This window comes from Streptomyces sp. NPDC005438, assembly GCF_040606315.1.
Classification (GTDB): Bacteria; Actinomycetota; Actinomycetes; order Streptomycetales; family Streptomycetaceae; genus Streptomyces.
Genome location: NZ_JBEXEP010000009.1, coordinates 1 through 174,683, shown reverse-complemented (window position 1 = coordinate 174,683; position 174,683 = coordinate 1). Strand labels below are relative to the sequence as shown.

Here is a 174,683-nt window from a genome sequence, read left to right as displayed (position 1 = left end):
GCCAGCAGGGCCAGCAGGGCCAGCAGGGCCAGCAGGGCCAGCAGGGCCAGCAGGGCCAGCAGGGCCAGCAGGGCCAGCAGGGCCAGCAGGGCCAGCAGGGCCAGGGTGGGCAGAACTCCCCCGGTCAGGGAGGCCAGCGCCAGGGCGGCCAGGCACCCGGCGGGTTCCCCGGGCAGATGCCCGGTACCGGCCAGGGCCAGGGGCCCGGGGGCGACGGTTCCCGGGGAGACGGCTCCCCGGGCGGCTCCACCTCCTCCCGCGAGAACGGTCGCGGCTCCATGGGCCGGGGCGGCCCCGGCGGTGGAGGTCCCGGCGGTATGGGCGGCCTGCTGAACGGCACCCAGGTCAACGCGGCCACCAAGAAGGCGCTGGCCCGGAACGCCGACGACTACACCTGGGTCGCGGCCACCGTCGGTTCGCAGAACGCGGCCAGCTACCAACTGGCCGTGGGGAAGCCGGTCATGTCGATCGGGGGCTTCAACGGCAGTGACCCGTACCCCTCGCTGGCGCAGTTCAAGAAGCTGGTCAAGGAGGGCAGGATCCACTACTTCCTCGGTGGCCGCGAGGGAGCGGGTCCCGGTGGTGGCGGCCGTGGGCAGGGTTCCGGCTCGGACCTGAGCACCTGGGTGCAGAAGAACTACACCAAGGTGGAGAAGGGCGGCACCACCCTGTACGACCTCACCAACCCCAAGTGAGTCCCGCTGACTCCCCCTGAACCCAGGACGGTCCAGGGGGAGTCGACCGTACGGCCCGTCGGCCCGGTTGGTCACCGGCGGTCCGACGGGCCGTACGGCTGGCCCGGGAACCGTGCGCACCGGCACGGAGTGGACCACCATGGGAGGCGGTGGTGCGCCGCACCCTCACCGTGGGACGCACCACCGCCTGGAGAGGGGAGTTGCCCTGGAAGGCCGTTCCCCGGGGGCGGTTACTCCTCGCCGACCTGGAGCAGCTTGTTCGGCGTACCCTCGCCCGGGTCGCTGATCTTGTCAGCGGCGGCGGACTCGTCCAGGGCGTCGGCCACGTCCGCCGGGCTGGCGTCGGGGTGGGCACCGAGGAACAGGGCGGCGGCACCGGCCACGTGCGGGGTGGCCTGCGAGGTGCCGGAGTAGGTCTGGGTGGCGTCGTCGGCGGTGTGGGAGGCGGAGAGGATGTCCACACCCGGGGCGTAGAGGTCCACCACGCTGCCGTAGTTGGAGAAGTACGCCTGGGCGTCGCTGTCGTCGCTGGCCGCGACGGTCAGCGCCTCCTCGACCCGGGCCGGCGAGAACTGGCTGGCGTCCGCGCTGGAGTTGCCGGCCGCGACCGCCACGGTCACCCCGGAGTCCACGGCCTCGCGCACGGCGGAGTCGATGGCCTCGTCCACGCCCCCGCCGAGGCTGAGGTTGGCGACCGAGGGGCCCTCGTGGTTCTTGGTCACCCAGTCGATGCCGGCGACGACCTGCTCGGTGGTGCCGGAGCCGTTGGCGTCCAGGACCCGTACCCCGACGACGTTGGCCTTCTTGGCCACCCCGTAGGTCTCGCCGGCCAGGGTGCCGGCGACGTGGGTGCCGTGCCCGTGCTCGTCACTGGCGTCCTCGTCGCCGTCCACCGCGTCGTAGCCGTGCGCGCCACGGTCGCCGAACTCGTCGTGGGTGACGCGGACTCCGGTGTCGATGACGTAGGCGGTCACGCCCTCGCCGGAGGTGTCCGGGTAGCTGAACTGGTCGTCCAGCGGCAGGTCGGCCTGGTCGATACGGTCCAGACCCCAGGAGGGCGGGCTGTCCTGGGTCTCCAGCGCCTTCACCCTCTTGCTCTGCACGACCTTGGCCACCGAGGGGTCGCCGGCCAGTCGCCTGGCCTCCTTCAGGGTCAGCCCCTTGGCGGAGAAGCCGTTGATGCTGGAGAAGTTACGGCTCAGGTTGCCGCCGTACTTCCGGGCCAGGTCCTTCTTGGCGGACCGGTCGGCCCGTTCTTTCTTGCCGTCCAGCAGGACCACGAAGTTGCCCTTGACGGCCTGGGCCGAGGTGGCGCCGTAGACCTTCCCCTCGGTGGGGGCGGCACCGGCCGGCGAGGCGAGGGCGACGCCGCCGGAGACCGCCACCGCGGTGGCCACGGCGGCGGCGAAGGTACGTCTGTTGAGCTTCCTGGAACGAGCCATGATGAGCGATCTCCCCTTGTGCGCTTGGGTGTTGACGGGTGGTCGGACGGACCGGAGCCGGTCGGGCGAGCGGGTCGTCCCGGCCGGTTCGGACACCCACATGGTTCGAGCAACCGGGTCACGGCTCAACGGCTGTACGTGGTTGTCATGTAAGCGCCGAGAGCGAGCAACAAGACTCCCGGCGAACACCCCGAAACGGACGTACGGCGGCACACCGCGTTCACGCGTACGACAAACGGAGTCCAGCCCGGAAGAAGCGAGAGGCAGCGCGACAGCGGCGATTCAACCCCTCAACACGAGTCCGGCCGGACACCACGCGGCGGCTCACCGGACCCCGTCACAAGGCCGCCGTCCGAGGGCGGCCTCACCGCACCCCGGGGAGCCAACTCCCGCCGGTCCAGGGGCTACCCACCCGAGGTCAGACGGCAGGGGTCGGGTACGGCGGCCCCGTCGCGGAGCCACGCCCCGGCGCCACCCACGGGGGCCGACCGCTCCGACCCCGGCCGCCTCAGGGGAGCGGGCGGGTCTCCGGGGGCGCCCCGACCGCCAGGGTGCAGGGAACCGAGCCGGGGAGGGCCCCGGAGGGAGCTAGCGGGGTCGTCCACGGCCGGCCCCTCTCCCGAGGCGGCCGGGCGGGCGGTGTCCCGGGGGTCCGGGTTCCGGGTTCGATGCGGGGGACCTCACGGCGGCGGGCCGGAAGGAGCACCGCCGCCGGAGGCGTTCAGGACTGGGTGGTGTCCCGTCCGAGGACCTCGCCACGGACCACCTGGGCGCCGTCGTCGTCCACCACCACGGGCGCCTCCTCGACCGGCGCCCGCTTCTCCTTCTTGAACAGGCGGGTGGCCTCTCCCGCCGAACGGGTCAGCCCCGGGAGCCTCTTCACCGCGAGTACCGCGATGACGACGAGGAGCAGTACGGCCAGTTCACCCAACCCGAACATCAGGGCCCTCTTTCCTGGAAGGGGGCCAAGTCACATACGCGCAGGGCGACTTGGCGCTACATCGCTGTAGAATTCTGCCCGCCCGCCAGCCGCCCGGCAAGTGTGGCCGGCGCGACGCCCCCACACGAAGGGCACCCACCCCGACCGGCACGCCCCGGGGCGTGGACACCCCCTCCCCCACCCCGTCCAACCCCCGGCCCCCACCCCCGGGTTCACCCCTCTGCTACTTTCTACACCGTTGTAGATGTCGCGTGCACGCAGTACGGCGGGCTGCCGTCGTACCCCGAGAGGAACAGCGCGGATGGCCCTGTCGAAGCCCCCCACCGCCCCCAGCCGGGGCGGTACGGCGGCGCACCGACAGACAGCGGACACCCTCCGGGACCCCCGGCGGGGACACCCGCCCCTGGCCCGCCGCCCCCGTCGACGTACCCCTGAGCCGGGCGCGAGTACCCACCGCCCCGGGGGCGTTGACCCCCGGGGCGCGGCGGGAGGACCCGCCGGCTCGCGGCAGCGCCCACTGGCGGGCGCCACCCCACGGGCGGCGACACCGCGCGGGTGGCCGCCCGCACCCGGGCAGCCGTTACGCCCCCATGGGGCCGCGACTCGCGGGGGCCGGGGTGACGGCCACCGCCCCCCGGCCCCGTAACGGTCGCCTCGGCCGTACACCCGTACCCTTCCCCGAACGCCGTGAGGACGAGGAGTCCGAATGCCCAACCACCGCACGGAGGGAGGCCGCGCCCGCGACCGGGGGACGGCTACCCGTCAGGGCTCCCGTCGCAAGCCCCGACCCCGGGCGGGGGCACGGAAGTTCGGGGTGGTGGCCCTCTCCCTGCTGGTGCTGGCCGTGGCCGGAGGGGGCTGGCTCTACATACGTCTCCACGGCAACATCGACACCTTCGACGCGGACGGCCTCAGCAGGCACCGCCCCGAGTCGGGAGCCGGGGGCCAGAACGTCCTGGTCATCGGCTCCGACGCCCGGACCGGGGGCAACGACAAGCTCGGCGGCGGCGCGAAGGACGACATAGGGCGCTCCGACACCGCCCTGCTGCTCCACGTCTACCAGGACAGCCGGCACGCGGCGGCGGTCTCGTTCCCCCGGGACACCCTGGTGGACATACCGCCCTGCAAACTGCCCAAGGGCGGCTGGACCCGCACCCAGCGCCAGACCATGTTCAACGAGGCGTTCTCCGTGGGCCAGTCGAGGAAGGGCAACCCCGCCTGCACCCAGAACACCGTGGAGAAGCTGACCGGACTACGGGTGGACCACACCGTGGTCGTCGACTTCAAGGGCTTCGCCACCATGACCGAGGCGGTCGGCGGGGTACCGGTCTGCGTACCGAAGGACCTCTACCAGGGGGACCTCAACCCCAACCGGGGATCACGGGGCAAGCGGGTCTTCCGTCGTGGTGAACAGACCGTTGCCGGGCAACGGGCCCTGGACTACGTACGCATCCGGCACGGCATAGGAGACGGCTCCGACATCGGCCGGATCAAGCGCCAACAGGCCTTCGTGGGCTCGCTGTTGAAGAAGGTCAAGGAGGACGGCCTCAACCCGACCACCCTGCTGCCCCTGGCCAACGCCGCGACCAAGTCGATGACCGTGGACGAGGGACTGGGAACCCCCCGGAAGATGGTGGACTTCGCGATGTCCCTGCGGGACGTCAGCCTGGAGAGCATCCGCTTCGTGACGATCCCCTGGCGCTACCAGGGCAACCGGGTCGCCGTCGTCCAGCCGGACGCCGACGAACTGTGGAAGGACCTGCGCGCCGACCGCCCCCTGGACGCGAAGGACACCGACCGCGCCAAGAAGGAACGGGAGAGGAAGGACGCCGGGAAGAACGCTGACAAGGACGCGGAGAAGGTCGACGGCCAGGGGCGCGCCGTCTCCGTCTACAACGGCACCGCCACCCCCGGGCTCGCCGCCTCCGCCGCCACCCAACTGCGGGACCGCCACTTCACGGTGGCCCGCAGCGGCAACGCCACCACCCAGGACCACACCACCACCGTCGTCAGCCACGGCCCCGGAGAGCGGTCGGACGCCCGGGAGTTGGCCCGACTCTTCCCCGGCGCCACCGTCGAGCAGAGCGCACAGGCCGGGCTCAGCGTCACCCTCGGGACCGACTACCAGCCGGGGAAGGGCGAGGGCGACACGGGAGGCGACAAGGGCGGCGAGGACAAGAGCCCGCCCAGGAAGAGCCGTTCGGCCGCCGACGACCCGTGCGCCGACCTCTCCTACGGCTGACCGCCCGCCGCGCCCCCGGCCTTCACCCCGTACGACAGCCCCCACCCGCGCGGAAGCCACCGACCGTGACGGGTGCGGACGGGCGCGACCTCCCCACGGCGGCGCCCACCCGACCTAGCCCCCGGCCTCCGGGGCACCCTCGGCGTCCGGGGCGCGCCCCGGCTCCCCCTCGGGGTTCCGCGACAGCCACCGTTGACAGGAGGGCACCACCGCCCGGTCCCGCAACGCGGTACGCCAACGCCGCCGCGCCTCGGCCACCGGGCCCGCCTCCCCGGCACCCCGGGTCCCGCCCCCGGAGGTCATGCCCGAGGGCCGGCGTGCGGCCACGACCACCCGGCCCAGGCCCAACGCCCCGGTCACGGCGGCCAGTCCGGCACCGGTCCAGCCGGTCAACACCAGGGTGGCGCCCAGGTCCTGCCGGGAGTCGATCAGCAGCAGTACGTACCCCAGCACCAGGAACACCACCGCCGCGGCGCCGGCGATCAGGGGGACCAGTACGGCCACCGCCGCGAACAGCGGGCTCCGTCGGGGGGTACCACCGTCCGACGGGCCTCCGTCCCGTAGCCGGCACCACTCCCGGTACTCCTCCGCCACGAGCGCGGTGAGTTCGTCCGCCGACTCCCGCGCCCGCGCCCGCAGCGCCTCGGCGGTGCCGGGGGCGGCGTCGGCCAGCGCGGAGCGGAGCGGCTTGGTACGCAACGCCTCGTCCACCACGTCCTCGAACTCCCCCCGATCCGCTGGCCGTAAGGAGGACCCACTCCCGCCCCCGATCGGCGAAGATCGCATTACGCTTCCTTCCACGAGTTCGACCCCATGTGAATCTACAGATGTGTAGAAGATACCCAACGGCCGGCGCGGCGACGACGCCAGCCGTCACCCACGAGGGGCCGAACGCCTTGGCCGGGCACTGGACGGAGGAGAAGTGGGCGGAACGAAGAGGGGGCCGGGCAAACGCCGGGCACAGGGCGAGTTGGAGACCACCGTGCTGATGACCCTGCACGAGGCACCGGAGCCGGTCACCGCCGCCTGGGTACGGGAGCGACTCGGGGACGACCTCGCGTACACCACTGTGGTCACCATCCTCACCCGGCTGCTCGCCAAGGGCGCGGTGACCCGGGAGAAGGCCGGCCGCTCCTTCCTGTGGACCCCGGCGGCGGACGCGGCCGGACTGGCGGCCCACCGGATGCGGCAGGTCCTGGACGGCGAGAGCGACCGCGACACCGTACTGACCCGGTTCGTCTCCAGCCTCACCGACGACGACGAACAACTGCTGCGCAGCCTGCTGCGACAGGCCGGAGAAGCCGGCCCCGAGGAGGGCGGCGTCAGCGAGAAGAGGGACTGAGCCGTGGGCTTCTTCGTCCTGCTCCCCCTCGTCCTGCCCCTGACCTCCTGGCCGGTGGCCCGCCTGACCGAACGGAACCTGCACCCCCGTACGGCCACCTGGCTGCTGCTGACCCTGGGCACCGTACTGGCGGTGTGCAGCACCCTGTGCCTGTGGCTGCTGGTGGTCGTGGGCACCGCCCAACTCCCCGGCAACCCGCTGCCCGACGAGTGGTCGGACCCCGAGGTCCGTGCCGCCGTGCCCTACGACATGCTGCTCGGGATGGCCTCGCTGCCCGCCCTCGCCGCCGTACTGGTCTCCTGCGGGCGCACCCTGAGCCGGCATCTGCGGGTGCAGCGCCAGGTACGGCGGAGCCTGGAGGGCCTGCCGCACTCCACGGTGGCCGTCCTCCCCGACGAGGCCCCCTACGCCTTCGCCCTGCCGGCCGGCCGTCGGGAGCCGGCCCGAGTGGTGGTCTCCACCGCGATGCTGGACGCCCTCACCCCCGACGAACGGCGGGCACTGCTCGCCCACGAGCGGGCCCACCTGGCCGCCCGGCACCACCGGTTGCTGCTGCTGGCCGAACTCGCCGCCCACGCCAACCCGTTCCTGCTCCCGCTGCGGACGGCCGTGGCCTTCGGCGTGGAACGGTGGGCGGACGAGGAGGCCGCGCGCAGGGTCGCAGACCGCCGCCTCACCGCCCGCGCGGTCGGCAAGGCCGCGCTGATCGCCCGGGACGGGCCCACGCGTACGGTGCCGGCCGTGTCCGGCGGCGGGCAGGTGCCCCGACGGGTACAGGCCCTCCTCACCCCGGCCCCCACCACCCGGGTGTGGGACCTGCCGGCGACCCCCTCCGGGTTGCTGGCCGGCCTGGCCACCTGGCTGGCGGCAGCCGGGGCCGCGACCTCCGCGCTGTCCTCGGCCAACGCCGCCATCGCCCTGGTCCTCATCCTCCAGGCCGCCACTCCCCTGTGACCACGGGGGCGCCAACTCCGCCCGTCCGACCGCCTGTTGACGCCCGGCCCGCGCCGGGCGGGAGCCCGCAGCTCCGGCACTCGACGCGGACCGCCGTGCGGGTCGCCCTCGTTCCGTCGCCGAGGCCCCCCGGCGGACTCCCCCGCGACGTACGGCGAAGCCCCCCCGGATCTCCCCACCCGGCCGATGTCACATCCCGGGGGGCCGTCCCGTCACGGAGGTGTCAGCGCACACCACCGCACAGGGAGTACGCCATGGAAGCCCGTCTCGACCCGCTCGCCCTCCCGGACACCGCCTCGTTCGTCAAGCACCTGGTCGCGGCCGACAGCACGCTCGCGAACGAGACCCTGCCCACCACGACCCGGGAACTGGTGAAACTGCGGGCCAGCCAGATCAACGGCTGCGGTTTCTGCACCGACATGCACACCAAGGACGCCCTGCACGCCGGGGAGTCTTCCCTGCGCCTGAGCCTGGTCGCGGCCTGGCGGGAGGCCACGGTCTTCACCGAGGCCGAGCGCGCCGCCCTGGAGCTGACGGAGGAGGGCACCCGTATCGCGGACGCGGCCGGCGGGGTCAGCGACGAGGTGTGGGCGAACGCCGCCCGGCACTACGACGAACAGCAGCTCGCGCACCTGGTGTTCACCATCGCCCTGATCAACACCTTCAACCGCGTCAACGTGCTGCTCCGCCAGCCCGCCGGCGACTACCAGCCCGGACAGTTCGGCTGATCCCACCCGCCCGGCCGGTCCCCACGTGCACCCGATGCGGGTGGGGACCGACCGGGAGACGGGGGCGCCTCACTTCCTGGACAGGTGTCCACCTATCCTGGTCACCTGTCCAGGAGAACGGGAGACACCGGTGGAGATACTCGCGAACGTGCTGGTCGGGTTGGTGGCCGTACTACACGGCTACATCCTGGTGCTGGAGATGTTCCTCTGGGAGCGGAAACCCGGCCGCGCCCTGTCCGGCTTCGACGCCGAGATGGCCCGCGCCAGCGCCCCGCTCGCCGCCAACCAGGGCCTCTACAACGGGTTCCTGGCCGCCGGACTGGTCTGGGGACTGCTCGCCGACGACCCGACCGGCTTCCCGGTCCGGGTCTTCTTCCTCGTCTGCGTCCTGGTCGCCGGCGTCTACGGGGGACTCACCGCGAACCGGCGCATCCTGGTCGCCCAGGCCCTGCCGGGCGCGCTCGCCCTGGGTGCCGTCCTGCTGGCGGGCTGAACGTGACCCCGGTCGACCCGCGTACCGCCCGCACCCGGGCCCGGCTCCGCCAGGCCCTGCTGGAGGAGTGCGCCCACCGACCGCTGGCCCGGGTGAGCGTGGCCGCCCTGGTCCGACGGGCCGGCGTGGGCCGCGCCACCTTCTACCTCCACTACCCCGACCTGGAGGCCCTCGCGGTCGACGCCTGCGCCGACATCGTCCGGGAGGCGGTCGACGCCCTGCACTCCTGGCGCGGCCGGCCGGACCCCGACCACCCGCCGCCCGCCCTGCTCGACTTCGTCCGGGACCTGGCCCCCCACGCCGACCTCTACCGCGCGCTGCTGCGCCCGGGCGGCAACGGACCGCTGGGCGCCGTGCTGTACCGGGACCTCCGCGCCCGCGCCCACCGCGAACGTGAGCGGGCCGGCGCCCCGGACCCCGGACTGGTCGCCTCAGCCGTGGCCGCGACCTTCACCGGACTGCTCGCCGACTGGCTCCACGACCTCGTGGAGGCCACCCCGGCCGCGTTCACCGACCGTGTCTGGCGGCTGCTGCTCGCCCTGCACGGCGCCCCGCTGCCCTGACGGGCGCTCAGGTGGGGGCGCGGTCCCGTTCCACGGTGCCGGCCCGCACCTCGGGGAGCCCCTGCTCCAGGGTGTCCAGGGCGCGGCGCAGTTCGCCGATCCGGGTACGGAGGGCCGCCGCGTCCGGCTCCGCCGGAAGGGCGGCCCCGGCGTCCCGCCCCGGGGGCTGGTCGTCCTCCAACCCCCGGGCTTCCTCAAGGGACTTGAGCACCACCCCGACCAGCACGTTGACCAGGACGAAGGAGCCCAGCAGGACGAAGGAGGCGTAGTAGACCAGGGTCCAGGGCGAGATCGCCAGGCCGCCGCGTACCGCGTCCCCCAGACCGTCCAGCACCATCAGCAGGAAGAGGGTGAGCATGGCGCGGCCGAGCGAGCCGAAGTGTTCCGGGTCCCGGTCGGCGAAGAAGACCCAGCCCACCATGGCGTAGAGGTACAGCAGCAGCGCGCCGACCAGCAGGAAGCTCACCGTGCCGGGGACGCTGCGGGCCACCGCCACCAGCACCACCCGCAACTGCGGCAGGAAGCGCGCCGCCCGCAGCACCCGGGCGAGCCGCAACAGCCGCAGCACGGTGGCGTTCTCCCGTACGAAGGGCAGGTAGCCGCAGAGCACCACCGCGAGGTCGAAGAGGTTCCAGGGGTCGCGCAGGAAGCGCGTGGGCCGGTCGGCGTGGGCCCCAAGGCGCAGCACGATCTCGACGGTGAACAGTCCCAGGAAGCCGTGTTCGAGGATCCACAGCGGCAGTCGCCAGCGCTCCACCACGCTGTCGTAGGTCTCGGCCCCGAGCATCGCGGCGTTGAGGGCGATCAGCCCGAAGACCGCCATCGCGAACCGGCGGTCCTCCGTGATCCGCCCGCAGCGGGAAGCGCAACGCTCCCGCCAACTCCCCTGCCCACCGGTCGACATGGCCGTTCCCTGATCAGTTCCCCCGGGGTCGCCCCCGCCCTTCGACGACGCCCCGCGTCCACCGACCGGCACAGCATAAGGATCTACAACGGCGTAGAAGGAATCCGAGGTGGCGAATCGGTCACCGTACCCCCGGTACGGCCACCACCCCACACACCGATCGGCCAGACGTACCGGGGCCACCCCCACCACGGGGTCCCCGGAACCGGGGCCGGTGAATGGCCAGAACCCCACCACCGTCCGACGCCCACCCCACGGCACCACGGGTTCGGGGACCGGAGTGGGCCGGCCCCGTGGGCGTGACCGGTCGGGGCGCGCCGCCCCTAGGGGGCCGGGGGCGGACGTACCGACCAGGAGCGGCCTCGCGTTCGATGCCGCCACCGCCGGTGGGCGAACCCCGGGAGCAGCGCCCCGGCGCCGGGCAGCCGCCCCGGGAGGTCGGTGAACGCGTTCCGGTGACGTACGCCGTGGGACGGTGCCAGGCGGAGCAGGGGTTCGCTAGCTCGCCAGCGCCCCCGACCGGCAAGGCGACCGTTCCCAGGATCACCCTCACGGCCAGCGCCAACGGGGGGCTTCCCCCCGTGGTCGCCGAAATACGCCACCGAGCACAGGACCGAACCGGCCATTCCCGGAGGCAGCAACCGCCCCGGGAAACCGGCCGGTTGGGGCAGCGACTCCAGGGCGGAGGTCAACCCGAAGCAGTCGACGCGACAGCAGGACGCACGCGCCGCGCGGTGGTCCGAACGGCACGCCCCTAGCCGATCCGTTTCTCGAACCAGTGGTGGGCGTAGGGCTCGTCGTTGAAGGCCGGTACCTCCTCGAAGCCACGGGCACGGTAGAGGTGGACGGCGGTGGTGAGCGCCTTGTTGGTGTCCAGCCGCAGCAGCCGGTGACCGTGTCCGGCGGCCCGGGTCTCCAACTCCGCCAGGAAGCGCCGCCCCAGGCCGAGGCCCCGCGCCTGGGGGGCCACCCACATCCGTTTGACCTCGGCCGGCGCCCCGACCGGCAGCTTGAGGCCGGCGCAGCCGAGGGGCTCGCCGTTCAGCCGGGCCACCAGGAACTCCCCTCGGGGCGCCCGGAGTTCACCGGGGTCGGGCAGCAGGCTCCGGCCCGGGTCGAAGCCGCTGCCGAAGGAGTCCGCCAACTCCTCGGCGTACCGGCGCAGGCAGTACGCGGCCTCCGGGTGGTCGGGGTCGACGGTGTGCAGAGTGACCCTGGCGGCGGTCAGCAGGCGCTCGACCTCGGCCATGGCCTCGACCAGCCGGGTCCGTTGCCCGTGGCTGAGGGGTTCCAGCAGGTCCCCGGCGAGCTGGTCGCTGAGGCGGTCGAGGGTGGCCCACTCCTCCCGCCCGGCCGGGGTGAGGCGTACGGTGCGCACCCTCCGGTCCCTGGCCTGCGGCTCCACGGTCACCAGGCCGTCCACCTCCAGGGAGCGCAACAGCCGGCTGACGTACCCGGAGTCCAGGCCCAGGCGTTCCCGCAGGGCGCGGACGTCCTGGGGGCGGGTGCCGATCTCCCACAGCAGTCGGGCCTGCCCGACGGGTCGGTCACGGCCCAGGTAGCGGTCCTGGAGCACCCCGACCCCTTCGGTGACGGTGCGGTGGAACCGCCGTACCCGCTCGATCTGTGTGTCAGCCATTCTCTGACCCTAGTCAGAGAATGGCTCCCGAGCCACCCCCGGTCCGCCGCCCCCATCGGGGGCTCACCCCAACTCCCGTACCGGACTGGGGAGTTGACCGCCTCGGGGAAGTGTCACGTCGGACCCGTTGGACGAGGTGCGCGTTTCGGTTATGTTAGCGCTATCGGTAGCGCTAACAACATGGAAACGGTACGACATGACGGACTACCGGGGACTCACCTGGGACCACCCGCGCGGCACCGTGGCCCTCCGCCACGCCGCCGCGACCTTCTCCGCCGCCCGCGACCACCCCGACACCCTCACCTGGGACGCCCAGCCCCTGGAGGGCTTCGAGTCCCACCCCATCGACGAACTGTGCGCCCGCCACGACCTGGTCGTGCTGGACCACCCCCACCTCGGCGACGCCCTGGCGGCCGACTGTCTCCGCCCCCTGGAGGAGGTCCTCCCGCCCCACCTGGTGGACGAGTGGTCACGTCGCTCGGTGGGCCGCTCGGGCCCCTCGTACGAGGTGGACGGACGCCACTGGGCCGCGCCCCTGGACGCCGCCACCCAGGTCGCGGCGGCCCACCGGGCCCACCTGGACACCCTCCCGACCACCTGGGACGAGGTGGTGTCCCTGGCCGAACGGCGACCGGTGGCCCTGAGCCTGGCCGGGCCGCACGCCCTGCTCACCTTCTCCTCCCTGTGCGTCGCCCTCGGCGAACCCCCGGCCACCGAGCCCGGACACCCCCTGGTCTCCCCCGCCACCGGACTGGCGGCCTGGAAGCTGCTGCGCGAACTGTTCGTCCGCACCGATCCGGGCACCGCCTCCCTCAACCCCATCGCGCTGCTGGGCCTGCTCGCCGAGGGGAAGCGGCTGAGCTACTGCCCCCTGGTGTACGGGTACGTCACCTACTCCTCCCGCGAGGAGGGGGCACCGGTCCTCTTCGGTGACGCCCCCCGGGCGTACCCCGACGGCCCGCTGGGCTCCGTACTCGGCGGCACCGGGCTGGCGGTCTCCCGTCGGGCCGAGGTCTCCCCCGCCCTCGCCGCGCACCTGGCCGACCTGATGAGCGCCGAGACCCACCGCACCCTGATCCCCGCGCACCGGGGGCAGCCCGCACGGGTCGAGGCCTGGACGGACCCGGAGGTGAACCGGGCGGCCGGCGACTTCTACCGCGCCACCCTGGCCACCACCCGGGCCGCCTGGGTGCGCCCCCGACATCCCGGCTTCCCCGCGCTCCAGCTCGCCCTCTCCCGGGTGGTGCGCGAGGGGCTGCTCGCCGACCGCCCCGCCGAGGAGGTCCTGGAGGACCTGCTCAGCACGTACCGCCACGGCGTCCGGCCGGCCCCCGCGCCCCGCTGAGCACCGGCACCGGCCGGACCCCCGCCCACCGCAACCGTCGAAGCAGCCGAAAGCAGGAGCCGTGACCCGCGACCCCCTCCCCCAGCCGTTGACCCTGACCGCCTCCGAGGTCCTCCCCGAGGACGGCCACACCGGCACCCTCCTGGCCCGGGTGTGGAACCCGGTACAGGGCGGCCCCTCCCCCGCCGTGGTGCGCGAGGACGGGGTGTACGACGTGTCCGCCCACTTCCCCACCACCTCCCACCTGTGCGAACTCCCCGACCCCGCCACCGAGTTGGCGAAGGTCGAAGGTCAGCGGGTGGGCTCGGTGGACGAACTGCTGGCCGGCGGCACCCGGCGCCCCGAGCGGCCGGACACCGCGCGGTTCCTCGCCCCGGTCGACCTCCAGCCGGTGAAGGCGGCGGGGGTGACCTTCGCGGTGTCGATGGTCGAGCGGCTGATCGAGGAGCGCGCGGCCGGCGACCCGGAGGCGGCCGTCGCGATCCGGGCCGAACTGGGCGAGGTCATCGGCGGTGACCTGCGTTCCCTGCGGCCCGGCTCACCGGAGGCCGCCGAGGTCAAGCGGGTGCTGGTGGAGCGCGGGGAGTGGAGCCAGTACCTGGAGGTGGGGATCGGCCCCGACGCGGAGATCTTCACCAAGGCGCTGCCCCTGTCGGCGGTGGGGCCGGGCAGCCGGGCCGGGGTGCTGCGCGAGTCCCGCTGGAACAACCCCGAGCCGGAGATCGGCCTGGTGGTGTCCTCCACCGGCACCGTGGTGGGCGCCACCCTGGGCAACGACATCAACCTGCGGGACTACGAGGGACGTTCGGCCCTGCTGCTGCCCAAGGCGAAGGACAACAACGCCTCCTGCGTACTGGGCCCCTTCGTGCGCCTCTTCGACGCCAGCTGCGACCTGGACACGGTGCGGGAGGCCACCGTACGACTGGAGGTGCGCGGCCCGGAGGGGTACCAGCTGTCCGGGGAGTCGGCGCACAGTGAGATCAGCCGCGATCCGGCCGAGCTGGTACGCCAGTTGACCGGGGACGCCCACCAGTACCCGGACGGGGTGGTGCTGCTGTTGGGCACCATGTTCGCCCCCACCGACGACCGGGAGGAGCCCGGCGGCGGCTTCACCCACCGGGTGGGCGACCGGGTCCGCATCAGCACCGCCAGCCTCGGTTCGCTGGTCCACGAGATCGACCACGCCCAGAGCTGCCCGCCCTGGCGGTTCGGCGTACGGGAGCTGATGACGGGGCTGGCCCGACGCGGCCTGCTGTGACCGCACCGGGACGGGCCGGGCGCCTCAGCGGGAGCGGCCGGCGGGTCCCCCGGTGCGGCGCCGCCTCAGGCGCTCTCCCGACGGCGGATCTCGAAGCCCAGGTCCACCGCCGTCTCCTCGGGCGGCTCCCCGCGCATCCGTCGCAACAGCAGTTCGGCGGCCTCCCGCCCTATGGTCGCGTTCGGCAGCGCGACGGTGGTCAGCCCCGGCTGGATCATGCCGGACAGTTCGAAGTCGCCGAAGCCGGTGATGGCCACGTCCTCCGGCACCCGTACCCCCCGGGAACGCGCGGCGAGCACCGCGCCACCGGCGTAGACGTCGGTGGCGAACACCAGCACGTCGGCGTCGGGGTGGGCGGACCGCGCCACGTCCAGGAGCGTGGCGCCGGACTCCAGGGTCAGCGGGTGCGGCGCCGCGTCCACCACACGTTCCGGGGAGTCGGGCCAGAACTCGGCCACCGCCCGGCGGTACCCGTCCAGCCTGCGTAGCGACCGGTGGTCGCCCTCCAGCAACGAGCCGACGAAGCAGGGGCGTTGGTAGCCGTGGTCGTGCAGGAAGGACACCATGGCGTACATGGCGTCCTGGTTGGAGAAGCCCACCAGCAGGTCCACCGGGGAGTCGGTCCAGTCCCAGGTCTCCACCACCGGAACCCCGGACTCACGCAGCATGGTGACCACGCTGTCGCGGTGGATGGCCCCGGTCATCACGAAACCGTCCGGCCGCCGGCCGAGCAGGGACCGGATGAGGGCCTCCTCCAGCTCGTCGTCGTAGTCGGTGTAGCCGAGCAGGAGCTGGTAGCCGGCCGGGGAGAGCACCGAGGACAGCCCGGTGAGCGTCTCGGAGAAGATCGAGGCGGACAGCGAGGGGATCACCGTGGCCACGATCTTGCTGCGGTTGGAGGCGAGGTTGCGGGCGGCGAGGTTGGGGACGTAGCCGCACTCGCGGATGGCCCGCTCCACCCGTTCCCGGGTCGGGGCGCTGACCTCGTCCGGCACCCGCAGCACCCGGGAGACCGTCTGGGAGGAGACGCCGGCCCGTTCCGCGACGTCCCGCAGGGTCACCGACTGCGTGGCGGATCTACGCCGGGCCGAACCCTCGGCACCGTTGCCCCTGGTACCCCTGACCATCCATCGCTCCCCGTCCTCGCACCGAACGCCTCCTCACCCTACGCACCCCCCGGATGCGCGCCGCGCCTGGGCGGCGACCGACGGTGTCGTTGCGTTTCCGTGTCCTCCAGGTTGCCGACAGCCCCTTCTGTTAGCGCTACCGATAGCGCTAACATCAAGCTCGTTCGGAACGGCTCTATCCACTTGTTCCCCACCACGTCACCGGATGACGGTGGATGTCAGGGAACGGCAGAGCAGATCACCACAGACCAGGGCGGGCGCGTACACGGCGCCGCGTCACTGGCGACGGCAGAACAGGGGTTGGCTTGATGAAGGTGCTTGAGGGGATCCGCGTACTGGACCTGTCCGTCGCGATGTCCGGGCCGTTCGCCGCCATGAAGCTGGCCGACCTGGGCGCCGACGTCATCAAGGTCGAGCCGCTGTCCGGCGAGTGGCAGCGGCACGCCGCCGCCGGCGGGGCCCGGGGCAACGAGGTCAACGCCTCCTTCCTCTCCCTCAACCGCAACAAGCGCAGCCTCTCGGTGAACCTCAAGTCGCCGGAGGGCATGGCCACCCTGCACGAGCTGGTCGACACCGCCGACGTCTTCCTGCAGAACTACCGCCCGGGGGTCGCCCGCCGTCTCGGCGTGGACTACGAGACCCTCCGGGCGAGGAAACCCGACCTGGTGTACGTCTCGGTGTCCGGCTACGGGGAGACCGGGCCGTACGCCCAGCGGGCCGGCCAGGACATCCTGCTCCAGGCCATGTCCGGCGCCCTGTTCAGCGCCGGGCGACCCGGCGAGGCCCCGACCCCGGCCCCCTTCTTCCTGGTGGACGCCTTCGCCGCCTACTCCGCCTTCGAGGGGGCGCTGGCCGCCCTGTTCCACCGTCAGCGCACCGGAGAGGGCCAGCTGGTCGAGGTGAACATGCTGGACGCGATCATCGCCGCCCAGGCCCAGGAGATCAGCGTCCGCACCGTCGGCGGAGTCCCGCAGACCCGCACCGAGCACATCCACGCCCACAGCTACATCCGCGCCCCGTACGGCATCTACCCCACCCGGGACGGCTACCTCGCCCTGTCCTTCGCCGAACCCGCCACCCTGGCCACGCTGCTGGACGAACCCCGGCTGGCCCACCTGGACGCCGAGCGGGACGGGTTCACCCACCGCGAGGAGATCTCCTCCCTGGTCGAGGAACGGCTACGGGAGGCGGACACCGCGCACTGGCTGGACGTCCTGGGCGAGGCGGGCGTCTGGTGCGGCCCGGTCTACGACTACGACGACCTGCTCCAGGACCCGCAGGTACGCCACAACCGGTCCTTCGTCACCTACGAGCACCCCACCGAGGGTGAGGTGACCACCCCCGGCTTCCCCTTCCGGCTCAGCGCCAGCCCACAGGCGGTGCTGCGCCCCGCGCCCCGCAACGGCGAGCACACCCGGGAAGTCCTGCACGACCTCGGCCTGGACGAGGAGACCGTGCGCAGGCTGGAGAAGGAGAACGTCATCCACAGCGCTCCCGCCAGCGAGGGCTGACGCCCCGTACCGACCAGGGCCCCCGAGCCGCCGTCCCACCGGACAGCCACGGCCGCAGGGCCGACAGGTCGGCCGAACCGCAACGTGAGATGGTCCATCACAGCAACGGAGCACCCATGGATACGTCCCCACCTCCCGCCGCCACGCGGCAGCAGAACAGCAGAGCACGCCGGGCCGCCTCAGCGTCCGCGGTGGGCAGCCTCGTCGAGTGGTACGACTTCGGCCTCTACGGCGCGGCGGCCACACTGATCTTCAAGGACTACTTCTTCGGCACCGACGACGCCTTCGTGGGTCTGATGGCCGCCTTCGCCACCTTCGCTGTCGGCTACTTCGCCCGCCCCTTCGGCGGCATGGTCTTCGGACACCTCGGAGACCGGATCGGGCGCAAGCCGGTGATGGTCGCCACCCTCGCCCTGATGGGCCTGAGCACCATGCTGATCGGCGTGCTCCCCGGGTACGAGACGGCCGGCTGGTTCGCGCCCTTCCTCCTGGTCGTCCTGCGGCTGCTCCAGGGGCTGGGCGCGGGCGCGGAGTACGCGGGCGCCGTGGTGCTCTCCTCGGAGTCCGCCCCGGCACGGCAACGGGGGTTCTACGCCTCCTGGTCCGGCGCCGGCGTCTGGATCGGCTCCGCCCTGGGCCTCACCGTCTTCCAGCTGATGCTGGAACTCACCGGGGACAGCTTCTACACCTGGGGCTGGCGGCTGCCGTTCCTGCTGAGCGTGGCGCTGCTGGCCGTCTCCCTCTACATCCGGCGCCGGGTGGAGGAGACCGAGGCCTTCGTCAGGACCAAGGAGACCCGGCAGGAGGAGAGCGTGCCCCTGGTCCGGCTGATGCGGACCGAGAAGCGTCGGCTGGCCACCGCCCTGGGCTCCAACGTGATCCTCAGCGGCTACTCGTACATCCCCCAGGTGTGGATCCTCAGCTACCTCACCGAGAACGTCGGGGTGGCGGCCGGGCTGGCCCTGGGCATCAACGCCACCGTGCTGCTGTCCGGCGCGCTGTTCATGCCCTTCTTCGGCTCTCTCGGCGACCGCGTGGGCCGACGCCGGCTGTTCCTGTACGGGACGGGGTTCGGCGTGATCTGGCCGGTACCGATGTTCTGGCTGATCGACAGCCACCACACCGCGCTGATCATCGTGGGCATCGTGGTCTGCTTCGTCGGCGCGGTCGCGGTCTGCTACGCGGCGCAGGCGGCGTTCCTCACCGAGATGTTCCCGCCCGCCATCCGCTACTCCGGCATCGCCTTCGCCCGCGAGACCAGCGGCGCCCTGCTGGCCGGCACCACCCCGCTGGTCGCCACCGGGCTGCTGCACGCCGCCGACCACTGGTGGCCCATCGCCCTGTGCATGGTGGTCTACGCCCTGATCGCGCTGGTGTCGGTGTACTACTCCCGCCACTTCCGCTCCGACGCCCTCCAGGCCGACGGCGACTCCTTCGTACGGGAGGAGGCGTGGACCTCGGACAGTCCCCCTCGGACCCCGGGGCACGCCACCGACCGGGCCGGGAAGGAGGCCGTGCGGCCATGACCCGACTCGTGGAGCGGTACTTCGAGGACTACGTCCTGGACGAGACCGGGGGCGGCGGCTCCCGCACCCTGGACCAGTCCGACGTGAACACCTTCGCCGGGCTGACCATGGACTTCCACCCCGCCCACGTGAACCGGGCCTTCGCCGAGGAACGGTTCGGCGGACGGCTGGTCCACGGGGTGCTGACCTTCGGTCTGGTGGTCGGCCTCACCGTGGAGTACAACCCGCTGGCCGTCGCCTACGGCTACGAACGCGTCCGGTTCCCCCGTCCGGTGCGGGCCGGGGACACCGTCACCGCCACCAGCCTGGTCGTGGACCTGGCCGAACACCGCAGGCCGGGCATCGGCCTAGTGACCAAGCAGTACACCGGCGTCAACCAGGACGGCGAGACGGTCCTGTCCTGCCGTCACGTCCTCGCCGTGGACCGTCGCCCCTGAACCGCCGCCCGGGGCCGGGGGCGAGCGTGCGCGACGGACCGCCCCCGGCCGCGGGCACCCCCGCGCACAGGAAGAAGGAAGCCACACCCATGTCCGTAACCGGAGCCATGTTCCTCGGTGCCCAGCTGTACGTCGGCGACGGTGAGCCGGTCGTCCCGGTGGCGGCGGCCACCGGCGAGGTCCTCCCACCCTCGTACCCCTCGGCCGGCCCCGAGGAGGTGGCCCGCGCCTGCGCGCTGGCCGCCGAGGCCGCCCCCGCCTTCCGGGCCACCGCGCCCGGGGCGCGCGCGGAACTGCTGGAGGCGATCGCCGCGAACATCGAGGCCCTCGGCGAGGAACTGGTGGAACGCGCGGTCGCCGAGTCCGGGCTGCCCACCGGAAGGATCAGCGGCGAAGTCGGGCGCACCACCGGCCAGTTGCGGCTGTTCGCCCGGGAACTGCGCGAGGGCGGCTGGGCCGGGGTACGTGTCGACCCGGCGCTGCCGGACCGGACCCCAGCACCCCGGCCCGACCTGCGGCAGCGGCGACTGGCCCTCGGGCCGGTGGCGGTGTTCGGGGCCAGCAACTTCCCGCTGGCCTTCTCGGTGGCCGGCGGCGACACCGCCTCCGCCCTGGCCGCCGGCTGCCCGGTGGTGGTGAAGGGGCACAACGCCCACCCGGGCACCAGCGAACTGGTGGGCTCCGCCGTGGCGGAGGCCGTCACCGCCGCCGGGCTGCCCCCCGGGGTCTTCTCGTTGCTGTTCGGTACCGGCGACGAGATCGGCGCGGCCCTGGTCGCCGACCCCCGGATCCGGGCGGTCGCCTTCACCGGCTCCCGGGCCGGAGGGCTCGCCCTGTCCCGCATCGCCGCCGCCCGTCCGGTGCCGGTTCCGGTGTACGCCGAGATGAGCAGTGTCAACCCGGTGTTCCTGCTGCCCGGGGCGCTGGCGGCGCGGCCGACCGAACTGGCCCGGGGCTTCGTCGGGTCGCTGACCCTGGGCGCGGGACAGTTCTGCACCAACCCCGGGCTGGTGGTCGCCGTGGAGGGGCCGGGATGGGACTCCTTCGTGTCGACCGTCGTCGAGGAGGTGGCCGCCGCCCCGGCCCAGACCATGCTCACCCCCCGGATCGGCGCGTCCTACCGGGAGGCCACCGGGCGGCTGGCAGCCGACGGGACGGTACGGCACCTCACCCCGGACCGTCCGCACGGAACGCGCGAGGGGGTGCCCCAGGTGTTCTCGGTCACCGCCCGGGACCTGCTGGACCGCCCCGAGCTGGGTCAGGAGACGTTCGGCGCGGCCAGTGTGCTGGTGCGCTGCGCGGACCTGGACGAACTGTTCCGGGTGGCCTCGGAGGTGGAGGGGCAGCTCACCGCGACCGTGCACGGCGAGTTCGGCAGTGCCTCTGGCGGCGCCCCTGAAGGCGCCCCTGACAGCGACCCCGGCAGCGCCCCTGAGGGCGGCACCACCAGCGACCCCGACGGTCCCGGCGACCGGGGGACGGCGGCCCGGCTGCTGCCGGTGCTGGAGACCCTGGCCGGGCGGGTCCTCTTCGACGGCTGGCCCACCGGTGTCGAGGTGGGCCACGCGATGGTGCACGGCGGCCCCTACCCGGCCACCTCCGACAGCCGTACCACCTCGGTGGGGACCCTGGCCGTCGAACGGTTCCTGCGCCCGGTCTGCTACCAGGACGTACCGGACTTCCTCCTGCCCCCGGAGGTGGCCGACGCCAACCCCTACCGCCTGCCCCGCCGGGTGGACGGGCACCGGGAGAGCTGAGCCGCCGCGAGGCCGGGAAGCCGGGAGCGGGTGAAGGAGTCCGGCTTCCCCCCGGTGACCGGGGAAAACCTCCGAACTCTCCTGCTTACGGGCACCAGTTGGGGGCACACGGTCGCCCGGAGGTTGATAATCATGGTTCCTTTGCTTCTCGTCCTGATCCTCGCCCTGCTGCTGTTCGGCGCCGGCTTCGCGCTCAAGGCCCTGTGGTGGATCGCGGCCATCGTGGTGGTCGTCTGGCTGCTCGGCTTCCTGATACGTCCGGCGCGAACCGGTGGCGGGAGAGGACGGTGGTACCGCTGGTAGAGGGGACACCGACCGTCCGCTGACGGTGGGCCCCGCCTGTGGGCCGGGCCACGGAGTGATCCGTGGCCCGGCCCACAGGCGTTTCCCGGGGCTGGTGGGCGCCGTGTTCGCCTGGACGGGCCAGGGCGGGGGCACCTTGGGGGGACACCGATTTCCCCGGCCCGACTTCGGGCACCATGCTGGACCCGACAGCGCTCCGCACGGAAAGCGACCAGGACACCGCACCGATCTTTCCCGGCCACCCTCCGCGAACCCCCACCGCCTCACCAGGCCGTGGAACGGCCGACCGGGACTCCCTTCTCAGCCAGCCCCGTCGACCGCGCCATAGTTTCCTTTCGACGAATGTTGCACTATGGCGATAATGTACGGCGGGCTCCGCGGGGAGTCGGTGCCCCCACCCGGTCGCCGTACGGGCTGGCAGCCGAACGAGAAGCAGGAGACATGGACAGATTCGCCGTCGTGGAGCGGGCGTTGCGCACCGCCGCACCCCACGCCCTGGTGGACGTGGTGACCCGGACGTTGCGCGAGCAGTACGGGGCCCTGGACGCCGAACTGCGCATGGCCGACTACGGGATGCGCACCCTCCAGGTGGTCGAGGCCGTACCGCTGACCTCACAGCCCCTCCCGATCGACGACAGCCCCCAAGGGCGCGCCTTCGGCGCACCCGAGCCCCTGGTCCTCGGCGACCACGCGGCGGGCACCACGGTGGCGCACCTTCCCGTCAGCGTCCGGGGGGACCGGGTGGGCGTCCTGTCGGTCACCTTCCCCCGGGAGGACGACCTGGCCGGACTGCTACCCGAGCTGCGGGAGCTGGCGGAGGCCCTGGGGCACGAGATCACCGTCGCCGAACGGGACACCGACCTGTACGTACGGGCCCGCCGGGCGGCCCGGCTCACCCTCGCCGCCGAGATGCAGTGGCAACTGCTGCCCGGACGCGCTTGCCGGCGCCGCGAGTTCAGCCTCGGCGCCCACCTGGAACCCGCCTACGCCATACACGGCGACAACTTCGACTGGTCGGTCTCCTCCGACCACGTCACGGTGACGGTGACCAACGGCATGGGCGAGGGGATCGAGGCCGCCCTGCTCACCAACCTCGCGGTCAACGCCATGCGCAACGCCCGCCGCGCCGGCCTCGACCTCGCCGGGCAGGCCGCCCTGACCGACCAGGCCCTGTACGCGCAGTACCGCGGCGAGGCCCACGTCTCCATGCTGCTGATGCGGTTCGCGCTGGCCACCGGCGAGGTGGAGGTGGTGGAGGCCGGCTCCCCGCGCGCCTGGCTCGCGCGGGACGGCAAGGTCGACACCCTCGACTTCGACGCCCAGCTCCCACTGGGCATGTTCGAGGACACCCCGTACACCACCGAGCACTTCCGGGTGCACCCCGGCGACCGCCTGCTGGTGGCCAGCGACGGCGTCTACGAGACGGTGTCGAAGGCCGGCGAGCCCTACGGCGACCACGCCCTGGCCCGCTCGGTCACCGCGAACCGGCTGCTTCCGCCCAGCCAGCTCCCCCGTGCCGTACTGCGGGAACTCGCCGAGTACCGGGGAGGCGTCCCGCTGGAGGACGACGCGCTGGTGGTCTGCATGGACTGGCTGGGGCGACCGGACCGGCAACCGGAACACTGACCGCCCGACCCCCGGGCGAAAACGGCTGAGGCGCCTCCCGTCACCAGGGAGGCGCCTCAGCCCGTGTGGGGCGCGAGGTCGGACCGCCAAAGGGGGGCGACGTCCGCACCGCGCCTCGCCACACGCGCCGCGAGCCGCCGGGGGCGACGGGGCGGTCGGCCGACGTACGGCGCCCGCACCGCACCCGCACCCCCGGGGCACGCGCCGGGTCTCAGGCCTGGGTCATGGCGACCCGCAGCCGGTCCAGGCACTTCCGCAGCAGCCGGGAGACGTGCATCTGGGAGATGCCCAGCTCGTTCCCGATCTGCTGCTGGGTGAGCTCCTGGCCGTAGTGGAGGTCGATGATCCGACGCTCCCGCTCGTCCAGCTCCCCCAGCAGGGTCTTCAGCGCGTGGACGTTCTCCACCTTCTCCAGCGCCGGGTCGGAGAACCCCAGGTGTTCGCCGAGCGTCTCCTCGCCCCGGTCACCGCCCTCCCGGCTGACCGGCACGTCGATGGAGCGCGCGGAGTAGCCGTTGGCGGCGATCCGGGCCTCCCCGACCTCCTGCTCGGACAGTTCCAGGTCCTCGGCCAGTTCGGCGGTGGTGGGCGCGCGCCCCAGCTCCGTCTCCAGCCGTTCGTTCGCCCGGGCCAGGGCGATGCGCTGGTCCTGTAGCTTGCGGGGGACGTGCACGGCCCAGGTGTTGTCCCGGAAGAACCGCTTGATCTCGCCGGTGATGTAGGGGATGGCGAAGCTGGTGAACTCCACCTCCCGGTCCACGTCGAACCGGTCGATGGCCTTGATCAGCCCGATGGTGCCCACCTGGACCAGGTCCTCGTGGAGGTCCTCGCGCTGGCGGAAGCGCCGGGTGGCGTAGTTCACCACGGACAGGCCCAGTTCGATGAGGGTGTTGCGCACGTACTGGTACTCCGGGGTGCCCTCCTCCAGCTCGTTCAGCCGTCGCAGGAACACCCGGGTGAGGTCACGGGCGTCAGCGGGGGAGACGGCCCGGGGCTCGGGAACGGCGGGCAGGGGCCCGGGGGCCTCCGGCAGGGGGGTGCCCTCGGTCTCGCCGATCTGGGTGCTGGGAGCGGGGGACGTCGGGACGATCGAGCTCACTACATCCTCCATACGACAACTGTTGGCTTACTGCACCAGTCCACATGCCCGGCCGTACGGGTTTCACGCCCCCTGAATCACGAAGATTCGCCGAGCCGCCCCGAGGACCCCGTACGACGCCCGTCGAACCGGACATTCCTCACTGTCGAAAGGACTCCCGCCCGGATGCGAACGCTGTCTACGCTGACCGCGACCACACGCGTGAAGCACCACCACCGCCGAACGCGTCACCTGTGAGTGGGAGCGGAAAGACGTGGAAGAACTCGGCACCGTCCAGCGGGCCCTGCGCAACGGCCCCCCGGACGCCATGGTGGACACCGTGACCAGGCTGCTGCGCCAGGAGTGCGGGGCCCTGCACGTGGAGCTGCGCATGGCGGACTACTCGGTGCGCGCCCTCCAGACCGTCCACTCCCCCACCACGGACCCGGTCACCATCAGCGACAGCCCCCAGGGTCGGGCCTTCGAGGCCCCCACCCCGCTCACCCTCACCGACCCGGTCTCGCAGACGGTCACCTCCCACATACCGGTGAGCGTCCGGGGCGACCGGATCGGAGTGCTCTCCGTCACCCTCCCCCCGGCCTCCGACGCCGAGGCCCTCACCCCGCAGCTCACCCAGCTGTGCGAGGTGCTCGGCCACGAGATCACCGTCGCCGAACGGGACACCGACCTGTACCTGCGGGCCCGCCGCGCCGCGCGGCTCACCCTCGCCGCCGAGATGCAGTGGCAGCTCCTGCCGAGCCGCACCTGTGTGCGCCGGGAGTTCGTCCTCGGCGGCCACCTGGAGCCGGCCTACGCCATACGCGGCGACAACTTCGACTGGTCGGCCACCGCCGACCAGCTCACCCTGGCCCTCACCAACGGGATGGGCGAGGGGATACGCGCCTCGCTGCTGACCAACCTCGCGGTCAACGCCATGCGCAACGCCCGCCGCGCCGGCCTCGACCTCGCCGAACAGGCCACCCTCACCAACGAGGCGGTGTGCGAGCACTACCGGGGCGAGGAGTACGTCTCCATGCTGCTGCTCCGCTTCGAGCTGGACACCGGGAAGGTCGAGGTGCTGGACGCCGGCTCACCCCGGGCCTGGCTCCGCCGGGACGGGCGGGCCGAGCGGCTCGACTTCGACGCGCAGCCCCCGATGGGCCGGAGCACCGAGGTCACCTACACCACCGAACGCTTCCAACTGCGCCCCGGCGACCGGCTGGTGATGGCCAGCGACGGTGTCTACGACAGCGACGTACCCTCGGGCGAGCGCTTCGGCGACCGCGCGCTGGCCCGCTCCCTGGCCGCCCACCGACTGCTCCCCGCGACCCAGGTGCCCCGCGCGCTGCTGCGCGAACTGTCCGACTACCGCGAGGGGTTGGCGATCGACGACGACGCCCTGGTGGCCTGTGTGGACTGGCACGGACGCGGGGACGAGCCCGGCCCGCACGCACCCGGTCAGGCCGAGTGACCCACGTCCTTGCCGGGCTTCTCGGCCCGCAGCCGCCAGGCCGGCGCGTCGCTCTCCACCGCGTCCCGGAAGGAGGCCAGCCCGTCGTACAGCGCCGCCCGGGCCTTGGGCGGCATCCCGGCGAGGGTCGCGGTGAGCGTCTCCTCCCGCAGGGCCCGCAGATCACGCAGGTACCTGCGGCCCTGGCGGGTGAGGTGCAGCTCCAGTTCCCGTCGGCTGACCTGGCTGGGCACCCGCTCCAGGAAGCCCAGGGCCTCCAGGCGGTCGCACAGCCGGCTGGCCGAGGAGGGCGTGGACCCCAGCAGCTCGCCGAGGGTGCGCAGGTTCATGCCCTCGCCCCGGTCCAGGCAGTACAGCACCCGTAGCTGGGAGGCGGAGACCGGTACGTCCGAGACGGCCTCGCGGCCCCGCTCCCACAGGACCTCCAGCAGCTCGATGACCTCGCTGGCCGTCTCCGCGGCCTCCCGGGCACCCCGACGCCGGGGACGCCCGGCGGAACTCTCACCCGTCACAGCGACCCTCCGAACCGCCCAGGTCCTCTCCAGCCGAGATCCACCCTCACGTTGCGCTCCATCACTGCCAGTTTCCGGTACCGACCTTCCCGTGCGCGCCCGTACACATGGCCGTACACCACCGCGTACGCCACACTCGCACACTCGCCCCACGGCCACCTGTCCGGCCACCGGGGGCTCCGGCCGACCGTGGCGCGAGCGTCTCGCGCGGGCATCGCCCGGAGGATCGTCCGTCGAACGGAGCGGCCACGGAGTGTCGCTCGGCTTCGCGGACGTGGTCGTCACTCAAGTGTGACCAGGGAAGATCTTAGCTTTCCCGCCTCGCCTTGCGGTAGACCCGTGTACCCCGCCGGCCGCCAGGGGCCCCGGCGGCCGGTCCGCCCCAGCCCGTCGAGGCGGTTCCCCCGGTAAGCCCGGTCAGTACGGCCCGTTCGGTCGGACGGCTCGGGCGGTCATCCGGCGTCGCGGCGTACGGCCGGTCCGGTGGGGGGCAACCGGACCTCGACCTCGGGTGGAGGGCCCTCCCCCGCCGCCACGAAGGGCCGGGGCCCGCACAGCCGCCCCGCCTCGACCAGTAACGCCCTCCGGGTGTCCGCCGGCAGCTCGGCGAGGACGCCCCTGAGGCGGCGCAGCCAGCCGGTCCGCATCTCGGAGAGATAGCGCACACCCCGGGGGGTGAGGCGCAGCTCCACCTCCCGACGGTTGACCTCGCTGGTGGAGCGCCGTACGAAGCGCATGTCCTGCAACCGGTCGCACAGCCGGCTCACCGAGGACGGGGTGATGCCGAGCGCGTCCCCCAGGTCGCGCAGGTTGGTGCCCTCGTGGTGGTCGATCACGTACAGGGCCCGCAACTGGGTCGGGGAGACGGTCGGGGTGCCGCCCTGTTCCCAGCCTCGGGCCCGTCGTACCTCCAGCAACTCGACCACCACACAGAGCACTTCGACGGCCTCGCGGTGTCGGCGAGGCGACAGGGCGGTGTTCCACTCCACAGGCGCGCCACTCCCTCGTCTCCGTCCTCTGTGGCGCCGGCGCCCTCACACGCCCGGTGGCCGGCGCTCCTTCGAGGCCCCGTCGGACTTCCGATCCCGCCCGGGTGCCCCCGTTCAGGCCGCTCACGCCTCCGAGTTCCGGGTTTCTGGGTGTGCCGTCGGGGTCCTGTCGTGACCTGTGCGACTCCCCCTGGACAGGCACTGCCACCTCTGTATGATCGCGGTGCAGCAACAGTTGCTCTATAGGAACAGTTGATGGTCTACATGGCACCACGAGCACCCGAACCCGCCCCCAGCACGGCACCCCGACGCCCCGGGCGCGGAGTGACGGCGACGGCCACGGGTTCGGGATGGCGTGTGCCCCGCCGCGTCGCCCCCACGCCCGCCCCGACGGGCACCGGGCGGTCCCCGTTACCCGGACCCGGGCGCGGCAACGCGCCCACCGGGCCGGCCCCCACGCGCCCCGGTCAACCCCCGGTCGCCGTGGGGACCTCCGTACGGAGCTGACGCGGCACTGATCACAAGCGGAAGGACGCCATGCCGAACTCCGACCAGAAGACGAGCGGCGGCGAGAAACGGCCCCGACGCGCGCCGGCCAACGTCGCCATGCGCAGGGCGGCCGAGCAACTGGCCGAGCTGGTGGGCAAGACGGCCGACTCGGTCTCCTCGCTCCAGCCACGGGACGGCGGGTGGACCGCCGACGTCGAGGTGGTGGAGATCGAGCGGGTGCCCGACACCTCAAGCGTCATGGCCACCTACCGCGTGACCCTCGACCCCCGAGGCGAGCTCATGGGCTACGAGCGCACCCGGCGCTACACCCGCAGCCAGGTGGACGGCCGCTCCTGAGGGCGCCTGACCACCGTTCCTCGCGCAGAGAGCAGCACAGCGGGGACGGGCGGAACCCCCGCCCGCCCCCGACCGAGAGAGAGGAACAGCCATGACAGTGATGCAACAGCAGTCCGGCCCGTCGGGCGGCGGTGGAGGCAACCTCTACGACGTCCTCGAACTGATCCTGGACAAGGGGCTCGTCATCGACGCCTTCGTCCGGGTCTCCCTGGTCGGCATCGAGATACTCAAGATCGACGTCCGGGTGGTCGTCGCCAGCGTGGACACCTACCTGCGCTTCGCCGAGGCCTGCAACCGCCTGGACCTGGAGGCCGGCCGCAAGGCGCCCAGCCAGCTGACCGACATCGTCGGCGACTCCGTGGAGAAGGGCGCCAAGGGCAAGTCCAAGGGCGCCCTCACCGGTGCCGTCGAGGCGTTCAGCGAGTCGCTCCAGAAGGGCCGGGACGACGAGGAGGAGGAGACCGCCTCACGTCGCCGGTCCTCCTCGTCCGGTACCCGCCGCACCGCGCGCCGCAAGGAGAACGAGGAGTAATCCATGAGCAGTTACATCTACGCCATCACCCGGACCGACCACCCCACCCGCCTGGACGGACTGGCGCCGGTCGGGGAGGCCGAGGCCCCGCTGCGCGCGGTACGCACCGACACCCTCAGCGCCGTGGTCAGTGACGCGCCGGACAACCTCCGGGCCAAGCGCCGTGACCTCGCCGCCCACCAGGCCGTACTGGAACGGCTGATGGAGGACGGCGCCGTCCTGCCGATGCGCTTCGGCCTGGTGGGCCCCAGCGACGAGGACGTGGTCGCCGCCCTCCGGCAGCACGAGGAGACGTACGACCGGCGGCTGACCGAGGTCGACGGCTGCGTCGAGTACAACGTCAAGGCCACCCGGGACGAGGAGGACCTGCTCCGCGAGATCCTGGGCGACACCGACGAGATACGCCAGCTCCGCGAGCGCGCCCGGGACGAGCGGGCGAGCCACGGGGACAAGGTGCGGCTGGGCGAACTGGTCGCCGCCGAGGTCCGGGTGCGCCAGGACCGCGAGGGCGCCGAACTCGCCGAGCTGCTGGCCGGGAACACCGTCGGGCACACCGTCCTGGACACCCCGAAGGACCACTTCCTCAACGCCTCGTTCCTGGTGCGGCGACAGGACGCCGCCGCCTTCGCCCGACGGGCCCTGGACGAGTCCGAGCGCCGGGGCGAGGCCTACTCGCTCTCGGTGAACGGACCACTCCCGCCCTACAGCTTCGTGTGAGCCCCCGGGCGGGCGCCTCTCATGGGACTGATCACCCAGCTGTTGACCTTCCCCCTCGCCCCGTTGCGGGGCACCGGGTGGGTGCTGGACCAGGTGGTACGCGCGGCCGAGGAGGAGTACTACGACCCGGCCCCCGTACAGCGCGAACTGCGCGCACTGGAGCGGCTGTTGCTCGACGGACAGATCACCGAGGAGGAGTTCGACCGCCGCGAGGACGAACTGCTGGACCGCCTGGAGTGGCTGGAGGCCCAGCGACGGCGACTGCCACCCCGACAGTGAGCGGCCCGCCCGCCCTCACCACCGACGTTTCACAGGAAGGCAGTACCGAATGGAGACCAACGCCAAGATAGGCACCGCGCTCGTGGGGGGCTACCTCCTCGGGCGCACCAAGAAGGCCAAACTCGCCATCGGCCTGGGGCTGGTGCTGGCCGGCAAGAAGCTCAGCCTCGACCCCAAGCAGCTCAGCAGACTGCTGGCCCAGACCCCGGTGGTCAGCCAGCTGACCGGACAGGTGCGTCAGGAACTGCTGGACGGCACCCGCTCGGCCCTCAGCTCCGCCGTCACCCAGCGCATCAGCGGCCTGGCGGACTCCCTCCACGAGCGCACCCGGGTGCTCAACGACCCCCGGGGCGAGGAGCGGGACGACGCCCAGGAGGCGGACTCCCAGGACACCGCGGACGAGGAGGACCGTCGGGACGACGCCGCCGCCGAGGACTCCGGTGGTTCCCGGAAGCGCGCCCCCTCCCGGCGTACCGCCTCCGAACGGGACGAGGAGCAGCCCAAGCGCCGCTCCACCACCAAGGCCGCGCGCTCCGGCTCCGGCCAGGCCGCCAAGAGCGCCAAGTCCGCGACCGGAGCGGCACGTTCGCGGAAGACGGGGTCCTCGGGGGCCGCGTCGAAGACCTCCGCCTCCACCGCCAAGAAGACGGCCTCCGGGAGCCGCAAGGCCTCCGGTACGGCTCGCAAGACCGCCAAGTCCACCTCCTCCCGTGGATCCTCCACCGGAGGGAGCCGTCGTGACTGACTCCACGCTGTCCCGGTTCAAGGACGAAGTGGTCAACAGCCCGGCCACCGACCGCCTGCGCGAGGAGCTGCGGTCGTACGTACAGGCCCGCGCCCTCCAGAGCGTCTCCAACCTCGGCGAGAAGGTCGGCCAGGCGGCCGGCAAGCTCGCCGGCCCCGGCGACGGGGCGGGGATGTTCCAGGGACTGGCCAAGGGGGGCGAGGCCCTCAGCCAGGGCAAGTCGCCCGCCCAGGCCGCGATGAAGGCGGGAACCTCGATGGTCAAGGACAAGCTGAAGCGGGCCCTGGGGATGGGCGGCAAGGGACGGGGCGGTGGCGGCAAGTCCAAGAGCGTCACCATCGTCGAGGACATCGACGTCGGCGTCCCGGTGCGCGAGGCGTACGACCAGTGGACCCAGTTCCAGGAGTTCAGCACCTTCGCCAAGGGGGTCGTCAGCGTCGAGAAGGCGGACGACACCACCAGCAACTGGAAGGTGAAGGTCGCCAAGTCGACCCGTAGCTGGCAGGCGAACGTCACCGAGCAGGTGCCGGACCAGCGCATCAGCTGGACCACCGAGGGCGCCAAGGGAACGGTACGCGGCGTGGTCACCTTCCACGCCCTGACCGACAACCTGACCCGGGTGCTGCTGGTCCTGGAGTACTTCCCCAAGGGGCTGTTCGAGAAGACCGGCAACATCTGGCGGGCCCAGGGGCGCCGGGCACGGCTGGACCTCAAGCTCTACCGCAAGTTCATCATGACGCGCGGAGAGGCCACCGACGGCTGGCGCGGCGAGATCGAGGACGGCGAGGTCGTGGTCAGCCACGAGGAGGCCGTGGAGCGGGAGGAGTCCGAGGGGTCCGACGAGGGAGAGGGGGCGGAGGGCTCAGAGGGGGCCGAGGGGTCCCAGGACACCGAGGACACCGACCCTGAGGACGCCGCGTCTGAGGACGCCGAGGACGGCGAGCCGGAGGAGGACGAGCCCCTGGACGCCGCCGAGGACGGCGACGGCGACGACCAGGAGTCCGACGAACCCGAGGACGAGCCGGAGTTCGACGAGGACGAGGACGAACCCGAGGACGCCGAGGAGCCGGAAGCCTCCCAGGACGCCGAGTACGACGAGGAGCCCGAGGACGAGTCCGAGGACGACGAGGACTCCGACGAGGACGCCGAGTACGACGGCGACTACGACGACGAACCCGAGGACGAGTTCGAGGACGAGTTCGACGAGGAAGCCCCGGCCCGCCGCTGACGGGCCGGCCACACCCGCACAGACAGGAACGACCGCACGTGTCTGATTCGCTGGCCCGCCGTATGGGCCCCTCCGCCGGGACGCACCCGTACGGCGGCCAGGGCTCCTCCGCCAACCTGGCGGACATCCTGGAGCGGGTGCTGGACAAGGGTGTCGTCATCGCCGGCGACATCCAGATCAACCTGCTCGACATCGAGCTGCTCACCATCAAGCTCCGGCTCCTGGTCGCCTCCGTGGACAAGGCCAAGGAGATGGGCATCGACTGGTGGGAGCACGACCCCTCCCTCTCCTCCCACGCCCGGGCCACCCCTCGGGGGCGGACCCCCCGGGCGGTCGAGGAGGGGGAGCCGGAGTCGCTGGCGGCCGAGAACGCCCGGCTCCGCCAGGAGATCGAACGTCTCCGCTCGGACCGCGCGCCGTCGGCCGCCGCCGAGGAGGAAGAGGAGCGATGACCTCTCCCGAACGCCCCGAGGAGCACCCCGACGAGGAACTGAGCTATGTGTACGCCATCGCCACACCCACGCCCGAACTCCGGCGCGCGGCGGAGACGTTGGCCGGCCTGGAGGACCGCGCGGTACGCACCGTGCACGCCCGGGGGCTGGCCGCCGTCGTCTCCTCGGTGCCGTCCTCGGCGTACGGGGAGTCGGCCCTGGCGGCGCGACTGGAGGACCTGGCGCGGCTGGAGGTGATCGCCCGGGGCCACCACGGGGTGGTGGACGCGCTGGCCACCCACGGCACGGTGCTGCCCCTGCGGTTGGCCACCCTGTACCAGGACGACGCCCGGGTGGCGGAGATGCTCGACGCCTCCTCGGAGCGGCTGCACCAACGGCTGGAGCGGCTGTCGGGCCACCTGGAGTGGGGAGTGAAGGTGTACCTCACCGACCCCGCCCCGGCCACCGCGCCCCCGTCCGACACCGCCCGGACAGACGCCGCCCGGACAACGGGCGGTGACAACCCCGGCCGCGCCTATCTGCGGCGCCGGCAGGAGCAACGCAGCCACCTGCGGCAGGCCCAGCACGCCGCCACCCTGGCCGTGGACCGGGTCGCCGAGGCGGCCGGGGCCCACGCCAGCCACCACGCCGCGCACCGTCTCCAGCAGGGCGAACTGGCCACCCACGAGGGGCGGAACATCGCCAACGACGCCTACCTGGTCCTCGGTGAGCGCGCCGAGGCCTTCCTCGCCGCCGTGGAGGAGGCCGGCCGGGGGCTGACCGGGGTACGGGTCGAGGTCACCGGCCCCTGGGCCCCGTACAGCTTCACCGGCCCGCTGACCGACACCGCCCCACCACCGTCCGTCGCGAGGGAGCACGGGGATGGACGCTGACCCGACAGCACGGAACGCCGACGAACCGTCCGCGCTCGCGGGTCAACAGGTCGCCCTCATCGACCTGTTGGACCGGCTGCTGACCGGTGGGGCGGTCCTCACCGGGGACCTGGTGCTGTCCGTCGCGGACGTGGACCTGGTCCGCATCAACCTCCGCGCGGTCATCCACGCCGTCACGCCCGACAGCCCCGCGCCCTGGTGAGGGCGCGGGCCCGTACGGCCCGTCCAGGAGGAGGGACATGTCGCATCCGCCGCCCGAGGAGGAACCGGGCCCGGCCGACCGGTTGGAGCCGGACCACCGGTGGGACGAGGTCGCCCAGGCCGCCGCCCGGGCCTTCGCCCTGCTGCCCGCACCGGCCGACGAGTCCACCTCGCCCAGGCCGCCCCAGCGGCTCAACACCGACCCGGACCACGTCCAACAGGACCTGATCCGGCTGGTGTTGACCATCGTGGAACTCCTGCGCCAGCTGATGGAGCGCACCGCCCTGCACCGGGTGGACCAGGGCGACCTCTCCGAAGAGGAGGAGGAACGCGTCGGGCTCACCCTGATGACGCTCCAGGACCGGATGGCTGACCTGTGCGAGCAGCACGGGTTGACCATGGCGGACCTCAACCTCGACCTGGGCCCGCTGGGTTCGCTGCTGCCGCCGCGCGACTGAGGGCGGCCCGGTCCGTCGTCGTACACCCGCTTCCACCGCTGGTGAAAGGGCGCTGTTCGGTGCCGTCGGTGAAATGAGGGAGCCGGTCCGACACGTCCCCGCGAGATCCGTCAACACCTTTCCGAGGTCCGGTGTTTGACGCCCCGACACGGGGATAGACGAGGGGCACGGACGGGTTGGCGACAGGCCGTCCGGGATCGCCGCAGACAGCACAGCAGACAGCACAAGGGAAAAACGACGTTCGTCCCCGAACACGGCGCGGGGGAATTCCTCCGCACCGTGGAGAACCACCACGCGGACTCCATCTCGCCAGGAGAAGCGGACACGTCGGAAAACGAGCGCCCATTCTGAGGAGGAACAGTGGCGAACAGCACGCGGAAGACGACGAACGCCGCGACCCGTTCGGCCAAGGAGACCGCCAGCTCCGCCAAGCAGGCCGCCAAGTCCGCAGGTGAGAGCACCCTTGAGAACGGCCGGTCGGCCGGGAGGGCGACCGCCGAGACGGTCAGCACCGCCCAGCAGCAGGCCAGGAAAACCCTGGGCAAGATCTCCTCTCGGGCCACCATCGGATGGAATCTGATAAAGCACCGAAAGGCCGTCGCGGTCGGCGCCGCGGCCGGTGTGATTGGTCTCCTCGGCGGCGCCTTCGCGGCCGGCCGTGCGACCGAGAGGTCCGGTCGCGGCCCGGTCACCCGATACACCAAGGGGCGTATCTGATACTCCTCGCTCGGTGACGGATCGCCCTCGATGTCCGTCTCGGAAAAGCCCCACGCTTTCCCGAGGCGGACATCCTGGGGTTTCGGGCCGGTTCGACCGGCAATTCCCGTGGGAATTCCGGGAAATCCGCCCCTGAATCACCCGCTCACCCACCCCCGTGTCCCCAGCGTTGACCTGTCCCGGGGCGACCCGCGCGAGATGACACGGGCGGGCCCGGAAGGCCAACGCCCCGCTGGCCACCACCGGTTGACGCCCTCCACGGTTCGCGCCAGCTGGTCCGCCCGCACGGTCCCGGCGAGGTCGGTACGGGGCGGCCCCCACCGACCCGGTGCCGCACGGCGACCACCGGCCCACCCGGGCGCCACGTGGTGGAGGCCTCACGGAAGCTTGGCGCCGAGCCGACGGGTGTGGTGGGGTTCGACGGCGGGACCGCCCGACGGACACGCCTCCGCCCCGGCCCGCCACACCGCACTCCACGGGCGCCAGCTCCCCCTCGGTACGCTGCGCCCCCTCCCGACAGGACCCCATGTTCGCCCTCGCCGCCGCCGCGCTGTTCGCGCTGCTCCTCCTGTTCAACGTCCGGGAGGATCGCCGGCGCCTGAGCAACGCGGTACTCCTCGGCCTGGCCCTCGTCAGCCTCGCCCTGGCGGTGCTGTCGCGGACCGGCCGGCTCCCCGGCGACCACGCCTCCCTGACCAGTACGCCGACACTGCTGGCGGCGGTACTGGGCTCGGTGCTCCTCGCGGGGCTGCTCCTGGCCAACAGCCGCACCATGGTGCGCAAGGAGGGAACGACGCCCACCAGCCTGCTCAGCGCCGCCCTGGCGGTGGCGATCCTGCTGGTGAACGGGCTGGTGCTGTTCACCGTGCGCGAGGACGACTCGCGGGGGCTGACCGTACTCACCCTGGTGCTGGTCCTGTGGGGGCTGTACTTCGCCTTCGTCCTGCTGTGCTTCCTCGGGTACGCCTTCCTGTACGGCCGGGCCGGCGTATCCGGGGACGTGGACTACGTGGTGGTGCTCGGCGCCGGGCTCGCCCCCGACGGCTCGGTGCCCCCACTGCTGGCCTCCCGTCTGGAGAAGGGCCGGCGGATCTACCGGGCACAGGTCGAACGGGGCGCCGCTCCCCCGGTGTTGCTGCCCTCGGGCGGGCAGGGCTCGGACGAACGGCGCGCGGAGGCACGGGCGATGGCCGAGTGGCTGCGCGCCGAGGGCGTGCCGGAGCGGGACGTACGGCTGGAGGACCGGTCCCGCAACACGGCCGAGAACATGGCGTTCAGCCAGCGGATCATGGCGGAGGAGAAACCGGAACACCGCTGTGTGGTGGTGACCAACAACTTCCACGTGTTCCGGGCGGCGATCAGCGCCCGTCGGGCGGGCGTCAACGGCCAGGTGGTGGGCTGCCCCACCGCCCGGTACTTCTGGCTGGCCGCCACCCTGCGCGAGTTCGTGGCCGTGATCTGGGAGTACCGGATGGTCAACCTCCTCGCCTGCGGGCTCATCGCCGCCGTCGGCCTGATCGCCCCCTGAGGCCCCGGTACGTCCAACCCCCGTACGTGCGCGTCGCGTTACCGGATCAGCGCCGCGCCGGTGCGGCACCGGCCGAGGGCGTCCCGGACCGGGCTGGAGCCGGTTCGCGCGGCAACAGGGTGGCGAGGGCGAGCCCGACCGTCACGAAGGCGGCGCTGCACAGGTAGGCCAGCCGGAAGCCGCCGGTCAACGCGTCGGCCCGGCTGTGGTGTTCGGCCAACAGGGTCGCGGTACGGGACGCGGCCACCGTGGCCAGGACGGCCGTACCCAGCGCGGCGCCGACCTGCTGGGTGGTGTTGACCAGCCCGGAGGCGACGCCCGCGTGGTCGGCCGTGGTCGCCGAAGTCTCCGAGGCCGCCGAGGCCACTGACATCGCCCGCCCCATCAGGGCCGGCATCGCGGCGCCGAAGCCGAGGCCCAGCAGGACGAACGCCGGTGCGAGGTCCACCACGTACCGCCCGTCACCGGGCACCCTCGCCAGCAGCGCCAGGGCGCCCGCGACCAGGGCGAGTCCGACGAGCAGCACGGTCCGGGCCCCGTAGCGCCGGTTGAGTCGTGCCGACAGGCCGAGTGAGACCACGGCGATGGTGACCGGGGCGGGAAGGAACGCCAGGCCGGTGCCCAGGGCGCCGTACCCCAACACGTTCTGGAGGTACAGGGCGGTGCAGAACTGGAAGCCGAACAGGCCGGCGACCAGCAGCACCATCACGGCGTTGGCGCCGGAGACGTTCCGGGAACGCAGCACCCGCAACGGCAGCAACGGCCGGGCCGCGCTCCGCTGTCGGACCACGAAGGCGGCCAGCAGCGCCAGCGAGCCGAGCAGCAGTACCCAGGTACGGGTCCCGTAGTGGCCCTCGGCCCGGAGGATCGCGTAGACCAGCAGCATCAGCCCACCGGTCACCAGCGTCGCGCCCACCAGGTCGGCGCCCGCGCGGAGCCCCAGGCCGGTCACCACCGGTACCGCCCGGACGGTCAGGACGAGGGTGAGGACACCGATGGGGACGTTGACCAGGAACACCCAGCGCCAACCGAGGCCCTGGGTGAGGACCCCGCCGAGGATGAGGCCCAGCGAGGAGCCGGCCGCCGCGACGAAGGCGTACGCCGCCAGGGCCCGGGCCCGTGCGGCGGCCCCCTGGAACAGGGTGACGATCATGCCGAGGGCCACCGCCGAGGCCAGGGCACCACCCACCCCCTGGAGGAAGCGGAAGGCCACCAGGGCGGCCGGGGTCCAGGCCAGCCCGCAGGCCAGCGAGGCGAGGGTGAACACCACCAGGCCGGCGACGAAGACCCGGCGTCCGCCCAGCAGGTCCCCGAGCCGGCCGGAGAGCAGGAGCAGGCCACCGAAGGCGATCAGGTAGGAGTTGACCACCCAGGCCAGCCCGGACGGCCCGAAGCCCAGGTCCCGTTGGATGGCGGGGAGGGCGACGGTGACGATGGAACCGTCGAGGATGATCATGAGGTTGCCGGCGCAGAGCACCGCGAGGGCCAGCCAGGGCCTGCGGAGGGAGGTCGGGGTACGAGCCTCCGGGCCCGGCCTGACGGGTGTGGGGTCCGGCGCGGGGTCCGACCGGGTGTGCGTGGGTGGGTTCGTGGGCGCGGTCATGGAGCGCTCCTCCTGGGAGCCGGGGTGGGTGACGGGTGTGGCCCCGGTTGAGGGCGCGGCGAAGAGGGCCGCCCCATGGGGCACGACTTGTTACTGCCCCCATCATGTGTGACCCTCAAGTTCGCCGTAAGGAGGCACTTTCATGTCCCAGGGGAACAGCGGGGTAACCCACGAGGTCAGCGGGGAACACGCGGCGTGCACCGTGCTGGAGGTGCTCCACCGCATCAGCGGGAAGTGGGCGATCGGGGTGCTGCTGCACACCAGCCGGGGCCCGGCCCGCTTCACCGAACTGGAGCGGGCGATGCCCGACATCAGCCGTCGGATGCTCACCCTGACCCTGCGCAACCTGGAACGGGACGGCCTGCTCACCCGCACCGTCTACGCCACCGTGCCGCCCAGGGTGGAGTACCGGGCGACCCCCATGGCCGTCGAGCTGTACGAGTCCCTCACCGGCCTGACCGCCTGGGCCGAGCGCCACCGTACGGCCATCGCCGAGGCCAGGTCCGCCTACGACCAGCGGGACACCGAACCCGACGCCTAGGGTGGGGCGTTGGGATCACCGCGAGGCTCGCGTGCGGTGTCACCAAGCGCGCCGCACCGCACCTCGTTGTCGCTGGCGGTCACTGGCGGTCGCTGAGGGGGGCCGCTGAGGGTCGCAGTCGCCGATGCGCCGCGTCGGGCTCCTTCTCGCCGCGATCCACCAGAAGGGACCGCGTTCACTCGTCTCCCGAGAACCGAACGGCACACCCCGGTGGACGGCGAGGTCCGCGAAGCCAGCCGACCCCGTGGAGCCGTACACCGGTCGCCGGGACGACGTACGCACCTCGTGGCCCGCTACCTGCGCTCACCGTCCGGGGGGAGACTCCGGGGTGGGTCCGCCCTCACCTCGCGGAAATCCGGTGGTCGCGCTCCTCACCGTGCTGACACGCTGCCCACCATGACGACGGACGTGTGGGACGAGCGGGTGGCCCGGGACTACGACCGGGCGTCCGCGCGTCTGTACGCCCCCGAGGTCCTGGAGCCCACGGTCGAGTTCCTCCGCCAACAGGCCGGGCGTGGGCCCGCGTTGGAGTTCGCGGTGGGCACCGGCCGGGTGGCCCTCCCCCTGAGCGCGCGCGGGGTTCCGGTGAGCGGGATCGAGGGGTCCCCACCGATGGCTCGGGTGCTCCGCGCGACGCCCGGAGGGGGCGACGTACCCGTGACGGTCGGCGACATGGCGACAACCCGGGTACCGGGGGTCTTCTCGCTGGTCTACCTCGTCTACAACGGCCTCACCTGCCTGCTCACCCAGGACGAGCAGGTGGCCTGCTTCCTCAACGCGGCACACCGCCTCGCCCCCGGCGGCCACTTCGTGGTGGAGGTCTTCGTCCCCCAGCTACGGCGCCTGCCACCGGGCGAGACCGCGCGTCCCTTCCACATCGGTGAGCGACACCTCGGCTTCGACACCTACGACCCGGTGGACCAGCGACTGGTCTCCCACCACTACACGGTCGCGGACGGGCGGGCCTCCACGTTCCGCTCCCCGCACCGGTACGTCTGGCCCGCTGAGCTGGACCTGATGGCCCGGCTTGCCGGCCTGGACCCGTCGGAGCGGTGGGCGGACTGGCACCGGGAGCCGTTCACCGCCTCCAGCCCCTCCCACGTGTCCGTGTGGCGGAAGCCGTCCGGGCGGTGCGCGGACTCCTGATCGGACGGTTGCCCCACGGCACGCCGCCGTCGGCCCGGGGACCCCACGTTCCCCGGCCGACAGGGGCGGTTGGCGCCCGACCTCCTGGGCGGCTCAGCTGGCCGGGGGCGGGATCACGGCCACCGGGGCGGGAGCGTGGTGGAGCACCGCGTGGGCGACCGAGCCGATCCGGCGGGGGCTGGGGCCCAGCTTGGCGTGCCGGCCCACCACGACCAGGCTGGCCCGCTCGCACTGTTCGAGCAGCACCTCGGCCGGGGAGCCGAGTTCCACCCGGTCCAGCACCTTCACGTCCGGGTACCTGTCCAGGAACGGCCTGACGGCGGTGGCCAGCAGGTCCCGGTTGGTGGCCTCCAGTCCCCGGGCGGTGTCCGCCGCGAGGGCCATCTCCACGCCCCAGGCGAGAACCACCGGGGTGCCCCAGGCCCGTACCGCGCGCACCGAGGCGCCGCTCGCCGCCGCCGAGGCGAAGGCGTACTCCAGCACCGCACGCGCGGTGTCCTCCTCCTCGGGAACGCCCACGACCACCTCGTCCTGGGGGCGCTCCGCGTCGCCGGCCCGGGGTGGCCGGACCATCACCACCGGACGGTTGGTCTGGCGCAGTACGTGGGTGGAGATGGAGCCGATGAGGTAGCCGGTCAGGGTGCCGAAACCACGAGAGCCGAGGACCAGCAGGTCAGCCGCCTCCGCCTCGGCCACCAGGCCGGGTACCGGGTCGTCGGCCAACACCTCGGTGGAGACGGTGAGTTCGGGGTAGGAACGGGCGACCCTCGCGGCGCCCTCGCTGAGGACCTCCTCGGCCCAGCGCCGTTCGGCGTCCTCGTCGGCCAGGATCATCACGTTGTCGGCGCGCCGCCAGATCCGGGCGTGCACCAGACGCAGGGTGTCACCCCGGCGCGTAGCCTCCCTCGCCGCCCAGTCCACGGCTGCCAGGGAGTGGTCGGTTCCGTCGAGACCTACGGTGATCATGCCAGGCATGGCTGAGCCTTCCGTCGTGTGCGGCTGTGTGGGCGGGTGCCACAACTCCACGGTCACATCGCCGGTCGGTGCTCGCATGGGGCCGATGGTCCCGACCGCCCGGGCCGGGGGTCCCCGCGAAGGTCCCGCGCCCCCATCGCCCCCCTCACGCCCCTCGGGGCCGGGCGCTCAACGGGCGGGGACGACCACGGTGGTTCCGGGGCTCGCGAGAGGCACAGACCCGGTGCGGAGCGCCGTACCCCGAGTCGCCCAGGAGCCACCGCCCGTCCCTCCGCCCAGGTCGTACGGGTCGCCGAAGGAGCCGCCCGACAGGCGCGTACGACCACGGTGGCCCTCCGGCACGGGAAGGCCAGCCGGGTGCGAGGGGCCGTAGCCCGGGGCACCGTGGACCACGCCCGGGGCACCAGGGGGCCGGCGGACGGCACCTCAAGGACCACAGGACACCAGGGGCGCCCTTCCCTCCCCGAGGTCGTACGCGGAACACCGGGGGAACGCGAGCGGCCGGGCGGCCCGATCCCGCTTCCAGACAGGGGCTCGACAGGGGGCACGCGGGAGTCGGTGTGCCTCGAGGATGCGCGGGGCCGGGCACGGCGGTGCCTACGGCACCCCGTCGTCCCCCGGCGGCCACACCCCGCCCGCCCCGGTCCGGGGTGGCCGGCGAGTGGCCCCCTCGCGAGCCTCGAATCCCCGCGCGTACGCCGACAGGTCCGGGCGCGTACCCGCTTCCCCCTACGGAGTTGTCGAACGTCGCGCAACCCCCCGCGCCCTCGGCCCGTCACCGTCCGAGGAAGTCCCGGCCGTCGGAGGAAGTATGCGGAACCGCGCCAAGGTCATCTCCTCAGTGGGGGTGACCTTCGCCGTGGCCATCGCGGCCACCCTCACCACCATGGCCATCGACTCGGGGCACTCCGGGGAGGAACCCCTGCCCGCCGCCCCGACGAGGGCCAGCTGCAAGCAGGCTGGTGGTTCCGGGAAGAAGCCCGCCGGGGACCAGGCGGTGAAACGCCGGCAACGGGAGGACTTCAACCAGGACGGATACAACGACCTGGCCATCGCGGCACCGGAGGACGAGCGGCGCCTCACCGTCGTCTACGGCTCGCCCAAGGGGCTCGATCCCTCCACCCGCCAGGTCGTCGACACCGAGAGGATCCAACCCGGCATGGGGATGCGGTGGGGAAGTCGCCTGATGGCCGGCGACTTCGACGGTGACGGGGTGACGGACCTGGCCGTGCAGGAGGCCATGGCCATGGGGGACCTGTACATCCTGTGGGGCGCCAGGGGACAGGGGCTGAGCGAGAAGCGAGCGACCTCCGTGCGGGGCGCCACCTACTCGGTGGCCGGCGACTTCAACGGCGACGGCCAGCAGGACCTGTTCCTCACCCGGATGAACCTCGACCGGGATTCCACCCTGCTGGTGGGGCCGATCTCCAGGGGCGGGGAGGCCACCCGGAAGCAGAGAGTGTCGGTCGTCGACACCCACGAGGAGACCCGGGACCTCGCCGCCGGCGACATCAACGGAGACGGCGCCGACGACCTGTTCGTCAGTCGGGGGCAGGACGAGTCCCGGGCCCGGGCCACCCTCCTGTGCGGGGGACCGAAGGGGCTCACCAGGGTGCGGTGGAAGGGCCCGAAGGCGGGACCGGCGACCCTCGGTGACTTCGACGGCGACGGGCACGACGACCTCGCCTACCGCGACTACTCCGCTCCGTTGAAGGAAGGCCCGAAGGCCGACCCCGGAACGGTCGGTGTCATCTACGGCGACCGGAGAGGGCTCAGCGACCGTACCGCCACGTTCACCCGGGACAGCCCGGGCGTTCCGGGCACCAGGGAGAGGAACGACGTGTTCGGCGCCTCCCTCTCCGCGGGAGACGTCGACGGCGACGGTCGGGACGATCTGGCGGTCGGGGCACCAGGCGGGACCGTCCAGGGCGCGAAGCGGGCCGGCTCCACGGTGCTCCTCCACGGGTCGGGGCGGGGCCTCACCGGCAAGGGGGCCCAGGCGTTCGACCAGACCAGTCCGGGTATCGCCGACACCCCGGAGGCCGGCGACTTCTTCGGAGGCAGTGTGCGGCTGCTGGACTTCAACGGCGACGGCAGGGCCGACCTGGCCGACAGCGCCCCCGGGGAGGACCACGACCAGGGCGCGGTCTGGGCTTTCCCCGGCGGGAGGTCCGGGCTCCAGGTCTCCCGGGGGGTGCGCCTTGGGGCCGATCTGGGCTCGTCGAGACGGCCGGCGGCCTTTGGCCGGGGGCTCCAGGGCACCAGTGGAACCGGGGTGAACGCCCTCCAGGCCACCCCCCACGCGCAGCGGGACAGGTTCACCGACTGGTGAGCGATCGCCCCGTGGCGACGCCCAGCCGGGTGCCACGGCCCGGCGGCGACCTCGGGGTTCTCCCTCCCGGTGCCGGTGCCCCCGACGGGGCGAGCAAGGGGTGCCGGCGTGGGTGGTCGGTGCCGGCTAGCCGAGTTCGGCGGCCACGTCGGGGACGTACCGGTGGGGGTCCTTCGGCGGGCGCTGGTAGCCGGTGGAGGCGGGACGGGGCGGGAGTTCCAGGGTGGGCTGGGGCACCTGGTGGTAGGGGACGGTGGACAGCAGATGGGAGATCATGTTGACGCGCGCGCTGCGCTTGTCGTCGCTCTCCACCACGTACCACGGGGCCTCGGGGATGTCGGTGTGGGCGAACATCTCGTCCTTGGCGCGGGAGTAGGCCTCCCAGCGGGTGATCGACTCCAGGTCCATGGCGGACAGCTTCCAGCGCCGGGTGGGGTCCTCCAGGCGCGACCGGAACCGTTCCTCCTGGACAGTGTCGCTCACCGAGAACCAGTACTTGCGCAGCAGGATGCCGTCCTCCACCAACAACCGCTCGAAGCGCGGGCACTGGCGTAGGAAACGGGAGTGCTCGTCGGGGGTGCAGAAGCCCATCACGTGCTCGACCCCGGCGCGGTTGTACCAGGAGCGGTCGAACAGCACGATCTCGCCGGCGCTGGGCAACTGGCTCACATAGCGCTGGAAGTACCACTCGCCCCGCTGCCGCTCGGTGGGCACCGGGAGCGCGACGATCCGCGCCACCCGGGGGTTGAGGTGCTCGGTGACCCTCTTGATGGTGCCGCCCTTGCCCGCCGCGTCCCGCCCCTCGAACACCACGACCAGCCGCTGCCCCTCGGCCCGCACCCAGTCCTGGAGGGTCACCAACTCCCGCTGGAGCCGCATCAGTTCGCGCCGGTACGCCTTCTTGGGCATCCGCTCGCGCGCGGCCCGCGCCTCGGTCCGGGCGCTGTCGTCCGTGGTCACCGTGGCCGTCACCTCCCGTTTCCGGTCGAGTGGGGCTCCCGTACCCGCCGGGCTCCCTCGGGTCACACGGTACGGCCACCGGCGGCGGTCCACTCGCCGGGACGTGGGGCCGACGCCGCCTCAGTGGTCGACGTAGGGTGGCTCACCAGGTCGGACCTGGCGACGAGAGGTGCCCAGCCATGAGTGTGGACGACGCCGAACGGCGGTCACCTCGGCTCCGTCTGGACGAGTTGCTGGACGAACTCCAGCTGCGCATCACCGAGGTCCGGGGCACCCGGGACCGGGTGCACGCCCTGCTGGAGTCGGTGCTGTCGGTGGGGCGGGGCCTGGAGCTGACCCAGGTGCTCCAGCGGATCGTGGAGGCGGCGGCCACCCTGGTGGAGGCCCGGTACGCGGCGCTGGGGGTGATCGGCCCGGACGGGAAACGGCTGTCCCACTTCCTGCCGGTGGGGCTGTCCGAGGAGGAGATCACCGCCCTGGGCCCCTACCCGACCGGCAAGGGCATCCTGGGGGAACTCATCCACCACCCGCAGCCGTTGCGCCTCCCCGACCTGACCCAGCACCCCTCCTCGTACGGCTTCCCGCCCCACCACCCGCCGATGCGGGGCTTCCTGGGGGTGCCGATCCGGGTGCGGGACGAGGTGTTCGGCAACCTGTACCTCTGCGACAAGAGGGACGGTGGGGAGTTCGACTCCGAGGACGAGACGGTGCTGTCCACCCTGGCCGTGGCGGCCGGCGTGGCCATCGACAACGCCCGTCTGTACGACGAGGCCAGGCGCCAGCAGGGCTGGCTGGACGCCTCCGGCGAGATCACCCGCAGCCTGCTGTCCGGCACCCGTCGGGAGGAGGTGCTGACCCTGATCGCCGAACGGGCCCTGGAACTGTCCGGCTCCTGCCTGGCCGACCTCTCGGTGCCTCGGAACGAGCAACGGCTGTGCGTGGAGGTGGCGTTGGGCGAGGACGCCTCCGCCCGGCTGGGGCTGGACATCCCCGTGACCGGCACCCTGTCCGGGGCCTCGCTGACCGCCGGCCAACCCCGTACCAGCGATGACCTCGCCTCGGACCGCCGCTACGCGGCCGGGCCGCGCCGGGTGGCCGGGCTGGGCCCGGCGGTGGCCGTCCCCCTGGGCCAGGACGCGGAGCAGAGCCGGGCGGTGCTGCTGCTGGCACGGCCGACCGGCGCCGCCCCGTTCACCGACGAGGAGATCGGGCAGCTCCTCGGCTTCGCCGGGCAGGCCGCCCTGGGCCTGGAACTGGCCGAACGCCGCAGCAGCGCCGAGCAGTTGGCCCTGTTGGAGGACCGGGACCGGATCGCCCGCGACCTGCACGACCTGGCGATCCAGCGCCTGTTCGCCACCGGGATGACGCTACAGAGCGCGGTCCGCATGATCGACCACGAGGGCGCGGCCGAACGGGTCGGCCGGGCGGTGGGCGACCTGGACGAGACCATCAAGATCATCCGTTCCACCATCTTCGGCCTCCGGGTACGCGAGGACACCGGCCCCGGTCTGCGGGCCCGGATCTCACAGGCCGTCGGACGCTCCCACAGCCCCCTCGGGTTCGCCCCCCGGCTGGTGATGGAGGGGCTGCTGGACACCGACGTGCCGGAGCCCCTCGCCGAGCAGGTGCTGGCCGTGCTGGGCGAGGCCCTGAGCAACGCGGCCCGGCACGCGCGGGCCTCCCAGGTCGAGGTGACGGTTCGGGCCGCCGGCGGCGAGGTGCTGCTGAGGGTGGCCGACAACGGGGTGGGCATCCCCGAGGGGGGCCGGCGCAGCGGGCTGCTGAACCTGGCCACCCGGGCGGAGCGGGCCGGGGGCCAGCTCACCGTGCGGGCAGGGGACGAGGGGGGTACCGAACTGGTGTGGCGGGCGCCGCTGTCCGAGGGGCCGGAGGAGTCGACCTGAGCGTGCCGCGCGCGTTCACCCCGGTCCGACGGCCGGCGTTCCCAGTCGGTGCCCGGTGACCAGTTCCGGGCACAGGCGGATCACCACCCGTCCGGCACCGCCCTCGGCGGGTACCGGGCGCCGGCTGTCGTAGGACAGGCTGGCCCGGCCCAGTACGGTCACGCTCCACCCCCGTCCGTCCAGGTCGGCGATCTCGCCGGTCTCGAAGGCCAGCAGCCCGCCGTCGGCGGCGACCAGCAGGGAGGCCGGGGCGTACCCCTCCAGCAACAGGTCACCGTCCGGGGCCACCCGGAACCGTACGGGCAGCACCGCGGGCAGGGCCTGCGCGGTGTAGATGACCCGTCCGGTGTGCATACCGGCGAGCAGGGCCAGTGACTGGTCCCGGTCGAGTTCCCGGTGGGGGTGCGTGTCCATCGCCCCATGGTGGGCCGGCGGGGGCCGTCGGCGTCAGGGCCGAACGGCCCTGTCCCCGGCCCGACCGGCCCCTGTGGTTCCCCGGGCGGGGCGGTCGGGCACGGATCGCCTCAGTGGCGGGGCCCCGGGCCGTGCTCCTCGGGCCCCCGCTCCCCCAGCGTCTGGCTGGCGATGACCGCCGCCTGGACCCGACGGGTCACGCCCAGCTTGGTGAGCATCCGGGAGATGTGGTTCTTCACGGTCTTCTCGGCCAGGAACAGCCGCAGTCCGATCTCGCGGTTGGTCAGCCCCTCGCCGATGAGGCCGAGGATCTCCCGTTCCCGTTCGGTGAGTTGGGCCAGCTGGTCGGGCTGCCGCTCCTCCTCGCCGTCGCTGCGCAGCCGCCGCATCAGCCGGGCGGTGGTGGCCGGGTCCAGCAGGGACTGGCCGGTGGCGACCGTACGTACCGCGTTGACCAGGTCGGTGCCGCTGATCTGCTTGAGGACGTAGCCGGAGGCGCCGGCCATGATCGCGTCGAGCAGCGCCTCCTCGTCGTCGAAGGAGGTCAGCATCAGGCAGAACAGCCCCGGTACGCGGGAGCGCAGTTCGCGGCAGACGCTGACCCCGTCGCCGTCGGGCAGCCGTACGTCCAGCACCGCCACGTCCGGGCGCAGTGCCGGGACCCGTGCCAGGGCCTGTTCGGCGGTGGACGCCTCGCCCACCACCTCCAGGCCGTCCTCCACGTCGAGCAGGTCCCGTACGCCACGGCGTACCACCTCGTGATCGTCGAGGAGGAACACCCGCACCGCACCGGAGGGGCCCTCCTCGGCCGTGTTGCGCATCCGTACTCCCTCTTCGCCCGTGGTCCGGCCAACCCCCGCATCATCTCCGACCGCCCGGCCACCGGCCAGGGCCGAACGGCCCTATCGCCCCGACCGGCCCACCGCGCCCGCCGTCCTCCCGGCGCACGTCAGCCGCCCCCGACGGCGGGCCGGGCCCGCCACAGCGGTCCATCGGCCGGTGGGCGCCCTCCCCAACGGGCCCTGGAAACAGGGACGTTCGGCCCACCGGGTCGGGCCACTCGCCACCAGCGCCGACCCCGCTGGTGGGCCGAGAGTGAGAGGGCGCGAGCAGCTCGCGACCCGCCCTCGAAGGGAATGAGGAGTCATGGACGTTCAACAGCACCGGCCCACGCGGACCACCGGCCCGCGGCAGCGCCAGCACGGCGAGGTGAGCGGCGACGCCGTGTCGGTCGAACGAACGGGGGTCGCCGCGCGGAGCCTGGCCGCCCTGCGCCTGCTGATGGGCGGCATCTTCCTGTGGGCCTTCGCCGACAAGGCGTTCGGCTGGGGCTACTCCACCCCGGGTGGCAAGGGCTGGGTGGAGGGCGGTTCCCCGACCGAGGGGTTCCTGTCCCACGTGACGGTCGGCCCCTTCCAGTCGACCTTCCGCTCCTGGGCGGGGGCCACCTGGGCCGACTGGCTGTTCATGGCGGGCCTGCTGGCCGTCGGGGTGGCGCTGCTGGCCGGCATCGGGCTGCGGCTCGCCGCCGTGGCGGGCACGCTGATGATGGCGCTGATGTGGGCCGCCGAGTGGCCGCCGGCCCGCCACCTGTCGGACGGCAGCCCCAGCATGTCCACCAACCCGCTGCTGGACTACCACGTGGTCTACGCGGTGGCGCTGATCGTCCTCGCGCTCGCCTTCGCGGGACGTACCTGGGGCCTGGGCCACATGTGGGAGCGGCTGCCGGTGGTACGGCGGAACCGCTGGCTGGTCTGAGCCGGCTCCCACGGACCGGTGGGCCCTCCACACCCCTGGTGGAGGGCCCACACCCCTGTCCGGGACGGTTACGCACGGTCCGGTGTGGGGTCGGTACCCGGCGCGGGGTCTCAGAAGTCGAGGAAGCCGTACAGCCCCAGGTGGTTGGACTTGGTGCCGCCCACGGTGTGGTCCACCGGGGAGGAGGCCACCTTTCCTCCGAGGAACAGGTAGTCGATCTTGCGGGAACCGTTGGTCGCCTTGGAGCCGTACCCGGTCATCCCCTGGTCCGCCAGGGTGTCGGCGGCGATACCGGTCCGGTTGGCGTCGATGCCCACCACGCGGAGGGTGGAGGCCTTCATCAGCTTGGTCGCGTCCGCCCCGATGTGGATGCCGCTGCCACCGATCCCCTTGTCGCCGTCGCCCCCGCAGGCGTTCTTGGCGTTCTCCTGGGGCAGGTGCATGGTCGCGGCGAACACCGAGGTGTCGGTGTCCTTGATGGTGAACCGGGCCGCGATGGCGCTGGTGCGGCGCCACTTGTGCTTGTTGGCGGCGCCGTCGTCGTTGTTCGGCGGCTTGTAGAGCGTGCAGCCCTTGCCGCCGTTGTACGAGGTGCCGGGCTTGAGCCAGCCCGCGCTCCAGTACTTCGACACGTCGCCGGAGGCGAGCCCCAGCCGCTGGGTGTTGTAGAGGATGCCGTTGGTCTGCTTCTTCTTCAGGTTGCCCAGGGACTGGTCGGAGCAGTGGTGGCTGCCGCCCCACTCCGCCGGGTCCTCGTTGGCCAGTACGGCCTTGTACGTGCCCTTGGGCAGACCGAACTTGGCCGACAGCTGGTCGGCGTAGGCGTCGGCCTGGCCGCGACCACGGATCTGCTGGACGATCAGCAGGTCGGGTGCCTCGACCCCGGAGGTCCCGGTCTTCCCCTGGTCGTCCACCAGCAGGGACTTCAGGTGGTCCGGGCCGGAGACGCGGGTGCACGAGCCGTCCGAGTTGTTCCGTACCAGGTTCTCGATGTTGTTGTTGTAGACGCGCAGGGTGCGGTCCGCCGTGGTCCGCGCCTCGGTCCGGTCACCGGAGTCCCGGTCGGGGGCGGCGTGGGCGACCAGTGAGCCGGTGAGGGCGGTCGCCAGCACCGCGGCGCCGGCGAGGCGGTAGGCGGTGCGTCTGGGGAGGGGCATGAGGTCGCTCCTTGGTCCGCGGTGTGTGGGGCTGTGCGGGAGTACGAACCGCCCGAGCCACACCCGACATCGGCGGAGCCCGTTGGCGCAGAGGCGAGGCTAGCGCGGAGCGGCCGACGCACCAACGGTGTTCGCGATACCCGCTACCCCCTCGCCCGCACAACCCCCGACGGCCGCCCCGGAGTTGGGGGCCCTTCCTCCGACGGGCCTCGGCGTACGGTCCCGGAGCGACGGCCCTCCACGGACCGGGGCCCGCGTCCCAGGGCGTCAGGACCGTACGACCGGGTGCCGTGGGCTCCGTCCGGCGGCCCGGCCCCTCCGGTGGACGCTGGGGACACCCGGCCCCCTCGCGGACCAGCCGGCCGGGGCTCAGCCCTCGAAGCGCAGGGTCAGCCCCTCGACCTCGGCGGGCGGACGCGGCGGCCCCTCCCGGAGGGTGAGCGCCACGATGCCCTCGCGGTCACCCCGCTCGAAGGTGACCTCCGCCCCGGGGAGCGGCACCCGCCAGCCGTCACGCTCGCACCCCAGCAGTGCGGCCAGGTATCCGGCGGCGCCCTCGGGGTCGGGGGTCTCCACCACCAGGCCCGCCAGGTCGTGGGGGCCACGGGAGAAGCTGCCCGGTGGGATGTCGGCCAACAGCCGCTCCCGGGGCGGGTCGTAGGTGATGAAGAAGGGCGCCCAGGCCGGGCCGTCCAGCACGAAGGCCTCCACGAAGGAGACGCCGTGCTCCTCCAGGGTGACGGCGAACTCCTCGACCCGGTGCCCCTGTTCCCGCAGGCGTTCGGCGGTGGCGCGCACGTCGCGGACGTTGACCGAGAAGGTGATCGCGCCGCCCGACCCGCCCAGGGCGTCGATGGCCGGGCGGAGCAGGGCCAGCCCCTCGGCGTAGCGGGAGGAGCGCAGTTCCTCCTCGTCGGTGACGGTGAGGATCTCGACGTAGCGTTCGTCCAGGCGCCATCCCCCGTTCTGGAAGCCGGAGAGGGCGTCGTGGGCGTGGGCGGGGAGGTCGACCGCCCGGTAGGCCTCGACGGCGGCGGGTACGTCGGGCACCCAGTGCAGCAGGTGGTCGAAGGCCGGGGACTCGTCAGCGAAGGTCGTCACGCGAGTAAGGGTACCCTTACTTCCCCCGTACCTCCCGCCGCCCGAGGGGCGGTTCAGCTCAGCAGCGCGGCGATCCCGATGAGCACCGGAACGGACAGGATCGTGGACACGAAGATCGCGTCCCGCGCCAGCACCACCGCCGTGCCGTAGCGGTTGGCGGTGACGAACACGTTCTGCGCGGTGGGCAGGGCGGCGATCACCGTGGCCGCCAGGACCCCGTGCGGGCTGAGCCCCAGGGCGTAGCGGGCCAGCAGGAACGCCACCAGGGGCTGGACCACCATCTTCAGCAGGACCGTCAGCCCGACCTGGGTCACCGACTCGCCCCGCCCGGGCAGCGGCCCCAGCCGGAGCGATATCCCGAACGCCAGCAACATGCCCGGGATGGCCATCCCGCCCACCAGCTCCAGCGGATCGGCCACCGGGGTGGGCAGCCGTACGTTCCCCAGCGCCAGGGCCAGGCCCAACACCGGTCCCAGCAACAGGGGGTTGGTCAGGGGCACCAGGATCCGCCGGCCCCAACCGCTGGGCCCCTCCCGGGTGGTGACGTCCAGCACCGCGAGCCCGACCGGCTGGAGCAACAGCAGCTGGGTCAGCAGCATCGGGGCCACCAGCGAGGCGTCGCCCAACACATAGCCGGCGATGGGCAGTCCGAGGTTGGCCGCGTTGACGTAGGAGGCGGAGAAGGCCGCGACCACCGTCTCGGCGGTGGTACGTCGCCACACCAGCCGCGCCACCGCCACCTGTACGGCGGCGACCACCAGCACCCCGCCCACCGTGGCGATCAGGCCGGTGGAGAACACCACGGAGACGTCGGTGTCGCTGAGCACCGTCACCAACAGGGCGGGGCTGGCCACGTAGAACGCCAGCTTGGACAGCAGCTGTTGGGCGTCCACCCCGAGAACCCGGAAGTGGGCCAGCAGGATACCGAGGGCGATGATCGACCCGATGGTGCTGAAGCCGGTCAGGACGCCGTTCACACCCTGTCCCCCGTGGATCACTCGACTCGGCGCCCCGACGGCGCCAGAGCGATGGTGTCAGGCCCTCGCCGTCTCCGGGGCCCCGGGGTGCCCCAGGTCAGGGGCGCGTGTCACCCGGGCCGAGCCGGTACGGGACACCCCGGCCCCGACCCCGTACCGGGTCAGCGGGCGTCCGGCCGCCCCTCCCACCTGACCTCGCCGTCCTGGCGGTGACGGGTGGGCGCCAGTCCCACGGCCGAGGCCACCCGGGCCGAGGCGTGGTGTCCGGGCGCGATGTGGGCCCGGACCGGACCCAGGCCCCGGCACGCCAGCCAGTCGACCAGCCCCCGCGCCGCCTCCGTCGCGATCCCCCGCCCCTGCCAGGGCGTGCCGACCACCCAGGCGACCTCGGTGTGCGGGTCCTCTCCGGTGGTGACCGTCGCCTGCGCGGTGCCCACGCGGCGCCCCTCGCACCGGAGGTGGATCACCCAGTTCCACCAGGTCACGGCCGGGTCCGGGGAGCCGGCCACCAGCCGCTCGTACCGTGTACGCAGGGGTCGCGGGCCGAGGGGCTCGCCGCCGGTGAAGTGGTGCAGCGCGGGGTCGGAGAGGACCTCGGCCATCTCCTCGGCGTGCTCGACGGCCAGCGGCAGCAGGGACAGCCGACCGGTCTCGATCGGCTCGATCGGTTCGATCCGAGAGAGGGTCACACCGCCTCCGTGGCCACGCCGTCGCCGTCCCGTCCCCGGCCCCGAACGACCGGATGGCTCGGGCCCGTGCACGCCCGGCCCCCCGGTGGGCCGACCGGCCGGGACCCCAGTGTCGCTCCGCCACGTCCACCCTCCGACACCGGCTCCCCGCTCCGGGGCCGGTTCGGACATGATCGGTGCGAGACACCCCGCCCACCGCCCCCGGGAGTACGCCGACATGCGCCCGTACCGGATTCCGCCCGGTCGCCCCACCAGGGCCCTCGCCCTGTGCGCCGCCGCCCTGGTACTGGTCGCGGGGTGCGCCTCCGAACCCTCGCGGGACCCCGGCAGCGGGGACGGCGGGACACGGCAGCCGGTGGCACCGCCCCCGGTGGGCGCCCCCTTCGACTACCAGCTGGGCGGCGCCTACCCCCCGCCGAAGGGGGTGCGGGTGGTGGTGCGGGACCACACCGCCTCCCCCGCGCGAGGGCTGTACAACGTCTGCTACGTCAACGCCTTCCAGGCCCAGCCCCACGCGGAACGGGACTGGGACGCCGACCTGCTGCTGCGCGACGGGAAGGGTCGACGGGTCTACGACACCGACTGGGACGAGGCCCTGCTGGACCTGCGGACCGCCGACCGGCGCGACCGGGCGGCCCGGAAGGTCAACGCCTGGATCGACCGGTGCGCGGACAAGGGCTTCGACGCCGTCGAACCGGACAACTACGACAGCTACACCCGGGCCCCCAAGGGGACGCTGACCGCCCGGCACGCCCGGTCTTTCCTCACCCTCCTCGCCCGGCACGCCCACCGCAGGGGGCTGGCCGTGGCACAGAAGAACACCGCCGAACTCGCCCCGGACCGCGAGCGGGTGGGCCTCGACTTCGCCGTGGTGGAGGAGTGTGGGCGCCACCACGAGTGCGGGGCGTTCACCCGCTGGTTCGGCCGCCGTCTGCTGGTGGTGGAGTACGACCGGCGGGGGCTGCGCGTCGCCTGCCGGGACTGGGGCGACCGCGTCAGCGTGGTACGGCGTGACCTGGACGTCGCCCCGGCCGGCGAGTCCGGCCACCTGCGCCAGACCTGCCGGGACCGGTGACCACCCGAGCCCCGGTCGGGGGCCGCACCGTCGGGGCCGGGTCGGGTGCCGTACGCGGGGTCCGCGCCCCCGAGCCCCGGAGGGCCTGGGAGCCGGGACCCCGGGCTCAGGTCACCTCGGGCAGGCGGTGGCCACCGGAGAGGCCTCCGGTGCGGGCTCCGCTACGGGGCGGTCGAAGGAGTCCAGGGTGCGGGCGAAGTCCCTGGTGGACAGCAGCAGCTTGTAGATGATGGCCAGCTCGAAGACCAGCAGCAGGGCGCCGGAGACCGCGGCGACCGGCAGTACGGCGTCGAAGAGCGGCCCGACGATGAACACGCCCATCTGGAACTCGATGCCGCTGATGAGGTGGGGGCGGACACGGTGCCGCAGCAGGAAGGACCGCATCCGCAGGTACAGCGGGAAACGGCGCCGGAACTCCTGCTGGAGGTCCACCACCCGGGCCTGCGAAGGGGGTTGGGACGCCCCGCCCTCGGCCGGGGCGCTGTCGGCCACGTCCGGGGTCCGCCCCTCGGCGGCGGTACGCGCGCCGGCCAGGTCCTGCTCGACGTCCGCCTCGGGGTTGTCCCGGAGCAGGTCCTCCATGAAGGCCAGGGAGGCGGCGTCCTCCGCGCGGCGGGCCTCCCGGATGCGCGCCTTGATCTGCTTGCGCATGGTGTGCCTGGTCTTGAAGATCTCCAGGGAGTTGATGTAGCGGAGGCCGTCCAGGAAGACGACGCCCACCGCCAGCCATATGTAGCGGGTCTCCCCGGTCCGGCCGTACTGCCCCGCCGCCAGGGCGACCGCGCAGGCCATCACCCGTATCCGGTCGAAGACGAAGTCCAGCCAGGCGCCGAACACCGAGCCCTGGTGGGTGAGTCGGGCGACCTTCCCGTCCATGCAGTCGAGGAGGAAGCTCAGGTGGTACACGAGCGCACCGACGATCAGCCACTGCCAGTCGCCCAGCAGGAAGAAACCGGCCGAGACCAGGCCCAGCAGGAAGGCGCCCCAGGTGATCTGGTTGGGGGTGATCCTGGTCCGCATCGCGAGCTGGCGCACCAGGGGGGTGGCGACGGGATCGACCAGCAGCACCGTCCACCACGCGTCACGCTTCTTCTCGGTGATGCGGCGCACTTCGGCGAGCGGCAGTCTCTCTCTGAGCATTCTCAACTTCCCAGCGTTTTGGTTGGATTCACCGCACGCTAAGAAGCCGTTCATTCAAGAAACAAGATTCTCCCTGTACAACCTTTTGCCGACCTGCGAGTTTGGCAGGTCCGAGAGTTGTCCCGAATTCGTAACAGCCGCCCCTCGCCGGATGGTTGGCCCAGGAAATTACCCACCCTCGGGCCGGGTCCTGCCGGCGGGCGAGCGGACGAACAGGCGCGGCGCCCGAGGGCGGATACCGGCCCACCCCCGGGCGGCACCCACCGGACAGGGCACCGCCCGGGCCGACGGCCCGCCCAGCACCCCCGCCCCCGGTGGCCCGGCCCGCCGACTCCGGTAGCGCCCGCCGGCAGTGCCCGAGCGACCCCGGGCCGCCCTCGCGCGTGACCCCCAACAGGCCCTCGGCACGGTCCAGTTGACGCCCCCTCAGGTCGCCGGCCGGACGCCTCCCCCCCTGGGCGGCGGGGTGGACGGCTCCCCACCGAGCGGCACCACGCCCCGGCGAACCCGGGCCCATGGCCGTACCGAGTGTTCGCAGTCGCCAGAAGTTTCCGCCAGATCACCTGGAAGGGGCGTCTGGATGAAGGTCGCGTGAGCAAAGGATTGCGGGACTGTTGACAGCGCTGACCTCCCCCTCTTAGCGTGCCGACTAGTCATCTAGACAACTATCTCCGCTGGACGACCGGAGGTGACAGTGAAGTCCCCGACCTCACACCTGAAGGAAGCACGCTTCGAACTCGTCGAGGTGCCTGAGCCCATGGGCCCGGTCGAGGTGACCGTGGACCGGCGCAAGGTCCTCGACCACGCCTACTGCGAGGACGACTTCGGGTCCTGGTACTTCCAGGACTCGCCGTTCGGCGGCCCGGTCGGCCACCCCCTGGTCCTCGCCAACGACCTGCTGTTCCTGTTCTACGAGAACTACGACGGCAACACCGCGCAGGGCCTGCACACCCACGAGCACCTGACCTTCCACTCCCCCGTCGCCGTCGGTGAGCGGGTGACAGTCTCCGGCGGCTACACGGACAAGTACGAGCGGCGCGGTCAGGGCTACGTGGTGCTGGAGGCCGAGGCCCGGGGCGCCGACGGGCGACTGCTGGTGCGGCACGTGGGCCGGGAGATCATGCGCACCGTCGCCGGCGAGATCGTCGGCAAGGGGCGGGCCGCGCCGACGGAGCGGAAGCGCACGGTGCTCGGCACCGTGGACCCCGACCTGCCGGTGCTCGAACGGGCCCGACTGGACGCCCCGGCGCGTTCCGCCCTCACCACCCGTACCACCGCCTTCACCCAGGACCAGATGTCCGTCTTCTCCTGGGCCGGGCGCGGCTACGCCAACGTCCACACCCACGTCGAGAAGGCCGCCGCCTCAGGGCTGGACCGCACCATCGTGCAGGCCCAGCAGCAGACCGGCTTTCTCGTCTCCCACCTGGTCGACCTGTTCGGCAAGAGCTTCTTCACCTCCGGCGAACTGGACCTGCGGTTCGTCTCCCCGGTGTTCGTCGGCGACCAGCTGACCGCCAGCGGCGCCGTGGCCGGCGTCGACGGTGACCGGCTGGAGCTGGAGGTCTGGATCGACAAGGCCGACGGAACCCGTAGCGCCCTCGGATGGGCGTCCGCACGTGTCGACGACGACCCCTCACGCCCAGCCCGGCTGGTGTGACGGCTCCGACCGACGCATCGTACTGAGATCGACAACGGAGTCATCCCATGGCACAACCAGCCACCGCCGCACCCAGCGGCGAGCACGAACGGACCAGACTGGCCAAGCGCGCCGCCGTCGCCAGCCTCGTCGGTACCGCCGTCGAGTGGTACGACTACTTCATCTTCGGCACCGCCGCGGCCCTGGTCTTCGGCGACCTGTTCTTCCCCAACGAGGACGACCCGATCATCGGGACGCTCTCCGCCTTCGCCGTCTTCGGCGTCGGCTTCTTCGCCCGGCCGGTCGGCGGCGTCATCTTCGGACACTTCGGCGACAAGTTCGGCCGTAAGGCGGCCCTGGTCACCACGTTGATGATGATGGGCGTCTCGACCTTCCTCATCGGACTGCTGCCCACCACCGAGCACATCGGCGTCTGGGCCCCGATCCTGCTGGTGGTGCTGCGACTCGTCCAGGGCTTCGGCGTGGGCGGTGAGTGGGGCGGGGCCTCGCTGGTGGCCGTGGAGTACGCGCCGGAGGGCAGGAGAGGCGCCTACGGCAGCTTCCCCCAGGTCGGCAACGCGGTGGGGCTGGTGCTGTCCACCAGCATCTTCGCGCTGGTGTCGCTGCTGCCCGAGGACGACCTGATGGCCTGGGGCTGGCGTATCCCCTTCCTGCTCAGCGCCGTACTGATCGCGGTGGGCCTGTTCATCCGCTTCAAGCTCACCGAGACCCCCACCTTCCAGGCCGCCCAGGAGCAGCTGGAGCACGAGGTCGTCGAGGTGGAGGCCAAGGAGCGGATGCCGATCGCGGAGCTGTTCCGGCGGTTCAAGAAGCCGCTGCTGCTGGCGATGGGGATGCGGCTGGGCGAGGCCGTCTTCGGCTACATCATCCTCACCATCGGGCTGACCTTCGCCAAGAACTACACCGACATCCCCAGCACCCACGTCCTGGTGGCCAGCACCATCGCCGCCGCCATCGCCATCTACAGCTACTACTACTTCGGCAAGCTGTCGGACCGGATCGGCCGCCGCACGGTCTTCATCCTGGGCTCCCTGGTCGGCATCGTGGTGACCTTCCCGTTCTTCTGGATCCTGGACGCCGACGCCCTGGTCCTGACCTACGTGGTGTACGCCGTCGCCTACGCCATCGGGGTGGGCGCCGTCTACGGAGTCGAACCGGCCTTCTTCGCCGAGCTGTTCAGCACCAAGACCCGTTACACCGGGCTGTCCCTGGCCGCCCAGATCCCCAGCGTCCTCATCGGGCTGTGGCCCCTGGCCTCCACCGCGCTGCTGGCCGCGACCGACGGCGACCCCTGGCCGATCGCCCTGATCACGGTGATCGCCCTCCTGATCGGCCTGGTGTGCGCGGCCCTGGCGCCCGAGACCAACCGCACCGACATGAACCGCGTCGGCGAGCCGGAACCCACGAAACCGGAACCAGCGAAGGAGGAACGGTGACCAGCCAGTCCGCGCGGCCCTGGCGCGACCTGACCGACCCCCGACGGGCGTCGACCACCGACGACCTGGAGGCCGGGCTCAAGGAGCCGGAGTTCGAGAACCTGAGCATCCCGGAGGACCTCGGCACGGTCCCGGTGGTGGTGGACGACCACAAGATCAAGCGGTTCGCCTTCACCCAGGACGACCACTCGCCCTGGCACCTGGAGTCCAGCCCCTTCGGCGGCCAACGGGTCGGCCACGCCGCCCTGTTGGGCAACGACCTGGTGCAGCTGTTCACCCGGGTCTACGCGGCCAGCAAGGTGGTCGGCTACCACACCGAGGAACAGATGTGGTTCGACAGCCCCGCCGTACTGGACGAGGTGGTCACCCTCTCCGGCACCTACACCGAGGCCTACCAGCGGCGCGGTGAGGGGTACGTGGTGATGGAGGCGCGGGCCACCGGGGAGGACGGCCGCAGCGTCGTACGGCACCGGGGGGTCGAGATCCTCAAGACCAACCCCGGCGCCATCGGCGGCCGGGGGTCGGCCCGGCCCGAACGCCGGGTCAGCGGCACGGTCCCGGACGACGCCCGCGTCGTCGACACCGTCGACGCCGGCGTACGGGTCGGGGACGCGCTGGCCCCACTGCACAAGACCGTCACCGCCGAACAGGCCGCCGTGTTCAGCCGCGTCGGCGAGTACGTCCGCAACATCCACAACGACATCGACCTCGCCCGCGCCGGCGGACTGCGGGTACCGATCGTCCAGGGCCAGCAACAGTTCGGCGTACTGGCCCAGTTGCTCACCCTGCGGTTCGGGGCGCCGTTCCTCACCTCCGGCTGGCTCCGGGTCAAGTTCCTGGCGCCCCTGGAGGTGTTCGAGCCCTTCGTCTCGACCGGCGTGGTCACCGAGGTGACCGAGGTCGACGACGGCCTCCGCGTGGAGGCGGAGGTCTGGGTGCGGCGCGTCTCGGACGGCCGTCTGATGACCGCCGGCTGGGCCAGCGCCACCGTTCCCGCCTCCTGACCGGTCACACCGACACAGAAAGCGACACAGCGTAGATGAGTACCTCCAAGACCGGCGGCCAGCTCGTCGTCGACATGCTCCGCTCCTTCGGGGTCGAGTACGTCTTCGGCGTCGTCGGGGGGCAGACCCTCGCCATCACCGACGCCCTCATCGACACCCCCGGCATCAACCTCGTCCACACCCGGCACGAGAACGCCGCCGCGGTGATGATGGACGCCTACGGTCGGCTCACCGGCCGACCGGCCGCCTGCATCGCCACCACCGGCCCCGGAGCGACCAACCTGCTCACCGGGGTGGGCGGCGCCCACCGCGACTCCAGCCCCGGGTTCGTCCTGACCTGCAACAACAACGGGGAGAACATCCACAAGGACGACGCGCAGAACGCCGACCACGTCGAACTGGTCCGGCCCCTGGTGAAGCACTCCCGACTGGTGGCGCACGCCTCCTCGATCAAGCAGGCCATGGAGGAGGCCTACGTCAACGCGCTCACCGGCAACCCCGGGCCGGTGCACCTGGACTTCGCCCGGGACACCATCGAGGGCCGGATCGACAACCCCCCGCACGTACCCGAGTCCCACCCCAGCCGCCAGTGGGTCACCGAACGGCCCTCCGCCAACCCCACGGCCCTGGCCCGGGTCGCCGAACGCGTACTGCGGGCCGAACGCCCGGTCATCTGGCTGGGCAACGGCGGCAACCGCGCCCGGGCCAGCGAGGAGGTGCTGGCCCTCGCCGACACGCTGGGCATCCCGGTCGTCACCACCTTCAACGGCATCGGCTCCGTCCCGACCACCCACCCCCTGGTGTTCGGCGCCGTCAGCCGGATGGGCACCACCCTCTCCGGCCAGGTGCTGGAGGACGCCGACCTGGTGCTCGCCCTGGGCAACAGCCTCAACGCGGTGTCGACCACCCGGTGGCGGCGTGCCCTGCCCGAGGTGGTGCAGGTCGACGTGGACCCCGCCATGATCGGGCGCTACTACTCGGAGATCACCCAGGGCGTGGTCAGCGACCTGGGCTCGTTCGCCCGCGACCTGGTCACCGCCACCGCCGGCGGGGCCCCGGCCGCCCGGGAGGAACGGGCCGAGTGGCTGGCCGGCCTGGACAAGGCCCGTACCGCCTGGTGGCGGGAGTCGGAGGTGCGGGAGGCCTCCGCCGAGGGGCCGCTGTCCCCCGCCGACATCGTCCGTACCCTGCGCGAACCCTCCCCGGACGACACCCTGTTGATCCCCGACGCGGGCAACCCCGGGGTGTGGTCCTTCCTGTGGGAGGTGCGCCAGCCCAACAGCTACATCAAGCCGGTGGGCTTCGGGAATATGGGCTTCGCCCTGCCCTCGGCCATCGCCGCCTCACTGATCGACCCCCGGCGCCCGGTGCTGGCGCTGATCGGGGACGGCTCGCTGGCCATGAGCCTGGGCGAGTTGGAGACCCTGGCCCGGGTGGGCGGGAACGTGTGCGTGGTGGTCCTCAACGACTCCAGCTACGGCAACATCCGCCAGGAGCAGGAACTCCACTTCGACGGCCGCACCATCGGCGTCGACTTCGGCCCCGTCGACTTCGGCATGGCGGCCCGCTCCATGGGGGTCGCCGGGGAGACGATCACCAGTCTGCCGGCGCTGCGCCAGCGCGTCGCCGACGCCTTCGCGGCCGGCCGGCCGACCGTACTGGACACGACGATCGACCGTGACGTGAACGCGTGGACCTACCCGTCGTTCGTGGCACAGCGGTCGAAGTAGGGGTGACGACGATGACGGACGTGACGGCAAACGTGACGGCGCCGCTCGACGGCGTGAAGGTGCTCGACCTCTCCCGGTTCATCGCCGGACCGCTGTGCGCGCAGATCCTGGCCGACTTCGGGGCGGAGGTCATCAAGGTCGAACGCCCCTCGGGGGAGGACTCCCGCCACCACGGGCCGTACCACCGGGACGAGAGCATCTACATGTTCCTGTACCACCGGAACAAGTACGACGCCGGCCTGGACACCCGGCACCCGGAGGCGCTGCGGCTGCTGGAGCGGCTCGTCGAGTGGGCCGACGTGGTGGTGGAGAACTACCGACCCGGCACGCTGGAGAAGATGGGCATCGGCTACGCGCGGATGAAGGAGCTGAACCCGGACGTCATCCTGGTGTCCATCTCCGGCTTCGGCCAGACCGGCCCGGACTCGCGGCGCGCCCTGTTCGACGCCATCTCCCAGGCGTCCTCGGGGCTGATGGACATGACCGGGGAACCCGACGGCAAGCCCACCCTCAGCGGCACCTACATCGCCGACTACACCACCGGCTACCAGGGGGCGATCGGCGCGCTGCTGGCGATCCTGCACAGGGAACGCACCGGGGAGGGGCAGTTGGTGGACGTCGCCTCCTTCGACACCATGTTCTCCGCGCTGGGGGTGCGACTGATCGCCGAACTGATGCTGGGGCAGGAGATGCCCCGCAGTGGTTCCCGCGACCTGCTGACCGCCCCGGTCAACGTCTACGAGGCCACCGACGGTTCGATCTACGTACAGGCCGGCACCAAGTCCCTGTTCGCCCGGATCTGCCAGGTGATGGACCGGCCCGACCTGGCCCAGGACCCGCGCTTCGCCACCGTCGACGGGCGGATGGAGCACCAGGAGTACCTGGAGGAGCAGATCGGCGCCTGGGTCGCCGAACGCACCGTGTCCCAGGTCGCGCGGGACCTGGACGAGGTGGGGGTGCCGTACGCCAAGGTGGCCTCGGTGGCCGAGGTCGCCCGCTCCCCCCAGATCGCCGCCCGGGAGATGATCGTGGAGTCCGAGCACCCCGAACTCGGTACCATCCGTATGCCCGGCAACCCCATCAAGATGGAGAAGACCCCACCCATGGTCCGCAAGGCCCCACCCCGTGTCGGCGAGGACAACGAGTACGTCTACCGCGACGTGCTGGGACTCTCCGCCGAGGAGTGGGAGCGCCTCAGCGAATCGGGTGCGATCTGACGATGGCGCGCGCCCCCCGATACCAGCTGATCTACGACGACCTCGTCGAACGCGTCCGGTCGGGCCAGCTCGCCCCCGGCGCCCAACTGCCCAGCGAGTCCGACCTCGCCCGGCAGTACGGGGTGAGCCGGATGACGGTCCGTCAGGCGTTGGACCTGCTGGACTCCGACCGGTACGTGATACGGCGCCAGGGCAGCGGCACCTTCGTCAGCGAGCAGGCCGGCCCCGGCCGGCGCCTCAACCGGTTGCGGTCCTTCGCGGACGAGATCGCCGCCAGCGGCGGCGAGGTCACCTCCCGGGTGGTGAGCGCCGAGACCACCAAGGCCACCGCCGAGGTGGCCCGGGTGTTCGGCGTCTCCGAGGGCGACATGGCGCACCGGGTGGTCCGGGTACGACAGATCGGCGGCACCCCGGCGGCCCTCCAGGACGCCTGGGTGCCCTACTCCGTAGCCCCCTCGCTGTGCCGGGAACCCCTGCTCAACGGCTCGCTGTACCGGACCCTGAGCGAACGGTACGGAGTGCAACTGCGGTACGCCGACCAGTCGATGGCCGCCGCCCTGCTCAGCGCCGAACGGGCCGAACCCCTCGGGGTGGAGCCGGGCGGCGCCGTGTTGGAGACCTGCCGCACGACCTACGGGGCGACCGGGGAGGTCGTCGAGTTCACCCGGAGCTGGACCCTGCCCGCGTTCCCCTTCCTGCTGCGGATCGACGCCGAGTGAGCGCGCCGGTCATCGCGGTGGACGTCGGTACCTCCGCCGTCCGGGCGGCCACCGTGACCTCCGAGGGCCGGCTGCTGGACAGCCACCACATCCGCCGCCCGGCCGGGGTGGGGGGCGAGTACTTCGACCCCGACGCCCTGCACCGGGACGTGGTCACCGCGCTGGCCGGGGTGGCGGACGGACCCGCACCGGCCGCACTGGCCATCGCCGCCCATGTGGGCACGGTGGCCGTCGACACCGGGCTGGACCCGGTCGACCCGGGCGGTGGCTGGTCCGACCCCCGGGGCGTACGGGCCCTGCACGCCCTGGACGCGGCGACCGTCACGGACCTGTTGGCCGCCTCGGGCCGGCCCGCCCTCAGCGGGGGCGCGCTGGCCTACCTGAGCCAACTGGACCCGGACCGGGCCGGCCGGGTGCACGCGGTGCTCTCGCCCAAGGACTTCCTGGTCGCCCGGCTCACCGGGCGGTTGGCCACCGACACCGTCAGCGCCGCCTACACCCTGGCCTCCGAGGTACGGTCCCGCTCCTGGAACGGCGCGCTGCTGGCCCGACTCGGCCTGGACGCCGCGCTGTTCCCGCCGCAGTACGAGCCCACCTCGGTGGTCGGCTCGCTCACCGCCGAGGCCTCCGCCGCCACCGGTCTGCCCTCGGGCCTGCCGGTGGTGGCCGGTGGCCCGGACGGGTCGGTGGGCATCGGACTGCTGCTGGGCTCCTCCGAGGAGGCCGTCGCGGACGTCGCGGGCACCACCGACGTGATGGGCCGGCTGCTGCCCCGGGACGCGGCGGTACCGGAGGGGGCGATGCTCAACCCCTCGGTACTGCCGGGCCGTTTCGTGGCCGGCGGGGCCACCGGACTCACCGGCGGTGCCGTCTCCTCCTGGCGCGCCCTGGTCGGCCCGGTGGAGGACGAACGGCTCGCCGAGGTGCCCCCGGGCGCGGACGGGCTGACCGTGGTACCGGCCATGACCGGAGCGCGGTTCCCCCGGTGGCGTCCCGACACCCGGGGAGCGGTGCTCGGACAACGCCCCGAACACACCCCGGCCCACCTGCTGCGCGCCGCCCAGGAGGCCGCGGCCCTGACCGTACAGGAGGGGCTGGACCGGCTCGACCCGTCCGGGACGCTTCCGGTGATCCTCGCCGGGGGCTCGGCCCGGAGCGCGACGCTCGCCCAACTGCGGGCCGACGTGCTCTCGCGCCGGCTGTGGGTCTCCCCCGAACCGGACGTGACCCTGTGGGGCGCCGCCGCGTTGGCCCTCACCGGAGTCGGCGAGGGCGCCCCGGACACCCTGCGTTCCCGACTGCTGGGGGACCTGCGGGAGGTACGGCCCCACCCGGAACGCTCCGCACGGTACGACCGGTTGCGGGACCACTGGCGGCAGGTCCACGACCGGGTGGACGGGATGGACGAGGGGACGCCCGACCGGTCACGCTGAGCCCCGGGGGGCCGGCCCCGCCCCGACGCGACGTACGCGAGTGAACGGGGCGGCCAGCCCGGGCCCGACGTCGCCCCCGACCGCCGGCCCCTGACCGGGGCGAACGCCCGGGGGTCAGCCGTTCCGACGATCCGGGCCCCCGGTCACCACGGTGACCTGGGGTGTTCAGAGGGCGTCCCACGGGAGGTTTTCACGTGGCACGTACGCGGACCGCCCGCCCGCGTACCAGTCCGCTCCGAGAATCAGGGGTCCTCCGTACGGCTCGGCCTCTTCCGAAGATCGAGAACAGCGGCCCCGATGGCTTTGTCGCCCCGTCCCCCGGGCCAGCCAGCGAATCCTTGGCGCACGTTCGGAGGCGGAGGTCCGGGAGCTGTCCACCCCCCATCAAGGGTGGGTGGGGTCACTTTCCTCGGGTCAGGTCCTGTTCGAGGAAAGCCCGCCAGGCGGTGGGGGAGGTGGTGGGGGGCAGGGAGGGGTCCTTGGAGTCGCGTACCTGCACGCCGTGGGGGACCAGCCGGGCTTCCACGCAGGCGTCCCAGCGCTCGCCGCTGTAGCGGCTCTTGGTCCAGTTCGCTGAGAGGGCCATCGGGTGTTTCCTCCAGAGTCGGGCCGTGTGGTGACGGTGCGTGGGATTCCACGAGCCGTACCAAGGAGCAGGTCCGCAGACTGGCCCGACTACCGCCCTTCGACGGCTGCGGTGGTCGCGTCCTGCCCTGGGTTGATGGGGCCTTGGGCAGTCAGAGGGGCTACTCGATTGCGGACGAGCCGATGGCTTGGCACGGTTCAGGGCATCATGCGCGTCTGCATCCCGATCTGAGGAGCACCCTCGTGTCCGTCGTTCCAGAACGTCGATTGGCTCTCCTTGGAGGCGGCTTCTCCACTGACGACGATGGTCTGCTGGATGACTGGGTGCTCGATCAGGTGCCCGTTGCTCGCCCCAGGGTGTGCTTCGTTCCGACAGCCAGTGGCGACGCCCCCGCCTACATTGAGCAGTTCTCCGAGGCGTACCCGTCACGTTCCTGCGAGCCCAGCGTCTTGCATCTCTTTCGGCGGGAGCTCGATGACGACGCCCTGCGCACGTTCCTGCTTTCGCAGGATGTCGTGTATGTGGGTGGCGGCAACACCGCGAACATGCTGGCGGTCTGGCGTGCGCACGGCGTGGACCGGCTCCTTCGCGAGGCCTTCGACCGGGGAGCCTTGCTGTGCGGCATCAGCGCTGGTGCCAACTGCTGGGCTGAGGGCTCGCACACCGACTCTTTCGGGCCGCTGACGCACCTCGCGGACGGGTTGGGTCTGTTGTCCGGCTCGGTCTGCCCGCACTACGACAGTGAGCCCGGCCGGCGATCGTCCTATCGGGCAGCCGTGGCAGACCGCGCGCTTCCGGCTGGCTGGGCGGTGGAGGACGGTGTCGGCGCCCTCTTCGCGGAAGGTCTGCTGACGGACTCCGTGACGCGTACGCCTGAGGCCTGCTTGTATCGGGTGGAGCCCGACGGGGATGGCGGGGTCGACGAGCGGGCCATGCGATGTCGCCCGCTCGTCCCAGCACAACAGCCCACTTCAACCGCGTGCAGTGGTCAGGGAGCGGCCACGCCTGGTGCGGGGCCGACGGCCGAGTTGGAGCGGTAGCGATCAGCCTTGAGGAGCGTGTTCTGGTAGTCCCGGTGCGGGTGACAGTGCGTGGTCAGTGAGGACGGGCGTGTCGCGGTCGACCAGCTGTGGCCGACCGTCAGCCAGGGTCCGGCTGAGGCTGTTGGGCTTGGCGGTGGCGGCATCCAGGCTGACCTGGAGCCCTTCGACCTCGCCGAGCCAGCCGTTACCACGTGCCTCGCGGATGCGCTCGCGGAGGTTGTCGATCATCTCGATGAGCTGACCGCGCTGGCGTGGGTCGATCTGGAGGACGGGACAGCGGACGCAGGCGTGTTCGTGCCTGCACGGAGTTCCATAGGGGCGACCCCCGCCGCCGCACGGCCCGGGCCCCGCGCGTTCCCGCGCGGGGCCGGGTGCCGTCCTTCGGGGTCAGCCCAGCAGGTCACCGAAGCGGGCGGTGGTGACCGGCCCGCCGACGTCGCCGGGTCCGAAGGTCCGCGCCCCGGTCACGGTGAGACCGTCGGCAGTGCCCTTGAGGGACCACACCGCGCCCGCCTGGTCGTTCTCCCTGGCGGCGGAGACCGCGAGGTCACGGTGCCCGTCCCCGTCGGTGTCCAGCAGGGCGCAGGCGGAACCGAACTCGTCGCCGGACTCGGCCACTCCGGGAACGCCCTTGGTGTTCTGGTGCAGTACCTGGCTGCCCTCGCCGGTCACCCCGGAGTCGCCGCCGTGCAGCAGGGCGACGCTGCCCGCGTCCTTCAGCCCGCTGAAGTCCTCACCGCTGATGCCCAAGGCGATCTCCGCCCTGCCGTCGCCGTCCACGTCGGCGACCGCGACACAGGAGCCGAGGCGGTCGCCCTTCTCCTGGGCGCCGTAGAAGTCCGGGAGGCTCTGGTCGAAGCGCTGCGTACGGTCGGAGGGGCCGGACGCGGAGCCGTAGACGACGGTGACCTTCTCGTCCTCGTCGTTGCTCCCGAGCACCACGTCGTCGTAGCCGTCGCCGTCCACGTCCCCGACGTCGGTGGCCGAGTCGCCGCCGACGTACCCGGCCGCTCCGACGGTGTCGGAGCGGGTGAAGCCGTCGGCGCCGCCGAGCATCACGTGGGTGCCCCAGACCCCGTCGCCCTCGTACTCCCAGACCGCGATGTCGTCGCGGTCGTCACCGTTGACGTCTCCCACGGCCTTGCCCTGGACGGGGCCGCTGACCGAGTGGGGGCCGGCCACACAGGAGTCGTCCTCCTCGCAGGCGGCGCCGTCGTCGCCGTAGCCCCACCACTCCGACCGGTCCAGGATGTCGAGCCGCTTCGACGGGGCGCCCTCGCGGGAGATCGGCCCCTTCCAGAGGGCGGCCTCCTGGGTGACCGGGTCGTCGCCGGCGACCTCGGCGTCGGCGAAGAGGGCCAGGTCGTCCTTGCCGTCGCCGTCGAAGTCGCCGATCCGCGGGGTGGTCCCGTAGTCGGCGATCCTGGTGCCTCCGGTGAGGCCGTCGGCGGAGCCCCACAGCACCACGCTGCCGGTGGTACCGAGGTCGGTGCCGATGACCAGGTCGCCGTAGCCGTCGCCGTCGAGGTCGCCTCTAGAGAAGCTCTGGCCGAACCGTTCCCTGGCCTTGGCCGCTCCGGGAACGCCGGCCGTGGACCGGCTCACCACGGTGCGGTGGGCGGGGTCGGTGCCCTTGGCGGAGCCGTAGGTCACCGCCAGGTAGCCGGCCTGCTTCTGGCCCGAGACGGTGCCGTGGGGGGCGCCGACCACCAGGTCGGCCCTCCCGTCGCCGTCGAAGTCGTCGGCCACCGCGACGCGTTGCTGCGCGGCGTGGGTGTCCTGGGGGGTGAGCCACCAGCCGGTGAGTCCGGTGGCCGCCAGCACGGCGAGCGCGGTCACCCCGACCCGGCGGCCGGCCCTCCGGCCGGCACGGCGGGGTGACGACCCGTGGGAGCGCAACAGTGACATCGATGTCCTTCCCGTTCGCGGTGTTCGCGCCCAGCAGACCGCCCGGGTGCCGGAAAGGTTGTACGGGCGTGGGGAACTCATCCCTCCTGGTGTCCGCGGGCCCCGGCCAGGGCGTCCAGCAGCCGGCGAAGCCGCAGGGCGTCCGGCGCGAGAGCGGTCACCAGGGTGGCGGCCTCGGCGATCGGCACCGCCACGCCCTCGCCCTCCTCCGACCCGCCCCGCCCGAGCAGCCGGGTCGCGGTCGAGTGGTCGAACTCGTCCCCGACCAGCAGGAGTTGGCCCACCGCGCGCTGGCCGCCCACTCCGGCGGGGCCGTCCCAGCCGGGGGCTCGCTCGGAGCCGTAGCGGGTGTGCTGGTCGTACAGGGGCTCGCCCGCGCGGTGGACGGTCAACCGTGCGGAGAGGTCGCCGGGGGGTTCGCCGGCCCGTCCGAGTACCTGTTCCTCCCGCAGTACCAGCCCGGCGGTGGCCGCCAGTTCCACCCGGGTCACGGTCCGCAGGACGCTGCCGGCCGCCGACACCAACGGTTCCGGTAGCAGGCGGAGTCGGGCGCCCTCGGCCACCCGCGCGCTGGTCTCGTAGTGGGCCGGCTCGGTGGTACGGCCGGGGAGGGCGACCGTGGCGGCGGCCGTACCGTACCGCAGGCGGGTCGTGGGGCCGAGGTCGACCTCCAGCCGCAGCCGGTCACCGTTGAGCGGGGCGCTCATCGCGCCCAGCAGGCACACCCGCGCCTCCGCCCCCTCGTGGCGCAGCCGGCGCAGGGCCAGCGGGCCGTCGCCGTGGAGCAGTGGCAGCGCGGTCCCGCCCCGGCCGTCGGGGGCGGCGACCACCCGGGCGTCGGCGGCCACCGCGCTGGGGTGCCCGTCCGGCGCCGGGTCGGTGGCGCGGTGCCCTTCACGGTGTCCCCCACGGTGCCCTCCACCGCGCCCTTCCTGGCGTACCCCGGGGGTCACCTCGGACGCCGCCAGCGCTCCAGGCGCCCACGTACCCAGTCGGCCACCGGAGCCACCCCGCCCTCGCTGACCAGGGAGGTGAACTCCACGGGCAGGTCGCCCCGTTGGGCCCGGGCGTCACGGGCCATCCGCTCCAGGTCGGAGCCGACGTGGGGCGCCAGGTCGGTCTTGTTGACCAACAGCAGGTCGGCGGTGGTGATGCCGGGGCCGCCCTTGCGGGGGATGTCGTCTCCGCCGGCGACGTCGATCACGAAGATCTGGGCGTCCACCAGGCCGTGGGAGAAGGTGGCGGTGAGGTTGTCCCCTCCTGACTCGACCAGGACCAGGTCCAGGGGGCCGGCAGTCTCCTCCAGTTCCTCCACCGCCTCCAGGTTGGCGGAGATGTCGTCCCGGATCGCGGTGTGGGGGCAGGCGCCGGTCTGTACGGCGGTGATCCGTTCCGGGGGCAGCACCGCGTGCTGGAGCAGGAACCGGGCGTCCTCCCGGGTGTAGATGTCGTTGGTGACCACGGCGAGGGAGTACTCCTGGCGCAGCGCGCGGCACAGTGCGGCGACGGTGGCGGTCTTCCCCGAGCCGACCGGTCCGCCGAGTCCCACCCGCAGCGCCCGGAGTGATCCGTCGGCCGCCCGGGGTGGAGGGGTGCGGTAGGTGACCCGGGGCGGGCGGGTGTCGCCGTTGTGGTGGTCCAGGTGCATGGGGCGGCTCCGGGGTGGTGGGGTCAGGAGGCGAACAGCCGGGTGGTACGGGCGGCGTGCCGTTCGGCGGCGATGTCCAGCAGCGGCGATCCGTCGGCGGGCAGTGCCCGCACCCCCTCGGACCGGGCCGACCGCGCGGCCTGTTCGGCCCGTCGGGCGACCTGGTCCACCTCGGGTGCCAGTTCGGCCTGTACGGCGGTACCGGCCAGGGGGTCCAGGCTGAGCAGCCGTACGGCGGCGGAGACGGGGCCGGACACCGACTCGTGGGCCAGGAGGTACGCCGCCTCCCGGGGGCCCAGCCCGGCCGAACGGGCCAACAGCCCCCACACCACCGGCTGGTGGGCGCCCCGGGGGCGGGCCCGGGCCAGCGCGTCGAGCGCCGGCGAGGGCCAGGTGGCGCGGGCGGCGCGGAGCAGTTGGCGTCCCAGACGGCGGCCGGCGGCCCGGAGGGCGGGCGAGGGGGTACGGGCCTCCAGGGCGGTGTCGAGGGCCAGCGGGTCCACCCCGAGGGTGGCCGCGGCGGCCGTGGCGGCAGCGCTGAGGCCGGTGGTGTGCAGGCGGCCCCGGCAGAACGCGGCGAGGGTCGCGGGGTCGCGTACCCGGCCGGCGGTGACGGCGGCCTCGGCCCCGCCGGAGTGGGCGTGCCCTCCGGCCGGCAGCCGCCCGTCGGCGAGGAGCAGCAGGGCGGCGAGCGGGGGGCCGGCCCGTGAAGCCGGGGGCGGTGTCGAGGGTGAGGAGGGGGTCATGGCGGGCCGGTCAGAAGAGGAAGTAGCGCTGGGCCATGGGAAGTTGGGAGGCCGGTTCGGGGTCGACCGGTTCGCCGTCGACGGTGACGGTGAAGCTGTCCGGGTCCACCTCGACCCGGGGGCGGGCGGTGTTCTGGCGCATGTCGTCCTTGGTCAGTCGGCGGGTGTCGCCGACCGGTGAGAACCTCCGGCCGAGGCCGAGGCGTCGGGGCAGGCCGTCCTCGACGGCCTGGACGGACACGAAGTTGACGGAGTTGGCGGCCGGCGCCCGGCCGGTCGCCCCGTACATGGGCCGGGGCATGACCGGCTGGGGTGTGGGGATGGAGGCGTTGGCGTCTCCCATCTGGGCGTGGGCGATCTGGCCGCCCTTGAGTACCAGCCGGGGTTTCACGCCGAAGAACGCCGGCTCCCACAGCACCAGGTCGGCGAGTTTGCCGGGCTCCACCGAGCCGACCTCGTGGTCGACGCCCTGGGCCACCGCCGGGTTGATGGTGTACTTGGCGACATAGCGACGTACCCGGTGGTTGTCGGCCCTGCCGTCCCCGGGGGCGGCGCCCCGGCGGACCTTCATCTGGTGGGCGGTCTGCCAGGTGCGCAGTACCACCTCCCCGATCCTGCCCATGGCCTGGGAGTCGGAGGAGACGATGGACAGGGCGCCCAGGTCGTGGAGCACGTCCTCGGCGGCGATGGTCGTGGGCCGGATACGGGACTCGGCGAAGGCCAGGTCCTCGGCCACGGCGGGATTGAGGTGGTGGCAGACCATCAGCATGTCGAGGTGCTCGGTGACGGTGTTGACGGTGTGTGGCCGGGTGGGGTTGGTGGAGCTGGGCAGCACGTGGGGTTCGGAGACCACCGAGATGATGTCGGGCGCGTGCCCTCCCCCGGCCCCCTCGGTGTGGTACGTGTGCAGGGTCCGGCCGGCGATCGCGGCCAGGGTGTCGCCGACGAACCCGGCCTCGTTCAGGGTGTCGGTGTGGATGGCCAGCTGCACCCCGGTCTCGTCACAGACCCGCAGGCAGGCGTCGATCACGGCCGGGGTGGCGCCCCAGTCCTCGTGGATCTTGAACCCCAGTGCCCCGCCCCGGAGTTGGGCGTGCATCGCCTCCCGGCTGACGGTGTTGCCCTTGCCGAGGAAGCCGACGTTCACCGGGGTGGACTCCATCGCCTCGAACATCCTCGCCAGGTGCCAGGAGCCGGGGGTGACCGTGGTGGCCTTGCTGCCCTCGGCGGGCCCGGTACCGCCGCCGATCAGGGTGGTCACCCCCGAGGCCAGCGCCTCGTCGGCCAACTGCGGGCAGATGAAGTGCACATGGGCGTCCACCGCCCCGGCGGTGAGGATCAGCCCGCCCCCGGCGATCACCTCGGTCTCGGGTCCGATCACCAGGGCCGGGTGCACCCCGTCCATGGTGTCGGGGTTGCCGGCCTTGCCCAGGGCGGTGATCCGTCCGTCGAGGACGCCCACGTCGGCCTTGACCACGCCGTGGTGGTCCAGCACCAGCGCTCCGGTGATGACGGTGTCCGGCGCTCCCTCCGCCCGGCTGGTACGGGCCTGGCCCATGGACTCGCGGATCACCTTGCCGCCGCCGAAGACGGCCTCCTCCCCGGCGAGCGGTCCCGGCCCGCCGGACAGGTCCCGTTCGACCTCGACGAACAGCTCGGTGTCGGCCAGCCGTACCAGGTCCCCGGTGGTGGGGCCGTACAGCTCGGCGTAGGCGGCGCGGGACAGTTCAGCCATCGAGGGCACCCCCGGTCCCGCCACGCAGTCCGGGCACCAGCCGTCGGCCGGCCAGCGGGACCAGCGCCACCTCGACCGGGATGCCGGGCTCGAAGCGCACGGCGGTGCCGGCCGGTACGTCCAGGCGCAGCCCGTGGGCCGCGCCCCGGTCGAAGTCCAGTCCGGGGTTGGCCTCGGCGAAGTGGTAGTGGGAGCCGACCTGCACCGGTCGGTCGGCCCGGTTCAGGACGGTCAGCCGGGTCACCGGACGGTCGGGGTTGATCCGTACCGGGTCCGGCGCGTGCTGGATCTCTCCGGGAATCACGGTGCCTCCTTCAGCAGATCGGCTGGTGGACCGTGACCAGCTTGGTCCCGTCCGGGAAGGTGGCCTCCACCTGCACCTCGCGCACCATCTCCGGCACGCCCTCCATCACCTCGTCGCGGGTGAGCACGGTGCGTCCCGAGGACATCAGCTCGCTGACGGTACGGCCGTCCCGGGCGCCCTCCAGGATGTGCGCGGTGATCAGGGCGACCGCCTCCGGGTGGTTGAGGGACACCCCACGGGCCCGGCGCCGCTCGGCCACGTCGGCGGCCACGTGGACCAGCAGGCGTTCCCGCTCGTGCGGGGTCAGTCGCATGGCGTCCCTCCTCGATGGACGGCAGTGGCGCGCCCGCCCCGGGGGCCGGAGCGGCCAGGCAACGCAAGCTAGTCCGGCGGGGTTTCGCGGACGTTAACCCCACCGCCGTCCCCTGTTACGGTCACCGCCGGTGACGCCGCGTACGGGCCGGGGGCGCTCGGACGAGCGGCGTACGGGCCGGGGTCGCGCCGGGGTGGGAGGCGCCGGGCCGGGCCTCGACCGGCCCACCCCGCGCGGGAGTTCGCCCTCCGACGTACGCCGGGCCCCGCGCCCGGCGGCCTCCGGCACGGGCCCACGGCACCGCGTGGGACGCGGGCGGCGGAAGTCGGTGCCGCCTGGGAGGGGCCGTTGTCAGTGGGCCCGGCTAGGTTCTTGGGTGTTCCACCGCACTGGTGTGGACGAACCCCTTTGTCATGCATGGGAGATGGTGCGTTGTCGGTCTGGGAGAAGTCGAGCGCCGCGCGGGTGATACCCCCCGCGCGCCCCCGGAAGCTCGCCAAGGTGCCGTTCGTCGAGCTGGCCGACGGACGACTACAGGGAGTGGTGTCCAGCGGATCGGACATCGGCCGGGTCTACGTGTCCTCGGTGGAGGCGGCCACCTTCACCTTCGCCTGCAGCACCAACAACAACCGGCCCTGCGGCGGTGCGCGCGGGACGTTCTGCAACCACCTGCGCGCCCTGGTGTCCGAGGCGGTGCTGCAGTACGGCGCCGCACGGGTGACCCGCTACCTCCGGGTCGACCTGTCCGACCCGGAGCCGGACGTCATCGCGCTGACCTCCGCCATGACCGGCACCCGTCCGGCACAGGGCGACGCCTCGGCGGCGGCACCGGTCTTCAGCCGCTTCCTGCGCCACCTGGCCTACCTCGAACTGGAGCCCACCACCGCGCCGTTGCCGGAGATGCAGTGGTTCCCCTCCACCCGGGCGGTGGCCTGATGCGTACCGACCTGCTGCCCGAGACCGTCGACGGCCTCGACGAGGCGCTGGACGCCGTGGACGCCTTCGACCAGGTGCTCCTGTCCGGCCTGCTGCGACCCCAGCCCGCCCAGGCCGCCGGCCTCACCGCCCTCGCGGACGCGGTCGCCGGTAGTCCGCTGGCCGCCCGGGTCGCCGAGGCGGCCGACAAGGCGGTCGCCGGAGCCGCCGGCGAGGACCACCTGCTCGCGCTGGCCGCCGCCCGCGCGGCGCTGCTCGGCTCCGTGCACGACGCCCTCCAGGCCCGGGTGGACGAGGTCACCGGCCGGCCCCGCGCCGAGGAGAGCCCCGGGAGCCGGCCCTCCGAGGAGCCGTCGGCCAACCTCCTGGCCGCCGCCCGCACCTGGCTGTGCGACCTGGCGCGCGCCGGCTGGCAGGGCATCGACCACGAACTGGTCGCCGGCGCCGCCCCGGTGGTCTCCGCGATGCTGCCCGAACCCTCGCTGCGCCGCCCGGCCACCCTGCTGGACGGCTTCGCGGCCGAACTCGCCGCCTCCTGCCCCGGCACGACCCTGGACCGGGTGCCGCTGCGCCGCTGGGCCGACCTGTGGTCCCGCGCGATGCTGCTGACCGTGCCCGGGGCGACCGCCTCCCCCGCCACCGGTACGGCCACCGGACGGCTGCTGCCCCTCGGGGTCGACCTGCTGGAGCACCCCACCGCCGTACAGGCCCAGGTGCACGCCGTGCTGGAGCCCGAGGACGGCGGGGCGCCCCTGCTGGTGCGGGCCACCGCCTCGGCCCCGAAGCCGGACACCGTGGTGGAGGCCGGCCTGTGGCAGCTGCTCAGGCCCCGGTTCTCCCTGCTGACCGCACTGGGCGAGGGCCGTTCGATGTGGCTGGACGGGATGCCGCTGGCCGCCGGGGGTGACCTGGTCTGGGACGACGAGCGGGCCCGACCGGACGAGCCGGCCGACGCCTTCGCCACCGCCCGGGTCGCCCTGTCCACCGCGACCACCGCGCCCACCGCCGCGCTGGACCGCCACCCGGCCGCCCTGGCCGTGCCGGTCCTGCTGGAGGGGTACGGAGTCGACGACGGGGAGGACACCACGGTCCTCGACCTGCCCGGTTGCCGGCTGGCCGTCGCCACCCACCGGGTGCCGTCCGCCGGCCCGCTGACCCCCGAGCGGATCGCCTCCTCCCGGGCCTGTGTCGGTCTGCTGCGCTGGGACGCCGGGGAGTTCCTGCTCCAGCCCCTCGCCGTGGAGACCACCGTGCGAAAGAAGCCGGTGACCGTCCACGCCGGTGCCTGGGCCGGTGGCACGACCGACAAGGCCGGCGCCCGGGCCGAGAAGGCCGCCACCGACGCCGTCGACAGGCTGCGCGAGCGCGCGGGAAGGCTGCTGCGGAAATGACCGAGCACATCAGCGAACCCGTCGGGGCCACCGCCCCGACACCGGCAGCCGACGGGGACGACGGGCCGGACCCCTGCGACAACCGCCGTCAGGTGCTGTACTGGCGGCTGCTGGCCCGCCTCTTCGACCACGAGGAACAGCCCGCCCTGGAGTCGGCCAGCCTGGCGGTCGTCGAGGACCTCGGACTGCCCACCGCCCTGCTGGACCCCGGTGTCTCGGTGGACACCGTGGTGCAGCGCCACCCCGAACTGGCCGACGCCTTCGAGGGGTTGATGGCTCCCGAGCCGGAGGAGGACGGCGGCCGTGACCGGCCGACCGAGGTGTGGCGGGCCGCGCTGGCGTCCAAGGTCCTGCTCAACGTCTTCTCCTCCGGGTCCGGCGCCGTCACCGCCGAGGGGCTGTCCCGCTGGCAGTCCGACGCCGGCTGGCTGGAGCGGGCGTTCGGCTGTGAGCCCGGCGGGCTGCGGGGCGGGCGCGGCGGCTCCGGCCCGGACCTGGGTGGGGCGCTGGCCGCCCTCGGCCCCGAACTGGGCGCCATCGAGGCGGAGTTGGTGTCCCGGATGCGGCTGCGGGAGGTGCTGGCCGACCCGGTGCTGGCCGCGCGGCTGACGCCCAGCATGTCGCTGATCGAGCAGTTGCTGCGGGACAAGTCCAACCTCTCCGGGGTGGCCCTGGCCAACGCCAAGTCCCTCATCCGCCGTTACGTCGACGAGGTCGCCGAGGTGCTGCGCACCCAGGTGGAGAAGGCCACCGTCGGCGAGGTGGACCGCTCGGTCCCGCCCAAGCGGGTGTTCCGCAACCTGGACCTGGACCGCACCCTGTGGAAGAACCTCACCAACTGGAGCCCGGAGGAGGAACGGCTCTACGTCGACCGCCTCTACTACCGCCACACCGCCCGCAAGACCACGCCCCAACGGCTGATCGTGGTGGTGGACCAGTCCGGCTCCATGGTCGACTCGATGGTCAACTGCACCATCCTGGCCTCGATCTTCGCCGGGCTGCCCAAGGTGGACGTCCACCTCATCGCGTACGACACCCGGTCCATCGACCTGACGCCCTGGGTGCACGACCCCTTCGACGTACTGCTGCGCACCAACCTCGGCGGGGGCAACGACGGACCGCTCGCCATGGCGATGGCCCGACCCAAGATCGCCGAGCCGAAGAACACCGTGATGGTGTGGATCTCCGACTTCTACGAGTTCAACCGCTCACAGCCACTGTTCGAGGGCATCGAGGCCGTCCACCGCTCCGGGGTGAAGTTCATCCCGGTCGGGTCGGTGACCAGCTCCGGCCGCCAGGAGGTCAACCCCTGGTTCCGGGAACGGCTCAAGGCCCTGGGGACCCCGGTGATCTCCGGCCACATCAACAAGCTGGTCCACGAACTCAAGACCTTCCTCACCTGAGGCCGGGCGCCCGGCCTCAGGTCGAGCCCGCCACCGGTGGGCCCTCGACCCGGCCGGCCTCCCGCCCCCCAGCACCGTTCGGCGCCCCCGGGCGCCCCACGACACCTCTCACCTCGTTCCGTTTCCATGAAAGGCCCCGCCATGTCCGACCTGTTGCGTGCCCCCGCCGAGATCAAGTACGCCGAGGAACTCGACTGGCTGGAGTCCGTCGACGACAACCCCAAGCCGTTCTCCTGGCGCCTGTCCCCGAAGATGGTCCGGCTGTTCATCCTCGGTTCCGAGCGCGCCGACGGCCTGGATCGGGAGATATCCCAGAAGTGGTTCGGTGACCGCACCTTCGTCGAGCGCTCCATCGTCACCCTGGCCTCGGACCGGGGGCTGCTGCTCATCGGCGACCCCGGCACCGGCAAGAGCTGGCTGGCGGAGCTGCTGTCCGCCGCGATCTCCCGCAACTCCACCCTGGTGGTGCAGGGCACCGCCGGGACCACCGAGGACCACGTGAAGTACTCCTGGAACGTGTCCATGGTCATCGCCAAGGGGCAGTCACGGGAGTCGATGATCCCCTCGCCGATCATGACCGCGATGGAAGCGGGCGTCATCGGCCGGTTCGAGGAGCTGACCCGTTCCACCAGCGACGTACAGGACGCGTTGATCTCCATCCTGTCCGAGAAGTACATCTCGGTCCCGGAGTTGGAGAACCAGGGCGACGACAGCGACCACGTCAGCGACAACATCGTCTTCGCCAAGCCGGGCTTCTCCGTCATCGCCACCGCCAACAGCCGCGACCGGGGCGTCAACGACCTGTCCTCCGCGCTGAAGCGCCGCTTCAACTTCGTCCGCATCCCGGTGGTGACCAACAAGAAGAGCGAGGCGGAGATCGTACGGTTCCGCACCGAGGAACTCCTGCGCCGCCACTCCATCGACCTGGACGTGCCCCCCACCCTGCTGGACGTGCTGCTCCAGAGCTTCGCCGACCTGCGGGCCTCCGCCGCCGCGGCCGGCAGCGACGAGGAGAAGCTGGAGTCCGCGCTGTCCACCGCCGAACAGATCGGCGTGCTGGAGGACGCCGTGCTGCACGGCACCTTCTTCGGCGAACAGTCCCTGACCGCCCGCACCCTGGCCTCCTCGCTGGTCGGCTCCCTCGCCCGACGCGAACCGGAGGACCTGGCCATCCTCAACAAGTACCTGCACGGCGTCGTCGAGCCGCGCAGCAAGCAGGAGGGCGGGGCCTGGCCCGAGTTCCTGGAGGGCGGCCGTGACGCGATCGCCACGCTGTCATGAGCGGCGCCGAACAGAGTCCGTTCGCCGCGCTGCGGGGCCAGTTGCACGAGGCCGCCACCGCGTTCGCCGACGGACCCCGGGCCCTGGAGGGGCTCCTCCTGGGCATGGTCGACGACGTCGACCGCGCCGTCCGCGAGCCTCTGGAGATCTTCCCGGTCTGCCACCACTCCCCCGCCTCGGCGCTGGCGATGGCCCGGCGCCTGCGGGAGAAGCAACCCCGGGTGGTGTACCTGGAGTTGTGCGAGGACATGACGCCGCTGCTGACCGAGCTGCGCAACTGCCGGCTGCCGGTGGCCGTGCAGTCCTTCGCCAGCGAGGTGGACGGCTTCCCCGCCGAGTGGGCCCCGCTGTCGGTGGTCGCACCGATCACCGAGGCCTCCGCCGAGTACCAGGCCATCGCGTACGCCCTGGACACCCCGGACGTCGAACTGGTCCTGGTCGACCGGTCCTCGGACCACGTCTACCAGTGGGACCGGTCCCGGGGGCGGGCCGAGGAGGGGGCCGATCAGCCGGCTGAGGAACCGGAGGCCGGGCTGCACGGCGAGGCCGTCGGGGTGGAGATCGGCGACCTGCGCCCCCGTTTCGCCGACCTGGAGGAACACCTCCTGCGCAACGGCAGGGTGCGGCACTGGTCGGAGTGGTGGCACCAGTACGTCGAGGTCCCCCTCGGCGACAGCGACCACGACACCTACCGCCAGGTGATGTTCCTCGTGGGCAGCCTGTTCCGCCGCCTCGCCCCCGGGGACGGGAACCAGCTGCGGGTGGACGAGGACCGCGAACGGTACATGTGGACCCGGATGCGCGAGCACCTGGCCGCGAGCGGCACCGACCCGTCGGACTGCCTGTACGTCTGCGGTGCCTTCCACGCGGCCAGCCGGGTCGAGGAGTTCGGCCTGCACGGCACCGACGGTTTCGCCATCCCGCCGCGTACCGGCACCACCTGGCAGTACGGGCTGATCCCCTCCAGCCACGCGTCGATCGAGGCCCAGTTCCACCTGGCGTCGGGATCGGTGTCGATCGCCGCGACCGAGTGGGCGAAGAACCTCAAGCGCACCCGGACCCAGCCCTACCGGCTGGAGGGGCAGGCCGGCACCCGGAAGTCCCGGGCGAAGAAGTCCGGGCCACCGCCGGTGGCCGCCCCCGAGGTGGTCACCGCCGACCGGCTCTCCGGCTTCCTGCGACGCCCCCCGGTGCTGGACGGCCTGGACGAGGCGGAACTGCTGGGCTGGTCGGTGGACATCGTGCGGGCGGCCCGACGCAACGGTTACCTCGCCTCCACCGCCGACTCCATCGCGGTGTTCGAGACCTCGATCCTGCTCGCCGGGATGAGGGACCGCGCCAAGCCCACGCCGTACGACTTCCAGGACGCGGCGATCACCTGCATCGAGAAGGACTCGGTGCCAGGGCGCCGGGACGTGCGCCGACTGGTCGAGATCATGATGGGCGGCGACCGGATCGGCCAGGTCGGGTACGACGCCCTGCCACCCCTCGCCCGCGACGTCCACGACCGGCTCGCGCCCCTGGGGCTCAAGCTCCAACAGCGCGGGGTCCAGCGGGCCCTGCTGGACATGGCCTCCGACCCCGGACTCCAGGCCTGCTCCGACGTGTTGTGGATGCTGCGCCAGCTGATGCCCACGCACGCGGTGCGCCCGATCATGGGGGAACGCCGCCTCGGGGAGCGGTCCATCCAGGAGTCCTGGGACCTGGCGCTGGGCACCCACCAGAGGTCCCTGATCGAGCTGGGGTACGAGGGGGTGAGCATCGAGCAGGTGCTGGAACAGCGCCTGCGACGCCAGGCCTACGGGCCCCGGGCGACCACGGCGTCGGCGCTGGCCGCCGTCGAGGACGCCACCCTCTACCTCGGCAGCCGCCGCCTGGCCGACGAGCTGGGCCAGCGGGCCCTGGAGGTGCTGGCCACCGAACGCACCGTGGACGGCGCCCCCGAGGTGCTGCGCCGGGTGCGGCGGCTGCTGGCGTACTACCGCACCAACGAACCGGCGCTGCCTCCGTGGATCGAGTCCTTCGTCAAGACCGGGTACGCGCACTACTGCACCCTGCTGCCGACGGCGTTCGCGGACGAGGAGGCGACCGTCCAGCAGGTCGCGGCCATGCTGGGCTTCCTGTTCAGCATGGAGAGCCTCGCCCTGTCGCTGGGCTGCGACCGGGCGCAACTGGAGCTGGCCGTCGCCCAGTCACGCCCCGGCGAACCGTCCCGGACCGCGCTGCTGTGGGCGGCCCAGGTGCAGCTCGGCACCCTCTCCCGGACCGAACTGCGGGCCCGCTGCGCGGAGTTGCTCGCCAATCCCCTGGTGGTGCCGGCCTACCCCCGGTACCTCAGCGGCTTCGTGCACGCCCTGGAACCGGTTCCGGGACTGGCCGACGTGGTGGTGGAGGCGGTCTCCAACGCCTTCGGCAGGCTGCCCGATCCGGTGCTGCTGCCCTGGCTGCCCTCGCTGATCACCACCCTGCGGTCCCAGGCGGGCGAGCTGGCCCCGCTGCTCATACGGGAGGCCGGGCGGATCATCCCCGCCCGGCTGCCGGAACTGGACGCCTGGGTGCCGCCCTGGCGCGCGGCCCCGGTCACCGCCACCCCGTCCCGGGGCGAACGCAGGGGGGTCCCCCTGCTGGCCGCGCATCCGGTCACCTGTGACGCGGTGGCGGAGCTGTTGGGCTGCGAGGGTTCCTGGTCCTCGCCGGAACCGGCTCCGACGGGCGCCGTGCTGACCCGACGGCACCCCGAGACGGCCGCCGCCCTGGCGGTCCTGCTCGACGCCTGACCCGCCCCACGACGCGGGTTCCGCCCGGGTGCGGGCCAGGGCGGAACCCGCGTCGTGGGGGGCCTGGAGGGCCGCGCCCGGTGGGGCCGCCCGGAAGCGGTCCCGGCGCGCGTGCCCCTCGCGGCACTCCGGGGGTGGGGGCTCTGCGGACGGGGATGGTCGCTGTGGGTCGCCGTGCGGGGGTCGGTCGGCTCGCCGGAGGGTCACGGCCGAGGCAGCCCGGGGTTCAGGCGCCCCGGGGTCGTCCCGCACGCACGGCGCTTCGGGTGGGGGGCTCGGGCCGCCGGTGGTGGCCGCTTCGGCCTCAGCGGTCGGCGCCCGATCGTGGTGACGCGGAGGGGGCCGGTGGCCAGCGCGGTGGCGTCCCCGCCCGGCGGCGGCTCAGACTCCCCGGCGCCCCGGAGCACCGACGGCGGGGCACCCCATGGGGAACGTCCTTAGGCTCGACCTCAACGCGGCGTGCCGAGGCCCCGGTGCTCCCCCGCCCCGAGGACCTCGCGGACCAACTCCGGGGCCCACTCGACGTATTCGACCCCGGACCCGTCCGGGTGGCGGGCGTAGAGGAACCGCCCGGTCCCACCCTCGGTCAGCGGGGTGGTGAGGACGGCGCCGGCGTCCTCCAGGGTCGCCCGGAGCGCGTCCAGGTCGTCGACCACCACGGTGGCCGAGGCGTGGGCGTACTGCGCGCGTTCCTCGGCCGGCCCGGCGATCACCAGAAAGTCGCCCACGGCGGCGAGGTCGACCCCCTGGAAGGCGAAGCGCAGATGGGGCTCCTGCCCGGTGAGCCGCCGGAGCAGGGGCAGCGCGGACTCGACGTCGTCGGCCCACAGGCGCGCGTAGGTCCTCAGGATGGTCATGGGCTCTCCCCCAGGTCGCTTCCGGTCTCCCGGGAACCGTAGGTACGTAGGCTCTGAGCGGGAAGAACGCACTTTTCGGTGAGAGGGGCACCCGATGGAAACCGAGCAGGTCGGGCGCGTGCCCGAGGTCGACGGGGAGAGGGCGCGGGCCCAGGCGCTGGCGCACGAGGTCTTCGTGAGCGTGGCCAACAAGTGGGCCCTGCTGGCCCTCAACGTGCTGGGCGACCGCACCCTGCGGTTCACCGGGCTACGGCGGGAGATGCCGGGCGTCAGCCACAAGATGCTCACCCAGACCCTCCGCCAACTGGAACGGGACGGGCTGGTGCGTCGGACGGTGTACGCCTCGGTGCCGCCGCGTGTGGAGTACCAGCTCACCGAGGCCGGCGGGGCGCTGCGGGACACCGTCAACGGCATGTGCGCCTGGTCCCGCCGGTACCTGGACGAGATCCTCGTTGCTCGCAAGGACTTCGCAGCTCGACAGGACCTCGCAGCTCAAGAGGACCTCGCTGTCGGGGAGGACTCCGCGTCCGGGGAGCGGGACGGGGGGCGGTGACCGACCTCGTACCTCCGCCGGCCGGGTCGGGGGCCACATCCCGGCACCCCGGCACCCCGGGTTCCCGGCGCTCAGCCGCACCCCGGCGCCCCACGCCCCGCGCCTCGGTGCCCCGGCGCCGACCGGCCCGGTTCGATAGCGTCGAGGGGTGACAGCTGCGACCTCCTCCCCGGCCACCGGTCCCGACCCCTCGGCGTCACGCGGTGGCGTGCAGTCCGTCGCCCGAGCGGCGCGACTGCTGTCCGCCGTGGTGGACAGCGGCCCCTCGGGGGCGACGCTCACCGAACTCGCCAAGACCACCGGGCTGAACGTCAGCACGGTGCACCGGCTGCTGAACACGCTCTCGGCGGAGGGGTTGCTGTGCCGCGCGGCCGACCGCGAGCGCTTCCTGCCCGGACCGCTGCTGCTGCGGCTGGGCCGTCAGTCGCTGGCCACCTCCGGGCTGCCCGAAGTGACCGCCGCCCTACGGGAGTTGGCGGACCGTACCGGGGAGACCGCGAGCATCGGGATGCGCCGCGAGGACGGGGTGCTGGTGCTGCTGTCGGTCCAGTCCGACCAGCCGCTGCGCTACCTGGGCGAGCCGGGGCGGGTACTGCCGGCGGACGCCTCCGCCATGGGCCTGGTGTTCGCCGCACTCCCCCCGGAGGACGGCGACAAGGACGGGGCGAAGGAGGCCGCCGGGCACGGCACGGGTGACGGCGCCTCGGAACCGCCCTCCTCACGGTCGTCGGAGGACCTCCCCGAGGAGGGTGAGCGGGCGGCCTGGAACACCCGGGTCGACATCCTCGCGACCGGTTTCCGTGGCTACGCGGTGTACGACGGTGAGGACGGGCTGCGGGGACTCGCCGCCCCGGTGGACAGCGGCTCGGACACCGTACGGCTCGCCGTGGACATCCAGGGGCCGTCCGGGCGGATGGCCGACGAGCGGCTGACCGAACTCGGCGGTGCCCTGTTGGCGACGGCGGAACGACTGCGCGGGCTGCCGGTGTCGTTGACGCTCGGCCGAATGTGACCGAGGTCCCACCGGGCCATGCGACGTCTCCGGCGCTCCGAGGGCACTCGGAGCGCCTTTCCGCGTCGCCCAGCCACGAGGTACCGGACGATCCCCCTCCGCTCCAACACCCGTACCGCGAGGGGCGGTTGAGGGCATAAGGGGCGACCCGCCCCGCCGCACCGGCAGGCCGTTTTCACATTGTGGCAATGCTTGGCGCATCATGAAAATCGACCGTTGACCGGCCGACTCCTCGGACGTAGCCTGAGGCACACGCAAAAGGGGCCGAAGCCACCGCGCCGGTACCCACGACAGCGGCATCCGCGAGGGGAGGGCGACGGCATGGGCAGCGGCGAGACCATCGTGATCTCCCCCAACCACCCCGTGTTCGACCTGCCCGAACTGGTCGCCCTGGAGCACGGCCTCTTCGCCGCCGCCGGTCTGGAGGTGACGGTCGCCGAGGGGTACCCGGTACGCGGGCAGAACCGCCGCGACCCCATCAGCCGCCGCAAGGAGGCCCTGTTCGAGAGTGAGCGGGCCGACCTGTACAACCTCTGCGAGTGGGGCGGCATCGACCGCCTGGAGCGCAACCGCCGTGGCGGCTACCTCGGTTACCTGCGACCGGCCGTGGTGGCACAGGCCCTGGTCAGCTTCGACCCGGAACTCAACGAACCGCACGACCTGGGCGGCGTCCCGGTCGGGGTGAACGAGTTCACCGGCTCCCACTACACCGCGCTGCACCTGCTGGAAGGCACCGTGCCCCGCGAGCGGATCGTGCTGGAGCACACCGGCCCGCCCGCCGAACGGCTGGCCGCCGCCAAGGCCGGCAGGCCCCCCGTGGTGATGCTGATGGAGCCCTTCCTCAGCCTCGCCCTGGAACGCGGCGCGCACCTGCTGGGCACCTACTTCTACCGGGGCAGCCAGGTGATGGCCCCCCAACTCCCCGCCTCCCGACGGGACACCTTCGTCAGCGTGGTCAACGAGGCGGTACGGATCATCAACGCCGACCGGCGGGCGTACGCCGACCGCGTCGTCGCCGAACTCGAAGGGGCACTGCCACCGGAGCGGCTACGGCCGGAGTACCACCGGTACACCACGGCGACCCCGTTCACCCAGCGCCGCTTCACCGAGAGCTACGCCTGGATGCGGTCCTGGCAGCTCACCGACGGCCGGCGCGGCTACGACTCCTTCCTCCAACTCGCCCAGGAGCGCCCCTGATGAGCGAGCGGACGCTGCCCGGCGCGCTGCTGACGCGCCGTCTGCACCTGGACTGCTGCCTGCACCACGGCGGCCTGTGTCCCTCGGCGTCCCCGCGCTGACGGCCACGGCACCACCCCTCTCGTCGTAGCCCCGCGGTTCGGCGCCCCACTTCTCCTCCCCTCCTCCGAGGCGCACCCGCCACGGCTGACCGGAGCGACCCGGAGCCCACCGGCAGCGGGCCGCCACGTCCTCGCCGTTCTCCCTCACCGTCCGCGCGAGACCGCGTGCCCCTCGGCCCGCTCGCCCTCCCTCGACACCGCCCACCGCGTTCCCTCCGTGTGCCCCAACGCGCCGCCCCCCAACGGGCCGCGCGCCCCGGGCCCCACCACCCGGTGGGACGAGTGCGGTTCGACGGCGGGGGACGACGACGTCCCCCGTCCCTCCCCGCCTTCGCCCTCCGTCCCTGGAGAACCCCATGCCAAGCTCACCCGGCACCCGCCGGCCCCTCGACCGCCGTACCGTCCTGCGAACGGGCGGCCTCGGACTCGGACTGCTGGGCCTCGGCCCGCTCCTCGCCGCCTGCGGCGACGCCGACGGCTCCCCCGGCGGGGGCCAGGGCCGGCGGGCCAAGGTCGAGGACACCCAGCCCGGCACCGCGAGCGCGGTGATCCGGCCGATATCCGAGCGCCGGAAACTGATCGGCGACCTGGACCTGACCTACGTCGGCGGCACCGGCCCCGGTGACGTACAGAACAAGCTGCTCTCCGGTGCCCTGGACGTCTCCAGCATGGGGCCGATCGGCGCCGCCGTGGTGGGCGACGCCGGCTCCGACGTGGTCATCTTCTCCACCAGCCTCGCCAACCACGTGGTGTGGCTGGTCCCGGAGAACAGCCCGTACCGGAAGGTCTCGGACCTGCGGGGCAGGAAGGTGGCGACGCCGCCCAAGAACAGCGACGCCTTCCGCTCCGCCCAACTCGCCACCGCCGTGCGCGGCGGCGACTTCGAGAAGGACCACAAGCTCCACCCCGGCGCCGTCCTGGCCGGCCTCGCCCTCTTCGAACGCGGCGACGTGGACGCCATCGTGACCATCGAACCCAACGCCACCCGGCTCGTCGGCAAGGGAGCACGCCAACTCGCCACCGTCAACGAGGAGTGGCAGGAAGGCACCGGCTCCGAACAGCGCCTGTTCCTCAACGGCCAGGGCGCCCGACGCGACTGGGTGGAGAAGAACCGGCAGACCGCGAAGGCCCTGGCCACCCTGCGGCTCTCCGCGCACCGGCACATCCACGACCGCCCCGAGGTGCTCTCCGAACTGCACCGCTACTACGGCATCCCGGCCTCGGAGAAGAAGGCCATCGCGCTGCTGCCCAAGAGGCTGGTGGACGTCTACCCGACCACCTGGGACAAGCGCACCTTCGCCAACATCCGCAAGCAACTCGACGTCGCCGTGGACACCGGGCTGCTGCCCAAGCCGCCCAGGCGGCCGGTCTACCAGGCACTGGACTGAGGAGGGCGAACCGTGAGCGACACCACCCTGCGCACCGCGCGGCCCCCGGACCGGGACGGCCCCACGGTGCCCCGACCGCCGGCCGACACCGGCCGTACACCGACGGCCTCCCCTCCCACCGGTGGCCCTCGGCCGACCTCGTACGCGCGCCGATGGGGCCGCGCCGTCCTGCCGGCCGCCGCGTTCCTCGCGGCGCTGGTCGGCGGCTGGCAGCTGATGGCCCTGCGCCTGGACAGCGTGCTGGTGCCCGACGTGCCCACCGTGTGGGCCACCCTGACCGCCACCGCCTCCGACGGCCACTTCTACGACGCGCTGGGGGTGACCCTGCTCCGGGTGCTGCTGGGCTTCCTGCTGGCCTTCGTGGTGGCGGTCGCCGTCGGGCTGGCCATGGGACGCGTGCCCTTCCTGCGGCGGTTCTTCGAACCGGCCGTGCTCATCGGGCTCACCGTGCCCGGTCTGGTGTGGGCGCTGCTGTGCGTGATGTGGTTCGGCGTCTCCCTGACCAACCCGGTGGTCGCGGTGGCGCTGTCGGCCGCGCCCGCCCTGACCCTCAGCGTGTACCAGGGCACCGTCGCCATCGACAGCGACCTGCGCGAGATGGCGCACGTCTACCGCTTCTCCCGCCGCGACCAACTCCGCCACCTGTGGCTGCCCTCGCTCCAGCCGGCGCTGCTCTCCGGCGCCCGACTGGGCCTGTCCCTGTCCTGGAAGGTGATCGTGCTGGTGGAGATGTTCGGCATGTCCAGCGGCGTCGGCTACGAGCTGAACAACCAGTTCGCCGCGCAGGACGTCGCCGCCGTACTGAGCTGGACCCTGCTGTTCGCGGTGGTGATGGCGGCCCTGGAGTACGGGGTGCTCCAGGGCCTGGAACGACGGCTCGGCCGCTGGCGCAGGGAGGTGGCCGTATGACCGCCCGGGTACGTCTGGAGGCGGTGGACAAGTCCTTCACCAGCACCCGGACCGGCCGTACCGAGACCGTGTTCGCCGGCTTCGACCTCACCGTCCACGAGGGCGAACTGGTCGCCGTGGTCGGGGCGTCGGGCACCGGCAAGAGCACCCTGCTGCACCTGGTCGCCGGACTCCAGCAGCCGGACGGCGGCTCGGTGTCCGACGCCGGGGCGGAGCGGCTGGGCGTGGTCTTCCAGCAACCCCGGCTGCTGGACTGGGTGTCGGTGCGCCGCAACGTCGAACTCGCCCTCACCAGCGCCGGACTGCCGGCGGCGGACGCCACGGCCGCCCTGGAGTCGGTGGGTCTGGACGGCTACGCCGAGCAGTACCCCTCGGTGCTCTCCGGCGGTCAGCGGCAACGGGTGGCGGTGGCCCGTGCCTTCGCCATCCAACCCGAACTCGTGCTGCTGGACGAGCCGTTCAGCGCCCTGGACCAGCTCACCGCGCGCCGACTGCGGCTGCTGCTCCAGGAGTTGTGGACCGCCCGCCCCCGTACCGGGTTGCTGGTCACCCACAACCCGCTGGAGGCCGCGTTCCTCGCCGACCGGGTCCTGGTGCTCGGCGGACGCCCCGCCACCGTCCTCGAGGAGCACGTCATCGACCTCCCCCGTCCCCGCGACCCGGAGGACCCGAGGATCTTCGACTGCCACAGCCGCGTCCTCACCGCGCTCGGCTGACCGGAGAACCTCACCCGCGCCCGTCGGTGGGCGCGGGCACCCACCCATCCCCTCGGGGAAACACCCGTTCCACGAAAGGAGCGTGCCTGATGGCACCCCGCCAGAAGATCACCATGGAGACCCTCTCCCTGGTCTTCTCCCTCCCCCAGCTCGTCGCCAAGGACGAGGGCTACTACGCGGAGGAGGGGCTGGACGTCGACTTCGTGCCCAAGGGCTACGACGCCAACGTCTCCCACGTCGAGGACCACGAACTGATCAGTGCCTTCGGCAGCCGGTCCAACTTCGAGAGCGGCGACGCCTCCCTCTACCGCGCCTGCGAGTGGGGGCAGATCCGCCGCTCCCACGACACCACCGTCGGCGGCCGGGTGGTCGGCAAGCGGGCGGCGGTCGGCAGCCAGGTGCTGTTCGTCCGCCCCGACGCCCCGGAGGTGCACCCGCAGGACCTCGCCGGCAAGGAGGTGGCGGTCAACTTCCACCACGGCTCGCACTACCTCGCCCTCCAGACCCTGGAGGGCTTCCTCCCCCGGGAGGAGATCAAGGTGGTGCACACCGGCGGACCCCAGCAGCGTTTCGAGGAGCTGCGCGACGGGCGGGTCACCGCCGCCGCGCTGATGGAGCCGTGGATCACCGTCGCCCAGAAGCAGGGCTTCCAGCCACTGGCCGAGGCGTTCTACGTCGGCTCCGAGATCGCCTCCCCCGAGGTCTCCCCGGAAACCTACGAGGCGCTCAACCGCGCCGTGGTGAAGGCCGTACGCAAGCTCCGGGAGGACCCCCGCCCCTACCTGCACCACCTCATCGCCGAGGTGCCCGAGGAGATCGACCCCACCCTCTCCCCGGAGGACTTCGCCCTCTGGAGGCTGCGCTTCGTGGACCCCGCGCCCTACCCCGAGGGCCAGTTCCAGCGCACCTACGAGTGGATGGTCAGCTGGGGCCTGATCGAGGAACAGGGCTCGTACAACAGCCTGGTCGACAACCTCATCAGCGCCTGACCCCAGCCGCTCCACCGCCCCGGAAGCGGGCGGCCGGGCCGGGGTGGGGCCGTCGGACCACGGCGGCCCCACCCCGGTACCCCGGTCCACGCCGCGCGCCCGGGCCCACCCACGAGAGGGCGGCACCCGTGCCCCGACACCGCGTCTGGCCGCTGTACGTCGGCGGGTTCCTGGGCCCGTACGGCAGCACCATGGTCACGCCGATGGTCCACGAGGTGGCCGAGGGACTGCGTTCCACCCCCGAGACCGCCGCCACCGCCGTGACCGTCTACATGCTGCCGTTCGCCGCGCTGATGCTGCTGTCCGGCACCCTGGCCGAACGCTGGGGACGCGGCCGGGTGCTCCAACTGGCGCTCGCCGGCTTCGTGGTGGCCACCGCGCTCTGCGCGCTCGCCCCCTCGATGCGCTTCTTCCTCGCCGCGCGGGTCCTCCAGGGCGCCACCAACGCCTTCACCACCCCCCTGATGGTGGCCGCCATCTCCGACCTGGTCCCCTCCCGGCGGCTGGGCCGGGCCCTGGGCTGGTTCGCGGCGGCGCAGGCGGCCGGCCAGGGCGTGAGTCCGGTGATCACCGGAGCCTCGGCCGCCGCGCACTGGCGGCTGGCGTTCCTGGTACCCGGGCTGTGCGCGCTGGTGCTGTGCGCCCTGCCGCCCTCCCGGGAGGCCACCCGGCGTACCGCCGAAAGCCGCGCCTCCTGGCGGGAGTTGGCCAACCGGCGACTGGCGCTGGGCTGCGCCGTCGCCTTCCTGTGCTATCTGGCGGCGGTCGGGCTCACCGTCCTGGCGGTACTGCGCGGGCACGACCGGTTCGGCCTAGGCCCCCTCGAACTCGGCCTGCTCAGCGCGGTGTTCGGCTGCGCCGGGATCGCCGGCGCCTCCCTGGTGGGCCCCGGCATGGCCCGGTGGGGGGTGGCCCCGTTCGGCCTGGTGGCGAACCTCGCCCTGCTGGGCGGGCTGCTCGCCGCCGCCCTCGGTCCCAGCCTCTGGGTGATGGCCCCGGGCATCGCCCTGGTCGGCCTCGCCGTCACCGGCCTGCGTTCGGTGACCAACACGCTGGCGGTCACCAGCGCCCCGGGCAACCGGGCCGGCGCCGCCTCCCTCGCGATGTCCGCCCAGTTCTTCGGCGGTGCCTGCGCGCCCCCGCTGTGGATGGCGACCTACGACCGGTGGGGCGACTGGGGGTTCGCGGCCACCGCCCTGGCACCCCTGGTCGCCCTCGCCGTCCTCACCTCGGTCACCCGCCGGGCCTCCCGGACCTCCCGGGCCTCCGCCCCGGGGCCCGGTGCCCCCGCCTCCGACGGCGTACGGCCCACCAGCCCCTCCGCCCCGACCTGAGGGGCGCGCCGCTCAGGTCGGGGTTGTCCCGCCCACGCGTCCCTCTCTTCGGGTGGGTGGCCGGGGCGGCGGGAAAGGGCGGGAGGGTGTGGGCTGGTCCACGGGCGCGGTGCTAAGCCGCGTCGGGGCGTCCCCGCCCGGGTCGGTCAGCCGGTCCAGACGCCGGTCCACCCCAGCACAGCCAGGGCCACCGCGGTCACCGCGCAGATGGCGACCTTCATCGGGGGCAGCCGGTCCAGCAGCACCACGTCCCAGTTGTCGACGTCGCCGGAGGCCAGCCGTACCACCGGGGACAGGGCACGGCCCAGGGCGAAGCCCACCCCGACGGCGACCGCCGTCACCACCGAGTCGCCGGCCAGCAGCACCCCGAGGGCGAGGACGTAGGGGGCGCTGGCCGACACGTAGGTGCGTACCCCCGTACCGAGTTCGAAGCCGAACTGGAGGGTGCCGCGCATCAGGTCGCGTTGGAGTACGTCCTGGGGGATCTGCCGGGCGTTCTGCGGCATCGGGAACGACAGCACGCCCGCGTCACGCCCCAGGGCGAGCAGGGCCGCCACCACGACCGCCCCGTGCCGCCAGCCCAGGGGCAGCGGCGTCAGCAGACCGGAGAACAGCCACAGCACCATGGCTGACAACAGGGCACCGAGGAGCAGCCCCACGGTGAGTACGGCCAACACGGTGGCCTGTCGATGCAGTGCCCGCCAACCTGGCGTGGCCAGCGCGTAGGCGCTGTTGCGGGTTCAAACGGAGCCGGAGAGCGAGAAGCCGGCCAGACCGCCGGTGATCGCCCAGGTCAGGGTCGGGGAGTACAGGGCCGCGAGGAGGGCCGCCAGGGCCAGCACCGCGGTGGGCACCGCCGGGTCCGTCAGCCGTCGGCGCCAGGCGCCGACGGCCGCGGTGTGCTCCCGGCGGTCCGACATCAGACGGTGCCCGTCATGGTGCGCCAGGTCTCGGGGCCGACGATGCCGTCGGCCTCCAGCTCGTGCCGGGTCTGGAACTTGGTGACGCCGGACTTGGTGGCCGCGCCGAACGCGCCGTCCACGGCGACGTCGTAGCCGTGCTTCTTCAGCATCTCCTGGGCGGCGCGCACCGCGTGGTTGTTGTCGCCGCTGCGGACGGTCACCACCAGCTTGGGCCAGGTGGTGGCGTCGACCGTGCCGGAGTCCTCCAGACCCTTGTCGAGCTGGAACGCCTTGACCTGGGCCTCGGTGTCCGGTCCGAAGACGCCGTCCGCCTCGGTGGCGAAACCGGCCTCGGTGAGCAGGTGTTGGATGGCGGAGGCGTCCGGGCCCTTGGTGCCGGAGGCGATCTTCGGCCAGGTGATGTCACCGGGGCAGCCGCAGTCCGTGGTGTAGCGGCAGATGGAGCGCACCCAGCCGGACTCCGTGCTGCGGTAGCCGTCGTGGCAGCGGCGTTCGATGCCGCAGCCGCAGCTGCCGCAGGGGTCGCTGTAGCGCCACAGCCAGCCGTCGTAGGTGCCCGAGTAGCACTGGTTGGGGCGCAGGGTCCAGTTGACGCCGTCGTTCTTGTGGAAGCCGAGGTGCTCGCCGCTCTCCTCGCAGGCGTCGACGAACACGGTGCTGGGGCCGCAGCCGGGCGAGCAGTCGTGGTCGGCGGCGTACGAGGGGCAGTCGCCGGTCCAGATGTCGTAGCCGTCGGCGTAGGCCTCCCGGGTCACCGAGAAGACGCCCAGGGCGGCGAAGCCCACGGCGGTCGCGGCCTGCACGAACCGGCGTCGGGGCAGGGCGAATCCGGTCGGGCCGCGCATCAGGCTCGCCGACCGGGGGCGGGAGGCGGGAGTCGGGGTGGCCGGGGTACCCGACCGACGCAGCATCGGGACGTCGTCGAGCGAGGGCATCAGGAGCTCCTTACCTGGCCGGGAAGATCGGACTTCAGCAACTCCAGCAGGGCCGAGGCGGAGCCCACCGGCTCCGAACGCCGCACCCTGCCGGTGCGGTCGACGATCACCGCGTACGGGGTCGCCAGGGCGTCGTAGGCCTCGAAGAGGTCGGCGCGGTCCGGGAGGACCGGGACGACCTCGTCGGTGGCGGTGACGGTGGTCTCGGCGTAGACGGCGCGTACCGCGAGCTGTTCGGGGGCCTCGCGCCGTACCCACTCGCCGGCCGCCGCGAGGACGTCCTCGCAGGTGTGGCAGGTGTCGCTGAGGAAGAGGAGTACGGCGTCCTGGTCCTGGCCGGCCAGTTCGTCGATCGCGGGCGCGGGGCGGCCGGGGTCGATGCCCACCTTCCGCGGGGAGGAGGCGCGTCGGGTGCCGCCGGCGCGGGTGAGCTGGTGCACCTGGCGGACCAGCCCGGCGACCACGAAGGCCAGCAGGGCGATCGCGACCCAGGAGACCAGGAGGGCGCTGGTTACGAAGTCCACGGTGCGGCGTCTCCTTCGGCCGGGTGGTGGGCCGGATTGTGCAGCGCGAGGGGCCAGTACCACAGCAGCGCGGTGAACGTGGCCACCGCGAGCAGCACGGTGGCCAGTTCGGCGGGGTCGGTGAGCAGGGGTACGGCGGCCTGGGCCAGGAGGGCCCCGGCGACGGCGAGCAGGGCGTAGGTGAACGCCCGGCCGACCGCCCAGCCGCTGAGCGGCACGTCGGAGCGGGAGCAGCCGCAGGGGCCGCCGCGACCGCTGGCCAGCACGTGGCGCAGGTAGCCGGTGTAGGTGCCGAACAGTGCCGCGCTGGCGGCCATCACCACCGTCACGCCCGTCCGGCTGCCCCCGAACAGGGCGACCAGACCGGCCAGGCCCAGGACGCCCTCGGCCACCGGCACGGCCAAGGTCACCGGGGGCACCGCGCGGCGGGGCAGGGTCCGGTGCTGGCGCAGCGCGTCACGGAGCGCCGACGGGGCGGCCACGTGTGAGGCGAAGCCGGTGAGCAGGCTGCCCAGCACGATGCCGACGGCCACCGGGGCGAGGAAGGTCGTCATGCGGTCAGTCCGCGATGGCCAGGGTGAGCCGTTCGACCAGGTCGGGTACGCGCTCGACCTTGGTACCGGCCAGCGGCACCACGGTCGCCCAGACCTTGGGGTTGGACAGGATGAAGAACGGCTTGCCGTCGGAGAGGGTGTCCCGGTACAGCTCACCGGACTTGACCTGGGCGCCCTTCCACGGGGGGAGTTGGGCGGAGTGCTCGGCGGTCACCTTGGACATCTCGACCAGCCCGAGACCCGGCACCTCCTTGATGACGCTCGCCGGGCGGGCGAAGCGGCTGCCGGTGTCGGCCTGGGGGGTCAGGGTGATGCCCTCGGTGTGCTCGGCGATGTGGAGGGTCCGCAACATGCCGAGCACGTCGCGCAGTTCCAGTCGGTACAGCCGGGTCACCAGGCTGAACCTCTTGCCCTGCCAGACGACCAGCATGGGCTTTTCCACGATCTTCGACTGGGCGTCGTACTCCCGCTTGGCCACGGTACGGAGGGTGCCGCCCTGGAAGGACAGCTCCGAGTCGAACTTCTCGACGCCGAGGGAGCGGGCGATGTTCTCGCCGAGCTGGGCCGGGCCGGCGGTCAGTTCCACCAGCCTGCCGTTGATGGAGACCTCGGCGACGGAGGTGAAGGGCAGCTTGAGGTCGAGCGCGCTTTCCAGACGGTACGCGGTGCCGTCGAGGGCGCGATGGTCGACGGTGGTGGCCGATGCCATAACGTCCCTCCGTTGTCCGGTTGTTGGCGGGAGATTAGTGACGCCGCGAAAGCATTGTCAATGTACAGTCAAAGAATCCGAACAGTCCGGCAACGGGGTCCTCAGGGCCGCACCACCAGCGGAAAGCGGCCGGCCGGACGGATCTCCCCGATGACCGGATGGCCCGGCACCTCCCCCACCAGCAGCAGTCCACCCGAGGTCTGGGCGTCCGCCAGCAGCAGCCTCTCGTGGACGGAGCCCGGCGAGTCGTCGAAGAGCGCGCCGAAGTCCGTGAACGGCGTGATCCAGTCCAGGTTGCGCCGGCTCCCGCCGCTGACGAACCCGTCCTCGACCGCCTTCCGGGCACCGGGGAGGTAGGGCACGGCCGAGGCGTCCACCACGGCGGTCACCCCCGAGGCGCGGGCCAGCTTGTACAGGTGGCCCAGCAGCCCGAACCCGGTCACGTCGGTACCGGACCTCACGCCCCGCTCCACCGCCGCCCGCGAGGCGTCCCGGTTGAGGGTCGCCATCGTCTCGACCGCCTCCGGGAAGACCGAACCGGTCGCCTTGTGACGGGTGTTGAGGACCCCGATCCCCAACGGCTTGGTCAGGGTCAACGGCAGCCCGGGGGTCGCCGCGTCCAGGCGCAGCATCCGGTCGGGGTGGACGACGCCCACCACGGACATGCCGTACTTCGGCTCCGGGTCGTCCACGCTGTGCCCGCCCCCCACGTGGCAGCCCGCCCCGTGGGCGACGTCCCGCCCTCCGCTGAGCACCCGTGCCGCCAGGTCCATGGACAGGGTCTCCCGTGGCCAGCCCAGCAGGTTGACGGCCGTGACCGGGACCCCGCCCATGGCGTACACGTCGGAGAGGGCGTTGGCCGCCGCGATACGGCCCCAGTCGTAGGGGTCGTCGACCACGGGGGTGAAGAAGTCCGCCGTGGTGACCAGTGCCCGTTCCTCGTCCAGCCGGGCCACGGCCGCGTCGTCGCCGCCCCCGTCGAGGCCCACCATCAGCTCCAGGGCGGGGTCGACCGCCGCGCCGTACTGTCCCGACAGGGAGGCCACCAGGTCGTCCAGCTCCCCCGGCGGGATCTTGCAGGCACAGCCTCCCCCGTGGGCCAGCTGGGTCAGACGGGGGGGCTCCTGGGCACGCGGCTCGCTCATGGACGCCGAACCTACCCCTCACCCGGCCCGCGCGGGAGGGGTGGCCGCCCCCGGGGGGGCTCCCCTCCCGGGGCAGGTCAGGGCGCCGGCGTCGGGGAACCTATACTTCCCGGCGGAGGCGGGCAGGTGCCTGGTGGCCCTCACGGTCTTCAACACCGATGTGGCCGGGAACCCCGGTCAGGCGGGTTCGATTCCCGTACGCCTCCGTGGGAGAGCCGATGGACGACCGCAGAAGACGGGTGCCCCGCACCGACGCGGTACTCGCGGACCCCCGGCTGGTCGCCGCCCGCGCACGGCTGGGCGCCCCCCTGGTGCGCGAGGCGGTCCGGGCCGCGCTGGAGCTGGTACGGAACGAGCGGCTGGACCCCGAACTGGCCGCCACCACCGCCCTGTCGCTGCTGCCCCCGACCGCCACCCGGCTGACACCGGTCCTCAACGCCACCGGCGTCGTCGTCCACACCAATCTCGGACGGGCACCGCTGTCCGCCGCCGCCCGGGAGGCCCTGGACGCCGCGGCCGGATGCGCCGACGTGGAGTTCGACCTCGGCACCGGTCGCCGGGGACGGCGGGGCGCCGGCGTCACCGAGGCCCTGGGCGAGGCGGTGCCCGACGCCGGGGCGGTCCACCTCACCAACAACAACGCCGCCGCGCTGACCCTGGTCGCGACCGTGCTCGCCCAGGGCCGGGAGATCATCATCAGCCGAGGCGAACTGGTGGAGATCGGGGACGGGTTCCGCCTCCCCGACCTGCTGGAGTGCACCGGTGCCCGCCTCCGCGAGGTGGGCACCACCAACCGCACCCACCTGGCCGACTACGCCCGCGCCGTCGGCCCGGACACCGCCCTGATCCTCAAGGTGCACCCCTCCAACTTCGCCACCACCGGCTTCGTCTCCTCGGTGGGAGTCCGCGAACTCGCCACCCTGGACGTTCCGGTGGTGTACGACATCGGCTCGGGCCTGCTGCGGCCCCACCCCGTACTGCCGGACGAACCCGACGCCACCTCCGCGCTACGCGCCGGGGCGCACCTGGTGACCGCCAGCGCCGACAAGCTGCTGGGCGGCCCCCAGGCCGGGCTGATCCTCGGCGAGGAGCCGCTGGTGACCCGACTGCGCCGGCACCCCCTGGCCCGGGCGCTGCGGGTGGACAAGCTGGCCCTGGCCGCGCTGGAGGCCACCCTCCGGGGGCCCGCCACCCCCGTGGAACAGGCCCTCACCGCCGACCCGGAACAGCTCCTGGCCCGGGCCGAGGCGCTGGCCGGAACCCTGCGCGACAAGGGGGTGGAGGCCTCCGCCACGGTGACCGGGTCCCGGGTGGGCGGAGGGGGCGCCCCGGACGTGGTGCTGCCCAGCGCGGCGGTACGCCTCGATGCCGGGCTGGCCGCCCCGCTGCGTACCGGCCGCCCCTCGGTGGTGGGGCGGCGGCACGACCAGGGGCTGCTGCTGGACCTGCGGACCGTCGCCCCGGAGGAGGACGACACCCTGCTGCACGCGGTGTTGGCGGCCCGGCACGGCGGCGGGTGACCGGTGTTCGTCATCGCCACGGCGGGCCATGTCGACCACGGCAAGTCGACCCTGTTGCGGGCCCTCACCGGCACCGACCCGGACCGTCTGGCCGAGGAACGGCGGCGGGGTCTCACCCTCGACCTGGGCTTCGTGTGGACCCGCGCGCCCGACGGGACCGCGTGGGCGTTCGTCGACGTACCGGGCCACCAGCGGTTCATCGCCAACACCCTGGCCGGGATCGCGACCGCTCCGGCCGTGCTGTTCGTGGTGGCGGCGGACGAGGGGTGGATGCCCCAGTCGCGGGAACACCTGGACGCGGTCGAGGCGTTCGGGGTGCGCCGGGGGCTGCTGGCGGTGACCCGCGCCGACCTGGCCGACCCGGCTCCGGTGCTCGCCGACGCCCGCGAACGCCTGGCCGGCAGCCGGCTGGGCGCGGTCGACGCGGTCGCGGTCAGCGCCCGTACCGGCGACGGCCTGGAGACGCTGCGGGACCGGTTGCGGGACCTCAGCGCTACGACCCCGCCCCCCGACGACGACGCCCCGGTACGGCTGTGGCTGGACCGGGCGTTCACCGTGGGCGGGGCCGGCACCGTGGTGACCGGCACCCTCACCGCCGGCCGGCTCACCGTCGGGGACCAGCTGGAACTCGCCCCCGAGGGCCGGCCGGTGACCGTACGGGGCTTGCAGTGCCTGGGCGACGACGCCGAGACGGTGACCGCGCCGGCCCGGGTCGCGGTCAACCTGCGGCGTACCCCTCGGGAAGTGGTGAAGCGGGGGCACGCCCTGGTCACCCCCGGCCACTGGTGGCGCACCGACACCGTGGACGTACGGCTGGACGAGGGGGCGTCAGAGTCTTCGGAACCCCCGGGGCCTCCGACGCTTCCAGCCGAACCGCTGGTCCACTGCGGTACCGCGATGACCGGCGCCCGGGTGCGCCCCCTGGGTCCGGGCACCGCGCGGCTGCGGCTGCGGACACCGTGGGACCTGCACCTGGGCGACCGGCTGCTGGTACGGGACCCGGGGTCACGGGCACTGACCGGCGCGGTGGTCCTGGACGTGGCCCCTCCGCCACTGACCCGACGGGGCGCGGCGTCCGCCAGGGCCCGGGAGTTGGCGACCCTGCCGGCGTCCACCGAACTGGCCGTGGTCCTGCGCCGGTTGGGCGTGGCGCACCGGGACGCCCTACGGGCCAGGGGCGTCCACCTGCCCCCGGTGCGGGAGTCGGGCCCGGGTGCGACGGAGCCGGGCGAGGGCCCGGTCGGCGCCCTGGGGTGGCTGGTCGACCCCGACCGGGCGGCCGAACTGCGCGCCAGGCTCGACGAGGCCGTCGACGTCCACGAACGGGAACGGCCCCTCGACCCCGGGCTGCCGGTGACCGAGGCCCAACGCGCGCTGGCCCTGCCGGTTCCCGAACTGGTGGAGGCCCTGGCCCGGGGCCGGCTGCGGGTCCGTGACGGCCGACTGCACCGGCCGGACGGCGAGGGGAGCCTGCCCGCCCCGCTCCGGGAGGCGGTACGACCGCTGTACGAGGACTTCCGGGCCGAGCCGTTCCAGGCGCCGACCGGACAGCGCCTGCGGGAACTCGGCCTGTCCCGACGGACCTTGGCCGCGCTGGTGCGGGAGGGGGCGCTGGCCCGCTACGGGGACGTGCACCTGCCGCCCGACGCGGCGGTACGGGCCGAGGCCCGACTCCGTTCCCTCCCGGGCCCGTTCACGGTGGGCGAGTGCTGTCGTGCCCTGGGGGCCAGCAGGCGGGTGGCCATCCCGCTGCTGGAGCACCTGGACCGCGCGGGAGTGACCCGGCGGGACGCCACCGGCCGCCGTACGGTGCGGGAGCGCTGACGCCCGAGTCCGGGTACCGGCCCGTGACGCGCGTGGTCCACGGGCGCCCACTGGATCAGCGGGTCACCCGTGGACCACGGGGTGTTCGGCCGGCGGGTCACACCGGCGCGTCACGGGGGTGCCGGTGTCAGGCCGCGTAGCCCTTCGGGGGGATGAGGGACGCGAGCTGGTCGAAGGACAGCCAGTAGATCTGGTTGCCGCCGAAGTTGGCCGGGTCGGCGATCAGCACGGTCCTGTTGGCGTCGTCGTAGCCGATGACCGAGAAGTAGTGGTAGATGGTCTGGTCGGACGGGTAGCCGGGGGGCTGGTTACCGGGCGGGGCCACGATGTTGGTGACCAGCGGGTAGTTGTTGTCGATGTCCAGCACGATGTCGCGCCACAGCAGGTCCTTCTGTCCCTGGGTGGGCGGGTCGTTGGGCATCTCCTTGGTCTCGTACCAGCCGGTGCCCAGGTTGGAGTTGAGCACTCCGGTGACCTGGCTGATGTGGTCGGTACCGCCCTCGTGGGTGCCCAGCTGCGCGGCCAGGTCGCCCTGGCTGGGCGGGTTGATCCGCGCGGAGAGGGCGATACGGGTGGCGGCGGGGCCGCACCAGTAACCGGTCTGCTGGACCTGGTAGTCGATCTCCAGCGTCTTGGACGCCTTCGCCTGGGTGCCCTTCACGTGGAAGCGGGTACCGGGCTCGTTCTGGCCACTCACCACGGCGGTGCCGTCGGAGGTGCCGAACTGGGTCACCGACACCGAGGTGGGGGCGGGCTTGCCCTGCGCCACGGCGGGGCTCACCAGGGCGGCGAGAGCGGTGCTGGTGACCACGGCGGTCGCCAGCACGGTGGACATGTGTCTTCTTCTCATGGGGGGTCTCCCATCGGGATGGTGAGGGGGGGGAGGAGACGGCGGGTGGCCGACCAGAGAAGCCACCCGCCCGGTGGGTGGGCCCGGTCAGGGGGTCGGGGACCGTTCCGCACGCGGGGCGCGTGTGGAACGGGGTGTCCTCGACGGTCCGGGCGGGCCCCGGGGGGGTACGGAGGGGGTGACGAAGGAGGAAGCGGTCAGGCCTTGAGCCGGCGGAGGATGCCTTCGAGGTCGCGGCTGAACATCTCCTTGCGGAAGACGTGTCCGCCACCCTCCTCGAACTGCTCGTGGGCGATGCCGGCCTCCTTCAGGCGGTCGCGGAACTCCCGCTGGCCGGCGAGCACCTGGGTCTCGGTGACCCAGTCCGCCCAGTTCACCGGGTCGGGGCTGGTGCCGGCGACCAGGAAGACCCGCTTGCCCTGGTAGCGGGAGACGTTCTCCACGGGGTTGTCGGCGGTGACCCGGGCCTCGTCCCACAGGGGCACCCCGTAGATGCTGCCGCCGGCCAGTTCGGCCGCCGCGGAGGAGACGTTGGCCCAGTGGGTGACCAGGCCGGCGTCGCGGCGGAGGCTGGCGGGGCCGGAGTAGGCGCTGACCGAGGCGAAGTGGCCGTAGTACTTGGCCGCGTACTTCAGGGCGCCGAAGCCACCCATGGAGAAGCCGGCCACCGCCCGTCCGTCGAACTCGGCGTGGGTGGAGAAGTTGGCGTCGATCCACGGCAGCAGCTGCTTGATGTGGAAGGACTCCCAGTTGCGGGGGCCGGAGTTGGAGTGCTTGGGGTTGCTGTACCAACCGGCGGGACCGCCGTCGGGCATCACCACGATGATGGGCTTGCCGGCGGTCAGCTGGCGGATGCCCGCCTTGTCGAAGGACCGGAAGTCCTGGTCCAGGCCGCCCCCGTGGAACAGGTACAGCACGGGGTAGCGCCGTCCGCTGTCGTAGCCGTCGGGGAGGAGGACGTTGACGGCCGGGTCCCAGTCGATCTCGTCGGTGGCGAACCGGTAGTACTTCATCCGGGGGTCGCTCTCCCCCCGGTCGGTGATCCGCAGGCCGAAACCGTCCTCAGCGGCCTGGGCACCGGTCGCCGAGGCCATCACGCCGGCACCGCCGAGCAGGGTCGCGGCGGTGGCGCCTCCCGCGATCTTGAGTACGTTTCGACGGGAAGGACGGGACATGGGCGACTTCTTCAACGCGACCTCCTGGTGGGGTGTGCGGGGAGGGGCAGGGGGTGCGGCACGAGGCCGCTGTCGTCAGGGGCGGGCCCGGGGAGACCCGAGGACTCGGAAGCCTTGGTGCGACAGAGGGAACCGGTCGGCGCGAACACCACGGGCACGGCCGTGGAACCGGCACGTTCGGATTCCGCGTCAGCGCTCCTGTGCTCGCGAGACGGGATGTTAGGTACACGACAGAGCGGAGGGGATCGAGGTTTTCGGTCCTGGTTGAAAAGCCCTTGTGGTGACGGGTACGGGGCGCCACCATCTGCCCATGCCCGGCGTTCTGCGGATCCACTTCAGCGACCGCGACTTCCGGTACGTACAACTGGCGAAGTCCGCGGATCCCATATGGGAGGCCATACTCGGGCTGCACGTCCTCACCACTCCCCCGAGCCGGCTGCCCCGGCACCTCCAGCCCTGGCGACGGGGGGCGGCCGAACGCCTCCAGAGCGAGGACCTCCGGGCCGCCTGCCACCTGCTGAACGACCTCGCCCCGGCCGACGCCCCCTACTTCCCCGACTTCCTGACCCCCGCCGAGTCCGAGGAGGGGATGTCCGCCGCCCTGTGCACCCTGCGGGCCACCTCCGGCGCCCGGCTGGCCCGCGAACTGCGGGAGGCCGCCCGGCACCGTGCCCTACCCCGGTGGACCGGCCAACTCGCCTCGGGCGACCGGGAGTTGCTCAACCGGGTGGCCGACTCCGTACTCCAGATCCACACCCAGCTGGTCGCACCCGACTGGAGCCGTGTCGCCTCCACCGTCGCCGCGGACTCCGAGCGGCGTACGGCCGCCCTGGAGGGCGGCATGGTGGCGCTGCTGGAGGGGCTGCGGCCCTTCGTGTGGCGGGACCCGGTGCTCACCGCGCCCTACCCGGTGGACCTGGACCTGCACCTGAGGGGACGCGGCCTCCGACTGATCCCCTCCTTCTTCTGCCACACCACGCCGATCGCCATCGCCGACCCCAACCTGCCGCCGGTGGTGGTCTACCCGGTCGCCCCCGAGCCCCGGCCGTCCCCGACCGCCACCCAGCGCTCGGAGGCCCTCGCCGCCCTCCTGGGCGCCAGTCGGGCCCGGGTGCTCGCCACGCTCACCGTCACCTCCACCACCGGATCGGTCGCCACCCGCCTGGGCATGACCGCCCCCTCGGTCAGCGGCCACCTCAAGGTGCTCCGGGGCGCCGGCCTGGTCCACAGCCAGCGCAGCGGCGCCCACGTGATCCACCGGCTCACCAGCCGGGGCCACCACCTGCTAGGCCGCTGAGCCCCCGGGAGACGTCAACTCCCGTCGGGGGACGGGGGGTTCGCCCCGTACGGGCCCCCTCGGGCACCGCCCGGGGTCAGGGGCCGACGCGCCGCGAGGGCCACCACACGACGGGGCCCAGGGACCGCACCAGGGCGGGTACCAGCAGCGACCGCACCACCAGGGTGTCCAGCAGTACCCCGAAGGACACGATGAAGGCGATCTGCGCGAGGAAGGCCAGCGGGATGACGTACAGCGCCGCGAAAGTCGCGGCCAGCACCACCCCCGCCGAGGTGATCACCCCGCCCGTGGCGGTGAGCCCTCGGAGGGTGCCGGCCCGGGTGCCGTACGACAGGGCCTCCTCACGGACCCGGGTCATCAGGAAGATGTTGTAGTCCACGCCCAGGGCGACCAGGAACACGAAGCCGTAGAGCGGTACCGAGGCGTCGCTGCCGGTGAGGCCGAAGAGGTGGACGAACACCAGCGACGCGACGCCCAGGGTGGCCGCGTAGTTGAGGGCGACCGTCAGCACCAGCAGCACGGGGGCCACCAAGGACCGCAGCAGCGGAACGAGGACGGCCAGGATCACCAGCAGCACCGTCGGCGCGATCACCGCGCGGTCGTGCGCGGCGGTGCGCTGGGTGTCGTACTGCTGGGCCGTGTAGCCGCCGACCAGGGCGTCCGCTCCCCGGATGTCGTGCGTCCGCTCCCGTAGCCGGACCACCGTGTTCTTCGCCCCGTCACTGTCGGCGCTGTCCCGGAGGGTGACGTCGATCCGCACCCGTCCGTCCACCACCCGGGGTTCGCCCCCACCGGGGCGGCCGGCACGCCCCACGTACGCGGCCGAGGCGACGCCCTCGGTGGCGCGGGCCACCTGGAGGGTCCGCTCGGCGTGGGCCCGCTGGGCCAGTACGACCGTGGGGTTGCCCGACCCTCCGGGGAAGTGCGCGCCGAGCGCCCGCTGTCCGGCCAGCGACGGGGTGTCCCGTACGAAGAGTTCGTCCAGGGGCACCCCCTTCGCGGACAGCGTCGGGGAGAAGGCCGCGCAGGCGAACAGCAACACCAGGGCGGCGGCCCACACCCGCCGTGGCGCCGCGTCCACCAGGGCCGCCACCTTCCGCCACACCCCAGAGCCGGGCACCTCCCCCTCCGGCCGCGCCGCGCCACGTCCACCGTCGTCGCGCGACGTCGTGCCGGACGGGGCGGAGGTCCTCGCCGGCCAGTACGCGGCCCGGCCCAGGAGGACCAGTACGGCGGGCAGGAAGGTCAGGGCGCTCAGCGCGGCGCAGACGATGCCCACGGCGCCGACGGGGCCGAGGGCACGGTTGTTGGTGAGGTCGCTGAGCAGCAGCGCCAGCAGGCCCAGGGCCACGGTGGCGGCACTGGCCGTGATCGCTCCGACGGAGCGGCGCACCGCCGCCCGCCCGGCCTCGAACCGGTCGCCGTGGACGGCGAGTTCCTCACGGAACCGGGCGGTCAGCAGCAGCGCGTAGTCGGTCGCGGCACCGATCACCAGGATCGACAGGATGCCCTGCACCTGCCCGTCGACCCGGACGTGGCCCCGCTCGGCGAGCGCGTACACCACCGCGCAGGCCAGCCCCAGCGCGAAGACCGAACCGAGGATGACCACCAGCGGGAGCAGCACGCTGCGGTAGACCAGCAGCAGGATGAGCAGGACCACTCCCAGGGCGACGCCCAGCAGGATGCCGTCGATACCGGCGAACGCGTCGGACAGGTCGGCCTGCACCACCGCGGGGCCGGCGAGTTCCACCGAGGTGCCCGGGACCCGTTCGGCGGCCTTCCTGATCGCGGCGAGCGCGGTGGGGTAGTCGTCCTGGGCGTCCGCCCGCAGCTGGACGACGGCCTGGAGCGCCCGGCCGTCCCGGGAGGGGAGGGCGGGTGTCACCCGGCCGGTGGTGCCGGGCACCCCGGCGAGGTCGCGCAGGGAGCGGGTGGCCTCGGTGCGCCGGGCGGAACCGACGGTGCCCTCGTCGGCCACCCAGACCACGACGGCCGGCACCGACTCGCCCTTCTCGAAGGCCCGTTGCAGTTCGCTGACCCGGGTGGACTCGGCGCTCCGGGGAAGGAAGGCGGCCTGGTCGTTGGTGGAGACCTCCCCCAGCTTCCCGGCGTACGGGCCCAGCACACCGCCCACGCCGAGCCACACCACCAGCAGTGCCAGGGGGATCAGCCAGCGGGACCGGTTCCGTACGAGGGGCATCGGGTTCTCCAGGCCTGGTTCTGTCGTCCGGGTTCTGAGGGGTGGTCAGCGCGCGGTGGGAGTCGACGCGGTGCCGCGCGGGACGACGACCACGGTTCGCCCCGTACCCCCGGCCGGTCCGTCCACGGCAAGCGCCGTACCGAGCGAGCAGCCCCTCGCGGGGAGGCCGATCGTACGTGCTCCATCGGCGACCGCCCTGGTACGGCACCCGGCCAAGGGGCGCGGAGGTCGGCCCGCGCCGTCCACGCGGGAGCGCCCCCGGGGCGCCGCTCCGTCGGCGCACCGAGCGGAGCGCGACGTGGGCGAGGTGACCGCCCGTCCACGCCGACCGCCCCCACACACACAGGCCGGCCGGGTCCGTCCGGCCGGCCTACACTCGCCGTCGTGGCAGCCACCGAGGCAGTGATCCGCCCGGCGGTCCCGGCCGACCTGGAGGCCGTGGCCGGGATCTTCACGCACTACGTCCGCCACAGCGTCGTCACCTTCGAGGAGACCCCTCCGCCACTGGCCGCCTGGCACCGGCGGTTCGACGACCTCACCGCGCGGGAACTGCCCTTTCTGGTCGCCGAGTTGTCCGGCGAGGTCGTGGGATACGCCTACGCGAGCCCGTGGCGCCCCAAGCCCGCGTACCGGTACACCGTCGAGGACACGGTCTACCTCTCCCCCGGCCGTACCGGCCAGGGCCTGGGCAGCACCCTGCTCCAGACCCTGTTGACCGCCTGCGCCCGGACCGGCGTACGGCAGGTGATCGCCGTCATCGCCGACACCGGTACCGGGACCTCGGTCGCGCTGCACCGCCGCTTCGGGTTCCGTGACGTGGGCCGGCTGGCCGCCGTCGGGCACAAGCACGACCGCTGGATCGACACCGTGCTGATGCAACGGACACTGGAGCCGCGCGGCGACGAGGGCCCGGCCCCGGGTCGGTGACCGGCGGGGCGCGGCCCTGCTCGGCCCCGCAGCCGCCATGCCCCCGGGGGCGCCCACGCCCGTGGGGCGCCGCCCCGGCTCGGGCCGACACCCGAGGCACTTGAAGCGGGGCCCCTTCGTACGGCCCCTCGTACGGCACTTCGTGCGGCGCCTCGTACCACCCGGCCCAGCACTGCCGGTGACCCCGGCCCCGAGGTCGGCCCGCCCGACGGCACCGGACGGCGGAAGTCGCCGCCCGGCACGGCATGGCGGGTGGCGGCCGGACGGGCGCGAGTTGAGCCTGGGCGCATGGGTACCGCGCACACCGCACCGTCAGAACCGGGGCCGCCGTGTCCCGGTGCCGAGGCCACCGCCCCCGACCGAGGGGCCGCCGTCCCCCCGCCGCGCGGTACGGGAACCGGCGTGCCCCGCACGCCTCCTCGGGCCCGGTCCGGTCGGCGAGCGGCCGACCGGTGTCCCCGTGGCCGGGCGCCGTCGCCGCCCCCGGGCGGGACCGGGACCGTACCGTCGTCCACGGCCGCGTCGCGGTCCGGTCGCGGCACGGCCAGCCGGCGGTCCCGGGCGACGACGGCGCCAGGTGCCGCCTCGTGACCCCGCGCGCCACTCCCCGTCCGCACTGGCTGTTCGGCGACCAACTCGGGCCCACGTTCATCGATCCGCGCGGCGACGGGCCGGACCGGGGCGCGCCCCTGGTCATGGTCGAGGCGTCCTCGGTCTTCGCCCGGCGCAGGTTCCACCGTGCCAAGGCGCACCTGGTGCTCTCCGCGATGCGGCACCGCGCGGCCGAACTCGGGGACCGGGTGCGGTACGTACGGGCGCGTACCTACCGCGAGGGGCTGCGGAAGGCGGTCGGCCACCGGGAGGTGACCGTCTGCCACCCGACCTCACGGGCCGCCCTCCGGCTGGTCGACTCGCTGGACCGGGTCACGGTGCTGCCCGCCAGGGGATTCCTGGTCTCCCACGGGGAGTTCGCCTCCTGGGCGGAGGAACGGGGCGGTGACCGGCTCCGGTTGGAGGACTTCTACCGTCGGGTGCGCCGCACCCACGACCTGTTGATGGAGGGCGACTCCCCGGCCGGGGGCCGCTGGAACCTCGACCACGACAACCGCGAACCCCCGCCGCGCGGAGCCACCGCCCTCGACGTACCGGAGCCCTGGTGGCCCGAGGAGGACGAGATCGACCAGGAGGTCCGGCGTGACCTGGACCGCTGGGAGGCGGACGGCACCGCGTCCTTCGTCGGGCGGGACGGTCCCCGGCTGTTTCCGGCGACCCGTCGGGAGGCGTTGGCCGCGCTGAACCGGTTCGTGGGGCACCGGTTGGCGGACTTCGGGCGGTACGAGGACGCGATGCTGGCCGGCGACCCCTGGATGAGCCACAGTCTGCTGTCCGTTCCCCTCAACCTGGGACTGCTGCACCCCGCCGAGTGCGCGGAGCGGGCCGAGTCGGCCTGGCGCGAGGGCGGGGCGCCGCTCAACAGCGTGGAGGGGTTCGTACGCCAGGTCGCCGGCTGGCGGGAGTACGTCTGGCACCTGTACTGGTACTTCGGGGAGAGCTACCGGCACCGCAACGTGCTACGACACCGCAGGCAACTCCCCGACTGGTTCCGGGAGTTGGACGCCGAGGCGGTCACCGCACGGTGCCTGGCCACCACCCTGGCCCAGGTGCGCGACACCGGTTGGACCCACCACATCCCCCGGCTCATGGTGCTGGGCAGCCGGGCGCTCCAGGACGGCTGGGACCCCGAGGCGGTCACCGACTGGTTCCACCGCTGCTTCGTCGACGGCTACGACTGGGTGATGCTGCCGAACGTCGTCGGGATGTCGCAGTACGCCGACGGGGGCCGGATGACGACCAAGCCCTACACCTCGGGCGGCTCCTACATCCGGGGCATGAGCGACCTGTGCCGCCCCTGCGCCTACCGGCCGACCGAGCGTACGGGCGAGCACGCCTGCCCCTACACCACGGGCTACTGGGCCTTCCTCCACCGGCACCGTCGGCGCCTGGAGGGCAACCACCGCATGGCCCGCGCCGTGAAGGGGCTGGACCGGTTGTCCGACCTGGAGGAGTTGCTGGAGCGCCACCGGTCCCGGGGCCAGTCCCCACCCTGACGGCGGGGCGGCCACCTCGGGAGCTACCGCGACCGGGTCGCCCTCCGGGGAACGGCCCGGTCGGCGCTCAGGAGTGGAGGGTGCTCTCCCTGCGTGCCCCGCCCTCCGTGGCCGGGTGGGGAGTGAGGGCGGCGGAGGTGACCTTGACGCCGCCCGGTCGGGGCGACGTGAGCGCGTAGGCGAGGCCGGCGCCGGCGGTGATGAGGATCGCCGCCAGAGGGGTCAGCGAGGCCGCGCCCGTACCGTGACTCTGCGCCAGCTGCCCGGTCAGCGCGGAGGCGGCGGACTGGCCGACGACGATCCCGGTGCTGGCCATGGCCATGGTGGTGGCCGTACGCCCTCGGGGCGCCTCCTGGGCGAGCACGCTGTAGAGGGTGACGAGTACGGGTCCGATGCCCACGCCGAGCACCAGCAGGGCGCCCACCACGGCGGGCAGGGAGCCGGCCAGCGGCAGGGCCACCGCTCCGCCGACCGCGACCCCGGCGAAGGCCAGCCACCGCCAACGCAGCGCGAACCGGGGGGAGAAGGAGCCCGTCAGCAGAGCGAGGGCGGCCGACCCCACGCCCATCACGCCGTACACCAGCCCGGCCTGTTCGGCACGCCCCGACTCGTCCATGAGCGCGGTGAGCGAGGTCAGTACGGAGCCGAACAGGCAGCCGACACCGAGCACCCCGGCCAGGGCGATCACCATGGCGGGACGGAACAGGTCACGGACCGACCCCACCTCGGGCTCGATCGACGCCGGGGCGTCGGCGGCGCGCGCACTGGGGTGCAGCGCGAAGGCGCCCACCGCGACCAGGGTGAGGACGGCCGCGCCCACGACCGGGGCCGCCGCGCCGAGGGTGGCGGCCAGGATGCCGACGATCATCGGTCCGAACACGAAGGTGACCTCGTCCACGGCCGACTCGTACGCCATCGCCCCGTTCATGGCTCGCATCCGGGACGAGGACGGCAGCCGTCGGGTGATCAGGCCGACCAGACGGCTCCGCGACATCGGCGGCACCTGGGGCGTGGTCGCGCCGATCCCGAAGGCGACGGCCAGGACGGCGCTCCCCGGCAGGGGCGAGGCCACGACCCAGGTCATGGCCGCCAGCATGGCGGCGCTGAGGACTCCGGTCAGCAGCAGGACCCGGCGCTGACCGTGGCGGTCGGCCGCCGCCCCGATGAGGGGGCCGAACAGGGCGGTACCCAGTCCGACGGCGGCCGAGGTGGCCCCGCCGAGGGCCAGCGAACCCCGTGCGGCGACGACCAGGGAGAGCACGCCCACGACCATCATGGCGTAGGGGAAGCGGGCGACCAGGGCGAGCGGGAAGTAGGACGGTCCCGCCGCGTCGATCACCTGTCGGGCCGGCGAGGGGGCGGAAGCGGCACGGGCGTCGGACATGGAAAAGGCACCTCCTGGAGCGCACACGGTTTCGGTGCCGCCTTGGGGCGTCCCGGTCGGGACGCGCTGCCAGGTAGATGCACGAAGGACGTCGGCAGGCTACGACACCCCTTCCCGGCGCAGCAAACCGATGTTCGCTGGCGCGACCGTGACCGGGGCGGTGCCACCACCGGACGTGGACGGTGAAGGGCGTACCGAGCTGGCGGTACCGCACGTCGCGGGGGCACTCCGGGCTCACCACGGCGGCGTCTGTGATCTCGGACACCACCCGCCCCGTACTGGGGCGGCGCAGGTGAACGCCCCACGGGCCGGCCCGACCTGGGCCCGGCGGAAGGCCAACCTCCCGGCCGTGGCCGAAGGGCCCTCCCGGCCGGTACCGCGCCCTTCCCCGGTGAGGTTCCGCGCGCCCGCGAGGGGTTCGCGACCGCGTCGGCCCCGCCGAGCTGACCTCCCGACACCGGGTCGTCGTCCGACCCTCGCCCCGGGGGCACCGGCCCTGGTGACCTCACCCGGACCAGTGGCTTCCGCCAGCCCGACGGCGGCCCGTACCGGGAAGGCCGGCGGGCGGGGTCGCCGCGCCCACCGGGGCTCGGCCCGGGCGGGTGGCCGCCGTGCTCCGGCACCTGCGGCCCGGGCACCCGGGCGAGGGCGGGTACGCCGAAGGCCGGCCCTTCCGTGGAGAGGGCCGGCCGGTGTCCCGCCCGGGCGCCGGGAGCCCGGGCGGGACGGCCTGGGCGGGGTGACGGGCGGTCAGCCCTCACCCCGCGAGCCGTGGGTCAGCGCTCCTCAGCGCTCCTCGGCGGTACCCCGGTTGCGGCGCTGCGCGGCGTAGACGGCGCCGCCGCCCAGTGCGGCGAGCAGCGCGGCGCCGCCGAGCAGCGAACCGGAGGGCAGGCCGGCACCGGTGGAGGCGAGCCTGCCGTTGCCGCCCGTACCCCCGACGTCGCCCCCGCCCCCGACGGTGTTGGCGGACGGGCCGTTGCCGCCGGCGCCACCGTCGCCGTCGTCACCCGGGTCCGCCCCGGGGAGGGAGGCGTTCTCGTCGAGGGAGACGGCCGCGGTGACCGGGTCGAGCTTCTCGCCCTCCTGGTAGAAGCCGCCGAACGCCTCGGCGCCCTTGGCGGTGAGGGTGGCCGGGGCCTTCTTGACGGTGATGACGTCCTTGACCGGGTCCAGGGCGCCCGCCTCCAGCTTGAGGTTGGCGACGGCGAGGGCCTTGTGGGTGGTGACCTCGCCGCTCTCCCGGTCCTTGCTGCGTACGTCGGAGACCAGGGTGCCCTTGGTGCCCTCGGCCTTCACCCGCAGCTTGGAGAAGGTGAGGTCGAGGCTGTAGGAGTCGCCCTCCTTGTGGCCGAGGAAGCGGACGCCACCCTCGAAGGAGGCGTTCAGGGCGCCGGAGTCGGCGTCGCCGCTGGCCTTGGGGAAGCGGTAGCCGTCGCTGGTGGACTTGGCGCCGTCGGAGAGGTCCACCTTGCCGTTGGCGATGGGGCCGGTGACGTACTTGCGGAAGGACTCCTTGACGCCCCAGTCGAGGTTGCCGTCGACGATGGTGCCGGCGGCCGGCTTCTCGGTGCCGCTCTCGCCGCCGGTGCTGGTACCGCCCTTGCCGCCGCCGTCCGTACCGCCGTCCCCGGAGCCGCCCGTACTCCCGGAGCCGCCGGAGGTGCCGGTGCCCTCTGAGCCTCCGTTGTCGCCCGAACCGCCGTTCTCGGTACGGACCTTGAGGGTCGCGGCGTCGAGCTTCTCCCCCTCCTGGTAGTAGCCCTCGAAGGTGCTGGCGCCGTCGGCGGTCAGGGTGGCGGGGATGTCGGCGAAGGTCATGTCGCCGTCCTCGCCGTTGCCCGGTGTGACGTCCGTCAGGTCCAGGGCGGCCAGTTCGACGTCCTGCTTGACCTCCTTGGCCTGGGGCGCCTTCGCCCCCTTGGCCTCGCCGGTGCCGGTCTCGACGTCGGCCGACAGCGCGCCCTTCGTGCCCTCGGTGGTGAGCTTGAAGTCGGAGAGCTTGATGTCGATGGCGCCGTGGTGGCCGTAGAGGTGCACGCTGCCCTGGAAGGCGGTGGAGACGGCGTGGGTGTCCAGGTCGTACGTGCCCTTGCCGTCGGTGAACTGGAAGGAGCCGTCCTCGTTGGTCTTGGCCCCGTCGGCGACCGTGATCTTGCCGCCCGCTATCGGGCCGGTGAGGTAGTCGCGGAAGGACTTCTTGATGCCCCAGTCCAGGGTGCCGTCGGTGAGGGTGATGGGCGCGGCGGCCTTCTTGTGGGCGGTCGCCGTCTGGGGGGTGGCCCCGGTCGCGGCGTACGCGGGCAGGGCGAGGGCGGTGGCGGCCAGCACGGTGGCCGTGGCGGCGCTCAACGCGAGGACGCGTCCACGCGAACGGGCCTGGGCGGTACGGGAGTTGACGGTCATGATGCGGTGTTCTCTCCTCTTCGGGGCGGGACGGTGGAGGTGCGGGGCGGACGCCGGTTCAGTCGGCTGAGGGGGTGCCGCGCCTTCTGCGGACGAGGACGGTGGTGACCGCGGCGGCGAGCAGGACGAGCGCTCCGGCTCCCCCCGCGATCCAGGGCGTGGCCGAGGTGGAGGACTCGGAGGCCTTCTCGGTGCGCTCCGCGTCCTGGGCCTTCGTCTGCTTCCGCGCGGAGGGGTCGGAGTCGTCGGAGTCACTACCGAGGTCGGGGAGCGGGGGGAGTTCCGCCCGGTCGTTCAGGGTGACGGCCAGGGAGACGGGGTCCATGGCGGTGCCCTTGGGGTACATGCCGCCGAACGCCTTCGCCCCCTGGGCGGTGAGTGTGGCGGGGGCCTCGGTGAGGGTGACCAGCCCCCTGTCGTCGGGCCTGAGTTGGGGCCTGGTGGCGGCGAAGGTCACCAGTGGCTGCTTCTTCCTGGTCCCGCCGTCGCCGCGTACGTCGGCCAGAAGGGTGCCCTTGCCCTCCTCGACGCGTACCGCGACCTTCGACAGGGTGAGGTCGAGGTCCTTGCCGGTGAACCGGACCGTGCCGGCGAAGTCGGCGCGGAGGGAACCCTCGTCGAGGTCGTACTTCCCCTCGCCCCGGCCGAAGCGGAAGAGGGCTCCGCCGTTCCGGGCGCCGTCGGTCAGCCGCCACCTGCCCTGGGCGATGTCGCCGGTGACGTACTCGCGGAAGGTGCGGCGTACGCCCCAGTCCACGGCGGCGTCCTCGATGCGGCCCGCCTTCCTGGCCTTCTTCTTCGTGTCCTTCCCGTCGGACTTCTTCCCGCCGTCGGAGCCCTTGGGCCCGTCCGTCTTCCCGGACCCCGCCGTGACGTCGACGGAGAGGCTGACCGGGTCGAGGGGGGTGCCGGCCTTGTAGTAGCCGGCGAAGGACTTGGCGCCCTCGGCCGTGAGCGTGGCGGGAACGCCGGTGAGGGCGACGGGGCTGCCGCCGCCGCGCATGTTCACCCCGGACAGGTTGAGCGAGGCGAGCGGCACCTGGTTGCGCTGGGACATCCGGCCGCTGCCCTTGGCCTTGCTGCGGATGTCCGCGTACAGGGTGCCGGAGCCGCCGTTGACGCGGAGGCTCGGGCGGCTGACGGTGAGGTCCATCTCGTAGGTGCCGTCGGACTTCCTGTGTCCCACGAAGCGGACGCCGCCCTGGAAGGCGGCGTGGAAGGCTCCGCTGCTCGGGGTGTAGCCGCCGCTGGCGGAGTGGAAGCGGAACTGGTTCTCGCCCACCGTCGAGGCGCCTCCGTTGAGGGTCCAACTCCCCTTGGCTATCGGGCCGGTGACGTAGCTCTGGAAGGAGGACTTGAAGCCCCAGTCCAGACGTCCGCCCGAGACCGTACGTTCGCCCTGCTTCGCGGCGACGGTGCCGGCCGGGGCCGCGTACGCCGGGTACGCCGGGAGCGCGGGGAGCACCCCCAGTGGCAGTGCGGCCAGCGCCACGACGGCGAGGCGACGCGGCAGACGTCTGAGGTACGGCATCGGGGCTACTCCAGTCACAGCGGGCGCGGCACTGAGCGGCCGTCACCCGGGGCGGGTGGGCGGCCGGTTGGGGCCGGGCGGGGACAGCACGGGACAACCGGGACTAGCGACATTAGGTAAGGCTAACCTAAAGTATCCACGGCTCGACGGGAAACACCCCCGCTTCCGGCACTCCACGCGAAAGGCTCACCAGTGCATCAACGACCCCGCGTTCTCGGGGCCTTCGCCGCCGCACTCGCCCTGGTACTCACCCTCACCGGCTGCGGCGGCTCCGACGGGGACCACGGCACGGGCGGGAAGCCGGGCACCCACACCACCGTCGACCGTGCCGAACCGCTCGGCGGCCCCCCGCCCGAACCCCGCCTCCCGGCCCGCGTCACCTCCGCCGACGGGCACCGGGTCACGGTGCGGGACACCAAGCGCGTCGTACCCCTCTCCGGCTCCCTGTCCGAGATCGTCTACAGCCTCGGCCTCGGCGACCGGGTCGTGGCCCGCGACATCACCGCCACCTTCGCGCAGGCCAGGAAGCTTCCCGTGGTCACCCGCGCGCACGACGTGTCCGCGGAGAGCGTGCTGTCCCTCAAGCCCTCCCTGGTACTCGCGGAGTCCACCACCGGCCCCGAGGAGGCCGTGGACCAGATCCGCGAGGCCGGCATCCCCCTGGTCGTCCTGCCGCCCGCCCAGGACCTGGACGACGTGGGAACCCGTATCGCCGGGGTGGCCAAGGCGCTGGGGGTGAAGGACGCCGGTGAGCGGCTGCGTACCCGCACCGACCGTCGCGTGGACGCGGTACGCGACAAGCTCCCCGACAACGGCGACCGACCCCGGGTCGCCTTCCTCTACCTGCGCGGCTCCGCCTCCGTCTACCTCCTCGGCGGCGCCCGGTCCGGCGCGACCTCGCTGATCGAGGCGGCGGGCGGCGTCGACGCGGGCGAGGAGTCCGGCATCAGGAAGGACTTCACCGCCATCACCAGCGAGGCCCTCGCCAAGGCCGCGCCCGACGTCATCCTGGTGATGTCCAAGGGACTGGAGTCCGTCGACGGGGTGGACGGACTCCTCAAGATCCCCGGCATCGCCGAGACCCCCGCCGGGCAGGATCGCCGCATCGCCAGCATCGACGACGGCGTACTCCTCAACTACGGCCCCCGTACGGACAAGGTGCTCAAGGACCTCGCCCGGCAGATCCACCGGGGCGGAGCCGAGTGAGCGCGCCACCGCGCCCCGGCCGGGGCGGCACCGGGACCGGCTCGGCACACGGCACGGAACCTGCCGGGGAGGAGGGTGCCCGCCCCACCTCCCGGGCCCCGGGGTCGGACCTCCCCTCCCCCACGCTCACCAAGTCCCCCGCCCCCGGCCCGGGTTCGCCGGGCACCGCGTCGCACCGCACCGCGCGTCCCGGCGCGGCCGAACGGCTCCCCCCGTCTACCCGGCGCAGCGTCGCCGCCCTGCTGACCTTCGGACTCGTCGCCGCGCTGGTGGTGCTGGGCCTGCTGTCCGCCGGGATCGGGGCGTACGAGATCCCCGTCGGCGACGTCCTCGGCTCGCTGGCGCATCGCCTCGGGGTGGGCGGCGGACCGTTGGACCGGGTCGCCGAGAGCGTGCTGTGGAACGTACGGCTGCCCCGCGTCGTCCTCGCCCTGCTGGTCGGCGCCTCCCTGGGCTGCGCCGGAGCCCTGATGCAGGGCGTGTTCGGCAACCCGCTGGCCGAACCCGGTGTCATCGGCATCTCCTCCGGGGCGGCGGTGGGCGCCGTGGCCTCCATCGCCTTCGGCCTCACCTTCCTGGACAACTGGACGGTCACCGCCTGCGCCTTCGTGTCCGGGCTCGCCACCGTCCTGCTGGTGTACGCGCTTTCCCGCTCCGGCGGGCGTACCGAGGTGGTGACGCTGATCCTCACCGGCATCGCCGTCAACGCCTTCGCCGGTGCCCTGATCGGCCTGTTCATCTTCTTCGCCGACAACGCGCAGATCTCCCAGATCACCTTCTGGCAACTGGGCTCGCTCGCCCAGGCGACCTGGCCCAAGGTGCTCGCGGTCCTCCCCTGCACCCTGCTGGGGCTGTTCCTCGCGCCGTTCTACGCCCGCAAGCTGGACCTGCTGTCCCTGGGCGAACGGTCCGCGCGCCACCTCGGCGTGGACATCGAACGGCTGCGGATCGCCTTGGTGCTGGTCGTCGCACTGCTGACGGCGGCGGCCGTCGCGGTGGCCGGCATCATCACCTTCGTGGGACTGCTGGTGCCGCACCTGCTGCGGATGGCGGCCGGACCGGGACACCGCTTCCTGGTACCGGGCAGCGCGCTGGGCGGCGCCGTGGTCCTCCTCGCCGCCGACCTGTGCGCCCGCACCGTCGCCCAGCCCGCCGAACTCCCCCTGGGTGTCCTCACCGCCCTGTTGGGCAGCCCGTTCTTCTTCTGGCTGCTCCGCAGGACCCGGCGCCGACAGGGTGGTTGGGCATGACCTCGCGCCTCCTCCCGGACCGAAAGGGCACCGCCGTGACCCGGCTGCTGGCCTCCCTGTCCCCGCTCTCCGCGCGCCGTCGGCGCGGCGGGCTGAGCGAGGACGCGCTGACCGACACCGCGCTGCCGCCCGGCACCCCGGCGGCCGAGGCGCGCGGGGCGACGGTACGACTCGGAGGCCGCGCCGTACTGGACGGGGTGGACCTCACCCTCGTACCCGGCGAGGTCCTGGCCCTGGTCGGACCGAACGGCGCGGGGAAGTCCACGTTGCTGGCCGCGCTCGCCGCAGACACCCCCGTGAACGGGGGAAGCGTGCACGTCGCCGGGCGCCCCGCCGGGGAGTGGACCGCCCGCGAGCTGGCCACCCGCCGGGCCGTACTGCCCCAGACCGCCACCCTGGCCTTCCCGTTCACCGTGGAGGAGGTGGTACGGATGGGCCGCGCGCCCTGGTCCGGCACCGTACGGGAGGACGACGACGAGGCCGCCGTCGCCGAGGCGATGGCGGCCACCGAGGTCGCGGACTTCGCGGCCCGCCCCTTCTCCTCGCTGTCCGGGGGCGAGGCCGCCCGGGTCGCGCTCGCCCGGGTGCTCGCCCAGCGCACACCGGTGCTGCTGCTGGACGAGCCGACGGCCGCCCTGGACCTGCGGCACCAGGAGCTGGTGTTGCGGCTGTGCCGGGAACGCGCGACCGAGGGCGACGCGGTCGCGGTCGTCCTGCACGACCTGGCGCTGGCCGCCGCCTACGCCCACCGGGTGGCGCTGCTGGACGCGGGCCGCCTCACCGTGGCGGGCCCGCCCGGGGAGGTGCTGGACCCCGGGGTGCTCTCCCGCGTCTACCAGCACCCGGTCGAGGTCGTCCGGCACCCGCGCACCGGGGCGCGCCTGGTGCTGCCGGTACGGGACCGGGCGGAGGACGCCCGGCCCGGGTGAGGTGGCGCCGCGCCGTCCGGCGCCGGGCCGAACCGTTCCACGGGGGTGAGCGGTTCGGCCCCCGAGGCCCGCGCCCGTCGGCGGCGGGCAGGGCGGTGGCCCGGGTCCTCACAGCGGCCCCAGGACGTCCTCGGGGTCCGCGTCGAGTTCGAGCGACTCCAGCACGGTGAGCAGCTGCCGCTCCTCGTAGCGGAAGTGGCTCTCCATGATCGCGGCGATCCCCTCCAGGTGCTGGTCGAGTTCGGCCGGCGAGGCGGCCCGGTCCACGGCGGCCCGCAGTCCGGCCAGCAGGTGGGCGATCATCGAGTGGTCCTGCTCCAGGTACCGCAGGGTCTCCCGCAGTTCCGGGTGGGCGGCGGCCGTCGCGGGGAACAGCAGCCGGTCCTCCCCCTCGTGGTGTCCGGTCAACGCGGCACAGAACCCGTGGCAGAACAACAGGAGGTCGCGCACCGGGTGTTCGACCTGTGCCGAGTCCTCGGGGGCCTCGGGGTTCTGGCCCGCTTCCAGGGCGGCCCGGGTGACCCGCAGCGCCTCACGCAACCGCTGGTGCACCGACCGCATCTCGTGACTCCAGGCCGTCAGCCTGGCCTTCTCGCCCTCAGCCATCTGAGGGCGAAGGGAACGACGTGTTCACCGTCGTACTCCTTCGACTTCGGCGCCTCCATGCCTGACACGGTCTGCCACCGGCACGCGACGCTCCCGGCACGGTACCCACCGGCGCCGACCCGTGTCGACCGCCCGGGAAACCGCGCGACGACCTGACCTGACCGTTCGTCAACTCCCTTGGCGTTCTTGGTTATTCACCCTGCACGACGGGTTCGTTCCACTAACCTTCTGTGCACCTTGGTCACCCGTGACGGGGCGGACGACCGGTATGGGGGACTCGCGTGGGCGATGAACTGGGTTTCGAGAAGCTCCTCGACGACGGGGGCTTCTTCGCGCAGCTGCTCTGGAACCCCGCGCCGGGCGGCGACCGCGAACTGCTCTACGGCGACGACCTCCCCGTGGTGCTGCTCACCGGCGGGCCCGGCATGGGCAAGGGCCGGCTGCTCCGCGCGGTACGCGACCGCCACGCGGCCAGGGTCCCGGTGATCTACCTGGACTGCGGCTCCCCGGTGTACGCCGACCGCGCCGACTCCGAACCGGACGCCCGCTCGACCACCACCGAAGCCCTCTTCGAGATCGCCCAGCGACTGCGGGCCTGGCAGGGCGCCGGCGGCCCCTTCACCTTCCCCCGCCTGTTCACCGGCCTCGCGGTCATCGCCACGGCGGCCGGCGAGGGCAACCCGGAAGCCGTGACCACCGAGGCCGAACGGTACGAGGAGCTGCCCCAGCGGCGACGTCGGGGCCCGTTCCTCGGCGGCTTCTGGGAGAACGTGATCCGTGGCTCCATCCGCAACCTGCTGGACGCGCAGCAACTCGACCCGGTCCCCGCCGCCGTGAGCGACGCGCTGCTGGACGCCCTGTTCACCGGCCTCGCCCCCCGTGGCAGAGGCGCACTGGAGCGGCTCTACGGCGCCTACCCGGGAGCGGCCAACCAGCCGGGCGAGGGGCTGCGGAACCTGGCCGCCGACTTCCAGTCCGGCGGCGAGGAACGGGAGTTGGCCGAGGGCTTCCTCTTCCGGGCCCTGCGCGAGGACCTGGAGGCCGGGTACTCCTCGGTGTCCGGCTGGCTGCGCCGGGTCGGCCGCCCGGGGCTGCTGCTGGACCGCGCCGAACAGCCGCTGGGAGAACGGCTGCTGCGGTCGGTGCTCACCGACCGCCGGGACGGGCAACGCGATCGGGTGGTGGTCGTGGGCACGGCGCGCCGCGCCGACGGCGGGGCCTTCCTGCACGGCGGGCTGCCCCCGGAGGAGGCCGTGCCTCCGGCCGAGTTCCACCCCGCCGACGGCGGCCCCCCGCAGTGGTCACGCCGCACCGGGGAGGACGCCGAGGAGGCCCAACTGGCGGACGGGGTACTGCTGTTGCGGATGCCCTTCCTCACCGCCGACCAGGTACGGCGGGAGACCGAACGCCGGCAGATCCGGGCCGAACGGGAGGGGGGCGCGAACCGTCGCCGCGTGGACGCCGCCGTCGCCCGGCTCAGCGGTGGCCGCCCGTACACGGTGACCCTGCTGGCCGCCAGCGTCACCGCGCTGCGGATGGCCACCGACGCCAACGACCGGGACGTACTGAACGCCCCGGCACGGCTCCCCGGGGAGGGCGCCTCGGACCGGCCGGTGGTGGACGTACTGCTCCAGGGGCTGGTCCTGGACCAGCTGCCGGTGACCCTGCCGCCCGCCCACCGGGACCAGTGGCTGGACCTGCTCACCCACCTGTCGGTGGCGCACGACGAGGAGTGCGCGGACGTCCTGCTGGGGCACCACCAGGCCGGCCGGGTCCACCGGTTGACGGCACACCAGGTGTCCGAGCTGCTCACCGACGCCGGCTGGCCCCACTGCGAACGGCACTTCATCGGCGACTTCGGGCTGCGGCAACTGCTGCTGCACCGCCTGTACCGGCTGGAGCCGGACGCCGGCGCCTGGTGCGCCGACCACCACCTGCTGCGCGACCACTACGCGCGTCGCGCCCACGAGTCCCCCGACGCACCGCACGGGCGGGCCTTCCGGTCGGTCGAGGCCCACCGGATGAACCACCACCTGGTGTCCGGCGGCACCGACGACGTGGTCCGCCACCTGACGGCCACCCTCCCCGGGCGCCCCCAGCAGTGGTGCGCCGAACTGCTGGAGATCGCCCAGGCCCCGTACCCCGGTGGCGCGGACGCCCGACGTGAACGCGCCCAGGGGTTGGTGGAGGTCGAGGGCTCGCCGCTACGGCGCACCGTGGACCAGCTGCTCCACGCGGTGTGGCTGTGCGAGGAGCGCACCCGCCCGACCCGGCGGGAGACGTCGAACACGTTGAGCGACCTGCTGAACCTGCTGTCGATCATGGAGTTCGACGGGGCGGGACAGCTCAGGAGGACCGCGACCCACTGGAGCGGCCTGGCGGCTCACGAGCAGCCCCTGCTGCGCTGCGCGTGCACCGAACAGCTCGCGCGAACGCGAAGGAGATAGCCGGTATGCGTTGGTGGCGAGTGCTGCCCCGATGGCGGAGATACCTGTACGCCCTGCTGGCCGTGACCACGGTCGCGGCCGGCGTCTGGCTCCTGACGTTCCTGTTCCTCCGGCCGGACACCTGCGCGGACGGCGTCGAACGGGTCGGCGACCAGTGCGTGGGCGTCAACGGCGAGGGCTACGACTTCGGTACGCCCGAGATCAGCGACGTGGCACGGGCCATCGAGCGGGAGAACAAGCGGGTCGCCGGCCGACCCCACGTCACCGTCGCCCTGATGCTGCCGCTCCAGGCCGACACCGACAGCGGCCGGGACCGTGCCCTTCGCCGGCAGATGCGCAGCGACCTCCAGGGCGCCTACCTCGGGCAGCGGCAGGCCAACGACAGTGAGGGCGAACCCCCGAAGATCCGGCTGGTCCTCGCCAACCCGGGGCGTGGCTACCAGCACCAGGGGAAGGTCGTGGACACCCTGCTGCGCATGGCCGACTCGTCCCGGGACCGCCTGCGTGCCGTGACCGGCCTCAACCTGAGCCTCGACGAGACCGAGGCAGCGGTACGACGACTGACCGAGCACCAGGTGCCGGTACTCGCCTCCCGGATCAGCGGGGACCGGATCGCGAACGAGGAGCCCGAGAACGGTACGGCGTCCGTCGGCGACCGGAAGTTCCCCGGGCTGGCCCGCATCATCCCCGTCAACAGTGAAGCGGTACGGGCCCTGGCCCACTTCAGCGGGGAACGGGGCCGGGAGGACCGCCGGACGGTGCTGGTCACCGACGAACGGAAGGACGGCTACAACAACACCATGGCCGAGGCCTTCAGCGGCATCGAGGAGGAGGGGCCGCCCGGGCCGGCACCGATGTCCTTCGAGTCCCCCTCCATCGACGACCCGGGCACCACGGGCAACCAGTTCGACAAGATCGCCAACAACATCTGCGACTCCGAGGCCGACACCGTCTACTTCGCGGGCCGTACCCTCCACCTGCGGATCTTCGCCCTCAAGCTCGCCCAGGTGGACTGCAAGAACCGGCACTACACCATCGTCAGCGGTTCGGATGCCGCCTCCCTGCGGCAGTCCATGTCGGAGAAGGACTGGGAGACCCTGCGCGCGGACGGCAGGGCGAAGGTGACGGTGCAGTACTCCGCACCCGCGCACCCGGACGCGTGGAAGACGGAACTCGCCGACTGGAAGAAGCGGTGGGCGAAGAAGCACGACGGCCAGCAGCCCTCCACCAGACAACTCCCCCAGTACCTCACCGAGCCCGCCACAGCACTGGAGACCCTCAGGAAGCGGATCGCCACCACCCGCCAGGAGGGCGTGGACATCGGCGCCCGGCCGCAGTTGGACGACTCCCGCACCATGCTGGTCTACGACGGGATGCTGACCATCAGCAAGGCGCTGCACCAGGCACAGGGAGAGGACGCCAGAATGGCGCCGCACCTCAGGGACATCAAGAACCAGTGGTCGCTGCTCCAGTCCCGCCACCGGGTACGCGGCACCAGCGGGCTGATCTGCCTCACCAACGTCGGCAACCCGTACGACAAGCCGGTCGCGGTGGTCAAGCTGGACCCCGGTCGCGAGGGCCTCGGCAAACTGCGGTTCGTGGGGTTGGGCTGGCCCACCGGAAAGGAGCAGCCCAGGAACTGCCTGATCCCCAGCCGTACGGACTGACGGCCACCGTCATCCCCCGGGGGCCACCAACCGGGGGGGAGCAACTGGCCGGTCCCGGACGCGACTCGGGCACCGGGACCCCGCCACCTGAGGCCGACGCCCCGAACGGGCCCCCACCGGCGCCCACCACCCCAGAGGGGCAACCACCCCCGCCCCGAGGGGAGTTGAGCACCCGCCACCATCGGAGCGGAACCCCGTCCCGACCGCGCCGACACCCCGCGCACCGCGACACCACCGACCCCAGCACCCACCCCGGACGAGGCCCACGAGGCGACCCCACACCACCGACGCCCACCAACCCCCCGCTCAACCACCGGGGCCGCCACAGAAGTTGAGCACCCGACACCCCCGACCAGCGCCCGGCAGCACCCAGTCGTGCCGGCGCCACGAGTGACCCCGGCACCCCCCGGATCAGGGCACCGTTACCCTCGGGCCCGTTCGCGGGCTCGCCCCGACTCTCGCCCCCGACCGCCCCACCGGCCGTGCCCCGCGCCCCGTAAGCCGTTCCGGTAGGCGGGGTGGGGCGGGGAGCACCCCCGGAAGGCCCCCAGTGGGGGATGCGGGGAGGGCACTCGGGGCGTTGGCGCCAGAGCGCGATCCGGCCCCGACCGTAGCCCCCTCTCGGACGGGAATCGCACGGTACGAGCGGGGTGTCCGCTCTGCGGGGTCACGTCTGATCTGGGGCCGGTCACCGCCTGTCAGGTTCACCGGAGTGAAGGTTCGCCTGGTTCCGGCCGGGGCGATCTGGCTGATCTTCCCGTGGACGAGATAGTCGCCTGAGGCATCCAATTGGGTCCGGTAACGGAACCCGAGCCCGGGAGCACCGCCGTGACGGAAGCAGTCGCCTTTCCCCAGGACCGCACCTGCCCCTACCACCCGCCACAGGGCTACGCGCCGATGCGCGACGGCGGCCCGCTGAACCGGATCACCCTCTACGACGGCCGACAGGTCTGGGCGGTGACCGGACACCAGGAGGCCCGCGCACTGCTCAGCGACCCCCGGCTGTCCACCAACCGGAACACCCCCGGATTCCCGATGGTGACCGAACGGCTGGCGAAGTCCCGTCGACGGCGGATCGCCCTGCTCGGCGTCGACGACCCCGAGCACAACACCCAGCGGCGGATGCTCATCTCCAGCTTCTCCGTCAAACGGATCGCCGCGCTGCGCCCCCGCATCCAGGAGACCGTCGACCACCTACTGGACGCCATGGTCGAGGCCGGGCCGCCGGCGGAACTGGTGCGGGCGTTCGCGCTGCCCGTACCGTCCATGGTCATCTGCGCCCTGCTCGGCGTGCCCTACGCCGACCACGACTTCTTCGAGGAGCAGTCCCGCCGACTGCTGCGCGGCCCCGGCGCCCGCGACGTCGAGGAGGCGCGCGACGCCCTGGACGCCTACCTCTACGACCTGATCGACCGCAAACAACGGGAGCCGGGCGACGGCCTGCTCGACGACCTCCTCTCCCGCCAGGACGAGAACGGTTCCCCCGACCGGGAGGAGCTGGTCAGCCTCGCCACCATCCTGCTGATCGCCGGCCACGAGACCACCGCCAACATGATCTCGCTGGGCACCTTCACCCTCCTCCGGCACCCCGAGCGCCTGGCCGAGCTGCGCGCCGACCCGACACTGATCCCCTCGGCGGTGGAGGAACTGCTGCGCGTGCTGTCCATCGCCGAGGGCCTCCAACGCGTGGCCACCGAGGACATCGAGGTGGGCGGCACCACCATCCGGGCCGGGGAGGGCGTGGTGTTCTCCACCTCCCTCATCAACCGGGACGGCGACACCTATCCCGAGGCCGAACGGCTCGACTGGCACCGGCCCGCGCGGCACCATCTGGCGTTCGGCTTCGGCGTCCACCAGTGCCTCGGCCAGAACCTCGCCCGCACCGAGTTGGACATCGCCCTGCGCTCGTTACTCACCCGCTTCCCGGGGCTGCGCCTGGCCCGGCCGGCCGAGGAGATCCCCTTCAAACCGGGCGACACCATCCAGGGAATGGTGGAGTTGCCCGTCACCTGGTGAGACCCCCGCGCGACCGGGTGCGCGCGGGGCGGACGAGCGGACCGACGAGAGGACCAACATGCGCATCCAGGTGGACCGGAACCGGTGTGTGGGCTCGGGCATGTGTGCCTTCACCGCGCCGGACGTCTTCACCCAGGACGACGAGGGGGTCAGCGAGGTCCTGCCGGGGCACGAGCTGGACGGCGAGAAGCCGGTGGTGTCCGAGGCCGCCCAGGCCTGCCCCGTACAGGCGATCGAGGTCGACGGCTCCTGACCCTTGACCCCGGGGTGGGTCCGGCGGACCGGCCGGACCCACCCCGACCCACCCCTACGCCGGGGGAACCGTGATCACCGGGCAGGTGGCCCGGTGGAGCAGCCCCCGTACGACGGAGCCGACCCGCATACCGGAGTAGCCGCCCTGCCCGCGTCGGCCCACCACCAGGGCTCCCGCCCCCTCGGCCACCTCCGCCAGCACCTCCACCGGGGCGCCGACGAGGACCTCGTGGCTGACCCGTACCTCCGGGTACTTCTCGCCCCAGCCGGCGGTGCTCTCGGACAGCGACCTGCGCGCCGTCTCGAACGAGGCGCCGGCCCCGGCGCGCGTGGAGAAGACCGGCGGCTGCCACACGGCGACCACCCGGAGCGCGCAGCCCCGCAGTTCCGCCTCCTCGTAGGCCAGCCCCACCGCCACCAGCGAGGTCTCGCTGCCGTCCACCCCCACCACGAGGTGGCGGTCCTTCCCCTCGGCCGTCTCGGTGTCGTTGACCACCGCGACCGGGCAGTACGACTGCGCGGTGACCGGTACCACCAGGGAGCCGGCGCTGAGGAACTCCTCGGTACGGCTCAACCTCCGCGAGCCGAGCACGATCAGGCTCGCCCCACGGGACAGTCCCGCCAGGACCGCCGAGGGGAACCCGTGCAGGACGGCCGGGGTGGCGCGGACCTCGGGCCGGTGGTCCTGCAACCAGCCGACGGCCGTGCGCAGGGCGTCGGTGGCCGTCTCGACCCGCACCGTGTGCCGGGTGGCCCGCTGTTCCTGGTGCTGCTGGGGCACCGCGACCACGAGGCGCAGCCCCCGCCCGCGCAGCCGGGCCTCCTCGGCCGCCCAGCCCAGAGCGGGGCGCCAGTTCCTGGCGGGGTCGACGCCGACGACGATGTCGCCGTGGCTGGTGGTACTCGACATGGTGTGCTCCTGGTCCAGGGTGGTGTCCGGGGGTCATGGGTTCGGTGGCCCGGGGTACGGACGGCACGGGTGCCACGGAGCGCCGCTCCCATGCCGGGAAGGTCCACCGGCTTCCGGGAAGGTCCACCGGCTTCCGGGAAGGTCCACCGGCGCCGCTCCCACCACCACCCTCGCCCCCGGGGTCCGGCCCGGGGCAGGGCTGACGGGGGTAGGGCCGGGGGCCGAAGGTCCCCCACCCCAGGGCGCGGGGTTCCGGGCCGGTCGGCTTCGGCGGGTGGGACCTTCGGCCCTTCGCCTGGGCGGTACCGCGCGGCAGGGTGAGCCTCAGGGGCGTACGGCGGACGGCGCCACCGGCGAGAGCCCCTCGAATTCGCCGGGCCGGGCGGGGGACGGCGAACGCGCCCGACCCCGCCGACGGAGCACCGCCGTGCGGGGCCGGCCGTACGGCGGTGCCCGTCCCCTCCCCGGCCCGACCCACCCACCGCGCCCACCGGCCTGGTGGCGCTCTTCCGAACAGGACGCACCATGGACCTCGACACCCTGCCCCGCACACTGGTGGCCTCCCTGGTGGAGGACGCCGTCACCGCCCCCTCCATGCACAACGCCCAGCCCTGGCGGTTCGTCCACCGCGCGGACACCGGCACCCTGGAGCTGTACGGGGACCCGGCCCGCGCCCTGCCGTCCGGTGACCCCGACCGCCGCGCGCTCCACCTCGGTTGCGGCGCCTGCCTGTTCAGCCTGCGGGTCGCCGCCGCCCACGCCGGCCTGCGCGCCGAGGTCCACCTACTGCCCGATCCCACCGACCCCTGGCACCTGGCACGGATACACCTGGGCCCCGCCCTCGGCCCGGACCCCGAACTGGCCCAGCTGCGGTGGGCCCTACGGCGGCGGCACACCAACCGCTTCCCCTTCTCCGAGAAGCGGGTCCCGACCCCGGTGCTCGAAGGGCTCCGCCAGGCGGCCGTCGAGGAGGGTTGCCGGCTGGCCCTGCCGGACGCCTGGCACGCCGACTTCGTACTGGACCTCGTCCACGACTCCCGACTCTTCGAGGCGGTGGACGAGGCGATGCGCGAGGAGATCCGCAGATGGACCCGTACCCAGGACCGCCGGGAGGAGGCGGCCACCGAAGGCATCCCCGCGTACGCCCTGGGGCCGCGCCAGGAGGGCGTCAGCACACCGGTACGGGACTTCGACCCCGGCCGGAGGATGGCCGACCGGCAGGTGGTGCCCTTCGAACGGCACCCCCAGCTGGCCCTGTTGGGGACGGTACGGGACACCGCGGCGGACTGGTTGACGGCCGGTCAGGCCATGCAACGGGTCCTGCTGCGGGCGACCCTCGACGGCCTGGCCACCTCGTTGATGACCCAGCCCCTGGAGTGGCCCGAACTGCGCCCCATCGTCCGCGACCCCGGCTCCGACTCGGGCTTCGTCCAGATGATCATCCGGTTCGGCTACGGTCCGCCCACACCGGCCACCCCCCGACGCCCCGTCTCCGAGGTGCTGGACTTCACCTGACCCACCCCGGGCACCCCGTTCGGTGGCCTTCGCGCCCCCGGCACGCCCGCCGGGGGCGCCGGGCTGTCACGGCGTCAGAGGCGCGTTCCCGCGTTTCCGCCGCACCGGGTTGTCGCCCCGTACACCCGCCGCGTTCACGGTGTGGGATCGACCACAGTCACCCCGTACACGACACCGGGGAGAAGCGGTCGCGTCGGCCGGCCCGGGGGCGGCCGGCACCGGGTGACGACGGGCCGGTCGACGGCCGCTCCCACTGACCGCGTCAGGAGTCGCGGGCCTCTCACCACCGCGCTCTCGCCAAGTAGTTGGGTTTGCCACCCATCGATGGCGCCATCAGCTGACGACACATCAGAAGTCGCGGGGGCGCACCTGGTCCGACCTCGCCCCTGTACGCGGCGGGGCGGCACCCCTACGTTCCGTTCCGGCCGGGTGGTGGCGGAGACCGGTCCCTTGACACTCTTGCACCGGCAGTCGCCCGACCAGGTGGACGGGCGTGGAGATCCAGACCCGAAGAAAGAAGTGCAACCGTGCCAAGCAGACGCATCAACGGGATCAACCTCAGCTACGAGGACACCGGTCAGGGCACTCCGGTGGTGATGGTGGCGGGCTCGGGCGCGGCTGGCCGCTCCTGGCACATGCACCAGGTCCCGGCGTTAGTCCAGGCCGGCTACCGCGTGATCACCTTCAACAGCCGGGGCATACCCCCCACGGACGTCTGCGCCGAGGGCTTCACCATCGACGACCTGGTGGCCGACACCGCCGGCCTGATCGACCACCTCCGCCTGGGACCCTGCCGTGTGGTCGGCACCTCGCTCGGCGCCTACGTGACCCAGGAACTCTGCCTGGCCCGGCCCGACATCGTCGGCCAGGCCGCCCTGCTGGCCACCCGGGGCAGAACCGACCTGATGCGCCGCGCGATGGCCCGGGCGGAGCGCAGGTTCTACGACGACGGGGGGCACATGCCTCCCCCGTACGCCGCCACGGTGCGCGCCCTTCAGAACCTCTCCCCCGCGACGCTGCGGGAGGACAAGGAGATCCAGGACTGGCTGGACATCTTCGAGATCGCCCCGGTCTCGCAGGTCGCCGGCTACCGGGCCCAGCTCGACGTCGACGTCACCACCAACCGGCTGGCCGCCTACCGCAAGATCACCGCGCCCTGTCTGGTGATGGCCTTCGCCGACGACCTCATCCTGCCCCCGTACCTCGGGCAGGAGGTGGCCGACGCGATACCGCGCGCCCGTTTCGTGGAGATCCCGGACGCCGGGCACTACGGCTACCTGGAGCGCCCCGACCAGGTCAACAAGGTCCTGCTGGAGTTCTTCGCACGGGGCGTGTGAGCCCACCGGACCCCGGCCGACCCGCCCGAGGGCGAACCCGCGAGCGGGCGGGCCCCCGGCTGACGTTCCGGCCAACACCGCCCGGCGGCGGACAGGTTGGCCGGAACGGCAGCCGGCCGAAGCAGCAACCCACCGCCCACGGCCCCGACGCACCTGGACCGTCGACCGGGCCCGCCCCCCGACACCCCGGCCCGGTGAACCGGGTCCCGTCGCACGGCGGCCCCGGCCTTCGAGCACAGAGGGCACACGCCCCACTCCGTGGGAGCGTCGGGGAGTTCGCCCGTATGTCGCGACCTGGGGCGGGATCTGGCCCCAGGTCGCGACGGGCACCCTGTGAGCCCCTCCCCCGGGTGGGGCCTCCAGGGGGTTCAGCGCACCGAGAGGCGTACCAGCCCGGTGTGGCCGTGCGGGGTGCCGTGGACCTTCAGCGCGACGTAGCGCGGGGAGCCCCGGCGGGTGAGCCGGCGTACGGTCCCGTGACCGCCCAGGGTTCCGGCACGCTGGTAGTGCACCCCGTCCCGGCTGAACTCCACGTGGGCCACCGGGGCGGAGCGGGACGTCCACTCGGCCTCCACCCACCGCACCGAGCGCCGCTGCCCGAGGTCGACCACCATGCGGCCGTCACGACCGGGGCGCCAGGCGGTGTCCGGGTCGCCGTCCACGGCGGTTCGGGGGCTGGACATGCCGGGCGGCAGCGGGGTGGTGGGGAAGGTGATCCGGCCCAGGGCCAGGTCCTGGAGCGGGTAGGGCCGCGCGCCCCGCAGGGCGACGCGGGTCTCCCGCCCGCGTCGCACGGTCACGACCGCGCGGTGCCCCTGGGCCTCGACACGCAGCCGGCAGTTCGCTCCGCTCAGCAGCACCGTCGCCCCGTCGGTCACCCGTACCCGCAGCCCGGACGGCGGCCTCTTCCCGGACAGCGGGGTGAGCGTGCACCGGGGTGGCAGCAACTCGGCGCTGGCGGCGTCGAGTTGGGCCGCGTACCGGATGCCGGTCCGGGTCACCGTCTGCTCGCCCTCGTAGACCAGTCGACGCGCGCCCTCCTGGGGCACCTCGACGGGGGTACGGACCGGCTTCGCGGACAGGTTGAACAGGCTGAGGTGCCCGTCGGTGAGTGCCGCGCGGACCCGGTCGTCCTCGGCGGTGGGGGCGGGACGGCGCGCCAGCTCGGCCAGCCGGCCCGGAGGGGTGTCGCAGTGCCCCTCGACCAGCACCGGTCCCCGCGCGCCGTCGACGGGGAGGATGGTGTCGCCGTACACGGTGACCCGGTGCCCGCCGCCCCGGACCACCAGTCCGGCCCGGCCGTCGACGTCCAGCCAGCCGCCCTCGCTGCGCAGGGTCGGGGTGGGCCCGGTGACCAGGTCCGTCCAGCGTTCTCCGTCGGTGGACCCCTGGACGCGGTAGACGCGTCCGGCGGCGGCCTCCCAGCGCAGGGTGACCCGGTCGACCGTCCGCTCGGAACCGAGGTCCACCGCCCACCAGCTGTCCGCCCGTTGCCGGTCCTCCCTGGAGACCGCCCAGCGGGTGTCCGGGTCACCGTCGACCGCGAGGCCGGGGCCCTTGTCGGACTCGTACGAGGAGGCCGTGGCGGTGCCGCCCTCCGCCAGGTCGGGGCCGTCGGCGCCGGCGCGGGCCTCCACCGCGTAGAGGGAGTACCCGTACGTGGGGTGGGGCCGCTCGCCCAGCATCCGCAGGTGACGTACCATCACCCGGTCGAAGGTCAGCTCGTCGACGCGGCCCCCGCCCGGGGACGTACCGTCCGACGACCTGGCGGTGGCCGAGCCCTCGGCGAACCGGTAGGTGCGGGTGCCGTCCAGGCCGGCCACGCCGGGCATGGTGAGGTTGTGCACCTCCAGCCTTGAGGCGCCCGCGTCCGAGCCGTCGTAGGCGTACACCACCGCGCCCGACGGCAACGTGGTGTAGCCGGCGAAGTGGTCCCCCAGGCGCAGCAGGGTGGCGCTGCCGTCGAAGCCGTCCCGCACCGCCGTGTGCGTGCGCACCCGCCGTTCGGTGACCTTGGCCGAGGTCGCGGGGAGGAACATCGGGGTGTCGCCGCTGAGACGGAACAGCCAGTCGTCGTGTCCCGGCTGCCAGGCGAACTTCACGAAGCCGGGCTTCGAGACGGCACCCGCCCAGGCCGAGGGCGTCTGGTGGGAGACCAGGCCGGGGCCGGGGCCGTGGTCGGTGACCCCGGAGGCGTGGCGGAACAGTTCCCCGCGCGACATCGGCCGGACCCGGGGGCCGGCGTCCGGCCAGACGTGCAGCAGGTAGCTGATGGCGAGTTCGGCGCGGGCCTCCGGCTCGTACTTGGGCTCGCCGGAGAACTTCGCCAGCCGGTGCTCGGGCGGGTAGTCCTGGTACGCCTCCAGGCGCGCGGCCAGCTCCAGTTCGGCGCGGGCCGCCGCCCGGTCACCGGCCACCCGGGAGAGGAAGGCCAGCGGGATCACGTCCCGCCCGTACAGGTGCTCCCGGTCGTCGACCATGGGCATCAGCGGCTCGCCCGCGTCCGACATCACCTCCAGCAGGGTGCGCCACAGCGGTCCCGCGTTGGGCTGCTCGGTGAGGACCTGCGGCAGCGGTCGGCCGGCGGCCAGGAAGTGCGCCGCGTTGCGTCCCGAGGTGCGCCACAGTTCCGCCTGGTAGTGGGGGCCGAAGGAGCCGTGGTTCTCCACGATGAAGGTGTCGTAGGTGTTGTGGGCGGTGTTGCGGGAGACCGGAACGCCGTCCACCCGGGTGGGGTTCGCCAGGTCGGCGGCCGGCAGACCCGCCTCGTTGCGCGACCAGGCGCCGTAGTCCGCCGCCCAGTCCGAGCGGCGCCGGTCGTCCGGGGCCCAGGCCAGCGCGGGGGCCAGCGTCTGGGCGTACAGGCCCATCTCCTCCAGCTTGGTGTCGCCGACCCATCCGCCCTCGCGGCCGTTCGGGGTCCAGTCCCCGGAGTCCGGGTCGTCGCCGGTGCCCAGGGAGTGGGTGTACGCGGCCTGTTCGCGGGTGATCCTGTCGACCGCCGCACGCGTGTCCGTGTCCAGCTCGTCCCACAGCAGCCGGGCGGCCAGGACGAAGTACGACTGGAAGGTGGTGTCGAAGAACAGTTTCCGGCCCCACTGGGTGCCCCCGGCAAGGCGGTTGGAGCGGGCGTAGTGCCGCAGGGTGGCGAGGGTGCGGCGTTTCAGGGTCGCGCGGTCGACTCCGGCTTCCCGTGCGTCGAAGTTTCCGTGGGTGAGCAGCACGGCGTGGCCGAGGACGACGGCGAAGCCGAAGTCCTTGTCCGTGTACCTCCCCTTCTCCTCGTCCCACTGCGTCTCGGACCAGCGGGTGTGCCGGAGCAGTACGCGGTGGTAGGTGTCGGCGACCTGACCGCCCGACTTCCCGGTCCGGTCGGTGGCGGCCCGTGCGGGGAGCCCCAGTGTCGGGGGGAGGGCGGCCACGACGCCGGTCGCGCCGAGGAGTTGCAGCAGGCGGCGACGAGCGACCGAGAGGGAGGTGAGTCCCATGGTGCCCCCTCACTGTTAGACAACGTTGTCAACGATGCCGGTCATTCTCCTCAGCGGCGGGAAACCGTGTCAACGACGGTGCGCCCACTACTACGTTCCGCGTCAACGCGCGTTCGCAGGGCCACCACCAGCGGCACCCGCCCGAGAGTGGACCGTGGCCCCAACCCCCGCGCCCGCCAGGGGAGTTGGGCACCAGCGCCCCTGACGCCCGGGCTCGCCCGTGGCCCCACGGTCACGACGCCCGGCCGCCGGCCGCATCACGGTGTGAAGACCTCCTCGATCGCGCGGCCGAACAGCCTCGCGATACGGAAGGCGAGCGGGAGGGAGGGGTCGAAGCGCCCCCTCTCGATGGAGATGACGGTCTGCCGGGTCACGCCGAGTTCGTCGGCCAGGTGCTGCTGGGACCAGCCGCGCTCACGGCGGAGGTCCGGCAGGATGTTCTCCACCCTCAGCCCTGACGCCGTACGAGGAGGAAGCGGACCGCGAAGGTCAGCGCGGCGAACACCAGCACCCCGGCCAACGCGACCACCGCCGACAGTTCGACGCCCGTGACGGCCAGGGCCGCCAGCGCGAGGCCGACGAAGGTGACCGAGTCGGTGAAGCTTCCCCGCGCGGCGGTGTCGAACCAGGCCGACTCGACGGACTCCTCCGGCCGCTCGGTCGCCCCGCGCAGGGTCGAGCGGTCCACGACCAGCACCCAGACCAACCCGATGAGGGCCCACACCGAGACGAGGGCGAAGACGACCCCGCCCACGAGGGGGCGCTCCCCCACCACTCCCGTCGCGACGGCCAGCGCGGCGAACCCCGTCGCGAGCAACGCCCCACAGGGCGCGGCCACCCAGAGGGCGGGCAGCCCGCCACCGCCGAAGTTCACCCGACCCCAGCGGGTACGCCCCGTACGGCGCGCGGGGCCTCCTGGTGTGGACAGGTTCCCGTCCGGCATGACCGCCCTCCCGGCATGTACAGCAAGCTTGACGTAAAGGAAGCTTTACGTACGTGCCCGGGTTCCCGCAACCCCCGAGGCCTCCGCGACCGCCGAACCCCCGCCGCGCGAGGCCCCGTTGGCCCTGGCCCCTCCCTTGGCGGACGGAAGGACCGGACCGTATCCGTCAGATCCGGCGTCCGGGGCCTTCCCGGGGCGACCCATGACGGGCGGGCACGACGCTCGACGGGCCACCGCGCCGTCACCCCGAGGCGGATGCCACACCTTTCCCGAACGCCACCGCTTGAGCTCATCGGGCGGCCGGTGATTAGGATCGCCTCTTATGTCGAAGCCTGACGAACTGCTTGTTGACCTTGTAGCTCTGGTCGAGTCCGGGCACAGCAACCAGATGTCCCTGACCGTGGTCGCCTGTGGTGCTGTCATCACGGGCCGGTTGGCCCCCGAAACGGTCTGGAGGCAGCGGGTGGCGGAGGTGCTCGGGGCCTCGGACAGCCTGAGCGACTTCTCCTCCGTGTTCACCTCCGAGTCCCGTATCGAGGGTCCGCCCACCCATCTGCACTTCCACGTGGCACGGATCCTCCAGGGCACCGTGGGCATCCCCGAGACCGGGGGCATGTACCGCGTGGCCATCGAGGACGTCAGCTCCTGGACCGTGGGCGACTTCAGCTACTCCGACCACTGAGCCGCCGTCGCCTCAAGGGACGTCAAGACGGTGGAGGGCCCGCCCGGAAAGTTCCGGGCGGGCCCTCCACCGTCGTCCTGGCCGTGCGGTCACCTCGACTTGGGGGTGCCGAGCATCGCGGACGCCTTCTGCACCGGAGTGAGGGTGTCCACGGGCGGGGCGGCCTGGGGGACGTCGCGACAGGTGAAACCGAGCTGGGTCATGGCCCGCAGGACCTCGCCGGCGCTGAAGTCACGCCGATCCTGACGTGTGACCACCTGACCGACCTGCTTGACGGGGTACGTACGGCGTCCGATGATCACCGTCGCCCCCGTGGCTTGCTCGGGCTTGACGCCCTTCATCGATTCCAGGACACCACTCTTGGTGAGTTCGAACGGGAAGCGGGCGATGACACAGCGCATGATGCCTCACAGGGGAGAGGGGCGAAGGGACAAGGCTATCGGTCGAAGGGCGTCAGCGGGCGAGGGCGAGAACGCCCAGCGCGCTGCCGTGCTCGTCGACCACGGGCAGGACGTGGAGCTGGTGGTCACGCATGAGGTGCCGGGCCTCGGCTACCGCGGTCGCGGGAGAGGTGGACGGGCCAGGGCCTTCGAGGACGTCCCGTAGCCGGATCCGGTCCGTGTACCCGAGCCCGTCACGGACCTCCACCAGCTGGGCCCGGGTGAGGAGCCCGGCGTACAGGCCGTCGCCGTCGCAGACCAGGAGGTGGCCGGTACGCGCGCTGGCCATGACGGACAGGGCGACCTCGACGGTCATGTCGTCGCAGGCCCGCGGCCCGTCGGTGTCCATGGCCGAGGAGACCTCGGCCGCCGCCTCGCGGGGAAGCCCCTTCGACGGACAGGGGCTCATCCGTACCAGCGTCACAAGGCGCCTCCTACAGTGGTGGGTCAGCGTTCTGAGCACGGACTCTTCCCTAGGCCACCGCGCTGAAGGAGGACTGTCGTGCCGAAGCCCGTCGGGCCGGGGCACCGCCGCGTCGCCGGCGGGAGGACGTCCCCCGCTTGCGCGGTTCCACGGCCGGCGCGGTGATCGTGACGGGGATGCCCGAGGGCTTCCGGGCACCGGTGATCCGGCTCAGCGCCTCTTCGCCGGAGCAGACCCGCGTGGTCTGCGGCACGATGCCCGCGAGCGTCATCAAGCGGGTCATGTCACGGCGTTGGTTCGGGGTGACCAGGGTGACGACGCTGCCGGACTCTCCGGCCCGGGCCGTACGCCCTCCACGGTGGAGGTAGTCCTTGTGGTCGGTCGGCGGGTCGACGTTCACCACCAGATCCAGGTCGTCGACGTGGATGCCGCGAGCGGCGACGTTCGTCGCCACGAGCACCGTGACGTGTCCGTCCTTGAACTGCGCCAGAGTACGGGTGCGTTGGGGTTGGGACTTGCCCCCGTGCAGGGCCGCGGCGCGTACCCCGCTGCGGAGCAGATCCCGGGTGAGCCGGTCGACGGCGTGCTTGGTGTCCAGGAACATGATCACCCTGCCCTCGCGCGCCGCGATCTCGGTGGTCGCCTGCTGCTTGTCGGCGCCGTGGACGTGCAGCACGTGGTGTTCCATCGTGGTGACCGCCCCCGCGGACGGGTCCACGGAATGGACGACGGGGTCGGTGAGGTAGCGGCGCACCAGGCGGTCGACGTTGCGGTCCAGGGTGGCGGAGAACAGCATCCGCTGCCCCTCGGGGCGGACCTGGTCCAGGAGCGCGGTGACCTGGGGCATGAAGCCCATGTCGGCCATCTGGTCAGCCTCGTCCAGCACGCTGATCGCGACCTGGTCCAGCCGGCAGTCCCCACGCTCGATGAGGTCCTTGAGTCGGCCCGGTGTCGCGACGACCACCTCGGCACCGTTCCGCAGCGCGTTGGCCTGTTTGTTGATCGACATTCCCCCGACCACGGTGGCCAGCCGCAGTCGCACCGACCGGGCGTAGGGGGTGAGCGCGCTGGTCACCTGCTGAGCCAGCTCGCGGGTCGGCACGAGGACCAGAGCCAACGGCTGGCGGGGCTCGGCCCGCTGTCCGGCGGTGCGGGCCAGCAGGGCCAGCCCGAAGGCCAGGGTCTTGCCCGAACCGGTGCGTCCGCGCCCCAGGGCGTCGCGGCCCGCGAGGGTGTTGGGCAACGTCGCGCTCTGGATCGGGAACGGGACACTCAGCCCCTGGGCGGTCAGTGCCGCCAGCAGAGGGGCGGGCATGTCGAGGTCGGCGAACGCCTCGGCCGGGGGCAGTGCCGGGGTGGTCGAGGCCGGCAGGGCGAACTCGCCCCGCGTCGCCACGGGCCGCCGGCCACGGCCGCCTGAGCGGCCCGAGGTGGCCGGGGCACGGGAGGTGAGGCGAGCGCCCCGTCCCGCACCAGAGGCGGTACCCCCACCACGGCGGGAGCGGGAGGGGCGGCCATTCGTACGTGTGGGGTTCATCGGGAACCTTCCTTGGTACGGCGCGCATCAGGGGTTCTCCGCGTCCCGGAGGAGCGGGGGAAAACCATGGAAACGAACCGTGAAACGTGTGGGGACGCGCTGTTCGGTGAATTCGACGCCGAATACTCGTGAAATGGGCCACACGGCGGGTGACGTGCCGCGGATGTGAAATCCGTACGTCGACACCGGCGGGCGCCAACAACGAGAGCGCGGTTTACTGGAGTGCGGTATTCGAGAGAAAGTCTGTGGTGCTGCGGCGCCTGGATCGGCGAGGACGCGCGGAACGCGCGCCAACGGGTTCCCGTATTTCGAGGGGACGCCTCGGCCACGGGGTACGTCAGTGTGGGGCGGGAACGATCTTCTCCGCCACCGGGCCTTTCGCGCCCTGCGTGATCTCGAAGCTGACCTTCTGGCCTTCCGTCAGGTCACGGGGATCACGGGCGGCGATGTGCGCGTAGTGGGCGAACACGTCGACGCCTCCACCGTCCTGCTCGATGAAGCCGAATCCCTTTTTCGAGTTGAACCACTTCACGGTTCCGGTAGCCATATCGAGTCTCCTTGGGGCAGTGCCTCGTAGTCCGCGCTACGCGGACCAGCGCCGCTGTGATGATTACCCCGTCCGACCTGCGATACGAAAGGCTTCCAGTAACCAGGGTTTTCTGGCTGGAGGTTCGATTTTCTGGGAACCACAACTGCAACCGAGATCGACAGTAGCACGGTATGACCACCCACGTACAACACGGGAACTTCGACCCCGGGTTACCGCAAAAACTCCCACCGCGTTGCGCGGGAAATTCTCATCTCGCGAACACAGGTATTCCCTGCCCGAAACACCGTGTTCCGGGAGGCCCGGCCCGAGAGTCCGGCCTTCGCGGGGACATGGCCCAGCCGGCGCGCACCCGGACACGGCGGCGGGTCGACCTCGGCGCCCGGCGGAGGAAGCGGAGCCGGTGAGGGCGGCCCGCGCGATCACCGCGTACGGAGCGCACCGTGCCCAGCCGCCAGCCGTCGAACGCGCCCGCCCAGGGCCGCGCCGAGGCCGGTCAGGGGTGCCGACCACCGGCCTCGACACGTTTCAACCCGCCCGCCGCTCCCGCGCGTTGAGGTCCGACACCGCCCCACGGGGGCACGTCCCCGGTGACCGCCTCCCCCGACTGGGGCACCGGGAGCCGCTGTCGGGCCCCGTACCTCCTCGCTCAGGGCCACCCCGTACGCCGCCCTCCCGGTCGGCATGGCCCGAGGAACCCCGGACGCCGCGCCCCCTCCTCTACGGTCCCGGGTGGGAGGCACCCCCTGAGCGGACCCACCGCCTGCGGGGCGAGGAACGCCGCCGCCCTCGGAGGCCCCGGGTGGGAGCCGTACACCTTCCGGCGACAGCCTCCGAGGGGACACCGAGCCGGCGGAGGAACCAGCGGTTTCGGTACCCGAGACATCCGGCGTCGGTCCGGTGACGCGCCCGGACCGGGCCCCGGCGGCGGGTCACGCCGGCCCTGGCCGGGGGGGGCGTCACGACGGTCGGGGTGCCGTGACTCCCGGGTGCGAGGAGCCCCTTCAGCCCCCGGGCCCCCGGGGTCCGGTGCCTGCTCCCGGGCGGACGCGGGCACCCGGACACTCGGGCACCCGGGTCACCGCGTCGGCGAGGAGCCGTCCTCACGAGCGGCCCCTCACCCCAGGTGTACCGGGAGGGAGACCAGGCCGTGCATGGCGGTGCTGACGCGCCAGCCCAGGGTGTCGGTCCCGGTGGCCGGTTCGATCGTGGGGAAGCGGTCCAGCAACCGGGAGAAGGCGATCTCCCCCTCCAGCCTCGCCAGGGCGGCGCCCAGACAGCGGTGCATCCCGTAGCCGAAGGCCAGGTGGGCGTTCTCCCGGCGGGTGATGTCGAACCGGTCGCTGTCGTCGACCAGCTTCTGGTCGCGGTTGACGGAGAGCAGGGAGACGAAGACGAACGAACCGGCGGGGATCTCCACACCGTCGATCTCCACGGGCTCGGTCACATAGCGCGGTGAGGACAGCAGGTTGGGGGTCTCGTAGCGCAGGAACTCCTCGACCGCCGTGGCCATCAGCGAAGGGTCCTCCCGGAGTGCCTTCTGCTGGTCGGGGTGGCGCATGATGAGCAGCAGGCCGCTGCTGATCATGTTGACGGTGGTCTCGAAACCACCGGTCAGCACCACGACGGCGGTCGAGATCAGTTCCGCGCGGGTGAGGTCGCCCCGGTAGTGGATCTCGACCAGGTCGGAGAAGAGGTCCTGGGTCGGCCGGGCGTGCTTCCTCTCGGCGAGTTCGCCCAGGTACGCGCCCAGTTGGTGGGAGGCGGCCCCGATCTCCTCCGGTGTGGAGGCTCCCACCATGGTCTGCGACCAGGCCGTGAAACGGTCGCGGTCCTCGAAGGGGATGCCCAGCAGTTCGCAGATCACCCTGATCGGCAGGGGGTAGGCGTAGTCGGCGACGATGTCCACGACCTCCCGCCCCGCCATGTCCTCGATCAACTCGTCGGCTATCGCCTCGATGCGGGGCCGCAGCGGCGCCACCGAGCGGGTGGTGAAGGCCTTGGTCACCAGGCGGCGTAGCCGGGTGTGGTCCGGTGGGTCCAGGTTCAGCAGGCTGCGGTCCACGTCGGGGGAGAACGGGCTCTCGGCGTCCGGTCCGATGCGCATCCGCTCCAGCCGGTTGTAGACGTCCTGGCTGCTGAAGCGGGGGTCGGTGAACACCGCCTTGGCCTGCTCGTATCCGCTGACCAGCCAGGCGGGCATCCCTCCGGGCAGGGTGACCCTCTGGACCGGGCACTCCGCGCGCATTCGGGCGCCGACGGGGTGGGGGTTCTGGATCCAGTCCATGTCCAGGTCGGTGGGGCCTGGCGCGTTGTCCGTGCTCATGGTGTTCCCTTTCTTCCGCGGTCCTCCCGGGTCGTCGGTCACCGGCCCGGGTGCCGCGTGTTCGCTCAGGTCAGGCGGAGTTGGGGCCGGTAGATGTCGAGCCAGTGGTACATGTCCAGGACGCGTTCCAGTCCGGTGCGCGCGGTGCCGTCCAGTTCGCCGCCGACCCGCGCGGTCTTCCGCAGCCACGCGCGGTCGACGATCTGGAAGAGGTCGGAGTCGCGGTCGGCCAGCACCTCCTGGGACTGCCGCTGGAGGGCGTGGACGTAGCGCTCGTCCTGGGAGGCCGGGTAGTGCGACTTGACCCGCTCGGCGACCGAGGCGGGCACCCGGGAGCGGGTCGCCTGCCGCAGGAGGCTCTTCTCGCGGCCGTCGGCGACCTTCATCGACCAGGGGGTGTTGTAGACGTACTCGACGAGGCGGTGGTCGGCGTAGGGGACGCGTACCTCCAGGCCCACGGCCATGGAGACGCGGTCCTTGCGGTCCAGCAGCGCGCGCACCAGGCGCTGGACGTGGAGTTGGGTGACGGTACGCATCCGCCGTTCCTCCGCCGACTCGTCGGGCAGGTGCCGGACCCTGGCGATCGCCGTGGCGTACTCGTCGGCCACGTAGTCCTCCACCTCCAGCGCCCGGGCGAGGTCGGGGCGCAGCAGGGCGGTGCGGTCGGAGCAGTAGCTGTTGTGGAACGCCAGCCAGGGGAAGGTGCCGGCGTTGAGGGCCGCCTCGGAGTGGAACCAGGCGTAGCCGCCGAACAGTTCGTCGGCGAACTCACCGGACAGGGCGACCGTGGCGCGCTCCCGGACGGCGGAGAACAGCAGGTAGAGGGAGGTGTCCAGGTCTCCGAGGCCGACCGGTATGTCCCGAGCGGCGACCACCCGGCGCCGCAGCTCGGGGTCGCTGAGTCGGTCGGAGTCCAGCATCACCTGCTGGTGCCGGCAGCCGACGTGGGCCACCACGTCGCGTACGAACGGGGCGTCGGGGGTGCCGCGCATCTCGTCGGTGCGGAACCCCTCCTCGTATCCGGCGAAGTCCACCGAGTAGGTGTCCAGTGCCTCCGCGCCGACCGCCGAGGCGGCCAGTCCGGTCAGCGCGCTGGAGTCGAGGCCGCCGGACAGCAGGACGCACTGCGGTACGTCGGCGCGCAGTTGGCGTTCCACGGTGTCGCCGAGCAGTTCGCCGACCCGTGCCACCGTGGTGTCCAGGTCGTCGTCGTGGGGGCGGGGCTCCAGCGTCCAGTAGGCCCGGCTGCGGTAGCCGCGCTGGTCGAGGGTCACCACGGTGCCGGGTTCGACCTCCTCGACGCCCTGCCAGAGGGCCCAGCCGTCGGCCTTGGTGAAGCCCACGAGTTCGCGGAGGCCGGCGAGGTCGACCACCGCGGGTACCTCGGGGTGGGCGAGGATCGCCTTGGTCTCCGAGCCGAAGATCACGCCGTCGGTGGTGCGGCGTACGTACAGCGGCTTGATGCCCAGACGGTCGCGGACCAGCAGCAGCCGTCGTTCGCGCTGGTCCCAGAGGGCGAAGGCGAACATGCCGTTCAGCCGCTCGGGGGCGGCGTCGCCCCACTCCAGGTAGGCGCGCAGCACCACCTCGGTGTCGGAGGTGGTGTGGAACCGGTGCCCCCTGGTCTCCAACTCCCGGCGCAGTTCGCGGTAGTTGTAGGTCTCGCCGGAGTAGACCAGGACCACCTCGCCGGAGGGGTCCCGGTGCGTCATGGGCTGGGTGCCGCCCTCCAGGTCGAGCACCGACAGCCGGCGGTGGCCCAGGGCCGCCGTGGCGTCACTCCAGGTTCCGGCGTCGTCGGGCCCGCGCAGCCGCTGGGTCTCGGTCATCCGCCCGACGGCCTCCGGGGCGCTCCCCACTCCCCGCTGGAACGACACCCAGCCGGCTATTCCACACATGCTGACTCCTCGTACTCGGTTGGTTCTGTCCCCGGCCTCACGCGTCGGCCACGCCGACGAACACGCGGTGGCCGAGGGGGTGCAACGGGTGGTGGGGCTCCGGCAGGTCGGTCACCAGGAGCAGCCCCGCGTCCTCCCAGGCGGCGCGCCACTGCGGGTGGTCCAGGAAGGCCGCGCCCGTACGGGCCCGTACGTCCTTCGGTGGCGGCATCAGCAGGGCCTGGGAGACGGCCACCCAGTCCTCGTCGTGGGTCGGCTCGGTCACGGCCAGTACGCCGCCGGGTGACAGCAGTCGACGTAGCCGGCGCAGGGCGGCGTCGGTGTCGACGGCCGCGTTCAGGGCTCCGCCGGAGACGATCAGGTCGAAGGAGCCGGGGGCCAGGCCCTGTTCGTCCGGTGCGCGGTTCAGGTCGAAGGTCAGGGTGTGGAAGCGGTCGGGGCCGAGTACCGCCGCGTACTCGGTCAGGACGCGGTCGAAGAAGAAGGGGGACACGTCGCTGAAGGTGTAGTCGACGGGCAGCCGCGCCAGTCGCGGCAGCAGGGCGTGGGTGGTGCCGGCCGTACCGCCTCCGACCTCCAACAGCCGCAGCGGGCTCCGCCGTTCCCGGCCGGTCGCCAGCCGGGTGGCCACCGCGCCCAGTGCCGCGTTGCCGTAGCGGGTCACGACGTTCTCCCGGTACAGGGTGCGGGCGCGCTCGTCACGGCCCTCGGGGAAGAGGGTGAGCAGGGCCGGGGTCTCGCCCCGGAGCAGGGGAAGCAGGTGGCGGACGTTGTCGTGGACGTACTCGACGGTCGCGGCGCTGTCGGTGACGGCGCGCCACCGCTCGGCCAGCCGTTCCCAGGCGGGCTCGTCGCCCGCCGGGTCGGTTCCGTCGAGGCCCCGGGGGAACCGGACCCGTTCACCGTCGAGTGCGACCAGCCCCTCCTCCGCGAGGGCGCGCAGCCAGCGTCCGGGCAGCGGCTCACGACCGGGGGCCGGCCGGAGCGCTTCGGTGACCGCGTCGACGGTCGTGGGCTCCGGGTCGGTGGGCGCACCGGAGTCGCGCGTCGCCGACGCCCTCCGCGAGACCGCCGAGAGCACCGCCGACAACATGGCCCGGCGGGACAGCCGGTTCAGTTCCCCGAAGGCGGAGACCGCCTCGGCCAGGTCGAGGTCCGCCACGGCTCGGGCCGCCTCGGCGGCGACCTCGTCGAGAGGGGCGTCAAAGGGGGCGCCGAAGGGCGCACGGGTGTCGGTCATGGCTCTTTCCGGGCGTGTACGAGGATCTGTCCGCAGCCGGCGTACCGGTCGCCGGGCGACGGGGTCACCCGTAGCGGGGTGAGGCCGGCGTCGTGGAGTTCCTCGCGCCACTCGTCGACGGTGAGGAAGGTGCGGTCGGCCGGTGCGCGCCGGTCCCGGCTCCCGGCGCGGGGGGCGCCGGGCGGTGACGAGAGCAGGAACATCAGCGAGGTGAGGATGGCGGGGCGCTCACGGTCGGACTCGGTGAACAGCAGGCTGCCGCCGGGACGCAGGAGTTCGCCGACCAGTGCCAGGCTCCGTGGGAGGTCGACGGCGTTGTGCAGGACGTTGCCGGCCAGGACGACGTCGGCGTGACCGGCCGGGACCGTCGCCGGCCGGGGCCGGTTGATGTCCAGGTGGGTGTAGCCGGCGAGGCGTGGCCCGAACCGGTCCCGGAGGACCTCGGAGAACAGGGGCGAGACGTCGGTGACGAGGTAGGACACCGGGCGGTCGCCCAGGGCGTCGAGTGCCGCCCGGGTGGCGAGGCCCACGCCGGCGCCGAGTTCGACGACGTGCGGGGGGCCGTCCGCCGGGAGCCGTGAAAGCGTGCGGCCGGCCAGGGTGTTGAGGTGGCGGCTGACCGTACCGTCCTGGTAGCTGCGCAGGGCTGACACCACCTCGCCCTCGCCGAAGAAGTGGCGCTGGACGTCCTCCTCCCCGCGCAGCAGCGGCCCCAGTCGGCTGAGGACGTTCTGGTGGAAGCCGGCCATCCGCTGGTCGAAGCCGGCCGCGGCGTAGACGGTGGGCAGTGCGCCGAGATCCTCCAGTGGAGGCGTGGTGTCCGTCCGCGTCCAGTGGCCGTCCGGGGTGTGATGGGCGAGCCGTCGGGAGGTCAGGGCGGTCAGCCAGCGTCGTACCAGCCAGCGGTGGCGGTCCTGGACACGCAGTCGCGCGCACACCGTGTCCAGGTCGGCCGGCTGGTCGTCGAGCGCCCGGGAGCCGGTCAGCTCCGCGTGGATCGCGGCCAGGCTGATCCGGTCCAGGCTCTCCAGCGCGGCCAGCGTTCGGCTGTCGTCCTGGTACGGGGGCGGGTCGGGGACCGTGGTCACAGCAGGCCCTCCTCGGTGGGCAACAGGTCGGTGAGCGGGCCGTCGTGCCACAGCGGTGCCACCTCGGGGGCGGCGGTGCGGACCTGGCGCAGCGTCCACTCCGGGTCCAGGACCTCGGCCGCGAAGTGGGCGCCGGGCGGGCAGGTGTGCGGTGCCCGGTCCTCGGGCCCGCCGCCGAGGGCGAGGACCGTGGCGGTCAGCGTCGCCGCGCTGAGCCGGGCCTGACGTTCGCCGCGCAGTACCAGGCAGCGGGTGCCGTCCGGGCCGGTGACCTCGAACAGCAGCACCGTGCTGGGCGTGCGCCCGGTCAGGTCGAGTTGGCTGGCTCGGCTCAGGGCCTCGGCGGCGGTGGCCGGGTCGGCCCCCCGGGTCAGGTCGAAGGCCCGCGCGACGTGTTCGCCCCGCAGGGCGGTCGCCCAGTCGCCGTGTTCCAACCCCAGCCGTACGGCGAGCCGTTCGGCCTCGGGGTCCAGCCCCGGGAGCAGCGGTACCGGGCCCAGGAAGGGCAGTTCCTCCTGGCCCCTGCGGGCGGTACGTGGGCTGACGGCGCCGTCCCGCCAGGTCGCCAGGGGCCGGACCAGTTCCGAGGCGTCGAGGTAGTCGCGGGCCGCGGTGAGGGTGAACCGGTCCAGGACGCCCACCACCGCGCGCAGCCGGAGTGGTCGGGGTAGCCGGGGTGGCCCGGGCGGGGCGCCGGAGGTGGCGGGGTCATCGCGGGTGACAGGACCGGCGGGGTTGGCGGGGCCGTCGGGGTTGGCGGGCTTGGCGGGGGCACAGCCGGCCAGCCGGTTCGCCACCGCCCGGGGCAGCAGCCCGGTGAGTCCGGGCCGCAACCCGGCCGAGACCACCACCACCCGTCCGGCCCGCGCCAGTTGGTCCTGGTCGAGCTGACGGTGGAGTACGTCGTCGCCGCCCACGTCCACCAGGTCGGCGCCGCCGTCCACCGCCGCCCGCACCAGCCGGTTCCCCACTTCCTCGGCGGGGCCCGCGCAGTTGACCAGGACCTGTGTCTCCTCGGCCAGCGCGCGCAGCGACCCCGGGTCGGTGAGGTCGGCGTACCGGACGGTGGCCCGGACGCCGGCTCGCTCCAGTCGCTCCGTCAGCCGTCCCGGGCGCCGGCCGGCGACGGTCAGCCCCGTCGTACCGGCGCTCGCGGCGAGCATCCGGGCGGCCTCGGTGCCGACCTCGCCGAGGCCGATCAGGGTGACCTCGGTCATCGTCGCCGCCCGGAGTCGACCAGCCGCCAGTCGGCGGCGGACTTCCGCTCGTTCCAGAACCTCCGGTACAGCGCGCAGCCGTCCAGCAGTTCAGCGTGACGGCCCCGGGCGATGATCCGCCCCTCGTCCAGTACCAGGATCTGGTCGGCGTGGGCGACGGTCGGGAGGTTGTGGGCGATGACGATCAGCGTCGACCGTTCCCGCAGTGTGCGCAGGGCACGGGTGACGTGGCGTTCGTTCTGCGGGTCCAGGGCCGCCGTGGCCTCGTCGAGGAGCACGATCGGCGCGTCCTTCAGCAACGCCCGTGCTAGCGCGACCCGTTGGCGTTCGCCGCCGGACAGGGAGCGTCCGCCCTCCCCCACGCGGGTCCGCCAGCCGTCCGGCAGCCGTTCGACGATCTCGTCCACTCCGGCGATGGAGGCGGCCTCGCGCAGTTCCTCCGCCGAGGCCTCGGGGCGGCCCAGGCGGACGTTGCCCTCCAGGGTGTCGTCGAAGAGGTAGGTCTCCTGGGTGACCGGGGCGAACTGTGCCATCAGGTCGGCCGTCGTCTGCTCCCGCACGTCCACTCCCCCGACCCGGACGGTGCCGGCCGTGGTGTCGTAGAAACGCGTCAGAAGCCGGGTGACGGTGGTCTTGCCCGAACCCGAGGGGCCGACGATGGCGGTGGTGGTTCCGCGCGCGGCGTGGAAGCTCACGTCCCGCAGGACCAACTGGTCGGGTACGTAGCCGAAGTCGACGTGGTCGACCTCCACTTCGCCGGTGGGCTCCGGCTTCTTCGGCTCCGTCGGCTGGGGCAGGGGCCGCTCCCGCATGATGTCGGCGATGCGACGCAGGTCGTTGCCGGCCATCCTGAGGTTGCCGCTGTGTGCCGCCGCCTCGGCCAGCGGGCCGACGAAGCGGGCGGACAGCGCGAGCAGGGCGACCAGGGTGACCGGGTCGATGGAGTCGGCCAGCCCCAGGAAGACGCCGACCCCGATCAGGACCACGAAGGCCAGTTGGGCGGCCAGGCCGTTCACCAGCAGTCGGGGCATGGTCTCCGCGAGCCAGCGGGAGCCGGCGATGTTCTGCCTCTCGATCGCTTCCTCCAGGGGTGGGTAGCCGCCAGTGGCCCGCCCGAACGCCCGCAGGGTCGGCTGTTGCCGGGCGAACTCCACGACCCGGTTCGCCGCCTCGGTCTTGGCGTCCTCGGCGCGTTCCTCACCCCGGCTGATCCAGGTCGCGCACCGCCGGTGCACCCAGATGATCAGCGGTGCGGTGACCAGTGCGGCCACGCCCAGGCGCCAGTCGATGACCAGCAGGGCGACCGCGATGGTGGCCGGGGTGACGACTCCGGTGACCACGGATTCGAGCATGAACGCCGCGATGTTGGTGACCGAGGTGGTGCCGCCGGTGGCCGACCGGGACAGGCGCCCGACGCGTTCGGAGGAGAACCAGCCCAGGGGAAGCTCGGCGACCCGGTCGCCGAGGCGCTCGTGCATCGAGGCGAGGACCAGCAGGGAGAGCCGGAAGCCCTTCATGGCCTGCACATAGCGGGCCACGCAGGTCACCACGACCGCCGCCGCCAGCACGCCGATCCACAGCGGGGTGCGCCCCTCGTCCTCGTCCAGCAACGCCCGGAGCACCGGCACCAGCAGGGCCATGGTCACGCCCTGGAGGACCGCGTACGCCACCAGCCAGGCGAGGTGTTCCCTGACCTGGCCGCGTCGTTCGGGACCGAGGAGGGCCGTAAGGTCGTTGATCACGCTGATTCCACCGCCTCGTGTGCCGCCCACATCCGGGCGTACCGTCCGTTCAGGGCGAGCAGCCGCTCGTGGGTGCCCAGCTCCACCACCCGGCCCTCGTCGAGGACCGCGATCTGGTCGACGCCGACGATCGTGGACAGCCGGTGAGCGATGACGAGCACCGTGCGGTCGGCGGCCACGGCGGAGAGCGCCCGCTGGATCCTGGCCTCCGACTCCGCGTCGGTGGAGGCCGTGGCCTCGTCCAGTACGAGGACGGGAGTGTCGGCGACGAGCACCCGGGCCACCGACAGGCGCTGTGCCTCTCCGCCGGAGAAGTCGACGTCCTCGCCCACCACCGAGTCGTAGCCGCGCGGTAGTTGGAGGACGCGGTCGTGGATCTGGGCGGCGCGGGCCGCCGCGACGAGTTCCTCGTCGGTGGCGTCGGCGCGCCCCAGCCGCAGGTTGTCGGCGACGGTCCCGTGCAGGAGGGCAACCTCCTGGAGGACGAAGCCGGCCGACCGGTACAGGTCCTCCGGGCGCATGTCGCTGACCGGCACCCCTCCGACCTCCACACTGCCGGAGTCCACGTCGTGGAACCGCAGCAGCAGGTGGGCGAGGGTGGACTTGCCGGCTCCCGAGGGGCCGACCAGGGCGGTGACCGTGCCGGCCGGGCAGTGGAGGTCGACCCCGTTGACCACCCGCTTGTCGCCGTAGCCGAAGTGCACGTCACGGAACCGGACTTCGTTGCCCCGGGGGGTGCGCGGCTGTTCCGGTACCGGCAGGGGCGGGGTGTCCAGCAGGGTGGTGATCCGTTCCGCCGCCGCGCGGGCCCGCTGCTGGGCGGAGATGCCGGTGTTCAGGCGCTGGATGGTCGAGGGGAGCACCATCGCCACCAGGATCTCGGCGAGTACGTCCAGGGGCGTGACCCAGCCGTGGGCCACGTACCACGCTCCGCCCACGGCTCCGACGAGGGCGACCACCGGGGCGGAGATCACCATGGAGGTGACGGCCTCGACCCGGATCACCGGGCGTACCCAGCCGGCGTACTGTTCGGCGAAGTCGCGTACCGCGCGACGGTAGGCCTCGTGGGCGCGGCCGAGCCGCCCGAAGGACTTCACCACGGCGATGCCGTGTACGAACTCGACGATCGCCGCGCTGACCCGACCGAAGCCGGCGTCCATCTGGGCCATCTTGTCCGCGAAGCCACGCCACATCCACGCGTAGGCGGCGGCGTAGACCGGGAAGCTGGCCAGCGCGAGCAGGGCCAGCCGCCAGTCGATCCACACCAGGTAGGACAGGGCGGCCAGCGGCAGCACGATCGCCTCGACCAGGTCCACCTCGTGGTGGGCGATCATGTGGTGCAGGTCGTCGATGTCGTCCTGGGCGGCCTTGCGTACCTGGCCGGACGAGGAGTCGGTGTACCAGCCGAGCGGAACCCGTCCCAGCCGGGTGACCAGCCGCCGCCGGATGAGGGCCTGCACCCTCGCGTCGGCGACATGGGTCAGCCACAGGGCGAGCCCGTTGGCGGTCCAGCCCAGGGCCATGCCGACCACCGCGACCACGCTGACCGTGATGATCCGCGCGCGGTCGGGTTCTCCGGGGGCCAGCAGGCCGCGCGCCAGTTCCACGATGGCGACGTACGGGAGGAGTTGGCTGAGCGCTCCGACGCCGGCGATGACCAGGCCCGAGCGCGTCAGCGCCCTGACGGGGGCGCGCAGTTCCCTCATCGCCTCGGCCGTGGTCCTCGCCCGGGGTTCGGGGGCCGGGGTGTCGGTCCGTTCCGGCGGCTCGTCGTGCGGGGTCGTCGTGGTCACTGGGCCTCTCCGGTGTCGCCCCGACCGCCTCGCCAGGGGGCGTCCAGGTGCCGGGCGACGGTGGTGACGTGGGGTGGTTGGATGATGCTGAAGTGGTTGCCGGGCGTCTCCAGGACGGTGAACTCGCCCAGGCAGCGCTCCCGCCAGAACGGCACGGTGCGGTCCCCGACCCCGCCGGAGACGCCGAAGGACTGGTCCTCGGTCGCCTTGAGGAAGGTGAGGTCGCCCGGGTAGTCGTCCGGGTCCACGTAGGCGCCGCGCAGGCTGTGGCTGCACACCCGGAACAGGGCGGGGATCATCTCGGGTTCGACGGCCAGGTCGCCGCGCCGGGACGCGGCCCGGGTGTACTCCGCGAACCGTTCCCGCTGGTGCAGCGCCCCGCGCTTCCGCGCCACCGCCGCCACACGGTCCAGCCCCGGGTCGCCGCCAACCTCGGCCAGCGCCCCCACAGGGATGCGGTTGCCGTTCTCGGCGGCCACCAGGTCGACCGCGCGGTAGACGTCGGCGGTGTCGACGCCCGGCCCGAACACGGTGGCGACCGGGTCCAGGTTGAGGTTCGGCATGAAGATGCACTCCAGGGCCAACGGGTCGGCCACGTCCATGAGCATCGGCACGCTGTCCACCAGGGTCAGGTCGACCACGTCCATGCCACGTTCGAGCAGCCGGCGCGCCACCTCCACCGCTAGGACCCCGCCCAGGCAGTAGCCGACCAGCTGGAACCGTGGACCGTGCTCCCGGACGAGCCGCTCGGCGTAGTCGTCGGCGGTACGGCTGACCAACTCGGTGTGGTCCAGGGCGCAGTAGCGTTCCGCGTCGGCCACGGCCACGCCGACGACCGGGCCCCGCCGCTGGGCGGCCAACTCGCCGGCCAGGGCACGGAAGAAGTCCATCGTGCCCAGTGCCGCGTGGAACAGCACACGGGTCGGGCCCTCGGTGACCGTGGAGAAGTCGACCAGGAGGGCGTTGCTGGCCCGGTCGGTCTCGGTCCGGGCCTCCGGGGCCCGCTCGGGCACCACGCGGTCCGCCTCGTCGGGTCCGGTGGCGGGTGTCTCCAGCAGTGCGCTGAGGGCAACGATGGTGGGCTGGTTCAGCATGGTGCGCAGCAGGACGTCGTAGGCGAGGTGGCTCACCTCCTGGACCTCCTCGCGCAGCCGTCCGGCCACCCGCGCCATGATCAGGGAGTCCGCTCCCCGGTCGAAGAAGTTGTCCTCCCGACCGATGTCGGACAGCCCGAGGGCCTTGGCCCACACGGCCGCGATCCGCCGCTCCACCCCGTTCATCGCGGCGTTCATCGCGGCGTTCCCAGCGGCGTTCCCAGCGACCTCCGTACGGTCAGTGCCCTGAGCGTCCGGTCCCTCGGGCACGGCCAACAGGGCGGCGATGGCGGCCCGGTCGACCTTGCCCTGCGGGGTGACCGGCAGGTGCTCCACCCTCTCCAGCTGGGCCGGGACCATGTGGCCCGGCAGCCGGTCGCTGAGCCGTCGCCGCAACCGCGCCGGATCGGGTTCGGCCTCCCGCGACTGTGGTGCCGGGGTCCAGGCGGCGACCAGTACGCGTTCCCCCGAGGGGCGTTCCGCGACGGCGACGGCGGCCAGCGCCACCGAGGGGTCGGAGCGCAGGGCGGCCTCGATCTCGCCCAACTCGATGCGCTGCCCCCGGATCTTGACCTGGTTGTCCTCCCGCCCGAGGAACTCGATCAGCCCGCCCGGCCGGTAGCGGCCGAGGTCGCCCGTGCGGTACAGCCGTTCCCCGTCGCCGGGGTGGGTGAGGAAGCGCCGTTCGGTGAGGTCGGGGTCGGCGAGGTAGCCCTCCGCCAACCCGTGCCCGGCGATGCACAGTTCGCCGGCGGCCCACACCGGGGCGTCGCGCAGCCTCCGGTCCAGCACCCGGAAGCGCTGGTTGGTCAGCGGCCGGCCGTAGGGGATGCTCGGCCAGTCCGGCAGCGGGTCGCCCGGCCGGTGCAGGATCGACCAGATCGCCGCCTCGGTCGCCCCTCCCATCACCAGTACGTCCACCTCGGGGACGTGGGCGCGGACGGCCGCCGGCAGCGTGGGCGCCGCCCAGTCGCCGGAGACCATCACCACCCGCAGCGCCTCCGGTCGGGAGGCCGGGTCGGTGTCCAGGTACTCGCACAGCATCTCCAACTGGGCGGGAACCGAGTTCCACACGGTGACCCGGTGCTGGCGGGCGACGTCGGCCCAGTGGGAGGGGTCGCCCGGCCGGCCACTGTCGGGCAGCACCAGACAGGCTCCGGCTCCCAGGGTGGCGAACACGTCCCACACCGACAGGTCGAAGCCGAGCATCGCCAAGCCCAGCACCCGGTCCTCGTGGCCCAGTCCGATCTGCTCGTTCACCGCGACCACGGTGTTCGACGCCGCCGCGTGGCTGATGACGACGCCCTTGGGGTCGCCCGTGGAACCCGAGGTGAAGATCACGTACGCCTCGCCCGAGGGGTCGCCGCCCTGGGCGGCCGGCCAGTCCGGTTCCGGGTCCAGGCGGTCGACCTCCACCGTCTCGGTCCCCTCGGGGACCTCCAGGGAGTCGGCCAGGTCCGCCGTGGTCAGCACGGTCGTGACGCCGGCGGTGGCGAGCATCCGGTCACGGCGGTGCCGGGGCTGGGTGAGGTCGATCGGTACGTAGCTGGCGCCGGCGCGCAGCGCCCCCAGGACCGCCGCGATCTGGGCGGGGCCCTTGGCGGCCGTGACCGCCACACGTCGGGGACGCTCCCCCCGTGGAACGGCGCCGTCCGTGAGGCGGCGGGCCACCGCCGCGGCCTGGTCGGCGAGTTCGCGGTAGGTGGTCACTCCGGCCCCGGTACGGACGGCCGGGGCGTCGGGGCGGTGCCGGGCCCGCTCCCAGAAGGCCTCCCCGAGTCGCCCCTCGGGCACCTCGCCGTCCGTGCCGTTGGCCTCGGCCCGTTCCCGCAGCTGCCACTCGGGCAGTTCGACCTCGGCGGGCTCCTCCCAGCGCTCCGGTCGGGTGGCGAGGGTGTCCACGAGCGCGGTGAACGTGGCGAAGAGGTCCTCGACCACGCCGGGCGGGAAGATCCCCGAGCGCACGTCCCAGTCGACCCGCAGGCCGCCCTCGTCCTCCGACACCTGACAGTCCAGGATCACCTGGGGCGTCTGGGAGATGCCGTACAACTCCCGTCCGCCGACGCCGCCCTGACGCGACCCCATCCCGCTGGTGAACACCACCGGTACGAGCGCGGCAGAACCTCCCTGGCGCCGCCCCAGCTCCCGTAGCACCTCGACCCCGGAGAAGGAACGGTGGTCGAGGTCGGCGAGCAGCTGGCGGGAGACTGCCACCGCGTGTTCGGCGACGCTCCGGGTGGCCGGATCGGTGACCTCCAGGATCGTCACCGAGGTGAAGTCGCCCACCACGGCGTCCACCTGGGAGTGCCAGGGGCGGCGGTCGAGCAGGGTGACCGCGAGGCTGAACGAGGGGTCCAGGCTCCACCGGGACAGCACCAGGCCGTAGGCGGTCAGGACCGCGGCGGTGTCCGTGATCCCGTGCCGGCGCGCGGAGTCGCGCAGGGCCTCCAGCGTCTCGGCGGGGAAGCGCGCGCTGTGCCGTTCGAAGGACGGCGGGGAACCGCCGGCGCCCAGCCCGGCGGTCGGGAGTTCGGGGGCCGGCGGCAGGTCGTCGAGCCGCTCGGTCCAGTAGGTCCGGTCGCGGTGGAACCGCGCGGAGTCCCGCAGCGAGCGTTCGGCCACCACGTAGTCGCGGAACCTCAGCTCCAGCTCGGGGAGTTCCTCCCCCCGCAGCAGCCGGTCCAGCTCGCTCAGCAGTACCCCGGCACTCGCCCAGTCCGCGATCAGGGAGTCCATCGACAGGTGGAGGACCGTACCGTCGTCGCTCTGGCTGGTCCGCAGCTCGAACAGCGGCCACCGGGTGGTGTCGTGGATCCGGCCCGCGAGGGCGTCCCGGATGCGCCCGCGTTCGGCCGCGACCACCTCGGCCGACTGGCCGCGCAGGTCGTGGTGCGCGACGCGGTAGTGGTCGACCGTGGGTGCCACCCGTTGGTAGCCGTCCCGGGAGATGGTCGCCCGCAACATGTCGTGCCGGGCCACCAGTTGGTTCCAGGCCTTCTCGAGGGCGGCCGGGTCCTCGCCGGTGCGGTCCAGTTCCACGTACCCGTGGCAGGCCACCCCGCCCAGACCCCGGGGGTCGTCCCGGCCCAGCAGGTACGCCTGCTGCACGTCGGTCAACGGGAAGGGCTCGTACCGGGCCGCCTCGTCGGGGCGGATGACCAGGTCACCGCTGTCGCGGCTCAGCTGCTCCACGAGTTCGGTCCGCCAGTCCGCGACGATCTGGCGGCGCTCGGGCGTCATGGCGCCCTGCGGGGCCCGGTAGCGCAGGCGCTCACCGTCCATCCAGAGTTCTATCCCGACGTCGCGGAACTCCTCGATGATCTCGTTTGCTCTCGTTCGCACTCGTTCTCCCTGTCGTACGTCCCGCGCGAGCGGACCGTACGCGTCCGCAGCGACGTCACTCATGGCTTCACTCCCCCTCCGGCCGGAACACGGCACCGTGGGAAAACAGCGGATCGACCGTCTCCTTCAGGCCCGCCATTTCGACCCAGCGCACTCCCGTGCGAAGGGATTCCTCGAATTGAACAATCGGGTCGTCGGGTATCACCAGGCGCACCGCTTCCCTCTCCTCGGGCGCGACACCGAACCCGATACGGGTGACCCCGGTGGCGCCGTTGGCGTGGCTGGTGCGGGCCGGGTGCTGGTCGGGTCGGTAAGGCGTGGTCAGAAAGGGGACGCGATCGCTGCTCGGATATCCGAAGGCGAATTCGACCCGCTCCCCGTCGGCCCGGGTCCTGGTCCACGGGACCGCCTTTCCGGTACGGCAGCCCAGGCGCCTCAGCTCACGGAGTTCCGCACCGAGGTCGTCGGTGTCCGCCACCACCGCCAGGTCACAGAAACCCTCACCTGACCTGGCCCAACGCATCATCCTCGCCCCTCCGCCGTACCCGCAGCGCAGGGCCACCAGGGGACGCAGGAGCGCGGCGCGCCGGGGCGTCGTCACGATCTCGATGATCGGCCCCTCGCTGAACCAGACATGGGCGTTCTGCGCGGTCTCGGGGTCACTGGCGTAGGTCACGTCGAACCCGGCGGCGGTCAGGTCCCGTACCGCTTCGTGGAGGTCGTGGACGTGCGTCAGAATATGCGCGCAACGGCGGCGGCTCATGGGCGTTCTCCTCGAAAGCGGTCTCGCTGTTTCTCGCCGAGTGACGTTCGACGTTTCCCCATCGGATGGCGGTGTGCTTGAATCGCCGGAATCCCGACCCGACAACCGAGAGAAGGAGACCCATGAATGACAGGCCCCTGCGGGTTCTGGTGGCGGGAACGTCTTTTGGACGGCGCTATGTCGACGCCCTTCGCCTGGCACCGGACGAGTTCCGCCTGGTGGGGTTGCTCGCCGGGGGAAGTGCCTACTCCGAGCGTTACGCAAAGCAAATAGGTGTCCCTCTGTACACCAGCCTGGACGCGGTGGACACCGAGGTGGACCTCGCCGCGGTCGTCCTGCGGTCGGCGGTCACCGGAGGCCCCGGCGGCGACATCGCGGCCGAACTGCTGCGCCGTGGCGTGCCGGTGCTCCAGGAACACCCCGTGCACACCCGGGAGATCAGCGCCTGCGCACGGGTGGCCCGCGACCGGGGCGTCCCCTACGCCGTCAACACGCTCTACCCCGACATCGCCGCCGTCCGCCGCTTCCTGGACGCCACCGCTCGGCTGCGCGAGTCCGGTGACCTGCGCTTCTGGGACGCGGCGGCCAACAGCCAGGTGCTGTTGCCGCTGCTCGACGTGCTCGGCCGCGCCACCGGGGGCCTGCGGCCCTGGGCGTTCGACGTCGCCGAGGTGGGCCCGGACCTCGCGCGGTGCGCCTCCACGCCGCGCCCCTTCCGGGTGGTCCAGGCCGTGATCGGCGGCGTACCCGGAGTGCTGCGGATCCAGAACCAGGTGCAGCCCGACGACCCCGACAACCACGCGTACCTGATGCACCGCGTCGAGGTCGGCACCGAGGACGGGGTGCTGTCGCTGGCCGAGACGCACGGCCCGGTGCTGTGGAACCGTCGGATGCACGTGCCGCGCGACGGTGACCACCGGCTGCGGGTGGACGATCCCGTGGTCGAGGTGCCGGTGGTGGAGCCGGTGGGCGCGGTGGACCAGGCGTCCTACCGCGAGGTCTTCGCCCGCCAGTGGCCCGAGGCGATCCTGTCCACGCTGCGGGAGGTGGTGGCCGCCCGGACCGACACGGAGGCGCGGCGCCGCCAGGTCGGGTGGGCGTTGGAGGTCGCCACCGCCTGGCAGGCGTTGTCGGCCAAGCTGGGCGTGCCGGAACTGATCGCCCCGATGCGGCAACCTCGGCTCTCCGCAGGGCAGTTGGCCGGCGGAGGCGGGCCGGAGGGGCGGCCGGCCGCTCACAGCTGACCGTCCACGGCCGTCAGCAGGGCGTCGAGCGCCTCGGGGTTCCGCAGCGTCGCCCTGCTGACCGCCGACTCGATCGGGACGCCCTCCAGGATGCGTCGGACCGGGACCTCGCACCGCTTGCCGTTCAGGGTGTAGGGCACCGAGGGCACGAAGAACACGTGGTCGGGCGCGTAGCTGGCGGCGAGCCGTTCGGTCAGGGCCCGGCGTGCCGTACGGGCCACGGCCCGGGTGGGGGTGGCGGAGACCAGGAAGCAGACCATCTCCCGTTCCCAGTCGACGAGTTCGGCGGTGGCACGCGCGTCGCGGCGGATGTCGACCACCAGGGCGTCGTCGACGTCCGGCAGGCTCTCCAGGACCTGGTAGATCTCCGCGGTCCCCATGCGGACGCCGCCCCGGTTGAGGGTGCTGTCGGACCGACCGCTGACCACACAGCCGCCGGTGGGGGTGAACCGCACCCAGTCCCCGTGCCGCCACACGCCGTCCCCCTCGGGGAAGTACGCGGCGGCCAGGCGTTCCCCGGTGGGGTCGTCCCACATCGCCACCGGCATCGACGGCAGTGGTCGGGTCAGCACCAACTCGCCCTCGGCGCCGGCCGCGTAGGGGTCGTCGTGGTCGAGGGCGTCAGCGGTGGTGGCGGCCGTACCGAGGGTCCGGCAGGCGATCTCGCCCTGGTGTACGGGCATGGTGGGCGCCCAGCCGAGGAAGGCGGTGCACACGTCGGTGCCGCCGGAGACCGAGGCGGGGGCGACGTGCGCACCGACGGAACGGCTCACCCACGCCTGCGCCCGGGGCGCCAGGGGGGAGCCGGTGGAGCCGACGAACCGCAGCCGTGACAGGTCCAGTCGACGTCCCGGCGTCAGCTCCTCCGAAGCGCACAGGTGCAGGTAGGGGGCGGACACCCCGAGGTGGGTGAGCCTCTCCTCGGCGGCCAGACGCCACAGCGCGTACAGGTCCGGCTGGCTGGCCGGGGCGTCCCGCAGGACGACCGTGGCTCCCAGCGCGAGTCCGCCCAGCAGGTAGTTCCACATCATCCAGCCGGTACCGGTGGACCAGCAGAAGCGGTCCCCGGGCCGCAGGTCGGTGTGCAGGCCCAGGGCCTTGAGGTGCTCCAGCACCATTCCCCCGTGCCCGTGCACCAGTCCCTTGGGCGGGCCCGTGGACCCGGAGGTGTGCAGCACCCACAGGGGGTCGGAGAACTCGGTCGCGGCGAAGCGCGGCGGCGCCCCCTCGTGCCGGGCCAGGAGTGCGGTCCAGCTCTCGGTGGGCGGGTGCGAGCGGGGCGGCTCCTCGGGGTCGGCGTCGAGGGTCACCACCGCGTTGAGGGTCGGGAGCCGGGAGAGCAGGGCCGGGTCGGGGGTGTGGCCGGTGATCAGCACGGAGGGTTCGAGGGGGCCGAGACGCTCCCCCACGGCCTGGAGGCCGGCGTCGGGTGAGCAGGCGGCCCAGACCGCGCCGAGGGACGCGGTGGCGAGTACGGCCACCGCCGCCTCGATGCCGTTGGGGCACACGGCGGCCACGCGGTCGCCTTGGCGGACGCCGAGTTCGGTCAGCGCCGCCGCGAAGGCGGCGACCTCGTTCCGTAGCCGGCCGTAGCTGACCTCGCGCCGTTCGGCGGGGGCCACCCGCAACAGGGCGGGGTCGGCGGCGTCCTTGGCGGCCAGCGGGGTGGGGGTGAGGAGTTGCTCGGCCCAGTTGACGCGGGCGCCGGGGAACCAGCGCACCGACGGCATCCGGTCCCCGTCGAGCACCGTGGCGCCGTGGGACAGGTCGAGGCCGCAGAAGTCGGCGAACTCGGTCCAGAAGGCGGCCGGTTGCTCGACCGACCAGCGCCATACGGCCGGGTATCCGCCGGTGACGCCGTGCCGCTGTCGGACGCGGTCCTCGAACCGGCCGAGGAGGGTGTCCCGCGCCCCCGGTCTCCACAGCACCGGTGGATCGGTGAGGTGGGTCTCGGAGTGGGCGCGTCTCGCGTGTGCGGCGGCGATCGGGCACCTCCAGGGTCGTGAGCTGGCCGAACCCCGGGGTCGGCGAGCGAGGGAGCGTTCGTTAGATGGTAATGGTTATCAGTACCATGTGGCCAAGCCGAGGCCAACTCGTCCGGGAGAAGGGCCCGCTCGTCCAAGGGAGATGACAGACGTGACGTATCCGAGCGAAGTCCTGGAGGAAGTGGCGGCGGCACTGGACCTCGACCCCGAGGAGCTGGACCCGGACGCGGACCTGATCTCCCTGGGCCTGGACTCGTTGCGACTGATGCGCCTGCTCCAACGCTGGCGGAAGAGGGGCTTCGACCGGACCTTCGCCGACCTGGCCGCCGCCCCCCGGCTCAGCCGCTGGCTGGACTGGTGGCACGACCTCGACCCCGCCGCCCCACCCCCCGCACCGGAGGGCACAGCGGCTCCCGCCACCGGCGACCCGGGGGAACCGTTCGACCTGACGGCCGTCCAACGCGCCTACTGGCAGGGGCGGGCCGACGAACAGGTGCTGGGCGGCGTGGGCTGCCACGTCTACTTCGAGTTCGACCAGGACGCGGCACGGGCCGTCGCGGCGGACCCCCTGGAGGCCACGGTCCGGGACCTGGTGCGCCGGCACGAGATGCTGCGGGCCCGGGTGGACGAGGACGGCCGTCAGCGCGTCCTCCCGGTCAGCCCCTGGCCGGGACCGACCGTGACCGACCTGCGCCACACCACCGACGTGGACGGGGAGTTGGCCCGCGTCCGCCGGGAACGCTCACACCGCCGGCTGGACGTGGCCCGGGGCGAGGTCTTCGACGTGGCCCTCACCCTGCTGCCGGACGGCGGCACCCGGGTCCACCTCCAACTGGACCTCATCGTCGGTGACGTGATGAGCCTGGAGATCCTGTTCCGCGAACTCGCCGCCGGGCTCGCCGGACAGCGGCCCGGCCCCGCGCCGGGCGTCCGGTTCGCCGAGTACCTCGCGATACGCCCGGCCCGCCGGGCTGAGGAACACCGCCGCTGGTGGCACGACCGTCTGGCGGACCTGCCGCTGGGCCCCGCCCTGCCGCTGGCCGCCGACCCCTCCACCCTCACCCGGCCACGGTTCCACCGCCGAAGTCACCTGGTGCCCCACGCCCGTTGGGCACGGTTCTCCGAGGTGTGCCGGTCGTACGGGTGCACCCCCTCGGTGGCGCTCGCGACCGCGTACGCGGAGGTGCTGGCGAACTGGAGCGACGGCGGACACTTCCTGCTCAACCTGCCGGTCTTCGACCGCCAGGACGTGCACCCCGACATCGACCGGGTCATCGCCGACTTCACCAGCCTGGTCCTGGTGCCGGTGGACTGTACGCGGCCGGCGCCGTTCGCCGAACGGACCGAGGCGGTCGCCCAGTCCGTACGCGAGGCGCTGGCCCACGCCGACCACTCGGGAGTCGACGTCGCCCGGGACCTCTCCCGCCGCCACCAACTCGCCACCCCCGCCGCCCCGGTGGTGTTCACCAGCACCCTCGGCACCCGACTGTTCGACGCCGAGGTCACCGACCACCTGGGCAGCCCGGTCTACGCCGTCTCCCAGACCCCGCAGGTCCACCTCGACCACCAGGTCTACGAGACCCCCGAGGGCGTGCTGCTGGTCTGGGACGCGGTGGACGACCTCTTCCCGGCCGGGACGCTGGACGCCATGTTCGCCACCTACCAGCAGTTCGTGGAGTCGCTGGCCCTCACCACGACCTGGGAACACCAGGCACGGTTCCCACTGCCGGCCGAACAGCGGGCGGTACGCGACAAGGTGAACAGCACCCAGGCCCCCTACCCGCCCCGGACCCTGGGCGCCGACCTGGCCGAACGCGCCCTCGAACGCCCCGGGGCACCAGCCGTCATCGACGGTGAACGGACCCTCAGCTACCGGGAGTTGTGGTCGATGTCCCTACGCGTCGGGGGCTGGCTGACCGCCCACGGCGTCACGCCGGGCTCCCGGGTCACCGTACGGCTGCCCCGGTCCGCCGAGGCCGTCGCGGCGGTCCTCGGGGTGCACGCCGCCGGAGCCGCGTACGTACCCGTCGGGGTGGACCAGCCCCCGGCCCGAAGGGAACGCATCCGGGAACGCTGCGCGCCCGTTCGGGAGATCGACGAGGAGTGCCTGGCCGAAGCCCTGGCCCACCCCCACCCCCTGTCGGGGCCGGTGGAAACCGACCCGCACGGCGCGGCGTACGTCTTCTTCACCTCGGGTTCCACCGGTGCGCCCAAGGGCGTCGAGGTGAGCCACGCGGCGGCGCGCAACACCGTCCGATGTCTCGTCGACCGCGCTGGCGTCGGCCCCGAGGACCGGGTGCTCGCGGTGAGCGCCATGGCCTTCGACCTCTCGGTCTTCGACGTGTTCGGCGTACTGGGAGCCGGCGGCACCCTAGTCGTGGTCCCCCCGGAGTCCTGGCGGGACGCCCGCGTCTGGTGCGACCTCGTACGACGCCACCGGGTGACCCTGTGGAACAGCGTGCCCGCGCTGCTGGAGATGCTCCTCACCGCCGCCGAGGGGCCGGCCCACGGCGACGCGCTGCGGTCACTGCGGCTGGCCCTGGTGTCCGGTGACTGGGTGGGGCTGAACCTCTCCGCCCGCCTGCACGCGAGGGCCGGCGCCCGGCTCACCGCGTTGGGCGGGGCGACCGAGGCCGCCATCTGGTCGAACGCCATGGACGTGCCGGTCACCGTGCCCCCGGACTGGGTGTCCGTGCCGTACGGGTACCCGTTGCGGGCCCAGCGCTTCCGGGTGGTCGACCCCCTCGGACGCGACCGCCCCGACTGGGCCGTGGGCGAACTGTGGATCGGCGGCGCGGGCGTCGCCCTCGGCTATGCCGGGGACCCGACGCTGACCGCCGAACGGTTCGTCGAGGCGGACGGTGAACGGTGGTACCGCACCGGCGACATGGGCCGCTACCGCCCCGACGGGGCGCTGGAGTTCCTCGGGCGCCGGGACCAGCAGGTCAAGGTGCGAGGACACCGGATCGAACTCGGGGAGATCGACAGCGCCCTGGAGAGCGACCCCGAGGTGGCCCACGCGGTCAGCCTGGTCGAGACCGGCCCGGACGGTCACCGCCGGCTGCTGAGCGTCGTGGTGGGGCGGGACGGACAGCGGCCGGACGGGCGGCGCCTCCGCCGCGTCGTACGCGCTCTCCTCCCTCCGTCGATGGTCCCCGAACTGGTGGTGGTCGCCGACTCCCTGCCCCTCAGCTCCAACGGCAAGGTCGATCGGCCGGCACTGTCCGCGCGTCTGGGAGCGCTCACCGAGGACGAGGAGCACGCGGACACCGAACCGCCGCGTCCGGGCGCCGAGGAACGGGTGGCCGGGATCTGGGCCGAGGTGCTGGGAGCCCAGGTCACCGACCGGCAGGCCGACTTCTTCGCCCTGGGCGGCGACTCCCTCACCGCCACCCGGGTCCTCGCCAGGTTGGGCGAGGCCGGCTACACGGACGTCGGCGTCGCCGCGCTGTTCCGCCACCCCCGGCTGCGACGGTTCGCCGCCGAACTGGGTGATCCGCAGACCACCACGTCCACCAGCCCGACCGCACTGGTACCGGACCCGGCGGGACGGCACGAACCGTTCGCCCTGACGCCGGTCCAGCGCGCGTACTGGCTCGGCCGGGACGCCCGACTGGAACTGGGCGGATGCGGGACGACGTACTACCTGGAGTTCGACACCGGGCGAGTGGACGAGGCCCGCCTGCGGGACGCCTGGCGGCAGGTCGTGGAACGCCACGACATGTTGCGCGCGGTGGTGTCCTCCGAGGGTCAGCAGCGGGTGCTGCCCGACCCCGGGCCGGCCACGGTCGACGTACGCCAGGCGGCCGACCGGGACTCCGCACGGCGCTGGCTGTCGGAGGAGGTGGCCCGCCGGGAGTTCGACCTCGCCGACTGGCCCGCCCACCACCTCGCGGTCGCCCACTACGCGGACCGCTCCAGGATCGGCCTCGCCGTGGACTACACCCTGCTCGACGGGCTGAGCATCCTGCTGTTGCTGGAGGAGTTGGCGGCCGGCTACCAGGGCCGGACCACCACCGAGGTCGCCCCCACCTTCCGGGACTACGTCCACCAGTCGCCCCCTCCCGGTGAGCGGGCGCGACAGTACTGGCTGGACCGCCTGGACTCGCTGCCACAGGCCCCGGCGCTGCCCCTGGCCCAGGCGCCGGCCCAGGTCACCCGCCCCCGCTTCACCCGCCGGGCGTGGACCCTCCCCACCCCCGAGTGGGACCAGCTGTGCGCACGGGCCCGCGAGGTCGGCGTCACCCCCTCCACCGCGCTGCTCACCGCCTATGTACGGACCCTCGCCGACTGGTCGGACCAGCGCGAACTGACCGTGAACCTCACCCTGTTCGACCGCCGGGAGGTCCACCCCGACGTGGACCGGATCCTCGGGGACTTCACCACCCTGCTGTTGCTGGGCTGCCACCTGGCGCCCGGGGACAACCAGGCCAGCCTGAGCCGTCGGGTCCAGCAACGGTTGGGGGCGGACCTGGAGCACCGGGAGTTCTCCGCCGTCGACGTCCAGCGGGAGCGGGCGCGGCGCGGCACCTCCCTGGTGGTGCCCGTGGTGTTCACCAGCGTCCTGTCCGTCGGCGGCCGGTCGATGGCCAACTCGACCGGTTTCCTGGGCGATCCGGTCGACGGGCTGACCAGCACCCCCCAGGTCTGGCTGGACCACCAGGTGTTCGAGACCGGGGCGGGGGTGACGCTGGTCTGGGACAGCCTGGACGCGCTCTTCCCCGAGGGCGACCTCGACCGACGGTTCGCCGCGTACCAGGAACTGGTACGCGAGCTGACGACGGCCTCCGGGTGGCACCGTGAGTTCGGGCTGCCCACCGGCCGGACGGCTCCACCGGCCGAGGTCGGGCCGGCTCCTTCCCCGGCCGAGGTCGGCGAGGCGGCCGGCCGGCCCCCCGAGGAACCGGACGAGGCCACCGCGCTGGTGGAACGGCGACTGGCCGCGTTGTGGCGGGAGTTGCTGAACGTCGACCGGGTGCGGCCCGGGGACGACTTCCTGTCGCTGGGCGGGGACTCGCTGCGAGGGATGCGCCTGCTGACGGGGATCGAGCGCGCCTTCGGGGTGAGCGTGCCGTTCGAGCGGGTGCTGGTGAGCGGCCTGCGGGAGCTGGCCACGCTCGTCGCCGACAGCCGCCGGACCGTGGGCCCGACGGTGGACGAGGGGGAACTCTGAGATGGGCACGGACACCCTGAGGCACCCCTGCCTCCGTACCTTCGAGGACACCGGCGACGCCCGGGTCAGGCTGTTCTGCCTCCCCCATGCCGGGGGCAGCGCCTCGGCCTACCGGGAGTGGCAGCGGGCGTTGGGCACCTCGGTCGAGGTCGTGGCGGTGCAGTACCCGGGGCGGGGCAGCCGTATCGGCGAGCCCTCGCTGACCCGGATGCCGGACCTGGTCGCCGACCTCCTCGAAGGGGTCGGCCCCTGGACGAAACGGCCCTGGGCCCTGTTCGGCCACAGCATGGGCGCGGCCGTCGCCCACGAACTCGCGCACGCCGTGGCCCGCGCCGGCTACCCCGACCCGCTGCGGCTGTTCGTGTCGGCCCGGGAGGCACCGCAGCTGTCCCGCCCGGGCACCGTCCACCAGCGGGACGACGACGGACTGGTCGCCGAACTCTCCCGGTTGGCCGGCACCGCCACGGAACTGCTGGCCGACCCGCAGGCGCGGAGACTCTTCCTGCCCCCGGTACGGGCCGACTACCAGCTGATCGAGACCTACCGGCCCACGATGGAGCCCCTACGCTGCCCGGTCACCGCGCTGGCGGCCGACTCCGACCCGGAGGCCACCCGGGAGGAGGTGGCCGCCTGGCGGGCCGTCAGCCCCGAGGGCTTCGAGCTGAGCGAGTGGAGCGGCCACCACTTCTACCTGGACGACCACCTGCCCGAGGTCGCCCGGCTGATCACCGACCGTCTCGACGCCGACCTGGGGTAACGGCTCCCTGTCCGGCCCACGTGCCGTCCGTCACCGGACCAGCACGTGGGCCCGGGGGCGCTACGGCTCCCCGATCCGTGGCCGTACGGGGGGGAACTCCCGGTCCCAGCCAGGGAGTTGCCGCCCCCTCGCCCAGCTCTCCGTCGTTCTCGACAGCGGCGGTGGTCCACCGGCGGGACCGTCCTGGCGAGGGTGCCCGGTCCGCTGGAGTCGATGTCGACGGCGGTCACCATGGCGCTGGTCGCCGCGCTGACCGGCCCGGACCCGCTCGACGCGCCGTTCGTGGGCGGCGTACGCGTCCCCGGCGACCCGTCCCTCCGCGTCACCGACACTTCCACCCCGGGCCAGCACCGGCGAGACGTCGACCACCGGCTTCCGACCCACGCTACGAGCCGCCGTCGACCTGAGCGCCCACCCGCGCTACCGCGCGGAAGACCCCGACCTGGCCCGCCCCGCAGCGTGCTCGGTGCCGCGCCCCAGGTCGCTCCCCTACCTCCTCGTCGTCGGGGCACTCCGGCTCACCCTCCGGCTGATCCGACAACGCGGAGGGCGACCGCCGTCGACCGCGCGGGCTGGGCGGGGCTGGTGGCTGCTGGCCGGCCGGCGGCGCCCGCACCGCGATCGTCGTCACCACGCCGGGGTCCCCCCTCGGCCATCACCCGTACGACGGCGGGGCGAGCCGTCCACCCTCCCGTTCCGCCCGCCGAACTCCCTCTGGACACCGGGGAGTTCCATCAGTCGAAGAGGATCAGCGGACGCAACAGACCGGACCGCCACAGGACCAACAGCGTGCCGAGGGTCCACAGCCAGACGGCCGCGAGGACCACCCCGTCGCGTACCCGCAGTGGTGTCAGGGTGCGTTCGGTACGGGTCGGATGGGCGCCGAAGCCCCGGGCGTCCATCGACAGTCCGACCCGCTCCGCGTGCCGCACCCCTCCGGCGAGCAACGGGACCAGAGCGGCCGACAGTTGGCGGAGCCGCCCGAAGGCGCCCTCCGGTACGGGGATGCCCCGGGCCCGGCGGGCGGTCTGGATCAGGGTGAGTTCGCGCCGGTAGCGGGGGACGAACCGGAACGAGGCCAGGGCCGCGTAGCCGAACCGGTACGGGACACGGGCGTTCTGCACGAGCGCCCGTACCAGGTCCCCTGGATCGGTGGTGAGCCCGCCCAGGGTGGTGAGGGTGAACAGGGCGGCGATCTTGGTGGAGACGGTCACCGCGACGAGGACGTTCTCCTCGAAGACCCGGAGCGGACCGAGGGTGAACACCGGGGTGTCGGCGGCCGGCACGGCACCCAACGGGGCCACGCAGAAGAACAGGAAGAGCGCGGGCAGCATCACCGCCAGACCAGCCGCGACCTTCCCCAACCGCCCCAGGGGAACCCGGGAGAGGAACAGCAGGGCCAGGGCACTCAGCGCCAGGCAGCACAACGGGAACGAGGGGTCCCGGGAGACGACCAGCAGGGCCATCGCCGGAAGGAAGGCCGCGATCTTGGTCAGCGGGTTGAGGCTCTCCAACAGGGCCCGCCTCATGGCAGTTGCTCCCACCGCAGCAGGTCCGACCAGTGCGGGTGGCGGTCGGCGACGCTCCGTCCCAGGGCGGCGAGGGGCGGTGCCACGAGCCCCGCCTCGGACAGCGTCGCCGCCCTGGTCAGGACCTCGGCCGGGGGCCCCACGGCGGCGACCTCCCCCGCCCGGAGAACGACGACGGTGTCGGCGTGGTCGGCCACCAGTTGCAGATCGTGGGTCACCATCACCAGCGTGGTTCCGTCCCGTTGAAGCCCGGTGAGCATGTTCATCAGCTCCGTGGCGCCGGCCTGGTCCTGCCCGAAGGTGGGTTCGTCGAGCACCACCGCCTTCGGTTCGGCCGCCAGGGTCGCGGCCACCGAGAGCCGACGCTTCTGCCCGTGGGAGAGCACGAAGGGGCTGCGCTCGGCGTGCTCCTCCAGGTGGAACCGCTCCAGAGCCTCGGTGACCCGGGCCGCTCGGTCCTCCTCGGGTACGCCGGCGATCCGCAGGCCGATCTCCAGGTCCTCGGCGACCGTCTCCCCGACGAACTGGTGCTCGGGGTTCTGGAAGACGAACCCGATCTCGTGCGCCAGCCGGCGGGCCGGGGTGCGGGCGGGGTCCAGCCCCGCGATGTCGACCATCCCGGGCGAGGCGGTGAGAAGGCCGCCGACGCACTGCGCCAACGTGGTCTTCCCCGCCCCGTTCACGCCGACGACGGCGACGAACTCCCCGCCCGCGATCCGCAGGGAGACGTCGCGGAGCACCTCCCGTCCACCACGGCGCAGCCGCAGGCCCTCCACCCGGACCAGCGGTTCTCCGGCCGGCCGCCGGGGAGCCGGCGCGGCCAGCTCGGGCAGGCGAGGGTGGGCCCGCAGCCGGTCGACCAGTTCCCCTCCCCGTACGGGCGGCGGTTCGAGAGGGGTGCCGACGGCGCGCAGACGCCGGGCCACCCGGACCGTGGCGGGGGTCCACACCCCGAGGGCGTCCAGGAGTTGCTCGTGCTCGGAGAACACCCGCACCGGCGTTCCGTCGGCGACCACCCGGCCCTCGCGGTCGAGGACGACGACGCGGGTGACCAGTTCCATCGCCTCGTCCAGGTCGTGTTCGATCAGGACGATCGCGCGGTCTCCCTCGGCCACCACCTCGCCCAGAGTCCGGTAGAGGTCCCGGGTTCCCGAGGGGTCGAGGTTGGTGGTGGGTTCGTCGAGGACGAGCAGGCCCGGTTCCATGGCCAGGGCGCAGGCCAGGGCGAGTCGTTGGCGCCCGCCCCCGGAGAGGTCCGCCGGATCGTCGCCGGCACGGTCGGCCAGGCCGACGCGCTCCAGGGCCGCGCGGGCGGCCGACTCCACCCGCTCCCTGGGCCAGCACAGGTTCTCGCAGCCGAAGCACACCTCGTCGAAGACGGTGGTCATCACGACCTGGGCGTCCGGGTCCTGGAACACCATCCCGACCTGGGTGGACAGTTCGCCCGTACCCAGAGCGGTGGTGTTCGCCCCACCCACCCGTACGGTGCCGCCCAACCGTGCCTCCACGCTGTGCGGGATGAGGCCGTTGAGGGTGAGCGCGAAAGTCGACTTGCCGCAGCCGGAGGGGCCGAGCAGAAGCACCACCTCGCCACGGGTGACGGTGAGGTCCACCCCGGACGGTGCGTCACGGGTCGCGTCCACGTGCCGGACCCGTACGCCCTCGGCGGCGACCAGGGGGATCTCGTGGTCTGGCGCAGGCGGCGCCGCCGTGGGGTCCCGCCGGCTGTCGACCGCCTCAGCCACGGTGCTCGACCGGGCGCAGGTTCGGTCCGACTCCCGCCCTGGCCAAGCGGTCGGACAGCAGCTTCGCCAACAACGTCGCGACCGCACCGCTCAGGGGCTGCACCGCGAGGGCCAGGACGACGACCGGTACGGCGAAGTCGCCGAGCTGGTAGGCGGGGACGCTGGTGACCGCCGCCAGGGCGCAGGCGATCGCGCCGGCCACCACGAAGAAGGACGTTCCCCACAACCGGTAGCGGGTCACCAGGAAGACCAGTTCCAGGGGCAGCGCCCATATCAGCGCGGTCAGGATCATCTGCCAGCCGAAGGGGGTGACCGGGACCTGGACGAGACCGGCGACCAGTCCGGTGAGGATGCCCGTACCGGGGCGCCGTAGCACGGCCAGGCCGAGCGCCGGGGCGAAACAGTAGGCGCCGACGATCGCCAAGGCGGCGATCGGACCGGCCGCGTTCAACGCGATGTTCGCGTAGACCAGCGGCGTGACCGCGATGCCACATCCCACGCCGAGCGCGGAACTGACCATCAGGACTCTGGTTGATCGTGGAGCGGCCAAGTCGGTCGCCTTTCTGGTTCTGGAGCTGGTTCTGGCTCTGGTTCTGGAGCTGCTTCCGGGGGTGCGGAAGGGAGCAGGGGCGCGGAGAGGCGTGGCCCGCCGACCGGCGGGGGCGCTGGGGTGAGGCGAGGTCACCTCAGGCGCGGCGCGGTGACCTCAGCGAGCCCGGTGTCCGCATCCCGCCGGTCGACCTCGCGTGGGGTCCCCTTCGACGGTGGCGGGGTGCCGGCGAGGTTCACTCCGGGTACGGCGAGGGTGGCCGGACCCGTGGGCGCGTGGACCCGGTCGCGGTCCTCATGGCGGCGGACGGACCAGCGCGCGGTGCCTCTCCCCCGCCCTCCTCAGGCACCTGGCGCACGCCCCCACCCCCTTGTTGAAAACAGTTGTCATTATTACTTGCGCCCTCGCGCCTCGGCAACCGCCCCCGCCCCACCCGGGGGCGCGGCACCAGGCCGCACCCCAACCACCGGAGCCCCACCGGGAGTTGACGCCAGGCCCCGTACGACGACGACGCCCCCACCCGGGTGGGGGCGGCAGCCGGGGACCGACCGAAGCGCCCGCTACCTCGGCCCACCGGTACGCGCACCCCCGGGCGGCAACGACACCAGGGGCGACCCCAGACGCCCCGTAACGACGCCACCCACCGCCCGACCTCGGCGGAACCGGACTCGACACGGCAGACGGGCGCACCACCACCCCCACCGCCACCCGAGTCGGGGTGGTGGCCGAGCCGACCGAGGTACCGGCTACCTCCGCGCCCCCACCGAGGCGGAGGCGCCTGAACCGTTCCGGTAGAGCTGGGCGGCGAGGGCGATCGCGGCGTGCACGGCGGGATGGGGGTCGTGCGCACGCCAGATCAGGTGGATGGGCACGGGGTCGGCGTCACGCAGCGGGCGGTAGACGATGCCGTCCCGCCGGTACTGGGCGGCCGTGGCCTGCGGGGTGAGCCCGACACAACGGCCGGTGGCGATGGCCGCCAACCAGTCGTCGATGTCCCCGGTGTACTCCACCTCCGGCCGGTGGTCGGAGGGCCACAGGTCGAGGGTGGTGGTGCCGGTACGGCGGTCGAGGGCCAGGGTGCGGCCGGGGATCTCCGCGAGGCGGACACCACGGCGCCGGGCCCAGGGGTCGTCGGAGGCCAGGGCGACGTAGCGGACCTCGTGACCGATCAGGGCATGGGCCCAGGGCGTCAGGTCCACCGGTGCGCGGATGACGGCGAGGTCGCACAGCCCCTCCGCCAACCCCCCGGTCGGAGAGTTGCGGCGGATCAGGCGCAGCTCGGTGTCCGGGTGCTCCTCCCGCCAGCGGCGCTGGAACTCGGTGGTGTGCCGGCCGAAGGCCGACCAGGCGTGACCGATGTGCAGCCGGGTGTGGCCGGTGGCGGCCTCGTGGACGAGTTCGTCCACGCCGGCGAGGAGCACCCGGGCACGGGCGAGCGCCTGCGTACCGGCCGGGGTCGGCAGCACGCTGCGGCTCGTACGGTGCAGCAGTCGCACCCCGAGCAGCTTCTCCAGGGCGGCCAGGGTGCGGGAGACGGCGGCCTGGGAAGTGCCCAACTCCCGGGCGGCGTCGGTGAAACTGCCGGTGTCGACGATGGCGACCAGGTAGCGCAGGTGCTTCAGTTCCAGCGCCCTCGCCGCTCTCTCCTCCCGCCGCGCGTCCATACACCCATCGTATGGGTGGCCGTCTGGATGCATTTTGCGTATGGCTCCGCCGACCTCAGGGTGGCGGTCATGCGGACCGATTCCTCCCCGGTCGCCACCCCGGCGGCACCCGCCTCCGACCCCACCGACGACCGTCCGAGCGGCGGACGGCTGGGCGGGTTGGCGATGATGCTGGGCAGCGGCCTGTCCAACCAGACCGGCGCGGCCCTCGCCGCGCTGGCCTTCCCGGTGATCGGCCCACTGGGAGTCGTGGCCGTACGGCAGTGGGTGGCCGCCGTGGTCCTCTGCGCCGTGGGCAGGCCTCGGCCGGGCCGGTTCAGCGCGGCGCAGTGGCGTCCGGTGCTGGGCCTCGCCCTGGTCTTCGCCGGAATGAACCTGTCCCTGTACACGGCGATCGAACGGATCGGGCTGGGCCTGGCCGTCACCCTGGAGTTCCTCGGCCCGCTGACCGTGGCCCTCGCCGGCTCCCGTCGACGTACCGACCTGCTCGCGGCCGTGGCGGCGATGGGCGCGGTCGCCGTGCTCACCCGCCCCACGCCCTCCACCGACTACGTCGGCATCGGGCTGGCGGTGCTGGCCGCCGCCTGCTGGGGCTGCTACATCCTGCTCAACCGGGCCGTCGGCTCACGCGTACCCGGCCTACGGGGATCCGCCGCCGCGGCGGCCGTCTCCGGCGCCCTCTACCTGCCGGTCGGCGTCTGGGTGCTGTGGCACCACCGTCCCACCCCGACGACCCTGGCCTGCGCGCTGGCCGCCGGTGTCCTCTCCTCGGCGGTGCCGTTCCTGGCCGACCTGTTGGCCCTGCGCCGGGTGCCCGCCCACTTCTTCGGGGTGTTCATGAGCGTCAACCCGGTCTTCGCCGCCCTGGTCGGCCTCCTGGTACTGGGGCAGCGCCTCGACGGCCCCGCCTGGTGCGCCATCCTCGTCATCGTCGCGGCGAACACCCTGGTCGCCTCCACCGCGCACCACCCTCCCCGCCGAAGCGGCACCGGGTGAGGCCCGTCTGCCACGCCCGCCCCCGGACGGTGAGGCTCGCACAGGCTCCGCCCACACTCCCGGGTACGTCCCGGTACTCCCACCCCGAAGCCAGGAGGGGCACCCACCAGGGCCGGGGCGCCCCGGCCCCGTAGCCGGCGCCTACCCCAAGGATCACCCGGCCGGTCCGCCAGCCGGCGTGGCCCGTCCACCTCCGGCCCGAGCCCCACGGAGGGCCGCGAGCGCCGGGGGCCAGCGGGTCGGAGCAGCGGCACCACGAGAACCGGTGGCGCACCCCGGGGGGGGCGCTGCCGGAGGCACCAGCGCCAGCGAGGGCCACAGCCTGGGCGGGGAGCGGGGTCCCGGTACCCGTACGCGGGAGCCTCCCGGTGGCCCGAACGGCGCGCCCTACGGCAGCAGACGGTGACGGGCCGCCGTGGCCACCGCTCCGGCGCGGGTGTGGACGCCCAACTTGGCGTAGACGCGGCCGAGATGGGTCTTCACCGTGCCCTCGCTCAGGAACAGCGCACGGGCGATCTCCCGGTTGCCGAGGCCCTCGGCGAGGTGGGCGAGAATCTCGCGTTCGCGGCTGGTGAGGGAGGGGCCGGGGGCCCGCAGTCGGGAGACGACCCGGTCGGCGACCGAGCCGGACAGCACGCCACGGCCCGCCGCGGCGTCCCGTACCGCCGCGAAGAGGCACTCCGGCGGCTCCGCCTTCAGCAGGTACCCGGTGGCACCCGCGGCGACGGCGCGCTGGATGTCGGCGTCGGTGTCGAACATGGTGAGCACCAGGACCCGTGGAGGTACGGCGCCCTCCGGCCCCCCGTCCAGCCCCCCGTCCGGCGAGGTCAGCCGGCGGGTGGCGGTCACGCCGTCGATGCCGGCGCCCAGTTGCAGGTCCATCAGCACCACGTCCGGCCGCAGCGCGGCGACCATGTCGAGGGCCTCCTCACCACTGCCGGCCTCCCCGACGACCTCAAGGCCCTCGGTACTGGAGAGCAGGGCACGCAGCCCGGCGCGGACGACGGCGTGGTCGTCGCAGAGCAGTACCCGGACGGTGGGGCTGTCGGGGGCACCGGTGTCGGCCGGGGTCACCGCGCCTCCTCTCCCGGGCCGGCGGCGGTGGCCCCCTCGGCGGCGCCCGCCGCGGCCGGTACCGAGACCGACACCACCGTGCCCTCGCCCGGTGTGGAGTCCACGGTCAGCGTGCCGCCGACCTGTCGGGCCCGCGTCCGCATCCCGGGCAGCCCGTACCCCCGGCCACCCCGACGGCCGCGCCGCCCCGGTCGGTCCCGGCCGGCTGGTGACGACCGGGCCGGGTCGAAGCCTCGGCCGTCGTCGGCGATGTCCACGGTGGTCCGATCCTCCAGACAGGTCAGGGTGACCACGGCCCGGGTCGCCCCGGCGTGCTCCCGCGTGTTGGCCAGGGCCTGCTGGGTCACCCGTAGCAGCGCGGCCTCGACCGGCTCCGACAACCTCCCGGCGACGCCCGGCTCCACGTCCAGGCGGAACTCGACGGCCGGCCCGGGCGGGCCCTCCCGCGCGGCGAGGGTACGCAGCGCCTGGACGAGGGAGTCCTCGGCCAGGTCGAGCGGGGTCAGGTCGCGGACGAAGCGGCGGACCTCGGCCAGCCCACGGTCCGCCGTCGCGGCGGCGTCCCGTACGTGGGCGTGGGCGGTGTCGGGGTCGGAGTGCCAGTGCCGTTCGGCGGCCTGGAGCAGCATCCGCTGGCTGGACAGGCTCTGCGCGAGGCTGTCGTGGATCTCCGCCGACAGCCGTTGCCGCTCGGCCAGGATGCCGGCGTGCCGTTCGGTGGCGGCCAACTCCCCACGGGTGCGCACCAGGTCGTCGATCAGGACGCGTTGACGGCCGGTGAGCCGCCGGCTGTGGACGAGTACGGCCGTGGCCACCGTACCGAGGGTCACCGGGGCGATCACCAGGTTGGGGTTGAAGCCCCCGGTGGACACCCGTACCTCGGAGAGGACCACGAGCACCACGAGTCCGGCCGCCAGGGAGACCGCCATCCGTACGGGCAGCCGGTGCAGTCCGGTGAAGAGCACCGGCATGGTGCACCAGGTGGCGCTCGGTTCGAGGGCGAGGAGCAGCAGCCAGAGCCCCAGCACCACCGCGAGCCAGCACAGGTGGCGGCCGGTGGGGCGCTCGCCGAGTCGGGGCGCGGGGGCGGTCAGCCGGCCGGCCAGGTAGACGGCGCCGAAGAGCAGGAACAGGGCGAGCACCCAGCCGGTACGGACCCCGTCGGCCGAACCGTGCGTCAGGAAACGGGCCACGGCACCGCCGAGGAGCAGGACGAAGGCGACGTCCAGGGCGGCGGACAGCCAACGCGCGTCGGGGTCGGGCTCCGTGTCCTTCGGTACCACCAGGTCCCCATCGACTCGTTGAGGCTTCACTCCGGCCCCGGGCACTCCCCCGTACCGGGCACCGCGACTCCACGTATACAAGGGCACGCCCCGGCCCACATCATCCGATCGGCCGACATCGGCATGGCCCGACCGCACCGGTCGGGGCGGCCGGCCGTCGGAGGTGCGCGAGCGCCCCCGGCGTGAGACTTCTGGAAACACGGCCCCTCAACGAAAACGAGCAGCCATGTCCCAGAAGCTCAAGGCCAACCGTGCCTCCCTCAGCCACCGCCTGACCTACGCGCTGCGCCACCCCGGCCGGGTACCGCGACACCTGCGCCGTACCGTGCGGGACACCTGGCTGCGGCACCGTTCACCGGACCACGTCGCCTACTACCGGGCGGTGATGCGCTCGGACACCCGCCGCGACCCGGACCGGGCCGTGGGGGGCCGCAGCCGGGAGCGCTGGCTGGCCCTCGGGGCGATGCAGTTCGACTACCTGGTGGAGCACGGGCTGCGCCCGGAGCACCGCCTCCTGGAGATCGGCTGCGGCAACCTGCGGGCCGGGTGGCGGTTCATCGAGTACCTGGAACCCGGGCACTACTACGGGGTCGACATCTCCCCCGACATCCTGTTCGCCGCGCAGGACACCCTCCGGGAGCGGGGCCTCCAGGAACGGTTGCCGACGTTGACCCCGGTACGGGACCTGAGGCTGCGGTTCCTGCCGGACGGGGCGTTCGACGTGGTGCACGCGCACAGCGTGTTCTCCCACTCGCCGCTGCCGGTGATCGAGGAGTGCCTCGCCCACGTCGGCCGCGTCCTGGCGCCCGGCGGCTGGTTCGACTTCACCTTCGACCGTACGGAGGGCGAGGAACACCACGTACTCCACGAGGACTTCTACTACCGCACCGAGACCCTCACCGCCCTCGCGGCCCGCCACGGTCTCGCCGCCCGCTTCATGGACGACTGGGAGGCCCTCCCCCACGGGCAGTCCAAGATCCGCGTCACCCACGAGCCGGCTTCGGCACCACGGCACCTGGACGCACGGAACTCCGCCAACCGCTGACGGGCACCACACCTCGACTCGTCCCTGCGGGACGTGGGACACCACCCCGACCCGTCGCCCGTACCGGGGCGCGCGCATCGGGGTGGGAGGCGAAGCACGGCGAGGCCTCCCGCCCCAGGGACGCCCTCAGGCGTGAGCCGCGTTCTTCCCTGGGTGCTCCTCCTCCGTCGGGGCGGGACGCCGGCCGGTCTCCTCGCTCCCGCGTCCGCTGACCAGGAGGAGCGCCACGGCGATCGACTGGACGCCGATCAGCATGGCCTGGGCCACTGGGTCGGTGAGGCCCAGCGAGACCAGGGACAGGTTGACCGCGAAGTGCGTCCCGATGGCCGCCACGATGCCGGCGCGGTCGTAGGCGCAGGCGACCAGCATGGCCATCGGGATGTTGCTGACGGCGAAGAGGACGCCGCTCCCGGAGGTCAGGCCCAGCTCGTGTTGTGGGGTCCCCTCGATGAGGAACAGCGGCAGGTGCCACAGCGCCCAGAGGACGTCCAGCAGCAGACCGACCTGGAAGCGGCCCCTCGTCGCGCGCAGCCTTGGATAAGCGGTACCGCGCCAACCGGCCTCCTCGGAGATGGGACCGGAAACGAGCATCCCGACGAGGAACCCGGCCGGGCCACCCATCCTCTCCGCCATGTCCCCCGCGGAGTCCAGGGACAGCGCGGGGCCGCCCGCCGCGTACCCGAACAGCGCGGCCACCACCACGGTCGCCGAGCCGAGCGCCATCAGTGCCGGCGCCCAGACCAGATGTTCGCGGCGGAAGGCGACCACCTGCGCGGGCACCGGCTCGCGGCGCCGCTGGCGGAGAACGCGGACCACCAACGCCCCCGCCAGTGGGCCGAAGGCGCCGAGCGTGTAGGGGAGGTTGGCGGGGGGCGCTGTGGACTCCCCGCCGACGGCTATGGCCACGCTCCAGGCCAGCCAGCTCGTGACGAACGCGATGGCCAGGAAGAGGGCCAGGTCGTTGCGGTAGCGGCCAGGGGTGGGAGCGGTTCCGGTGCCCGGCGACGCGGGCACCGGCTGTGGCTGTGGGGGCGAAGTGGGCATACCCAGGTTCCTTCTGTGGGAGGTCGGCGGGTGTCCGGCGTAGTGGTGTTCGCGGCCGGGGTCAGGCGGACGGCTTCCGTCCCTCGGCGGCGGTCTCGTCGATCCGGGCTCCCAGCCGGTCGCCGGTCCAGGTGGCGACCAGGTCGAGGAGCGCGGGGTCGACGGGTTCGCGCAGCAGTCGGCGGTAGGAGCGGAGCGTGTGCCTCGCGGGGTCCCGGCGCAGCAGGTGGGTCAGGTCCGGGACCCGGTGGACCTCCGCGCCACCAGCCGGCAACAGGCCCTCGATCACGGCCAGGTCGGCCGCCGGCACCTGGATGTCCTTGTCGCCGGTGACGGCCAGGACGGGTGCCCTCACGGCGGTGAGGTCGTGGCGGCTGTCGTGGTCGAGCATCTCCCGCATCCACCGGGCGTTGACCGGCATCCCGTACATCCGCGCGGTGCGCTTACGGGTCTGCCTGATCCGGGTGAGCGCCCGGTTTCCCAGCGCCGCCAGCGGGCGCCGCAGCAGGCGTAGCGGTGCGGGCATCCCCCGGAGGACCGAGGCCGCCTGCCAGCGCAGGGCGGCTTCGCCACGGCGGGCGAAGCCGGCCAGCAGCACCACCGCCCGGACCTCGTACCGGGCGGCGAGGGCCATGGCATGCAGGGCGCCCTCACTGTGTCCGACGACCGCGAGGGAGTCGGTACGTACGCACGGGTGCGCGGCGAGGACCGCGAGGGCGCGACCGGCGTCCCGGCGGTTGTCGGTGAAGCCGGCCGTCCGCCAGTCACCGGGGCTGTCTCCCGTTCCGCGTCGGTCGTAGCGCAGGGTGGCGACCCCGGCCGCCGCCAGCGCCTCGGACAGCGGCCGCCCGAGGTTCAGGGGGAGCTTGTCGGTGTTCCCGTCCCGGTCCAGGGGGCCGGAGCCGTACAGGAGCAGGGCGGCCGGGTACGGGCCCGGCCCGGTGGGCAACGTCAGGGTTCCCACCAGGGAAGGGCCGTCGTCCGTGGTGACGGTGAGGGCGGTTTCACGTGGGGCGGTGTGCACGCAGGACTCCGTGAGGTCATTGTTCTCAATATCGAGAACGTTATCAGGCGTGAGATCATGGGCGCCATGGCCCAAGCGAACCTCCTGCTCCACCCCGTGCGGATGCGCATCCTCCAGACGCTCCTCGGAGCCGACGAGCTGACCACCGCCCAACTCCGGGACCGGATGCCGGACATCCCGGCCGCCTCCATGTACCGGCACGTCGCCACACTCACCCGCGCCGGCGTCATCGAAGTCGTACGGGAGCGACCGGTACGCGGAACCGTCGAGCGCAGTTACCGCGTACGCCAGGACGAGGCCCTCGTCGACGAGGACGCCCGTCTCACCATGACCAAGGAGGACCACCGGCAGGCGTTCACGGTCTTCACCGGAGCGCTGATGGCCGACTTCGAGCGCTACCTCTCCCGAGAGGACACCGAGCCCGCACGCGAGAACGTGCTCTACCGGCAGGGCACCGTTCACCTGACGGACGACGAGTACGCGCGGCTCGTCGAGGAACTCGAAGAAGTCGTCGCGCGCCGAGCCCGCGCCAGCTCCGGGAAAGGGCAGACCCGCCACATCGTCAGCCTGGTGGTCGTACCCGACAAGTCCGCCGACCCCGACGCCGAGAGCACGGACTCCTGAGGCGAGGGCACCAGTCGGTGCCAGCCCTCGCCGCCGTCGGACCAGGAGCGCACCCGGAAGCGGGACGCCCAGCAGGCGTGATGAGCCGATCCCCTTCCCGGCCGAGGAGTTCGCCCCAGGTGGGCGCCCCGTACGCGAGGAGCAGGCAACTGCCGCCACCCTGGAGGAACAGGCCGAGCTACGGTCGGAGGGTGACTCTCCGGCGGACGCCGAGGTGCTGCGCGAGGCGATCTCCCCCGCCGCGTACCCCCACCTCCCGGCGGCCCTCCCCACCCTCACCGAACCGGACTACGCGCCCCACTTCGAGTTCGGCCTCGCCCTCCTCGTGGCCGGCCTCCAGGCATCACGCCCACGACAACGGTGATGAACGGGTCCCAGCAACCGCCACGGGAGAGGTCGGGTGAGCGGGGGCCGAAGGCACTCCCTCGGCCCACCACCAAGCCCGATGTACGCGGGACGAGTTCAGGCCAGGCCGGCACGTGGACGCCCGCCCCACGCACGTCCTTCGCGCTGCGGCGGTGAAGCCACCCACACCGCGCCGGGAGGCACAAGCGCCACAGCAGAAACCATTGGCAGGCCCGGTTCCTCTGGCAGGGCCAGCCACACGGGGGGGGCATAGCGCTAGATCACCATCCGCTGTCGTGCCATGGGCTGCCGGGCTACAGCAGGGGCCGGCGACCCGTAAGGGTCTCCCACTCGTTGCGCTGCGTTTCCCTGGCGGCTCGCGCCCGTGGGATTGCGGGATTCACCGCCTCCTCGGCTTCTACCTGCTTCAGTTCCGTGAGGGCGATGTCGATGTCTTCCCTGTCCTCGCGTACTTCTTCGAGTCGGAGCTCGGCATCCGCGATCTCCCGTTGCCTCTGCTCCCGAGCCTTCTGGGCCCGCGTGATCGCGTGTTGGATGTCCACTACAAGACCGCGCACGAAGCGCTCGGGGTACTCGGTGTGGTGATAGGTCACCTGCACACGTCGCTCGGTTTCCGCTCTCAGCACCAGGTGCGTCTCGCGTGGAGAGTCCACCGCTTCACATTCGACGGTCAGGTCGGCCAGCCACATGTACGTGCCCTGTCCGCTGGCCGGCGCACGGTGCCCGGTCTCCTCGTCGAGCGGGCCGTCCTCTTCGTACACGCACAGGGCGTGCTCATGCAGTGCGACCCTGCCCAGCGCGGTGACATGGTCACCAGGCTCCCTCTCCCTGAGGCTCCGAACGAGTTCCTCATGACTCCTGATCAGGGCCCGATGAGCGCGCTTCGCCCGCTCGACCTTCGCCACGGCCTCCGCGCGGTGTCGGCTACTGGACCTCTCTGCCCGTCGCAGTTCCAGACGGCGGCGTGCCAGCGCTCGCCGCTGCGCGGCGTACTCCTCGCCGAACATCTCGTTCCAGTTGCCCGGGTAGAGCACCCACTGCCTGACGGCGATGACGGTCAGGAAAACGACACCCAGCGACAGCGCCTGCACCCACCCCATCCGACTCCCACCCTGTTCCGTCTGTCCAAAGCAGAGGGCACGGTGCCCATGTGGCCAACTACACCACCAACGGCCGGAGTTCGGCACGGAATCAGGCCCACATCGACTCGGCACGCGATGACGCTGGCTGACCAACTCGAGCGGCAGACCAATGGTGGCTCCAGCTCACGTGCCGTACGGCACACCTCAGACCAGGCTCGCCGTGGACTCGGTGTCAGCACCGTCATCAGGTCTCTCGGTACTAACCGAGGCCGTCGTTCCCTCCCCCGCTTCACGGACAGCGCAGCTCAGGAACCCTTGCTCGCCGGCTCCAGGATCGCCACGCACTCCAGGTGGTGCGTCATCGGGAACAGGTCGAAGGCGCGGAGGAAGCGGGGGCGGTAGCCGGCGTCGGCGAAGTAGGCGAGGTCGCGGGCGAGGGCGGCGGGGTCGCAGGCGACGTAGGCCAGGCGGCGGGGGCCCAACTTGGCGAGGTGCTGGACGAGTTGGCGGCCGGCACCGGTACGAGGGGGGTCGAGGACGACCAGGTCGGCGTGGTCGATGCCGGTCTGGGGCAGCAGCCGTTCCACCTTGCCGCGCTCCACCCGGGCCCGGGGGAAGTCGGCGAGGTTGCGGCGGGCGTCCTCCACGGCGCGCTTGCCGGACTCGATGCCGAGTACGGCGCCCTGCTCCCCCACCCGGTCGGCCAGGGCGCCGGCGAAGAGGCCGACCCCGCAGTACAGGTCGAGCGCCATCTCACCCTTACGAGGGGTGAGCCCTCGCATCACGGCGTCCACCAGCAGTTCGGCGGCCTGGGGGTGCACCTGCCAGAAACCGCCCTCGCCGACCCGCCAGGTGCGGCCGTCGGCTCGTTCCCGTACCAGGTCACGGCCGTGTACCCGGTGGACCTGACGGTCCCGTTCACCGATCCTCAGCACCGACACCGGCCGGTCCAGCTCGACCAGGGGCAGTCGGGCGCCGGGGCGCGGGGTGAGCACCACCTGGCGGTCCGTGGAACCGCTGGCCGCGATGGCCTCCACCGAGGCGATGCCCGGCCACTCCCGACGCTCCACCCCGAGTTCGCTCACGCCGGGGGCGGCGATCAGGCAGCGGTCGACGTGCTGCACCTCGTGCGAGCGGTGCTTGCGCAGCCCGACCCGTCCCTGTTCGTCGACGGCGTAGTGCACCCGGGTGCGCCAGGCGGGGACCTCGCCGGCGGGCAGCTTGTCGCCGGGTGCCGGCTCCACGGTGCCGTCCCAACCGACCTCCTCCGGCGTGTACTTGGCCAGCCGCAGCAGTTGTTCGGCCAGTACGTCGGCCTTCAGCCGCCGCTGGGCGCCGGGCTTGGCGTGCTGCCAGTCGCAGCCTCCGCACAGGCCCGGGCCGGCGAAGGGGCAGGGGGCCTCGACCCGGTCCCGGGAGGGCTCCAGCACCCGTACCGCGTCCGCCCTCAGGAAGCGGGCGCCCTCGTGGCCGTCGGTCACCCGGACCACCACCCGCTCCCCGGGCAGCGTGTGCCGGACGAACAGCACCTGGCCGCTCTCGGTGCGGGCGACACAGTGGCCGCCGTGGGCGACCGGGCCCACCTCCACCTCGTACTCCTCACCCACGAGGGACGGGGCGGCCTCGGGCGTGGTCTGGGGCATACGGAACGACTCCAGCTGGGGGTGTGGGTGGCCGGACGGCTTCGCTCACGTCCGGCGGAAGGGCCCAGTGTACGTCGGCTCGGGTCACCCCCTTCCCGCACCGGGCTTGGTCAACGAAAGACAGGGGAGCATCGTGGGGGTGAGGCCATGCCATCCTTGTACGGCCCCGGTGGAGAACGAGAGGGACGGCGTGCACGTAGTGATCATGGGGTGCGGGCGGGTAGGCGCCGAACTCGCACAAGCCCTGGAGCAGCAAGGCCACACGGTCGCGGTGGTCGACCGCGATCCCACCGCCTTCCGGCGGCTGGGGTCGAGCTTCGGCGGTCGCCGGGTGACCGGTATCGGCTTCGACCAGGACACCCTGCGTGAGGCCGGTATCGAGGAGGCGGGCGCCTTCGCGGCCGTGAGCAGCGGCGACAACTCCAACATCATCTCGGCCCGGGTGGCCCGCGAGATGTTCGGTGTGGACAACGTCGCCGCCCGGATCTACGACCCCAGGCGGGCCGAGGTCTACCAGCGGCTCGGCATCCCCACGGTGGCCACCGTGCGCTGGACCGCCGACCAGATGCTGCGGCGGCTGCTGCCCTCCGGCGCCGAACCGCTGTGGCGGGACCCCAGTGGCGGGGTGCAGCTGGCCGAGGTGCACATCTCCACCGCCTGGGTGGGGTTCCGGGTCAGCCGGCTCCAGGAGGAGACCGGCGTACGGGTGGCCTTCCTGACACGGCTGGGCGAGGCGATGCTGCCGCAGTCACAGACCGTGCTGCAGGAGGGGGACCTGGTGCACGTGATGATGCGCTGCGACCAGGTCGGTGACGTGGAGGCGGCGTTCGCCAAGGGCCCGGAGGAGGCACGGCAGCGATGAGGGTGGCGATTGCGGGTGCCGGCGCGGTGGGTCGTTCCATCGCCGGCGAACTGCTGGAGAACGGGCACGAGGTGCTGCTGATCGAGAAGTCGCCGGCGGCGATCTCGGTGGAGCGGGTACCCCAGGCCGAATGGTTGCTGGCGGACGCCTGTGAGATCACCTCGCTCGACGAGGCGGCCATGGAGCGGTGCCACGTGGTGATCGCGGCCACCGGGGACGACAAGGTGAACCTGGTGGTGTCCCTGCTCGCCAAGACCGAGTACGGGGTGCCCCGGGTGGTGGCCCGGGTCAACAACCCCAAGAACGAGTGGCTGTTCAACGAGTCCTGGGGAGTGGACGTGGCCGTCTCCACACCCCGGCTGATGTCCGCCCTGGTGGAGGAGGCGGTGAGCGTCGGCGACCTGGTGCGGCTGCTGCGCTTCAGCCAGGGTGACGCCAACCTGGTCGAACTGACGCTGCCCCCCGAGTCGGCCCTGGCCGGTACGAGGGTGGACGCGGTCTCCTGGCCCCCGGACACCACGCTGGTGACCATCATCCGGGGCAGCAGGGTGCTCACCCCGGGCGGCGAACTCACCCTGGAGCCGGGCGACGAGCTGCTGTTCGTGGCGGCGACCGCCCGCGAGGAGGAGTTGGAGCGGCTGCTGTCGGTACGCCACGACGCCTCGGCGTAGGCGGCGTCGGCTCGCCCCGTAGGCGAACCAGAGGGGGCGGTGACGGGTCGACCCGTCAC

Annotated in this window: 149 protein-coding genes, 1 tRNA gene and 1 pseudogene; 80 read left to right on the top strand and 71 right to left on the bottom strand. The window is 72.9% G+C overall.

What is annotated here, in order from left to right; translation table 11 throughout:
- A pseudogene (locus ABZT14_RS20030) lies at positions 1 to 695 on the top strand (glycosyl transferase); the annotation flags it as partial.
- A 230-nt stretch (positions 696 to 925) separates the two neighbouring features.
- Here the strand turns inward: ABZT14_RS20030 and ABZT14_RS20025 are convergent.
- Complete coding sequence (locus ABZT14_RS20025) at positions 926 to 2,137, bottom strand: S8 family peptidase (RefSeq protein ID WP_356304537.1); 1,212 nt, start codon at positions 2,135 to 2,137, stop codon at positions 926 to 928.
- Between the two features lie 721 nt (positions 2,138 to 2,858).
- Positions 2,859 to 3,077 carry a twin-arginine translocase TatA/TatE family subunit gene (locus ABZT14_RS20020; RefSeq protein WP_356304534.1) on the bottom strand — a complete coding sequence of 73 codons (219 nt, stop codon included), beginning with the start codon at positions 3,075 to 3,077 and terminating at the stop codon, positions 2,859 to 2,861.
- A gap of 706 nt (positions 3,078 to 3,783) precedes the next feature.
- On the opposite strand from ABZT14_RS20020, the gene ABZT14_RS20015 reads away from it, so the two are divergent.
- Positions 3,784 to 5,319 (top strand): LCP family protein, encoded by a 1,536-nt coding sequence (locus ABZT14_RS20015; protein WP_356304531.1) that lies wholly within the window; start codon positions 3,784 to 3,786, stop codon positions 5,317 to 5,319.
- A gap of 114 nt (positions 5,320 to 5,433) precedes the next feature.
- Here ABZT14_RS20015 and ABZT14_RS20010 read toward each other — a convergent pair whose 3' ends face one another.
- The gene (locus tag ABZT14_RS20010) at positions 5,434 to 6,105 is read right to left on the bottom strand and encodes a hypothetical protein (protein WP_356304528.1); all 672 of its coding nucleotides are present in this window, start codon (positions 6,103 to 6,105) and stop codon (positions 5,434 to 5,436) included.
- A gap of 136 nt (positions 6,106 to 6,241) precedes the next feature.
- Between ABZT14_RS20010 and ABZT14_RS20005 the strand changes: the two genes are divergently transcribed.
- The 5 genes from ABZT14_RS20005 to ABZT14_RS19985 all read left to right on the top strand — a co-directional run bounded on the left by ABZT14_RS20005 (position 6,242) and on the right by ABZT14_RS19985 (position 9,399).
- On the top strand, positions 6,242 to 6,661 hold the full coding sequence (locus ABZT14_RS20005) for a BlaI/MecI/CopY family transcriptional regulator (RefSeq protein ID WP_356304525.1): 420 nt from the start codon (positions 6,242 to 6,244) through the stop codon (positions 6,659 to 6,661).
- A 3-nt stretch (positions 6,662 to 6,664) separates the two neighbouring features.
- Entirely contained in the window at positions 6,665 to 7,615 is a 951-nt protein-coding gene (locus ABZT14_RS20000; RefSeq protein WP_356304522.1) for a M56 family metallopeptidase, read from the top strand.
- A 254-nt stretch (positions 7,616 to 7,869) separates the two neighbouring features.
- A complete protein-coding gene (locus tag ABZT14_RS19995; protein WP_356304519.1) occupies positions 7,870 to 8,343 on the top strand; it encodes a carboxymuconolactone decarboxylase family protein in 474 nt (157 codons plus the stop codon).
- Positions 8,344 to 8,473: 130 nt separating this feature from the next.
- Positions 8,474 to 8,836 (top strand): DUF1304 domain-containing protein, encoded by a 363-nt coding sequence (locus ABZT14_RS19990; protein WP_356304516.1) that lies wholly within the window; start codon positions 8,474 to 8,476, stop codon positions 8,834 to 8,836.
- Positions 8,837 to 8,838: 2 nt separating this feature from the next.
- Positions 8,839 to 9,399, top strand: a complete 561-nt coding sequence (locus ABZT14_RS19985) for a helix-turn-helix domain-containing protein (RefSeq protein WP_356304513.1) — start codon at positions 8,839 to 8,841, stop codon at positions 9,397 to 9,399.
- Between the two features lie 7 nt (positions 9,400 to 9,406).
- On the opposite strand, the gene ABZT14_RS19980 is transcribed toward ABZT14_RS19985, so the two are convergent.
- A complete protein-coding gene (locus ABZT14_RS19980; protein WP_356304510.1) occupies positions 9,407 to 10,303 on the bottom strand; it encodes an ion transporter in 897 nt (298 codons plus the stop codon).
- A gap of 754 nt (positions 10,304 to 11,057) precedes the next feature.
- A complete protein-coding gene (locus ABZT14_RS19975) occupies positions 11,058 to 11,942 on the bottom strand; it encodes a helix-turn-helix domain-containing GNAT family N-acetyltransferase (RefSeq protein WP_356304507.1) in 885 nt (294 codons plus the stop codon).
- Between the two features lie 196 nt (positions 11,943 to 12,138).
- Here ABZT14_RS19975 and ABZT14_RS19970 point away from each other — a divergent pair, with 196 nt between their 5' ends.
- Both ABZT14_RS19970 and ABZT14_RS19965 read left to right on the top strand, forming a co-directional pair.
- A complete protein-coding gene (locus ABZT14_RS19970; protein WP_356304504.1) occupies positions 12,139 to 13,287 on the top strand; it encodes a carbohydrate ABC transporter substrate-binding protein in 1,149 nt (382 codons plus the stop codon).
- Between the two features lie 61 nt (positions 13,288 to 13,348).
- Entirely contained in the window at positions 13,349 to 14,545 is a 1,197-nt protein-coding gene (locus tag ABZT14_RS19965) for a fumarylacetoacetate hydrolase family protein (protein WP_356304501.1), read from the top strand.
- A gap of 65 nt (positions 14,546 to 14,610) precedes the next feature.
- Here ABZT14_RS19965 and ABZT14_RS19960 read toward each other — a convergent pair whose 3' ends face one another.
- On the bottom strand, positions 14,611 to 15,672 hold the full coding sequence (locus ABZT14_RS19960; RefSeq protein ID WP_356304498.1) for a LacI family DNA-binding transcriptional regulator: 1,062 nt from the start codon (positions 15,670 to 15,672) through the stop codon (positions 14,611 to 14,613).
- A gap of 308 nt (positions 15,673 to 15,980) precedes the next feature.
- On the opposite strand from ABZT14_RS19960, the gene ABZT14_RS19955 reads away from it, so the two are divergent.
- The 6 genes from ABZT14_RS19955 (at position 15,981) to ABZT14_RS19930 (ending at position 22,832) form a co-directional block, all read left to right on the top strand.
- On the top strand, positions 15,981 to 17,183 hold the full coding sequence (locus tag ABZT14_RS19955; RefSeq protein WP_356304494.1) for a CoA transferase: 1,203 nt from the start codon (positions 15,981 to 15,983) through the stop codon (positions 17,181 to 17,183).
- A 116-nt stretch (positions 17,184 to 17,299) separates the two neighbouring features.
- Positions 17,300 to 18,709: an MFS transporter gene (locus tag ABZT14_RS19950; protein WP_356304491.1), complete on the top strand. Its 1,410-nt coding sequence runs from the start codon at positions 17,300 to 17,302 to the stop codon at positions 18,707 to 18,709.
- Positions 18,706 to 19,146 carry a MaoC family dehydratase gene (locus ABZT14_RS19945; protein WP_356304488.1) on the top strand — a complete coding sequence of 147 codons (441 nt, stop codon included), beginning with the start codon at positions 18,706 to 18,708 and terminating at the stop codon, positions 19,144 to 19,146. Before ABZT14_RS19950 ends, ABZT14_RS19945 begins: the two co-directional genes overlap by 4 nt.
- Positions 19,147 to 19,235: 89 nt before the next feature.
- The gene (locus ABZT14_RS19940) at positions 19,236 to 20,903 is read left to right on the top strand and encodes an aldehyde dehydrogenase (NADP(+)) (RefSeq protein ID WP_356304485.1); all 1,668 of its coding nucleotides are present in this window, start codon (positions 19,236 to 19,238) and stop codon (positions 20,901 to 20,903) included.
- Positions 20,904 to 21,035: 132 nt separating this feature from the next.
- Positions 21,036 to 21,206 carry a hydrophobic protein gene (locus ABZT14_RS19935; protein ID WP_356304482.1) on the top strand — a complete coding sequence of 57 codons (171 nt, stop codon included), beginning with the start codon at positions 21,036 to 21,038 and terminating at the stop codon, positions 21,204 to 21,206.
- A gap of 441 nt (positions 21,207 to 21,647) precedes the next feature.
- Entirely contained in the window at positions 21,648 to 22,832 is a 1,185-nt protein-coding gene (locus ABZT14_RS19930) for a PP2C family protein-serine/threonine phosphatase (protein ID WP_356304480.1), read from the top strand.
- A 211-nt stretch (positions 22,833 to 23,043) separates the two neighbouring features.
- Here ABZT14_RS19930 and ABZT14_RS19925 read toward each other — a convergent pair whose 3' ends face one another.
- On the bottom strand, positions 23,044 to 23,943 hold the full coding sequence (locus ABZT14_RS19925) for a SigB/SigF/SigG family RNA polymerase sigma factor (RefSeq protein ID WP_356304477.1): 900 nt from the start codon (positions 23,941 to 23,943) through the stop codon (positions 23,044 to 23,046).
- Positions 23,944 to 24,184: 241 nt separating this feature from the next.
- On the opposite strand from ABZT14_RS19925, the gene ABZT14_RS19920 reads away from it, so the two are divergent.
- Positions 24,185 to 25,381 carry a PP2C family protein-serine/threonine phosphatase gene (locus tag ABZT14_RS19920; protein ID WP_356304474.1) on the top strand — a complete coding sequence of 399 codons (1,197 nt, stop codon included), beginning with the start codon at positions 24,185 to 24,187 and terminating at the stop codon, positions 25,379 to 25,381.
- Here the strand turns inward: ABZT14_RS19920 and ABZT14_RS19915 are convergent.
- Together ABZT14_RS19915 and ABZT14_RS19910 are read right to left on the bottom strand one after the other, a co-directional pair.
- Positions 25,369 to 25,893, bottom strand: coding sequence for a MarR family transcriptional regulator (locus ABZT14_RS19915; RefSeq protein WP_356304471.1), 525 nt, complete (start codon positions 25,891 to 25,893; stop codon positions 25,369 to 25,371). The two genes, ABZT14_RS19920 and ABZT14_RS19915, sit on opposite strands and share 13 nt — an antisense overlap.
- A 452-nt stretch (positions 25,894 to 26,345) precedes the next feature.
- Complete coding sequence (locus tag ABZT14_RS19910) at positions 26,346 to 26,882, bottom strand: MarR family transcriptional regulator (protein ID WP_356304468.1); 537 nt, start codon at positions 26,880 to 26,882, stop codon at positions 26,346 to 26,348.
- Positions 26,883 to 27,419: 537 nt separating this feature from the next.
- Between ABZT14_RS19910 and ABZT14_RS19905 the strand changes: the two genes are divergently transcribed.
- From ABZT14_RS19905 to ABZT14_RS19850, 12 genes are all read left to right on the top strand, one after another.
- Positions 27,420 to 27,728 (top strand): gas vesicle protein, encoded by a 309-nt coding sequence (locus tag ABZT14_RS19905; RefSeq protein ID WP_356304466.1) that lies wholly within the window; start codon positions 27,420 to 27,422, stop codon positions 27,726 to 27,728.
- Positions 27,729 to 27,819: 91 nt separating this feature from the next.
- The gene (locus tag ABZT14_RS19900) at positions 27,820 to 28,260 is read left to right on the top strand and encodes a gas vesicle structural protein GvpA (protein ID WP_356304463.1); all 441 of its coding nucleotides are present in this window, start codon (positions 27,820 to 27,822) and stop codon (positions 28,258 to 28,260) included.
- A gap of 3 nt (positions 28,261 to 28,263) precedes the next feature.
- Positions 28,264 to 28,977: a GvpL/GvpF family gas vesicle protein gene (locus tag ABZT14_RS19895; RefSeq protein ID WP_356304460.1), complete on the top strand. Its 714-nt coding sequence runs from the start codon at positions 28,264 to 28,266 to the stop codon at positions 28,975 to 28,977.
- Positions 28,978 to 28,998: 21 nt separating this feature from the next.
- The gene (locus ABZT14_RS19890) at positions 28,999 to 29,256 is read left to right on the top strand and encodes a gas vesicle protein GvpG (protein WP_356304457.1); all 258 of its coding nucleotides are present in this window, start codon (positions 28,999 to 29,001) and stop codon (positions 29,254 to 29,256) included.
- Positions 29,257 to 29,305: 49 nt separating this feature from the next.
- Positions 29,306 to 30,001: a hypothetical protein gene (locus ABZT14_RS19885; RefSeq protein WP_356304454.1), complete on the top strand. Its 696-nt coding sequence runs from the start codon at positions 29,306 to 29,308 to the stop codon at positions 29,999 to 30,001.
- The gene (locus ABZT14_RS19880; RefSeq protein WP_356304451.1) at positions 29,994 to 31,229 is read left to right on the top strand and encodes an SRPBCC family protein; all 1,236 of its coding nucleotides are present in this window, start codon (positions 29,994 to 29,996) and stop codon (positions 31,227 to 31,229) included. Before ABZT14_RS19885 ends, ABZT14_RS19880 begins: the two co-directional genes overlap by 8 nt.
- 62 nt (positions 31,230 to 31,291) lie before the next feature.
- Positions 31,292 to 31,681, top strand: a complete 390-nt coding sequence (locus ABZT14_RS19875; RefSeq protein ID WP_356304730.1) for a gas vesicle protein — start codon at positions 31,292 to 31,294, stop codon at positions 31,679 to 31,681.
- Complete coding sequence (locus tag ABZT14_RS19870) at positions 31,678 to 32,553, top strand: GvpL/GvpF family gas vesicle protein (RefSeq protein WP_356304448.1); 876 nt, start codon at positions 31,678 to 31,680, stop codon at positions 32,551 to 32,553. The genes ABZT14_RS19875 and ABZT14_RS19870 overlap by 4 nt, the downstream gene beginning before the upstream one ends.
- Positions 32,543 to 32,755, top strand: a complete 213-nt coding sequence (locus ABZT14_RS19865; protein WP_356304445.1) for a gas vesicle protein — start codon at positions 32,543 to 32,545, stop codon at positions 32,753 to 32,755. Before ABZT14_RS19870 ends, ABZT14_RS19865 begins: the two co-directional genes overlap by 11 nt.
- Positions 32,756 to 32,792: 37 nt before the next feature.
- Positions 32,793 to 33,212 (top strand): gas vesicle protein K, encoded by a 420-nt coding sequence (locus ABZT14_RS19860; RefSeq protein ID WP_356304442.1) that lies wholly within the window; start codon positions 32,793 to 32,795, stop codon positions 33,210 to 33,212.
- A gap of 360 nt (positions 33,213 to 33,572) precedes the next feature.
- Positions 33,573 to 33,929, top strand: a complete 357-nt coding sequence (locus tag ABZT14_RS19855) for a hypothetical protein (RefSeq protein WP_356304439.1) — start codon at positions 33,573 to 33,575, stop codon at positions 33,927 to 33,929.
- Between the two features lie 526 nt (positions 33,930 to 34,455).
- Entirely contained in the window at positions 34,456 to 35,457 is a 1,002-nt protein-coding gene (locus ABZT14_RS19850; RefSeq protein ID WP_356304436.1) for a YdcF family protein, read from the top strand.
- A gap of 46 nt (positions 35,458 to 35,503) precedes the next feature.
- Here the strand turns inward: ABZT14_RS19850 and ABZT14_RS19845 are convergent, their stop codons facing one another.
- The gene (locus tag ABZT14_RS19845; RefSeq protein WP_356304433.1) at positions 35,504 to 37,060 is read right to left on the bottom strand and encodes an MFS transporter; all 1,557 of its coding nucleotides are present in this window, start codon (positions 37,058 to 37,060) and stop codon (positions 35,504 to 35,506) included.
- Positions 37,061 to 37,202: 142 nt separating this feature from the next.
- On the opposite strand from ABZT14_RS19845, the gene ABZT14_RS19840 reads away from it, so the two are divergent.
- Together ABZT14_RS19840 and ABZT14_RS19835 are read left to right on the top strand one after the other, a co-directional pair.
- Positions 37,203 to 37,601 (top strand): helix-turn-helix domain-containing protein, encoded by a 399-nt coding sequence (locus tag ABZT14_RS19840; RefSeq protein WP_356304430.1) that lies wholly within the window; start codon positions 37,203 to 37,205, stop codon positions 37,599 to 37,601.
- A 396-nt stretch (positions 37,602 to 37,997) separates the two neighbouring features.
- The gene (locus ABZT14_RS19835) at positions 37,998 to 38,747 is read left to right on the top strand and encodes a class I SAM-dependent methyltransferase (protein ID WP_356304427.1); all 750 of its coding nucleotides are present in this window, start codon (positions 37,998 to 38,000) and stop codon (positions 38,745 to 38,747) included.
- A 93-nt stretch (positions 38,748 to 38,840) separates the two neighbouring features.
- On the opposite strand, the gene ABZT14_RS19830 is transcribed toward ABZT14_RS19835, so the two are convergent.
- On the bottom strand, positions 38,841 to 39,713 hold the full coding sequence (locus ABZT14_RS19830; RefSeq protein WP_356304424.1) for a universal stress protein: 873 nt from the start codon (positions 39,711 to 39,713) through the stop codon (positions 38,841 to 38,843).
- A gap of 820 nt (positions 39,714 to 40,533) precedes the next feature.
- Here ABZT14_RS19830 and ABZT14_RS19825 point away from each other — a divergent pair.
- The gene (locus ABZT14_RS19825; protein WP_356304421.1) at positions 40,534 to 42,054 is read left to right on the top strand and encodes an FG-GAP and VCBS repeat-containing protein; all 1,521 of its coding nucleotides are present in this window, start codon (positions 40,534 to 40,536) and stop codon (positions 42,052 to 42,054) included.
- A 126-nt stretch (positions 42,055 to 42,180) separates the two neighbouring features.
- Here the strand turns inward: ABZT14_RS19825 and ppk2 are convergent, their stop codons facing one another.
- Positions 42,181 to 42,963, bottom strand: coding sequence for a polyphosphate kinase 2 (ppk2, locus tag ABZT14_RS19820; RefSeq protein WP_356304727.1), 783 nt, complete (start codon positions 42,961 to 42,963; stop codon positions 42,181 to 42,183).
- A 230-nt stretch (positions 42,964 to 43,193) separates the two neighbouring features.
- Here ppk2 and ABZT14_RS19815 point away from each other — a divergent pair, with 230 nt between their 5' ends.
- On the top strand, positions 43,194 to 44,918 hold the full coding sequence (locus tag ABZT14_RS19815) for a GAF domain-containing sensor histidine kinase (RefSeq protein WP_356304418.1): 1,725 nt from the start codon (positions 43,194 to 43,196) through the stop codon (positions 44,916 to 44,918).
- A gap of 15 nt (positions 44,919 to 44,933) precedes the next feature.
- On the opposite strand, the gene ABZT14_RS19810 is transcribed toward ABZT14_RS19815, so the two are convergent.
- Complete coding sequence (locus ABZT14_RS19810) at positions 44,934 to 45,332, bottom strand: pyridoxamine 5'-phosphate oxidase family protein (protein ID WP_356304415.1); 399 nt, start codon at positions 45,330 to 45,332, stop codon at positions 44,934 to 44,936.
- A gap of 110 nt (positions 45,333 to 45,442) precedes the next feature.
- On the bottom strand, positions 45,443 to 46,153 hold the full coding sequence (locus ABZT14_RS19805; RefSeq protein ID WP_356304413.1) for a response regulator transcription factor: 711 nt from the start codon (positions 46,151 to 46,153) through the stop codon (positions 45,443 to 45,445).
- A gap of 325 nt (positions 46,154 to 46,478) precedes the next feature.
- Between ABZT14_RS19805 and ABZT14_RS19800 the strand changes: the two genes are divergently transcribed.
- Entirely contained in the window at positions 46,479 to 47,090 is a 612-nt protein-coding gene (locus ABZT14_RS19800; RefSeq protein WP_356304411.1) for a hypothetical protein, read from the top strand.
- Positions 47,091 to 47,200: 110 nt separating this feature from the next.
- On the opposite strand, the gene ABZT14_RS19795 is transcribed toward ABZT14_RS19800, so the two are convergent.
- The 4 genes from ABZT14_RS19795 to ABZT14_RS19780 all read right to left on the bottom strand — a co-directional run bounded on the left by ABZT14_RS19795 (position 47,201) and on the right by ABZT14_RS19780 (position 51,014).
- The gene (locus ABZT14_RS19795; protein ID WP_356304408.1) at positions 47,201 to 48,247 is read right to left on the bottom strand and encodes a hypothetical protein; all 1,047 of its coding nucleotides are present in this window, start codon (positions 48,245 to 48,247) and stop codon (positions 47,201 to 47,203) included.
- Between the two features lie 369 nt (positions 48,248 to 48,616).
- The gene (locus ABZT14_RS19790; protein ID WP_356304405.1) at positions 48,617 to 49,348 is read right to left on the bottom strand and encodes a VOC family protein; all 732 of its coding nucleotides are present in this window, start codon (positions 49,346 to 49,348) and stop codon (positions 48,617 to 48,619) included.
- A gap of 53 nt (positions 49,349 to 49,401) precedes the next feature.
- The gene (locus ABZT14_RS19785; RefSeq protein ID WP_356304402.1) at positions 49,402 to 50,325 is read right to left on the bottom strand and encodes an AEC family transporter; all 924 of its coding nucleotides are present in this window, start codon (positions 50,323 to 50,325) and stop codon (positions 49,402 to 49,404) included.
- A gap of 161 nt (positions 50,326 to 50,486) precedes the next feature.
- Positions 50,487 to 51,014, bottom strand: coding sequence for a GNAT family N-acetyltransferase (locus ABZT14_RS19780; protein WP_356304399.1), 528 nt, complete (start codon positions 51,012 to 51,014; stop codon positions 50,487 to 50,489).
- A 169-nt stretch (positions 51,015 to 51,183) separates the two neighbouring features.
- Between ABZT14_RS19780 and ABZT14_RS19775 the strand changes: the two genes are divergently transcribed.
- Positions 51,184 to 52,089, top strand: coding sequence for an endo alpha-1,4 polygalactosaminidase (locus tag ABZT14_RS19775; RefSeq protein WP_356304396.1), 906 nt, complete (start codon positions 51,184 to 51,186; stop codon positions 52,087 to 52,089).
- A gap of 111 nt (positions 52,090 to 52,200) precedes the next feature.
- Here the strand turns inward: ABZT14_RS19775 and ABZT14_RS19770 are convergent, their stop codons facing one another.
- Positions 52,201 to 53,229 (bottom strand): CDP-alcohol phosphatidyltransferase family protein, encoded by a 1,029-nt coding sequence (locus ABZT14_RS19770; protein ID WP_356304394.1) that lies wholly within the window; start codon positions 53,227 to 53,229, stop codon positions 52,201 to 52,203.
- A 757-nt stretch (positions 53,230 to 53,986) separates the two neighbouring features.
- Here ABZT14_RS19770 and ABZT14_RS19765 point away from each other — a divergent pair.
- The 7 genes from ABZT14_RS19765 to ABZT14_RS19735 are packed head-to-tail and all read left to right on the top strand — an operon-like array spanning position 53,987 to position 62,425.
- Complete coding sequence (locus ABZT14_RS19765; protein ID WP_356304391.1) at positions 53,987 to 54,886, top strand: MaoC family dehydratase; 900 nt, start codon at positions 53,987 to 53,989, stop codon at positions 54,884 to 54,886.
- A 47-nt stretch (positions 54,887 to 54,933) separates the two neighbouring features.
- Positions 54,934 to 56,322 (top strand): MFS transporter, encoded by a 1,389-nt coding sequence (locus tag ABZT14_RS19760; protein ID WP_356304388.1) that lies wholly within the window; start codon positions 54,934 to 54,936, stop codon positions 56,320 to 56,322.
- Positions 56,319 to 57,326, top strand: coding sequence for a hypothetical protein (locus ABZT14_RS19755; protein ID WP_356304386.1), 1,008 nt, complete (start codon positions 56,319 to 56,321; stop codon positions 57,324 to 57,326). The genes ABZT14_RS19760 and ABZT14_RS19755 overlap by 4 nt, the downstream gene beginning before the upstream one ends.
- A 35-nt stretch (positions 57,327 to 57,361) precedes the next feature.
- A complete protein-coding gene (locus ABZT14_RS19750) occupies positions 57,362 to 59,056 on the top strand; it encodes a thiamine pyrophosphate-binding protein (protein WP_356304383.1) in 1,695 nt (564 codons plus the stop codon).
- Between the two features lie 20 nt (positions 59,057 to 59,076).
- The gene (locus ABZT14_RS19745; RefSeq protein WP_356304380.1) at positions 59,077 to 60,273 is read left to right on the top strand and encodes a CoA transferase; all 1,197 of its coding nucleotides are present in this window, start codon (positions 59,077 to 59,079) and stop codon (positions 60,271 to 60,273) included.
- A gap of 2 nt (positions 60,274 to 60,275) precedes the next feature.
- A complete protein-coding gene (locus ABZT14_RS19740; protein WP_356304377.1) occupies positions 60,276 to 60,992 on the top strand; it encodes a GntR family transcriptional regulator in 717 nt (238 codons plus the stop codon).
- Positions 60,989 to 62,425, top strand: a complete 1,437-nt coding sequence (locus tag ABZT14_RS19735; RefSeq protein WP_356304374.1) for an FGGY-family carbohydrate kinase — start codon at positions 60,989 to 60,991, stop codon at positions 62,423 to 62,425. Before ABZT14_RS19740 ends, ABZT14_RS19735 begins: the two co-directional genes overlap by 4 nt.
- Positions 62,426 to 62,825: 400 nt before the next feature.
- On the opposite strand, the gene ABZT14_RS19730 is transcribed toward ABZT14_RS19735, so the two are convergent.
- On the bottom strand, positions 62,826 to 63,011 hold the full coding sequence (locus tag ABZT14_RS19730) for a DUF397 domain-containing protein (RefSeq protein WP_356304371.1): 186 nt from the start codon (positions 63,009 to 63,011) through the stop codon (positions 62,826 to 62,828).
- 242 nt (positions 63,012 to 63,253) lie between these two features.
- On the opposite strand from ABZT14_RS19730, the gene ABZT14_RS19725 reads away from it, so the two are divergent.
- The gene (locus tag ABZT14_RS19725) at positions 63,254 to 64,051 is read left to right on the top strand and encodes a peptidase E (RefSeq protein ID WP_356304368.1); all 798 of its coding nucleotides are present in this window, start codon (positions 63,254 to 63,256) and stop codon (positions 64,049 to 64,051) included.
- Positions 64,052 to 64,054: 3 nt separating this feature from the next.
- On the opposite strand, the gene ABZT14_RS19720 is transcribed toward ABZT14_RS19725, so the two are convergent.
- The 8 genes from ABZT14_RS19720 to ABZT14_RS19685 form a co-directional block, all read right to left on the bottom strand.
- Positions 64,055 to 64,282 carry a hypothetical protein gene (locus ABZT14_RS19720; protein WP_356304365.1) on the bottom strand — a complete coding sequence of 76 codons (228 nt, stop codon included), beginning with the start codon at positions 64,280 to 64,282 and terminating at the stop codon, positions 64,055 to 64,057.
- Positions 64,283 to 64,441: 159 nt separating this feature from the next.
- On the bottom strand, positions 64,442 to 65,962 hold the full coding sequence (locus tag ABZT14_RS19715) for an FG-GAP repeat protein (RefSeq protein ID WP_356304362.1): 1,521 nt from the start codon (positions 65,960 to 65,962) through the stop codon (positions 64,442 to 64,444).
- Between the two features lie 77 nt (positions 65,963 to 66,039).
- Positions 66,040 to 66,810: an urease accessory protein UreD gene (locus tag ABZT14_RS19710; RefSeq protein ID WP_356304359.1), complete on the bottom strand. Its 771-nt coding sequence runs from the start codon at positions 66,808 to 66,810 to the stop codon at positions 66,040 to 66,042.
- Between the two features lie 101 nt (positions 66,811 to 66,911).
- On the bottom strand, positions 66,912 to 67,610 hold the full coding sequence (ureG, locus tag ABZT14_RS19705) for an urease accessory protein UreG (protein WP_356304356.1): 699 nt from the start codon (positions 67,608 to 67,610) through the stop codon (positions 66,912 to 66,914).
- A gap of 23 nt (positions 67,611 to 67,633) precedes the next feature.
- The gene (locus tag ABZT14_RS19700) at positions 67,634 to 68,356 is read right to left on the bottom strand and encodes an urease accessory UreF family protein (protein ID WP_356304353.1); all 723 of its coding nucleotides are present in this window, start codon (positions 68,354 to 68,356) and stop codon (positions 67,634 to 67,636) included.
- A gap of 10 nt (positions 68,357 to 68,366) precedes the next feature.
- Positions 68,367 to 70,091, bottom strand: coding sequence for an urease subunit alpha (locus tag ABZT14_RS19695; RefSeq protein WP_356304350.1), 1,725 nt, complete (start codon positions 70,089 to 70,091; stop codon positions 68,367 to 68,369).
- Positions 70,084 to 70,395, bottom strand: a complete 312-nt coding sequence (locus ABZT14_RS19690) for an urease subunit beta (RefSeq protein ID WP_356304347.1) — start codon at positions 70,393 to 70,395, stop codon at positions 70,084 to 70,086. The genes ABZT14_RS19695 and ABZT14_RS19690 overlap by 8 nt, the downstream gene beginning before the upstream one ends.
- A 10-nt stretch (positions 70,396 to 70,405) precedes the next feature.
- On the bottom strand, positions 70,406 to 70,708 hold the full coding sequence (locus tag ABZT14_RS19685) for an urease subunit gamma (protein ID WP_356304344.1): 303 nt from the start codon (positions 70,706 to 70,708) through the stop codon (positions 70,406 to 70,408).
- A gap of 417 nt (positions 70,709 to 71,125) precedes the next feature.
- Here ABZT14_RS19685 and ABZT14_RS19680 point away from each other — a divergent pair, with 417 nt between their 5' ends.
- The 5 genes from ABZT14_RS19680 to ABZT14_RS19660 all read left to right on the top strand — a co-directional run bounded on the left by ABZT14_RS19680 (position 71,126) and on the right by ABZT14_RS19660 (position 78,496).
- Positions 71,126 to 71,644, top strand: a complete 519-nt coding sequence (locus ABZT14_RS19680) for a hypothetical protein (protein ID WP_356304341.1) — start codon at positions 71,126 to 71,128, stop codon at positions 71,642 to 71,644.
- Complete coding sequence (locus ABZT14_RS19675; protein ID WP_356304338.1) at positions 71,644 to 73,035, top strand: hypothetical protein; 1,392 nt, start codon at positions 71,644 to 71,646, stop codon at positions 73,033 to 73,035. Before ABZT14_RS19680 ends, ABZT14_RS19675 begins: the two co-directional genes overlap by 1 nt.
- Positions 73,032 to 74,438 (top strand): VWA domain-containing protein, encoded by a 1,407-nt coding sequence (locus ABZT14_RS19670; protein WP_356304335.1) that lies wholly within the window; start codon positions 73,032 to 73,034, stop codon positions 74,436 to 74,438. Before ABZT14_RS19675 ends, ABZT14_RS19670 begins: the two co-directional genes overlap by 4 nt.
- 141 nt (positions 74,439 to 74,579) lie before the next feature.
- Entirely contained in the window at positions 74,580 to 75,719 is a 1,140-nt protein-coding gene (locus tag ABZT14_RS19665; protein ID WP_356304332.1) for an AAA family ATPase, read from the top strand.
- Entirely contained in the window at positions 75,716 to 78,496 is a 2,781-nt protein-coding gene (locus ABZT14_RS19660) for a hypothetical protein (protein ID WP_356304329.1), read from the top strand. Before ABZT14_RS19665 ends, ABZT14_RS19660 begins: the two co-directional genes overlap by 4 nt.
- A 449-nt stretch (positions 78,497 to 78,945) precedes the next feature.
- Here ABZT14_RS19660 and ABZT14_RS19655 read toward each other — a convergent pair whose 3' ends face one another.
- Positions 78,946 to 79,353 (bottom strand): VOC family protein, encoded by a 408-nt coding sequence (locus ABZT14_RS19655; RefSeq protein ID WP_356304326.1) that lies wholly within the window; start codon positions 79,351 to 79,353, stop codon positions 78,946 to 78,948.
- Between the two features lie 94 nt (positions 79,354 to 79,447).
- Here ABZT14_RS19655 and ABZT14_RS19650 point away from each other — a divergent pair, with 94 nt between their 5' ends.
- The 8 genes from ABZT14_RS19650 (at position 79,448) to ABZT14_RS19615 (ending at position 87,552) form a co-directional block, all read left to right on the top strand.
- On the top strand, positions 79,448 to 79,906 hold the full coding sequence (locus tag ABZT14_RS19650) for a helix-turn-helix domain-containing protein (protein WP_356304323.1): 459 nt from the start codon (positions 79,448 to 79,450) through the stop codon (positions 79,904 to 79,906).
- A gap of 148 nt (positions 79,907 to 80,054) precedes the next feature.
- Entirely contained in the window at positions 80,055 to 80,918 is an 864-nt protein-coding gene (locus tag ABZT14_RS19645; protein ID WP_356304320.1) for an IclR family transcriptional regulator, read from the top strand.
- 321 nt (positions 80,919 to 81,239) lie between these two features.
- Positions 81,240 to 82,115 (top strand): nitrate ABC transporter substrate-binding protein, encoded by an 876-nt coding sequence (locus ABZT14_RS19640; protein WP_356304317.1) that lies wholly within the window; start codon positions 81,240 to 81,242, stop codon positions 82,113 to 82,115.
- A 457-nt stretch (positions 82,116 to 82,572) separates the two neighbouring features.
- Positions 82,573 to 83,604: a PhnD/SsuA/transferrin family substrate-binding protein gene (locus tag ABZT14_RS19635; RefSeq protein ID WP_356304314.1), complete on the top strand. Its 1,032-nt coding sequence runs from the start codon at positions 82,573 to 82,575 to the stop codon at positions 83,602 to 83,604.
- 12 nt (positions 83,605 to 83,616) lie between these two features.
- Positions 83,617 to 84,513, top strand: coding sequence for an ABC transporter permease subunit (locus ABZT14_RS19630; RefSeq protein WP_356304312.1), 897 nt, complete (start codon positions 83,617 to 83,619; stop codon positions 84,511 to 84,513).
- Positions 84,510 to 85,229: an ABC transporter ATP-binding protein gene (locus ABZT14_RS19625; RefSeq protein ID WP_356304309.1), complete on the top strand. Its 720-nt coding sequence runs from the start codon at positions 84,510 to 84,512 to the stop codon at positions 85,227 to 85,229. The genes ABZT14_RS19630 and ABZT14_RS19625 overlap by 4 nt, the downstream gene beginning before the upstream one ends.
- Positions 85,230 to 85,318: 89 nt before the next feature.
- Complete coding sequence (locus ABZT14_RS19620) at positions 85,319 to 86,218, top strand: ABC transporter substrate-binding protein (protein ID WP_356304306.1); 900 nt, start codon at positions 85,319 to 85,321, stop codon at positions 86,216 to 86,218.
- A gap of 128 nt (positions 86,219 to 86,346) precedes the next feature.
- A complete protein-coding gene (locus ABZT14_RS19615; protein WP_356304303.1) occupies positions 86,347 to 87,552 on the top strand; it encodes an MFS transporter in 1,206 nt (401 codons plus the stop codon).
- Positions 87,553 to 87,698: 146 nt separating this feature from the next.
- Here ABZT14_RS19615 and ABZT14_RS19610 read toward each other — a convergent pair whose 3' ends face one another.
- The 7 genes from ABZT14_RS19610 to selD form a co-directional block, all read right to left on the bottom strand.
- Positions 87,699 to 88,229 (bottom strand): hypothetical protein, encoded by a 531-nt coding sequence (locus ABZT14_RS19610; RefSeq protein ID WP_356304300.1) that lies wholly within the window; start codon positions 88,227 to 88,229, stop codon positions 87,699 to 87,701.
- Positions 88,230 to 88,292: 63 nt separating this feature from the next.
- Positions 88,293 to 88,472: a hypothetical protein gene (locus tag ABZT14_RS19605; protein ID WP_356304297.1), complete on the bottom strand. Its 180-nt coding sequence runs from the start codon at positions 88,470 to 88,472 to the stop codon at positions 88,293 to 88,295.
- Positions 88,472 to 89,410, bottom strand: a complete 939-nt coding sequence (locus tag ABZT14_RS19600; RefSeq protein ID WP_356304295.1) for a peptidoglycan-binding protein — start codon at positions 89,408 to 89,410, stop codon at positions 88,472 to 88,474. Before ABZT14_RS19600 ends, ABZT14_RS19605 begins: the two co-directional genes overlap by 1 nt.
- On the bottom strand, positions 89,410 to 89,934 hold the full coding sequence (locus tag ABZT14_RS19595; protein WP_356304293.1) for a hypothetical protein: 525 nt from the start codon (positions 89,932 to 89,934) through the stop codon (positions 89,410 to 89,412). Before ABZT14_RS19595 ends, ABZT14_RS19600 begins: the two co-directional genes overlap by 1 nt.
- Positions 89,922 to 90,488, bottom strand: a complete 567-nt coding sequence (locus ABZT14_RS19590) for a MauE/DoxX family redox-associated membrane protein (protein ID WP_356304291.1) — start codon at positions 90,486 to 90,488, stop codon at positions 89,922 to 89,924. The genes ABZT14_RS19595 and ABZT14_RS19590 overlap by 13 nt, the downstream gene beginning before the upstream one ends.
- Before the next feature lie 4 nt (positions 90,489 to 90,492).
- Positions 90,493 to 91,197, bottom strand: coding sequence for a hypothetical protein (locus tag ABZT14_RS19585; RefSeq protein ID WP_356304289.1), 705 nt, complete (start codon positions 91,195 to 91,197; stop codon positions 90,493 to 90,495).
- A 101-nt stretch (positions 91,198 to 91,298) separates the two neighbouring features.
- Entirely contained in the window at positions 91,299 to 92,342 is a 1,044-nt protein-coding gene (gene selD, locus ABZT14_RS19580; RefSeq protein WP_356304286.1) for a selenide, water dikinase SelD, read from the bottom strand.
- 114 nt (positions 92,343 to 92,456) lie between these two features.
- On the opposite strand from selD, the gene ABZT14_RS19575 reads away from it, so the two are divergent.
- The 3 genes from ABZT14_RS19575 (at position 92,457) to selB (ending at position 95,686) form a co-directional block, all read left to right on the top strand.
- A tRNA-Sec gene (locus tag ABZT14_RS19575) sits at positions 92,457 to 92,549 on the top strand.
- A gap of 11 nt (positions 92,550 to 92,560) precedes the next feature.
- Positions 92,561 to 93,862 (top strand): L-seryl-tRNA(Sec) selenium transferase, encoded by a 1,302-nt coding sequence (gene selA, locus ABZT14_RS19570; RefSeq protein WP_356304283.1) that lies wholly within the window; start codon positions 92,561 to 92,563, stop codon positions 93,860 to 93,862.
- Positions 93,863 to 93,865: 3 nt separating this feature from the next.
- On the top strand, positions 93,866 to 95,686 hold the full coding sequence (gene selB / locus ABZT14_RS19565) for a selenocysteine-specific translation elongation factor (RefSeq protein ID WP_356304279.1): 1,821 nt from the start codon (positions 93,866 to 93,868) through the stop codon (positions 95,684 to 95,686).
- 127 nt (positions 95,687 to 95,813) lie between these two features.
- Here the strand turns inward: selB and ABZT14_RS19560 are convergent, their stop codons facing one another.
- Entirely contained in the window at positions 95,814 to 96,536 is a 723-nt protein-coding gene (locus ABZT14_RS19560; protein ID WP_356304276.1) for a C39 family peptidase, read from the bottom strand.
- A 197-nt stretch (positions 96,537 to 96,733) separates the two neighbouring features.
- Positions 96,734 to 97,711, bottom strand: a complete 978-nt coding sequence (locus ABZT14_RS19555) for an alpha/beta hydrolase-fold protein (protein ID WP_356304273.1) — start codon at positions 97,709 to 97,711, stop codon at positions 96,734 to 96,736.
- 310 nt (positions 97,712 to 98,021) lie between these two features.
- On the opposite strand from ABZT14_RS19555, the gene ABZT14_RS19550 reads away from it, so the two are divergent.
- Positions 98,022 to 99,008 (top strand): ArsR family transcriptional regulator, encoded by a 987-nt coding sequence (locus ABZT14_RS19550; RefSeq protein ID WP_356304270.1) that lies wholly within the window; start codon positions 98,022 to 98,024, stop codon positions 99,006 to 99,008.
- A 76-nt stretch (positions 99,009 to 99,084) separates the two neighbouring features.
- On the opposite strand, the gene ABZT14_RS19545 is transcribed toward ABZT14_RS19550, so the two are convergent.
- Entirely contained in the window at positions 99,085 to 101,208 is a 2,124-nt protein-coding gene (locus ABZT14_RS19545; RefSeq protein ID WP_356304267.1) for an MMPL family transporter, read from the bottom strand.
- 384 nt (positions 101,209 to 101,592) lie between these two features.
- On the opposite strand from ABZT14_RS19545, the gene ABZT14_RS19540 reads away from it, so the two are divergent.
- Positions 101,593 to 102,135, top strand: coding sequence for an N-acetyltransferase family protein (locus tag ABZT14_RS19540; RefSeq protein WP_356304264.1), 543 nt, complete (start codon positions 101,593 to 101,595; stop codon positions 102,133 to 102,135).
- Between the two features lie 587 nt (positions 102,136 to 102,722).
- On the top strand, positions 102,723 to 104,243 hold the full coding sequence (locus ABZT14_RS19535) for a cryptochrome/photolyase family protein (RefSeq protein ID WP_356304261.1): 1,521 nt from the start codon (positions 102,723 to 102,725) through the stop codon (positions 104,241 to 104,243).
- A 67-nt stretch (positions 104,244 to 104,310) separates the two neighbouring features.
- On the opposite strand, the gene ABZT14_RS19530 is transcribed toward ABZT14_RS19535, so the two are convergent.
- The 3 genes from ABZT14_RS19530 to ABZT14_RS19520 form a co-directional block, all read right to left on the bottom strand.
- Entirely contained in the window at positions 104,311 to 105,627 is a 1,317-nt protein-coding gene (locus ABZT14_RS19530) for an MFS transporter (RefSeq protein ID WP_356304258.1), read from the bottom strand.
- Positions 105,628 to 106,413: 786 nt separating this feature from the next.
- Positions 106,414 to 108,033 (bottom strand): HtaA domain-containing protein, encoded by a 1,620-nt coding sequence (locus ABZT14_RS19525; protein ID WP_356304255.1) that lies wholly within the window; start codon positions 108,031 to 108,033, stop codon positions 106,414 to 106,416.
- A gap of 58 nt (positions 108,034 to 108,091) precedes the next feature.
- On the bottom strand, positions 108,092 to 109,564 hold the full coding sequence (locus tag ABZT14_RS19520; RefSeq protein WP_356304252.1) for an HtaA domain-containing protein: 1,473 nt from the start codon (positions 109,562 to 109,564) through the stop codon (positions 108,092 to 108,094).
- A gap of 192 nt (positions 109,565 to 109,756) precedes the next feature.
- Here ABZT14_RS19520 and ABZT14_RS19515 point away from each other — a divergent pair, with 192 nt between their 5' ends.
- The 3 genes from ABZT14_RS19515 (at position 109,757) to ABZT14_RS19505 (ending at position 112,949) form a co-directional block, all read left to right on the top strand.
- A complete protein-coding gene (locus ABZT14_RS19515) occupies positions 109,757 to 110,770 on the top strand; it encodes an ABC transporter substrate-binding protein (protein ID WP_356304249.1) in 1,014 nt (337 codons plus the stop codon).
- A gap of 239 nt (positions 110,771 to 111,009) precedes the next feature.
- Positions 111,010 to 112,020: an iron ABC transporter permease gene (locus ABZT14_RS19510; protein WP_356304724.1), complete on the top strand. Its 1,011-nt coding sequence runs from the start codon at positions 111,010 to 111,012 to the stop codon at positions 112,018 to 112,020.
- Positions 112,017 to 112,949, top strand: coding sequence for a heme ABC transporter ATP-binding protein (locus ABZT14_RS19505; protein ID WP_356304246.1), 933 nt, complete (start codon positions 112,017 to 112,019; stop codon positions 112,947 to 112,949). The genes ABZT14_RS19510 and ABZT14_RS19505 overlap by 4 nt, the downstream gene beginning before the upstream one ends.
- Before the next feature lie 108 nt (positions 112,950 to 113,057).
- On the opposite strand, the gene ABZT14_RS19500 is transcribed toward ABZT14_RS19505, so the two are convergent.
- On the bottom strand, positions 113,058 to 113,555 hold the full coding sequence (locus ABZT14_RS19500) for a hemerythrin domain-containing protein (protein ID WP_356304243.1): 498 nt from the start codon (positions 113,553 to 113,555) through the stop codon (positions 113,058 to 113,060).
- Positions 113,556 to 113,836: 281 nt separating this feature from the next.
- Here ABZT14_RS19500 and ABZT14_RS19495 point away from each other — a divergent pair, with 281 nt between their 5' ends.
- The 4 genes from ABZT14_RS19495 (at position 113,837) to ABZT14_RS19480 (ending at position 119,938) form a co-directional block, all read left to right on the top strand.
- Complete coding sequence (locus ABZT14_RS19495; protein ID WP_356304240.1) at positions 113,837 to 116,002, top strand: hypothetical protein; 2,166 nt, start codon at positions 113,837 to 113,839, stop codon at positions 116,000 to 116,002.
- Between the two features lie 5 nt (positions 116,003 to 116,007).
- Entirely contained in the window at positions 116,008 to 117,669 is a 1,662-nt protein-coding gene (locus tag ABZT14_RS19490) for an amino acid ABC transporter substrate-binding protein (protein ID WP_356304237.1), read from the top strand.
- Between the two features lie 828 nt (positions 117,670 to 118,497).
- Positions 118,498 to 119,685, top strand: a complete 1,188-nt coding sequence (locus ABZT14_RS19485) for a cytochrome P450 (protein ID WP_356304234.1) — start codon at positions 118,498 to 118,500, stop codon at positions 119,683 to 119,685.
- A 58-nt stretch (positions 119,686 to 119,743) separates the two neighbouring features.
- Positions 119,744 to 119,938, top strand: coding sequence for a ferredoxin (locus tag ABZT14_RS19480; RefSeq protein ID WP_356304231.1), 195 nt, complete (start codon positions 119,744 to 119,746; stop codon positions 119,936 to 119,938).
- Between the two features lie 54 nt (positions 119,939 to 119,992).
- Here the strand turns inward: ABZT14_RS19480 and ABZT14_RS19475 are convergent, their stop codons facing one another.
- A complete protein-coding gene (locus tag ABZT14_RS19475; RefSeq protein WP_356304228.1) occupies positions 119,993 to 120,847 on the bottom strand; it encodes a universal stress protein in 855 nt (284 codons plus the stop codon).
- 525 nt (positions 120,848 to 121,372) lie between these two features.
- On the opposite strand from ABZT14_RS19475, the gene ABZT14_RS19470 reads away from it, so the two are divergent.
- Positions 121,373 to 122,362 carry a nitroreductase family protein gene (locus ABZT14_RS19470; protein ID WP_356304225.1) on the top strand — a complete coding sequence of 330 codons (990 nt, stop codon included), beginning with the start codon at positions 121,373 to 121,375 and terminating at the stop codon, positions 122,360 to 122,362.
- 527 nt (positions 122,363 to 122,889) lie between these two features.
- Complete coding sequence (locus tag ABZT14_RS19465; protein WP_356304222.1) at positions 122,890 to 123,699, top strand: alpha/beta hydrolase; 810 nt, start codon at positions 122,890 to 122,892, stop codon at positions 123,697 to 123,699.
- Between the two features lie 368 nt (positions 123,700 to 124,067).
- Here the strand turns inward: ABZT14_RS19465 and ABZT14_RS19460 are convergent, their stop codons facing one another.
- The 3 genes from ABZT14_RS19460 to ABZT14_RS19450 all read right to left on the bottom strand — a co-directional run bounded on the left by ABZT14_RS19460 (position 124,068) and on the right by ABZT14_RS19450 (position 128,130).
- A complete protein-coding gene (locus ABZT14_RS19460; protein WP_356304219.1) occupies positions 124,068 to 127,187 on the bottom strand; it encodes a discoidin domain-containing protein in 3,120 nt (1,039 codons plus the stop codon).
- Between the two features lie 257 nt (positions 127,188 to 127,444).
- Complete coding sequence (locus ABZT14_RS19455) at positions 127,445 to 127,633, bottom strand: helix-turn-helix transcriptional regulator (protein WP_356304216.1); 189 nt, start codon at positions 127,631 to 127,633, stop codon at positions 127,445 to 127,447.
- Positions 127,634 to 127,635: 2 nt separating this feature from the next.
- A complete protein-coding gene (locus ABZT14_RS19450; RefSeq protein WP_356304213.1) occupies positions 127,636 to 128,130 on the bottom strand; it encodes a hypothetical protein in 495 nt (164 codons plus the stop codon).
- A 322-nt stretch (positions 128,131 to 128,452) separates the two neighbouring features.
- Between ABZT14_RS19450 and ABZT14_RS19445 the strand changes: the two genes are divergently transcribed.
- Positions 128,453 to 128,812, top strand: a complete 360-nt coding sequence (locus tag ABZT14_RS19445; protein ID WP_356304210.1) for a hypothetical protein — start codon at positions 128,453 to 128,455, stop codon at positions 128,810 to 128,812.
- An 89-nt stretch (positions 128,813 to 128,901) separates the two neighbouring features.
- Here ABZT14_RS19445 and ABZT14_RS19440 read toward each other — a convergent pair whose 3' ends face one another.
- From ABZT14_RS19440 to ABZT14_RS19380, 13 genes are all read right to left on the bottom strand, one after another.
- Positions 128,902 to 129,213: an SCO5918 family protein gene (locus tag ABZT14_RS19440; protein ID WP_356304207.1), complete on the bottom strand. Its 312-nt coding sequence runs from the start codon at positions 129,211 to 129,213 to the stop codon at positions 128,902 to 128,904.
- Positions 129,214 to 129,265: 52 nt separating this feature from the next.
- Positions 129,266 to 129,661, bottom strand: coding sequence for a CBS domain-containing protein (locus ABZT14_RS19435; protein WP_356304204.1), 396 nt, complete (start codon positions 129,659 to 129,661; stop codon positions 129,266 to 129,268).
- Between the two features lie 64 nt (positions 129,662 to 129,725).
- Positions 129,726 to 131,213 (bottom strand): DEAD/DEAH box helicase, encoded by a 1,488-nt coding sequence (locus ABZT14_RS19430; protein ID WP_356304201.1) that lies wholly within the window; start codon positions 131,211 to 131,213, stop codon positions 129,726 to 129,728.
- Between the two features lie 337 nt (positions 131,214 to 131,550).
- Positions 131,551 to 131,760, bottom strand: coding sequence for a cold-shock protein (locus tag ABZT14_RS19425; RefSeq protein ID WP_356304198.1), 210 nt, complete (start codon positions 131,758 to 131,760; stop codon positions 131,551 to 131,553).
- Positions 131,761 to 132,877: 1,117 nt separating this feature from the next.
- Positions 132,878 to 134,086 carry a cytochrome P450 gene (locus tag ABZT14_RS19420; protein ID WP_356304195.1) on the bottom strand — a complete coding sequence of 403 codons (1,209 nt, stop codon included), beginning with the start codon at positions 134,084 to 134,086 and terminating at the stop codon, positions 132,878 to 132,880.
- Positions 134,087 to 134,151: 65 nt separating this feature from the next.
- Entirely contained in the window at positions 134,152 to 135,984 is a 1,833-nt protein-coding gene (asnB, locus tag ABZT14_RS19415) for an asparagine synthase (glutamine-hydrolyzing) (protein WP_356304193.1), read from the bottom strand.
- 37 nt (positions 135,985 to 136,021) lie between these two features.
- Positions 136,022 to 137,224 (bottom strand): class I SAM-dependent methyltransferase, encoded by a 1,203-nt coding sequence (locus ABZT14_RS19410; protein ID WP_356304190.1) that lies wholly within the window; start codon positions 137,222 to 137,224, stop codon positions 136,022 to 136,024.
- A complete protein-coding gene (locus ABZT14_RS19405; RefSeq protein WP_356304187.1) occupies positions 137,221 to 138,312 on the bottom strand; it encodes a class I SAM-dependent methyltransferase in 1,092 nt (363 codons plus the stop codon). The genes ABZT14_RS19410 and ABZT14_RS19405 overlap by 4 nt, the downstream gene beginning before the upstream one ends.
- Positions 138,309 to 139,529, bottom strand: a complete 1,221-nt coding sequence (locus tag ABZT14_RS19400) for a saccharopine dehydrogenase NADP-binding domain-containing protein (RefSeq protein ID WP_356304184.1) — start codon at positions 139,527 to 139,529, stop codon at positions 138,309 to 138,311. Before ABZT14_RS19400 ends, ABZT14_RS19405 begins: the two co-directional genes overlap by 4 nt.
- A complete protein-coding gene (locus tag ABZT14_RS19395) occupies positions 139,526 to 141,271 on the bottom strand; it encodes an ABC transporter ATP-binding protein (protein ID WP_356304181.1) in 1,746 nt (581 codons plus the stop codon). The genes ABZT14_RS19400 and ABZT14_RS19395 overlap by 4 nt, the downstream gene beginning before the upstream one ends.
- Complete coding sequence (locus tag ABZT14_RS19390) at positions 141,268 to 143,064, bottom strand: ABC transporter ATP-binding protein (protein ID WP_356304177.1); 1,797 nt, start codon at positions 143,062 to 143,064, stop codon at positions 141,268 to 141,270. The genes ABZT14_RS19395 and ABZT14_RS19390 overlap by 4 nt, the downstream gene beginning before the upstream one ends.
- Positions 143,061 to 147,500 carry an amino acid adenylation domain-containing protein gene (locus ABZT14_RS19385; RefSeq protein WP_356304174.1) on the bottom strand — a complete coding sequence of 1,480 codons (4,440 nt, stop codon included), beginning with the start codon at positions 147,498 to 147,500 and terminating at the stop codon, positions 143,061 to 143,063. Before ABZT14_RS19385 ends, ABZT14_RS19390 begins: the two co-directional genes overlap by 4 nt.
- 67 nt (positions 147,501 to 147,567) lie before the next feature.
- Positions 147,568 to 148,263, bottom strand: coding sequence for a VOC family protein (locus ABZT14_RS19380; protein ID WP_356304171.1), 696 nt, complete (start codon positions 148,261 to 148,263; stop codon positions 147,568 to 147,570).
- A 122-nt stretch (positions 148,264 to 148,385) separates the two neighbouring features.
- Here ABZT14_RS19380 and ABZT14_RS19375 point away from each other — a divergent pair, with 122 nt between their 5' ends.
- Positions 148,386 to 149,507: a Gfo/Idh/MocA family oxidoreductase gene (locus ABZT14_RS19375; RefSeq protein ID WP_356304168.1), complete on the top strand. Its 1,122-nt coding sequence runs from the start codon at positions 148,386 to 148,388 to the stop codon at positions 149,505 to 149,507.
- On the opposite strand, the gene ABZT14_RS19370 is transcribed toward ABZT14_RS19375, so the two are convergent.
- Complete coding sequence (locus tag ABZT14_RS19370; protein WP_356304165.1) at positions 149,498 to 151,435, bottom strand: acetoacetate--CoA ligase; 1,938 nt, start codon at positions 151,433 to 151,435, stop codon at positions 149,498 to 149,500. The two genes, ABZT14_RS19375 and ABZT14_RS19370, sit on opposite strands and share 10 nt — an antisense overlap.
- Before the next feature lie 199 nt (positions 151,436 to 151,634).
- On the opposite strand from ABZT14_RS19370, the gene ABZT14_RS19365 reads away from it, so the two are divergent.
- Positions 151,635 to 156,665 carry an amino acid adenylation domain-containing protein gene (locus tag ABZT14_RS19365; RefSeq protein ID WP_356304162.1) on the top strand — a complete coding sequence of 1,677 codons (5,031 nt, stop codon included), beginning with the start codon at positions 151,635 to 151,637 and terminating at the stop codon, positions 156,663 to 156,665.
- A 1-nt stretch (position 156,666) separates the two neighbouring features.
- On the top strand, positions 156,667 to 157,422 hold the full coding sequence (locus ABZT14_RS19360; RefSeq protein ID WP_356304159.1) for an alpha/beta fold hydrolase: 756 nt from the start codon (positions 156,667 to 156,669) through the stop codon (positions 157,420 to 157,422).
- Positions 157,423 to 158,156: 734 nt separating this feature from the next.
- Here ABZT14_RS19360 and ABZT14_RS19355 read toward each other — a convergent pair.
- The 4 genes from ABZT14_RS19355 to ABZT14_RS19340 form a co-directional block, all read right to left on the bottom strand.
- Positions 158,157 to 158,951: an energy-coupling factor transporter transmembrane component T gene (locus ABZT14_RS19355; RefSeq protein WP_356304156.1), complete on the bottom strand. Its 795-nt coding sequence runs from the start codon at positions 158,949 to 158,951 to the stop codon at positions 158,157 to 158,159.
- On the bottom strand, positions 158,948 to 160,696 hold the full coding sequence (locus tag ABZT14_RS19350) for an energy-coupling factor transporter ATPase (RefSeq protein WP_356304154.1): 1,749 nt from the start codon (positions 160,694 to 160,696) through the stop codon (positions 158,948 to 158,950). Before ABZT14_RS19350 ends, ABZT14_RS19355 begins: the two co-directional genes overlap by 4 nt.
- Complete coding sequence (locus ABZT14_RS19345) at positions 160,689 to 161,216, bottom strand: ECF transporter S component (protein WP_356304151.1); 528 nt, start codon at positions 161,214 to 161,216, stop codon at positions 160,689 to 160,691. The genes ABZT14_RS19350 and ABZT14_RS19345 overlap by 8 nt, the downstream gene beginning before the upstream one ends.
- Positions 161,217 to 161,992: 776 nt before the next feature.
- Complete coding sequence (locus ABZT14_RS19340; RefSeq protein WP_356304148.1) at positions 161,993 to 162,910, bottom strand: LysR family transcriptional regulator; 918 nt, start codon at positions 162,908 to 162,910, stop codon at positions 161,993 to 161,995.
- 69 nt (positions 162,911 to 162,979) lie between these two features.
- On the opposite strand from ABZT14_RS19340, the gene ABZT14_RS19335 reads away from it, so the two are divergent.
- Positions 162,980 to 163,906, top strand: coding sequence for an EamA family transporter (locus ABZT14_RS19335; protein ID WP_356304146.1), 927 nt, complete (start codon positions 162,980 to 162,982; stop codon positions 163,904 to 163,906).
- A 387-nt stretch (positions 163,907 to 164,293) separates the two neighbouring features.
- Here ABZT14_RS19335 and ABZT14_RS19330 read toward each other — a convergent pair whose 3' ends face one another.
- Positions 164,294 to 164,980, bottom strand: a complete 687-nt coding sequence (locus ABZT14_RS19330) for a response regulator transcription factor (RefSeq protein WP_356304143.1) — start codon at positions 164,978 to 164,980, stop codon at positions 164,294 to 164,296.
- Complete coding sequence (locus tag ABZT14_RS19325) at positions 164,977 to 166,263, bottom strand: sensor histidine kinase (protein ID WP_356304140.1); 1,287 nt, start codon at positions 166,261 to 166,263, stop codon at positions 164,977 to 164,979. Before ABZT14_RS19325 ends, ABZT14_RS19330 begins: the two co-directional genes overlap by 4 nt.
- 226 nt (positions 166,264 to 166,489) lie before the next feature.
- Here ABZT14_RS19325 and ABZT14_RS19320 point away from each other — a divergent pair, with 226 nt between their 5' ends.
- Positions 166,490 to 167,308, top strand: a complete 819-nt coding sequence (locus ABZT14_RS19320) for a class I SAM-dependent methyltransferase (RefSeq protein ID WP_356304137.1) — start codon at positions 166,490 to 166,492, stop codon at positions 167,306 to 167,308.
- A 126-nt stretch (positions 167,309 to 167,434) separates the two neighbouring features.
- Here ABZT14_RS19320 and ABZT14_RS19315 read toward each other — a convergent pair whose 3' ends face one another.
- Complete coding sequence (locus tag ABZT14_RS19315; protein WP_356304135.1) at positions 167,435 to 168,352, bottom strand: type II CAAX endopeptidase family protein; 918 nt, start codon at positions 168,350 to 168,352, stop codon at positions 167,435 to 167,437.
- 61 nt (positions 168,353 to 168,413) lie between these two features.
- Positions 168,414 to 169,376: an alpha/beta fold hydrolase gene (locus ABZT14_RS19310; protein WP_356304132.1), complete on the bottom strand. Its 963-nt coding sequence runs from the start codon at positions 169,374 to 169,376 to the stop codon at positions 168,414 to 168,416.
- 66 nt (positions 169,377 to 169,442) lie between these two features.
- Here ABZT14_RS19310 and ABZT14_RS19305 point away from each other — a divergent pair, with 66 nt between their 5' ends.
- On the top strand, positions 169,443 to 170,000 hold the full coding sequence (locus ABZT14_RS19305; protein ID WP_356304129.1) for a helix-turn-helix domain-containing protein: 558 nt from the start codon (positions 169,443 to 169,445) through the stop codon (positions 169,998 to 170,000).
- A gap of 88 nt (positions 170,001 to 170,088) precedes the next feature.
- The gene (locus ABZT14_RS19300; protein WP_356304721.1) at positions 170,089 to 170,364 is read left to right on the top strand and encodes a TetR/AcrR family transcriptional regulator C-terminal domain-containing protein; all 276 of its coding nucleotides are present in this window, start codon (positions 170,089 to 170,091) and stop codon (positions 170,362 to 170,364) included.
- A 295-nt stretch (positions 170,365 to 170,659) separates the two neighbouring features.
- On the opposite strand, the gene ABZT14_RS19295 is transcribed toward ABZT14_RS19300, so the two are convergent.
- Together ABZT14_RS19295 and ABZT14_RS19290 are read right to left on the bottom strand one after the other, a co-directional pair.
- Entirely contained in the window at positions 170,660 to 171,466 is an 807-nt protein-coding gene (locus ABZT14_RS19295; RefSeq protein WP_356304126.1) for a hypothetical protein, read from the bottom strand.
- Between the two features lie 287 nt (positions 171,467 to 171,753).
- Positions 171,754 to 173,091, bottom strand: a complete 1,338-nt coding sequence (locus ABZT14_RS19290; RefSeq protein WP_356304123.1) for a TRAM domain-containing protein — start codon at positions 173,089 to 173,091, stop codon at positions 171,754 to 171,756.
- A gap of 190 nt (positions 173,092 to 173,281) precedes the next feature.
- On the opposite strand from ABZT14_RS19290, the gene ABZT14_RS19285 reads away from it, so the two are divergent.
- Both ABZT14_RS19285 and ABZT14_RS19280 read left to right on the top strand, forming a co-directional pair.
- A complete protein-coding gene (locus tag ABZT14_RS19285) occupies positions 173,282 to 173,953 on the top strand; it encodes a TrkA family potassium uptake protein (protein WP_356304121.1) in 672 nt (223 codons plus the stop codon).
- Positions 173,950 to 174,624, top strand: coding sequence for a TrkA family potassium uptake protein (locus ABZT14_RS19280; RefSeq protein WP_356304118.1), 675 nt, complete (start codon positions 173,950 to 173,952; stop codon positions 174,622 to 174,624). Before ABZT14_RS19285 ends, ABZT14_RS19280 begins: the two co-directional genes overlap by 4 nt.
- Positions 174,625 to 174,683 lie beyond the last annotated feature (59 nt).

Excerpts from the sequence above, each read along its gene's own strand:
- ABZT14_RS20025 (WP_356304537.1), bottom strand. The coding sequence starts at position 2,137 with ATGGCTCGTTCCAGGAAGCTCAACAGACGTACCTTCGCCGCCGCCGTG.
- ABZT14_RS20020 (WP_356304534.1), bottom strand. The coding sequence starts at position 3,077 with ATGTTCGGGTTGGGTGAACTGGCCGTACTGCTCCTCGTCGTCATCGCG.
- ABZT14_RS20015 (WP_356304531.1), top strand. The coding sequence starts at position 3,784 with ATGCCCAACCACCGCACGGAGGGAGGCCGCGCCCGCGACCGGGGGACG.
- ABZT14_RS20010 (WP_356304528.1), bottom strand. The coding sequence starts at position 6,105 with ATGCGATCTTCGCCGATCGGGGGCGGGAGTGGGTCCTCCTTACGGCCA.
- ABZT14_RS19995 (WP_356304519.1), top strand. The coding sequence starts at position 7,870 with ATGGAAGCCCGTCTCGACCCGCTCGCCCTCCCGGACACCGCCTCGTTC.
- ABZT14_RS19980 (WP_356304510.1), bottom strand. The coding sequence starts at position 10,303 with ATGTCGACCGGTGGGCAGGGGAGTTGGCGGGAGCGTTGCGCTTCCCGC.
- ABZT14_RS19975 (WP_356304507.1), bottom strand. The coding sequence starts at position 11,942 with ATGGCTGACACACAGATCGAGCGGGTACGGCGGTTCCACCGCACCGTC.
- ABZT14_RS19970 (WP_356304504.1), top strand. The coding sequence starts at position 12,139 with ATGACGGACTACCGGGGACTCACCTGGGACCACCCGCGCGGCACCGTG.
- ABZT14_RS19960 (WP_356304498.1), bottom strand. The coding sequence starts at position 15,672 with ATGGTCAGGGGTACCAGGGGCAACGGTGCCGAGGGTTCGGCCCGGCGT.
- ABZT14_RS19955 (WP_356304494.1), top strand. The coding sequence starts at position 15,981 with ATGAAGGTGCTTGAGGGGATCCGCGTACTGGACCTGTCCGTCGCGATG.
- ABZT14_RS19950 (WP_356304491.1), top strand. The coding sequence starts at position 17,300 with ATGGATACGTCCCCACCTCCCGCCGCCACGCGGCAGCAGAACAGCAGA.
- ABZT14_RS19945 (WP_356304488.1), top strand. The coding sequence starts at position 18,706 with ATGACCCGACTCGTGGAGCGGTACTTCGAGGACTACGTCCTGGACGAG.
- ABZT14_RS19940 (WP_356304485.1), top strand. The coding sequence starts at position 19,236 with ATGTCCGTAACCGGAGCCATGTTCCTCGGTGCCCAGCTGTACGTCGGC.
- ABZT14_RS19935 (WP_356304482.1), top strand. The coding sequence starts at position 21,036 with ATGGTTCCTTTGCTTCTCGTCCTGATCCTCGCCCTGCTGCTGTTCGGC.
- ABZT14_RS19930 (WP_356304480.1), top strand. The coding sequence starts at position 21,648 with ATGGACAGATTCGCCGTCGTGGAGCGGGCGTTGCGCACCGCCGCACCC.
- ABZT14_RS19925 (WP_356304477.1), bottom strand. The coding sequence starts at position 23,943 with ATGGAGGATGTAGTGAGCTCGATCGTCCCGACGTCCCCCGCTCCCAGC.
- ABZT14_RS19905 (WP_356304466.1), top strand. The coding sequence starts at position 27,420 with ATGCCGAACTCCGACCAGAAGACGAGCGGCGGCGAGAAACGGCCCCGA.
- ABZT14_RS19900 (WP_356304463.1), top strand. The coding sequence starts at position 27,820 with ATGACAGTGATGCAACAGCAGTCCGGCCCGTCGGGCGGCGGTGGAGGC.
- ABZT14_RS19895 (WP_356304460.1), top strand. The coding sequence starts at position 28,264 with ATGAGCAGTTACATCTACGCCATCACCCGGACCGACCACCCCACCCGC.
- ABZT14_RS19890 (WP_356304457.1), top strand. The coding sequence starts at position 28,999 with ATGGGACTGATCACCCAGCTGTTGACCTTCCCCCTCGCCCCGTTGCGG.
- ABZT14_RS19885 (WP_356304454.1), top strand. The coding sequence starts at position 29,306 with ATGGAGACCAACGCCAAGATAGGCACCGCGCTCGTGGGGGGCTACCTC.
- ABZT14_RS19875 (WP_356304730.1), top strand. The coding sequence starts at position 31,292 with ATGGGCCCCTCCGCCGGGACGCACCCGTACGGCGGCCAGGGCTCCTCC.
- ABZT14_RS19870 (WP_356304448.1), top strand. The coding sequence starts at position 31,678 with ATGACCTCTCCCGAACGCCCCGAGGAGCACCCCGACGAGGAACTGAGC.
- ABZT14_RS19865 (WP_356304445.1), top strand. The coding sequence starts at position 32,543 with ATGGACGCTGACCCGACAGCACGGAACGCCGACGAACCGTCCGCGCTC.
- ABZT14_RS19860 (WP_356304442.1), top strand. The coding sequence starts at position 32,793 with ATGTCGCATCCGCCGCCCGAGGAGGAACCGGGCCCGGCCGACCGGTTG.
- ABZT14_RS19850 (WP_356304436.1), top strand. The coding sequence starts at position 34,456 with ATGTTCGCCCTCGCCGCCGCCGCGCTGTTCGCGCTGCTCCTCCTGTTC.
- ABZT14_RS19845 (WP_356304433.1), bottom strand. The coding sequence starts at position 37,060 with ATGACCGCGCCCACGAACCCACCCACGCACACCCGGTCGGACCCCGCG.
- ABZT14_RS19840 (WP_356304430.1), top strand. The coding sequence starts at position 37,203 with ATGTCCCAGGGGAACAGCGGGGTAACCCACGAGGTCAGCGGGGAACAC.
- ABZT14_RS19835 (WP_356304427.1), top strand. The coding sequence starts at position 37,998 with ATGACGACGGACGTGTGGGACGAGCGGGTGGCCCGGGACTACGACCGG.
- ABZT14_RS19830 (WP_356304424.1), bottom strand. The coding sequence starts at position 39,713 with ATGATCACCGTAGGTCTCGACGGAACCGACCACTCCCTGGCAGCCGTG.
- ABZT14_RS19825 (WP_356304421.1), top strand. The coding sequence starts at position 40,534 with ATGCGGAACCGCGCCAAGGTCATCTCCTCAGTGGGGGTGACCTTCGCC.
- ppk2 (WP_356304727.1), bottom strand. The coding sequence starts at position 42,963 with ATGCCCAAGAAGGCGTACCGGCGCGAACTGATGCGGCTCCAGCGGGAG.
- ABZT14_RS19815 (WP_356304418.1), top strand. The coding sequence starts at position 43,194 with ATGAGTGTGGACGACGCCGAACGGCGGTCACCTCGGCTCCGTCTGGAC.
- ABZT14_RS19810 (WP_356304415.1), bottom strand. The coding sequence starts at position 45,332 with ATGGACACGCACCCCCACCGGGAACTCGACCGGGACCAGTCACTGGCC.
- ABZT14_RS19805 (WP_356304413.1), bottom strand. The coding sequence starts at position 46,153 with ATGCGCAACACGGCCGAGGAGGGCCCCTCCGGTGCGGTGCGGGTGTTC.
- ABZT14_RS19800 (WP_356304411.1), top strand. The coding sequence starts at position 46,479 with ATGGACGTTCAACAGCACCGGCCCACGCGGACCACCGGCCCGCGGCAG.
- ABZT14_RS19795 (WP_356304408.1), bottom strand. The coding sequence starts at position 48,247 with ATGCCCCTCCCCAGACGCACCGCCTACCGCCTCGCCGGCGCCGCGGTG.
- ABZT14_RS19775 (WP_356304396.1), top strand. The coding sequence starts at position 51,184 with ATGATCGGTGCGAGACACCCCGCCCACCGCCCCCGGGAGTACGCCGAC.
- ABZT14_RS19770 (WP_356304394.1), bottom strand. The coding sequence starts at position 53,229 with ATGCTCAGAGAGAGACTGCCGCTCGCCGAAGTGCGCCGCATCACCGAG.
- ABZT14_RS19765 (WP_356304391.1), top strand. The coding sequence starts at position 53,987 with ATGGGCCCGGTCGAGGTGACCGTGGACCGGCGCAAGGTCCTCGACCAC.
- ABZT14_RS19760 (WP_356304388.1), top strand. The coding sequence starts at position 54,934 with ATGGCACAACCAGCCACCGCCGCACCCAGCGGCGAGCACGAACGGACC.
- ABZT14_RS19750 (WP_356304383.1), top strand. The coding sequence starts at position 57,362 with ATGAGTACCTCCAAGACCGGCGGCCAGCTCGTCGTCGACATGCTCCGC.
- ABZT14_RS19740 (WP_356304377.1), top strand. The coding sequence starts at position 60,276 with ATGGCGCGCGCCCCCCGATACCAGCTGATCTACGACGACCTCGTCGAA.
- ABZT14_RS19730 (WP_356304371.1), bottom strand. The coding sequence starts at position 63,011 with ATGGCCCTCTCAGCGAACTGGACCAAGAGCCGCTACAGCGGCGAGCGC.
- ABZT14_RS19720 (WP_356304365.1), bottom strand. The coding sequence starts at position 64,282 with ATGATCGACAACCTCCGCGAGCGCATCCGCGAGGCACGTGGTAACGGC.
- ABZT14_RS19715 (WP_356304362.1), bottom strand. The coding sequence starts at position 65,962 with ATGTCACTGTTGCGCTCCCACGGGTCGTCACCCCGCCGTGCCGGCCGG.
- ureG (WP_356304356.1), bottom strand. The coding sequence starts at position 67,610 with ATGCACCTGGACCACCACAACGGCGACACCCGCCCGCCCCGGGTCACC.
- ABZT14_RS19700 (WP_356304353.1), bottom strand. The coding sequence starts at position 68,356 with ATGACCCCCTCCTCACCCTCGACACCGCCCCCGGCTTCACGGGCCGGC.
- ABZT14_RS19695 (WP_356304350.1), bottom strand. The coding sequence starts at position 70,091 with ATGGCTGAACTGTCCCGCGCCGCCTACGCCGAGCTGTACGGCCCCACC.
- ABZT14_RS19685 (WP_356304344.1), bottom strand. The coding sequence starts at position 70,708 with ATGCGACTGACCCCGCACGAGCGGGAACGCCTGCTGGTCCACGTGGCC.
- ABZT14_RS19680 (WP_356304341.1), top strand. The coding sequence starts at position 71,126 with ATGGGAGATGGTGCGTTGTCGGTCTGGGAGAAGTCGAGCGCCGCGCGG.
- ABZT14_RS19675 (WP_356304338.1), top strand. The coding sequence starts at position 71,644 with ATGCGTACCGACCTGCTGCCCGAGACCGTCGACGGCCTCGACGAGGCG.
- ABZT14_RS19670 (WP_356304335.1), top strand. The coding sequence starts at position 73,032 with ATGACCGAGCACATCAGCGAACCCGTCGGGGCCACCGCCCCGACACCG.
- ABZT14_RS19665 (WP_356304332.1), top strand. The coding sequence starts at position 74,580 with ATGTCCGACCTGTTGCGTGCCCCCGCCGAGATCAAGTACGCCGAGGAA.
- ABZT14_RS19660 (WP_356304329.1), top strand. The coding sequence starts at position 75,716 with ATGAGCGGCGCCGAACAGAGTCCGTTCGCCGCGCTGCGGGGCCAGTTG.
- ABZT14_RS19655 (WP_356304326.1), bottom strand. The coding sequence starts at position 79,353 with ATGACCATCCTGAGGACCTACGCGCGCCTGTGGGCCGACGACGTCGAG.
- ABZT14_RS19650 (WP_356304323.1), top strand. The coding sequence starts at position 79,448 with ATGGAAACCGAGCAGGTCGGGCGCGTGCCCGAGGTCGACGGGGAGAGG.
- ABZT14_RS19640 (WP_356304317.1), top strand. The coding sequence starts at position 81,240 with ATGGGCAGCGGCGAGACCATCGTGATCTCCCCCAACCACCCCGTGTTC.
- ABZT14_RS19635 (WP_356304314.1), top strand. The coding sequence starts at position 82,573 with ATGCCAAGCTCACCCGGCACCCGCCGGCCCCTCGACCGCCGTACCGTC.
- ABZT14_RS19625 (WP_356304309.1), top strand. The coding sequence starts at position 84,510 with ATGACCGCCCGGGTACGTCTGGAGGCGGTGGACAAGTCCTTCACCAGC.
- ABZT14_RS19620 (WP_356304306.1), top strand. The coding sequence starts at position 85,319 with ATGGCACCCCGCCAGAAGATCACCATGGAGACCCTCTCCCTGGTCTTC.
- ABZT14_RS19605 (WP_356304297.1), bottom strand. The coding sequence starts at position 88,472 with ATGTCGGACCGCCGGGAGCACACCGCGGCCGTCGGCGCCTGGCGCCGA.
- ABZT14_RS19600 (WP_356304295.1), bottom strand. The coding sequence starts at position 89,410 with ATGCCCTCGCTCGACGACGTCCCGATGCTGCGTCGGTCGGGTACCCCG.
- ABZT14_RS19590 (WP_356304291.1), bottom strand. The coding sequence starts at position 90,488 with ATGACGACCTTCCTCGCCCCGGTGGCCGTCGGCATCGTGCTGGGCAGC.
- ABZT14_RS19585 (WP_356304289.1), bottom strand. The coding sequence starts at position 91,197 with ATGGCATCGGCCACCACCGTCGACCATCGCGCCCTCGACGGCACCGCG.
- selD (WP_356304286.1), bottom strand. The coding sequence starts at position 92,342 with ATGAGCGAGCCGCGTGCCCAGGAGCCCCCCCGTCTGACCCAGCTGGCC.
- selA (WP_356304283.1), top strand. The coding sequence starts at position 92,561 with ATGGACGACCGCAGAAGACGGGTGCCCCGCACCGACGCGGTACTCGCG.
- ABZT14_RS19560 (WP_356304276.1), bottom strand. The coding sequence starts at position 96,536 with ATGAGAAGAAGACACATGTCCACCGTGCTGGCGACCGCCGTGGTCACC.
- ABZT14_RS19555 (WP_356304273.1), bottom strand. The coding sequence starts at position 97,711 with ATGTCCCGTCCTTCCCGTCGAAACGTACTCAAGATCGCGGGAGGCGCC.
- ABZT14_RS19550 (WP_356304270.1), top strand. The coding sequence starts at position 98,022 with ATGCCCGGCGTTCTGCGGATCCACTTCAGCGACCGCGACTTCCGGTAC.
- ABZT14_RS19545 (WP_356304267.1), bottom strand. The coding sequence starts at position 101,208 with ATGCCCCTCGTACGGAACCGGTCCCGCTGGCTGATCCCCCTGGCACTG.
- ABZT14_RS19530 (WP_356304258.1), bottom strand. The coding sequence starts at position 105,627 with ATGTCCGACGCCCGTGCCGCTTCCGCCCCCTCGCCGGCCCGACAGGTG.
- ABZT14_RS19525 (WP_356304255.1), bottom strand. The coding sequence starts at position 108,033 with ATGACCGTCAACTCCCGTACCGCCCAGGCCCGTTCGCGTGGACGCGTC.
- ABZT14_RS19520 (WP_356304252.1), bottom strand. The coding sequence starts at position 109,564 with ATGCCGTACCTCAGACGTCTGCCGCGTCGCCTCGCCGTCGTGGCGCTG.
- ABZT14_RS19505 (WP_356304246.1), top strand. The coding sequence starts at position 112,017 with ATGACCTCGCGCCTCCTCCCGGACCGAAAGGGCACCGCCGTGACCCGG.
- ABZT14_RS19500 (WP_356304243.1), bottom strand. The coding sequence starts at position 113,555 with ATGGCTGAGGGCGAGAAGGCCAGGCTGACGGCCTGGAGTCACGAGATG.
- ABZT14_RS19490 (WP_356304237.1), top strand. The coding sequence starts at position 116,008 with ATGCGTTGGTGGCGAGTGCTGCCCCGATGGCGGAGATACCTGTACGCC.
- ABZT14_RS19480 (WP_356304231.1), top strand. The coding sequence starts at position 119,744 with ATGCGCATCCAGGTGGACCGGAACCGGTGTGTGGGCTCGGGCATGTGT.
- ABZT14_RS19475 (WP_356304228.1), bottom strand. The coding sequence starts at position 120,847 with ATGTCGAGTACCACCAGCCACGGCGACATCGTCGTCGGCGTCGACCCC.
- ABZT14_RS19470 (WP_356304225.1), top strand. The coding sequence starts at position 121,373 with ATGGACCTCGACACCCTGCCCCGCACACTGGTGGCCTCCCTGGTGGAG.
- ABZT14_RS19460 (WP_356304219.1), bottom strand. The coding sequence starts at position 127,187 with ATGGGACTCACCTCCCTCTCGGTCGCTCGTCGCCGCCTGCTGCAACTC.
- ABZT14_RS19450 (WP_356304213.1), bottom strand. The coding sequence starts at position 128,130 with ATGCCGGACGGGAACCTGTCCACACCAGGAGGCCCCGCGCGCCGTACG.
- ABZT14_RS19445 (WP_356304210.1), top strand. The coding sequence starts at position 128,453 with ATGTCGAAGCCTGACGAACTGCTTGTTGACCTTGTAGCTCTGGTCGAG.
- ABZT14_RS19440 (WP_356304207.1), bottom strand. The coding sequence starts at position 129,213 with ATGCGCTGTGTCATCGCCCGCTTCCCGTTCGAACTCACCAAGAGTGGT.
- ABZT14_RS19435 (WP_356304204.1), bottom strand. The coding sequence starts at position 129,661 with ATGAGCCCCTGTCCGTCGAAGGGGCTTCCCCGCGAGGCGGCGGCCGAG.
- ABZT14_RS19430 (WP_356304201.1), bottom strand. The coding sequence starts at position 131,213 with ATGAACCCCACACGTACGAATGGCCGCCCCTCCCGCTCCCGCCGTGGT.
- ABZT14_RS19425 (WP_356304198.1), bottom strand. The coding sequence starts at position 131,760 with ATGGCTACCGGAACCGTGAAGTGGTTCAACTCGAAAAAGGGATTCGGC.
- ABZT14_RS19420 (WP_356304195.1), bottom strand. The coding sequence starts at position 134,086 with ATGAGCACGGACAACGCGCCAGGCCCCACCGACCTGGACATGGACTGG.
- asnB (WP_356304193.1), bottom strand. The coding sequence starts at position 135,984 with ATGTGTGGAATAGCCGGCTGGGTGTCGTTCCAGCGGGGAGTGGGGAGC.
- ABZT14_RS19410 (WP_356304190.1), bottom strand. The coding sequence starts at position 137,224 with ATGACCGACACCCGTGCGCCCTTCGGCGCCCCCTTTGACGCCCCTCTC.
- ABZT14_RS19400 (WP_356304184.1), bottom strand. The coding sequence starts at position 139,529 with ATGACCGAGGTCACCCTGATCGGCCTCGGCGAGGTCGGCACCGAGGCC.
- ABZT14_RS19380 (WP_356304171.1), bottom strand. The coding sequence starts at position 148,263 with ATGAGCCGCCGCCGTTGCGCGCATATTCTGACGCACGTCCACGACCTC.
- ABZT14_RS19375 (WP_356304168.1), top strand. The coding sequence starts at position 148,386 with ATGAATGACAGGCCCCTGCGGGTTCTGGTGGCGGGAACGTCTTTTGGA.
- ABZT14_RS19365 (WP_356304162.1), top strand. The coding sequence starts at position 151,635 with ATGACAGACGTGACGTATCCGAGCGAAGTCCTGGAGGAAGTGGCGGCG.
- ABZT14_RS19360 (WP_356304159.1), top strand. The coding sequence starts at position 156,667 with ATGGGCACGGACACCCTGAGGCACCCCTGCCTCCGTACCTTCGAGGAC.
- ABZT14_RS19355 (WP_356304156.1), bottom strand. The coding sequence starts at position 158,951 with ATGAGGCGGGCCCTGTTGGAGAGCCTCAACCCGCTGACCAAGATCGCG.
- ABZT14_RS19345 (WP_356304151.1), bottom strand. The coding sequence starts at position 161,216 with ATGGTCAGTTCCGCGCTCGGCGTGGGATGTGGCATCGCGGTCACGCCG.
- ABZT14_RS19340 (WP_356304148.1), bottom strand. The coding sequence starts at position 162,910 with ATGGACGCGCGGCGGGAGGAGAGAGCGGCGAGGGCGCTGGAACTGAAG.
- ABZT14_RS19335 (WP_356304146.1), top strand. The coding sequence starts at position 162,980 with ATGCGGACCGATTCCTCCCCGGTCGCCACCCCGGCGGCACCCGCCTCC.
- ABZT14_RS19320 (WP_356304137.1), top strand. The coding sequence starts at position 166,490 with ATGTCCCAGAAGCTCAAGGCCAACCGTGCCTCCCTCAGCCACCGCCTG.
- ABZT14_RS19315 (WP_356304135.1), bottom strand. The coding sequence starts at position 168,352 with ATGCCCACTTCGCCCCCACAGCCACAGCCGGTGCCCGCGTCGCCGGGC.
- ABZT14_RS19305 (WP_356304129.1), top strand. The coding sequence starts at position 169,443 with ATGGCCCAAGCGAACCTCCTGCTCCACCCCGTGCGGATGCGCATCCTC.
- ABZT14_RS19295 (WP_356304126.1), bottom strand. The coding sequence starts at position 171,466 with ATGGGGTGGGTGCAGGCGCTGTCGCTGGGTGTCGTTTTCCTGACCGTC.
- ABZT14_RS19290 (WP_356304123.1), bottom strand. The coding sequence starts at position 173,091 with ATGCCCCAGACCACGCCCGAGGCCGCCCCGTCCCTCGTGGGTGAGGAG.
- ABZT14_RS19280 (WP_356304118.1), top strand. The coding sequence starts at position 173,950 with ATGAGGGTGGCGATTGCGGGTGCCGGCGCGGTGGGTCGTTCCATCGCC.